We start from the raw sequence: 227762 nt of genomic DNA, 5'->3' as shown, positions 1-227762 counted from the left end.
GCGCGGCGTGCTCACCCCCGCGGAGTTCAAGGTGGCCGCGCACGTCGCGACCGGCCTCAAACAGCGGGAGATCGCGGCGAAGCTGTTCCTGTCCCCGCACACCGTCGACGCCCACCTGCGGCACATCTACGCGAAACTGAGCATCAACAACCGCGCCGCGCTCGCCACGTGGTACGCCAACCAGGACTCCATCACGTGAACGCGTGATGTGCCCCGCCCCCCGCCCGCGAAAGATGACCTGCGGTGGTGAGGTCGCCGAGGGGGAACGGGGCGGATCGCGTGGCAGGCAGCATTCCGGTGCTCATCGTCGGAGCAGGCCCGACCGGCGCGATCCTCGCGCTCGAGCTGGCGCATCACAGCGTGCCGTGCACGGTGGTGGAGCGGTCACCCGAACCGCCCCGCCACCCCGGCGTCGTCTTCCTCGACGGCCGGAGCATGGAGCTGCTGCGCCGGCTCGGGCTCGCCTCCCGCCTGCGCGACACCTGCCGGATCGACGGCCCGGCCGGCGGCGTGGTCTGGACGAGGGGGCTGGACCAGCCGCCGGCCGGGGTGTGGCCGTCGCCGCCCGAGCCGCCGACCGACGCGGTGGACGGCACCGCCGCGCTCGAACGGGGCCTGTGGGTCCGCGGCGCCGAGCTCACCGCCGCGCTGCGCGCCGCACTCCACCGGAACCCGCTGATCGACCTGCGCGAGGGCTGGACCTTCACCGACCTGCGGCTGGAGGGCGACCGCGTGCTCGCCACCGTGCTGGAGCAGGGCACCGGCGTACGGCACGCGCTCGAAGCGGCCCACCTGGCCGGCTGCGACGGCGCGCGCAGCACGGTCCGCCGCTGCCTCGGCCTCCGGCTCGACCGGACCGGGCCGCCCGCGCGCCGCTGCGCCGTGCTGTTCCGCAGCTCGGACGCGGTGCTGGCCGCGCACGCCGAGGCCGCCGCCGAGATCGTCGCCGGCGAGGCCACGCTCACCTGGCAGGGCGACGGCGACGCCTGGGTGGGCACGGTGCCGCTGGACGAGGGGCCACCGGCCGCGGTCGACCCGGCCGAGGTGCTGCGCGACCGGCTCGGGCTCGACGGGACGTACGACGTGCTCGCCGTGTCCGAATGGGACGAGTCCCCGGCCGTCGCCTCCGCGTACGTGCAGGGCCGCGCCTACCTGGCCGGGGCCGCCGCGCACCGGCTGCGGACCGCGGTCGGCGCGCGCATCGGCACCGACGTCGCGGACGCGGTCGACCTCGGCTGGAAGCTCGCCGCCGCCGTCCAGGGCTGGGGCGGCCCCGGGCTGGCCGACAGCTACCAGGCCGAACGCCGGCACGCCGCGCTGATCGACCGCGAGCTGCACGACCTGGCCGTACAGACGCGGTTGCGGTTCGGCCGGCTGGCCGTGGCCGGCGCGTCCCACGAGCTGCTGGCCGGGTTCGTCGCGCAGGAGTCGCACCAGCTCGGCGACGCCGGCATCGCGTTCGGCCGCCGCCTGGCCGGCTCGCCGGTCGTCTGGCACGAGGCCGGCGGCCCCGGAGACCTGCCGTGGGACAGGATCACGCCCTCGACCTGGCCGGGCAGTCGTGCGCCCGCCGTGCCGCTCGCGGACGGTGCGCCGCTGTTCGACCGTCTCGGCCCCGAGCTGACCCTGGTCGACCTCGGGGCCGGGGGTGCCGGGCGCGTGCTGGCGGAGCGCGCCCGGCGCCGGGGCATGCCGATGACGCACCTGGTCGCGTCCGGACCCGCGGTCGGCGCGGCCTGGGACCGGCGGTACGTGCTGGTCCGCCCGGACCACCTGGTCGCCTGGCGGGGTGACGCACCGCCGCCGGACGAGGACTGGACCGCGGTGCTGGACCTCGTCACCGGCAGGTCCCGTGAACACGTGATGTCCCGTGATCCGTTCGCCGGTGAGACTCGGTCGATCCCGCTGATGACCGAGAGGACGGAGTGACCGTGACTGCCATCGCGATCACCGACTGCTGCTCGACGATGCTCACCGGCACCGTCATCGCCGACTGGCGGCGCCGGCTGGCCCGGGACCGCAACCGGGAGCGCAGCCACTGGCGCACCAAGACCGCGTACTACCGCGCCACCGCCGAGCTCGTGCGTGCCGACACGGGACGCCCGCCCGGCTGGCGGGCCGTGGTCGACGCGGTCCGGCCACAGGGCAGCCGCACCACGTTCTACGAGGTGGCCGGCGACCACGCGCGTCACCCGATGGTGCGTGACCTGGCCCGCGAGGGAAGCCTCGACTCCATCCAGCTGGCGCTGGTCTACCGGCGGGTGGACGCGGTCGCGCAGCTGATCGACGAGACCAAGGTGTGGTCCTTCTGGGAGTACCGGGAGGAGCTGGTACGCCGGTTCGAGGCGGAGACGCCCGGACCGGACGAGGCGGGCAGGGAGGTGCGGGCGGCACTGCTGGCGTGGGCCGCCGACCACCCGGAGCTGGCCGCGGCGCTGCACCACGCGCCGCCGGCCTGCGCTGTCGAAGACCTGGTGGTGCTGAGCGGGGGACGCGCCATGGCGATGCGCGTCGCCCAGGAGCTGACGGGTCTGCTTCGCGCCCGCTGAGCGTCCCGGTGGCCCGGGAGTGTGAAGGGGGCTCCGCCCCGGGCCGCCGGGATCGCTTGACAGGCGTCTATATGGGCACGTTGGATGGGCCCCATGGCCGCCGGATCCGCACTCCTCGCCGCGCTGCTCGCCGCCACGATGCTCCCGCCGTCCGTTGCCCCGGCGGTGGCCTGCGACGCGCCCGCGCCCAGCGCCACCCAGCCCGGATACCTGGTCGCGGACCCGGACTGTGACCTGGACGGCACGCCGTTCGCCCCGATCGCGGGCTCGGCCGTCCACACCGGAGTGGAGCAGGGGGCGGCGTACCGGATCGAGGTCCCGCGCCACTGGAACGGCCGCCTGGTCGTCTTCGCGCACGGCTACCGCGGCACCGGCCCGGTCGTGCACGTCAGCAGCCCGTCGCTGCGCGCCCACTACCTCGACCGCGGCTACGCCTGGGCCGCGTCCAGCTACCAGATCAACGGCTACGAGGTCGGCCAGGGCGTGCGCGACTCGCACGCGCTGATCTCGCTGTTCCGCCGCGTCACCGGCCGCCCCGCACGCTCCGTGCTGATGACCGGCGAGTCCATGGGCGGCCACATCACCGCCGTCGCGATCGAGAAATTCCCCCGGTCGTTCTCCGGCGCCATGCCGGTCTGCGGCGTCCTCGGCGACGCCACGCTCTACGACTACTTCCTGGACGCGAACGTGACCGCCGCCGCGCTGGCCAGCGTGGACATCACCTTCGACACGACGCCGGAACAGTGGCGCGCCCAGGTCGGCGCGATCATGCCCGCGCTCGGCCTCGCCGCCGGCGCCCCGCCCGCGCTCACCCCCGCCGGCCGCGCCTGGTCCGACGTGGTCGAACGCCGCACCGGCGGTGACCGTCCCGGCTTCGACGCGTCCTTCGCCTACTGGAACACCGCCACCTCGCTGGCCCCCTACGCCGACCTGCCGTTCCTCTTCGGCCTCTACCCCGGCCTCTCCGGCAGCGCGGACAACGTCGCCGGCAACCGCCACACCGTCTACCGCCTCACCGACGCCCCGCGCCTCAACCCGGCCGAACGCCGCCTCAACGCCGACGTCCTCCGCGTCACCCCGTCCGCGCGCCCGAGCCCCGGCCTGGGCAGCATCCCGCGCGTCGACGGCCGCCCGCGCGTACCGGTCCTCTCCCTGCACGGCCTCGGCGACCTCTTCGTCCCGTACTCCATGGAGCAGATCTACGCACAACGCTCCGCCGCCACCGGCCGGTTCGTCTCCCGCGCCATCCGCGCCACCGGCCACTGCGACTTCACCCAGGCCGAACTCCAGCGCGGCTTCGACGACCTCACCACCTGGATCGCCACCGGCCGCAAAGCCCCCGGCGACCCTCTCCTCACCCCACCCGCCGTCGCCGCCCCCACCTTCGGCTGCCGCTTCACCACCACCGCCCGCCCCGGCTTCCCGCCCTGCTGACCCGGCCTCCGAGCCCAGTCCCGGCAATCACGGTTCGCCTCACGGGCAGGGCGGCGCTTCCGTGGCCGGCTGCGGCTCCCGTTTTCATGGTGATCGGGGTCTGCACGGTCGTGGGGGTTGTTGCCGGACCAGCGGCGGGACCGGCAGGGAGGAGCGCCAGCGACGACCGGTGCCCGCGGGAGCGTGCGGGCCGCAACCACGCCGGAAGCGGGAAAATGAACTGGATCTTGAATTTGGTGACCCTGCGCGGCCGGTCGTCGCGTGGCGGGACCGGCCGCGGCCTCAGGGGTCAGTGCCGGTGGGCGTCCTCGTGGGAGGCTTCGATCGTGGACCAGGAGGCGGGCTCGGACGGGATGCTCAGCGCGGACACGCCGGCGGCGGGACGGCCCGGGGTGTAGAGCCAGGTCTGGAACAGGGCGTCGAGGTCCTGGCCGGAGAGCTGTTCGGCGAGCGCGATGAACGCCGGCGTCCGGCCGTTGCCGTAGCGGTGGGAGGTGGCCCACGCCTTCAGGATCGCGAAGAACGTCTCGTCGCCGACGGCCGAACGGAGCGCGTGCAACGTGAGCGCGCCACGGTCGTAGACCGCGTCGTCGAACAGGCGCGTGCTGCCGGGGTCGCCCGGGAGCACCTGCCAGAACGGGTCGTCCGCGGGGTAGACCACGGAGTAGACGTAGTCGGCGATCTCGTCGGCGGTGCCCTCGCCCTGGTCCTCGGACCAGAGCCACTGCGCGTACGACGCGAAGCCCTCGTTGAGCCAGATCTCCTTCCAGTCGCCGACCGAGACGCTGTCGCCGAACCACTGGTGGGCCAGCTCGTGCACGATCAGCGAGTTGTTGGAGCCGCGGATGAACGAGCGGCCGTCGTAGACCGGGCGGGTCTGGTTCTCCAGCGCAAAGCCCTGGTCGCCGGCGCCGGTGACGACACCGCCCCGGGCGGTGAACGGGTACGGCCCGAACAGCCCGGCCTCCCAGTCGAGGATCTCGCTGGTGCGCTCCACGCTGGACTTCGCGGCCGCGGCGGTCGCCTCGTCCAGGCGGGTGTTGTAGGCGGTGACGATCGGGCTGCCGTCCGCGGCCGTGTCCCGGTACGTCTCGAAGTCGCCGATCGCGAGGAACGCCAGGTACGGCGCCTGCGGCTTCTCCTGCCGCCACGCCCAGCGGCTCCACCCGGCGAACGCGGGCTCGGCCCAGCGCGTCGGCACGCCGTTGGAGATCGCCTCCACGCCGTCCGGCACCAGGACGGAGACGTCGTAGCCTGCCTTGTCCGTCGGGTGGTCGCTGCTCGGGTACCACCACCAGGCGATCTCCGGCTCGTTGACGGCGAGCGCGCCGTCCTCGGTGCGGTTCCACGACGTGAAGCCGGCGGCGACGACGGAGGAGGGCACGTCGTCGTACTCCACGACGACGGTCAGCGTCTGCCCCTTCAGCACCGGGCGGGCCGGCGTGACGACCAGCTCGTGGTCACCCCGCCGGACCGCGGTGGCGGGCCGGTTGTTGACCCGGACCGCGCCGGTGCGCAGCACGAAGTCGAGGTTGAACGTGGACAGATCCTGCGTGGCGGTGGCCAGGATCGTGGTGGTGCCGGTCAGCCGGTCCGTCTCCGGGTAGTAGCGCAGGCGGATGTCGTAGTGGCCGACGTCGTAACCGCCGTTGCCGTACTCGGGGTAGTAACTGTCGCCCACCCCCGGCGCGCCCGGCGCGGGAGCTGCCTGCGCGCCGGTCTGCACGCCGAGGACGACGGCGAGGACGGCCGCCGCCGTGGTCACGGTTCTGCGAAGCACGGTTGATCCCTTCCGGCGGCCCGGCTCTCGGGCCCCCGGAGACCAACGTATCGAGATGTTTGAACATCGTTGTTACGAGGCAAGCTCCGGATCCACGTCCGCGCGCAGGACCGCGACCGGGCTGTGCGCGTGGTGCAGCACGTACTGGCTGGTCGAGCCGAGCAGCAGCCCGGCGAAGCCGCCGTGCCCGCGCGAGCCGACCACGATCAGCGCCGGGTGCTCCGCGACCTCCAGCAGGCCGGCGGACACCGCGGACTCGACGGACGCCTCGCGCACCGCGACGGACGGGTGCCGGGACCGGCCCTCGGCCAGCGCGTCGTGCAGCACGCGCGCGGCCGCGACCGCGTAGTCCTCCCGGTCGTGCGCGGTCGGGAACGCCATCAGCGCCGGGTCGACCGGCGCGGGCAGGCCCCAGGCGTGCACCGCGATCAGGTCCGCACGCAGCCGTTCCGCCTCGGCGAACGCGAACAGCACGGCCGCGTGCGACGGCGCGGAACCGTCCACACCGACCACGACCGGGCCGCCGGGCGTGGCGGGCTCGCGGACCACCACGGCCGGGCAGCGCGCGTGGCCGGAGACCTGGATGCCGACGGAGCCGAGCAGCAGTCCGGCGAAGCCGCCGTGGCCGCGCGAGCCGACCACGACCAGTCCGGCGCCGTCCGAGGCCTCGATCAGCGCGGCGGCCGCGCCACCGGTCACGGCCTGCGTGCTCACCTCGGCGGCACCGGCCTCGACCGCGACGCGTGCGGCCGCGTCCAGCAGGGCCTGGGCGGCCTTGCCGTACGTCTCCGCGTCCTCCCGCGGGTCGCCGGGCGGCACGAACGGGGAGCCGGGGTAGGGGACGGGCAACGAGTACGCGTGGACGAGGCGCAACGGCGCGCCGTTGGCCCCGGACCTGGCCGCGGCCCAGCGCACGGCCGTCTCCGCCCCGGGTGAACCATCGACGCCGACAACGATCCCGGTCATGATCTGCCTCCTCGGGTCTTTACCCCATATCCTCCCGCAGCCGCGGCGTCAATTCAGACGAACAGCGTGTGGACTGGGCTTTGAGCGGGCCGGGCGGGCAGAATCGCGGGTATGCCAATTCGTACCTCTTCCGCTGTCTGGTCCGGCGACCTCAAGGGCGGTGCCGGCACCGTGGCGCTCGGCTCCGGCGCCTTCGAGGGCCCGTACACGTTCGTCTCCCGCTTCGAGGACGGCTCCGGGACCAACCCGGAGGAGCTCATCGCGGCCGCGCACGCCGGCTGTTTCTCCATGTTCCTGGCGAACGTGCTGGCCGGTGCCGGTTTCACGGCCGACTCGGTGCGCACGTCCGCCGCGGTCACGCTCGGCGCCGGCCCGGCCATCACCGGGATCGCGCTGACCGTGGAGGCCTCGGTGCCGAACATCGAGGCGGACGCGTTCGCCGGTCACGTGGAGACCGCCAAGGCGGGCTGCCCGGTCTCGGCCGCGCTCTCCGCGGTGCCGATCACGGTCGACGCCAAGCTGGTCTGATCCCCTCACCCGGAACGGCCGCCCTGGAGAGGGCGGCCGTTTTCTACGGCAGGGCGACGATCGTGTAGCGCTGCTTGAGGAACGGCAGGATCGTCTTCAACGCCTTCAGCGTCTCCTTGCGATCGCCGCCGCCGTCGTGGAGCAGCACGATCGCGCCCGGGTGCGCCGCGCCGTCGACCGCGTCGCAGATCTTCTTGGAGTCCTTGCTCTCCCAGTCGCGGGAGTCGATGCTCCAGTAGAGCGGCACCATGCCCAGGCCCTGCGCGACCGAGACCGTACGGTGGCTGAAGTTCCCGCCCGGGTTGCGGAAGTAGCGGACCGGCGCATTCGGCACGACGGTGTGGACCGCGTCGTTCGTCCGGACCAGATCCTTGACGATCTCCTCCGGCTTGCGCTCGCTCAGCTGGAAGTCGTGGTTCCACGTGTGGTTGCACAGCGTGTGGCCCTCGGCGACGATCCGGCGCATCTGTGCCGCGTGCTCGCGCACCTGGCTGCCGATCACGCAGAACGTGGCCTTGACGCCGCTCTCCTTCAGCATGTCCAGGACCTTGTCCGTGAACTGCGAGGGCCCGTCGTCGAACGTCAGGCTGAGCTCGGTGGTGCCGGTGTGCCGCTGCGTGCCGTCCGGCCCGCCGAACTCGCGCTGGCGGTTGACCGGGTCCGCGCGCATCGCCGGCCGGGGCGCCTGCGGCGGGGTCTCCGCGAGCGCGGCCTGCTCCTGCACGACGCGCGGCGGTGCCTTGTAGGGGGCGGCGTTCGCCCGTTGCTCACTCGCGGTGACACGGGCCACGACCATCAGGCCGCCGATCACCGCCAGCAGCACCACTGTGGCGATCAGCGCGAGGCGCCGAGGGTCGGTCGTCCACCTGATCATCGCGCGCGCAACACTCCGTCCCACGTCCCGAAAAATCGGTATTTCGCCCTTGGTAGCGCCGTTCGGGCTTCATACAACGTGGGAGCTTCCTGGGTGTCAACCAAGCAAACGGTTGAAGTGCAGTCCGGTTCGAAACCGACACCGTGGGTAACGGAGAGTCATGCGCATCGGCACCCCGGACCCCGGCCACCGCGACACCCCCGCGCCCGCGCCCGGCATCCGCCTGTTCCTCTCCGCCTTCGGCCTGATCAGCTCCCTGATCTTCGCCCCGATCCTCTTCGCCACCGGCTCCCACGCCTTCGGCTGGATCTTCGTCGCGCTGGCCGTCATCGCCCTCGGCGACCTCGCCAACGTCATATTCCGCCGTTAGGTTGCTGTCAACATCCCGACCCCGCCGCTTCCCGCTTTCGCGGTGGTCCGGCTCAAGGACAGATCGAGAACCAGATCTTCCCGCTTCCGGCGTGGTTGCGGTCCGCATGCTCCCGCGGGCGCTCTGCTGACCTGGGCCGAGCCCCAGACCCCACGATCCCGATCTTTCCGCTTCCAGCGTGGTTGCGGTCCGCATGCTCCCGTGGGCGCTCTGCTCACCTGGGGCCGAGCCCCAGACCCCACGATCCCGATCTTCCCGCTTCCAGCGTGGTTGCGGTCCGCATGCTCCCGCGGGCGCTCTGCTCACCTGGGGCCGAGCCCCAGACCCCACGATCCCGATCTTCCCGCTTCCAGCCTGGTTGCGGTCCGCATGCTCCCGCGGGCAAACCTCGCTGCGGGCAAAGACTCCGCTGGCGCTCCGCTTTGCCCTTCGCGTCGGAGCCGGTTCCGCCGCTGGTCACCACAGAGCCGCGAGCCCGCGGGTGACGAGATCCACGACGCGGCGCAGGTGCCGCCGTGTCACGGGGGTGGGCCGGTCGGATCACGGACGTCGTCGTGGGCATCCAGGCCCGCCGCTGGGACGCTGGCTGTCAGTGAGCGCCGGCGTGGCTCCCTGAGGAGGGCGGACCTGTGGGTGACGTCAACAGCACCGCGAGCGGCCCGTCGCGCGGCGCGGCCGTCGGCGCCGCGATCGCCGCGGTCGCGGCCCTGATCGGCATCGTGACCGGTGTCATCGCGATCTATCAGTTCGTGTCGGACGACGAGCCGCCCGGCTTCGAGGGGGACGTCACCGCGGTGGCGGCCAGCCGGGACCTGCGCGCGTTCCTGCGTGATCACGACGGACAGGTGATCCACCTGGACATCCGGTGCGAGCCCGGCGACTCGGAGGAGACCGCCTGTGCGCACGAGGGTGCCACCGAGGGTGAGTCGATCGAGGAGGCGCTGGCCGCGTCGGTCGCCCAGGACGGCAGCGCCTACACGATCCTGATGCTGACCGAGGACGCGTCCTGCCGGATCCGGGCGCTCGCCGATTGCCGGGACGCCTACTGGGTCGGCGTCCTCATCCACCCCTCGATGGAGGCCCAGCTGCGCAACTTCGGCGGCAACATCGCGATGAAGGGCTACTTCACGGTGACCGTGCTGGGCAACGGCCACGTCCCCGGCGGCGGTCCTCCGTGGATCAACTACATCGAACTGCGCGCGGTCCACAACACCGACGCCCGCCGGGCCGGCTGACCGCTCGCCACGAATCCGTGCCGATGCGCGGCGGGTCGTCGCCACCGGGCTGGTCGCCGCCGCACGCGGTGGGCGCGGCGGCGATCAGCGCCGGTGCGGCGCGATCCGCCGAAGTCCCGTGCGCGCTCCTGTTGACCGAGGGTGCGCCTGGGCTTGCCGACGATCGTCGTAGGTGAGGTGGGGATCTAGCGCGCGCTGTACGAGTGCTGCCCGGTGCCGGCCAGCGCGCCACCGTCCACGATCAGGTACTCGTCGCGGATCGGCCGGCCCTGGAAGTAGCACTCCAGGATCTCCCTGGTCCCGGCCGCGTAGCGGGCCTGCGCGGTCAGCGAGGTGCCGGAGATGTGCGGCGTCATGCCGTGGTGCGGCATCGTGCGCCACGGGTGGTCGGCCGGCGCGGGCTGCGGGAACCAGACGTCGCCCGCGTAACCGGCGAGGTGGCCGGACTCGAGCGCGCGCACGATCGCGTCCCGGTCGCAGATCTTGCCGCGCGCGGTGTTCACGATGTACGCCCCGCGCTTCATCTTCGCGATGAGCTCCTCGTTGAACATGCCCTCGGTCTCCGGGTGCAGCGGGCAGTTGATCGTCACCACGTCACAGACCCGGACCATCGACTCGACGCTGTCGTGCCAGGTCAGGTTCAGCTCCTCCTCCACCTCGGCCGGCAGCCGGTGCCGGTCGAAGTAGTGCAGGTTCACGTCGAACGGCTTGAGCCGGCGCAGCACCGCGAGCCCGATCCGGCCCGCCGCGACCGTGCCGACCTCCATCGCCTCCAGGTCGTAGGAGCGGGCCGCGCAGTCCGCGATGTTCCAGCCGCCGTCCAGTACCCACTGGTGCGACGGCAGGTAGTTGCGGACCAGCGACAGGATCATCATGACCACGTGCTCGGACACGCTGATGCTGTTCGAGTACGTCACCTCCGCCACGGTCACACGCTGCGCGATCGCGCCGGACAGGTCCACGTGGTCGCTGCCGATGCCGGCAGTGATCGCGAGCTTGAGGTTCGGGGCCTTCGCCAGTCGCTCCGGCGTGAGGTAGGCGGGCCAGAACGGCTGGGAGATGACGATCTCCGCCTCCGGCAGTTCGCGCTCGAACACCGAGTCCGGCCCCTCCTTGTCCGAGGTGACCACCAGCTCGTGCCCGAGCGACTCCAGGTACGACCGCAGGCCCAGCTCGCCGGTGACGGAGCCGAGCAGCTGGCCGGGTGCGAAGTCGACCTTCTCCGGGTTGGGTACGGTCTGCCCGCCCGGATAGTGGTCGATGTAGGGCAGGCCGTCCCGGGCGAACTCGGTGGGATATCCGTTGACCGGGTCGGGGTAGAGGACGCAGAGAACCTTGGCCATGACGCCGCCCTTCGTTGGGATGTGCCCCCAGCCTCCGGCCCGGCCTGACCGGCCACAATGAGCAATCGCCGAAGGCTCGATCGGTGACGCCTATCGATACAGCTGATCGATCTCCTGCTGCATCTTCAGCCCGGACGCCACGTCCAGCAGGGCCCCGACCGTGAGCGACGGCGTCTTGCGGTCCAGCGTCAGCAGCCCGACCCGGCTGGTGGCGACCGGCCCGGTCAGCGGCACCACGCCGGTGCCCGGCGGCACGCCCATCAGGCACAGCCAGGCCTGCGGGATCACGCTGGAGAACGTGCCGGCCCGCACGTGCGCGCAGAGCGTGGAGATCGAGTTCGTCTCCATCCGCGGGGACACCACCGCGCCCGCGCGGCGGAACAGGCCGTCGACGATCCGCCTGTACTGCATGTCCGTGGTGAGCAGGCACAGTGGCAGCGCGGCCGCCTCGGCCCAGCCCACCTCGTCGCGCGCGGCCAGCGGGTGGTCGTCCGCGGTCAGCAGCAGGTACCGCTCCTCGTAGAGCCGGTGCGTGCGGAACCCGGCCGGCACCGCGCTGGTCAGGTACGTCAGCCCGGCGTCCAGCTCGCCGTCGGTGAGTCCACGCTGGATCTCGGCCGAGGTCAGCGACAGTACGGTCAGGCTGGTACGCGGATGCGCCGCGCAGAACGGCCCGGTGAGCAGCGCGACCGGCGGGAGCGCCGCGGGCACCGCGCCGATCCGCAGCCGGCCCGCGAACCCGCCGCGGGTGAACTCGGCCATCATCGACGACCGGTCCGCCAGCAGCCGTCGCCCCCAGGCCAGCAGGCGCTCGCCCTCCGGCGTGAAGCCCTCGAACCGGTGGCCGCGGCGGACCACGGCCACGCCGAACTCGGCCTCCAGCTTGCGGATGCCGTCGGAGAGCGTGGGCTGGCTGACCCAGCAGGCCGCGGCCGCCCGCCCGAAATGTTCCTCGCGGGCGAGTGCGGTCAGGTATTCGAGCTGACGCAGAAACATGGTGGCACCGCCTTGTCTTCGGTAACCGACTCATCACATACTGTCCTCTCCATAACGTATACAGTCTGCAATCTTGCCAAAAGGTCTGCCAGCGAAAGATTCGACGCCAAGGGAGTCGCCGAATGAAGGTCGCAGTTCTGGGCGCGGGAGCCATCGGGGCGTATGTGGGCGCCTCACTCTGCAAGGCCGGTGTCGACGTGCACCTCATCGCACGCGGCCCGCACCTGGCCGCGCTGCGCGCGGACGGCGTCCGGGTGATCAGCCCGCGCGGCTCGTTCGAGGCGCACCCGCCGGCCACCGACGACCCCGCCGAGGTGGGCCCGGCCGACTACGTGTTCATCGGCCTCAAGGCGCACGCCTACGCGGCCTCCGGCCCGCTGGTCGCGCCGCTGCTCGGCCCGCACACCGCGCTGATCGCGGCGCAGAACGGCATCCCGTGGTGGTACTTCCATCGCCTCGAAGGCCCCTACGAGGACCACCGGATCGAGGCGGTCGACCCGGGCGGCGGCACCTCGGCCGTGCTCGCACCGGAGCGTGCGATCGGCTGTGTCGCCTACCCGGCCGCCGTGATCGAGCGGCCCGGCGTGATCCGGCACCTGGAGGGGACCCGGTTCGCGATCGGCGAGCCGGACGGCACGGTCTCCCGCCGCTGCCTCGACTTCAGCGCCGCCATGGTCGCGGGCGGCCTGCGCTGCCCGGTCGAGCCGAGGCTGCGCGACGACATCTGGATCAAGCTGATGGGCAACGTGGCGCTCAACCCGATCAGCGCGCTCACCCGCGGCACGCTCGCCCAGATGTGCGAGCACACGGGGGTGCGCAGCGTGATCGCCGGACTGATGGCGGAGACGCTGGACATCGCGGCCCGGGTCGGCGCGCGCCCGGAGATCTCCATCGAGCGCCGCATCGACGGCGCCCGCAAGGTCGGCCACCACCGCACGTCGATGCTCCAGGACCTGGAGACCGGCCGCCCGCTCGAACTGGAGGCGATCGTCGCGGCCGTGGTCGAGCTGGCCGACCTCACCGGCGCACCCGCCCCCACGCTCCGCGCCGTGCACGCGCTCACCGACCTGCTGGCCGTGGCCGGCACCTCGAAGACCGGCACCGCCGCCCCGAGACCCAGCACCGCCACCGGGAGGACCCCATGATCCTCAAGCCCGGCACCACCTGGGACGACGCCTATTCCCGCTGCCTGCAAGCCGCGCCCGAGGCGTTTCACGACGACCGCCCGCTCAACCGCTGGGACAACGTCTGGCGACGCGACGGCATCGCCGGGACCGCCCGCTCACCGGTCGACGGCACACCGATCGCCGCCCCGCCTCGGGTGGACCGCGCCACCGCGGCCGCCGCGGTCCGGGCCGCCACCGAGGCGCACACCGCGTGGGGCAGGGTCTCCCTGGAACAACGCGTACGGAAGGTCAGGGCCGCCCTCGACGAGTTCCGCGCCCACCGCGACCTGCTCGCGCTGCTGCTGGTCTGGGAGATCGGCAAACCGTGGCGGCTGGCCTGCGCGGACGTGGACCGCTGCATCGACGGCGTCGCCTGGTACGCGGACGAGATCCCCGCCATGCTCCACGGCCGCACCCCGCTGCCCGGCCCGGTCAGCAACATCGCCAGCTGGAACTACCCGATGAGCGTGATCATGCACGCGCTCCTGGTCCAGGCGCTGGCCGGGAACGCGGTCATCGCGAAGGCGCCCACGGACGGCGGCGTCGCCTGCCTCACGCTCGCCACCGCGCTCGCGGCCCGGCACGGCCTGCCGATCACGCTGCTCTCCGGCGGCGGCGCGGACCTGTCCGAGGCGCTGGTCACCGCGCCGGAGATCGGCTGCGTCTCGTTCGTCGGCGGGCGCACCGCCGGGGGCCGGGTCGCGGCCGGGCTGGTCGACTCCGGCACACGGCACATCCTGGAGCAGGAGGGCCTGAACTGCTGGGGCGTCTGGCAGTTCTCCCGGTGGGATCTCCTGCAGGGACTGGTGCGGAAGTCCTTCGAGTACGGCAAGCAGCGCTGCACCGCCTACCCCCGCTACGTGGTGCAGCGCGCGCTCTTCCCGGACTTCCTGGCCACGTACCTGCCCGCGGTCCGATCCGTCCGGTTCGGGCACCCGCTCGCAGTGGAGCGGCCCGGCGACGACCTGCCGGACCTCGACTACGGCCCGCTGATCACGCCGGCCAAGGCCGCGGAGCTGGCGCGCACGATCGAGGACGCGGTCGACCGCGGCGGCATCCCGATCCACCGCGGCACGCTGGACACCGGGCACTTCCTCGACGGCCAGGACACCGGCGCCTACCTCGCGCCCGCCGCGATCCTGGCACCGCCGCCGTCGTCCCCGCTGTTCCACGCGGAGCCGTTCGGGCCGGTCGACACGATCGTGCTGGTCGACACGGAGGCCGAGCTGCTGGCCGCGATGAACGCCAGCAACGGCGCGCTGGTCGCGTCGCTCGCCTGCGACGACGAGGAGACCGGCCGCAAGCTCGGCGCGGAGCTGCGCGCGTTCAAGGTCGGCATCAACCGGCCGCGCTCCCGCGGCGACCGCGACGAGGTGTTCGGCGGCATCGGCGCGTCCTGGCGCGGCGCGTTCGTCGGCGGATCGCTGCTGGTCCAGGCCGTCACCCAAGGTCCGCCGGGCGAACGGCTCGACGGTAACTACCACCCCGCGAGGTGAGCCCCGCCATGCCGTTCGACGTCAACCTCTCGTTGCTCTTCACGGAGCTGCCGCTGCTGGAACGCCCGGTCGCGGCCGCGGACGCCGGATTCGACGCGGTCGAGTTCTGGTGGCCGTTCGACTCGCCGCGCCCGGCCCGCCGCGACGTGGACGCGTTCATCGGCGCGCTCTCCTTCGCCGGGGTACGCCTCACCGCGCTCAACTTCTACGCCGGCGACATGGCCGGCGGCGAGCGCGGCGTGCTCTCCCACCCCGGCCGCGCGTTCCTGGACAGCGCGGAGGTGGCCGCCGAGATCGGGCGTGCGACCGGCTGCCGCGTGTTCAACGCGCTCTACGGCAACCGGCTGGCCGGCGTGGAACCGGCCGTCCAGGACGACCTCGCGATCCGGAACCTGGCCACGGCCGCCCGCGCACTGGCCGGCGCGACCGTGGTGATCGAGCCGCTGAACGCGCGGGAGAACCCGGACTACCCGATCCGCACGGCCGCGCAGGCGATCGCGGTCTGTGACCGGGTGCGCGCGGTCTCCGCCCGCACCAACGTCAAGCTGCTGCTCGACGTCTACCACCTGCTGTCCGGCGGAGAGGACGTGGCGGGCGCGATCGACTCCTACGCCGGGCGGATCGGCCACGTGCAGATCGCGGACGTGCCCGGCCGCCACCAGCCCGGCACCGGCGGGCTGGACGTCGAGGATCTGCTGCGCCGCCTCGACCGCGCGGGCTACCGCGGGCACGTCGGGCTGGAGTACCGGCCGCTCGGGCCGAGCGAGAACAGCTTCGGGTGGCTGCCACGGGAGCGCAGGCGCACGTCGTACCCGCTGAAAGGGGTGTTGTGAATGGCCCGCATCGGCTTCATCGGCCTCGGGATCATGGGCAGCCCGATGGCCGCCAACCTGCTCAAAGCCGGACACGAGATCATCGGGTACGACCGGAGCGCCGCCCGCCTGGACCAGCTCTCACATGCGGGTGGCCGACCGGCGTCGTCCCTGAAGGACGCCGTCACCAGCGTGGACGTGGTGATCACCATGCTGCCGGACTCGCCGGACGTGGCCTCGGTCGCGACCGGCATCGCCGCCCACGGGCACGCCGGTCAACTGTGGATCGACACCAGCAGCATCGCGCCGGCCACCGCGCGCGACGCAGCCGCGGCCGTGCCGATGCCCGCGGTCGACGCGCCGGTCAGCGGCGGTGAGCAGGGCGCGGTCGACGGCACACTGTCCATCATGGCCGGTGGGCCGACGACGGCCTTCGCAAGAGCGAAACCGCTGCTGGACGTGGTCGGCGGCACGGTGGTGCACGTGGGGCCGTCCGGTGCCGGGCAGACCGTCAAGCTCGCGAACCAGCTGATCGTGGCCGGCGTGATCGAGCTGGTGGCGGAGGCGATCGTGTTCCTGGAGGCGTACGGCGTGGACACGGACGCGGCCGTGCGCGTGCTCGCCGGCGGCCTGGCCGGAAACCGGATCCTGGACCGGAAGGCGGCCGGGATGCTCGCCCGCTCCTTCGTGCCCGGCTTCCGTGTCGACCTGCACCACAAGGATCTCGGCAACCTGACCGCGGCGGCCCGGGACGCGGGCGTGGCGATCCCGCTGGGGGCGATGGTCGCGCAGCTGATCGGCGCGTTGCGGGCCCAGGGCCACGGCGACCTCGACCACTCCGCGCTGCTCCTGCTGGTCGAGCAGCTCTCGACCCGTACCCCCGCTGCTGTTGATCCCGGTTCTGGAGAGGCCGTCTGATGCCCACGATGCCCTGCATGGAAGCGGTCGTCGGCGTGCTCGCGGACGAGGGCGTGGACGTGGTGTTCGGCTGCCCTGGCGCCGCGATCCTGCCGCTCTACGCCGCGCTGCGCACGTCCGGAATCCGCCACCTCATCGTGCGTCACGAGGAGGGCGCCACGCACATGGCCGACGGCTGGGCCCGCACGAACGGGCAGGTCGGCGTCGCGATCGGCACGTCCGGACCGGCCGGCACCAACATGATCACCGGCCTCTACACCGCGATCGCGGACTCGATCCCGATGGTCTGCCTGACCGGCCAGGCGCCCACCACGAAGCTGCATCAGGAGGCGTTCCAGGCGGTCGACATCGTGGAGATCGCCCGGCCGGTCACGAAGTGGGCCGTGCAGGTGCGCGAGGCCGCCCAGGCACCGTGGATCCTTCGGGAGGCGTTCCGTGTCGCCCGCAGCGGACGGCCCGGCCCGGTGCTGGTCGACCTGCCGCTCGACGTGCAGCGCCAGTCCATCGTCTGGGAGCCGTCCCTGTCCGCGCGTCTGCCGGTGATCCCGGCCGCGCCGCACGGGCCCTCGGTGGAGGCCGCGCTGGACATGCTGCTGTCCGCGTCCCGCCCGTTGCTGCTGGCCGGCGGCGGCGTCATCCTCTCCTCTGCTTCCGAGGCCCTGCGTGAGCTGGCCGAGTTCCTGCAGGTCCCGGTCCAGGTGACGCTGATGGGCAAGGGGGCGCTGCCGGAGGACCACGCGCTCTTCGCCGGCATGACGGGCATCCAGACCACCACACGGTACGGGAACGCGTCCTTCCTGGAGTCCGACCTGGTGCTGGCCGTCGGCGCCCGGTTCGGCGACCGTCACACCGGAGATCTGACGATTTATCGTGGTGACAGGCGATTCATCCACGTAGACGTGTCGCCACTGCAGATCGGCCGCGTCTTCGGGCCGGACCTCGGGGTGGTCTCGGACGCGCGGTTGTTCCTGGTCGCCCTGCTGGAGGCGGCCCGCCGCCGGGGAGTCGCCACCGCGCCGGGCCCGTGGGTGTCCCGGGTCGGCGAGCTGCGGTCAACTTTGAACCGGCGCGACGACCACGACACCGTCCCGATCCAGGCGCCGCGCGTCTTCCGGGAGATCAACGCGCACTACGGCCCGGACACCTACTTCGTCACCGCGATCGGGCTCTACCAGATCTGGTCCGGCCAGTTCCAGCAGACGTTCCGCCCGCGCCACTACCAGGTGTGCGGCCAGGCCGGGCCGCTCGGCTGGGAGATCCCCGCCGCGATCGGCGTCAAATCCGCCCGCCCGGACGCGGAGGTGGTCGCCGTGGTCGGCGACTACTCGTTCCAGTTCCTGGTCGAGGAACTGGCCGTCGCCGCGCAGTACGACATCCCGTTCGTGCTGGTCATGCTGAACAACGAGTACCTGGGACTGATCCGCCAGGCCGAGGCCGGCTACGACATGAACTACGAGGTCGACATCCACTACGACTCGTTCGGGTCCGACAACGTGGCGATCATGCGCGCCTACGGCTGCCAGGGCCGCCGGGTGACCGAGCCCGGCGACATCGCGGACGCGCTCGACTGGGCGGACAAGGAGTCACGCCGCACGTCCCGCCCGGTGCTGGTCGAGGTCATGATCGATCGGCTGGCGGGCACCGCGCACGGCACGTCCATCGACGCCGTGGTGGAGTGACGACTGTATGCTGAATGCTCTCTTCACGTGCCCCTCGAGAGGACTCACATGGACGTCGCGTCCACGGCCCGCGAGGCGCGCAGCGTGCGCCAGCCTCTCGAACGCCCGGTCCCGCTCCGCCAGGCCGCCTACGACGTGATCGCCGAAATGATCATCAACGGCGAGCTGCAGCCCGGCGAACACCTGGTCGAGAAGGATCTCGCCGCCCAGCTCGGCGTCTCCCGCCAGCCGGTCCGCGAGGCACTGCAACGCCTGCACACCGAGGGCTGGGTCGACCTCCGCCCGGCCCTCGGCGCGTTCGTCCACGTCCCCACCGAGGACGAGGCCGACCAGCTGCTCGCCACGCGTACCCTCCTCGAAGCCGAGTCCGCCCGCCTCGCCGCCAAGAACGCCACCCCCGACCAGATCACCCACCTGTGGGAGCTCCAGCGCACCGGCGAGAAGGCGCTGGCCGCCGACGACCAGGAGGCCCTGGTCAAGGCGAACGCCGCACTCCACGCCCACGTCGCCGCGATGTCCGGCAACAGGGTCCTCGCCGACCTCATCGCCCAGGTCGACCGCCGCGTCCGCTGGTACTACCGCCCGATCGCCCGTTCCCGCGGCGCCGAGGCGTGGGACGAGCACCGCGCCCTCATCGAGGTCATCGCCTCCCGCAACGGCAAGAAGGCCTCCGACATGATGCGCCGCCACACCGAACGCACCCGCGAGACCTACCACGAACGCTGAGCCCGCCCCGCTGTGCCATCCGGGGCCGAGCCCCGGACCCACGGTCCGCCGGTGACGTTCGCCGCGCCTGCCGAGTGCCGGGCACTCTGTGCCCGAAATTTCGGCTTATCACGGTATTGCAGCCGAAGGTCCGGCCGCTGCAGCCGGCGAGCGACCCTTGATTGCGGTCCTGCCCGGACTGGATCAAGGCGGTATGTACGTGAGAGGCGTTATCCGGCCGGATAACGCCTCTCACGTACATGCGACGGTTGATCTTTCGACTGAGAATGAAGTGTCGGGGGTGGGCGGGATGATGCGCGGGTGTCCAGAGTGGCGGCGGTTCCCCAGAGTCTCCGATTCCTGCCCTTTCGAGGTGGTGAGGCGGTCGCGCGCGGTGTGGTGACCAGGTCGCGACTGCGATCGCCGGCGTGGCGCCGCCTCTATCGAGATGTGTATGTCGCGGCCGCAGAGTTCGATGCTGATGATCACCGCATGTGGTGTGACGCGGCGGCGTTGTCGCTTCCGGCCGGTGCTGCGATCAGTGGTGCGAGTGCGGCGTTCCTGTGGGGTGCCGGTTCGCCGGGCCGTGGTGCGCCGGTGACCGTCACCGTCCCGGCGCCGCAGCGGATGCGTGCACAGGACCGGCTGGTGGTGAGGCACCAACGACTGCCGCCGGAGGATGTGACCTCGTTCGCCGGACTGCCGGTGACCAGCCCGGCGCGCACCGCGTTCGATCTCGGCCGGCAGCCCGATCGGCGGCAGGCGATCATCGCGCTGGACGCGATGCTGCACCGGAAGCTGGTCAAGCAGGGGCGGCTGGCCGATTTCGCAGGAGGCCGGGAAGGCCGGCCGGGCGTCGCGCTGTTCACCGCGCGCCTGGCGGAGACCGAGCCGCTGACCGAGTCGCCGATGGAGACGCTGTTGCGGCTGCTGATCATCCATGCCGGACTGCCGCGGCCGATCGCCCAGCACGATGTCACGTCGAAGGCCGGGCTCTGGCTGGCCAGGGTCGATCTCGCCTACCCGGAGTTGTGCATCGCGATCGAGTACGAGGGCGATCATCACCGCGACCGGGACACCTTCCGGCAGGACATCGTCCGCAAGCGCCGCCTCGAACAGGCCGGCTGGCTGGTTCTGCGCTTCACCGCCGATGACATCTTCCGCACCCCGGCCGGGACCGCCCGCACCGTCGCTGCCGCCCGCAGTCATCGCCTCGCCCGGACTGCCCGCTGACCATGGGCCCCCAGATGCTCGCCGAGAGCCGCAGCGCCTCAGCGCCGGGAACGACGATGTGGAACCGCGGTCGCATGCGGCTATCGCGAAGGCCAGTTGCGCAGCAGTGTGTCGAGGCCGTCGAGGGCGCGGGTCCAGCTCTCCGCCGGCTCCGGATCGCTGTGGCTGAAGCCGCCGCCCGCCTCCAGGCTCACCCAGCCGTTGAACACGCTGCCCAGCAGCCGGACCGCGTGCGCCTGCTCCGCCTCGGGCAGGTCGTAGCCGCGCAGCAGGGCGCGCGTCATCTGCGACAGCCGGATCGCGCCGCTTTTCGCCGCGGTGTCCCGGTCGAGCCGCATCTGTGCGGCCGCCCATCGGCCGGGGTGCGCGAGCGCATAGTCGCGGTACACGTTCGCGAACGCGATCAGCGCGTCCCGGCCGGCGCGCCCGGCCAGCGCTTCGGCGGCGCGGTCGGCCAGCTCGTCCAGCGCCAGCACCGCGATGCGCACCCGCAGGTCGTGCCCGCCGGCGACGTGTGAGTAGAGGCTGGCGACCTTGACGCCGCACCGCCGGGCCAGCGCGGACGGTGTCACCTGGTCGAAGCCGGCCTCGTCGGCGAGCTCGGCGCCGACCTGGGCGACGAGCTCCGTGGTCAGTCCCGCACGAGCCATATCTCATTATGTATTTGCCTAAAGGTTTTAGGCAACCTAGCCTCGATCGTATGAGACCGCTGACCGAGCGAGAGATCCGCGCCGCGTTCGTGAACTGCTCCAAGGGCGAGGCCACCCGCCTCTCCGTCCCCCGTGACCTGCCCGAACAGCCCTGGGACGACCTCGACTTCCTCGGTTGGCGCGACCCCAAGGCGCCGGACCGCGCCTACCTGGTCACCGAGTCCGCGGACGGCGTGGTCGCGATCACGCTGCGCGTTCCCGCGCCGTCCGCGGCCCGTACCGCGCGTCGTGGGATGTGCGCGTTCTGCCTGACCGTGCACGACGGCGGCGTGCCGCTGATGGTCGCGCCGAAGGCCGGCAAGGCGGGTCGCCAGGGCGACTCGGTCGGCACCTACATCTGCGGCGACCTGGCCTGCTCGCTCTACGTCCGTGGCCGCAAGGACGCGGGCGCGGCCGGCCGCATGCACGAGTCGCTGTCGGCGGAGGAGAAGTCCGCCCGCGTCGCCACGAACGTCGCCACCTTCATTGCGAGGATCAAGAGCTAGATCATCTCCCGCTTCCGGCCCGGCCCGTTCGCTCCCGCGGGCGCTCGAGCCTCCCTGAGCACCCCGGACCTGACGCTCGTGCGGCGGGTGGTCCGCAGCCTGCTCAGCGAAGATCAAGATCAAGACCACATTCTTTTCCCGCTTCCGGCGTGGTGCGGCAGCGTTGCTCCCGCGGGCAAACCTCGCCGTCCGCCAAGACTTCGCCGGCGCTCCGCTTGCCTCCCGGCGTCGGAGCCGGTGCCGTCGTGGCCGGGGAAGAGCACGCGAGTCCGTGGCCACCGCGGTTCCTGCCGCGACCCCGGCAGCGCCGGGGCTTCCACGGCGCGCGGGCCCCGGACCGGGGCCCGCGCCGCCGGACCTACTTATACATCGTCTGGTTCATCGTGCCCGGTGCGTACGCGTCCGGGTCGACCCACACGTTGATCAGCGACGGCAGCCCGGACTCGCGCGCCCGCCGCAGCGCCGGCGCGATGTCCTCCGGGTTGCGGACCTCCTCGCCGTAGCCGCCGAGCATGCGGGCGAACTCGTCGTAGCGCACGTCGCCCAGCGTGTTGCCGACCCGGCCGCGGGCGTCGCCGTACTTGCGCATCTGCCCGTACCGGATCTGGTTCATCGAGGAGTTGTTGCCGACCACGCCGACGAACGGCAGGTTGAAGCGGACCAGCGTCTCGAAGTCCCACCCGGTCAGGCTGAACGCGCCGTCGCCGAAGAGCGCGACGACCTCCTTGTCCGGCCGGGCGTACTTCGCGGCCATCACGAACGGGATGCCGACGCCGAGCGTGCCGAGCGGGCCCGGGTCCATCCAGTGGCCGGGTGACTTGGGCTGCACCACGCCGCCGGAGAACGTGACGATGTCGCCGCCGTCGCCGATGTAGATGGAGTCCTCGGTCAGGAACTCGTTGATCTCGTGGGCCAGCCGCAGCGGGTGGATCGGGGAGGCGGCGGAGAGCTGGCGGGGGAGGCGCTTCTCGTACGCCGCGGTCTCCTGCGCGCGCAGCTCCGCGAACCACGCCCGCCGCTCCACATGGGACCCGGCGGCCGTGACCGCGGCCAGGATGGATCCGGGGTCGCCGACCAGCCCGAGGTCGACGTCGCGGTTCTTGCCGACCGTCCGGTAGTCCATGTCGATCTGCACGACCGTGGCGCTTGCGGGCAGGCGCCGGCCGTACCCCATCCGGAAGTCGAAGGGTGTGCCCACGATCAGGATCAGGTCGGCGTTGGAGAACGCGTAGCGCCGGGACAGGCTGAAGTGGTGCGGGTCGCCGGGCGGGAGCGTGCCCCGGGCCGACCCGTTCATGAACACCGGCACGTTCAGCGTGCGCGCGAAGTCGATCGCGGCCTGCGATCCGCGCCCGGTCCACACCTGGGAGCCGAGCAGCACGCAGGGCTTCGCGGAGCGGGCCAGCAGGCCGGCCAGCTTGTCGACCGACGCCGGGTCGCCGATGCTCTTCGTGGTCGTCCGGTACGACGACGGGATGACCGCGGACGAGAGCGGCACCTCGTTGTCCAGCACGTCGCGCGGGATCTCCAGGAACGACGGGCCGGGCGCGCCCGCGTAGCACTCGCGGAACGCCATCGACACCATGTCCGCCACGCGTGCGGTGTGCGGCACGGTCGCGGCGAACTTCGTGATCGGGGACATCATGTCGACGTGCGGGAGGTCCTGCAGCGACCCCATCCGGTGCTGGGTGAGCGCGCCCTGGCCGCCGATCAGCAGCATCGGGCTCTCCGCGCGGAACGCGTTGGCCACGCCGGTGACCGCGTCCGTGGTGCCGGGGCCGGCCGTGACGACCGCGCAGCCGGGCTTGCCGGTGATCCGCGCGTATCCGTCGGCGGCGTGCGCGGCGACCTGCTCGTGGCGTACGTCGACGACCGCGATTCCCTCGTCCACGCACCCGTCGTAGATGTCGATGATGTGGCCGCCGCAGAGCGTGAAGATCACGTCGACGCCCTCGGCCTTGAGCGCCTTCGCCACCAGGTGCCCGCCGGAGATGCTCTCCCCGTCCCGGCTGGGCTCCTTCAGGATCGCGTCGGTGGCGGCGGCGTCGGAGGACTGCGTTGCCTGAACCATGGTCCTCAACCTCTCTATCACGGTTGGAACATTGCATACCGTATGGCGTACACAACATCGTTGCTCATCGACGCGCAGCTGTCCAGAGCATCGAGTGGCATCAACCACTTGATCATCTACTGCATACAAAAGCCTGTATTCTCGGGAGTGGCCATGGTGGATCAACCAGCGGCCCGGGTACATCTGATTCCTGGAGGTGATGGCCTCATGTCCCGCGATTCCGCGTTCCGGCGGTTCCTGGCCGGACTGAAACAGCCGATGGGGTTCAACGCGGACGGCCGGCCGATCGGCGCCGGGCTGACCGCCGCGCTGCGCACACAGCGCGACGATCAGCCACCCGTTGCCGAGTACGCCGAACGACCGTCGGACCAGCAGCTGTTCAGTCGTTAGCGTCGACCAGGGCGGCGGGCGCTTCCGACGCCCGCCGCCCGTCCCGCGCCGACTTCCACAGGCTGGCGGCCGTGGTGATCGCCAGCGTGCCGACGATGACCCCCAGCGACACCAGGATCGGGATCTCCGGGGCCCAGGAGACGCCGTCGTGGTGCAGCGCCTCCAGCACCAGCTTCACGCCGATGAACGCCAGGATCACGGCCAGGCCCTTGCTGAGGTAGACGAGCCGGTCGAGCAGCGCGCCGATCAGGAAGTAGAGCTGCCGCAACCCCATCAGCGCGAACGTGTTCGCCGCGAAGACCAGGTACGGCTCCTGGGTCAGGCCGAAGATCGCCGGGATCGAGTCCAGCGCGAACAGCAGGTCCGTGGTGCCGATCGCGATGATCACGATCAGCATCGGCGTCACCATCCGCCGCCCGTCCACCCTGGTCAGCACCGCGCCGCCGACGTAGGAACGGGTGGTCGGCAGGATCCGCCGGGCGAACCGCAACGCCACGTTCTCCGAGAACTCGTCCTCCTCCTGCGGCCCGACCAGCTTGATCGCGGTGTAGACCAGGAACGCGCCGAACAGGTAGAACAGCCAGTCGAACCGCTGCACCGCGGACGCGCCGACCGCGATGAACGCGCCGCGCAGCAGCAGCGCCAGCACGATCCCGACCAGCAGCACCTGCTGGCGATAGCGCGTCGGCACCGCGAACCCGCTCATGATGATCAGAAACACGAACAGGTTGTCCACGCTCAGCGAATATTCCGTGAGCCACCCGGCGAAGAACTCGCCGGACGGGCCGCCGCCGGTCACCACCGCCACGCCGATGCCGAACCCGATCGCGGCCAGCACGTAGAACGTCACCCACGCGACGCACTCCCGGAACGAGGGCTCGCGCGGGTTGCGATGCACCAGCACGAAGTCCAGCCCGATCATGACCGCAAAACCCAGAACCGTCAGGACCCAGACCCACGGGGGTACGTTCATGAGCGCCGCCGCATCCGGTAGAGCGCGAGGCGCTCCCGCAACCAGAGGAAGCCGATCGCGTACCCCATGCTCACCAGGCCTTGAAACGCGAGGAACGCGAGCACGTCGTCCGGCGGTGTGGGCCGGCCGGAGACCAGCAGGCCGAACAGCACCTCGTGCAGCAGCCGGGCCAGCGGGAACGCGAACAGCCAGTAGAGCGCGACCGCCGCGAACACGGAGGTGCGGAGCACTCCGGCCGCCGCCAGTAGCTCGAATCCCGCGCCGGCCAGCCCCAGCGGCACGGCGAGCGCGAGCCCGCCGAGCAGGGCGTGCAGGGCGGACATGCCGAGCAGCCCGACCAGCCCGCCCGCGATCAGTCCGGAGCCGGCGCCGATCAGTGTGCCGATCACCACCGCGTCGGTCAGGAGCGGTGAGCGCGTCTTATTCACGGTGGTCGTCATGGTCAGCCCACGACCACGCCGAAGCGGACCAGGCTGAAGATCAGCATGCCGAGGTAGAAGACCGCCCCGAAGCCGATCACCAGGTTCTGGACGATCGACGGCCTGATCCGCTTGGGCAGCATCAGGTTGTTGACCAGCAGCAGCACCACGCAGTAGGCGCCCATCGCGAACGTGGACAGGAACGCGAGCAGGTCCAGGATCGCGCCCGGCCCGTCCGCGGGCCCGAACAGCAAAATCAGGATGCCGAACGTGATGACGCCCCAGAGGAAGCCGGCGTAGAGGTGCGACATCCGGAAGCGCTTCGCGCCCGGGATGAAGTGGTACGTCATGTCCGCCTGTCCCCGCGAGAACGAGTCGAACAGACCGAGCGTGGCGTTGATCCCGATCAGCGCGATGAAGCCGAGGAACACGTTGTGCAGCACCGGCGCGCCGGCCGAGGCGAAGCTGTCCGCCATCGCGTTGAGCGACGCCTCCCGCTCGCCGCTCTCGATCAGCGCGCCGACGTTCGGGTTCTGCCGCGCCGCGGCCTGGGCCAGCACCGTGAACGAGATGGTGACCAGCATGGTGATGCCCCAGAAGAGCAGCACCGCGTCGAACGTCACCCAGCGCCGCCAGCCCTTCCACTTCTTCATCTCGGCCGGGTTCTCGGTGTCGAACATGAAGCCGCGGGACGGCATCTTCTCCTCACCGCCGGAGCCGCGCAGACCGCGGACCTGGGGCAGGTGCGCGCCCATGCCGGCGCCGGAGTCGCGCAGGTGCAGCGTGTACCACATCTGCTGCATGCCGGACGGGCCGGCGAACGCGATCGACCCGACCAGGATCGGGAACCACGTCTCGGACATCGCGCTCTCCGGCAGGTAGCCGAACGCGAACATGCCGGCCAGCGTGGAGCCCAGGTCGGCCAGGTTGCCGACCATCGACGCGACCACCGCGGTGCCGGCCACCAGCACGCCGATCAGCAGGCCGAGCAGGTTCTCCAGCACGTTGTAGATCACCTTGGCGAGGCTGAACAGGATGCCGACCAGCACCAGCACCACGCAGGCGGTGACGGTCCAGGGAATGCCGGATATCGACTCGAACGCGGCCGCACCGGCGGACAGGTGACCGGGCCAGATGTAGACCAGGATCGCCACGGTGAAGAAGAACCACATGAGCGGCTTGAACACGCGGGCGGCGCCGAAGAAGATGCTCTCCCCGGTCGCCATCGCGTAGCGGGCCATCTCCAGCATCACGAACGCCTGGAGCGTGACGCCGATCAGGAACAGCCAGCGGATCTCCGGGCCGAAGACCAGGACGAGCCGCGGCCACATGTACGACTCGCCCATGCCGACGCCCAGCGCGACCAGGAAGACGGTGGGCCCGAGCAGGTGGATGGAGGGCGGTGGGTCGGGGAGTTCGCGGATCGGCATCGGATCCAGGCGTCCGGCCTTCCAGACGCGCTCGTTCTCCGTACCCGTGATGGTGGGGGTGGGGGTCTCTTGTTGTGAGTCCACGATGGGCCTCCTGAACAGGTACTCCGCGTTGAGTCACGGCCCGGGGGAGGGACGTCGGCCGGGCCGGTGGTGCGCGGGCCGGCCGCGGGGACGCGTGGCCGGCCCACCCGTGGGATCTCAGAGACGACCGGCGGCCCGCGCCCAGCGGTACTTCGCGCCGAGCACGGCGACCGGCTTCTCGGTGGTGTACGGATACGCCACGATCCCGTTGCGGTAGAGGTGCTCGCTGGCCTCCTCCACCTCGACGTCGCCGGACAGCGACGCCACGATCGGCTTGTGCACGCCCTTGGCCCGGAACTCCTCCACGACCTCCACGACCAGCCGCGCGAAGACCATCGGCGGCGTGACGATCGTGTGCCAGTAGCCCAGGATCAGCGCGTGCACGCGTGGGTCGGACAGGCCCAGCGCGATGGTGTTCCGATAGGTCTGCGGCGGCTCGCCCCCGGTGATGTCCACCGGGTTCCCGGCCGCGCCGAACGGCGGGATGAAGGCGCGGAACGCCTTGTCCAGGTCGTCCGGGATGGTCATCAGCGACAGCCCGTTCTCCTCGCACGCGTCGGACAGCAGCACGCCGGACCCGCCCGCGCCCGTGATGATCACGACGTTCTCGCCCTGCGGCGTGGGCAGCAGCGGGATGCCGCGCGCGTACTCCAGCATGTCGTTGAGCCCCGGCGCCCGGATGACGCCGTTGGACCGCAGGATGTCGTCGTACACGCGGTCGTTGCCGGCCAGCGCGCCCGTGTGCGAGCTGGCCGCCTTCGCACCCTGCGCGGTGCGGCCGGCCTTGAGCACCACGATCGGCTTCTCCTTGGACACGCGCGACGCCACCTCCGCGAACGCGCGCCCGTCCTTCAGATCCTCCAGGTGCATCGCGATCAGGTTCGTCGCGTCGTCCTGCGCGAAGAACGTGAGCAGGTCGTCCTCGTCGATGTCCGCCTTGTTGCCGACGCCGACGATCGCGGACACGCCCATGCCGCTGGACCTGCTGAACCCCAGGATCGCCATGCCGATGCCGCCGGACTGGGACGACAGCGCCACGCCGCCCCGCACGTCGTACGGCGTGCAGAACGTCGCCGACAGCCGCTGCGGCGTGTAGTAGTAGCCGTAGATGTTCGGCCCGAGGATGCGCACGCCGTGCCGGCGCGCGATCGCCACCACCTCGTCCTGCAACGCGATGTTCCCGGTCTCGCCGAACCCGGACGGGATGAGGATCGCCCCGGCCACGCCCTTGGCCCCGGCCTCCTCCAGCGCCTTCGGCACGAACTGCGCCGGGATCGCGAAGATGGCCACGTCCACGTCGCCGGGCACGTCCGCGATGCTGCGGAACGCCTTGCGCTCCAGGATCTCGCTCGCCTTCGGGTTGACCGGGTAGATCTCACCCTGGTAGCCGCCGTTGACCAGGTTCTTCATCACCGAGTTGCCGATCTTCCCGGCCTCGGCGGACGCGCCGATCACGGCCACGGACGCGGGCCGCATGATCCGGTTCATCGACGCGATGATCTGCTCCGGCGGGATGCGCTCGGGGCGCTTCGCGGCGTCGGCCGAGATCAGCATGCGCACGTCCAGCGCGACCGCCCGCTCCGAAGAGGCCAGCACCGGGTTGAGATCCACCTCGGCCAGCTCCGGGAAGTCCGTGACCAGGTCACCGACCTTGACCAGCAGGTCGGTCAGCAGGTCCAGGTCCGCGCCTTCCGCGCCCCGGACGCCGCGCAGGATCTCCGCGGCCGCGATGCCGTCCACCATTGACCGTGCGGTCGCGGGGGTCACCGGCGCCAGCCGGAACGTCACGTCCTTGAGCACCTCGACCAGCACGCCGCCCAGCCCGAACGCCACGATCTTCCCGAACGTCGGGTCCGTCACCGCGCCCACGATCACCTCGTGGCCGCCGGACAGCTGCTGCTGCACCTGCACGCCGAGGATCCGCGCGTCCGCCTTGTAGTCCAGCGCCGCGCTCACGATCCGCGCGAACCCCTGTGCCGCCTCCTCGGGGGTGGCCACGCCGACCAGCACGCCACCGGCCTCGGTCTTGTGCAGGATGTCCGGCGACACGATCTTCAGCACCACCGGGAAGCCGATCTCCTCGCCCAGCGAGGCGGCCTCGTCCGCGCTGGTCGCCAGCCCCTCACCGGGGGTCGCGATGCCGTAGGCGGCCGCGATCTGCCGGCCCTCCGGCGCGGTGAGCGAATCCCGCCCCTCGGCCAGCGCGGTGTCCAGCAGCCGGCGCACGGTGTCCTTGTCGTAGCCCATGTGAAGCGTCCCCTCAGATCGCGCGCGCCGCGCGCAGTTCGTCGACACCGGCCTGGTCGTAACCGAGCTCGCCCAGCACCTCGGCCGTGTGCTCGCCGAGCAGCGGCGAACGGGTGATCTCCACGGGCGAGTCGGACAGCTTGATCGGGCAGCCGACCGTCTTGTACGGCCCGCGCTCCGGGTGCTCGACCTGCACCACCGCGCCGAGGTCGGCCAGCGTGGCGTCCTCGATCAGCTCGCGGGTGGAGAGGATCGGGCCGCACGGCACGTTCCGCGCGTTGAGCAGCTCCATCACCTCCCACTTGGTGTGCCGCTCGGTCCACTCCTCGATCAGCGCGAACGCCTTGTCCAGCTTGTTCAGCCGGGCCTCGGGCGTGGCCCACTCCGGATCCGCGGCCAGCTCGGGGTGCCCGATCAGCTCCGCGATCGGCACCCAGCCGACCGGCTGGATGATCACGTAGATGTAGTCGTTCGGCCCGCCGGGGGAGCAGCGCACGGCCCAGCCGGGCTGGCCGCCGCCGGACGCGTTCCCGGAGCGCGGCACCTCCGCGCCGGAGGGCTGGTGCGGGTACTCCCCGAGCGGCCCGTGCGCGAGTCGCTGCTGGTCGCGCAGTTTCACCCGGCACAGGTTGAGCACCGCGTCCTGCATGGCGACCTGGACGCGCTGGCCCTTGCCGCTGCGCCCGCGCTGGAGCAGCGCGGCGAGGATGCCGGCGACCAGGTGGATGCCGGTGCCGGAGTCGCCGATCTGGGCGCCGGTCGCGGTGGGCGGGCCGTCCGCGAAACCGGTGGTGGCCATCGAGCCGGCCATGGCCTGCGCGATCACCTCGTACGCCTTGAAGTTCGCGTAGCGCCCCGGGCCGAAACCCTTGATCGACGCGTACACCAGGCCGGGGTTGATCTCCTGGAGCCGCTCCCAGGAGAAGCCGAAGCGGTCGACCACGCCGGGACCGAAGTTCTCCACCAGCACGTCGACCTTTTCGACCAGGCGGGTGAACACCTCCTTTCCCTGGTCGCTCTTCATGTTGAGCGTGATGCTGCGCTTGTTGCCGTTCAACATCGTGAAGTAGAGGCTGTCCACACCGGGCACATCGCGCAGCTGGCTGCGCGTGATGTCGCCGGTGCCGGGCGCCTCCAGCTTGATCACGTCAGCGCCGAGCCAGGCCAGGATCTGTGTGGACGAGGGTCCGGACTGCACATGTGTCATGTCGAGGACCCGGATGCCCTCGAGCGCCTTCTCCATGGGAGGACCTCCTGTGGCGACCGCTCCGCCGGGGCGGAACCGAGGATTGCATACCGTATGGGGTAGGCAATATCGTGCTCCTCATCACGTGATGTGTCCAGAGGGTTGCAGGACGTTTTCGTAGATGTAGATCGATCCCAGGGAGGGTCGGCGCATGGACCTGTTCGAACACCAGGCACACGATCTGTTCGCACTGCACGACATCCCGACCGGCCGCCGCCGCGTGGCGCTCACCCCGGCGGAGGCCGCCGCGGCCGCCGCCGCGATCGGCGGGAAGGTGGTGATAAAAGCCCAGGTCAAAACCGGAGGCAGAGGCAAAGCAGGCGGGGTACGACTCGCGAGCTCGCCCGACGAGGCCGCGCACGCGGCCGAGCGGATCCTCGGCATGGACATCCACGGCCACACCGTCCACTCCGTCCTGGTCACGGACGCGAGCGAGATCGTCGCCGAGTACTACGTGGCGCTGCTGCTGGACCGCGCGGCCGGCGGCTTCCTGGCGCTGCTCTCCGGCGCCGGCGGCATGGACATCGAGTCGGCACCGCCGGAGCTTCTGGTGCGTGCGCCGCTCGACATCGACGGCGGGCTCACCGATGGGCTCGCGCTGTCCCTGTGCGCCGATGCGGGCCTGCCTTCGGAGGTCGCGCCGGTGCTGACCGCGCTCTGGCGGCTGCTGCGCGCGGAGGACGCCACGCTGGTGGAGATCAACCCGCTCGCGCTGCTGGCCGACGGCACGATCCGCGCGCTGGACGGCAAGATCACGCTGGACGACAACGCCTCGTTCCGGCACCCGCAGCACGCCGGGCTGGCCGCCGCCGCGCCCGCGGATCCGCGCGAGGCGGCCGCGGCCCGCAAGCACCTCAACTACGTGAAGCTGGACGGCAGCGTCGGCGTGATCGGCAACGGCGCCGGCCTGGTGATGAGCACGCTCGACGTGGTCGCGGCCGCCGGCGAGGCGCACGGCGGCGTCACCCCGGCGAACTTCCTGGACATCGGCGGCGGCGCGTCCGCCCGCGTGATGGCGGACAGCCTGGAGATCGTGCTCGCCGACCCGGACGTCACCGCGGTGCTGGTCAACGTGTTCGGCGGCATCACCGCCTGCGACGCGGTCGCGGACGGCATCCTCCAGGCGTACTGGCAGCTCACCGACGGCGGGGGACCGCTGCGCGCGCCACTGATCGTGCGGATGGACGGCAACAACGCGGAGAAGGGCCGCCGGATGCTCGTCGCCGCCGCGCTGCCCGGCGTGCTCACCGCGGAGACGATGGACGGCGCGGCGACGCTCGCCGCCGCCATGGCCCGGCAGGAGGCCCCCTGAGATGGCGATCTTCCTCACCGAACACAGCAGAATCCTGGTCCAGGGCATCACGGGTACGGAGGGCGCGCGCCACACCCGGCGCATGGTCGCGGCCGGCAGCACCGTGGTCGCGGGTGTGGTCCCGAACCGCGACGGCCAGCGCCTCGACGACATCCCGATCTTCGGTGACGTGGCCTCCGCCGTGGCCGCGACCGGCGCGGACGTGTCCGTGGTCTTCGTGCCGCCGCGCTTCGCCAAGGCCGCGGTGCTGGAGGCGGTGGACGCGAGCGTGCCGCTGACCGTGGTGGTCACCGAGGGCATCCCGGTACATGATTCGGTCGAGTTCGTGGCGCGGGCCCGTGCGGCCGGCGTCCGGATCATCGGGCCGAACTGTCCCGGGCTGATCTCACCCGGCCAGTCCAACGCCGGCATCATCCCGGCCGACATCGCCAAACGGGGCCGGATCGGGCTGGTCAGCAAGAGCGGCACGCTCACCTACCAGCTCATGCACGAGCTGCGCGACTTCGGCTTCACCAGCTGTGTCGGCATCGGTGGCGACCCGGTCGCGGGCACCTCGCACATCGACTGCCTGGCCGCGTTCGAGGCCGACCCGGAGACGGACGCGATCGTGCTGATCGGCGAGATCGGCGGCGACGCGGAGGAGCGCGCGGCCGCGTTCGTCCGGGACCACGTGACCAAGCCGGTGGTCGGCTACGTGGCCGGCTTCACCGCGCCGCCCGGCCGCACCATGGGCCACGCGGGCGCGATCGTCTCCGGCTCGTCCGGCACCGCGGCCGCGAAGAAGTCCGCGCTGGAGGCGGCCGGCGTGGCGGTCGGTACCACCCCCACCGAGACCGCGCAGCTCATGCGCGACCTCCTCGCTTCCTGATCCGCCCGCCCGTGATCCAGGCGTCGGTCACGCCTGGATCACGGGGTCAGGAGCGTGCGGCAGGCCGCGTCGTGCAGCCAGGTCTCGGCCTGGTCGAAGGTCCAGCCGCGGCTGGTGACCAGGCCGTACCAGGCGTCCGGGCCGAAGAAGAAGTAGAGCGAGTCGGTCAGCCGGTCGCCGGTCAGGTCCGGGCGCACGCCGTCGAGGTGCCGCAGATGGTCCGTGATGGCGGCGAAACCGCGCAGGCACTTGGCCACCGCGTCGTCCACCGCGAGCTGGGCCGCGGGCTCGCCGGGCGCCTGGTGGACCAGGCCGTGCAGGATGTCGTAGTGGTCCTCGTGGACGCGGCGCGAGCCGGTCGCGGTCAGCGCGAGCACGTGGCGCGGGTCGGTGGAGGCGCGCGCCTCCACGTTCGCCTCCGCGGCCTTGGTGTCGTCCATCAGCGGTTGCAGCAGCGCGGCCAGCACGCCCGCCTTCCCGCCGGCGCTGGCGTAGACGGTCTGCGTCGCCACCCGTGCGGCCTTGGCGATCTCCGGAACCGTGACCGCGGCGTACCCGTGCGTCATGAACAGCTCCCGGGCGGCGTCCAGGATGGCGGCGCGGGTGGCGGCGGCGGCGTCCTCCCGGCGTGGCGAGCGGTATCTGCTGGCTGGCGCGGTCATTCGTGCAGCATAACTCCGCTCGGTTGACCGTAGTGCTCTCTAATGAATAGTGTGTTCCTCATGGATAACGTGATCGTCGTAGGTGCGGGCCCGACCGGACTGTGGCTGGCGTGCGAGCTGAGGCTGGCCGGCGTCGAGGTGACGCTGATCGAGCGGACGTCGGGTCCGCGGCCGAACACGCGCGGGGTCGGCACTCACGCCCGCACGCTGGAGGTGCTGGCCATGCGCGGGCTGGCGGACGTGCCGCTGGCGAAGGGCCGCAAGGTCCCGCGCTGGCACTTCGGCATGCTCCCCAGCCTCGCCGACTACAGCACGCTCGACTCTCCGTATCAGTTCGTCGTGGCGTACCCGCAGAATGCGCTCGAAGAGCTCCTGGACGCGCGGGCCGTGGAACTGGGCGCGACGATTCTGCGCGGCACCACCGTCACCGGTCTGACCCAGAACCCCGAGGGGGTACGGGTGCGGCTCGCCGACGGCACCGAGCTCACCGCGTCGTGGGTGGTCGGCGCGGACGGCGCGGGCAGCACCGTGCGCAAGGCGGCCGGCATCGCGTTCCCGGGGACGGACACGACCTACTACGGCTACGTGGCGGACGTGACACTGACCGGCCCGCCGCCCCCGCCCGCGATCGCCTCGCAGGTCGGCGCGCTGATCACCGCGCCGCTGCCCAGCGGCGGGTTCCGGGTGAGCGGGTTCGACCCGCACGACCAGCACCCGGAGCAGGAGATGACGCTTGCGCGGGTGAGCGCGTCCGCGAACCGCGCCGCCGGCCGTGACCTGGGCATCACCGACCCGATCTGGATCTCCCAGTTCGGCAACGCGACGCGGCGGGCCGCCGAGTACCGGTCCGGGCGGGTCTTCGTGGCCGGCGACGCCGCGCACATGCACCCGCCGACCGGCGGCGTCGGCCTCAACGTCGGCCTGCAGGACGCGCACAACCTCGGCTGGAAGCTCGCGGCCGTGGCGACCGGCCGCGCGCCGGAGTCGCTGCTGGACACCTACCACGACGAGCGCGCGCCGGTCGGGGACGCGGTGCTGGCGAACACGCGGGCGCAGAGCGCGCTGGTCAACGGCTTCACGCCGGAGATGCAGGCGTTGCGCGCGCACCTGTCCGGCCTGATCGACAGGCACCCGGCGGTCGCGGCGGACCTGGCGTTCTCGGTCTCCGGGCTGGATGTCGCCTACCCGTCGCCGGACCCGGCCGCGCACCCGCTGACCGGGCGGCGCTTCGGTGACGCGGCCGCGTTCCCGCTGTTCGTGGACGGCCGGCCGGTGCTGGTGCGCTACCCGTCCGCACCGCCGGTGGACGGCGCCTACGACTCGGAGTCCACATTGGAGGATCTGGCCTACGCGGTGATCCGGCCGGACGGTTACATCGGCTGGGCCACGACGGACCCGGACCCGGCGGCGGCGCTCGCCGCGTTCAAGGCATTCCCGGCCGACCACCGCTGATCCCGCGGGCGCACCACGCTCGCCGCGCGCAGGTCCCATCCGTGATCGGGCCCGTCTCTCATGTCGTCAGAAGGACATGAGAGACGGGCCGATCATGACAAGGGCGCGGCCGGCCCGCCCCCAAACCGCGGGCCGGACGCCCCGCCATTGTGCCGTGCCCGCGCCCGGCCTTCCACGGCCATCCGGCTCTGTGTTTCGGCGGCCTCCGGCTCTGTGTTTCCGCGGCCTCCGGCCCTGTGTTTCCGCGGCCCGGCCTTAGGCGCCGACCAGCAGGGAGAGCAGTTCCCCGGCCTCGACCGGGCTCCCGTACCGGTATCCCTGCCCCAGGTCGCATCCGCGTTCCCGGCAGAGATCCCGCTGCTGGTCCGTCTCGATGCCCTCGGCCACCGCGCGGATCCCCAGGTCGTGCGCGGTGGCCACGATCTGCGAGAACAGCACGCCGCTGTGCTGCTCGTCCGTCGGCAGCAGCGCGGTCAGGTGCCGGCGGATCTTCGCCACGGCCAGCGGCAGCCGTTCCGCCGCGTCCCGCAGCAGCGCCGCGTCGGTGAACCCGCACAGCGCCAGCCGCATCCCGCGGTCGCACAGCCGCCGGAGCGAGGCCTGCGGCAGCTTCTCGGACAGCGCGGCCCCGTGGTCGATCTCCAGCGTCACCCGCGACGCGTCGAAGCCGCTCAGCGTCAGCGCCTGCTGCAGGTCGTCGGCGAGCTGCGGGTCGCGCAGCTGGGACTCGGACAGGTTGATGTGCACGCGCAGCGACTCGGTCGCGGCCAGCGCGGGCCAGGACGCGACCTCCTGGCAGGCCGCGGACATCACCCACCGCCCGAGCGGCCGGATCAGCCCGCTGGACTCGGCCGCGTGGATGAACCGGGAGGCCGGCACCAGCCCCGCGTGCGCCGGCGTCCACCGGACCAGCGCCTCGACGCCGATCACGCGCTCGCTGGCCAGGTCCACGATCGGCTGGTAGCGCAGGTGGAACTCGCCGTTGCGCAGCGCGTCCACCAGCTCGGCGGCCAGCGCGTCGCCGGCCGGCACGGTCGGGTCGAGCGCGGAGTCGAGCACGCGCCGGTCGGTCAGCACCGCGGCCAGCGCGGACTCCTCGTCCCGGGCCGCCTGGTAGCGGACCACCGCCTCCTGCAGGCAGCGGTCCAGCACCTCCGGCGGGCAGGGCTTGTTGAGGAACCGGAAGATCTGCCCGTCGTTGATGGCCCGGATCGCGGCGGACGGCTCGGTCTGGCCGGTCAGCAGCACACGCGTGGTGAGCGGCGCGGACGTCCGGACGCGGGAGAGGAACGTGGCGCCGTCCATGCCCGGCATCCGCATGTCACTGATCACCACCGCGAACGGCCCCTGCTCGGTGATCGTGGCCAGGCCGCGCTCGCCGCCGTCCGCGACCGTCACCTCGTACCGGCTGTGCAGCTGGCGGCGGAGCCCGGAGAGGATCTTCGCGTCGTCGTCCACGAGCAGCACCCTCGGCTTCACGCCGGGACCGCCACACCGACCGGCAGCGCGATGATGAACCGCGCGCCCTCGTCCGGCGCGGACTCGACGCGGATCGCGCCGCCGTGCTTCTGGACGACGCTGCTGTAGACCATGCTCAGGCCCTGGCCGGTGCCCTTGCCGACGCCCTTGGTCGTGAAGAACGGGTCGAAGATCCGGGCCTGGACCGCGTCGGACATGCCGATGCCGTCGTCGGCCACGGAGATCTCCACGCGGTCGTCGTACCGCCGGGTGCTGATCTGGATCTTTCCGAGCGGCGCGTCCGAGGCCTGCTGGCGCCGGGACTCGATCGCGTGCGCCGCGTTGACGATGAGGTTCAGCACGACCTGCTTGAGCTCACCCTCGTAACACGGGACCTGGCCGACGTCGGGGTGGAGATCAAGGTGCAGTAAGGCATGATATTTCCACTCATTGCGGGCGACCTGTACCGTGCTCTCCACCGCGCGGTTGATGTCGGTGTCGCGGCGGCCCTGCCCGGGGTGGGAGAAGTCCTTCATGGCGCGGACGATCTGCGCGACGCGCTCCAGCCCTTCGAGGGACTCGGAGACCGCGCCGGGGATCTCGTCGATCAGGAAGTCGAGGTCGATGGTGCCGAGCGCGTCCCGCAGCCCGGCCATCGCCTCGGCCGGGTCCGGGTTGTCCGCCTCGCACACGTCGCTGACGCGTTTGACCAGCGCGAGGATGCTGGCGAACGACTCCGCGACGAACCGCGTGTTGTCCGAGACGAACTGGATCGGCGTGTTGATCTCGTGCGCGATGCCGGCCGCGAGCTGCCCGATCGCCTCCAGCCGGTTCGCCTGGTTGAGCTGCCGTTCCAGCTCGCTGACCCGGGTGACGTCCGCGCCGACGCCGATCAGGCCCTCGATCTCGCCGGCGGCGCCGAGCTGGGGCAGCACGCTGAGCAGCAGGCTGCGGGACGGACCGTCCGCGGGCGCGATGGTCACCTGCTGGTCGACGACCGGGCGGCCGGTCGCGATGACCTGCGCCTCGACCTCGGGCAGCACGCGGGACAGCTCGTCCGCGACCGGCAGCTCCGCCTCGGTACGCCCGAGCACGTCGACGCCGTGCGGGATGCCGCGCATGGCCAGGAACGCCGCGTTGTGCCCGTGGTAGCAGCCGGCGAAGTCCTTCCAGTACGTGAGCTGCGGGATCGACGAGATCACGCCGTCCAGCAGCGCCTTCTCCGTGCTGAGCTCCTGGGCCAGCGCCTCGGAGCGCTCGATCGCGGTCAGCAGCGTGCGGTCGGCCTCGCGGTCCTCCGCGGTGCGGGTCAGCGATCGGATCGTGGCCCGCTGCTGGTCGACGGTGCGCAGCAGGTCCTCGTAGGAGGGCCGGGAGTCGGACATGTCGCTCTTCCCATGCCGTAGTACGCCAACACCTGCCCATCGGCGTCCGCCCGCGCGACCTGAGCGGTTTCCCACTCACCCGATTTATCCGGATTTATAGTTAGAAGGTGAACCAGCGGATTCTCATGGTCGATGACGAGCAGCGCATCCTGGAAGCGTTCCGCCGCAGTCTGCACGGCCGGTACGAGCTGGACACCGCGAACTCCGGGGCGGAGGCCCTGGCCAAGGCCCGCACCACCGCCCGCCCGTACGCCGTGGTCGTCTCCGACATGCGCATGCCCGGCATGAGCGGCGCGGAGTTCCTGGCCGGTCTGCGCGCGGTCTCGGCCGACACCGTGCAGATCATCCTCAGCGGCCAGGCCGACCTGGCCGACGCGATCCGGGCGGTCAACGACGGCAACCTGTTCCGCTTCCTCACCAAGCCGTGCGAGCCGGCCGAGCTGGCCCGCGCGCTGGACGCCGCGCTGGAGCAGCATCGCCTGGTCATGAGCGAGCGTGAGCTGCTGGAACGCACGCTCGACGGCGCCGTGAAGGTGCTCACCGAGCTGATGGCCGCGGCCCACCCGGTCGCGGCCGCGCGCACCGGGACCGTGAAGGCGCTCACCGACGCGGCCATCTCCGTGCTGCACCCGAAGGACACCTGGGAGCTGCGGATCGCGGCCATGCTCGGCCAGGTCGGCCTGATGGCGGTCCCGGCCGAGGTGATCGCGAACGTGGTCGGCACGCACACCGAGGACGTCGACCCGGAGGCGCTCGCCATGTACCGCGGGCACCCGGCGCTGTCCCGCGAGCTGATCGGCCGCATCCCCCGGCTGGAGCGCGTCGCGGCCTGGGTCGCGTCCCAACCGGTCACGCTCGCGGAGGCGCAGGCACCGACGCCGGCCGCGACCGAGGAGTCCGGCGGCGCCGCGAAGCAGATCTACGAGACCGTGACCGCGTTCGTGGTGGCGGTCGAGTCCGGCCTGACGCCCGGTCGCGCCGTGGTGGAGCTGGCGAAGAACCCGCGCTACCCGGCCACGATGCTGGACGCGGCGGTCCGGGCGTACATGTCCGACGACCTGCGCCGCCCGCGCCAGGTCAAGGGCAAGGAACTGGTCGTCGGCATGATGATGAACCAGGACGTGGTGACCCGGACCGGCATGACGCTGGTCCGCTCCGGCGAGGTGCTCACCGAGTCGACCGCGATTCGGCTGCGGCACTTCGCGGAGGGCGTGGGCGTGGTCGAGCCCATCAACGTCCTGGCCTGATCCGGGCGGCGTACCGCATACTGTATGCAGTCTGCCGCCTCTGCATCGGGAGGGTCCATGACCACCCGCGAGATCCGAGACCTCTACGGCCGCCACTACCGCGTCGGCGAAACCGACGTGGAACTGCTCGGCCGCCCTCGTTCCGTGCTGCTCGCCGCAGCCTGCGCGGCCATGGCCGCAGCCGGCGTGCTGCAGTACGGTTTCGCCGCCGCGCTGTCCTCGCTCGACACCACGTTTCCGCACACCGGGGCGCTGCCGGCACTCGCGGTCTGGGTCGCCTGCCAGGCCGGTGCGGCGCCGCTCGCGGCCTGGCTCTACCGCAGGCTGCCCAGCTCACTCGCGTTTCCGCTGTTCAGTGCCGCGGTGCTCTGCGGGCTCGCACTGCTCACCCTCGCGTTCGCATCACAGATCCAGATCCTCGTCATGGGGTACGGGGTGCTGGGCGGACTCGGTGCCGGGCTGACCTATCTCACCTGTGTGGCGGTGGTGGCGGAGTGGTACCCGGAACGCACCGCCGCCCGGACCGGGCTGGTCAGCGCCGCGTTCGCGCTCGGCTCGGTTCCGGTCGCCCTGCTGATCGCGTTCGTCGACCGGGCCGTGCTGTTCACGGTTGCGGCAGTGGTGGTCCCTGGCGTGCTGGCCGGGGCCGCCGTGCTGCTGCGCAAACCGCCGCGGCACTGGTGGCCGGCGGCGCTCGACCCGCACCGGTGGGCGGTCGATCGCGTGCTGAATCCGAGCATTCCGCGGAACATCCCGGCTGTGCGGTCCTGGACGACGGGTGCGGCCGCCCGCAGCGCGGCGCTGCCGGCGATCTGTCTGGTGGTGGTGCTGACGTCGGGCCTGGCGCTCTTCGACCTGGCCTACCTCGGTGGGTACGGAGCCGCGCTCCCGATCGCGGCGCTCGCCGCGGCGGCAGGGCTCGGGCGTGCGTTCACCGGGACGCTCTCGGACCGGCTCGGCCGTCGGCGCACGCTCGGGGTAGCGCTCGCGCTCGGCGGGGTGGCCCAGTTCGGGCTGCTTGCGGCCGTGCACGCCGGTTCGACGCCGGGGGCGGTGCTGTGTGGCGCGCTGGCGGGGGCGGGGGTCGGTACCGGCTACTCGCTGCTGGTCACCCTGGTGCGCGACTTCTTCGGCGGTGATGCGCTCATTCCGACGTATGGGATCGCCTATGCGGGGAAGGCGTTCGGCGGGGTGGCGGGAGTGGTGCCGGCGGCGGTGCTGCTGCATGCGGAACCGCATACGGCGCTGGTCACGGCGGCGGCAGGGGTGGTCGGGCTGTGCACGGCTGCGCTGACGCTCGCCCTGCGCCAGCCTGGCCGGCCGGCGACGATTCCTTCGGGGGGTTGAGGGCGGGGCGGGTTCACTGAGTACCTGGCACCTCCGGGCGACGCCTCGCGGGCGCGACAATTCTTCGGTGTTGGTTCGCGGTGGGGGCCTATCTCCGGCCAGTTTCCGGCTTTCCGGGTTCTGTCCGGACGCGGCCAAGGTGCGGTCATCGAGCGCTGCCGCGCCCGAAATTTCATGTTATCGGTCGCGTTGGGCGGTCTGGTTGCTGTTTTGCCTCCGGCGGGAGCGCTCCGGCTCCGGGGCGGGATCCAAGACCTTTCAGCTGCGCCGCACTCTGATCCGTGGCTGGGTTTCGGGCGGTCACCTTTGTGGGGCCTGCGCATAAAGAACAAAAGCCCCGCCTTCGGCGGAGCGGTGAGGTGGCTCAAGATCCTTGCATACGCCACCGCTGCTACTCGGCCGGAATAACAGCGGTGGCGTATGCATCGATCTTGGATCCCGGATATTGGAAGGGTTCTCTCGGGATGCGGAGGGCGGGGTCAGGCGGGGGTGCGGGAGGCGTACGCGCGGGCGTCGGCGAGCGTCTTCTCCGGAAGTGCGGGGGCGTCCAGCAGGCGGGGGAGGAGGGCGCGTTCGAGGGTCATGGCGCGGAAGGCCAGGGCGATGGTGATGTCGTGGGTGGGGCGGTGGGTGATGGTGATCTCGTCGCCGGCGCGGATGGTGCCGGGGGTGAGGACGCGGAGGTAGGCGCCGGGGAGGGCGGCCTGGGTGAAGGTCTTTACCCAGCTGGGGAGGTCCATCCAGCGGGCGAAGGTGGCGCAGGGGATGCGGGGGACGGAGACCTCCAGGAGGAGGTCGGGGCCGATGCGCCAGCGTTCGCCGATCAGGGCGCCGGTGACGTCGATGCCGCGGGTGGTGAGATTTTCGCCGAAGGTGCCGTGGGGGAGGTCGCGGGACAGTTCGGCGGACCAGTGGTCCAGGTCCTCGCGGGCGTAGGCGTAGACGGCCTGGTCGTCGCCGCCGTGGTGGCGGCGGTCGAAGATCTCGTCGCCGGTGACGCCGCTGCCGAGGCCGGTGGCGCGGTCGCCGGGGGCGCGGACCTGGACCGGGGCGTCGGTGGGGCGTTTGTCGATGCCGGTCTTGCGGAGCATGGCACCGTCACGTCGGGGTACGGCGAGGTTCACGGAGAGCACATGAGCAGCCACCGGCGCATGGTACATGCTCGCCGTACCCCTGGATGATCTTGATTTAGTGGACTCGCAGGGACCAGGCGCGGACGCCGCCGACGATGCCGGCGGTGTTCGGGACGATGACGACGTCGTCGCCCATCCGCAGGAGCTGCTCGGGGATGATTCTGCGGGAGTTGCCGCCGCCGATGTAGAGGCGGTCCCACAGGAAGACGGGGCGCAGGCCCTCGACCACGCGCGCGACCCGCCGCGACCAGAACGAATCGCCCAGGCGGCGGCGCTCGTGCTCGCCGATGTAGGTGTCGTAGGACATGCCCCAGCGCACGGGGGCCTGGGAGAACTCCAGGTGCGGGGCCAGGCGGCCGCCGTCGAAGAGGGCGCAGCCGAGGCCGGTGCCGAGCGTGAGGACCAGTTCCAGACCGGTGCCGGCCACGACGCCGGCGCCGTGCACCTCGGCGTCGTTCAGGACCAGCGTGGGGGCGTCGAAGGCGGCGCCGAGCGCGGAGCGGGCGTCGAAGTTCGCCCAGGCCCTGGCCAGCTCGGGGTCGATGCGGGTGCGCGGCCCGGCCCTGGTGATGTAGTGCGGGGTCGCGACGACCACGCCGTGCCGGATCATGCCGGGCATCCCCACCGTCACCCGGTCCGCGGGCGGGAGCTGGTGGCTCAGCTCCACCAGCGTCTTCACAAAAAGATCAGGCGGCAGGGGGTACGGGGTGGGGACGCGGAGCGGTTGAGCCCGCATCGTGCCGGACTCGTCCAGCACCGAAGCCTTGATACCACCGCCACCGCAGTCGATCGCCAGGGTCGTATGCACGTCGCCTAGTGTGCCAAGCCTTCTTCGCGTCCGCGCTCTGGCAGTCTGTATTGATGATCCAAGCGGTGGTTTTCGACCTCGACGGCGTGCTGATCGACACCGAACCGGTGTGGGAGGAGGTGCGCCGCGGCCTGGTCGCGGAGTCCGGCGGCACCTGGGCACCGGACGCGCAGCAGCGCCTGATGGGCATGAGCACCGGCGAGTGGTCGCGTTACCTGGCCGAGGATCTGGGCGTGGGCGGTACGCCGGAGGAGGTAGCGGCCGAGGTGCTGCGGCGGATGGCGTCCCGCTACGAGACCGCGCTGCCGCTGATCCCGGGCGCGGTGGAGGCGGTGCGGCGGATCGGCGCGGAGTACCGGCTGGCGGTGGCCAGTTCGTCCGCGCGGGTGCTGATCGACCACGTGCTGGCCGCGGCGGAGATCACATCGCTGTTCGAGGCCACGGTCTCGACGGAGGAGGTGCCGCGCGGGAAACCGGCACCGGACGCGTACGAGACCGCGGCCGGGCGGCTCGGACTGCCGGTGGCGGTGTGCGCGGCGGTGGAGGACTCGTCGAACGGGCTGCGCAGCGCGTCGACGGCCGGGCTGGCGGTGGTGGCGATCCCGCAGCCGGCATATCCGCCGGCGGAGGACGCGCTGGCGCTGGCGGACCGGGTGCTGGAGTCGCTGGCCGAGCTGACGCCGGAGTTGATCGCGTCGCTCCGCGACTGAGTGGCGCGTCGCTCCGCGACTGAGTGGCGCGTCGCTCCGCGACTGAGTGGCGCGGTGCTCCGCGACTGAGTGGCGCGGTGCTCCGCGACTGACGCCCCGCCCCGGCGATGGGTGCTGTGGCCGGATCCGGTGCTGTCGGGGCGTACCGGATGCGGCTTTTGATCGTGGTTTTCGTCGGGCGCCGGCCGAGGGGCGATTCCCGGCCGGCGCCCGGTATCCACACCGGGTTCTACGCGGGGGACGACGTGCAGGCCGTGCCGTTGAGCGTGAACGCGGCCGGTGCGGGGTTGGTGCCGGTGTAGGTCGCCTGGAAGCCGGTGCTGACCGTGCCGCCGGACGGGATCGCGCCGTTCCAGGACACGTTGGCCGCGGTCAGCGTGGTGCCGCTCTGCGTCCAGGTGCCGTTCCAGCCGTTGGAGAGCGTGACCGAGCCGCCGACCGTGAAGGCCACGCGCCAGGAGCTGACCGCGGGGCCGTTGTTGGTGATCCGCAGGTCGGTGGTGAAGCCGGTCGACCACTGGTTGAGCGTGTACGTGATCGTGCAGGTGCTGGGGCCGGGCGTGGTGGGACCCGGCGTGGGGGAGCCGGTCGGCGTGACCACCGGGCCGGCCGCGATCGCCAGGTCGTAGGCGCGCTGGGGGACGAACTGGCCGGCGGACGCGATGCAGCCGTCCGCCTCGCCGGGCAGCTTGACCCACAGGTAGGCGTCCAGGATCGGGTCCTCGACCGCGTTCGTGGACGGGATGCCGATCGCGCGGCCGGCCGGGTCGCACCACTCGCTGCCCGCGGGGCCGTTGCCGTTGCGGCTGGTGTCGATGACGCCCTTGAGCGAGGAGTCGCCGGTCGCCGCGATCACGGACTTGATGTACGGAATGGACTCCGCATTTGTCCGATAATTCGAGACATTGACGGAAATGCCGTCGGCGCTGTTGGCGATGTCCGCGCGGACCAGGCGGGCGGCCATCTCCGAGGGGGCCAGCCAGGCCGAGTGCGCGGCGTCGAAGTAGACCTTGGCCTGCGCGGACGCGGTCTTGAAGGCCTTCCCGGCGTACGCCATCGACGCGTAGACCTCGGCCTGCTGTGCCGCGGTCTGGCAGCTGGTCATCTGCGCCAGCACGTCCGGCTCCAGGACGATCGCGGCGGCGCGGCCCCGCAGGCCGGCCGCGACCTGGTCCACCCACGCGCGGTAGGCGGTGTGGTTCGGCAGGCCGCCGGAGCTGGCGCCGCTGCAGTCCCGGTTCGGGATGTTGTAGACGACCAGGATCGGGATCTTCCCGGCGGCCGCGGCCGCGCCCACGAACGCGTCGACCTGGCCGGCGACCGTGCCGGGGTTGTTCTGCGTGAACCAGCGGCCCTGCGGCACGCTCGCGATCCGGTCGCGGATGACGGCGGCGCGGGAGTCGTTCGGGTTGGCGGCGGCCCATGTCGCGGCGTTGGTGGCCGGGTCGACGTAGTAGGGCGATTCGGCGGCGGACGCGGACGACGTCTGCAGCGCGATCGTGGCCGCGACGGCTGCCGTGACCGCGACCACGGCCAGCACGGATCTGGGGCGCATGGATGCTCCTCGAAGGCGGTGGGAGTCGAGATCGACGGGAGCGCTCCCATGACCGTACATATCAAAGTGCATCAATGCCAGAGGTACGCGAAAAGTCCGCCCGCCCCGGCGGTGCAGCGCGGGGGTGGGCGGACTGATGGTGGAGTGGGGGTCAGGCGTGCAGTTCCGGCAGGAAGCTGATGACGCCGAACTCGGCGCCGGACGGGTCCGCCAGGATCGCGTAGGCGCCCATGGTCGCCGCCCGCATGCCGGCCACCACGGAACCGCCGAGCGCCACGCAGCGGCCCGCGGTCGTGGCCACGTCCTCCGCCTCGAAGCAGGTCAGCCAGCGGGCTGCGCCCTCGGTGGTGCGCATGCCCGCGACGGTGCGCGCGCTGCTGGTGACGAACTCGGAGTACTGCACGCCGGGCGTGTACTCCATGTTCTGCTCGGCCCAGTGGAAGATCTTGCCGTAGAAGGAGGAGATCGTCTCTGGATTGGGCGAGCTGAGCTCGAACCAGCAGGACGCGCCGGGCTCCTCGTTGATCTGCGCGCCGCCGAACGTGCTCTTCTTCTCGAACGCGCCGAAGACCGCGCCGTCCGGGTCGGTGAAGAGCGCGCCCAGGCCGCCGTTCGGCATCTCGTGGGCGGGGCGGAGCACGGTGCCGCCCGCGTCCGCCACCAGAACCGCCGTGGCCTCGATGTCCTCGACCGCCACGTACGTCGCCCACGTGCTTCCGGTCACGCCGGGGGTGCTGTCCACGTCGGACAGCCCGGCGGCGGCCAGGTCGCGCAGGCGGAACGTGCGGTCGTCCGTCTTCCAGCCGAAGAGCTCGCCGTAGAACGCTGTAGCGTCGGCGGGTTCCTCTCCGATGAGTTCCGCCCAGCACGGGGTGCCCTCTGGGTAGCCTCTGACTCGCACCGCCAACCTCCTTCTTGCGTTACTCTGCGTAATCTTTTGTGCATGAATCTTGTGAAGTCATCGGTCGGTCCGAGGCACTCAATGTCCACAGTGACGGATTGCGCACAGTGGTCACGTCGTCGTGTCAACGGCTCCGGTTGATGTCTACCTTACGTGCTACCTACACGCAGAGCTACAGAAGTTGGGTCTGAAATCGGTCACCTCACACGAGAAAGCGCCTTAAGGCTCACTTGGAGTTACGTGTAGGGTGCATCGAGTACTTTCGTGATCGCACGCGTCACCTGCACGTTCCGGCTGCACGTGCGAGCGCTCGTGCATTTGATCGAGCTTTGCCATCGTCGGTGTGGCCGCTACACCGTGTAGCACTACGGAGATGATGACGACCAGACCGGCGGTTGCCCAGAGCGACGACGCGCCGGGGATCTCCGCGTGGCCCATGGCATACGCGAGGTAGTAGAACGTCCCCACGCCGCGGATGCCGAACAGGCCCACCACCCAGTGCTCCGCCCGCCGGCCCGGCGCGCCGATCAGCGACAACCGACCGGCCAGCGGACGGATCACGAACACCAGCGCCAGCCCCACGGCCACCGCGCCCCAGGTCAGCGGCTCCAGCAGGCCGTCGACCACGGCACCACCCAGCAGCAGCAACAGCAGCACGGTCAGCAGCCGCTCCACCTGCTCGGAGAAGTCGTGCAGCACCTGGTGGTACTCGTGGCCGTGCTCCGCGTTCCGGATCGTGTGCGCGGCCACGAAGACGGCGAGAAAGCCGTAGCCGCCGATCAGCTCCACCGCGCCGTACGCCAGGAACGTCGCGGCCAGCGCCATCAGGCCCTCCGCGTGCGTGGCCGGGCGTACCCGCTCCGGCAGGGCCCGGAAGAACAGCCTCCCCAGCACCCAGCCGATCCCGGCGCCGCCCGCGACCCCGGCGAAGACCCGCCAGCCGACCTCGACCAGCGCCCACTCGCCGACGGACGCCCAGGTCAGGCCGGACAACGCGACCAGCGCCAGCGCCACGAACGGGAACGCCAGGCCGTCGTTCAGCCCGGCCTCCGCGGTCAGCGAGAACCGGACCTCGTCCTCCGAGTCCTCCTCGTCCGTCGGCTCGCCGACCTGCACCTCCGCGGCCAGCACCGGATCGGTCGGCGCGAGCGCGGCGCCGAGCAGCAGCGCCGCGGCCGGCACCAGACCGGCCCACGCCCAGCCCAGGAACGCCACGGCCGCGATCGTGAGCGGCATCGCCACCACCAGCAGCCGCCACGCCGCGGACCAGCGCCGCCGGCCGAGCGGGCGGTCGATCTTCAGGCCCGCACCCATCAGCGCCACGATCACGCCGACCTCGGTCAGGTGCTTGGTCAGCTCCGGATGTGCGAGCGGGTCCAGGTCCGGCAGCGGCGACGGCACCGCGAACACCACCATGCCCAGGCCCAGGAACGCTATCGGCATCGAGAACGGGCGGCGCTCCACCAGGCGCGGCAGCACGCCGGCCAGCAGCGCGGCGGCCCCGAACAGTGCGAACGCGATATCGGCGGTCTCCATCCGGGTTACCGCAACAGGCCGAGCGGAGATTCCTCCAGCGAGGCGAGCAGTCCGGCCGGGTCGTCGTAGACCGCGACCGCGCCGGCGCCGGCCAGCTCACCCTTGCTGGTCCCGCCGCAGGTCAGGCCGGTGCACGGGATGTCCAGGCGCATCGCGGCGGCCACGTCCCACACGGAGTCGCCCACGAACACGGCCCGCGCCGGGTCGACGCCGGACTGGGTCAGCGCGGCCTCCAGGAGGTCCGGCGCCGGCTTGCTCGCGTGCGCGTCCGCCGCCGACGTGGCCGCGGTGATCGCCTCGTCCGCGTCCAGCGTCTTGCGCAGCGCCTCCAGCTCCTCCGCGTCCGCGGACGACGCCAGCACCACGGCCAGGCCGCGCTCGGCGCACGCGTAGAGCAGCTCCCGTGCGCCGGGCAGCGGTCTCAGCTGATCGCGGTAGCCGGAGTAGCACACCCGGTGCGCCTCGCGGAGCACATCGTCCTGGCGTACGTCCCGGTCCTCGCCCAGCAGATGGCCGGGAATCCGATCCGCACCCATGCCGACCGCCCGGTGGATCACCGCCATCGGCACGTCGTGGCCGCACTCCCGCAACGCCGACCACCAGCACACCGTGTGCAGGTACGTCGTGTCGACCAACGTCCCGTCCACGTCGAACAAGACCCCACGCCTATCGCCCATGAGAAGCCTTGTACCCCCGTTGTCCCTGCTCTCACTCCACGCCATGCCGACGGGCGGCCCGGTTCGCCTCGGATCGGCAGGTCCTGGATAGGTCCGGGCCGCTCGCTGAGGATCGAGGACATGACACGCAGGCAGATCGACATCACGATTCCCGGCCTCGCCGGCAGGCGCGCGCTGGTCACCGGCGCCAGCGACGGGATGGGACTGGGCATGGCCGCCCGGCTGGCCGCGGCCGGCGCCGAGGTGGTCGTCCCGGTCCGCAACCGGGCGAAGGGCGAGGCCGCGATCGCGGAGATCCGGCAGCGGCACCCGGCCGCGAAGATCTCGCTGCGCAGCCTGGACCTGTCCTCGCTGGCCTCGGTCGCGGCGCTCGGCGAGACGATGCGCGAGGAGGGCCGCCCGATCCACCTCCTGATCAACAACGCCGGCGTGATGCGGCCGCCGAAGCGCCTGACCACGGCGGACGGGTTCGAGATCCAGTTCGGCACCAACCACCTGGGCCACTTCGCGCTGGTCGGCCACCTGCTGCCGCTGCTACGGGCCGGGCGGGCCCGGGTGACGTCGCAGGTCAGCGTCGCGGCCCGCAGCGGCGAGATCAACTGGGACGACCTGAACTGGGAGCGCTCGTACCACGTGATGCGCGCCTACGGGCAGTCCAAGATCGCGTTCGGGCTGTTCGGGCTGGAGCTGAACCGGCGCAGCATCGCCGGCGGGTGGGGCATCACCAGCAACCTCTCCCACCCGGGCGTGGCACCCACCAGCCTGCTGGCGGCCCGGCCCGAGCTCGGGCGCACCGGGGACACGCCGGCGGTCCGGATGATCCGGGCGCTGTCCGCCCGCGGCATTCTGCTCGGCACCGTCGAGACCGCGAAGCTGCCCGCCCTGATGGCCGCGACCGACCCGGCCGCCAAGCCCGGCGCGCTCTACTCGCCCAGCGGCCCCGGCAACCTCGGCGGACCGCCCACCGAACAGCGCATGTACCCGCCGCTGCGCAGCCCCGAGGACGCGGCCCGCATCTGGGAGATTTCGGAGCGGCTCACGGGCACGAGGTTCTGACCGTGTGACGCGAACAGCGAGCCCGCGGGAGCATGCGGGCTGTACCCCGGCGTAAGCGGGAAAATGTGTTATTCGGGGTGGTCCTCGGAGATGAGGATCTCGAACCAGACGGTGGAGCCACGGACCGTCGGGTCGGTGCCCCAGGCGTCGCTGAGCTCCTCGATCAGGCCGAGGCCGCGGCCGCGGCTGCTGAGCGTGTCCGTGTGCGCGCGGGTGACGGTGCCGCGGGTGCCGCTGTCCTGGACGGAGACGAGCAGGCGCTCCGGCGTGAGGTCGATGTGCACGCGGGCGGCGGTGCCGGCGTGGAGCAGCGCGTTCGTCGTCAGCTCGCTGGTGCAGAGCACGGCGGCGCCGATCACGGCCTCGGGCACGTCCCACGCGGTGAGCTGCGCGGTCATCCAGTGGCGGACGCGGCCGGGCATGGTCGGCTCCGGCGGCACGTTCATGGTCGCGGCGCGGCTGGGACTGACCGCGTACTCCACGGCGAGCACGGCCACGTCGTCCTCGGTGGCGCCGGCGACCGCGGACGTGGCCAGCGCGCACAGGTTGCGGGGATCGCCGCTGGTCGCCTCCGAGACGGACTTGGCCAGCGCGGACAGGCCGTCGTCCAGCTCGCGGCGGCGGCGCTCGATCACGCCGTCGCTGAACAGCAGGATCGTGTCGCCGGGCATCAGCGCGGTCGTCATCGTGCGGTGCGCGCCGCCCAGGCCGAGCGGCGTGCCGGTGGGCACGTCCAGGTAGCCGACGGTCGCGTGCTGGCCCTCCGCGCTGGCGTGCCGGATCAGCGGCGCGGGATGCCCGGCGGACGCCAGCGTGAGCCGGCCGTCGCGCTGGTCGAGCAGGCCGTAGGCGACCGTGACGAACAGCTCGTGCGACCGCGTGCCGGTGCCGAGCATGCCGACCAGCTTGTCCAGCCCGTCCAGCACCACCACCGGGTCCGGATTGGCCAGCGCGAGCGCCCGGAGCGCGGCGCGGACCTGACCCATCAGCGCGGCCGCGTGCATGTCGTGGCCGGCCACGTCGCCGAGCACGATCGCGAGCCGGCCGTCCGGCAGCACGAACGCGTCATAGAAGTCGCCGCCCGCCGCGCTGCCGTCGATGCCCGGGTCGTAGCGGGCGGCGACGCGGAACCGGTCCAGGTTCGGCAGATGTTCGGGGAGCATGCTGCGCTGCAGCAGCTGCGCGGTGCCGTGCTGGGTCTCGAAGCGGCGTGCGCGCTCGGCGGCCTGGCCGATCAGCTCCGCGGCCGCGTCCAGCTGCGCGCGCTCGGCCGGCAGCCACTGGTGCGCATGCCGGCGGCCGAAGGTCAGCGCTCCGCGCAACGAGTGGGTACGCAACGGAATGGCCGCCATGGCCCGCTGCCGCTGGTCGTGCCGGTCCGCCGCGACGTCGCGCAGTGGCTGGCCGTCCTCGGTGAACGCGGCCTGACCGGACACGGCCGCCTGCGCCAGCGGGCTGGGAGAGTCGAGCGGCAGCCGGCGCCAGAGCGGGGGCAGGCGCTCGTCCGCCTCGTCCAGCAGTTCGCCGCGCACCCGGCGGACCACGCGCCACGCGCTCGCGTCGTCCACGCCGATCGTCACGTGGTCCACGTCGAACGCGCTCAACCCGTACCGCAACGCGACCCGGGCCACGTCGTCCAGCGTGAGCGCGCTGGCCAGCGCGCCGGTCAGCTCGCTGAGGCTCTGCAGCCGGCTGGTGGCCTCGGTCGTCTCGGTCGCGACCGTGAGCACGCCGATCGTCCGGCCGTCACTGCTCTTCACCGCGGAGCAGCCGCGGGTGAACACGGCCTGGTCCGGCTCGCCCGCGGTGGACCGGAGCACCAGCCCGACCGACGTCTCCGCCTCGCGGAACGGCTCACCGGTCCGGTAGACGTGGTCGATCACGTCGCCGACGCCGGGCATGGCCCAGGACTCGCCGAAGACCTCCGCGGCCGGACGCCCGAACGAACCAGGGTGCTCGCGCCCGAGGATCACCGCGAACGCGTCGTTGTAGATCAGCGTGTACGCGTCGCCGAACGCCAGCGACATCGCGACCGGCGACCCGACGATCAGGTCCACGGTCGCGCGCAACGCCGGGTCCCACGCCTCGGGCGGGCCGAGCGGTGAGGCCTGCCACGGGTGGCTCGCCAGCAGATCCGCGGCCGTCAGGGGCACGTGCGTCTCCTCCGCCTGGCCCCCGACGTGCGCCGAAGGGGAGGCGGAGACTGTCCGGACGACTGCGCCTGCCATGCCATGAGCGTATCCGGGGTCATCCGATCGGGCGATCGGGTCCCGGTCTGTTTGGACGAGTGGGTAGCGCAGGGTGACTGATCGTGACTCTGTGCGCGGCTCAAAGGTGAGCGTCATTCATCTGACTGAGCGTTTACGAATGGCACTGTCTTAGGTTCGTCTTAAGGCTTGTGGGTACGTCGCATGCGGTGCCTATAGTCGGCCCGTGACCGATCTTGGGCCTGACCGGGTTCTCGCGCGCCCAGAGCCGCGCAGGCCCGGTGGTGTGCTCGAATTCGTCGCGGCGCTGCAGCAGTTCGATGCGTCCGTGGTCGGGGACGTCGTTTATCGGGTGGCGGATCGTAATGCGACGCTGCCTTCTCCGCCGATGATGGAGCCGGCCGGTAGCCCGATTGTCATGGACGGGCCGGCGGGCGAAATGCCGCTGTTGCCCAGGGCGGGCGATGTCGGTAAATCGACCGGTAGAGCATCACTCGGCGTAGCCGGTGGGGCAACGGCGGCTTCCCATGGTGTGGAATCGGCGGGCGGCGGGAACGTGCGGTTGCCGGCGGACGGCGGGAAAGCAACGGCGATCCTGCCGGGGCAGGTGGACGGGGCGGCCGCTCCGGGGCCGGGATTGCGGGCCGGCGCGGCGGAGGTGGGCCGGCTTCCGGTCTTCCGGGCTGCACGGCCGGTTTCTCAGGGTGTGTCGGTTTCTCAGGGTGCGTCGGTTTCTCAGGGCGTGTCGGCTCCTCAAGGAGCGTCAGGTCCTCGGGGCTTGTCGGCTCCGCAGGCAGTGCCGGCTCCTCGGGGCGTGTCGGCTCCGCAGGGAGTATCTGCTCCGCAGGGAGTGTCAGTGAACAGGCCGTCGGCGGAGCCGGCGGATCGATACGAGACAGCGGTCGCGCGGACGACTGTGGCACCACCGGCCGCGGCGGCAGATTCTGCCGGCCACGCGGTCACAGGCACGGCGCCGGGGACCGGCGGCGGACAACGCGCAATGTTCGCTGAAGGGGGCGCAGAGGTGCTTGCCAACGATCCAGACAACTCACGCGAGACCACAACCGATCCCACCGATCCCGCCACGCCGATCCCGGGCACCGAGGCAGAGCCCGCGACCGACGATGCTGCCGCGAGCGCCGGCGGCGCGATCTCCGCGGCCGAGGGGGCGGAGGTGGGTGCTGCGCCCGAGCCGGCGGATGTGGCGGGCGCCGCCGTCGAGGACGCTGCTGGCGCAAAGCCCGCCGCTGAGGCGAAGTCTGTGGCTGCTGGCGCGAGGTCCGCAGCTGAGCACGATACTGACGCGAAGTCCGATGCCGAGGACGCTGGTGTGAGCGTGAGCGCCGCTGACGTGAAGTCCGCGGCCGACGAGGCTCGCGTGGGCTCTGCGGCTGATGACGCCGAGGTGACCGCTGAAGCAGCCGCCGTCACCCTTGACGATGGCGGCGCCGCGGAGTCCGAGACGAAAGCCGACGAGGCTCGCGTGGGATCCGCTGCTGATGACGCCGAGGTGATCGTTGAAGCAGCCGACGTGACCTCCGACGACGGCGACGCCGCGGAGCCCGGGACAGACCCCGTGGCGAAGCCCGGAATCCGCCCGGCCGACGCCGCGACCTCCGTCACCGACGCCGCGCCCGGAGCCGACGCGAGTGCCGAGTCCGTCACCACGCCGGACGACGGCGGAACCGGCCATTCCAAGTCCGGCCCGGCCGCCGTGACCGACGGCGTCGCGGAGTCCGAGAGCGGCGCGTCAGCCGATGACCTCGCGGAAGAGTCAGAGCCTGCCGATCCCACCGACGGGATCGCGGAGACGGAGCCGCCCGGCGGTCCGGGCCCGGCGGCTCCCACGAGCCAAGGCGACGTGCAGGCCGGCAGTGACGCGCAGGAAGAGACCGGCGCGTCAGCCGATGACCTCGCGGAAGAGTCGGAGCCCGTCGATCCCGCCGATGGCGTCGCGGAGACGGAGTTGCCCGGCGGTCTGAACCCGGCGGCTCCCACGAGCCAAGGCGACGTGCAGGTCGGCAGTGATGCGCAGGCAGATGGCGATGGGCGGGCCGACGCGCCGGGAGAGGCCGAGGCCGATGCGGGGGATCCGGAGGTAGCGGTCGGCACGGTGATCGTGGCGCACGACGAGCCCGCCCTCGAGGAGGACGAGTCGGAGCGGACCGGGGAGATCGTCCTTCTCGTGCCGGAGGACGAGTCCGAGACCACGGGGGAGATCGTGCTGCGGGCCGTCCAGCCCGAGACCGGACCGGGCGGCGACCGGCCGGAGGCCGACGGGCCGGCCGAGCCGGAGACCGGCCCGGCCGGCAGCGGCGCGCTGACCGTAGCTTCCGGCGCGTATCCGGTGCTGACCACCGCGACCGGCTCCTACCCGGTGGTGCAGCGGCCGACCGGGGAGTTTCCGGTGCTCAAGGCGCCTACCGGCGGCTATCCCGTGATCAACTCCGCGCTGACCGGCGGTACCGGCGCCTACCTGTCGCTCAACGGGAACGCGGCCGCCTACGCCGCGCTGAACAGGGCCTCCGGCGCCTACCCCGTGATCACGGATGAGGACCGCGCGGTGGGCGCCGCACGCGTGACCGGCCCGCCGCGGCGCTTCGTAGGTTCTGCCGCCGCGGAGATCTCCGCCAAGCAGGCGGTTCTCCGGCGCAGCGATGCCTGGGTGGCGCTGCTGATCGTGGCCGTCGCCGCGGTGGTGATCGTGGCCGTCGCCTACCTGGCCGTCGCCATGCTGAGCACCTCGGACTCGGGCGACAGCGTCGTCCTGCCACCGGCCGCAACCCAGTCCGCCGGCGGCACGCCTGACACGACGCCCGCCTCCAACCCGTCAGCCGCGACCAGCGCATCAGGCGCGTCGGGCATGTCGGGCGCGTCGGGCATGTCAGGCGCGTCGGCCACGACCGGGACGTCAGGCTTGCCGGGCGTGACGGGTGCATCAGTCTCGACCGGCACGTCAGGCGTGACGGATGCATCGACCGCGTCAGGCGCGACCGGCACGCCGGCGGCCGCCGACGCAGACGACACCGCATCGGTAGTGACGGGCCTCGGCTCTGCGACAGATGCTCCTGGCGCGGAGGAGTCGACGAACATCCAGCCGGCTTCGCATGCCGACGCAACGTCGAACGGCTGATACGGGCCTCGGCTCTGCGACGGACGCTCCTGGCGCGGAGGAGCCGACCGAACATCCAGCCGGCCTCGCGCGCCCACGCGACGTCGAACGGCTGATCATGCACAAGGCTGCCGCCTTGAATCCCCGCACGGTTCCACACAGCCCCGCCTAAAGGTTCATTGACTGTCGCGAAAGCCAGGTCTGGCGCAGCTCTCCAACCTGGTTTCTGCGACAGTCAATGATCCACACGCGTGGGCTGCCCGCGATATCACGAAATTTCGGGCGCGGAGCGCCCGAGCCATCGATTGCGGCTGGTCGGCGGCGCGGATACCCGCGATGAGCCGCTGCTGCCCATGCCGCCGCGCGGGCTTGCAGGGATGCCGCCGCGACCTCCCGCCCGGCTGCGGGCATCGCACGCGGAGTGTGCCGCCTCCGCCCGGCTGCGGGCATCGCGCGCGGAGTGTGCCGTTTCCGGCCGTGGCCGTCGCGTGGAGTGCGCCCCGCCTGTGTCCGGCTGCGGGCATCGCGCGGGGTGTGTCGCTTTCGCCCGGCCGCGTTCGCCGCGAGGAGCGCCGTCTCCGTCCGGCGATGGGCATGGCGCGAAGCATGCTGACGTCGCCCGATCGCGTTCGCCGCGAGGAATGACCCGCCTCCGCACGGCGGCAGGCGTCGTGCGCGGAGTGCGCCGCCTCTGCCCGGCCGCGGCCGTCGCGCGGAACGTGCCGGGTGATGAAGAGGCGGCGGAGCGGCCGGGGGTGGAACGGGGCCGCGGGATCCGGCGGCGGGTGGGCCACCTGGACGTTCGGCGGACCGGGCCGGCGGAGCCGCCGGAGGGGAAGGGGGAGTTCCTTCCGTACCGTGGCGGGGTTTTTTTTATTCTTGTTCTTGGGGCCTGCGGCGTTCGGTGTCGTCGGCGATGATCACGACGGCGACGAGCATGGCGACGACCACGGCGAAGAGCCAGGAGGCGTCGGTGGAGAGGCTGGCCGAGACCGGGGCGTGGAGGGCGGCGATGACGAAGCCGATCCAGGCGATGCGCCGCTGGCGCGGGGTCAGGAATCCGGTGACGCGCTGCATCCGAAACAGTCTGCCCGCTGATCGCCGGGTCACACTCACCTTTTCGGCTGATCTCTATACGTCCGTCCGGTCGATATGGCATTGTGTCGATCTTGGCCCCCGCGGGTAAGCCGGGTGGTATGCGGACAGTGACGACGGCGCTGATGACGGCCGGCGCGGGGTGTGACCCGACCCGGGCCGGCCACGTGGTGACCGGGGACCTGGGTGACGTCACCGAAGGCGTGTTCGAGCTGGTCAGTGGCGCGGAGACGGTCGTGGTGCGGAGCCGGGACCTGGACGGCGGCGACTATCGGATCTCCACGCCGCGCGAGGCGCCGGGCCCATCCGGTGGTGACGGAAAGTGACGGCATCGTGAGCGCGTCGTTGAGCGGGCAGGCCGGTGCCGAGGTGCTTCTCGGCGACGACGTGCGCTGGTCCGTGCGGATCATGGGTGGCGCGCGCGAACAGCTGATCGATCTTGCGGCGGCGCCGATCGGCGACCTCGATCTGCGCGGTGGGGCGGACCGGATCACGGTGGCACTGCCCACGATCAACGGCCTGGCCACGGTACGCATGAGCGGCGGCGCGCGAGTTCGGCGTGCCGGCGCCGAGCGGCGTGCCGGTGCGGGTGAGCCTGACCGGCGGCGCCGGCAGCGCGCGGGTGGGCGGTACGACGCGCGCCGGGATCGCGGGCGGCACCGTGTTCGGGCCGGAGGGCCGGGGCGCGGCGGCCGGCCGGTACGACATTCGGGCGTTCGCCGGCGTATCGGGGTTCACGCTCGACCGCCGCTGAGCACCAGGCAAGATCGAGGCGTGCCTCTCCTCGTGCTCGCGTACTTCGGTTTCATCAGTCTCGGCCTGCCGGACGGTCTGCTCGGCGTGGCCTGGCCCTCGATGGCACGCGACTTCGGCGTGCCGCTGGACGCGCTCGGCTTCCTGACCGTCGCCGGCATGATCGGCTACTTCACGTCCAGTGTGGCCACCGGTTTCATGCTCGGCCGGCTGGGCGTCGGCTGGCTGCTGGCGGGCAGTACCGCGCTGGCGTCGCTGGCGCTGACCGGCTACCTGAGCTCGCCGGTGATGGCGCTGGCGGTTGCCTGCGGGCTGGTGCTGTCGCTCGGGTCCGGCGCGATCGACTCGGGGTTGAACGCGTACGCCGCGGCCGCGTTCGGCCCGCGCCACATGAACTGGCTGCACGCGTTCTTCGGTCTCGGCGTCGCGATCGGCCCGTTGATCATGACGACTGTGCTGGAGGCGGGCCTGTCCTGGCGGTGGGGCTACGGCGTCGTGGCGATCTTCCAGGCCTGCCTCGCGACCGCGTTCGCGCTGACCGTGCGGCTGTGGAGGCGGAACGCGCCGGTGATCGACAAGCCCGAGCCGGTGCGGGCCGGGCACACGCTGCGGCTGCCCGCGGTCTGGCTGGGCGTGGGCACGTTCGTCTGCTATGTGGCGATCGAGGTGGTGGCCGGGCTGTGGGCGTACACGGTGCTCACCCAGGGCCGGGACATGTCGCCGCGCAGCGCCGGTCTGATCGTGTCCGCGTACTGGGGCGCGCTCTTCGTCGGCCGGGTCGTCTTCGGCTGGGTGTCCGAGCGGATCAGCAGCCGGCGCGTGCTGCTCGGCGCGCTGCTCGGGATGGCCGCCGGGTCCGCGCTGATCGCGCTGCCCGGTCCGGCCTGGCTCGCGTCCCTGGGCCTGGTGGTGCTCGGCTTCTTCGCCGCGCCGGTGTTCCCGCTGCTCACGCTCACCACCGCGGACCGGGTCGGCGCGGCGCACGCGGACCGGGCGATCGGGATCCAGGTGGGGGCGTCCGGCGTGGGCGGGGCGCTGGTGCCGGCGCTGGTCGGCGTGCTGCTGAACCGGGCCGGGTTCGGGCTGCTGGGACCGGTGCTGCTGGTGTTGTCCGTGCTGCTGGTCGTGCTGTACCTGCTGGCGTCGCGGCCGCGGGTCGTCACCGCGTAGTCCGGGGTGGTGACGTCGTCGATCTCCACGGCGCCACACATACCAACAATCATCCGGGAGTACGCCGTAAAGCCCGACATTTTGGGTGAATCGCCCTTCATGTCGGCCGTCCGGCTGAGGCGGCGCGCCCGCGGGGGCGGCTAGCGTCACTCCACATGACTTTCGGGTCCCAGGGCTCCGCCGATCAGCACACCGCGACGCAGCGAGCACGCTCCGCACTTTCCGGGCTGATGTCCTCGGTCGGCGCGCTCGGCCTCGCCGCCGCCTCCACCGCGCCGGCGCTCCTCGCCGCGATCGACCAGCACGCGGCCGCCGTCCGCGACAGCCTCGACGCCGACCTGCGCCCGCTGTCCGTAATCGCGCTGGCCGGCTACGTCGAGGGCATCCGCGACGCCGCCCGCGAGCACGGCTGGCGCATGCCCGAGGGCCACGTCGACTTCACCGCGGCCGACTGGGTCCTGACCCGCATGCTCGCGGTCTGCGCCCTGGCCGAGGGGCTGCCCGCCCGGACATGACAACGGGGCGCGTCCCGCAATCGGACGCGCCCCGCGTTCAGGTCACTCCTTGTCGCCGGCGTTCGGGCGCGGGACGACCTGGGTCTCGTCGGCGTCGGTGTCGCCGGCGGAGCGGCCCGGGGTGAAGGTCGCCGGCTCGGCCGGGCTGGTCGGCTTCATCGGGGCCAGCTTGCCGGAGGGCGCCACACTGCCGGACTGGTAGAGGCCACGTCCACTGTCGATCACCTGAGTTGACTCCACATCGCTCGGGCCGTCTCCCTGTCGCGGGATCACGGCGGTGTTGTCGTCCTGACGCGGGATGACCTCGGTCTTGTCGGCCAGTTCCCGGTCCGCGTCGACGCGGCCGGCCTTGGCGGCGGCAGTGCGCTCCCGCTCCGCGGCCTCGGTCTGCTCGCGGGCCTGCTGCGCGAGGGCCTCGGTGGTGGCCCGCTCCCGGGCCTCCGCCTCCTCACGCCGACGCGTCTCCTCACGCTCGCGCGCCTCGGCGGCGGCCAGGTCGCGCGCCTCCGCCTCCTCGCGCTCCCGGGCCTCGGCCTCCTCGCGCTCGCGGGCCTCCTCGGCCTCGCGCTCGCGCGCCTCGGCCTCGGCACGGGCTCGTGCCTCCGCCTCGGCCTGCTGGGCGGCGATCCGCTCGCCCTCCAGGCGCTCGGCCTCGATCCGCTCCGCCTCGCGGCGCTCGTTCTCCTCCGCCTCCAGGCGGGCCTTGCGCTCGGCCTCCAGGCGTTCGGTCTCGGCCGCGAGGCGCTCCGCCTCGGCGCGGGCCTGGCGCTCGGCCTCGGCACGCGCCTCGACCTCGGCGGCGTACTCGCGGGCACGCTCCCGGATGACCTCGGTCTCGGTCGCGGCGCGGGTGAGCCAGCCGTCCCAGCGGGACTGCATCGGGCGGACCAGGCCGCCGCCGACGCCGACGATGAGGATGCCGGCGATCGTGGCCAGCACCGCGATCAGCACGGGCGTGGTCACGGTGGTGGCGATGCCGGCCTGGTTGAGCGCGGCGATGACGCCGAGCCCGATGATGAACACCCAGGCGAATCCGGCCACGAACCGGCCGTAGGTGAGGCCGCCGAGCGCGGCGCTGATCAGGTCGCGGACCGCGCCCGCGATGGCCGCGGCGACGACCACGATCACGATCGCGATGAACGCGCGCGGCAGCCAGGCGACCACGCCGGAGATCAGATCACTGACCGGGTTGGGACCCCAGACGCCGAACGCGAGCTGCAGCGTGAGCAGCAGCACCGCGTAGTAGACGATCTTCGCGAGGATGTCGCTCGCGTCGTACCGGGTGCGTTCCAGTGCGCGGCCGATGCCGCCGCGTTCCACGGCGCGGTCGAAACCGACACGCTCCAGGATCTTGTCGACGACTTTACGTACGCCCTTCGCCACGATATATCCGACGACCAGAATCACGATGAACGCGACGGCCTTCGGCACGAAGAGCAGCACGGACCGCCACATGTCGGTGATCGCGTCTGCCATTCGGTCCCTCCCTCGGAAACTCGATTGCCCGACCCCATACCCCAGAGCCGAAGAGCGGGAAACCTTTACGGGGGTACGACGAAGCCGCCGGACCCAAGGGTGGGGAGTCCGACGGCTCTGTCGTCAGTGGATCGTTACGGCTGCGGGCGGTCCACCGAGCCGCGCCAGGCACCGGTCTCGCTGCCGTGGCGGTCGGACTCGATGAACTCCTTGAAGCGCTTCATGTCGCCCTTGACCCGGCGGTCCACGATGCCCAGCTTGTCGCCGGCCTGCTCCGCGATGCCCTCGGGCTCGAAGTCCATCTGCGCGGTCACCCGCGTGTGGGTCTCGTCCAGCCGGTGGAACGTGATCACACCGGCCTGCTTGAGGCCACCGGTCGTCGTCCAGGCGACGCGCTCGTCCGGGAGCTGTTCGGTGATCCGCGCGTCGAACTCACGCTTGACGCCGGCGATCTCGGTCTTCCAGTGGGTGTCGGTCGGCGAGATCTGCTGGATCTCGGTGACCCCCTCCATGAACCGGGGGAACTCCTCGAACTGGGTCCACTGGTTGTACGCGGTGCTGATCGGCACGGCCACATCGATGTGCTCGGTCACGGTACCCATGACATTCCTCCTTGCCTTGCTTGTCACCCCGTTACGTCTTTTGGCTACCCGGTGTGCCCGGCCGTAAACGGATCAGCCCGCGGGGTCTTTCGGCGGCAGCGGCGGCTCCGGGTCCTCGACGCCGCCCTGGAGGGCCCGGCCGCGCGCCACCTGAGCGTTGACCTCCACGCCCAGCATCACGGCCGAGTTGATCAGGTAGAGCCAGACCAGGAACGCGATCACCGCGCCGAGGCTGCCGTACGTCCGGTCGTAGGACGCGAAGTTCGCCACGTAGAGCCCGAACCCGAAGCTGACCAGCGCGGACACCACCAGCGTGAGGAACCCGCCGACGGTCAGCCACCGGAACCGGGGCTGCTTCACGTTCGGCGCGATCCAGAACAGCAGCGCCAGCAGCAGCATGCCGATCAGCACCAGCACCGGCCACTTCGCGATGCCCCAGATCGCGCGCGGCGTGTGGCCCAGGTGCAGCGCGTTGCCGACCGCGTCCGCCAGCGGCCCGCTGATCGCCAGCAGCGCCGCGCCGACCGAGAGCAGCACCAGCGCCACGGCGGTGAGCAGGATTTGGGCCGGCCGCAGTTTCCAGAACGGCCGTCCCTCCTGGACGCCGTAGATGGCGTTGGAGGCGCGCGTGAAACCGCCGACGTAGCCGGACGCGGACCAGAGCGCGCCGATCACACCGAAGCTGAGCAGCGTGCCGGCCGAGGTCTGGCCGAGCACGGTCTTCTCGATGAACGTCCGGAACGAGTCGTTGTCCAGGACGGACCGTGCGCCCACGTCGTAGAGGATGCCGAGGATCGTGTCGACCGCGGCCTGCCCCTCGGAGACCAGCCCGACCAGCGCCACGATCACGATGGCGGACGGGAAGAGCGAGAGCACGGAGTAGTAGGTGAGGCTGGCGGCCCAGTCCGAGCAGTTGTGGTCCACGAAGCCCTTGCCGGCGCGCCACAATATGCCGCGCCAGGTGCGCCACCGCAGTTGCCGCAGCCGGTCCGGCAATCGGATCGCAGCGGGTGTCTCGTCGGGAACGATGGTCGACGCCATGCCGCGCCTCCGCTGCTCAAGGGGTGTGCGGTCGATACCCGGGGCGCTCACCGGCCAAACGAACCTAGGCTGGTCCCGACTGGCACATGATGGGGGCAGAGATGGACACCGCGGACGCGATCGTCATCGGAGCCGGGCACAACGGGCTCGTGGCGGCGAACCTGCTGGCCGACGCCGGGTGGGACGTGCTGGTGCTGGAGGCGACGCCACACCCGGGTGGCGCGGTCCGCTCCGGGCACGTGACCGCGCCCGGCTACCTGTCCGACCTGTTCAGCGCGGTCTACCCGATGGGGTACGCGTCCCCGGTGCTCACCGGGCTCGGGCTCGGCGAGCACGGCCTGCGCTGGACGCACGCGCCGGACGCGCTCTGCCACCTGCTGCCGGACGGCCGCGCCGCCTCGATCAACCGGGACCCCGCGGTCACGGCCGCGTCCGTGGCCGAGTTCGCCACCGGCGACGGCGACCGCTGGCTGTCGGCGTACCGGGAGTGGAGCGACACGTCCGCAGCCGTGCTGAGCGCGGTCACCTCGCCGTTCCCACCGGTCCGCGCCGGGCTGAGCCTGGCCGCGAAGCTGCGGGTCGCGGGCGGTCTGCGGTTCGGCCGGCGGCTGCTGCTCTCCGCGCGCGAGCTGAGCGCGGAACTGTTCCGCGGCGAGGGCGCGCGCCTGCTGCTGGCCGGCAACACGCTGCACACCGACCTGTCGCCGGAGGAGGCGGGCGGCGGTACGTACGGCTGGCTGCTGGCCATGCTGGCGCAGGAGAACGGCTGGCCCGTGCCGGTCGGCGGCGCGCACCAGCTCACGTCCGCGCTGGTGGCACGGTTGCGCGCGCGGGGCGGCCGGATCGTCTACGGCGTGCGCGCGGAGCGGGTGCTGGTCGCACGCGGCCGGGCGATGGGCGTGCGCAGCGGCGGCGGCGTGGACTGGCGGGCCCGGCGCGCGGTGCTGGCCGACGTGCCCGCGCCCGCGCTCTACCTGGATCTGGTCGGCGCACGGCACCTGCCGTCCCGGCTGGCCGCGGACCTGGAGCATTTCCGCTGGGACGGCTCCACCGTCAAGGTCGACTGGGCGCTGTCCGGTCCGGTGCCGTGGAAGAACCCGGCCGCGTCCCGTGCCGGCGTGGTGCACCTCGGTGCGGACCTCGACGGCCTCACCCGGTACGCCGCGGAGCTGGCCTGCGGCGAGCTGCCGTCCGACCCGTTCCTGCTGGCCGGCCAGATGACCACGGCCGACCCGACGCGGTCACCGGCCGGGACGGAGTCGCTCTGGGCCTACACGCACCTGCCGTTCCGCACGGACTGGGACCCCGCGCTGGTGGCCCGGCAGGTCGCGCGCGTGGAGGAGGTCATGGAGCGCAACGCGCCGGGCTTCGGTCGGTTGGTCGTGGCGCGGCACGTGGCCGGGCCCGGTGACCTGGAGCGGGAGAACCCGAGCCTGGTCGGCGGCGCGGTCGGGGGTGGCTCCGCGGCCGCGTACCAGCAGCTGTTCTTCCGCCCGATCCCCGGTCTGGGGCGCGCGGACACGCCGGTGGACCGGCTGTTCCTGGCGGGCTCGTCCGCGCATCCCGGCGCCGGCGTGCACGGCGCCCCCGGTGCGAACGCGGCACGGGCCGCGCTGGCCCGGGACCACGCGGTCGGCGGCGGCCTGTATGCGGCCGCGATCAAGGCCGCCCACCGCGCCGTCTACGCGGACGGTCCGGTGCGGTGAACCGGGCGACGCTTTGTGATCGAATCGCCACCTACCGGCATTGATTCGATCTCCGCAGGTCAGCGGCGAGCACCCGAGGTCACAACATCAACACAGTTGCCCGTACCCTGCCTGATATTTGGGTATTTATGGGGATTTTCTGCCCTGAAGAGCGGTCTCGGGGGGTGGCGCGCACCACTCGGGCGCGGTTAGATTTCATTTCGATACAGGCCTTGACTGGCCTGTTGTTAGCGCTAACACTTCACCTCAACCACCAGGGCGAAACACCGGAGTAACTCCGACGACATCTGGTCACGACGGCGGTGCGAGGCACCTTCGCCCGGCTCGTGACCAGCTGTATGGGCACCGCCATGGGGCTTTCCAGGATCAAGGGAGAGAGCATGAAACTCGCGAGGCTCGCTGCCGCCGCAATAGGTATGAGCGTCGTCATGGCCGCATCTGCCTGCGGCTCGGCCGAGAAGGCGTCCGACACGGCCGGTGGCGGTTCCGCGGAGGGCGCGCTGGTCGGCGTGACCATGCCGACCAAGGTCTCCGAGCGCTGGGTCGCCGACGGCAACAACGTCAAGGCCGCGCTGGAGAAGCTGGGTTACAAGGTCGATCTGCAGTATGCGGAGAACGACATCCCGACCCAGGCGAACCAGATCGACAACCAGATCACCCAGGGCGCGAAGCTGCTGATCATCGCGTCCATCGACGGCAAGGCGCTCACCAGCCAGCTGGAGAACGCGAAGGCCAACAACATCCCGGTCATCTCGTACGACCGGCTCATCCGTGAGTCGCCGAACGTGGACTACTACGCCACGTTCGACAACGAGAAGGTCGGCGTGCAGCAGGCCACCTCGCTCCTGGTCGGCCTCGGCCTCAAGAAGGCGGACGGCACCGACGGCGACAAGACGGGCCCGTTCAACATCGAGCTCTTCGCCGGCTCGCCGGACGACAACAACGCCACGTTCTTCTTCAACGGCGCCATGAAGACGCTGCAGCCGTTCATCGACAGCGGCAAGCTGGTCGTCAAGAGCGGTCAGAAGGACTTCAACACCGTCGCCACGCTGCGCTGGGACCCGGCCACGGCCCAGGCCCGCATGGAGAACATCATCACCACGACCTACACCGGCAGCAACAAGATCGCCGGTGTGCTCTCGCCGTACGACGGCATCTCGATCGGCATCCTGTCCGCGCTGAAGAGCAACGGATACGGCACCCCGACGCAGCCGTGGCCGATCGTCACCGGCCAGGACGCCGAGGTCGCCTCGGTCAAGTCGATCATCAACAACGAGCAGTACGCCACGATCTACAAGGACACCCGGCAGCTCGCCGACGTGACCGTGAAGATGGCGGACGCGGTGCTCAAGGGCGGCAAGCCCGAGGTCAACAACACCACGGACTACGACAACGGCAAGAAGGTCGTCCCGTCGTACCTGCTGGAGCCGGTCATCGTCTACAAGGACAACTACAAGGCGACGCTGATCGACTCGGGTTACTACACCGAGGACGCGCTCAAGTAAGACCCTGTTTCATCCCGGCGGCGGGCTTCGGCCCGCCGCCGGTCACCCTTTTAGCAACGAGGAGCAACCGCCGTGGCCGACGCGCTACTGCAGATGCGGGGAATCACCAAGACCTTCCCCGGCGTCAAGGCGCTCTCCGACGTGAACCTCACCGTCAAACGCGGCGAGATCCACGCCATCTGCGGGGAGAACGGGGCCGGCAAGTCGACCCTGATGAAGGTGCTCTCCGGTGTGTACCCGCACGGGACGTACACCGGTGAGATCGTTTTCGACGGGCAGGAATGCCACTTCTCCGACATCCGTGACAGCGAGAAGCGTGGCATCGTCATCATCCACCAGGAGCTGGCGCTCAGCCCGTACCTGTCGATCGCGGAGAACATCTTCCTCGGCAACGAGGTCGTGCACCGCGGTCTGATCGACTGGAACAAGACGAACGCGCAGGCCGCCGAGCTGATGCGGCGCGTCGGACTGGTGGAGAACCCCACCACCCCGGCGATGGAGATCGGCGTCGGCAAGCAGCAGCTCGTGGAGATCGCCAAGGCGCTCTCCAAGGAGGTCCGGCTGCTGATCCTGGACGAGCCGACCGCGGCGCTGAACGACGAGGACTCCGCCCACCTGCTGAACCTGCTGCGCGGTCTGCGCGAGCAGGGCATCACCAGCGTGATCATCTCGCACAAGCTGAACGAGATCGAGGCGATCGCGGACTCGCTGACCATCATCCGTGACGGCCGGACGATCGAGACGCTCGACATGAAGGCGGACAACGTCACCGAGGACCGGATCATCTCCGGCATGGTGGGCCGCGACCTCGAGCACCGGTACCCGCCGCACGAGTCGACGGTCGGTGCGGAGGTGCTGCGCATCGAGAACTGGACCGTGCACAGCCCGACCCAGCAGGGTCGCAAGATCATCGACAACGCGAACCTCACGCTGCGCCGCGGTGAGATCGTCGGGCTGGCAGGCCTGATGGGCGCCGGGCGCACCGAGCTGGCGATGAGCGTGTTCGGCCGCGCCTACGGCGTGGACATCTCCGGCCGGATCTTCAAGAACGGCAAGGAGATCCGTCTCCGGAACGTCGGGGACGCGATCCGCCACGGTCTCGCCTACGCGACCGAGGACCGCAAGCGGTACGGGCTGAACCTCATCGAGGACATCCAGCGCAACGTCTCCGGCGCGAGCCTGGAGAAGCTGGCCAGCGGCGGCTGGGTGAACGAGAACAAGGAGTTCGAGGTCGCCGAGCGGTACCGCAAGGACCTGAACGTCAAGGCCCCCAGCGTCGCGTCGGTCACCGGCACGCTCTCCGGCGGGAACCAGCAGAAGGTCGTGCTGGCCAAGTGGATCTACTCGGACCCGGACGTGCTCATCCTCGACGAGCCGACCCGGGGCATCGACGTCGGTGCCAAGTACGAGATCTACACCATCATCAACGCCCTCGCGGACCAGGGCAAGGCGATCCTCGTGATCTCCTCCGAGCTTCCCGAGCTGCTCGGCATCTGCGACCGGATCTACGCGCTCTCCGCCGGACGGGTCACCGGCGAGGTGCCCCGCGCGGAGGCCACCCCGGAGCGACTCATGCAGTTCATGACCAAGGTTAAGGAGTAAGGCTGCGATGAGTAGCGTCGCGCCGGCGACCGGCGGCATCACCACCAACACGGCCAAGGTGCCCGGTGGTGGCGGCCCGAAGGTCGCCAACGGCAGGTTCACGATCAACCTGCGCCAGAGTGGTATCTACATCGCGTTCGCGGTGATCGTCCTCGGCTTCGCTATCGCGACCGACGGCAAGCTGCTGGGCTTCCAGAACATCAGCAACATCATCATCCAGAACTCGTACATCCTGGTTCTGGCGATCGGCATGATCCTGATCATCATCGCCGGCCACATCGACCTCTCGGTCGGATCCGTGGTCGCGGCCACCGGCGGCCTGGCCGCGGTGCTGATGGTCAATCTGGACATCCCGTGGCCGCTGGCCATCCTGATCACGCTCGTGGCCGGCGGTGTGATCGGCGCCTGGCAGGGCTATTGGGTCGCCTACTTCGGCATCCCCGCGTTCATCGTCACGCTCGCCGGCATGCTGCTGTTCCGCGCGGTCGCCATGCAGGTGCTGGGCAACCAGGGCGTCGGCCCGTTCCCGGACCAGATCCGCACGCTCGCCAACGGCTTCACGCCCGGCACGCTCGGCAACGTGGCGCTCGGCCCGCTCGGCGGCGCGGACATCATCACGCTGCTGGTCGGCATCCTGGCCTGCGCCGGCATGGTCGTCATGCAGCTCCGCACCCGCCAGGCGCGCATCGGCTACAAGCAGTCGGTCGAGCCGTTCGCGATGTTCGTGGTCCGCAACGTGCTCGCGATCGTGGTCATCATGACGATCGTGGTGCAGCTGGCCCGGTTCAAGAACCTGCCCTGGGTGCTGGTCCTGCTGGCCGTGCTGGTCATCGGCTACACGCTGGTGGCGAACCGGACCGTCTTCGGCCGCCACGTCTACGCGATCGGCGGCAACCTGCAGGCCGCGTCGCTGTCCGGCGTCAAGGTCAAGCGGGTCACGTTCTGGCTGTTCGTCAACATGGGCGTGCTCGCCGCGGTCGCCGGCATCATCCTGTCCGGCCGCCTCAACGTGGCGCTTCCGGGCGCCGGCCAGCAGTTCGAACTGGACGCCATCGCGGCCGCGTTCATCGGCGGTGCCGCGGTGCAGGGCGGTGTCGGCCGGATCGTCGGCGCCATCACCGGCGGTCTGATCATGGCCGTGATCAACAACGGCATGTCGCTGCTCGGCGCGTCCCCGGACCAGGTCATGCTGGCCAAGGGTGCGGTGCTGCTGCTGGCCGTCGCGCTCGACGTGTGGGCCAAGCGCCGTGCGGGCGCCTCGCGCTGACACGCGTTCTCACCGGAGCGGCGGTTCCCCGTTCGGGGAGCCGCCGCTTCCGTTTCGGTCAGACCTCGACCACGTCCGCGACCACGCACGCGATGTTGTCCGGCGCGCCGCCCGCGTAGGCCAGCGCGATCAGCCGGTCCACGGTCGCGTCCGGCTCGCCCGCCTCGCGCAGCGCCCGCTCGAGCGCGTCCGGCGCCACGACCGCGGACAGGCCGTCCGAGCAGAGCAGGTAGCGGTCGCCGGCCCGCGCGGTGTGCAGCGACAGGTCCGGACCGGTCTCGCCGGCCCCGAGCGCGCGCACCAGCAGCGCCCGCTGCGGATGCGACCGGGCCTCGTCCGCGCTGAGCCGGCCCTCGTCGACCAGGCCCTGCACCATCGTGTGGTCCGTGGTGATCCGCAGCAGCGCGCCGTCGCGCAGCAGGTAGGCACGCGAGTCCCCGATGTGGACCAGCGCCAGCTCCGAGCCGGACCAGAGCATCGCGGTGAGCGTGGTGGCCGACGTGTCGTCCTCGGCCGCGCGGATCGTCTCGTCCGCCGTGCCGATCGCCTCGGACAGCGCGTTGAGCAGGTCACCGGCGGCCAGGCCCGCGGTCTCCAGCGGTTTCAGCGCCTCGATCGCGGCCGTGCTGGCCCGGCCGCCGACGGGACCGCGCATCCCGTCCGCCACGGCCAGCAGCCGCGCGCCGGCGTAGGCCGCGTCCTCGTTCGTGTCCCGGCCCCGGCCGGTGTCGGTGCGGGCGGCGTAGCGGATGCCGAGCTCGGCGCGTGCGTCTGACATGGGGGAACCCCTTCCCGAGAGGTAGTCGACGAGGAAGGTGGCGAGCCGCTCGCGGGCGAGCGCCTCGGCGGCGATCCGGTCCCGGTAGGCGGCGACCTCGCGGGCCGCCTCCCCGGCCGGCAGCGCGCAGACCTCGCGGATGCGGGCCAGCGGCATGCCGAGCCGCCGCAGCCAGGCCACCAGGCGCGCACGCTCCAGCTGCGCCGGGTCGTAGAACCGGTAGCCGGACGACGGGTCCACGGCCGCGGGCGGCAGCAGACCGAGATCGTCGTAGAGCCGCAGCGCCTTCGGCGACAGCCGGGCCAGTCGCGCGAACGCCCCGATCGTCAGCATCGCCACCCCTCCTCGTAGCCGGCCGATCCGGCCGGCATACGTCGACCCTCGGGCCTTCCCCAAGGTCAAGGTCAACCCCATCAAAACGCGACGAGGGTACGGCGTGCGCGCGCCGTACCCTCGTCGTTGTTCTGTGGTTCTAGCTCTTCTTCATCAGGTCCGCGCAGTCGTGCTCGTCGGGGAGGAGCGGGCGGATCTGGACCGTGTACTTCTTGCCGCCGGAGGTCCAGGGCGTGATGATCGTGGCGTCCTTCGCGGCGTTGTAGATGTCGGTCGCGACCAGCGCGTTCGCGGACACACAGCCCATCTCGCCGGTGCCGAGCGGCGTGCCGGGCAGCGCCGGGCCGGGCCACGCCTTGTCGGTCTGCGCCGGGTCGCCCTCGGACTGCTGCCACGGCATGGCCACGCCGGCGATCTCGAACGGCACGTAGTCGACCGCCTCCTTGACCCGGCCCGCGCCGAGCGTCTTCTCCAGATCCTGCAGCGCGGTGACCAGCTCGCTGAGCAGCCGGCGGTCGCGGACCTGGTCGGCGGTGAGGCCGTTCTGGCTGCCCTCGGCCTCGACCAGCGCGTACGCCTCGACGACCTGCAGGCCCTGCTCGGTCAGGAGCGTGAAGCGGGTGGTCTGCGCGTCCGCGACGCCGGGCTGCCCGAGGTCCACGCCGTTCTGCACACCGGCGGAGCGGGCGCGCTCGACCAGCTGGTCGACGTCGCGCGCCTCGACGGAGTGGAGCTGCAGGTTCGGCAGCGCGGGGCCGGGGTACTGCTTCGTGGTGGGGCCTTCGGTGATCACGGCGCCGTTCGCGTAGACGCTGATCATCGGCAGGCGGGTGGCGACCATGGCCGGCGTGACGAACCCGCCGGTGTACTCGACGCGCAGCACCAGCGTGCTACCGGTGATCTCGGGGATGTCGCCGGTCGGCTCGACGGTCCCGGCGGTCGCGGAGGCGGAGCCGGCGGCGCCCTGGGCAGCACTGTCCGCGTCAGCACAGGCGGAGGTGAGGAGGAGGGTGGCGGCCGCGGCGGTCCCGAGGAGGGCCCGCGCGGGACGGGTGAGTGTCGGCATGACCTGTATGACGAACGGACCGGCACGCAGGTTCCGCTCGTTATCGATGGGTTTTCCGCGCCACGGGGGATTTCTGGCGGATCGCGACGCCGGCGAGCCGTCGTGCGGCGCGAAGGGCCAGGGCCCGGCCGTTCTTCTCCGGCAAGCCGCCACTCGTTCGGGTCTAAAACGGAATAATCCGGAATATGAGGATCGGGGTGGTGTCAGCCGGATGGGACACCGGGGAGCTGGCGGGCGCGCTCACCGGGCTCGGGCACGACGTGCGCGAGTACGACGCCGCCGGCAAACGGGCCGGCGAGCGGCTCGCCACGGACTGGGCGGACGGCGACTGGGCGCCCGAGGTCGTCTACGCGCACGGCTGGTCCGCGGGCGTGGCCTCGCTCGCGGCCGGGACGGCGCCGCTGGTGCAGGCGTTCCACGGCATCGGCGCGGTCGGCAAGCCGGACGACCGCCGTGCCTACGAGCGGCTGATCTGCCGGATCGCGCACCGGATCGTGGCCGGCTCGACCGACGAGGCCGGCGAGCTGCTGCGCCTCGGCGTCCCGCGCGCCCGGATCACCGTCATCCCGCCCGGCGTCGACTGCGAGCTGTTCACCCCGGTGGGAGAGCCGCAGCCCCGGGTCCGGCCGCGCGTGCTCGCGACCGGCGACGAACCGTGGCTGGCCGACCTGGTCCGGGCCATGCGGATGGTCCCGGACGCGGAGTGCGTGATCCTCGGCGGCCCGCCCGCGCTGGCCGCGCTGGCGGAACGCTGCCGCGTCGCGGACCGGATCGTGCTGCACCCGGCCGTCCCGCGCGACGCGCTGCCCGCCTGGTACCGGTCCGCGGACGTGGCGGTCTGCGCGCCCTGGCGGGACCCGTCCGGCCGCGCGCCGATCGAGGCGATGGCGTGCGGTGTGCCGGTGGTGGGCACCGCGACCGGCCTGGTCCGGGACGCCGTGATCGACGGGCTGACCGGCGAGCTGGTGCCGGCCCGGGACCCGCGCGCGCTCGGCATCTCGATCCGCGGGCTGCTCGCGGACGACGTGCGCCGCTTCACGGCCGCGACCGCGGCGCTGGACCGGGCCCGGCAGGTCTACCCGTGGCAGCGCATCGCGGACCGCACGGTGGCGGCGTGCCTGGAGGCCTGCGGCCGGACCGTCCCGGTGGAGGCGGACGCGCTGTCCTGAGCGTCGCGGCCATGACCGCTGACGGCGATCCGGGCGTCATGCAGCCCCGTCGGCGCCGGTCGTCGCGGCGGGAACGCGAGCGGCGACGGGAGCCGCGTGCTCTTTCGTGACCAGCGGCGGAACCGGCTCCGACGCGAAGGGGAAAGCGGAGCGCCGGCGGAGTCTTTGCCCGAAGCGAGGTTTGCCCGCGGGAGCATGCGGACCGCAACCAGGCTGGAAGCGGGAACCTGAATTGGATCTTGAATTTCAGGCCGGGGCCGTGATGATCTTTTCCCAGCCCGGGGTGAAGCTGACACCGTATTGGAGCGGGGGCACGTCCGCGTCGGGGTAGGTGATGCCGAGGCGGCGCCAGAGGTCGACGAAGACCCAGGAGTCGGTGAGCGCGTATTCGTCGTCCGGGTGCGCGCGGCGTGCGTCGTCGTCGAGGTCTTCCGCGGCCAGCGGGGTCAGATAGTCCGAGATGTCGGACCGGTCGACGCGGAAGAGCGCGGCGACCGTGGCCGGGTCGGAGTGCCAGCGGTGGTCGGTGCCGGACTCCTCCTCGAAGTAGTCGGGGCGGGAGGTGAAGCGGTCACGTTCCTGTCCGGCGTCGAACGCGAGGTGGCTCCAGAAGTCGCCGTCGTAGGCGGAGACGCAGCTGGCGACCGTGCCGAGGCTGCGGCTGACGGACTGGGCCATCTCGACCGCGGCCTCGGCGCTGGTGCCGGGCCACATGACGACGGTCCAGCCGTCCAGCGGCTCGTAGACGTCCGCCTGGTCGGCGATCTTGCCGCCGCCCGGGGGCACGACGGCCGCGTCGACGCCGCGTTCGGCGGCGTACGCGACGACGAGCCGGGCAATCTCTCCCGCGTCGTCGTGCCGGAAGGCGCCGAGCTCCATGACCTCGCTCACGGTGGACCCCTCCGTCTCGGACTTCGCCCCATCGTATGGGGCGGTTCGTGGCGGCTAGGTCTGATTTCTGGGATTTGCCGGTTATGAGGCGTCGATCGCGGCGGCCACGTCCTCGGGCAGCGGGTACGGGCGTTCGCGCGCCACCCGTTCCGCCGCGCCGGCGGGGTTGGCCTGTGCCGTGACATCGGCGATGGCGGTGATCCACCGGTCCGTGTAGTGCGCGGAGGCGGCGCCGGAGAGCCCGACCTGCAGCGACCGGTACGGAAGCGGGTGCAGGCTCAGCGTCCGCTCCGGGTCCCACTGCACGCGCACGCTGCTGCGCTTCACCGCCCGGGACCAGTCGGCGCGGCTGGCGAACCGTCCCGGGCCGTAGTGGCTCAGCACGGCCGTGCGCAGCGCGTCCTCGAACGCGTCCCGGCGCACGTCGATCGCGAGCACGAACTCCTGGCCGGGCTTGCCCGCCCAGCCGGACCGGTACATCATCCAGCGGAACGACGGCTTGATCCACGTCATCCGGCCGGGGCGGAACGGCGGCACGAAACGACCGGCAGCCAGCGCGGGCAGCGCGATCTCCGGCGAGTAGGCCTGATAGACCGTGATGGTCTCGTCGGTGAAGGCCGCGCGGACCTGCCGGGCGGGGACGGTGTCGGACACCGCCCGATGATCCACCGTCCGGCCGGTCCGCGGCGACCGAATATCAGTCGTTGAAGATCGCGGCCAGTTCGTCGCGGAACTTGCGCTCGTCCTCGGTCACCACGTCGCCGCCGATGCCCAGGATCCCGCCGGACGGCGCGGCCGTGACGACCTGCTCCGCGATCGTGACGAGCCAATGGGTGTACGCCCCGGCCTGCCCCTCGTCGACCTTGTCGCGCAGCAGCGTGTGCGCCTCCCGCGCGCGGGACAGCACGTCCGCGATGTAGACCTCGGGGTCGCTCGGCGTGAGCGCGGGCAGCTCGTCGCCCGCGTCCGCGTCACCGACGCGCACGACCAGTTCCTTCGCGACCTCGGTGACGAGCCAGTTGCCGGACTCGCGCCCGGCCGAGATCGCCTCCAGCCCGGCCGCGTTCTCCTGCAGCGTGCGCTTGGCGCCGTCCGATTCGGCGGCCGACGCCGCGGTCAGCACCGCGTGCGGAAGGCCCACGAGGAGGCCCCACTCCTGGTCGGAGAACCCGAGCTGGCTGAATACCGGCTGCTCCGTCACGTGACACCTCTCGTTATCTCATGGTGGGAAAGTCTTGGAGGATCATGCCAGCCTTACCCCGGGCCGGTACGGCGGAACCCCGCCGCGATCAGCAGCACCGCGCCGAGCAGCGCCAGCGGCCGGGCACCGATGGTCATGTAGGGCCACCAGCCGGCCTCCGGCGGTATCCGGCGCAGCACCTGGCTCGCCACCGTCAGCAGGGTCGCAGGCAGGGCCAGCGTCGTGCCGAGCACGGCCAGCGCCGTGCCGGCCGGCCGGGACGACCACCGGATGCCGGTGATCCAGCCGATCAGCAGGCCGGTCAGCGCGCCCAGCACGACGAAGACGGTGGCCGGCAGCGGTTCGCTGCGGCGCAGGGTCAGTGCGAGATCGGCCGCCGGGTCCGGCGCGGCGAGGAGCGCACCGTCGCGCACCGGGGAGAGCGAGAGCACGACGTCGTTCCGGACCGCGTGCAGCTCACCGTCCGTGACCCGGCACTCCCAGCCGGTCGTCTCCAGCCGGCGTCGTACCTGGTCGAACGCGCTCCGATAGCTGTCGTTGGTCTCCAGGTCGAGCCGGGTGTAGCCGGCGTCGTAGTCCTGGCCGCCGAGCAGCAGGCGGGCCGGCGTGCCGTCCTCGGCGCCGTACCCGAAAACGTGGTTGACCCGCTCGGAGCCGATCACCCGCAGGTGCGGCGCGGCGTCGAAGGCCAGCACCTCCGCCTGGGTCTCGCCCGGCAGCGGTCCGGCGAGCCGCCAGCCCAGCCACGACCCGGCGGCGGCGCCCGCGGCCGCGAACGTGAGGGCGACCAGCACCGCGACGATGCCGCGGACACGACCGCCCGGCCGGAGAAGTGAGCGCATGAGACCCCTGAACGTAGTACCGTCCGCCGACGGTAGCCGAGACGGCAGGTGGCCGACCGCACGGGCCTGGCCGTCCACAGTGGCCTCGGGCGGTCCGGCTGGCTGTCACGATAGGTTGGCGTCGACAGCGGCACGGCGAGACGGGAGCGGTACCGAATGAGCGAGATCCACGAGTTCACGGCGGACGTGGACGGCGACGGCAAGGACGACTACGTGGTGGCGGAGCGGGCCGCGGACGGCAGCATCATCACGGCCGCGGATCTGGACGGCGACGGGATCTTCGACGTGGTGACGTACGACGAGGACGGGGACGGCGTGCCGGAGCGGTCCTGGGAGACGCGCACCAAGGAGTGAGCGCTACCCGATGAACAGTGACGGCCGGCGGTCCTTCCACGGGGCCGCCTCCTCCAGCTGGGCGGCCAGGCGCAGCAGCAGGTCCTCACGGCCGTAGCCGGCGGCGAGCTGCACCCCGATCGGCAGTCCGGCGCGGCTCTGGCCGAGGGGCAGGCTGATCGCCGGCGTGCCGGACGCGTTGAACGGCGCGGTGAACGGGCCGTAGGCGAAGAGCGTCCGCAGCCAGCCGCGCGCGTCGTGCGCCGGGTTGTCGTAGTCGAGCGTGCCGTGCGGCGCCGGCAGCTGCCCGAGCGTGGGCGTGACCAGCACGTCGTACCGGTGGGCGAAGAAGAGCCCGATCGGCCGCGCGACGCGGTGCTGGGCGTCCATCATGGTCAGCACGTCCATCGCGCTCGCGGCCTCGGCCTCCCGGAGGAACGCGCGCGAGACCGCCTCCAGCAGCGACGGGTCCGGGCGCCGCCCGCGGCCGCCGCGCAGCACTGCCAGGCCGGAGGCGATGCCGGACAGCATCATCGACTCGACCACGTCCTCCGGATCGATCTCCGGACGGGCGGTCTCGACCGCGTGCCCGAGCCATTCGAGCAGCGCGCCGACGGTTTCGGTGGCAGAGGCCACTTCGGGGTCCACGGGTACGCCGGACCAGGGCGCGACGGACAGCGCCACGCGCAGCCTCCCGGGGGTGGCCCGGGTCTCGTGCGCGAACGGTCGTACCGGCGGAGGGGCTTGGTGTTTCTCGCCGTGGTGGGGTGCGCTGACGGCGTCGAGCAGCGCCGCGGCGTCACGGACGGTGCGGGTCAGCGCGAACTCGTAGGTCTGCCCGAACGCCACCTCGCCGGTCGCCGGTCCGCAGGGCGTGCGCCCGCGGCTGGGCTTCAGGCCGACCAGCCCGCAGGCGGAGGCCGGCACCCGGATCGATCCCGCGCCGTCGTTCGCGTGCGCCATCGGCACCGCGCCGGCCGCCACCAGTGCGGCCGCGCCACCGCTGGAACCGCCCACGCCCCGGTCCGGCGCCCACGGGTTGCGGGTCGGGCCGTGCAGCACCGGCTCGGTGGAGAAGCTCAGCCCGAACTCCGGCGCGGTGGTCTGCCCGAGCGTGACCAGGCCGGCGGCGCGGAACCGGGCCATCAGCTCGTGGTCGGTCTCCGCGATCACGCCCCGGATCGCGCGGCTGCCCAGGTGGAACGCGGTACCGCGGGCGAACGGGCCGCTGTCCTTGATCAGGAACGGCACGCCGCCGAACGGGCCGTCCGGGTCGTGCACGAGCGCGGGCTCGTAGAGCGGGCCGGTGAGCGCGTGCAGGTCCGCGTGTGCCGCGGTCAGCGCGCGACGGGCCACGTCCTCGACCTCCTGGGCCTTGACCTGCCCGGACGCGATCAGCGCGCGGAGGCCGGTGGCGTCGTGGCTCGCGTACTCGTGCAGCTCCATCCGGTCAGCCTGGCGCTCCGGCGTCGTCGGCGCGAGCCGTTTTCCAATCCTAAAGACATGTTGCTAAAGATGTCTTTCTAAAGCATCCTCTAGGGTATGGCAGAGGAGAAGAGGAAGACGGTCCGGCTCGACGATCCGCAGGCGCTGCGGGCCTACGCGCACCCGCTGCGGCTCAGCCTGATCGGGATGCTGCGCCGCAACGGCCCGATGACCGCCACCCAGTGCGCGGCCGTGCTCAGCGAGAACGTGCCGAACTGCTCGTTCCACCTGCGGCAGCTCGCCAAGTACGGGCTGGCCGAGCGGGTTCCCGGCGCGGACGGGCGGGAGCGCCCCTGGCGCGCCACCGCGACCGACACGTCCTGGGGCGACGACTCCGACGACCCGGAGGTGCGCGCCGCCACCGACGCGCTCAACGCCGCGATCCTGGCGCAGTACGTGCGGCGGGCCGAGGCCTACCTCGCGGTCCGCGCCGAGGAGACACAGGAATGGCGGCGCGCGGCCGGCTTCGGCGACCGGATGATCTACGTGACCGCGGACGAGCTGATCTCGCTGGAGGAGCGCATCGAGGAACTGTTCGCGCCGTACGCGGACAGGGCCGCCCGCGCCGAGGGCTCCCGCGCCGTGACCGTGGTGCAGCTGTCCATCCCGACGCCCGAGACGGGTGCGCCGTGACCACCACCGTTGCTGCCCCGTCCGCGTGGTCGCTGCTGCGCGCACGGATGTTCCGCCACTACTGGTCCGCGCACGCGGTGTCGCTGGTCGGCGAGGAGATCACGCTCATCGCGCTGCCGCTGCTGGCCGTGCTCACGGTCGGCGCCGGGCCGGCCGAGATGGGCTACCTGACCGCGGCCTCGCTCATCCCGCACCTACTGTTCTCGCTGTTCGCGGGCGCGTGGGTGGACCGGCGGGCGATCAAGCGGCACATCATGATCGTCGCCGATCTGGGCCGGGCCACGCTGCTGGCGGCGGTGCCGGTGCTGGCGATCGCCGGCGCGCTGGAGCTGTGGCACCTCTACGTGATCGCGTTCGCGGCCGGCACGCTCACCGTCTTCTTCGACGTCGCGAACAGCAGCCTGTTCGCGTCCGTGGTCCGCCGCGAGGACTACATCGCGGCGAACTCGCTGGTCAACGGCGCCCGCGCGATGGCGTTCGTGGCCGGGCCGAGCGCCGGCGGCCTGCTGGTGCAGGTGCTCACCGCGCCGTTCGCGCTGATCGCGGACGCGGTGTCGTACCTGACGTCCGCGCTGCTGCTGTCCCGCATCCGGCCTGACGAGGGTGCAGCGGTGCCTCATGCCGAGGAACGGACCGGGGTGGCGAGCGGGCTGGTCTACATCGCACGGTCCGCGATCCTGCGGCCGATCCTGCTCGGCGTCACCGTGCTTAACCTGTTCAACTACGTGTTCCACGCGCTGTTCATCCTGTACGCGACGACCGCGCTCGGCCTCTCGCCGGGCGGGCTCGGCCTGCTGATCGGCCTCGCCTCCACCGGCGGCCTGCTCGGCGCGGCCGTCACCGGGTGGCTCACCCGGCGGTTCGGCGTCGGGCCGGTCGCGGTCGCCGGATACGTGCTGTTCCCGTTGCCGCTGGTGCTGATCCCGCTCGCGTCCGGTGGACAGCCGGTGATCGTGACGCTGGTGTTCGTGGCCGAGTTCCTGAGCGGCTTCGGCGTGATGCTGCTGGACATCGCGGTCGGGTCACTGCAGACCGCGGCCACGTCACAGCGGCGGCTCTCCCTGGTCAGCGGCGCGCGGCGGACGGTCAACTACGGGGTGCGGCCGATCGGGGCGCTGCTCGGCGGCCTGCTGGGGGAGACGATCGGCGTCCGCCCGACGCTGTGGATCGCCACGGTGGGCGCGGTGCTGGGCGCCCTCTTCGTGATCTTCTCGCCGATCCCGGGCATCCGGGAGCTGCCGGACCAGCCTGACTGAGGTCTCGCTGCTCAGGCGGCCCGGTCCGGCGGCACGCTCTCGGTGAGCGCGTCCAGGGCCGCCCAGACCGCCGGGCGCTGCGACGTCGTGGTCCGCCACAGCACGAACACCCGGCGGGCCGGCGCGGGAGAGACCGGCACCAGGCGCACACCGTCCGGGACCGGGCCGCGACCGAGTCGCGGCACCAGCGCCACGCCGAGGCCGGCCTCGACCAGCGCGAGCTGCGTGGAGTGCTCCGACGCGGTGTGCCGGACCGGGCGGCCGAGCGTCCGGACCAGCCAGTCGTGGCAGATCTGGCCGCTCGACCAGCCGATCCAGTCCTCGTCCGCCAGCGCGGCCGCCGGGATCGGGCCCGCGTCCCCGGCGCGCGGATGACCGACCGGCAGCGCCAGGTCGAACACGTCGTCGCACAGCGCCGCGCGCGACAGGTCGTCCGGCACGGTCAGCGGGTCCGTCGCCCAGTCCTGGACCACCGCGAGATCGGCGTCGCCGCGGCGCAGCGCCGGGATCGCCTCGTGCGGCTCCAACTCGGTCAGCGACGCGGTCAGCTCCGGGTGCGCGTCCGCGAGCGTCCGCAGCGCGCCCGGGAGCAGGCCGCGCGCGGCGGTGGCGAACGCGGCGATCGTCAGCGGCCCGGACACGGTGCCACGCTGCGCGGCCAGCCCCGCCTCCACCCGCTCCGCGTGGGCCAGCAACTCCGCCGCGGACGCGGCCAGCGCGGCTCCGGCCGGGGTCAGCCGGATGCCGCGTCCGTGCCGTTCGACCAGCGTGATCCCGGCCTCGCGCTCCAGACGGCCGAGCTGCTGGGAGACCGCGGACGTGGTGACGTGCAGTGTGCGGGCCGCGCCCACGACCGAGCCGGTGGTCGCGACCGCGCGGAGCACCCGGAGACGTTCCAGGTTCAACATCGTAGCGATGCTACGCGGTCAGGTGGACCAAGAGTCACTTGTCCTTAACTCTCGATGGAACCAGGCTGGACCGCATGGACCTCACCTTCGCCATCGGCGGCGACCTGCCGGTTCACCGGCTCGGCTTCGGCGCGATGCGGCTGACCGGCAACCGCGACCGGCTCGGCCACGACGAGGCGATCGCGATCGCGCGGCGGGCCGTCGAGCTGGGCGTGACGCTGATCGACACCGCCGACTCCTACGACCTCGGGGCGAACGAGGAGCTGCTGGCGGCGGCCCTCTATCCGTACCCTCCCGAGCTGGTCATCGCCACCAAGGGCGGTCAGGTGAACCTCGGCGCGGCCTGGATCCCGCTGGGCCGGCCGGAATACCTGCGCCAGCAGGCCGAGCTGAGCCTGCGGCGACTGCGCCGTGACCACCTCGACCTCTACCAGCTGCACCGGATCGACCCGCTGGTCCCGCTGGCCGACCAGATCGGCGCGCTGCTGCTGCTCCGCGAGCAGGGCAAGATCCGGCACATCGGCCTCTCCGAGGTGACCGTCGCACAGTTGACCGAGGCACGCGGCATCGCGCCGATCGCGGCCGTGCAGAACCGCTACAACGCCGCCGATCGCGCCGCCGACCCCGTGCTGGACCACTGCGCGCGCCACGGCATTGCGTTCCTGCCCTGGCTGCCGATCGCGCCCGCGGTCCGTCGACCGCCCACGGTGACGGTCCCCGGCGCCACGCCCGCCCAGGCCGCACTGGCCTGGCTGCTGACCCGCTCGCCGGTAGTGCTGCCGATCCCCGGCACGTCGTCCCTACGGCACCTGGAGGAGAACATGGGCGCCACCGGGTTCCTCAGCCCAGCCGGTGGTTGATGTCGTTCGCGTGGTCCGTGACCGCCGCGCCCGTGATCACCGCCTTCAGCGGAAGAACCTCGATGCAGCGGCGTACGGCGTGCGCCATCTGCGCGTTCGGCACGCGCATCGACACCGTGCAGTGCGGCACCCAGCGATCCGGCCGGTAGTGCTCCCACACCTCGACACCGGCCGCGGCCAGCCGCTCGTGCACGGCCCGGTGTACCGCCATCAGCTCCGCCGTCGGGGTGACTCCCAGCCAGAGCACCCGCCCGACGAACTGCCCGGAGAAGTCCATGCTGATCGTTAGGCCCACGCCGACCTCGAGGCCGTCCAGTGCCGCCGCCACCGCCTCCGGATCGAGCCGCGGTGCGGCCGCCAGCGACACGTGTGGCCGATGCCGGTTGCCCAGCAGCCCCGCCATCGTCGGCACCCCTTCCGCCTCCAGCGACCGCCACAGCGTCCTGATCCGCCGGGTCGCGTCCACATCCAGGTACAACTCGATCGCGGCAACCACGCGGACAACCGTAATGGATCAACGCTTTCCATCCTCAGGACCGTTCGAGTTCCAGCAGCTCCCGCATCCGGTCCAGGACGGCGGGCCAGAGCGCTGGGGCGAGATGCGACCGCATCTCCTCCGCCAGGTCACCCGCGAGGCTGTCGATGATCGTCTGCGTGGCGGGTCTCCGCACCGAGGGGCGGGTGCCGACCGGCTCGTGCACAGCACCGCGCGTCTGCGCCGGAAGCAGGGCGGCGGCGGGCGGGCGTTCCGAAGCGGCGGTCAGGCCCTCCGGAGCGGCGGCCGGGCGCTCCGGAGCGACCTCGCCGGGCAGCGGCAGGTGCGGTCCCGTCGCGATGATGTGCAGGTACCGGGTGGATCGGGTGAGCGCGACGTACAGCAGCCGGTGACCGCGCTCGTCCTCCTTGATGATCTCCTCCGGTTCGATGACCACGACCGTGTCGAACTCCAGCCCCTTGGCCTCGTGCGGCGTGACGACATTGATGCCGCGTCCGAGGTCTCCCCGCGCCGCAGAGTGCCACTGCACCTCCTGCCGTCGCAGCTCGTCCTCGAGATCCTCGCGGCACCGGGCCGGGCAGACGATCCCTACGGAACGGCCCTTGCCCGCGTGCACGGTGGCGGCCTGCACCGCAGACCCGGCCCGCTGCACCGCGTCGACGGAGAGCAGGACGGGTTCCGACGGTCCATTGCGCACGATCTCCGGGGCCGTGACCCCCGGTGCCGCCAGCGCCAGCAGACGGGCCGCGAGATCGAAGATCTGTTTCGGCACGCGGTAGCCGTACCGGAGCTCGTACACCTCCTGCGGCAGGTCCGACGGCAGGTGCGTGAGCACGTCGTCCCAGTCGTCACGAGCCCACGCGCCGGTGGACTGGGCGATGTCGCCGACGACCGTCATGGAGCCGGTGGCGGATCGGTGCGCCACGGAGCGCAGCTGCATGGGGGAGAGATCCTGGGCCTCGTCCACGACCACGTGGGCGAATTGGTCGTCGATGCCGTTGATCAGAAATTCCAGCTCGTCGAGCAGCGGCAGGTCTGCGTCGCTCCACGACTCGTCCGAGATCCGTTCCGCCGACCGGCGGTGCAACGCGCCGATCTCCCGTGCGGTGAACTCGTCGCCCGCGGCCGCCATCAGGCGCTCACGGGATCCGAAGAGATCGCGCAAGAGGGCCATCGGCGTGAACGTCGGCCAGATGCGCTCGACCATCGGGTCGGTCGCCGGGCGGGCCTGCTTCTGCGAGAGCAGCAGCAGGTCGGCCGCGTGGTCGGCCAGCAGATCGCGGAAGATCTTCCGGTGTTCGGCGAACGTGCCCATGCTCGACCGGGCGGCCGCGATCACCCGACGCAGATCCGCGTCCGTGAGGACCAGTACCTGGCCGGCGATCCTGACCTGCAGCGGGCGGTCGGAGGACGGCGGTCCGACGCGTGCGTAGAGCGCGCGGCGCAGCAGTCCCGCCATCCGCGCGTCCCCCTTCAGCCTCGTGGTCTCCGGCGCCTCCTCGCGACCCTGCTTGACCGGAGGATGCAGGTGCCCGATCGCCCGCTGCGCGACGCTGATGTCGCCCAGCGACGGAAGAACCGTCCGGGTATACCGGGTGAAGGCCGCCGTCGGCCCGACGATCAGGACATCAGCCGCTTCCAGCCGGTCCCGGCTGTTGTAGAGCAGCCAGGAGACCCGGTGCAGCGCGACTGCGGTCTTGCCGGTACCGGGACCGCCCTGGATGACCATCAGCTGCTCGAGCGGGGCCCGGATCAGATCGAACTGCGCGGCCTGAATGGTCCGGACGATGTCCTGCATCTCGCCGGTGCGGTCGCGTTCCAGATCGGTGAGCAACGCGTCGTCGAGCGCGTCGCCGGCCGTCAGCTTCGCGACCGAGGAGGCGAGCTCCGCGAAGATGAGGTCGCTGAGGTCGACGATCGTGTTGCGCTCGCAGGTGAAGGTCCGCTTGAGCCGGAGGCCGCGCGGGTCCGCGTGATTCGCCTCGTAGAACGCCGCGGCGGCAGGGGCCTTCCAGCCCACCACGAGAACGTTGCGCTGATCGTCCCGGATGCCGTGGTGGCCGACGTACAGAACCTCACCGGCCTCGGTGTCCATCCGCCCGAACGCCACCGGGTCGTCGGGCGTGCCGATCTGCTCGATCAGCCCCTGCACCTCGCGCCGGATTCGTACCGCGGCCCCGCTGTGCGCCGCAGCGGCCGGCGCCATGGTGAGCGCGACGCGCATACGCTCGCGTTCGGCGGCGGCGGTATCGAAGTACCGCTGCTCCAGCTGTCGTTCCGTCGACATCGCGCGCTCCCTCGGCCGGTCGCTCCCTGGATCTGTCGTAGAGCACCTGTCGCGCTCACGACATCCAACGAACGTGCCGGGCCGATCGTCGTACGGGCTGACCGGACGGTCAGAGGACTGGCGCGCGCGGAAACAGATCAAGGGATCGGCGTCCTTTCGGATGCCGATCCCTTGATCAACGGGGGGTGAGGGAGGTGTGTGGGTCAGCCGCCGAATTCCTGGGTCCAGTAGATGGTGCCCTTGGTGTCGCGGGCGACGCCGACGCCGATCTTGACGGCCTTGCAGTTCAGGATGTTCTTGCGGTGTCCCGGGCTGTTCATCCAGCCGGTCATGACGCCCTTGCTGTCGGCGTAACCCCAGGCGATGTTCTCGCCCACGGCCGGGGCGTAACCGGCGGACTTCACCCGCTGGGTGAACGTGGAGCCGTTACGGCCGGTGTGGGAGAAGTAGTCGAACTTCGCCATGTGGCGGTGGCGGTGCCACCGATCACGACAGCGGCGGCAACGACGGTCAGGGCGGCGGAACGAACCAGGTTACGCAAGATGTGTCGGCCTCTCGGTCGGCGCTGCTGTGCCGGTGTGGCTCAGCGTTACGCCAATCAAGTTCGGCCACCGCCCGCAAACCCTGACAGATCGACCGGGTGCTATGCGGTGAGTGCTCGGGTCCCACACGGTTGCCGCAGCCGGCGCTTGGAACGCCTCTTCGCCCCGGCGGCCCGCAGCGCGTGCTGCGGGCAGCTGAACGGGCGGGCGGGTTTTCGGTGACCAGCGGCGGCACCGGCAGGGAGGAGCGCCAGCGACGACCGGTGCCCGCGGGAGCATGCGGACCGCAACCACGCTGGAAGCGGGAACATGAATTGGATCTTGATCTGGTCTGTGGTGAGGGGGTCAGACCTCTTCGGGGACCAGGAGTTTCTGTTTGCTGACGACCTTGACGGAGAGGGTTTTGTAGCCGACGGAATCGAACAGTACGGTCATTTTGTCGTTTTCGTAGCCGAGGACGAGGCCGGGGCCCCACTCCTGGTGACGGACGGTGCTGTGGACGGGGAAGAGTTCCTCGGCGATCGGGATCTCCGAAACCGACGCCGACGCCGGGGTCGAGGAGGGGGCGGGGGAGACGGGGGCGTCGGCGGGGGGATTGAGGCAGTTGTCGCAGTGGCCGCAGGGGTCGGGGAGGTGTTCGCCGAAGTAGGCGAGGAGGATCTGGCCGCGGCAGGAGCGGGTCTGGGCGAACGCGCGCATCATGTCGATCCGGGAGCGCTGCACGGTCTGCTGGCGTTCGGACTCGGCGGCGGCCAGTTTCGCGGCCTTGGCGGCGGGTGGCGCGTAGTTCGGGGCCAGGACCTTGGTGGTGCCGATGGTGGCGACGGAGTCGACCTGTTCGAGCAGTGCGAGCAGCTGGCCGAGCTTGCGGGTGCCGAGGCCGGTCTTCTCGCGTAGTTCGGCCTTGGTGTGCGCGCCGGTCCGGAGCACGGCGGCGAGGTCGCGCAGCTCCTTCTCGTCGACGGCGCCGCCGGTGAAGTAGCGCTGGATGTTCTCGTCCTCGGCGCGCCAGAGCAGCAGCGCGCGGGCGGGGGCGCCGTCGCGGCCGGCCCGGCCGATCTCCTGAAAGTAGCTGTCGGGGGAGTCGGGGAGCGCGACGTGGGCGACCCAGCGGATGTTCGCCTTGTCGATGCCCATGCCGAACGCGCTGGTCGCGACCATGACCTGGATCTTGTCGGCGAGGAACTCCTCGTGACGCTCCTCGCGGGCGCCGCCGTTCATGCCGCCGTGGTAGAAACCGGCGGCGTAGCCGGCCTCGGTCAGGCGCTCGGCCAGTTCCTCGGCGGCGCGGCGGGTGGCGACGTAGACGATGCCCAGGCCCTCGTCCTCGTCGAGCAGCGCGGTCAGGCGCCGCCAGCGGTAGTTCTCGTCGGGGCAGTAGGCGACCTCGAGGAACAGGTTCGACCGGTCCAGCTCGGAGATCATCGGTGTGACGTCGCGCAGGCCGAGCCGCTTGATGATGTCCTCGCGGACCGGCGGGGACGCGGTCGCGGTCAGCGCCAGGATCGGCGGGCGGCCGATCGCGCGGATCAGGTGGCCGAGCGCGAGGAAGTCGGGGCGGAAGTCCGGGCCCCACGAGGAGATGCAGTGCGCCTCGTCGACCGCGACCAGCGCGGGGCGCAGCGACCGGATCTCCACCTGCATCGGCTCCGAGGCCAGCTGTTCCGGCGTGGTGAACAGGAACCGCGCCTCGCCGGACCGGATCGCGGCCAGCGCCTCCGCCTTCTGGTTCGGCGTCTCGGCGGAGCTGATCCGCACCGCGCGCAGCGCCGGGACGCCGCGGTCGTTGAGCGCGGCGATCTGGTCCTGCTGCAGCGCGAGCAGCGGGGAGATCACCACGGTCGGGCCGGGCAGCAGCGTGGCCGGGACCTGGTAGAGCGCGGACTTGCCGCCGCCGGTGGGCATGACGACCAGCGCGTCGCGCCGCTTCATCACGGTCTTCATCGGCGCGAGCTGACCGGGTCGCAGCGTCCGCCAGCCGAAGTGTTTCCGGGCGGCGCGCTTTATGCGTGTGGAGAGCAGGGAGAGAGTGATCATGAGGCGGCCATTGTCCCCGTCCGGTCGGCCCACGTCGATGCAGCGGGGGCGTGTGGCGGGTGATTTTCCCGGATTCGAGAGGCGACAAACGCCACTCCCATGGATGCCTTCGACAGGTTAGGCTAACCTAACGCGGCGATCTTCGATTGCTCTATGTGTTGCGGGTCCACTGTGCCCAGATCCGGGAGGAGAAGACATGGAGCAGATCTTCGCCGGTACGACGGCGCTGGTCACCGGCGCGGCACAGGGAATCGGCGCGGCGGTCGCCCGCGCGCTGGCCTGCCGGGGTGCCCGGGTGATCGCTACCGACCGTAACGAGGAAGCGCTCGCGGCCCTGGGGAAGCACCCCGGCATCACATGCAAGCAGCTCGATGTCACGGATTCGGGTGCGGTCACGAGGATCACCGACGAGGCCGGCCCGGTCGGGCTGCTCGTCAACGTGGCCGGCATCCTCCGCCTCGGTGCGGTCGCGGCGCTGACGGATCAGGACTGGGCGGACACGTTCGCGGTCAACGCCACCGGCGTCTTCCATCTCAGCCGCGCGGTCGTGCCCGGCATGATCGCCCGGCGGGACGGCGTGATCATCACGGTCGCGTCCAACGCCGCCGGCGTGCCGCGGGCCGGGATGGCCGCGTACGCCGCGTCCAAGGCCGCGGCCGTCATGTTCACCAAGAGCCTCGGGCTGGAGGTCGCCCGGCACGGCATCCGGTGCAACATCGTCTGCCCCGGCTCCACGGACACGCCCATGCAGCGTGCGATGTGGACCGAGGGGACCGGGCCGGCGGCGGTGCTGCGCGGCGACCCGGAGTCGTACCGCGTCGGCATCCCGCTCGGCCGGATCGCCACGCCGGAGGACGTCGCGGACGCGGTGCTGTTCCTCGCCTCCCCGGCGGCGCGGCACATCACCATGCACGACCTGTACGTCGACGGCGGCGCCACCCTGCGCGCCTGAGCGGAGGTTTCACCCGATGACCGACCTGAGGACCCAAGCCGCCACCGAGCTGATCGACGACTACCGTCCCGGGTCGTCGTTCTTCTTCGCGTCCCCACGGCACACGCTGCTGGCCGAGGGGATCGCGGCGGTGGTGCCCGGCCGTGCCGCGGACCTGCCGTCGTACGTGGCCGGCATGCTCGGCGCGCTCCGCGAGGCGGGTGACGTCCGGCCGATCGCGACCGGTGCGATCCCGTTCGCGGACACGGCCGCGGCCCAGCTGGTGGTGCCGATGTCCGCGCGTTGGTCCGCGCCGCCGGTCAACCGGGTGCTGCCCCGGCCGGACGCGCCCGCCGGGTACCACGTCCAGCCGGTGCCGGAGCCCGCGCGCTACACCGAGGGCGTCGCCCGCGCACTGGCCATGATGGACGGTGGCGAGCTGGCCAAGGTGGTCCTGGCGCGGTCGCTGCACGTCACCGCGGACGAGGTGATCGACCTGCGCGACCTGGTCCGGCGGCTGGCGCACCGGGACGCGCGCGGCTACACGTTCGCGGCCGACCTGCCGCACGGCCGCACACTGGTCGGCGCGAGCCCGGAGCTGCTGGTCTCCCGGTTCGGCACACGCGTGGTGGCGAACCCGATGGCCGGGTCCGCCGCGCGCAGCACCGATCGGTACGAGGACGTGCGCCGTGCCGCCACGCTCCGCGACTCGGAGAAGGATCTGCGCGAGCACGCGGTCGTGGTCGAGTCCGTGGTCGAGGCGCTGCGGCCGTACTGCAAGGAGATCGAGGTCCCGGCCCGCCCGGCCGTGGTGCCGACCGCCGCGATGTGGCACCTGTCCACCCGGATCGCGGCCGAGCTGGCCGACGACGCCACGTCCGCGCTGGAGCTGGCGCACGCGTTGCACCCGACGCCCGCGATCTGCGGCGTGCCGGTCGGCGCGGCCCGGGACGCGATCGCCGCGATCGAGCCGTTCGACCGCGGCTTCTACACCGGCATGGTCGGCTGGGTCGACGCGTCCGGCGACGGCGAGTGGGTGGTCACCATCCGGTGCGCCGAGGTGGACGACCGCTCGATGCGGCTCTACGCCGGCGCCGGCATCGTGCCCGGCTCGTCGCCCGAGGCCGAGCTGGCCGAGACGACCGCGAAGTTCCGGACCATGCTGCGCGCGATGGGGCTCGACGATGAGTGACCTCACGCCGTGGCCGCCGTCCTTCGCCGCGCGATATCGGGAGGCCGGGTACTGGCGCGGGGAGACGTTCTCCGACTGGCTGCACGGGCTCGCGGCGCGCTTCGCGGACCGGGTCGCGGTCGTCGACGGCGACCGGCGCTGGAGCTATGCGGAGCTTTCCGAGGCGGCCTCCCGTACCGCCGGATGGTTTGCGGATCTGGGGGTTGAACCCGGCGACCGGGTGGTGGTGCAGCTGCCGAACGTCGGCGACTACCTGCCGGTCGTGCTGGGGCTGTTCCGGCTGGGCGCGCTGCCGGTGTTCACGCTGCCGTCGCACCGGCGCGCCGAGATCGGGCACATCGCGGCCGCGACCGACGCGGTCGCCTATGTGATCCCCGGCGTGTGGGAGCGCTTCGACTACCACGGGCTGGCGGCGTCCGTGCGGGAGGTCGCGCCGTCGTTGCGGCACGTGGTCGACGTCTCGCAGGGCCTTTCAGGATCAAAGGCCTTCGAGGGTACGGGCGGGAGCGCCGGAGACGTCGCGTTCCTGCAGCTGTCCGGCGGCAGCACCGGGCTGCCGAAGCTGATCCCGCGCACGCACGACGACTACCTCTACAGCGTGCGCGCGTCCGCGGAGATCTGCCGGCTGACGACGGAGACGGTCTACCTGGTGGCGCTGCCGGTGGCGCACAACTTCACGATGAGCTCGCCCGGCGTGCTGGGCGTGCTGCACGCGGGCGGGCGCGTGGTGATGTCGCCGTCGCCGGCGCCGTCCGTCGCGTTCCCGCTGATCGAGGCGGAGCGCGTGACGATGACCGCCCTGGTGCCACCGCTGGCGATGCTCTGGCTGGACGCGGCACCGTCCTCGCCCGCGGACCTGTCGTCGCTGGAGCTGCTGCAGGTCGGCGGCGCGCGGCTGTCCGACGAGGCGGCGGCACGGGTCGCGCCGGTGCTCGGGTGCGCGCTGCAGCAGGTGTTCGGCATGGCGGAGGGGCTGGTCAACTACACGCGGCACGACGATCCGCCGTCGCTGGTGGTGGGGACGCAGGGCCGGCCGATCTCGCCGGACGACGAGATCCGGATCGTCTCCGACGCTGACGCGGCGGTTCCGGAGGGAGAAGTCGGGCATCTGCTGACCCGGGGTCCCTACACGATCCGCGGCTACTACCGGGCTGACGCGCACAACCGGGCCGCGTTCACGACGGACGGGTTCTACCGGACCGGCGATCTGGTGCGGCAGCTGCCGAGCGGGCACCTGGTGGTGGAGGGGCGCGCGAAGGACCAGATCAACCGCGGCGGCGAGAAGATCGCGGCGGAGGAGGTGGAGAACCACCTGCTCGCCCACCCGTCCGTGCTGGACGCGTCGCTGGTCGCGGTGCCGGACCCGGTGCTCGGCGAGCGGACCTGCGCGTACGTGATCCTCCGCGACTCGGCCACGCTGACCGTGGGCGAGGTGCGGGCGTTCGTGCGGTCGCGCGGGCTGGCCGCCTACAAGATCCCGGACAAGGTCGAGTTCGTCGCCGCGTTCCCGCAGACCGCGGTCGGCAAGGTCAGCAAGGCACGTCTTCGGGAAGGGCTTTCGTGAGCATTCCGGTCGTTGATCCGTACCCGTTGCCCGATCCCGGCGACCTGCCCCGCGGGCGGGTGTCCTGGCGGGTCGACCCGGCGCGCGCCGTGCTGCTCGTGCACGACATGCAGCGGCACTTCCTGCGCTACTACACACCCGGCACGTCGCCGCTGGATCCGGTGCTGAAGGCGATCGACGAACTGCGGTCCCGCGCCGCGGACCTCGGCGTGCCGGTGATCTTCTCGGCCCAGCCCGGCGGGCAGACCCCGGCACAACGCGGCCTCCAGCAGGAGATGTGGGGCGACGGCGTGGGCGCGGGCGCACCCTCGGACGTCGTCGTCGAGCTGCAGCCGGGCGAGACACTGATGCCGAAGTGGCGCTACAACGCGTTCCACCGCACGTCGCTGGCCTCCCTGATGGGCACCCGCGACCAGCTGGTCATCTGCGGCGTCTACGCCCACATCGGCATCGCGGCGACGGCCGCGGACGCGTTCATGCGCGACATCCAGGCGTTCGTCGTCGCCGACGCGGTCGCGGACTTCAGCCGCGCCGACCACGACGCCGCCCTGGCCCGCATCGCCGATCACTGCGGCGTGGTGCTGCCGGCCGCCGAGGTCTTTGCCGCCTGAGCCTCCGGGGCCGGGCGTGGCGGTCACTCGCCCGCCCCGGATGCCGGCTCTACATCGGATGCTGCCCGGAACGGGGATGTCGTTCGGCGGCAATCCCGTGGCCGGCAGGGTGCGCGGGGCGGATAAAGACCTGGAAGGACGACCGGTCGGCGGACGAGACGGGGCGGCGGCCCGGGGTTTGATGTGTGCGGACATATCCCTTCTTGGACGGGACGGGAGCGTGACATGCATGCGGCCCACTACCTCGCCGAGTTGCAGCGCATCGTCCGATCCGGGCGTGACGTGTGCGAGGACAGCCACGGCAACCTCTGGATCCGCCACGACGGGAATCTCGTCTGTGAGTCGGACGAGTGGAAGGCCTGCCTCTCCGGCAGCGACGACGTGATCACCTTTCGGGTCACCCCGATCGAGTGGTGAATGGCCGGGCGCGGTCGGCGCCCGGCCATTAAGCGGTCAGGCCAGGTTGGCGGTGACCCACTCGGTGAACGTGTGTGCGGGGCGGCCGGTCAGGGTCTCCACGTCGCCGCTCGGGGGGAGGACCGAGGCGGCCGGGCCCTGGGTCTCCAGGATCGAGCGGGAGACGAAATCGGGGGTGCCGGGCGGGAAGACCGCGGCGACAGCCCCGGCTTCGGTGATCTCGCGGACGGTGTGGTCGCGGCCCAAGGTCTCGTTGATCACGGCGATCTGGTCGCGGACGGACAGCGGGGCGGGGCCGGTGATCGAGTAGGCGGCCGGGGCCGGATCGGCGGCGGTGAGCACGGCGACCGCGGCGGCGGCGATGTCGGCGGGGTCGACGACCGGCAGCCGGACGTCGACGTTCGGCGCCAGGACCTCGCCGTCCCCGGACTCCGGTAGCCAGCCCCGCACGTTGAGCATGAAACCGGCCGCGCGCAGGAACGTCGACGGCACGCCGGACTCGGTCAGTGCCCGCTCACCGGCCTGGTGACGGGCGGTGATGATGTTGGCGTCGCCGGACGGGAGCGCGGTCGTCGCGGTGAACGAGGACAGCAGCACCACGTGGTTCACGCCGGTGCCGGCCACGACGCGGGCGAAGGCGGCGCCGTTGTCGTCGGCCATGTTCAGGAAGACGCGGTCGACGCCGTGGAGCGCGTCGCGTACCCCCTCGGGGTCTGTCAGGTCGCCCTTGATCGTGGTGACGTTCGCGGGGAGGTTCGCCGTGTCCGGGTCGCGGACCAGCGCGACGAGCTCGTGATCGGTGGCGGCGAGCAGACGGGCGACGTGGCCGCCGACGTTTCCGGTCGCGCCGGTGATGAGGATCTTCATGGGTCCTACCGTGCGCCGGCCGGGAGCGGCACGGGAGAGACCCGTCGACACTGGTATCGCGGGTCCCTCCCTGCGGCGGACGGCCGTGATTCATGCTGGGCGCATGGACTCCACGGACCTGGCCGGGTTCCTCCGCAGCCGCCGCGAGCAATTGCAGCCCACGGACGTGGGGCTGCCGGCCGGTGCCCGCCGGCGCACGCCGGGGCTGCGCCGCCACGAGGTCGCGCAACTCGCGGGCATGTCGCCGGACTACTACATCCGGATCGAGCAGGCACGCGGGCCGCAGCCGTCGCCGCAGATGCTCACCGCGCTGGCCCGCGCGCTGCGGCTCACCATCGACGAGCGCAACCACCTGTTCCACCTGGCCGGGCATCCGGCGCCGGCGTCGTTCGGCGCGGACGACCACATCAGCCCCGGGCTGCTGCGGCTGCTGGACGCGCTGACCGCGCTGCCGGCCCAGATCGTCTCCGACCTCGGCGAGATCCTGGTGCAGAACCCGATGGCGGTGGCGCTGCTCGGCGAGCAGACCGTGTTCACCGGGCTGGAGCGCAGCTTCACGTACCGGTGGTTCATGGACCCGGCGGCCCGCGCGCTCTACCCGGCCGACGACCATGAGCATCAGACCCGGGTCCAGGTCGCGGACCTGCGCGCCGCGGTGGCGATGCGGCCCCGGGACCCGTTCGCGGCGAAGCTGGTGCGCACGCTGCACGCGCTGAACGACGAGTTCGCCGCGCTGTGGGACAGCCACGACGTGGCGGTCCGGCGCAGCGACCGCAAGCGCATCGTCCACCCGTCCGTCGGCGTCATCGACATCGACTGCGAGGTGCTGGCCACGGCCCGCCACGACCAGCGGCTCCTGGTCTTCACCCCGCGCCCCAACAGCGAGGCGATCAGCCAGCTCGACCTGCTCCGCGTCATCGGTGTGTCCTGAAAACCATTCGGGGGTACGCCCCGCGGGTGCTTTCCTGCATGCCATGCGACTGCACAGCGAGCGTCCTTCGACGCTGACCTCGATCGTGTACCGGCAGGCCCGCGCCGGCGGCGGCACCGAGACCGCGGTGCTGCCCGTGCAGCGGCTCACGGCGGACGGACTGCCCGACGGGTGCGCGGCGGTGCTGGTCACGGGCGACCTGCAGGGGACGGCGGCGTCGCCGTTCGGCGGTGATCCCGTGCTGCTCGGGATCGCGCTGGCGGACTACCTGGGCGTGTGGGCGGAGCAGGAACTGATTCCGCCGGTGGGGTCGCTGGGGGTGCTGCTGGCGGGAGATCTCTACTCGGCGCCGGGCGCGGACGTGCGGGGCGCGTCCGGGGACGTGTCGGCGGTGTGGGACGCGTTCGCGGCGGCCGGGTGCGCGTTCGTGGCCGGCGTGGCGGGCAACCACGACGTGATCGATCCGTCGTGCGTCCTGGACGGTGAGGTGGTTACGGTCGGCGGCGTCCGGATCGCCGGAGTCGGCGGTGTGCTCGGCCCTCGGCGTACCATCGATGACTTTGCTCGTTCGTGGCGTGGTGCGGGCCCTTGCGACGTGCTCGTGCTGCACGAGGGCCCGAGCGGCGGCCCCACGCAGCGCGGCAATCCCGCGCTGCGTGACCTGCTCTCCCGCAACCCACCACCGCTGACCGTCTGCGGCCACGTGCACTGGGACTCCCCGATCGCGCCGCTCGGCCCCGGCCACATCCTGAACGTGGACGGGCGCGCGGTCCTCCTCCAGGGACAGCCCGAGACTTTCGGTCGTTTGCCGGTTCTGCATGACTCTGTGTGGCCGGGCAGGTAATCCGGCCACACACGCGGGCTCGACCGAGGCAAGGCCCGTGAGCCTCGATCCTCGATCCCCAGGCGAAGGGCTTGAACTGGCGCCAGTCGGCCAGGATGACGTCGCCGACGCGGTGGCGTCCGTGCTTTACGTATGACGCGCGCGGCCAGCTGACGAAGGCGTGGACGGCAACGCTGCCAAGGACGCGACAACGACCTACAGCTACGGAGGCGAGGGCGGCTCATGAATCTTCTGATGCTCGAATGATGCGCATCTGCGAGAGGGTGGATCGTACCCGGTTAAAGTGTTCTACTCATCGGCATTGACAGTGCCTTCATTCTTTCGAAGGAGGCTCCGATTCAAATCGGGACGTAGCGGCCATCCGGTAGGGGCGGACCCCGTCGGATGCTCGGACATTGAATCCTGAAATGTCTCCCTGAGGCGTGACGGGTAAAGGTGACGCGGACAATCTGGTATCGGGACGCCGGAGGTGCGCTTACAAGTCTCCGAACTATCGCCGTTCGGGTTCGTCGGCGCAGGAGCAATTGACACGAGGGGACAGGGCCTCCCTCTGCCTCTCTCACGACGAATAGCGGCGGATCGCGTTGACCGTGATCATCGTGATGATGGCGACGACCGGGATCAGGCCGATTACGGTGCACAGCGTGGTCTTCGTGCGCAGGCCCAGCTGGCTGCGGACGATCGCCAGCGTCCCGAGCAGGAACGGGGCCGCGATCATGACGCCGATCACCTGGAACACGCCCAGCAGCGCCGGTAGGAAGGCCAGCGCCCGCAGCAGCGGCGACGTCGGCTCGCCGGTCGGGTAACTCACGTCGCCGACCCGGACCACCGGGTGCGCGTCGAGGCGGCCGACCGTGGCCCAGGCGGTGACCACGGTGCCGCCGAGGCCGGGCAGCGTGAACACGTTGTTTCCCTGATTGCGCAGCTCACGGCCGTCGACGCTGAGCCGTACCCGCCCGGTGACCAGATGCACCCACGCCTCGACCGGCCCGGCCACGCCCGGAATCATGATCTTCGTTCGCGCCACGGCGCGTGAGAATAGCGGACTTACGCCGGGGACGGCAGCTGGTTCAACGCCCGGACCAGCGGCGCCAGCTCCGGCATCGCGCCGGCCTCGTCCAGCGCGGCCGCCAGCACCTCGTCATGCGTCGGCCGCGCCTTGACCAGCAGCTCCCGCCCCGCCTCGGTCAGCTCCGAGTAGATGCCGCGCCGGTCGTCCTGACACAGGTACCGCGCGAGCAGCCCGCGATCCTCCAGCCGGTTGACCAGCCGGGTCGCCGCACTCGACGACAGCGCGGCCGCGCGCGCCAGCTGCGACATCCGCATGTGGAAGCCGTCCTGCCGGGACAACGCGTCGAGCACCGTGAACTCGACCACGGACAGTCCGTGACCCGTCGCCAGCGCCCGCTCCAGCGCGGCGTCGATCAGCCCGTGCAGCGCGGCGAGCGTCCGCCACCCTTGCGCCCGGACCTGCACCGCGTCGTCCGCGATTCCCATGCCCGCCAGCCTAACAGGCGCAAGCCCATACCCAGCGTGCGCAAATATCCTGCCCACACGCCGCCCGCGTCCGGCCGCACGCGGAACCCGGTGACTCCGTCGGCCGCCCTCGTGATCCTCCGCGCTCGCCGGAACCCGAAATCCAAGATCAAGATCCAGTTCGTATTCCCGCTTCCGGCGTGGTCCGGCAGCGTTGCTCCCGCGGGCACCGGTCGTCGCTGGCGCTCCTCCCTGCCGGTCACGCCGTGGTCCGGGAAGACCCTACCGTCCGTTAAATGACGAAATTTCGGGTGCGGAGCGCCCGGTCATTGCGGATCACAGACGATCCACGCGAGCTGGTCGAGGAGGCTCTGGACGGCCGGACCGAAGCCGCCCGCACCCTTGCGGCGCAGAGCGCTTGGAGGTAGCCGACCGCTGCCGCCCGCACGGGTGTGCCGGACCACGGCGCGACCGGCTCCTCGCGTCGTGCGGAGCGCCAGCGGAGCCCGGCGCGAGGTTTGCCCGCGGGAGCAACGCTGCCGGACCACGCCGGAAGCGGGAAAGCGGGATCTTGATCTGGTCTCGTCTCCCGGCCGGCACGAAAACCGGCGGCGAGGCGCGGGTCGGGCCATCGCGTCAGCGGGATCGGGGTCTGGGGTCGTCCCCGGGCGGGCTCACGTGTCGGCGATGGTGATGCCCATGGCGGCGGCGAGGACGAAGGAGAGGGCGGGGAGGTCGGATTCGGGGAAGACGGCGCCGCGGAGCTGGGCGGGGCTGCCGATGCCGGCGAGGGTGGAGGAGCGGAAGCGGGTGCCGGTGAGGTCGGCCTGGTGGAGTTGGACGCCGCTGAGGTCGCAGCGGGTGAAGCGGGCGCCGCGCAGGTCCGCGCCGGTGAAGTCGGCGCCGGTGAAGTTGCAGCCGATGAAGTGGACGGCCTCGAAGCGGGTGAAGCGCCAGGCGGACAGGTCGAGGCGGCATTCCTCGGCGCGGACGTCGCGCAGGACGCCGTCGGCGATGGTGAGGCCGGTCATCCTGGAGTCGCGGAGTTCGACGCGGGTGAGTGTGCCGCCGTCGCTGGTCAGGTTGGCCCAGTTGGAGTTCTGGACCAGGCAGTCGGTGAGGGAGACCTGGTCGAGGCGGGCGCCGGACAGGTCGGCGGCGCGGAACCGGCACTGGGTGAAGCGGACGGACTCGGTCTCGCGGCCGGAGAGGTCGACGTCGTAGTAGGCGAGCCGCTGGTAGGAGCCCTCCGGCTCGGGGTCGGCTTTCGCGATGTCCACGCCGGACGGTGGCTTGGGCGGCTTGGGGTCGGCGAAGACGGCGGCGGTGGCGCGGCGGCGGGACGGAGGCACCCGGACACCCTAGACAACGGGTCCGGAGGTGCCCGGACACCCTGGACCCTCGCCGTACCCGCGGACGGGTCTTAAGGTTTTCAGGGTGGAATCGATACTGACACCCGTCCGGGTGATGTCCGCGCTCGCGGTCGAGGAACGAAGCTGGTTCGACATCCCCGCGGTGCAGGTCATCGGCGCCATTGCGGGCGCGTTGTTCCTGGTCGTGGCCATCAAGTCGATGTTCGGCGGCGGTAAACGTTAGCCGTTCGGCCGTCATGCTCAGGAATGTGCACTCCGGGTACCGTGACGTGCTGCGCGGAAACGGAGAGTAACCGACCTGGGGTGGAATTGTGGATCTCGAACTGTCACAGCACCACCTCGCCGCCGGGCTGGCCCGGGTGGCGGTCGCGGAGGCGGCGGGGAACGACGGCACACGCACGCTGGCCCAGCAGCAGGTGCTGCTCATGCTGGGCCGGCGGGAGGCGAGCTGCCCGCTGTCCGAGCTGTCCCGCGACCTGGGCATGACCTCGAAGGCGCTGTTCGCGGCCGTGGAGTCGCTGGTCGCGGACGGGCTGGTCGAGATGGGGCCGGCGCCGTCGTTCTCGCCCGGTGAGATGCGGCTGTCGCTGACCGAGGCCGGGCGGGCCGAGCCGGTCGAGCCGATGACCTGGGCCGCGGACCTGCTCACCGGCCTGCACGAGCTGGATGCGCTGCGCCGCCAGCACCTGCTGGACGCGGTCACCACGAAGATCCGCACGTTGCAGCAGGCCGACCAGATCCCGGTCACGAAGATGTGCGTGACCTGCCGGTTCTTCGAGTCGTACGCCTACCCGGGCAGCGGGCAGCCGCATCACTGCTGGCTGGTCGGCAGCCCGTTCGGCCACCTGGACCTGCGGTTGCGCTGCCCGGAGGCGAAGACGGGCGAACCGATGCACGTCATGCTGGCGCCGCGCGAGGACGACTAGGCCCGACTAGGCCAGGAGGTCCTGATATTCCGGGTGGCGGTCGATGTAGGACTTGATGAACGCGCAGCGCGGGACGACGGCGCCACCACGGGCGCGCACCGCGTCGAGCGCGCCGGCGGCCAGTTTCGAGCCGAGGCCCTGGCCCTCGAACGCGGGGTCGACCTCGGTGTGGGTGAAGACGATCGCGTCGTCGCGCACCCGGTACGCCGCGAAGCCGGCGACCTTGTCGTCCACCACGATCTCGAACCGGTCCGTGTTGTCCCGCACCTCGACAGCCATGCCGGAAGCCTAGCGCGGGGCGAGGTCGGAGATCGCGCCGAGCAGCAGGTCCACCTCGGCCTCGGTGGTGTAGTGGTAGATCGACGCGCGGACCGCGCCGCCGCTGTCGCGGAGGCCGAGCCGCTCGAAGTACTCGTAGGCGTAGTAGTCGCCTGCCGAGACGCAGATGCGGCGCTCGCCGAGCAGCGCGGCGGTCCGGGCGGGCGGCTGGTCCGCGAGCCGGAACGAGACGGTCGGGCAGCGGCGGCCGACCTCGCCGCCGGGGAGGACCGTGATGCCGGGCAGCGCGGCCAGACCGTCGGTCAAGCGGGTGAGGAGCGATGATTCGTGCTGCGCGACCGCTTCGAAAGACGCGGCGAGCCGGTCGCGGCGCATGGTGGAGGCCGACGGGACGAGCGAGGCCAGGTGGTCGACCGCGGCGGTCACGCCGGCCAGCTGCTCGAAGCTGGCGGTGCCGAGCTCGAACCGGTCCGGCACGGACTCCGGCGACGGCGCCAGCTTCATCGGCCGCAGCCGCTCCCAGACGGCCGGGTCCGCGGCGACGGCCGCGATGTGCGGGCCGGACCACTTGTACGCGCTGGTCACGTAGAAGTCCGCACCGAGCGCGGCCACGTCCGTGTGGTGGTGCGGCGCGCTGTGCACGCCGTCCACATAGGTCAGCGCACCGGCCGCACGGGCGATCGCGGTGATCGCGGCCACGTCCGGCGCGGCGCCGTTCGCGTTGCTGCCCGCGGTCAGCGCCACGAGCCGGGTGCGTTCGCCGACCAGGTCGCGGTACTGCGCGACCGGCAGCCCGCCGGTGGCGCGGTCGCACTCGGCCCAGCGGACCGTGACGCCGGTCCGCGCCGCGAGCTGCACCCACGGGCGCACGTTGGAGTCGTGGTCGAGGCGGGAGACGACGATCTCGTCCCCGGGGCGCCAGGTGTCCGCGAGCGCGCGGGCCGTGCGGTAGGTGAGCGCGGTCGCGCTCGGCCCGATCACGATGCCCTGCGGCGCGGCGCCGAGCAGGTCCGCGAGCGCGTGCCGGGCGCCGGCCACGATCTCGCCGGAGCGGCGGCCGGGCTCGAACGCGCTGCTGCGGTTGGAGACGGCCGCGCGCATGGTGGCGGCGACCGCGTCCGCGACCGGGGCGGCGACCTGGCTGCCGCCCGCGTTGTCGAAGTGGATGTAGCCCTCGGTGAGCGCGGGGTAGCGGGACCGGATCGCGTCGACGTCAAACGGCATGCGGCGCACCCTAACCGGCGATGATCACGTTGGTGGTCCCGGCCCCGTACGCTTGAACGCGTGACGACGAACCGACGCATCACCCGCGCCGTGCCCGCCGCCCTTCTCGGAGTCGTGCTCGCACTCTCCCTCGCCGCGTGCAGCGGGGACGGGTACGAGACGAATTGCGGCCTCGACCAATGCACCGTGACGTTCGACCGGGGCGCCACGGCCAGCGCCAGCGTCCTCGGCATCGAGGCGAAGCTGATCGAGGTGCAGGGACAGACCGCCACGTTCGAGGTGGCCGGTGAGCAGATCGGGCTCACGGTCGGCCAGGCCGCGACCGAGGTCGGGAATTTCCTGGTTTCGCTCGAATCGCTCACCGAGACCCAGGCCGCGATCCAGATCTCAGTCGCCTAGGAACGCGCTACCAGCACGTTTGGAAATCTTCGAATTCGGTGATTGACGATTCATGTCGCTCACCCATGACGCTCGAGGCACGGCATCCCGTGCTGCCAACAGCAAGGCGCTTGAGGTGCTCGCCCGAGCCGGATTCATCGGGTACGGCGTGCTGCACCTCCTGCTGGCATGGCTGGCCCTCCAGGTCGCGTTCGGAAACTCCAGCGGGGAGAACTCGCAGTCCGGCGCACTGGAGGAGCTGGCGGCCAAACCGTTCGGCGCGTTCCTGGTCGGCGCGATCGGCGTCGGCCTGGTCGCGATGGCCATCTGGCAGGCGCTGGAGGCCGCGATAGGCCACCAGGCCGAGGACGGCAGGGAGCGCGTGTTCGAGCGCGTCGTCTCCGTCGGCCGCGCGCTGATCTACCTGTACTTCGCGTTCACCGCGTACAAGGTGATCTCCGGCGCCAACTCGTCGAACGCGGACAGCTCGCAGAAGCTCACCGAGAAGCTGATGTCCGCGACCGGCGGCCGCTTCCTGGTCGGCCTGATCGGGATCGCGATCCTGGCGATCGGTGCCGGCCTGATCTACCACGGCTGGAAGAAGAAGTTCGAGGAGCACCTGAACACCGGCGAGATGAGCCCGGCGCTGCGCAAGGTCGCCCGCCGTCTCGGCATGGCCGGCTACATCTCCAAGGGCGTGGCGTACGGCATCGTGGGCTTCCTGGTGGTGTCCGCGGCCGTGACGTACGACGCGGAGAAGGCCCGTGGCCTGGACGCGGCGCTGCGCACGCTGGTCGAGCAGTCCTACGGCCCGATCCTGCTGGGCCTGGTCGCGCTCGGCATCGCCTGCTACGGCGTCTACTGCTTCGTGCAGTCGCGGTACCGCAAGGTTTGACAAGAGAACAAAAAACGGGCCGGGTCGCGTTACGCGACCCGGCCCGTCCGTGTGGTGTGCCTAGCATGGGTCGCGAGGTTTCCTCGCCCGGCAACCGGGCAAAACACCCAGCTTTACGAAAGACGACCCCCGCACGGAAGGAGACACGTTTCCGTGGAGGACATTCTGATCACGGTCGGAGTGACCCTGGGGGCCGCCGCGCTCGCGCTCGTGTTCGTGGCGGTCACCCATGTGATCATCAAGAAGCTGGCCAGGCACTCCCAGCTCGCGTCCGAGCTGGCCGAGCACACGCACCGGCCGGTCCAGTTCGCGATCACGCTGATGGCGATCCAGCTCGCGGTCCGGTTCACCACCACCGACTCGGCCGGCGCGGAGTGGCGGCGCCACCTGCTGCACGGCCTGGTGCTCTGCGTGATGGGCGCGACCGCGTGGCTGATCGGCGCGTTCCTGGTCGCGTTCGAGGACGTGACGCTGGCCCGCTGGCGCACCGACGTGCCGGACAACCGCCGTGCCCGCCAGCTGCACACCCAGGTGGTGATGCTGCGCCGGGTCACGATCGCGGTGATCGTCGTGGTCACGCTCGGCGTGATGCTGATGACGTTCCCGGACGTGCGCGCGGTCGGCGGCGGCCTGCTCGCGTCCGCCGGCCTGGTGTCCGTGGTCGCGGCGCTGGCCGCGCAGACGCTGCTCTCCAACTTCTTCGCCGGGCTGCAGCTGGCGTTCAGTGACGCGGTGCGCCTCGACGACGTGGTGGTGGTCGAGGGGGAGTGGGGCAAGATCGAGGAGCTGACGCTCAGCTACGTGGTGGTCCAGATCTGGGACGACCGGCGCCTGATCCTCCCCACGTCGTACTTCACCAGCAAACCGTTCCAGAACTGGACGCGTACCGCCTCGGCCGTGCTCGGCACCGCGGAGTTCGACGTCGACTGGTCCGTGCCGGTGCAGGAGATGCGCGAGGAGATGCGCACGCTGCTGGAGGGCACCCAGCTGTGGGACGGCCGCGTCTGCGTGCTTCAGGTGACGGACGCGACCGGCGGCATGATCCGGCTCCGCGCACTGGTCAGCGCGCAGGACGCGGGCACGCTGTGGGACCTGCGCTGCCTGGTCCGCGAGCACCTGGTCGCCTGGGTGCGCGACCGCCGGCCGGCCGCGATGCCGCGCTGGCGCGCCGAGGTCGGCGACTCCCGTGGCGACCTGGACTGGCAGTGGGGCGAGAAGCGCCGCCGCCCGTCGCCGGAGGTGCGCCCGTCCGAGCCGGTCGACGACGCGCGGCTGTTCGGCGGCAGCGACGACGGCGAAGAGCGCTCCCACACGTTCGTCGGCCCCGAAGAGCACGTCAGAACTGCATAAACGCAGGCCAACCGGGGAAGACAGAAGACATGGCTGATGTCCTGAACCGAAATACCGCTCCGGCGGGCAACGGCCGGGTGGTGACCCGGGTCGGCGAGCCTTCCACGTCCGAGCTGGTGCAGCGCGCCAGCGAACAGATCACACGACTCATCAGGGACGAGTTCGCGCTGGCGAAGGCCGAACTCACGGAGAAGGGCAAACACGCCGGCGTCGGCGTGGGGCTCTTCGGTGGCGGCGGCGCGCTCGCGCTCTACGGCGTCGGCGCCGGCATCGCCACCATCATTCTGGCGTTGGCGCTGGTCATGCCCGCGTGGGCGGCCGCGCTGATCGTCACGGTGGTGCTCTTCATCGGCGCGGGCATCCTCGCGCTGCTCGGCAAGAAGCAGGTCTCCCAGGCCGTGCCTCCGATGCCGCAGGCCGCCACGGACGGCGTGAAGGCGGACGTCGAGGCGGTCACCGAAGCCGTGAAGCGGGGGCGCTCATGAGCGAGCTTGCGAGCAAATCGGCAAGTACAGCGACGACCGTGTCATGCCGTCGCCGGAGCGCAGCGGAGGCGGCGGTATGACCATGGAAGACGTGCGTAAGAATGGTGCGCCGCAGGATCTCGACGAGCTGCGGGCGGAGATACAGCGCACCCGGGCCGAGCTGGGCGACACCGTCCAGGCCCTGGCCGCGAAGGCGGACGTGAAGGCGCGCGCCAAGGACCAGGTCGAGCAGGCCAAGGCCGCGATGGCCGTGCGCGTGCACGACGCCAGGGACGCGGTGGCCACCCGCGCGCACGAGGCGGCGGACGTCGTGTCGGTGCGTGCGCAGGAGGCAAAGATCCGTGCCCACGACGCCGGTGACGCGGTGCGGCGCAACCCCGTGCCGGCCGCCGCGATCATGGCGGGCGCGGCCGCGGCGGTCCTGCTCACGCTCTGGCTCATCCGCCGTCGCCGCTAGAACCCGAGAAGGGAAGAGTCCGGTGGGTAAGAAGATCAACGCGCTGGCCTACAAGCCGGTCGGCATCCTCGCGGGTGTGGCCGCGGGTGCCATCGCGGGCGCGGTGTTCAAGCAGGCCTGGAAACTCGCCGGTGGGGACGACGACGCGCCGAACGCGACGGACGAGGACCGCGGCTGGACCGAGATCCTGATCGCCGCCGCGTTGCAGGGCGCGATCTTCGCGGTGGTCAAGGCGGCCGTGGACCGAGGGGGCGCAGTCGGCGTCCGGCGGGTCACGGGCCATTGGCCCGATTAAAACCTTTTCCGAGGGTACGCCCCGAGCGCGGGACGCGTGCACTCCGAGCCGATCACGCGGCGGGTGTGGCCTCACGGTCACACCCGCCGTCGCGTTCCCCGGCCCGGCGTCGCGCCGCCCCTCCCGCCGCGCCGGCCCACCACCATCACTGACGTGGTGTGAGTGCGCGGGCCACCTATGAGGTGGCCCGGGATGCCGGCGCGCGGCGGGTCAGCGGCGGTTGGGGACGCGGGTGGCGTTGTCCCAGTTCGGCAGCGGGGCGTCGTCGCGTATCGGGGGGAGGCCCACCGCGGTCGGCTGCTCCGTGATCGGCAGCAGCTCCGGCGCGGTCGGGGCCGGCGTCGGCGGGCGCAGCCGGGACCGGATCCGCACGCCTGCGACCATCCCGGCCAGGCCCGCGACCAGCAGGATCGCGCCCGCGATCGACCAGACCGGGCCCTTGGTGATCGAGCTGCCCGGGATCATCTCCAGGCCCTCGAAGATCCACAGGGCGCCGAGCACGAAGCCGAGCAGTCCCAGCGTCAGCGTCCCCCACACCCTGGTCACCATCGCGCGTGCACCAGCGGCCGGATCAGCTCGTCGTAGACCTCGGCCACGGCCGCGTGCGTCTCCTCGGAGAGCGGCGGCAGCAGGGCCGCGGCCGCGTTGCCCTGGGCCTGGGCCGCGTTGCGCGCGCCCGGGATGACCACGGTCACGGCCGGCGCGTCCAGGATCCAGCGGAGCGCGAACTGCGCGGTGGTGATGCTGCCCGGGATCAGCCCGGAGAGCCGGCTCACCGCTTCCAGGCCGGTCTCGTAGTCGACGCCGGAGAACGTCTCGCCGACGTCGAAGCTCTCACCGTGGCGGTTGAAGGTGCGGTGGTCGTTCGCCGGGAACGTGGTGCTCGCGTCGTAGCGGCCGGAGAGCAGGCCGCTGGCGAGCGGGACGCGCGCGATGATGCCGACGCCGGCCGCGAGCGCGGCGGGGAGCACCTGCTCCAGCGGCTTGAGGCGGAACGCGTTGAGGATGATCTGCACGCTCGCGGTGCCGGGGCGGGAGATCGCCTCCAGGGCCTCGGCGCAGGTCTCGACGCTCACGCCGTACGCCGCGATGCGCTTCTCCTCGACCAGCGTGTCGAGCGCGTCGTAGACGGCCTGGGTGGAGAAGACCTCGGTGGGCGGGCAGTGCAGCTGCACCAGGTCGAGCGTGTCCACGCCCAGGTTCGCCCGCGAGCGGTCGGTCCAGGCCCGGAAGTTGTCCAGCGTGTAGTTGCCGGGCTCCTGCGGCAGGCGCCGGCCCATCTTGGTGGCGACGGTCAGCCCGTGCCCCGGGTGCTCGCGCAGGTATCGGCCGATGACCTGCTCGCTGCGCCCGTCGCCGTAGACGTCCGCGGTGTCGAGGAACGTGACGCCGGAGGTGACGGCCGCGTCGATGGTGGCGAGCGCGTCGTCCTCGTCGACCTCGCCCCAGTCCGCGCCGAGCTGCCAGGTGCCGAGGCCGATGACGCCGACGGACCGGCCGCCGAGCTTGGGGAAGCTTCTCTTGTCCACGGCGCGAGCCTATCTCCAGTCGGCCGCGACGTCGGATAAGGTCTAGCAAGACGGACGTACGGTTTGGTTCGATCGGAGGACGGCATGTGGGATCCGGAGACCTATCAGCGGTACGGCGACGAGCGCTCGCGGCCGTTCTTCGACCTGACCGCGCGGATCACGGCCGCGACGCCGCGCCGCGTGGTGGACCTCGGCTGCGGGCCCGGTGACCTGACCACCACGCTCGCGTCCCGGTGGCCGGACGCGCGCGTCGAGGGTCTCGACTCGTCCCCCGAGATGATCGCGAAGGCGGGCGCCGGCGGCCCGGTCACGTTCGCCGTGGGCGACGTGCGCACCTGGGAGCCCGCGCCGGACACCGACGTGCTGGTCAGCAACGCGGTGCTGCAGTGGGTGCCGGGCCACGAGGAGCTGCTGCCGGCCTGGGTGCGGGGTGCGGCGCCGGGCGCGACCATCGCGATCCAGGTGCCGGGCAACTTCGACGCGCCGTCGCACCGGGCCCTGCACGCACTGGCCTCGGAGCCGCGCTGGCGGGACGCGCTCGGCGGCGTCGGGCTGATCCGCCGGGTGCCGGACTTCGAAGCCTATGCCCGGATCTTCACCGGGGCCGGCTGCACGGTCGACGCGTGGGCGACCACCTACCTCCACCCGCTGCCGGCGCACGGGGCCGAGCACCCGGTGCTGCGCTGGATGGACGGGACCGCGTTGCGACCGGTCAAGGCGGCACTGCCGGCGGCGGACTGGCCGGTGTTCCGCACATCGCTGGGGGAGCGGCTCGCGGAGGCGTACCCGGTGGAGAATGGCCTTGTTCTTTTTCCTTTCCACCGCAACTTTGTGGTGGCCCGCACGCCACAGGAGGACGCGCGACCGTGAGCGACCTGACCGACTTCATCGCCGGACTCCCCAAGGCCGAGCTGCACGTGCACCACGTGGGCTCGGCCTCCCCGCGGATCGTGGCCGAGCTGGCCGCGCGCCACGAGGGCACCACGCCGGTGCCGGCCGACCCCGAGGCGCTCGCCAAGTACTTCGAGTTCCGCGACTTCGCGCACTTCATCGAGGTGTACCTGAGCGTCGTCGACCTGATCCGCGAGCCGGAGGACGTGCGGATCCTGACCTACGAGATCGCGCGTGAGCTGGCCCGCCAGCAGGTGCGGTACGCGGAGGTGACCATCACGCCGTACTCCACCGTCAACCGGGGCATGCCCGCGGAGGCGTTCTGCGAGGCGATCGAGGACGCCCGGCTGCGCGCGGAGAAGGAGCTGAACATCGCGCTCCGCTGGTGCTTCGACATCCCGGGCGAGGCCGGCACGAAGTCCGGCGAGGACACGCTGCGCATCGCGCTGGACCAGCGGCCGGACGGGCTGATCAGCTTCGGCCTCGGCGGTCCGGAGGTGCCGCGCCCGCAGTGGAAGCCGTACTTCGACGCGGCCCGCGCGGCCGGCCTGCGCTCCGTGCCGCACGCGGGCGAGACCACCGGGCCGGAGACCATCTGGGACGCGATCCGCGAGCTCGGCGCCGAGCGGATCGGGCACGGCATCGCCGCGGCCCGGGACCCGGAGCTGATGCGGTACCTGGTGGAGCACGACATCGCGCTGGAGGTGTGCCCGACGTCGAACGTGCGGACCCGGGCCGTGCCGTCGCTGGCCGAGCACCCGCTGCCCACGCTGGTCGCGGCCGGCGTGCCCGTCACGATCAACTCGGACGACCCGCCGATGTTCGGCACCACGCTGAACGACGAGTACCTGGTCGCGGCCGAGCTGCTCGGCCTCGGCAAGGCCGGGATCGCGGACCTGGCCAAGGCCGGGGTCACGCACTCGTTCATGCCGGAGGGTGACAAGGCCACGATCATCAACGAAATCACCGCCTACGCGGCAGGCTGAGTATCGGGAACCTGTCGTTGACAGCACCCCGGCGTGGGCGAAAGCTCAAACCGTCCACGTTGGGGGGTGCGGATCATGGAGCGATTGCTGGAGTCGCTGCCGGAACACGTCGAGGCCGCGGTCGAGGCGCGTGACGCCTGGCGGCGGCAGGCCACGGCCGGGCTCGAGTTCCTGGCGCAGGATCTGTCCCGGTGGGCGCCCGGCACGGTGCTCCGGGTCGCGTTCCTGAACGGGGAGACCGAGGCCCACGCGCGGATCGCGGACGCCACCCGGCAGATCACCGACGTCTGCGGCGTCACGCTCGACTTCGGGCTGGACCCGGCGACCGGGGCGTACCGGCGGTGGACCACGGACGACACCACCCATGCGGCGGAGATCCGGGTCAGCTTCGACCAGGGCGGCTACTGGTCGCTGGTCGGCACGGACAGCACCGACCCCACGCTCGTCGGCGCGGACTCACCGCTCGGCGGCGCCCCGCACCAGCGCAGCCTCAACCTGGCCGGCTTCGGCGGCATCCTGCCGGACGACTGGGCCGGCACGGTGCGGCACGAATTCCTGCACGCGCTCGCGTTCAAGCACACCCACCAGAACATGCGCGGCCCGTGCGAGGCCGAGTTCCGCTGGGAGGACGACGAGGGCTACGCGCCGACCCGCAACGACCGCGGCGTGTTCATCGCGGACGAGGCGGGACGGCGGCCGGGCGTCTACACCTACCTGGGCGGCCCGCCGAACCGGTGGTCACGCACGCGCGTGGACGCGAACCTGCGCACCACGGAGTCCGACGACACGCTCGCCGGCCCGTTCGACGCGGACTCGGTGATGCTCTACCAGTTCGAGCCGTTCTTCTACAGGACGGCGCCGTCGCCGTGCGCGCCGACCGGGAACGGGATCGACCTCTCGGCCGGCGACATCCGCGGGCTGCAGATGCTGTACCCGCCCCACGACAAGGAGCTGGCCGCGCGGGCGGAGACCGCGCTGACGGCCCTGTCCGGGGGCTCCGAGTCGGCGGGGGACGGGGACCCGTACCGGCAGAGGCTCCTGGATGTTCTCAGGGGCCTGTCCGAGGGGCGTGTGCCGTGAACCGCTACCTGGATCTGATCTCCACCGGCGGCGGGCAGCACACGCTGGCCGAGTCCGCCGCCACCACCGCGGGGAACGCCGCGCCGGCCGCGAGGACCGAGCTGATCGAGCGCCTCGAGGCCGAGGTGGCCTACGTGGAGTCGAAGACCGGCGTGACGGCGGACCCCGCGCTGGTGAAGGAGCTGTTCGCACAGGCCGGCACCGCGCTCGACAAGCTGCTCGGCGAGGGGGAGTCGGCCACGCTCACCGAGGCCGAGGTGTCCGGGCTGGAAGCGGTCGTGGTCACGGACGGCAGCCGCCCGGTGCTGTTCGTCGAGGACGACTTCGTCGACCTGCTCGCGCCCGGCATCGGCGACTACGCGGCCCCGATCTCGCGGCTCTCCGAGGAGATCCGCGGCGTCTGCCGGTCCGTCGGGCGCGTCGACGACCCGGCCGCCGCGCCGCTCGGCTACCAGGGCACCGCCTGGGTCGTCGGCGAAGGACTGGTCGCCACGAACTTCCACGTGCTGCAGGCCATCGCGCCACGCGGCACGCGTGCGGACGGGCAGTTCACCGGCCGGCTCAACCCCGGCGTCGCGGTCCACTTCGGGCACGAGGTCGGCCGGCCGTGGCCGGAACGGCGGTTCCCGATCCGGCGCGTCGTCTCGGTCGGCCGGGAGGGCGCGCCCGAGCGGGTGCACCCGACGCTCGGCGGCCTTAACTTCGACGGGCTCGACCTGGCGATCCTGGAGCTGGAGCCGGTCCCGGGCCGGCCGTTCCCGCCGCCGCTGCCGGTGGCCCGCGGCGACGACCCGGTCACCCGCGGCGGCCTCGCCACGGCCGGGCGTGGCGTCTACCTGGTCGGTTACCCCGGCAACGAGCGGTCGACCACGCGCGAGCTGTTCACCGGCATCTTCGCGGGCGTGAAGAGCTACAAGCGGCTCGCGCCCGGCCGGATCACCGTGGCCGCGGGCGACCTCACGGACGATCCGCGTGGCTGGATCCTCGCGCACGACGTCTCCACGCTCGGCGGCAACTCCGGGTCCGCCGTCGTCGACCTGGACGCGGACGGCCGTTCCGTGCTCGGCCTGCACTTCGCCGGCCAGCCCGAGCGGCAGAACTGGGCCCACGCGACGGAGAGGATCACCACCGAACTGGCGTCCGTCCTATGACCACGGCCATCGCCGCGCCGCTCGCCGGCAGCCTCGCCGAGACCGTGACCGCGGCGCCGACGGACTGGATAGTGGTCGAGCGCGTGTGGGAACGGGTCAGCCGGTCCCACGGCGTGCACCAGCCGCCGCAGACCAGCGCGAACCTGCACGAGCTGCTGACCGGCGCGTTCACCGCGGCGCAGGCCGGCGGCTTCCTGGACGTGTTCGCGTTCGCGCTGATCAAGGAGGGCCTGGCCGGGCCGGAGCTGGTCACCCGGCTGCGCGCGGTCGACGCGGACGCGGGCGGATTCCGGCTCCAGGCGTTCCAGAACGGGCGCCGCCAGGCGGTCAACCCGCTGCAGTACGCGGACGGGCTGCTGCGCGCCTGCGAGTACGTCTGCCGCATCGACGTCGACGGCACCCAGGCCGGCACCGGCGTGCTGGTCCGGCCCACGGTCGTCGCCACCATGGCCCACGTGATCTGGCCGCTGCTCACGGTCGCGGCGGACGGCACGCTCACCGCGTCCGACGGCGGCCTCCGCCGCCTGGAGATCAGGTTCCGTGACTACGTGGACCGGTCCGCGGCCCGCGCCGGCGGCGAGACCGCCACGCTCCACCCGGACTGGCTGCTGCACGGCAGCCCGCCCACGGACGCGGAACGGTCCGCGCTGGACGTGCGCGACATCGCCGGCATCGCGTCCCCGGCCGGGCCCTGGGACCTCGCGCTGCTCCGGCTCGCCACGCCACCCAAGGGCGCACAACTGCCGGAGCTGCTCGGCAGCCCGCCGTCCGGCCCGTTCGAGATCAGCCTGCTGCACCACCCGCACGGCCCCGACCCGGACGGCGAACCGCTGCTGCTCTCCGGCGGCAGCCTCGGCGAACAACTGGGCGCGCCGCCCGTGCGCTACCTGCACGACGTCAACACGCTCGGCGGCTCCTCCGGCGCGCCCGTCTTCGACCAGCGGTGGCGGATCGTCGCGCTGCACCAGGGCGGCGTCGCCGGGGCCGGCAACCGGGCCGTCCCGGTCCGCGACTGGACGACCGCGCTGGACCGGCCGCTGCCGGACGACGTGCCGTACCTGCGCACGCTCCCGCGCTTCGACGGCGCACCGGTGATCGGCCGCCGCGCCACCCAGCAGCGACTGTGGCGCGCGCTCCGCCCGGACGCGACCGCCCCCGACCGGCTCTTCGTGCTCCGCGGCGCGCCCGGCACCGGCAAACGCTTCACGAAACGCCTGGTCCGCTCGTTCGTGGAGGCGCACAGCGACGGCGTGGTGGTCACGCTCGACCTGGCGAACGCGCTCGCCTACGACGCGGACGGCTTCGCCCGCTGGGTCACCGGCGCGCTCTCCGCCCCCGCCGCGACGCCGGCCGCCGCGCGCGAACCCGTGACGACCGCGCCGCGTGACATCCGCGAGGGCGTGCTGCCCGCGCTCACCCGCCGCGTCGAGGAGATCGGCGGCGACCGCGCGGTCTGGCTCGTGCTCGAAGGCTTCGGCGGCGCCGCGCTGGACGTACCGCCCGGCGTGAAGGACGTGGTCGTCAACCTGATGGGCCGCCTCCGCGACAACCCGTCCCAGCGCCTGATCCTGGTCGGCTGGGACGAGCCACCACCGGAGGGCTTCGAGGCCGCGATCGAGGAGCTGACGTTCCCGACCGCCTGGGACGTCGCGGCCCACTTCACGCCGCCCGGCGGGCAGCCGGCGGACGCGCTGGTCGCGGCCGTGCCGTCGCTGCTGGCGCTGCAGCAGGCACAGGGACTGAGCGGCTATCCGGCCGCGCTGGCCGTGCTGCGCATGCTGTCGGCGGGGGTGACCGCGTGACGTCACCGGCCGCGGACGCGGCGCTCGCGGCGATCCGCGCGATGTGGCAGGACCGGTCCGAGGGGGAGCGGGCCGCGTTCACGTCCGCGCTGACGCCGCCGTCGCCCGTTCCGGGCGTGTCGGAAGACCAGATCACGGGGGTACGGGTGAGAGCGGCGCTGTCCGGCGCGGTCGACCCGGGCGCGCTGGGCGAGGCGCCGGTGCTGGAGGCGCTGTCGCCGGAGTTCGACCGGTCTTTTGTGGACGGTCAGTGGCGGTGGACGCTGCGCAGCGGGCCTCGGCGGGCGGTGCTGCAGGGGCTGGCCGGGTCACCGGAGCGGCTGGCGGCGGCGCTGGCGGAGGTGCGGGGGCTGCCGACGGACGAGGCGGGGCTGTATCTGCGCGGGCTGGCGGCGCGATCGCTGCCGGGGGCGGCGTCGGCGCTGTTGTCGCCTGCGGAGCCATTGCCGGGGCTGGTGATGCCGTCGGGCGGCGCTGCGGCGTTTCCGGCATGGCCCCGGTCCGGACCTGTGATGGCGCCGTCCGGGCCTGCGGTGCCGCCTTCCGGCTCCTCGGGGATCACGCAACCCACCCCGGACCCGGGGTCCGTCGTGGCGCCGCAGCGGGCCCGGTCGATGCGCCGGGGCCGCGAGACGGATCCGGCCGCGAGACGCGCGTCCGACGTGCCCCGCTACCAGGCGCCACCGCGCCAGGAGCGCACTGCGGCGACGCCGGGACTGCTCCCCGGCGACCTGGCCCGGCTCTCCGCGGTCGACCCGTCCGCACTGCCCGCGCGCCTGGTCCTCCAGGCCCTCGCCTGGGCGGAACCGCTCGGCGGCTTCGCCGGCGACCTCGCGGAGGCGCGCCGCCGGGTGCGCGTCGAAGCGGTCGCCGCCAGCTACGGCGCGCTGCTCGGGAACGGCTTCTTCGGCCGTGACGACGAACTGGCCCGGCTGCGGGACTTCGCCACCGTCCCGGTCCCGCCCGACGACCGCCCGGTCCCGCTGCTCCCGGTCGTCGGACTCGGCGGCGCCGGGAAGTCCACCGCGCTGGCCGCGTTCATCGCGCCCTACCTGCGCGAACTCCGCCGCCCCGACGCCACCGGCCCGGTCGTCATAGTGATCGACTTCGACCGCGTCCAGTTCCGCATCGACGCCGAGCTGGAACTCTCCTTCGAGGTCACCCGCCAGCTCGGCAACGCCCACCCGGTCGCGGCCGCGGACTTCTCCGCCCTCCGCTACCAGGCCCGCGAGGAACGCGCCGGCTCGGTCGCGGCCCGCTACTCCGGCGCGCTCGCGGCCGGCGAGGGCGCGGGCGACGCCCCCGCGTTCGCCCGCGACGCGTCGCTGCTCGTCCGCATGCACGAGCTGGACAATCGCGCCGTACTCCTCATCCTGGACACGTTCGAGGAGTGGCAACGCGACCGCCCGGACCCGGGCCGCCCGCGTACCGGCGGCAACGACCCGGAGGCGCGGATCCTGCGCTGGATCGCCCGCCTCCGTGACACCATGGACCTGCGCGGCCTGCGCGTCATCCTCTCCGGCCGCGCCGACGTCGCCATCGACCCCACCGAGGTCGCCGACCGCATCGAGGTGGCCGAGGCGGTCTGGCTCGCCGACCTCGCCCCGGACGCGGCCGCCGGCCTGCTGGTCGCGCAGGGCGTGCCGGAGGACCAGGCGCCCGCACTCGCGGACCTGGTCGGCGGCAGCCCGCTCACCCTGCGCGTCGCGGCCCGGTTCTTCACCCATCTGTCCGACGACGAGCGCGCGACGTTCATCGCCGGGAACGCCGGCTCGGTGCGCGACTTCGACGGCGACCTGCGCCGTGAGCTGCTCTACCAGCGCTTCCTCGGCCACATCCCCGATCCGCGGGTCCGCCGTCTGGCCCACCCCGGCCTGGTCCTCCGCCGCGTCACGCCCGCGCTGATCCGTCACGTGCTGGCCCCGCACTGCGGCCTCGGCCCGCTGACCGACGCCGACGCCGCGGAGCTGCTGGAACGTCTCGCCGACGAGGTCTGGCTCGTGAAGCGGGACGGTGACGAGGTCCGCCATCTTCCGGACGTCCGCCGCGCCATGCTCCACCTGATGACCTCGGACCCGGACCACGCGGCCACGCTGGCGGCGATCCATCGCGAGGCCGAGCGGTGGTACCTCGACGAACGCGACCTGAGCGGCGAGGCCGCGGCGGTGGAGGCGTTCTATCACCGGTTGATGCCGAGCCCGGACGGCCTGCCGCTCGGCCCGGCGGGTACCGCGGTGGACGCGGTGCGGTGGCTGACCACGCTGGGCGACGCGGTGGCGGACCTGCCGCCGACGGCAGCCGCGGAAGCGCGCGTGCTGCGCGGCGAGCTGCCGCCGCTGCGGGAGGCGCTGCTTCTCCGGGACAGCCTGTGGACACAGTGGGCGGCGGAGCGGGGCCGCATGCTCGTCGACGACGACGATGCGGCCGGCGCGTTGTCGCTGCTCGACGCCAGGGCCGCGGGCGCGGAGCCGAAGTGGCTCGCTCAGGCCTACTGCGATCTGGGTCGATGGGACGACTATTGGACGAGGCTGGATGAACTCGGCGGCCGTCCGACGCTGGACCGATATCCCGTGGTGGCCGCGCTCGCCTCCGCCGACCGGGAGCCGATGGGAAGGATGCCGGAGGACGACGGTCCGCCGGTGGGAGCTGCCTCCCGGAGCGAGGTGCTGAACCGCTACTTCTACCTGCTCCTGCTGCAGCAGCCGGCGGACATCGGGCTGTGGCGGCAGTGGGACAAGCGGTTGGTGGACTATGCGGCATCCGTGCCGGTGAACAACGACAGCCCTCACGATCGGTTCCCGGTGGACCAGCTCCGGCGGATCCTGGTGTGGGTGGCCGCCCGTTGTCCCGGTGGTGTGGTGACCCCGCAGCGGCTCGACCGAGGTCGCGGCGAGGCCCTGTCCACGCTGTCGATCGCGCGCCGCCCAGAGGTGTTGTGGACGCTCCGGGGTGACAATCCCGAGTTCCGGGTGGCCGCCCGGCGTGCGCTCGGCGACAGCGGCCTGCCGGACGTCCCTACCGCGGAGGAGCTCGCTCGCATCGATGCCGCGGGGCAGCTCGGACGCTATCTCGATGCGCGCGTCGCCCGATCACCCGGGACGGCATCGCTTACCCGGGTCCGGGACGCGTTCCACCGCTGGGACCGGGCGAACGAGGCGGTGATCAGGGCAATCATCCGGGATGTCGGGGCGGGCCGGCCGAGCGCGTGATCAGGCCAGCTGGAAGAGGAGCGCGAAACCGCCGGTGACCAGGCCGGCGCCGACCAGCCAGCCGAGCAGCAGGCCGCCCGCGGATCCGGTGCGGGCGCGCAGCGCGGGGACGGCGGCGATGACGAGCAGGATCAGCAGGTAGAGCGCGGCCAGGCCGATCAGGACGGGCAGGAAGCTCAGGGCCGCGGCCATCGCGCCGCCCTCGCCGCCGAGACGGACGGCGGCGAAGAGGCCGAGCGCGAGCAGCGCGACTAGGACGACGTGGCCGAGGATGCCGATGCCGAGGTTGCGTCCGAAACGGTTCACGATCGAGGCCTTCCGCCGCGCCGGGCACCCTGCGTGGCCCGGTCGATCACCACTACGAGCGCGCGGGGCCGTGGTTCAACGGCGACGGAAGGTCACCAGCGTGATCGCGGTGAAGAGCAGGGCCACGATGCCGGCGCCGATCAGCAGCGCGGTGATCGAGGCGTGGCCGGGGGCCGGCGGGTCGAACTCGGCCAGCCGGACCTGCGGCGCGGTCCCGATCACCGTGGCCCCGTCCGCGACCGGCACGAGCGCGGGCCGCGACCCGGCGTAGACCGGGTCGTGCCAGCAGATCACGATCGCGACCACGCCCAGGACCAGCAGGATCACCCAGCGGATGATCCTGGCCCGCGTCCAGAACACGCCGTTCTCCTGGCGCGGGCTCACGGCCGGTCACCCGGGAAGCGCGGTCCACGACTGGTGGAGGAGGTTTCCCGGAGTCTGGAGCGCGAGCACGCGCGTGCCGCCGTACCGCTGCTCGCCGAGGCCGATGACCAGATCGGTGCCGGCGGCGCGGAGCGTGAAGCCGTGGTCGGTGGGCTGGACGACCCAATGTTGTTCAACGGCCGTCTCCTTGCAGGTGACCTGGACCAGGGGTACGCCGGCGGCGATCTCGCCGCCGAGCGGGATCACGCACTTCTCGGTGGCGCGTGAGACGAGCTGGAAGCTGTTGCCGACGCGGCGCAGGCTCCACTGTTGCTGGGCGACGCCCTCGGCGCGCTGCACGACGATCGGCGTGGACTCGTTGGTCCGCGCGCCGTAGAGGTGCGCGGCGCCGCCGGTGAGCGCGTTGTTGAGCTGGAACCAGCCTTCCATGATCGGCCGGGCGGCCGGTGCGGTCTTGGCGGCGAGCGCGTCCGTGAACTTCTCGCCGTCGTTGACCAGCACCTGGATGCTGTACTGCGTGTCCGGCCGGAGCCCGATGATCCGGGCCCGGGTGGCCGCGGTGACGCCGATGATCTGGCCGTTGACGGCGACCGTGTAGTGCACCGCGTCCGCCGCCGCGTTCCAGCTGACCCGGGTGGACGTGCTGGTGATGTCCCGGATCTTCAGGAAGCCGGGCGGCGGGGGCGCGCCGACGGGCGGCTCGACCGCGAGGCCGGAGTCCTCGTCCGGCGGCGGGGGCGGCAGCGAGAGCGACGGGGACGGCGGGCCCGCGGACGGCGTGACGGACGGGCTGGGGGAGACGGGCGCGCCGCCGCCCCGGCCGCCGCCCCGGCCGCCGCCGAGCAGGCCGTCCAGCAGGTTGCCGACCAGGCCCTTGTCATCGTCGTCGCCGGTGTCCTCCGGGTCCTCGGGATCTTCCGGATCGTCCTCGCCGCTGGTCGGCGTGGGGGTGGCCGGCGTGGGCGAGGGGCTCTTCGGCGGCGCGGTGGACCGGCCGGGCGAGGGCGACGGGTTGCCGCGCGGCGCGGTCGAGGGGACCGTGCCGGTCGGCGCGGACGGGGTGGCCGCCTCCCGGATCAGGAACTCGCTGTTCGCCAGGTTCCAGTTCTCCGCGAGGTAGCTGCCGGGGCTCGGGTTCGTGTTGAAGTAGTCGTTGCCGTCGCAGTCGAGCAGCGCCTCGCCGGACGGGCTCTCGCACTCGACCCGCACGTCCTCGCGGCTCTCGTCGGAGTAGCACATCAGGTCGTGGTCGTCGAGGCAGTGGCCCAGGCCGGTCGCGTTCGGCGCGCCGTCCGCGACGCCGCCGAGCGTGTGCACGAGCTGGTGGGTGGCCATCGGCGCGGACCAGCAGCCGGCGTCGACCCGCGCGTACGACGGCCCGCCGTTGTTGAGGTTGCCGCCGTCGCCGCGCGCGTCCTTGACGAACGTGGCGATGCCGCAGTACACGTTCGTGTCCGCGAAGATCAGGTACTTCCGGTCGGTGCGGTCGTAGCCGAGCTGCCGCATCGCCTCCAGCGACACGTCGAAGCTGGTGAACCGGTCCGCCGGGACCTGCACCTCGGTCACGTCGACCTTGCAGTCCGGCGTGGTCACGTACCGCAGGTGGCGGATGCCGCCGGTCCGGGCCGCGCTGGCGGAGAAGATCTCGTCGACCTCGGCGGCCCACTGGCGGATCGACGGCAGGTAGCGGCTGTAGCGGCTGACCGCGTCCGTCGGGTACGCGTAGATGACCTGCACGCGTTTGCCCTGGTAGCCGTCGCCCTCGCAGGCCACGCCGTCCTCGCCGATGGTGAACGCGGCGTCGCCGCTGGCCGGGTCCGGCACCAGTGCGGGCATGGTGCTGGCCGGGACGACCGCGCCCTCGTCGCGCACCACGTCCGCGTCGGCGGGGACGCCGCCGGTGTAGCGCACGGGCTCGACCAGCGGTGGCACGCCCTCGGCGATCGGCGCCACGTCGTGGGTGACCTTGAACGACGGCGGTGCCGGGTCCGGCCCGTACGAGCAGACGTCCTTGCCGCCGTTGACCTCGTACGCCCCGAGGCAGACGGAGTTGCGGCCGGCCGGGGTGAGCCCGTCGTAGACCAGGCCGTCCTCCGGCTGGCCGGCCGGCAGCGCCGCGATCGGGATGAGGCCGGGCAGCGAGGCGAGGCCGGGCGTCCACCGGGTGAACAGCGCGGGGAGGATCAGCAGCACCACGCCGACCAGCACGGCCGCGGTCGCGAGGTTCATCCGGCGGGGGAAGCGCACGGTGCCGGGCAGGTCGCGGGCCGCGGACGTGCGGCGGACGACCTGGCCGTGCCGCTTCGCGAACCGGGAGACCGGCAGGGGAGCCTCGGGCACCGGCGCGGCCGGCCGGCCGCCACGGCCGCGGCGGATCGCCTGCACGCGCATCAGCTGCGTGCGGCTGGCCCATGCGGGCAGCTCCTGGGCGCGACGTCGCGCGCCCTCACGCCGCACCGCGGAGGGGGGAGCGGGGGCAGGCGGCGGCGTGGTGCCGATCCGGCTCCGTAGCGCCGTGATCGCGGGCACCACCGAGGACACGGCCTGCCGTGCCCGATCCCAGCGTCGTGCCAGGTCGAGGCGGTCCGTGAGCCCCTTCGGTCCCGGCTGCTCGGGCTCGCCCGCGCGACGGTGCCGCGCCGAGGTCGTGCTGAACGAGGCCGGAAGATCCCGGATGAAGGAGCGCGATGTGGCCGTTCGCCGCTTAGGAAGCTCGCGGTGCGACGACACGCGTGTGATACCTCCGTTGGTGGGCGCGCGACGGGGTGAGGGTTTGGGGGACCGCACCCCGCCGCGCGCGGGTCACACCGGACCGGGGTGTGGGGACGTGATGCGGGCGGTGGTCCGATGAAACCGGATGGGATCGAGTTGAAGACTGCCACCTGGGCGGTGGCGATGGAACGGGCTTAAGGCGAAACTAAGCAAAGCTTGGGATTCGGTTCTGTGGGTCGCACGGTCGTCACTCCGGGTTATCCCGCTGGCGTGGCCACCGGGGTCGTTCGCGTTCGCCGGCCAGGCGGCCGACCAGCCCGAACCTGCTGGCCTGTTTCGGTTTCGCCTCCGCGTCGCCGAACAGCATGACCACGCTCGCGCCTCCCAGCGACGACCGGGCGATGCTGACCGAGCCGCCGGTGGCGAGCGTGGCGCGCTTCGCGATGTCCAGCCCGAGCCCGGTGGAACCGCGGTCGGAGGCGCCGCGTTGCAGCGCCCGTTCCGGGTCCTCGATGCCGGTGCCGGCGTCGTCGACCCGGAGCGCGATCCAGCCGTCCCGCCGGGACACGCCGATCTCGAACGCGGTGCCCTGCGCGGTGTAGCGGAACACGTTGCCCAGCACCGCGTCCAGCGCGGCGGCCAGCTCGGAGCGGGGCACCTGGATCGGGATCCGGGTCTGCGCGCCGACCACGCGGTACGGCCGGTTCTGGTCGCCGGCCAGCGCGGACCAGAACGTCATCCGCTCCCGGACCACCTCGCTGGCGTCGCAGCCGCCGTCCTCCGGCGGGGGCGCGCCCCGGTCCGCGACCGCGCGGCGGGTGGTGGTGATCAGCGCGTCGACCTCGCCCTCCAGCGTCACGATCGCCTGCCGGATGCGCCGGATGGTGCGCCGCCGGTCCAGCTCGGCCGCGGAGAAGTCGCCGACGCTGGTGTCGTCCGGGTCGAGCGCCTCCGCGTCCAGTCGCAGCACGGTCAGCGGGGTCCGCAGCCGGTGCGACAGGTCCGCCACCATCTCACGCTCGTTGGTGCGCGAGGTGACCAGGCGGTCCGCCATCCGGTTGAACGCGTAGCCGGCCTCGGCCAGCTCGCGCGGGCCGGTCGGCTCGATGCGCACGCCGAGGTCGCCGTCGCCGACCGCCATCGCGGCCCGGACCAGCGACCGTGCGGACCCGACCGCCTTCGCGGCCAGCCGGTCCACCACGAACACGCTGGCCGCGACCAGCCCGAGCGTGATGATCGCGAGCGTCCACCAGACCGTGGGCACGCCGTCGCTGAGCGCGCCCGCCGGCACGAACACCTCGATGACCGCGGTGTTCTCGCCGACGATGACCGGTTCCAGCCGCAGTACGCCGCCGTCCACGTCGACCGTGACCGGGCGGCCGCCGTCGACCGTGCGGCGCAGGTCGGCGTCGGAGGCGCGGCCGGTCGCGGACTCGTTGGAGAGCCCGAGGACCACGGGGGTGCCGGTGAGCGGGCCGCTGCCGGCAGCCTCGATCGCGCGGGTGACACCGGCCTCGTCGGCCTGTGCGGCCAGCGCGCCGGCGACGATCGCGCTGCGCCGTCCGGCCTCGGTGAGCGCGCGTTCTCGCGCGTCCTCGGCGACCTGGATGGCCAGCGGGATCACGAAGACCAGCGCGGCCACCGCGGTCATCGCCGCGCTGACGTACGCCAGCCCCACCCTCAGTCCGGTGCCACCAACCGGAATCCGACCCCCCGCACGGTGCGCAGGTAGCGGGGCTTCGCTGCGGACTCGCCCAGCTTGCGGCGAAGCCAGTACAGGTGCACGTCGATCGTCTGGTCCTCGCCGACCGATGGCTGTCGCCATACCTCCTCCAACAGCTCCCGGCGGGACACCACGCGGCCCGGACGGGCGGCGAGGTAAGCGAGCAGATCGAATTCCTTGCGGGTCAGCGCGAGCGGGCTGCCGTCGAGCTGCGCGGAGCGCTCGCCGACGTCGACCCGCAGGCCGCCGACCTGGTGCACGGCCGGCTGGGCCGTGCGGGTGGCGCGCCCGGCGCGGCGCAGCACGGTGGTGATGCGCGCGTCCAGGTGGGCGCCGGTGAACGGCTTGACCATGTAGTCGTCCGCGCCGGACCGCAGCAGCCGCACGATCGACTGCTCGTCGTCGCGGGCCGTGGCGATGATGATCGGCACGTCGGTGATGCCGCGCAGCATGCGCAACGCGTCCGCACCGTCGAGGTCGGGCAGCCCGAGATCGAGCACGACCAGGTCGGGCGTCTCCGCCGCGACCCGGCGTAACGCCTCCAGCGCCGTGCCGACGGCATGGACGGCATGCCCACGATCGGCGAGGCTGCGCAACATCGCACCTCGCACGACGTGGTCGTCCTCGACGAGCAACACCGTGGCCATGCGAAGAACCTACTTGGCGTGGCAAGCGCCGCCGCCTGTGGGGCATCGATGTTGTGGGATGAGTTAGGAAATATCGGTCTTTAAAGACCAGATCAAAGCCCTTCGGGGGTACGGAATTCAGCCGCTTTCCCGAGGCTGTGCCGCCGTTCGGCGTACCCCCTGATGGCTTCTCGGGTTTGCGGTTTGAATTTATGTGTGTGAATCTTTTGTCCGGGAGTCCATCGCAGGGTCACGCCGCGCGGAGAGCTTGGGCAGCTCGCGGACCGCGCTGATCAGTCCGGTTTCACCTGCGCTTGTTGGGAGTGCCCGCTCATGAAAGTCCTGCCCCGCACGCTGGCCGCGCTCGCTGCCGCAATTGTCGTGCTCACCGTCGGATGGGCGCTTCCCGCCCAGGCACACGGAAACATCCAGAATCCGCCGTCACGTAACTTCTATTGCTGGGAGCGATGGGGCGCGGAGTTCCAGAATCCCGCCATGGCCACCGAGGACCCGATGTGCTGGCAGGCCTGGCAGGCCGACCCGAACGCGATGTGGAACTGGAACGGACTGTTCCGCGAGGGCGTCGCCGGCAACCACCAGGGCGCGATCCCGGACGGCCAGCTGTGCAGCGCCGGCCGGTCCAACAGCGGCCGCTACAACGCGCTCGACACGGTCGGCAACTGGCACGCCACGAACGTGTCCAACTCCTTCACCGCGCACGTGTTCGACCAGGCCAGCCACGGTGCGGACTACATCCGCCTCTACGTGACGAAACAGGGCTTCAACCCGGTGACGCAGCCGCTGACCTGGGCGAACCTGGAACTGGTCAAGGAGATCGGGAACACGCCGGCGTCGCAGTGGAACCAGGTCTCCGGCGGCGTGGCCCTGGACATCCCGGTCAGCGCGCCGGGCCGGACCGGGCGGCACATGGTCTACACCATCTGGCAGGCCAGCCACCTCGACCAGTCCTACTACTGGTGCAGCGACGTGAACTTCGGCGGGACCTCGTCGCCGTCGCCGACTGCCACGGCCACCTCGTCTCCCACGCCGACGCCCACCCCGACCGCTACCGCGTCCCCGACGCCGTCGCCGACCGGTGGTGCCGCGGGCTGCGCGGTGACCTACACGACCGCGTCGTCGTGGTCCGGCGGCTACCAGGGCGACATCAAGGTCACGGCGGGCTCGTCCGCGATCAAGGGGTGGACCGTGAAGTGGACGCTGCCCAGCGGCCAGACGGTCAGCCAGTCCTGGAACGCGACCGTGACCAGCAGCGGTTCGGCGGTGACCGCGACCAATGCCAGCTACAACGGGGCGTTGGGCGCGGGCGCGAGCACGTCGTTCGGGTTCATCGCGACCGGGACGGCGTCGGCACTGACGCCGACCTGCGCGGCCACGGTGTGAGTGCGGCGCGGCCGGGCGTCCGATGGCGTCCCGGCCGCGCGTCACGCCGGTTTCGTGCGGTCGCCGGCGTGCGCGGTGCCTGTGTGGTGCGCGGTGCGCGTGCCGTTCGCCGTGCGGGTGTCGATGAGGACGGCCAGGCCGTCGAGGATGCGGTCCAGGCCGTAGTCCAGCGCGTTGTTCCGGCCGGCGTCGCCGCTCTCGCCGCGCCCGGCGGACATCAGTGCCGCAAGCGCCGGGTAGCGGTCCGCATGCGCGCTCACCTGCGCGAACAGCGCCACGGTGAGATCCTGCTCCGTCGCGGAGACCCCGGCCTGCCGCCCTGCCTGCGGGCTCGGCTGCCGGGTCGTCTGCTGGGCCAGGCTGCGGACGTGGCCGGTGAGCAGCACCGCCGTGTCCAGCATCTCCGGCCCGGTCAGGCCGGTGCCGGTGAGCGCCGCCACCGCCCGCTCCAGCCAGGCCACCTCGTTCGGCCCGGTGGCGCGCGCGCCGACCGTGGCCGTGATCGTCCACGGGTGCGCCTGGAACAGCGTGAACAGCGCGTGCGACCACGCCCGCAGCGCCGCGCGCCAGTCCTCGGTCCCGGCGGTCGCGGGCGGCAGGCCCATCGCCAGGTCCGTCATGAGCGCGACCAGCTCGTCCTTGCCCGGCACGTACCGGTAGAGCGCCATCTTCGTGACGCCGAGCGCCTCCGCGACGCGCTGCATCGTGAGCGCGGGCAGCCCCTCCGCGTCCGCGATCACGATCCCGGCCCGCCCGATGTCCGCGAGCGTGAACGCCGGCCGCGGTCCCCGGCGCGGCGGCACGGGCTCGTCCCAGAGCAGGTCGGTCCTCATCGTGCGTCAGCCTAACGCTCTTGCCATTAACTGTGTCCGGTGTAATCTGTTTCCATGAGACACAGTTTAAAGGGCATGCGCATCCTGATCTCCGGCGCCGGGGTCGCGGGCCCCGCGCTCGCCTGCGCGGCCGCCGACCGCGGCGCCGACGTCACGGTCGTCGAGATAGCCACCGAGCTACGGCGCGGCGGCTTCGCGGTCGACTTCCGCGGCCCCACTCACATGGCCGTGCTGCGCCGGCTCGGCATCCTCGACGCGCTCGAGACGGTCCGCACCGGCGGATCCGACATGGTCGCGGTCGACGCCGGCGACACCGAGATCTTCCGGCTGCCCGCCTCGTTCACCGGCGGCGAGCTGGAGGTCCCGCGCCGGGAACTGTCCCGGCTGCTGGTCGCACAGGCCGGCGACCGGGTCGAATATCGCTTCGGCGACTCGATCACCGCGCTCGGCCAGGACCCGGACGGCGTCACCGTCACACTCGCCACCGGCGGCCGTCGCCGCTTCGACCTGGTCGTCGGCGCGGACGGCGTGCACTCCGCCGTGCGCCGCCTCGCGTTCGGCCCGGAGTCCCGCTACGTCCGCGGCCTCGGCCACCACATCGCCGGCTGGGACCTGCCGGGCACCATGGGTGTGCCCGCCGGCGAGGCCCGCCACTACGCGGTCCCGGGCCGGATGGCGAGCGTCGGCGACGCCACCGCGATGCTGGTGTTCCGCACCGGCGCGGCCACCGGCGTCGGCTGGCGGGACACCGGCGCCCAGCGCCGCCTGATCACCGGCACCTACCGTGACCTCGGGTGGCACGTCCCCGCGCTGCTCGACTCGCTCGCCGATGCCCCCGAGCTGTACTTCGACGAGATCTCCCGGGTCCGAGTCCCGTCCTGGCACACCGGCCGCGTCGTCCTCCTCGGCGACGCCGCCTGGGGGGTCACGCTCGGCGGCATGGGCGTCGGCACCGGCCTGGTCGGCGCCCACGTCCTGGCCGGCGAACTGGCCCAGGCCCGCCCCGCGCAGGCCCTCCAGGCCTACGAGCAGCGCATGCGCTCCTATGCCGCGGTCTGGCAGCGCGGCGCCAGCCCCGGCGCGTTCCTGGCCCCGGCCACCCGCCTCGGCCTCTGGTCCCGCAACACCGCCCTCCGCAACCCCCTGATCCGCCGGTCGATGCTCACCGGCACGAACTCCCTGGCCACCACCACACTCCCCGAATACGGCTGACCCGCGCGGCGCCCGCGGCGTCGATAGGGTGGCGGGATGGCGTATGAGGCGGGTGCGGGGCGGTATGACGGGGCGATGGAGTATCGGCGGACCGGGCGGTCGGGGCTGAGGCTGCCGGTGCTGTCGCTGGGGCTGTGGCACAACTTCGGTGGGGACGTGCCGTTCGAGACGCAGCGCGGCATCGTCCGGCACGCGTTCGATGCGGGGATCACGCATTTTGACCTGGCCAACAACTACGGGCCGCCGTACGGCGCGGCCGAGCGCACGTTCGGGCGGCTGGTCCGGGAGGATCTGCGGCCCTACCGGGACGAGATCGTCGTGTCCACCAAGGCCGGGTGGGACATGTGGCCGGGGCCGTACGGGCAGGGCGGGGGCTCGCGGAAGTATGTGCTGGCCAGCCTCGATCAGTCGCTGGAGCGGCTCGGGCTGGACTATGTCGACATCTTCTACTCGCACCGCTACGACCCGGACACGCCGCTGGAGGAGACCGCGTCCGCACTGGACACGGCGGTGCGGTCCGGGCGGGCGCTCTACGTCGGCATCTCGTCCTACGACGCGGAGCACACCCGGACGATGGCGGGGCTGCTGCGTGAGCTGGGCACGCCGCTGCTGATCCACCAGCCGTCGTACTCGATGCTCAACCGCTGGATCGAGACCGAGGGGCTGCTGGACGCGGCCGCGGACGAGGGCATCGGCGTGATCGGCTTCACCGCGCTCGCCCAGGGACTGCTGACCGGCAAGTACGTGGACGGCATCCCGGCCGGCTCCCGGGCGGACCAGGGGAAGTACACGATCGACGACGACCGGGCGGCGCAGCTCACCGCGCTGCACGAGATCGCGCAGCGCCGCGGGCAGACGCTGGCGCAGACCGCGCTGGCCTGGGCGCTGCGCGACCCGCGGGTCACGTCGCTGGTGATCGGCGCCAGCAGCACGACGCAGCTGGACCAGAACATCGGCGCGCTGGCGAACCCGGCGTTCACGGACGACGAGCTGGCCGAGATCGACAAGATCCTCGCCACGAACACCACGTCGGTGGACGAATGGGAGGACGCGCGCAGGGGCACGCTGTAGGTACAGTCCGGAGGCATGGGTGAAGAGTCGCGCCTGATCACGAGCTTGCGTGCCGCGGTGGCGGCGTCGCCGGACGATGTGCCGCTGCGCCTGCACCTGGCCGAGGTGCTGCTCACCGAGGGGCATGCGGACGCGGCGGTCACCGAGATCGCGATGACGTTGCAGCGGGCGCCGGGGGATGCCGACGCGCGGGCGCTGATGACCCGCGCGATGGCGCCCCCGGGCGTACCCCCGAAGGATTTTGACTGGAAAGCGGCCGAGGACGAGGTCGGGGACGCGATTCCGCCCCGATTCACCAGGTCCGGAAGCGAGCCCGGGTCCGAGGACGCGGCCGAGCCCGGCGATGGCGCTGAGCCCGAGCGCGGTCACCGGTCCGCGAGCTTCACCCGGGCGCCCGGCCCCGAGCAGCTGCGCGCGGACGGGCGGCCGGCCGAGGTCACCGATCTCTGGCAGCCGGACGCGGCCGGCGGGCTGACACTGGCCGACGTGGGCGGCATGCAGGACGTGAAGGACCGGCTGGAGGCCGCGTTCCTGGCCCCGATGCGCAATCCGGAGCTGCGCCGGCTCTTCGGCAAGAGCCTGCGCGGCGGCCTGATGCTCTACGGGCCGCCCGGCTGCGGCAAGACGTTCATCGCGCGGGCCGTCGCGGGCGAGCTCGGCGCACGGTTCCTCAGTGTCTCGATCAACGACGTGCTGGACATGTGGCTGGGCAACTCGGAGCGCAACATGCACGAGGTGTTCGCGACCGCGCGCCGGCTGGCGCCCTGCGTGATCTTCCTGGACGAGCTGGACGCGCTCGGCGGCAAGCGCACCCGGGCCAGCGTCAACCACATGCGCACCACCGTGAATCAGCTGCTCACCGAGCTGGACGGCGTCGACCCGGCCGCGAACGAGGGCGTCTTCGTGCTCGGCGCCACGAACGTGCCGTGGGAGGTGGACGTGGCGCTGCGCCGGCCCGGCCGTCTGGACCGGACCATCCTGGTGCTGCCGCCGGACGCGCCGGCCCGCGCCGCGATCCTCGAATATCACCTGCGCGACCGCCCGATCGAGAACGTCGACCTGGACCGCCTGGTCAAGGTCACCGACGGGCTCTCCGGCGCCGATCTCGCGCACCTGTGCGAGTCCGCGGCCGAGACCGCGCTGCTCGACTCCGTGCGCACCGGCACGGTCCGCATGATCGGCATGCCGGACCTGCTGGCCGCCGCGAAGGCCACGGTCCCGTCCACCGAGCCCTGGTTCGCGGCCGCGCGCAACGTGGCGATGTTCGCCAACGACGGCGGCACCTACGACGACCTGCTCGCCTACCTCAAGGCCCGGCGCAAGTTGTGAGCCTGGAGCGCGCGGAGCTGCTGGTCGAGGCCGCGCGGTACGACGCGGCCGGGACGATGCTGTCCCGGATGGTCGCGGAGAACCCGGACGACGTGGCCGCCTGGGTCCTGCTAGGCCGGGTCCATCTGGGCAAGGACGACATTCCGGCCGCGCTGGGCGCGCTCGACGAGGCCGTCCGGATCGCCCCGCACGCGTACGCGGTGCTGTACCTGCGCGGCTACCTGCTGGCCCGCGCGGACCGGGACGCGGAGGCCGAGGACTCGCTGCGGGCCGCGATCGCGGCCGCGCCGGAGGAGGCGCCCACCTACGTGGTGCTGTCCCGCCTGATCCGTGGCGCGCGGGCACCGGAGGCGTTCGCGCTCGCCTGCGAGGCGGTCAACCGCGACCCGGAGCTGCCGGCCGCGCACCTGGCCGTGTGCCTGGCCGCGGCCGTGATCGGCGACGACGGCACCTGCGAGCGCGCGCTGCGCGAGACGTTGCGCCTCGACCCGGCGCACGCGGAGGCGCAGACGCTGTTCACGCTGGCGCAGGCGGAGGGCGTGCCGGCGGGGATGGCGTCCCGGGTGATCGCGGACGCGCTCGCGGTGAACCCGCGGCTGGACGGGCTGCGCCCGAAGCTCGACCATGCGGGGTATCTGCTGCTGCGGCGTACCCGCTGGCCCGCTCTGGCCTGTCTGGTGGTGGCGATGTTCGCGGCCGGCATGCCGTCGGGCGACGATCCGGCGCCGATGACCGGCACGTTCACGTCGCGGCTCTGGGGCCTGCTGATCATGGCGCTGATCTGGGGTGTCGCGGGATTCCTGCGCTACCGCCGGCTGCGTACCGGCGTCCGGCTGCACCTGTTCGTGCTGCTGCGGCGCGGCCCGTGGTCCCGGATCGTCGTCGCGCAGGCCGTGCTGATCATGGTGTCCGCGCTGCTCGTGCTGCTCTGGCCGTGGGCGGACTCGGAGGTGCCGACCGGTCTCCTCGGCTGCACGGTGCTCCCGGTCATGATCATGATGATCTTCGACGACCGGATGAAGCGGTAGCGACGCGTCCCCCGTCAGCGGCCCCGCCCGCAGCGATAGCATCGGAGGGTTGTTTCCTCAACCGATCGGAGATCACACCGTGTCCGCACCGACATCGAAGCCCGCTGAGACGGACCAAGTCGTCGTCCCGGCCGGGACGACGGCGGCCGACGCGGTGGCGGCGATCGGCCTGCCCCTCGCCGGCCCGAAGGCGATCGTCGTGGTTCGCGACGAGCACGGCAAGCTGCACGACCTGGACTGGTCCGCCGACCACGAGTCGGTGATGACGCCGGTCGCGCTCGACTCGCCGGACGGGCTCAACGTGCTGCGCCACTCGACCGCGCACGTGCTCGCGCAGGCCGTCCAGGACCTGTTCCCCGAGGCCAAGCTCGGCATCGGACCGTACATCCGGGACGGCTTCTACTACGACTTCGACGTGGCCCGGCCGTTCACGCCGGACGACCTCGGCAAGATCGAGAAGAAGATGCAGGAGATCATCAAGAGCAACCAGCGGTTCCGCCGCCGGGAGTTCTCCTCCATCGAGCAGGCGCGCGCCGAGCTGGCCAACGAGCCGTTCAAGCTGGAGCTGGTCGGCGAGGCCGGTGCCGGTGGCTTCGACGCCGACGAGATCATGGAGGTCGGCGGCGGCGAGCTGACCATCTACGACAACCTGGACGCGTCCGGCGAGAAGGTCTGCTGGGGCGACCTCTGCCGCGGCCCGCACCTGCCCAACACGCGGCTGATCGGCGCGTTCAAGCTGATGCGCTCCGCCGCGGCCTACTGGCGGGGCAGCGAGAAGAACCCCCAGCTGCAGCGGGTGTACGGGACGTCCTGGCCGACCCGGGACGCGCTCAAGGCGTACCAGAAGCTCCTGGAGGAGGCGGCCCGCCGCGACCACCGCAAGCTCGGCGCGGAGCTGGACCTGTTCTCCTTCCCGGACGAGATCGGCTCCGGCCTGGCCGTCTTCCACCCCAAGGGCGGCATCGTCCGGCGCGAGATGGAGAACTACTCGCGCGAGCGGCACGAGGCGGCCGGCTACTCGTTCGTGAACACGCCGCACATCACCAAGGGCAGCCTGTTCGAGACCTCCGGCCACCTGCAGTGGTATGCGGACGGCATGTTCCCGCCCATGGAGGTCGAGGGCGCGAACTACTACCTCAAGCCGATGAACTGCCCGTTCCACAACCTGATCTTCCGGGGGCGCGGCCGGTCGTACCGTGAGCTGCCGCTGCGCCTGTTCGAGTTCGGCAGCGTCTACCGCTACGAGAAGTCCGGCGTCATCCACGGTCTCACCCGGGTCCGCGGCATGACGCAGGACGACGCGCACATCTACTGCACCGCGGACCAGATGGGCGACGAGCTGAAGTCGCTGCTCACGTTCGTGCTGGACCTGCTGCGCGACTACGGCCTGGACGACTTCTACCTGGAGCTGTCCACCCGCAACCCGGAGAAGTCCGTGGGTACGGACGAGAACTGGGACCGGGCCACCGAGGCGCTGCGGATCGCGGCCGAGGACTCCGGCCTGGAGCTGGTCCCGGACCCGGGCGGCGCCGCGTTCTACGGCCCGAAGATCTCCGTCCAGGCGAAGGACGCGATCGGCCGCACCTGGCAGATGTCCACCATCCAGGTCGACTTCAACCTGCCGGAGCGCTTCGGCCTGGAGTTCGCCGCGGCCGACGGCACCCGCCAGCAGCCCGTCATGATCCACCGCGCGCTGTTCGGCTCGATCGAGCGCTTCTTCGGCGTGCTGCTGGAGCACTACGCGGGCGCGTTCCCGGCGTGGCTGGCCCCGGTGCAGGTGGTCGGCATCCCGATCCGTGAGGACCACGCCGCCTACCTGGAGGGCTTCATCTACCTGCTCAAGGCCGCGGGCATCCGCGCGGAGCTGGACTCCGGCGACGACCGGATGCAGAAGAAGATCCGCACCGCGCAGCAGCAGAAGATCCCGTTCATGGTGCTCGCCGGCGACGACGACGTGGCCGGCCAGACCGTGTCCTTCCGGTACCGGGACGGTTCGCAGCGCAACGGCGTGCCGCTGGACGAGGCGGTCCGGCACGTGTCGGACATCGTCAAGTCCCGGTCCAACGTGCCGCCGTCGGCGAACCCGGTGGCGGAGGCCGCGGCGCCGGACACCAGCGCGGCCGACCTGGAGGAGCGCACGATGCAGGAGGTGACGGCGCTCGCCAACCAGGCGGCCGCCAAGCACGCGCAGTAGCTCCTGCGGGTGATCGGGGCGTCCCTCATGTCGTTCTGACGGCATGAGGGACGCCCCGATCTGTGCGGGCGGCTCGGGCCCTCGTTTTTCGGTGCTGTGTCGGGCATGCAACAAAGCTGCACATCGATGCCGTTGACCCGGTGTGCGGGCGCGCGCTAGCGTCGTTCCACGCTGCGGAAAGCGCTTTCCATGAGCGCTTGGTGGTCCGCCGGCTCCACGCCCCATCCGCCCCCTTCGGACCCCGTGCGCGGCGTCCGGGACTCCCGAGGAGCACGCCCATGCGCCGACGGACACTCTTCGCCGCGACCGGATTCGGCACCCTGGCGGCGGTCGCCGGTGCCACGCCCTCCGGGGCCGCGCCCGCGCCTTCCGGGGCCGCCCGCCAGGACTGCCTGACCGTCTCGCCCGGCGACAGCGTGCAGGCCGCGATCGACGCGGTCGTCCCGGGCCGGCCCACCACGATCCGGATCAGGCCCGGGACGTACCCCGGTCAGGTGATCATTCCGGCCGACAGGCCGTTCGTGACCTTGACCGGCCTCGGCCGTCGGCCGTCCGATGTGGTGATCGTGGACGACCGGGCCAACGGCACGCCGAACCCGGCCACCGGCGGCACCTGGGGCACGTCCGGCAGCGCGTCCGTGACCATCTCCGCGAGCGATCTGACCGCGCGCAACCTCACGTTCGCGAACGCGTTCGACGAGGCCGCGCACCCGGAGTTCACCGGGCACCAGGCGGTCGCGGTGCTCACCCGCGGCGACCGGCTCGTCTTCGACAACGTCGCGTTCCTGGCGAATCAGGACACGCTCTACGTCAACAGCCCGGACGTGGCCACGTTCTCCCGCGCGTACTTCCGCGACTGCTACGTGGAGGGCGACGTCGACTTCATCTTCGGCCGGGGGACCGCGGTCTTCGAGCGCTGCCGCGTGCACTCACTGAATCGCAGCACGGGCTACGTGACCGCGGCCAGCACGGACACGGCCAACCCGCACGGCCAGCTCTTCACCCGCTGCCACTTCACCGGCGACGCCCCGGCCGGCAGCGTCTTCCTCGGCCGCCCCTGGCACCCCAGCAACGACCCGAACGCGCGCGGCGAGACGATCATCCGGGAGTCGTATCTCGGCGCCCACATCCGTGCGGCAGAGCCGTGGTCGGACTTCGGGACCTGGCCGTGGGAGGACGCGCGGTACGCGGAGTGGCGCAACTACGGCCCCGGCGCCGCGGTCAACGACAACCGGCCGCAGCTGGCCACGCCGCACGGCTACGACCCCGGCACGTTCCTGAGCGGCACGGACGGCTGGAACCCTCGCAGGCCCTAGGATTCCGGGTGTGGGAGACGATGCGATAAGCCCCGCCGAGACCGGGGAGCCCGACTCCCTCGACCGGCTCTGGACCCCGCACCGGATGACGTACATCGCCGGGCAGGAGCGGCCGTCCGGGGAGTGCGCGTTCTGCCGGGCACCGGGCCTCCCGCAGCCGGACAGCTTGGTCGTGGCGCGCGGCACGCTGGTCTACGCGGTGCTCAACCTGTACCCGTACAACCCCGGTCACCTGCTGATCTGCCCCTACCGGCACGTCCCGGACTACACCGATCTCACGGTGGAGGAGACGGCGGAGCTGGCCGCGTTCACCCGGACCGCGATGCGCGTGATCAGGGAGACCAGCAGCGCGCACGGCTTCAACATCGGCATGAACCAGGGCGCGATCGCGGGCGCGGGCATCGCCGCCCACCTGCACCAGCACGTGGTGCCACGGTGGGGCGGCGATGCCAACTTCATGCCGATCGTCGGCCGTACCAAGATCCTGCCGCAGTTGCTCACCGAGACCCGCGACCTGTTCGTCGCGGCCTGGCCCGGGGCCTGATCGGTCAGGACGTGGCGTGCTCCTTCTTCACCGCGTCGGCCAGGTGGGACGGCATCTGGTCGTAGCGGGCGAAGTCACGGCCGAACGTGCCCGCACCGGACGTCATCGAGCGCAGCTCCACCGCGTACCGGACGAGCTCGGTGGCCGGGACCTCCGCGCGGATGAGCGTGCCGTCCGCGTCCGGGTCCGGCTCGCTGCCCAGCACGCGGCCACGACGGCCGGAGAGGTCGCTCATCACGGCGCCGACGTAGGCGTCCGGCACCCGGACGGTGATCTCGTCGACCGGCTCCAGCAGCGTGATCGCGGCCTTCTCCGCGGCGTCGCGCAGCGCGAGACCACCGGCGGTCTGGAACGCGGCGTCGGACGAGTCCACGCTGTGCGCCTTGCCGTCGGTGAGCGTGACGCGCAGGTCCACCACCGGATAACCGGCCACGATGCCGCGCTCCATCTGCGCGCGGACTCCCTTCTCGACGGACGGGATGTAGTTGTGCGGCACGGACCCGCCGACGACCTTGTCCACGAACTCGAAACCGCTGCCCGCGGGCAACGGCTCCACCGTGATGTCGCAGACCGCGTACTGGCCGTGGCCGCCGGACTGCTTCACGTGCCGCCCGTGGCCCTGCGCCGGCGCGGCGAACGTCTCGCGCAGCGCGACCCGGACCGGCTCGGTGTCCAGGTCGACGCCGCCGGTCCGCAGCCGGTCCAGCACCACGTCCGCGTGGGCCTCGCCCATGCACCAGAGCACCAGCTGGTGCGTGTCCGGGTTGCGGTCCAGCCGCAGCGTGGGGTCGCCGGCGACGAGCCGGGCCAGGTTCTTGGCCAGCGCGTCCTCGTCGGAGCGGGACTTGGCCACGATCGCGACCGGCAGCAGCGGCTCCGGCATGTCCCACGGCTCGACCAGCAGCGGACGGTCCTTCGTGGAGATCGTGTCGCCGGTCTCCGCGCTGCCGGACTTGGTGATCGCGCAGATGTCGCCGGCGATGCACGCGCCGACCTCGCGCAGCGCGGTGCCGAGCGGCGAGTAGATGTGCGCGATCCGCTCGTCCGCGTCGTGGTCCGGGTGGCCGCGGGAGGCGAGGCCGTGACCGGAGACGTGCACGACCTTCTCCGGCGTGAGAGTGCCGGAGAAGACCCGGACCAGTGAGACACGCCCCACGTGCCGGTCGATCGTGGTCTTGACCACCTCGGCGACCAGCGGGCCGTCCGGGTCGCAGGTCAGCGGCTCGCGGGCGGAGCCGTCCAGGCCGGTGACCGTGGGCAGGTCGTGCTCCAGCGGGGACGGGAACGCCTTGGTGAGCAGCTCCAGCAGCGCGTCCAGCCCGACCTGGTCCGGCGCGCAGACCGGCACCACCGGGTAGAAGTGGCCCCGGGCGACCGCGCGCTCCAGGTCCGCGATCAGCACGTCCACGCCGATCTTCTCGCCCGCGATGTAGCGGTCCATCAGCGTCTCGTCCTCGGACTCCGCGATGATGCCCTCGATCAGCTCGTTGCGGGCCTCCTCGATCGCGCCGTAGTGCTCCGGGTCCGGATCGCGCACGTCGGCCGGGAACCCGTTCGTGTAGTCGTAGATCCGCTGGGTGATCAGCCCCATCAGGCCGGTCACGTTCTCGCCGTCGTCGTCGAGCATCGGCAGGTACAGCGGCAGCACGTTGTCACTGAAGACGCGCTGGCAGAGCGCCACGGTCTCGTCGAGGTCCGCGCGCGGGTGGTCGAGGCGGGTGACCGCGACCGCGCGGGGCATGCCGACCGCGGCACACTCCGCCCACAGCGCGGCCGTGGCCGCGTCCATGCCGTCGACCGCGGACACCACGAACAGCGCGGCGTCGGCGGCGCGCAGCCCGGCGCGCAGCTCACCGACGAAGTCCGCGTACCCCGGCGTGTCCAGGAGGTTGACCTTGATGCCGTCGTGCACCAGCGGCGCGCAGGCGAGCGTGACGGAACGCTGCTGCCGTATCGCGGCCGGATCCTGATCGCAGACGGTGGTGCCGTCGGTCACACTGCCGGTGCGGGTCACCGTGCCGGTGACCGCCAGCAGCGCCTCGACCAGCGTGGTCTTGCCGGCGCCGGAGTGGCCGACGAGCACCACGTTGCGTACCCTGCCGGGTTCGTCCACCACCGGCGCAGTGCTTTCCTGTGTTTTCTGCGCCATGAGCGGCGCACCTCCTAGGGTCGATTCGTGCCCCGTCGCGTAGAGGCGTCGGCGATGATCCCCTAACAGCCATCCGGCACGCCGCTTATAGCCTGCCGTTTTGCAAGGTGATACGGGTCACGTTGCCTGATGTGATAGCTCGATGGCAACCCGTGTTCATGCGTCGGCTATCCGCGCGTGCGGTGTTGCGCAGAGCGACGTGTCGCTATGGTGGGACGGCCATGGCAAAGATCCTCTCGGTCTCGGCGCGTGCCGGGATGGCTCACCTCATCGAACCGATCAGTCGCGCCCTGCTGCGTGTGGGCGTCACGCCCAACGCGGTCACGGTCGCGGGCACGGTCGGCGTGGTCTTCGGTTCCGTCTTCTTCGGCACCCGGGGCCACTTCATCATCGGCGGCATCTTCGTCACCGTCGCCTGCCTCACGGACATGATCGACGGGACGATGGCCCGGCTCCGCGAGGGGCCGAACGGCAAGTTCGGCGCGCTGCTCGACTCGAGCATGGACCGCATCGCGGACGCCGCGATCTTCGGCTCGCTCGTCTACTGGTTCGGCGCGCGCGAGGACGACTGGATCACCGCGACCGTGGCGCTGGTCTGCCTGGTCGCGAGCGTGCTGGTGTCGTACGTGAAGGCGCGCGCCGAGGGCCTCGGCTTCGACTGCAACGTCGGGCTGGTGGAGCGGTCGGAGCGCCTGATCGGCATCGGCATCGGCGCCGCGACCACCGGGTTCGGCGTGCTCTGGGGCCTGCAGGCGGTGCTCTGGATCCTCGCGGTCCTGTCGATCGTCACGGCCGGCCAGCGCCTCCGCCACGTCTACAAGCAGGACCAGGCGGCACTGCGCGGCGAGACCGTCGCATGAGCGAGCTGCCAGACCTCCGGCCCGCCGTTCCGGGCCGGCGGAGGAGTGCGGCGGGGGAGACGGCATGAGCAATCTCGCGGAACTCGGCTTCAAGGCCGGGTGGAAGGTCGTCTCGTGGCTGCCCGAGCGCGCCGCGCTCGCGCTCTTCCACGCGGGCGCGGACCGGGCCACCCGCAAGCGCGGCAAGGGCGTCCAGCGCCTGCGAGCCAACCTGCGCCGCGTCAAACCCGACATATCCGAAGAAGAGCTTGATGCCTTGGTCAAGCAGGGCATGCGGTCCTACGCGCGCTACTGGATGGACACGTTCCGGCTGCACACGTTCTCCCGCGAGGACCACCTGCGCCGGTTCCGCTTCGACGGCGAGGAGATCCTCGCCCGCGGTGCCGAGGCCGGCGAGGGCGTGATCCTGGCGCTGCCGCACGGCGGCAACTGGGAGGCGGCCGGTGCCTGGGCCGCCAACGGCCACGGCTGGAAGCTGATAACCGTCGCCGAGCGGCTCAAACCGGAAGGCGTCTACCAGCAGTTCCTGGCCTTCCGCCGCGCGCTCGGCATGGAGATCATCCCGACCAGCGGCGCCGAGCGCTCCCCGCTCGACCTGCTCGCCGAGAAGCTCCGGGACGGCTACATCGTGCCGCTGCTCGCCGACCGCGACCTGTCCCGCCGCGGCGTCGAGGTCGAGTTCTTCGGCGGCACGGCCCGCATGCCCGGCGGCCCCGCGCTGCTGGCGATCCGCACCGGCGCCCCGCTCTACGCGGTGCCGATGTGGAACGACCCGGACGGCACCGCCCACGGCCGGATGGTCGGCCCGATCCCGGTGCCCGAGGAGGGCACGCTGGACGAGAAGGTGCGCCACCTCACGCAGGAGATCGCCGACCGGCTGGCCGCCGGCATCGCGGAGCACCCGGAAGACTGGCACATGTTGCAACGCGTCTGGGTCGACGAACCCGCGCAAGCGTCGGTCTGAGGGGGTACGAGTGCGGATCGGCATCGTGTGCCCGTACTCCTTCGACGTACCCGGCGGCGTGCAGAACCACGTGATGGACCTGGCCGAGGCGTTGATCAGCCTCGGCCACGAGGTGAGTGTGCTGGCCCCGGCGGACGAGGACTCCCCGCTCCCGCCGTACGTGGTGGCGGCCGGGCGGGCGGTCCCGCTGCCGTACAACGGGTCGGTCGCGCGCATCTCGTTCGGCCCGGTCTCCACGGCCCGCGTCCGCCGCTGGCTGTCCCGCGGGCACTTCGACGTGCTGCACGTGCACGAGCCGCTCACCCCGAGCCTGTCGCTGCTGGCCGTGCTGTCCGCGGACGGCCCGGTCGTGGCCACGTTCCACACCGCGATCACCCGCTCCCGCGCGCTCGCCGCCGTGCAGAACGTGCTGCAGATCGTGCTGGAGAAGGTCACCGCCCGGATCGCGGTCAGCGCGCTGGCCCGCCGCGTGCAGGTCGAGCACCTGGACGGCGGCGCGGTCGAGATCCCGAACGGCGTGGCCGTGGCCAAGTTCGCCGACGCCACACCGCTGCCCGGCTGGCCCGGCGACGGCGGCACCATCGGCTTCCTGGGCCGGTTCACCGAACCGCGCAAGGGCTTCCCGATCCTGCGCGAGGCGTGGGTGTCGCTGGCCCGTACCCGCCCCGGGCTGCGCCTGCTGGTGGCCGGCCCCGGCGACAGCGACGACCTGCTGGCGTCGTTCCCGCCGGAGATGCGTGACCGCGTCACGTTCCTCGGCCTGGTGTCCGAGCAGGACAAACCGCGCATGCTGCGCAGCGTCGACGTCTACGTGGCGCCGAACACCGGCGGCGAGTCGTTCGGCATGATCCTCACCGAGGCGATGGCCGCCGGCGCCGCCATCGTCGCCAGCGACCTCGACGCGTTCCGCCGCGTGGTCGACAACGGCCGCGCCGCCGAGCTCTTCCCGGTCGGCGACGCCACCGCGCTGGAACACGCGCTGGCCGGCCTGCTCGACGACCCCTCCCGCCGCGCCGAACTGTCCGCGCTCGCCCGCCGCGCCGTCGACGCGTTCGACTGGCCGTCCGTCGCCGGCCGTGTCCTCGAGGTCTACGAGACCGCGATCGAGGCCACCGGCGGCCGCGTACTCGAAGCGCCGCCGGTGATCGAGTGACTACGATGCCCAGCATGTGGTGGTGGGCGGGCATAGCCGTATCGGTCATGCTCTTCGTCCTCTATCTCATCTGGACCGAGCGCCGCGTCGAACGCCTGCACGCCCGCGCCGAGTCCGCCGCCGCCGCGCTCGACGCCCACCTGCTCCGCCGCGCCGCGGCCGCCGCCGTGCTGGCCGAGCAGCTGGACGTGGTCGAGCTCTACGCGGCCGCCCGCATCGCGCTCGACGCCGGCTCCTCGCTGGTCAAGCACGGCGACCCGCTCTCCTCGGACGCGGACTTCGGCCTCGGCGCCGACTCCGGCGAGCGCGAGGCCGCGGAGAACGACCTGACCCGCCAGCTGCGCCGCCTGCCGCAGACCGCCGGCCTCCCCGAGGCCGGGCCGGTGATCGCCGCCAGCCGCCGCGTCGCCCTGGCCCGGCAGGTCTTCACCGACTCAGTCCGCGACGCGCTGATCAACCGGGACCGCCCGCTGGTCCGCCTGCTCGGCATGGCCCGCGGCCACGACCGCCCCCGCTACTTCGACATCGACGAGCCCACGCTCACCCCGTCGCTGACCGAGCCCCCGCGCCAGATCACGCCCCAGGACACGCAGACCCCGCACGCGATCTCCTGAGAGCCGCCGGCAAGATCTCCACCTGCTCGCCGGGGCGCTACATACCGAAATGTCGGGCGCGGAGTGCCCGTCCATCGCGTCCGGACCGGCGCTGACGCCGTAACCCGGCCAGACCAACGATCAAGATCCAGTTCATTTTCCCACTTCGCGGTGGCCGGGGTCCGCATGCTCCCGCGGGCACCGGTCGTCGCCGGCGCTCCTCCCTTCCGCTCCCGCGCCACACCGGCTTCCACCAAAACCCGCACGCCCCGCCCCGGCGCACTCCCGCCGAAGCGGAGCGCCGGCGGAGTCTTGGCGGACGGCGAGGTTTGCCCGCGGGAGCAACGCTGCCGGACCACGCCGGAAGCGGGAACATGAACTGGATCTTGATTTGGAGTCGGCGGTGAAGGCCACCGGGGGGCGGATTGGACGTCGGTGGGGCAACCGCTCGCGCGTAGCATTCGGCTGGTCCGGCCCCACGTCCGAGGAGCGTCCCGTGTCCGATGAAAACCCAGGTCAGCCCGTTGTCGGTAGTGCCCGTGTGAAGCGGGGCATGGCCGAGATGCTCAAGGGCGGCGTGATCATGGATGTGGTCACGGCCGAGCAGGCGAAGATCGCGGAGGACGCCGGCGCGGTGGCGGTCATGGCGCTGGAGCGCGTGCCGGCCGACATCCGGGCGCAGGGCGGCGTGTCGCGGATGAGTGACCCGGACATGATCGAGAGCATCATCGCGACCGTGTCGATCCCGGTCATGGCGAAGGTCCGGATCGGGCACTTCGTCGAGGCGCAGGTGCTGCAGGCGCTGGGCGTGGACTACATCGACGAGTCCGAGGTGCTGACGCCGGCCGACTACGCGAACCACATCGACAAGTGGCAGTACACGGTGCCGTTCGTGTGCGGCGCGACCAACCTGGGCGAGGCGCTGCGCCGGATCACCGAGGGCGCCGCCATGATCCGGTCCAAGGGTGAGGCCGGCACCGGCGACGTCTCCAACGCGACCACGCACATGCGGAGGATTCGCGGCGAGATCAAGCGGCTGACCAGCCTGCCCGAGGACGAGCTGTACGTGGCGGCCAAGGAGCTGCAGGCGCCGTACGAGCTGGTCAAGGAGGTCGCCGAGACCGGCAAGCTCCCGGTGGTGCTGTTCACCGCGGGCGGCATCGCCACGCCGGCCGACGCCGCGATGATGATGCAGCTCGGCGCGGAGGGCGTGTTCGTCGGTTCCGGCATCTTCAAGTCCGGCAACCCGGCCCAGCGCGCGGCCGCGGTCGTCAAGGCCACCACGTTCTACGACGACCCGGACGTGATCGCGAAGGTCTCCCGCGGTCTCGGCGAGGCCATGGTCGGCATCAACGTCGACGACATCCCGGTGCCGCACCGCCTGCAGGAGCGGGGCTGGTGAACAGGGACCTGACGATCGGCGTCCTCGCGCTCCAGGGGGACGTCCGCGAGCACCTGTCCGCGCTGGCCGAGTGCGACGCGCTCGCCCGCCCGGTCCGCCGCCCCTCGGAGCTGGACTCGGTCGACGCCCTGGTCATCCCGGGTGGCGAGTCCACGACCATCTCGAACCTGGCGATCGAGTTCGGGCTCTTCGAGCCGATCAAAAAACGGATCAACGGCGGCATGCCGGTGTACGGGTCGTGCGCCGGCATGATCCTGCTGGCCGGGACCGTGCTGGACGGGCGCGAGGACCGGCCGCCGTTCGGCGGGATCGACATGATCGTGCGTCGCAACGCGTTCGGCCGGCAGGTCGACTCGTTCGAGGCCCCGGTCGGCATCGACGGCATCGACGGGGCCCCGTTCCACGCGGTCTTCATCCGCGCGCCGTGGGTCGAGGAGGTCGGTCCGGAAGCACAGGTGCTGGGCCGCGTCACGTCCGGCGCGGCCGCCGGTAGGATTGTTGCGGTTCGGCAGGGGCACCTGCTCGCCACCGCCTTCCACCCGGAACTCACGGGTGATCTCCGGGTGCACGAGTACTTTGTCGAGCTTGTGAGACAAAGTGGCTCGCACGGCGTCGAGATGGCGCGGGCGGGCGTGAGCTAGACAGACGCGACTACGGGAGGCATGTGATGTCCGGCCACTCCAAGTGGGCAACCACCAAGCACAAGAAGGCCGTCATCGATGCCAAGCGTGGCAAGATGTTCGCCAAGCTGATCAAGAACGTCGAGGTCGCCGCCCGCACCGGTGGCGGCGACCCGTCCGGCAACCCGACGCTCTTCGACGCCATCCAGAAGGCGAAGAAGAGCTCGGTGCCGAACGACAACATCGACCGCGCGGTCAAGCGCGGCTCCGGTCTGGAAGCCGGCGGCGCGGACTGGCAGACGATCATGTACGAGGGCTACGGCCCGAGCGGCGTGGCGCTGCTGATCGAGTGCCTGACCGACAACCGGAACCGGGCCGCGACCGAGGTCCGCACCGCGCTGACCCGCAACGGCGGCAACATGGCGGACGCGGGCTCGGTGGCGTACATGTTCTCCCGCAAGGGTGTCGTGATCGTCCCGAAGGCGGACGGCCTCACCGAGGACGACCTGCTCATGTACGTGATCGACGCCGGCGCCGAAGAGGTCAACGACCTGGGCGAGGCGTTCGAGATCGTCTCCGAGCCGACCGACATGCCCGGCGTGCGCGCCGCGCTCACGGACAACAAGATCGAGTACGACTCGGCCGACTCCAGCTTCGTCGCATCGGTGAACGTGCCGCTCGACGAGGAGGGTGCCCGCAAGATCTTCAAGCTGATCGACGTGCTCGAGGACTGCGACGACGTCCAGAACGTCTTCGGCAACTTCGACATCTCCGACGAGGTCATGGCCGCGGTCGACGCGTAGCCGGTCCCATCCCTTCCCCGGCGCGCCTGCGCGGGGGAAGGGATGGTTCGGGCCTGGAAGCCGCTCGGGGAGGACCGCGTTCGGCCCGGGACGACCCGGGTGGCCTCGGCCCGCGAGGGCATGGACGATCGTGCGGGCCGGTTGTGGCCCCCGGCAGGTGCCCGAGGACGATCGTCGGCAGGCTGCTGACCTGCCGGAAAAGGCTCTCTCGGCAGATCGTGGCCGTGGCCGCTAAGATCCCGCTTGACCCGGCGCGGGCCTGTGCCGGTGGTGGCGCGAGCGGTGAGGCGGCAAGAGGCGTGCAGGCAGAGGCGGCGTCCGGGATCCGGTGGGGCCGATATGCCGCCCTCGCGGTCGCGGTCGGCGTGGTGACGATCGCCGTACCGCCGTTGATCGCACCGTCCGACGAGCCCACGCAACCGGTTGCGGCGGCACAGTCTCCGGCGGGCTCGCCGTCCGCGGACCCGACGCCGAGCCCGAGCCCCGCCGCCGCACAGAGCCCGAGTGCGAGCCCGTCCGCGTCGCCGAGCCCCGGTCCTGCCGCATGCGTGACCGGCGGCGCCTCACCCCGTCCGGCCTGCGCGGTCTACACCACCGCGCTCGGCTCCGGCTGGACCGCCGAAGGCGTCGGCGTGAAGGTCGTCCCGGCCGGCCTGGTTCCCGGGACCGACATCGTGGCGCTGCGGGTCGAGCCCAAGGAGAAGACCGCCTCCGTCTCGCTGATCGCGTCCGAGCCGTTCACCGTGCCGGACGGCGCCCGGCTCACGCTGCGGATCTACGGCGGCCGGCTGCACGGCACGGTCGCCCGGCTCGCGCTCTCCCCGACCACGGAGTTCTCCCATGATCGCCCGGCCACGCTGAACGCGCCGGTCGACGAGTGGGTCTCGTTCACGGTCCCGGTCGCGGACCTGCTCCCCGGCGGCGGCCCGATCCGCCGCATCGACCTGGAGATCGCCACCGAGGCGGTCCCGAACGCCTACCGCTTCTTCATCGACGACGTCGCGTTCACCACGCCATGAGCACCGCCTCCGCGACGACTGGTCCCGCGAGCCGCAGTCCTGCGGGAAGAACGATGCCGCGTGGCGCGGCTCCGCGGGGAGTGGTCGTGCGGTGAACGGGCCTCTGCGCAACGGCGGTCAGCTGGTCGCGCCCGCCGCGATCGCGCGAGCCGTGCTGCTCGGCCGCGCGGTCGTGACCGTCACCGCGGCCGCGGCCGGGCTGCTGCTGGTCGAGGAACGGTGGCGGGTCCCGGCCGTGATCGCGCTGGTGGTGGCCACGACCGCGGTACAGGTCGCGGCGCTCACCCGGCGTCCGGAGGCGCTGGTCCGGCACCCGTGGCCGGCCGTGCTCGCGGACCTGCTGGTGGCCGGCGGTGTGCTGGCGCTCAGCCGCGGCGGCATGGCGTTCTTCTGCTACTCCGCCGGTGCCGCCGCGCTGGCCGGCGCGCTGCTCGGCATGCGCGCGCTGCCGCTCTGGGTAGCCCAGGCAGGGCTCGGTTTCGCCGCCGCCGCGGTGCTGCTCCGGCAGAGCCGCCCGTCGCCCGAGGTGACCGCGTTCGTCGCCGCGTTCCCGGTGCTCGGCCTGCTGGCCGGCGTCGGCGCGACGATCGCGACCGCCGCGCTGGTCCGCTATGTCGAGCTGACCGTGGCCGTGGTCGCGTCCGCGCAGCGTTCCGCGGCCGCGTCCGAGCGGACCCGGCTGGCCCGCGAGCTGCACGACTCGGTGGCGAAGACGCTGCGCGGCGTCTCGTTCGCCGCGGTCGCGCTGCCGCAGTCGCTGCGCCGCCACCCCGCGCTCGCGGAGCAACTCGCGGACACGGTGTCCCGCGGCGCCGAGGTCGCGGCGCGGGAGGCGCGCGAGCTGATGGAGGGCCTGCGCGCGGACGACCCGGGCCAGGACTTCAGCGTCGGCGTGGCGCGCGCCTGCCGGGACTGGGAGCAGCGCACCGGCACGCCGGTCCGGCTCAGCGTCGACGACGTGGACCCGCCCTTGGAGACCCGCTACGAGCTGCTCCGCATCCTGCGCGAGGGCCTGGCCAACGTGGAGCGCCACGCCCGCGCGTCCCGCGTCTGGGTGCAGGTCACCGCGCACCCCGGCGAGGTCGAGCTGACCGTGACCGACGACGGCATCGGCTTCACCGCCGGCGGCCTGGACGAGTTACGCGCTGCCGGCCACCTCGGCCTGGTCGGCGTCTACGAGCGGGCGACCGGCGTCGGCGGCGAGGTCGAGGTCCGCTCGGTCCCGGGCCAGGGCACGCTGCTCCGCGTCCGCGCGGGGACCACCCGGTGATGCCGGCCGGGTCCGGCGCCGTGCCACCGGCGGGGGTGGTCGCGATTCCATCGGCGGTGCGGGTCGTCATCAGACCGGGCACGGCCGCGATGACACGGGCAGGGATCGCCGGATGATCCGGGTGCTGCTGGTCGACGACAACGCGACCGTCCGGGACGCGATGCGCCTCCACCTGGACGCGTCCGGCGTCGCGCTGGTCGTGGGCGAGGCCGGGGACGGTAGGGCCGCGCTGGCCGCCGCGCGACGCCTGAGACCGCACGTGACGCTGCTCGACTACCGCATGCCGGTCGCGGACGGGCTGTCGATCGTGGCCGAGATGGCGCGGCTGACCTCGGTCCTGGCCCTGACCAGCGACGACAGCGACTCGGTGGTACGCGAGATGCTGCGCGGCGGCGCCCGTGGCTACCTGGTGCACGGCGATTTCGACCCGGCCGAGCTGGTCCGCGCCGTGACCGTGGTGGCGTCCGGGCGGAGCTGGCTGTCGCCGTCCGCCGCGATGGTGGCGGCGGAGGCGTTGCGGAGCGCGCAGGAGGCGGCCGAGGCCGGGGCACGTGCCGACGAGCGGCACAGGGAAACCCAGCGGCGGTACGGTTTGACCCGCCGCGAGCAGGAGGTCCTGGACCTGGTGGCCGAGGGCCTGGCGAACGTGGTGATCGCTGGCCGGCTCGGCCTGACGGAGAAGACCGTGAAGAACCACCTGCACGCGGTCTTCGCGAAGCTGGGCGCGCGCAACCGGACCGAGGCCGTGCTGCGCTGGACCGGCCGCTAGGGCCACGGCCCATGGCGCCGACTGGGACTTTCGGCTCAGGACATTGGGCCCGGCCGGATTTAGCGTGCTTTCGGGCGTACCCACTGATGGGTTTGACCCTGATGACCCGTTTGCCGGAAGGAAGCCGTGAATCTCCCACGCCTGAGCCGCCTGGTGCCGATGGTCGCGCTCGCGCTGGCCGCGAGCGCCTGTTCCGTGACCACCGTGCCGACCGCGGACGGATCGTCCGCGCCCGCGCTGGTGCTGCCGACCTGCCTGCCGTCGGAGTACGCGCAGTTCGAGGGGCAGGTGGCGCAGGCCGGCGTGACGATGCCGCCGTGCGCGCCCGGCAGTGCCACCCCCTCGACGGCGCCGAGCAGCGCGGGACCGTCCGGGTCCCCGTCGGCCGCGCCCAGCCCTGCACCGACGGGGGCCGTCGTGACCACGCCGGTGACCGTGCCGACGTTCACTGACAAGCCGCCGCAGGCGCAGTACCGCGAGGTGGCGGCGAACTGCACGATGACGCACCGGCGCACGGACGACCCGATCGTCTTCCCGGGGCTGCCCGGCGCGTCGCACGAGCACACGTTCGTCGGCAACCCGATCACGGACGCGTCGACCACGCCGGAGAAGCTGATCGGCGGCAGGACGTCGTGCCAGGACCCGAAGGACGGCTCGTCCTACTGGTTCCCGTCGCTGATCCAGAACGGCACGTCGCTGACGCCGCAGACGGTGACGGTCTACTACAAGTCGGGCGTGGACGACTACCGCACGGTGCAGCCGTTCCCGGCGGGCTTCCGGCTGCTGGTGGGCAACGCGAAGGCGCCGGCCGGCGAGGCGTTCCAGGGGACGTGGAGCTGTGGCGGCAGCACCGGCCCGGAGATCCCGGCGTCGTGCCCGGACGGGTCGTCGCTGATCGTCCGGTACAAGGCGCCGAGCTGCTGGGACGGCAAGCACCTGGACACCGCGGACCACAAGTCGCACATGGCGTGGCCGGTGCGGGGCGTCTGCCCGGCGAGCCACCCGGTGCCGCTGCCGATGTTCGAGATGAAGGTGCCGTACAAACTGGCCGGCGGCGTGACCAAGGGGTTGTCGCTGGCGTCCGGCGCACCGAACACGTTCCACTACGACTTCATGAACGGGTGGGACCCGGCGCGGCAGGCCGAGGTCATCACGCACTGCGTGAACGGCGGGCGGCAGTGCAACGGGGTGGGGTACGACCAGCACAAGCCGTGATCGGGGACACGTAAAAATACGGAACGGTCTCGTATCGCAACGGTGTAGTCTCGCCGATGGGATACGGGACCGTTCCGTATCGTTATTCAGTCCTTGGGGGGACGCGGATGGATCCGCAGACCAACACCGGTCACCCGCGGCGCTGGGCCATTCTCGGCGTCCTCGTGATCAGCCTGCTCGTCGTGGTGCTCGACAACACCATCCTCAACGTGGCGATCCGCGTGCTCGCGGACCCGGACGAGGGCCTCGGCGCCACGCAGGCCCAGCTCGAATGGGCCGTCAACTCGTACACGCTGGTCTTCGCCGCGCTGCTGTTCAGCTTCGGCATCCTCGGCGACCGCTGGGGGCGCAAGCGCTTCCTGATGGTCGGCCTGGCCATCTTCGGCCTCAGCTCGCTCGCGTCCGCCTACGCGCAGAACCCGGAGCAGCTGATCGCGATGCGCGCGCTCATGGGTCTGGGCGGCGCCGCGATCATGCCGGTCACCCTCTCGATCATCTCGGTCGTCTTCGACCCGCGCGAGCGCGCCAAGGCGATCGGCCTCTGGTCCGGCTCGGTCGGCCTCGCCGTCGCGATCGGCCCGATCCTCGGCGGCTTCCTGCTGGAGCACTTCTGGTGGGGCTCGGTGTTCCTGATCAACGTCCCGATCGTGGTGCTCGGCATGGTGCTGATCGCGGTGCTGGTCCCGGAGTCGCGCAACCCGCACCCGGGCAGGATCGACCTGCTCGGCGTGCTGCTCTCCGTGGTCGGCCTGACCTCGCTGGTCTACGGCATCATCGACGGCGGCGAGAACGGGTTCGACCAGCCCGCCGTGTGGGCGTTCATCGTGGCCGGCGTGGCCGTGCTGGCCGGCTTCATCGCCTGGGAGCGGAAGTACGAGTTCCCGTCGCTGGACGTGAAGCTGTTCCGCAACGGCCAGTTCTCCGCCTCGATCGCGTCCATCGGCCTGACGTTCTTCGCCAGCATGGGCACGTTCTTCTTCATGGCGTTCTACCTCCAGCTGGTGCGGGGCTACACGCCGCTGCAGACCGGTCTGCTGCTCCTGCCGTTCGCGGTGGCGCAGCTGGCGTTCGCCCCGCGCAGCGCCGCGATGGTGCACCGGTTCGGCGGCAAGGCCGTCTCCGTCACCGGCCTGGTGCTGGTCGGCCTCTCGCTGATCGGCTTCATGACGGTCGGCGTGGACACGCCGATCTGGGTGGTCGCCGCGCTCTTCTTCGTCCAGGGCACCGGCATGGCCAACATCATGCCGCCGGCCATGGAGGCGATCATGTCGACGCTGCCGCGCGAGCGGGCCGGGGTCGGCTCCGCGATCAGCAACACGATCCGGCAGGTCGCGGCCGCGCTCGGCATCGCGGTGCTCGGCTCCGTGCTCGCCGCGGTCTACCGTTCCCAGGTCGGCGACGCGCTCACCGGCCTGCCGGACGCGGCCCGCGAGGCCGCGTCCGAGTCGATCGCCGGGGCGTACGCGGTGGCGGCCCAGGCCGGTCCGCAGGGCGGCGCGCTCGTCACGGCCGCGAACAGCGCGTTCGTGAACGCGATGCACGCGTCCGCGCTCGGCGCGGCCGTGATCGTGCTGATCGGCGCGCTGGTCTCGCTGACCTGGCTGCCCGGCCGTCCGACGCACGCGCCGGAGACCGCGGTCGAGCGGGCCCGCGAGGAGGTCGCCGAGGCCGGGGGAGACCCGGCGCTGGTGGACGCGGACCGGTAACGCCGGTGACGACGACGCCTGGGCCGCGCACGGGGGAGACCCCGCGGTCCAGGCGTCGCGCGTATCAAGGAGCCGCGCAGGGACTGGCGCTGGCCGACGAAAACAAGATCAAGGAGAATGGCCCCATGACACTCACCGCGCCGGACGTCCCGCGATCGCCCGAGCCGCGTGCGCCGGGCCGTCCACGGAGCAACCGCGCGGATGAGGCGATCATCGAGGCCGCGCTCGACCTGCTGGCCGAGGGCAGCAGCATCGAGGCGCTCGCCATCGAGGCGATCGCGAGCCGGGCCGGCGTCGGCAAGGCCACCATCTACCGACGCTGGGCCGGCAAGGACGCGCTGCTGCGCGACGCGCTCACCCGGCTGAAGGCCGCGCCCCCGCTGCCGGACACCGGCGACGTGCGGGAGGATCTGCTGGTCCTGGCGCGTGCGATCGGGCACAGCAAGGACCCGCGGGCCGCGAAGATCATGCCCTGCCTGATGCCGGAGGCGATGCGCAGCCCGGAGCAGTACGCGGCGTACCAGCAGATAGTCGAGCCCCGCCGCCAGGTGATGCGCGACGTGCTGACCCGCGGCGTCGCGCGCGGCGAGCTGCGCGCGGACCTGGACATCGAGCTGACCATGCTCGCGATCACCGGCCCGATCCTGATGCAGAAGCTGCTGCGCTGGAGCCCCCGCTTCGACGGCGACGAGACCCTCCCCGAACAGATCGTCGATCATGTGATGCGGTCGATCCGGGCCTGACGTCGTGCGCCCGAGTGTCGCTCGCGAGGCCGGACCGTGGCACCGCTAAGGTGTCGAACAGATGTGCGGCCGGACTCGGGGAGGGGTGGGCGCGTGCGGGTGCTCGGCATCGACCCGGGGCTGACCAGATGCGGCGTCGGCGTCGTCGAGGGTGTGCCCGGCCGCCCGTGCACGCTGGTGGCGTACCACGTGGTCCGCACCGACGCCGACGACCCGCTGCCGCAGCGGCTGCTGCGCCTGGAGACCGAGCTGAACGCGCTCGTCGGGCGATACGAGCCGGAGAGCGTCGCGGTCGAGCGCGTCTTCGCCCAGCACAACGTGCGCACCGTGATGGGCACCGCGCAGGCCAGCGCCGTCGCTGTGCTCTCCGGCGCGCGCCGCGGCATCACCGTCGAGACATATACGCCGAGTGAGGTCAAGGCCGCCATCACCGGCTCCGGCACCGCGGACAAGGCGCAGATGATCACCATGGTCCAGCGCCTGCTCCGGCTGGACGCGCCGCCGAAACCCGCCGACGCGGCGGACGCGCTCGCGCTCGCCATCTGCCACATCTGGCGTGGCGGCACCAAGGCGCGGGTGGCCGCCGCCGCGGCGAAGGTCGAGGCCGCGGTGCAGAAGAGCAAAATTCAGCAAGCCGCACGGGTACGCCAACGAGGAGGCCCACGATGATCGCCAGCGTCCGGGGGAAGGTGCTGGCCGTCGCGCCGCAGACCGCCGTGATCGAGGTCGGCGGCGTCGGCATGGCCGTCCAGTGCAGCCCGAACACGCTCGGTGGCCTGCGCCTCGGCGAGGAGGCCCGGCTCGCCACCTCGCTGGTGGTCCGGGAGGACTCGCTCACGCTCTTCGGCTTCGCCGACGACGACGAGAAATACCTCTTCGAGCTGCTGCAGACCGCGACCGGCGTGGGACCGCGCCTGGCTCAGGCCGCGCTCGCCGTCCACACGCCGGAGGTGCTGCGCAAGGCGATCGGCGGCGGCGACACCGCCACGCTCACCCGCGTGCCCGGCATCGGCAAGAAGGGCGCGGAGCGCCTGGTGCTGGAGCTGCGCGACAAGATCGGCCCGCTGCCGATCGGCGCGGACGGCGTCACCGGCCCGCATTCCGGCGCCTGGCAGAGCCAGGTCGGGCAGGCGCTGACCGGCCTCGGCTGGACGCAGAGCCAGGCCGACCAGGCCGTGGCCCTGGTCGCGGAGAGCATCGACGGCCCCACCCCGCCCGTGCCCCAGCTGCTCAAGCAGGCGATCCGCCTGCTCGGTAAGACCCGATGAACGACGGCGACGACGGCGTCGTCTCCGCCTACGCCTCGCCGCTGGAGCACGAGGCCGAGATCAGCGTCCGGCCGAAGCGGCTGGAGGAGTTCATCGCGCAGCACCGCGTGCGCGACCAGCTCGACCTGCTGCTCAAGGGCGCGCTCGGCCGCGGCGCCCCGCCGGACCACATCCTGCTCTCCGGCCCGCCCGGCCTCGGCAAGACCACGCTGGCGAACATCGTCGCGGCCGAACTGGGCGTCGGTATCCGTACCACCAGCGGCCCGGTGATCGAGCGGTCCGGCGACCTGGCCGCGATCCTCACCAGCCTCTCCGAGGGCGACGTCCTGTTCATCGACGAGATCCACCGCATCGCGCGCCCGGCCGAGGAACTGCTCTACAGCGCGATGGAGGACTTCCGGGTCGACGTGATCGTCGGCAAGGGGCCGGGCGCGACCGCGATCCCGCTCGACGTGGAGCCGTTCACGCTGGTCGGCGCCACCACCCGGTCCGGCCTGCTGACCGGCCCGATGCGGGACAGATTCGGCTTCGTCGCGCACCTGGACTTCTACGATCCCGACGACCTGGAGGCGCTGATCCGCCGCTCGGCCGGCATCTTCGGCGTCCCGATCACGGACGACGGCGCGGCCGAGATCGCCCGTCGTTCCCGGGGCACGCCCCGCATCGCGAACCGGCTGCTGCGCCGCGTGCGCGACTTCGCGGAGGTGCGCGCGGACGGCGTGGTCACCCACGACGTGGCCAAGGCCGCGCTCAAGGTCTACGACGTCGACGACCTCGGCCTGGACCGGCTGGACAAGGCGGTCGTGCATGCGCTCGTGACGTCGTTCCGCGGCGGCCCGGTGGGCCTGTCGACGCTGGCCGTGGCCGTGGGTGAGCAGCCGGACACGGTCGAGGAGGTGTGTGAGCCGTTCCTGGTGCGGGCCGGTCTGCTGGCCCGCACGCCGCGCGGCCGGGTCGCGACCGAGGCCGCCTGGCGTCACCTCGGCAAGACGCCGCCGGGCCCGATACTCCCCGGTCAGCCGGATTTGTTTTCTCGTGGTGGAGAGTGAGTCTTTTTCAACCTGCCCCGGCTCGTGTGCGCCCGGACCGTCGACTCGAGCCCGGCTCTCACCTGCTCGCCAGGTTGAAAATTGCTCAGTAACTGCGGATCAACAGAGTGCACGCCCCTGCATCGAGTTTTCAGTCACAGGGGCTACACTCGCCGCGATCCGATAGACATTAATCTGCCTCCCCGCCTGCGCTAGGCGGCTTTTCAGGCGGACCAGCTGGAAGGTCTCAGCGTGTTAGAAAATTCTTACGCACAGGCTGCGAGCGGCGGCTCCGGCGGCGGCCTCACGATGATCCTGATGATGGCCGGTCTGATGGGCCTCATGTATTTCATGATGATCCGCCCGCAGCAGAAGCGCCGCAAGGACGCCGAGCGCATGCAGAGCGAGCTCGGCATCGGTGACGAGGTCGTCACCATCGGCGGCCTGCACGGCGTCGTGGCCGGTCACGACGACGACACGGTCACCATCGAGGCCCACCCCGAGGTGTTCCTGCGCTTCGCGCGCCCGGCGATCGCGCGCGTCGTCACCCGGACCGAGGATGCGGACGTCGCGAAGACGGACGAGCCGGCCGTGCCCGTCGAGACCGTGGACGACACCGTCGTCGAGACGAAGCGTGCCTCACTGGACAGCAAGGACGTTGTCAAGGAGTGACCCCTTCCCAAGGGGTCATTGAAGTTGTTGGATAATCGCGCGAGGTGCTCCCGTTTCCGGGCGTGTCTCGTGCACCATCACGCTCCTCGCCGGTTCGCGTCGGCGCTCCACCCAAGCCGCCCCACACGGCGGCCACCAGGCCCGTAAAGGAACTCAACAGCCGTGGCACCACCTCAGGGACAGATGCGCCCCGGGCGGCAACTTGCCGTGCTCGGCCTGATCTTCGTCGTCCTCTTCCTCATGGTCTTCTTCGTCGGTGTTCCCGGCAAGTCGAGCCTCGCCGAGCGTCTGGAGCCCAAGCTGGGCCTGGACCTGATCGGTGGCACCCGGGTCACGTACACGGCGACCACCATGGACGGATCGGATCCGCCGGCGGAGCAGCTCGAAGAGGCCCGACAGATCATCGAGAGCCGGGTCAACGCGCTCGGCGTCTCCGAGGCCGAGGTGGTGGTGGAGGGTAACCGGAACATCGTCATCTCGCTGGCCGGTGAGAACCGCGACGACCTCAAGCAGGTCGGCGACGCCGCTCAGCTGCGCTTCCGGAAGGTGCTGAAGGCCACGAACGGCGCCGGTGTCGCGCCGCAGCCCAGCGTCTCCGCCGAGCCCGCGCCGGACGCGTCCGCGTCGCCCGGCGCCAGCCCGTCCGCGGGTGCCAGCCCGTCCGGCGGGGCCGCGGTGACGTCGAGCCCGACCCCCAGCGGTGGCACGGGTGGCGGCACCGGTGGCCAGGGCGGTGGCGCGCAGGCGACCGCCACGCCCACCCCGACGCCGACCGCGTCCGCCGCGCCGTCCGCGACCGCGACGCCGAGCGCGGGTGCCTCCGCGACGCCGGCTCCGGTCAGCACGGACGTGGCCGCGATCCGCACCGAGATCCAGAAGAAGGTCGGCGACGCGGCCTGGGCGGCCGCCACCGGCCTGACCACGGTCGCGGACCTGGCCACCGACCCGACGCTGGCGACCACGCTGGAGCCGTTCAGCACGCTGGACCCGGAGAAAGAGGTCTGGGCGCTCGACCCGGCCATGCAGTTCAACGTCCCGCAGATCACCTGCGCGATGCTGGACGCGCGCAAGCCCGGCTCGATCGTCGACGAGAGCAAGCAGGCCGTGGCCTGTGAGTCCGGCGGGAAGTACCTGCTGGACGTGGCGAAGGTGCTCGGCACCGACGTCGGCAGCGCCAGCGGCGTGCTCGACCAGCAGCGCGGCGACTGGGTGGTCAGCCTGGACTTCACCAGCGAGGGCCAGAAGAAGTGGACCGCGCTGACCCGCGAGGCCTACAACAACGAGGGCTCCGCGTGTGACCAGACCGCGCTCGGCGACGGCAGCCGCTGCCGCGTCGCGGTGGTGCTGGACAACCAGGTCATCTCCTCCCCGGAGATCCAGGCCGTGCTCACCGGCGACTCGCAGATCACCGGCAGCTTCACCAGCGCGTCCGCGAACGAGCTGGCGTCGAAGCTGCGCTACGGCGCGCTGCCGCTGACCTTCGTCGCCGACGAGGCGCAGAACGTGTCCGCCACGCTCGGTGCGGAGCAGCTGCGGGCCGGTCTGCTCGCGGCCGGTCTCGGCATGCTCCTGGTCGCGATCTACGCGTTCTTCTACTACCGCCTGCTCGGCACCGTGATCTTCCTGAGCCTGATCCTCTCGGCGCTGCTCACCTACGGCGCCCTGGTCGTGCTCGGCCGGCAGATCGGCTTCACGCTGACGCTCGCCGGCATCGCGGGCTTCATCGTGTCGCTCGGTGTCGCGGCCGACTCCTTCATCATCTACTTCGAGCGGTTGAAGGACGAGATCCGCGAGGGCCGCAGCCCGCGCAGCGCGGTCGGCCGGGCCTGGACCCGCGCCCGCCGCACGATCATCTCGGCCAACGCGATCTCGCTGATGGCCGCGGTGGTGCTCTACATCGTCTCGGTCGGCCAGGTGAAGGGCTTCGCGTTCGCGCTGGGTCTGGCCACGGTGCTCGACCTGGTGGTCGTGTTCCTGTTCCGCCACCCGGTGATGACCATGTTCGCCCGGACCCGGGCGTTCCTGTCGCCGCGCGTCAGCGGTCTGGGCCGGGTCGTGGCCCAGAAGCCGACCGTCGCCGACACCACCGTCAAGCCGCGCTCGTCGCGCGTGAAGGAGGCCTGACATGGCCAAGGAAGGTCTTGCCAGTCGCCTCTACCGGGGCGACGCCGGCCTCAACATCATCGGCCGCCGCAAGATGTGGTTCACGGTCGCGCTGGTCGGCGTCCTGATCGCGCTCGGCAGCTTCGCGCTGCGCGGCTTCACGCTCGGCATCGAGTTCACCGGCGGCACCGAGTTCACGGTGCCGGCCGCGGGCCGCACGATCGACCAGGTGTCGGACGCGGTGGCCAAGGGCCTCGAGGCCGTGAACGCGGCGGACGTCAAGGTCGAGTCCGCGCAGCAGGTCGGTGACGACGCCACCGGATCGATCCTGGTCAAGACCGGCGAGGTCTCCTCGGCGGACTCGGTCACGATCAAGGATTCGGTCGCGAAGACGCTCAGTGCGGACCCGGCCACGATCTCCGGCAGCAACGTGTCCGGTGCCTGGGGCCGCTCGGTCACGGACCGCGCGGTCCTGGCGCTGCTGGTCTTCGTCGCGGTCGTCTCGCTCTACCTGGTGATCCGGTTCGAGTGGCGGATGGCGGTCGCGGCCGTCGTCTCGCTGATCCTCGACCTGATCCTGACCGCGGGCGTCTACTCGATCGTCGGCTTCGAGGTCTCGCCGTCGACGGTCATCGGCTTCCTGACGATTCTCGGCTACGCGCTGTACGACGTGGTCGTGGTCTTCGACAAGGTCCAGGAGAACACCAGGAGCATCACCGCGGGCAGCGGCCAGACCTACGCCGAGGCGTCGAACCTGGCGATCAACCAGACGCTGATGCGCTCGATCAACACCTCGCTGGTGGCGCTGCTGCCGGTCGGCGGCCTGCTCTTCATCGGCGCCGGCGTGTTCGGCGCGCGCACGCTGGAGGACCTGGGTCTGGTGCTGTTCGTGGGCATGGCGCTGGCGATCTACTCCTCGCTGTTCTTCGCCACGCCGGTGCTGGTCTGGCTGAAGAACTACGAGCCGCGGATCAAGGTGCACAACCAGCGGGTGCTGGCCCGCCGTCAGTCGCTGGCCAACCGCGCGGCCGAGACGGGCGGTGCCGAGCCGGAGTTCTCCGACTCGGACCACGCGCTGGCCGGTTCCACGCCGCGCGTCGGCGCCCGGCCCACCACCAAGCGGCCGAACGCGGGCAACCGCGGCGGCCGCCCCGGTCAGGCCGGCACCAAGCGCCGCTGACCCGGTAACACGCGGTTGAGGGCCCGTCCGGCAGACAGCCGGACGGGCCCTCGTCATTCCCGAGCGAACCCCCGGTGTGGTGCGTGCGGGTGAGGTCGCGAAGAATGGCACGGTGACCTCGACCCCTCCCCTCACCGGTGATCTCGGTGCCGACGTGGCCGCGCTGGTCGCGAGCCGCACGCTCGACGTGCCGGACTTTCCGAAGCCCGGCATCCTCTTCAAGGACCTGATGCCGCTCTTCTCGGACGGCCTGGTCTTCAAGGAGACCATCGACGCGATCGCGGCCCACTACGGGCCGGATTCGTTCGACGTGGTCGTCGGCGTGGAGGCGCGCGGCTTCGTGATCGCGGCGGCGCTGGCCTACGCGACCGGCGTCGGCGTGGTCCCGATCCGCAAGGCCGGCAAGCTGCCCCGCAAGGTGCACGCGGAGTCCTACGCGCTGGAGTACGGCGAGGCCACGCTGGAGGTGCACGAGGACGCGTTCGTGGCCGGTCAGCGCGTGCTGATCGTCGACGACGTGCTGGCCACCGGCGGCACCGCGAAGGCGACGGTGGACCTGGTGGAGAAGGCCGGCGGCACCGTCGCAGGCTTCACCGTGCTGCTGGAGCTGTCGTTCCTGGAGGGCCGCCAGCGGCTTCCGGGTCGTACCGTTGATGCGCTTTTGACGGTCTGACACCACCTTGCGTGCGGCGTCCCGGATCGGGATGGCCGAGCGTAGGGTGTCCCCGCTGGCCGGACGGGTAGGATTGGCGTTCGGGCCCGCGCGGGACGTGACGCCCAGGTAGCGCGCGGATGGACCGGGCGGATACGGTCAGAGCCTGTAGAACGGCGGGAGAGGCTATGTCCAGTCACATCGCCCCTCCGGGCGAGGCTTCGGATGAGGGCGCGGTGGCGACGAACGAGGTGGAGCGGCTTCCGGACATCGTCTCGGCCGTCGAGGCCGAGCGGGTGCCGGAGCCCCCGATGAACGATCTCGACCAGCCCGAGCCCCCGGCGACCCATCCGACGGATGACGGCGAGGGCGTGGTGCTGCCGTTCCCCGGCGCCACCAGCGTGGCCGACCAGTTCGCGGCCGGCGACGAGCAGGAGGACCCCACCTTCCTGACCGGTGTGGCGTCCGGCCGCCGCGTGCGCGCCCGCCTGGCCCGGTTCAACGCGCCCTGGCAGACCCCGCAGGTGGCGGAGGTGCTGGAGCCGCTGATCTCGATCCACCGCGCCTCCCACCCGAAGGCGGATGTGCGGCTGCTGCAGCGCGCGTTCGACATGGCCGCCAAGTGGCACCTGGGGCAGTACCGGAAGTCCGGCGACCCCTACATCACGCACCCGCTCGCCGTCGCCACCATCCTGGCGAACCTGGGGATGGACACGACCACGCTGGTCGCGGCGCTGCTGCACGACACGATCGAGGACACCGACTACAGCCTCGAGACCATGAAGGCGGATTTCGGCGGCGAGGTCGCGCTGCTGGTCGACGGCGTCACGAAGCTCGACAAGGTCAAGCTCGGCGACGCGGCCAAGGCGGAGACGATCCGCAAGATGGTCGTGGCGATGGCGAAGGACCCGCGCGTCCTGGTCATCAAGCTGGCGGACCGGCTGCACAACATGCGCACGCTCACCTTCCTCCCGCGCGCGAAGCAGGAGCAGAAGGCGAAGGAGACGCTGGAGATCCTCGCCCCGCTGGCCCACCGGCTGGGTATGAACACGATCAAGTGGGAGCTGGAGGACCTGTCGTTCGGGTTCCTGTTCCCCAAGCGGTTCGAGGAGATCAACCGGCTGATCGGCGAGCACCAGCCGCAGCGCGACACGCTGCTGCGACAGGTGACGCAGAAGGTCCAGGTGGACCTCAAGTCCGCGAAGATCAAGGCCGAGACGACCGGCCGCCCCAAGCACCTGTACTCGATCTACCAGAAGATGATCGTGCGGGGCCGGGACTTCAACGACATCTACGACCTGGTCGGCGTGCGCATCCTGGTGGACACCGTGCGCGACTGCTACGCGGCCCTCGGCGTGATCCACGCGAACTGGCAGCCCGTCCCGGGCCGGTTCAAGGACTACATCGCCATGCCGAAGTTCAACATGTACCAGTCGCTGCACACGACCGTGATCGGCCCGTCCGGCAAGCCGGTCGAGATGCAGATCCGGACGTACGCGATGCATCGCACCGCCGAGTTCGGCATCGCCGCCCACTGGAAGTACAAGGAGCAGAAGGGCGCGACCGTCGTCGGCCCGCCCGCGCACATCGACGAGATGACCTGGCTCCGGCAGCTGCTCGACTGGCAGCGCGAGGCGAGCGACCCGTCCGAGTTCCTGGACGCGCTCCGGTTCGACCTCTCCAGCCAGGAGGTCTACGTCTTCACGCCCAAGGGCGACGTCATCCCGCTGCCCACCGGCTCGACGCCGGTCGACTTCGCCTACGCCGTGCACACCGAGGTCGGGCACAAGTGCATCGGTGCGCGCGTCAACGGCAAACTGGTGCCGCTGGAGTCCACGCTCTCCAACGGCGACGTGATCGAGATCTTCACGTCGAAGTCCGACTCCGCCGGCCCGTCGCAGGACTGGCTCGGCTTCGTCAAGTCGCCGCGTGCGCGTACCAAGATCCGGCAGTACTTCAACAAGGAGCGCCGCGAGGAGGCGATCGAGGCCGGCAAGGAGGCCATGGTCAAGGCCATGCGCAAGCAGGGCCTCCCGCTCCAGCGCCTGCTCACCTCCGACGCGCTGCTCGCCATCGCCCGCGACCTGCACCTGGCCGACGTCTCCGCGCTCTACGCGGCCGTCGGGGAAAATCAGGTCTCCGCGCAGTCCGTGGTCCAGCGCCTCGTGGCCGGCTACGGCGGCGAGGAGGGCGCGGTCGAGGACATCGCCGAGACCGCCGTCCCGACCCGCCCGCCGAGGGCCCGCACCACCTCGCACGACCCCGGCGTCGAGGTCCGCGGCGTCTCCGACGTCTGGATCAAGCTCGCCCGCTGCTGCACGCCGGTCCCCGGCGACGCCGTCTTCGGCTTCGTCACCCGCTCCGGCGGCGTCAGCGTCCACCGCGACGACTGCGCCAACGCGGAAGACCTGAAGGTCCAGGAGGACCGGATCGTCATCGTCACGTGGAAGCCGACCAGCGCGTCCACGTTCCTGGTCGCCATCCAGGTCGAGGCGCTCGACCGGCACAAGCTGCTGGCCGACGTCACCCGCGTCCTCTCCGACGAGCGCGTCAACATCCTCTCCGCGACCGTCACGACCACGCGCGACCGGGTGGCCGTCAGCCGCTTCAGCTTCGAGATGGCCGACCCCAAGCACCTCGGCCACCTGCTGGCCGCGGTCCGCAAGGTCGACGGCGTCTTCGACGCCTACCGCGTCACCTCCGGTGCCTGACCAGAAAACCTTTGATTTTCCCGCTTCCGGCCTGGTCACCTTCCGCGTGCTCCCGCGGGCCTCGGGCCCGTGGGTGGTCACCTTCCCGCCGGGGCGGCTGACCGCTCACGGCAACTCCCACACGCCACGGTGGCGGCTCCGGCCGCGGCCGTGCGTGGCGGTCCTGGTTCTCGGTGGTTTCGGTCAGGGTGGGTCTGGTCGCGGTGGTCGTCTCGGCCGCGAACGGCCTGGTGACGGTAGTTCCGGTCGCGGCGGCCTGGTGACGGTAGTTCCGGTCGCGGCGGCCTGGTGACGGTAGTTCCGGTCGCGGCGGCCTGGTGACGGTAGTTCCGGTCGCGGCGGCCTTGGTCACGGCAGTTCCGATCGCGACGGCCCGGGTGACGTTGGTGCCTCTGACCGCCTCGTTTCTCGTGCCCGAAATTTCCGCATAAGGGCGACCAGTGATGGTCGAATCCTGTCCGGCCAGATCCGTTGCCCGGCGTCTTGCCGGGTCTGCGGGGCACTAAAAGCCGAAATTTCGGGCGCCAAGCTCCCGCGCCGTAGGGGCAGCGGGCGGTCAAGACCGCCGCCATGGGTTTCGTCACCGGCGACCGATACCTGCGCGGCGGCTGGGGGCGCCGCGACCTCCGCTGTCGGTCGCCCTCAAAGGTGAAATTTGCTGATAAAGGCACCGCGGTCTTCGATTGCGACAAGATCCACCGCGTCCTCAGGCCGCAGAGGATCATTGAGTGCCGCAAAAACCAGGTCGCTGAGCCTAGTTGACCTGGTTTTTGCGGCACTCAATGATCCTTTATCGGTGCGGTACGGGGTCTTGCCACGTCGCGACAGGCGAATGCATGCGGATACCGACACAAGGCAGTTTGGATCTAGGGAGGCTATGGCCGGTCAAAAAAGGAATGCTATATGTCGAAATTTCGGGCGAGATACCGCATAATTCGGAGCCGGGAGCCGGGAGCCGGGAGCCGGGAGCCGGGAGCCGGGAGCCGGGAGCCGGGAGCCGGGAGCCGGGAGCCGGGAGCCGGGGGATGAGTGACAACCGGCCCCCGCCGCGAGTGCGACGAGGGCCGGGAGTTGACTGACGGGTCAGGCGGCGGCGACGGCCACCGTCTGGATGTTGATGTCGTTCTTCGGGTGGCCGCCGCCGGGGTTCGGGTCGAACGCGCCGTCGTGGCCCGCCTCGGTCGCCTTCTTCAGCACCTCGAGGCCGGCCGGCGTCACCTTGCCGATGATCGTGTAGTCCGGGGACAGTTCCACGTCCTCGTAGATGAAGAAGAACTGGCTGCCGTTCGTGCCGTCCTGGCCGCTGTTGGCCAGCGCCACCACGCCCGCCGGGTACGCAGGCAGGTCCGTCGTCGGCAGGTACTCGTTGCTGTACCGGTACGCCGGGCCGCCGGTGCCGTCCGTCTCGCGGTAGCCGTCACCCTTGGCGCTCGGGTCGCCGCACTGCAGCATGCCCGGGAACATCCGGTGGCACTTGGTGCCGTCGAAGAACTGCTTGCCGGCCAGGAACGTGAACGACTCGATCGCACACGGCGACTTCGTCTTGTCCATCGTGACGTCGACCGCGCCGAAGTTCGTCGTGACGGTCATGACCGACTTGCCGACGTTGGACGCGCTGGCCGGCGGCATGCCCACGTCGACCGTGGTGCCCTGCCCCTGGTCCGGCGCGGCGGTCCAGTTGCAGACCGTGGTGTCGGCGACCGGGGCCGCGGTGGTGTCCGAGTCGTCGTCACGCAGGACGGTGACCGCGATCGCCACGCCGGCCGCCACGATCAGGACCGCCGCGGTCGCGGAGACCGCGATCCACGTGTTCTTGCGCTTGCGGGCGGCGGCCTCCCTGCGTGCGGCCATGTCCCGCTCGAGGCGGGCCCGTGCTGCGGCGCGCTGCTGCCGCTCCTTGATGGACGACACGGTCTTCCTCCTGGTGAAAAGTGCTGGCAGCGGGAATAAAGGTCAGAGTAGGTCAGGAAGCTGTGGATGCCGAGGAGACAGGCGCGGCGGGTGCGGCGGTGGCGCCGACCTCGCCGACCGTCAGCGACGTGATGAGCACGTCGGACTTCGGCACCACGGTCTTGCCGGCGTCGTTGGCGACGGTCTCCATCGCGCCGATCTCCTGGACCGTCTCCAGGCCGGTCGCGACGGACCCGATGATCGGGTACGCCGGCGTCGCCGGGTTGAAGTCCTTGAAGAAGATGAGGAACTGGCTGCCGTTGCTGCCCGGGGTGGGCGAGGTCAGCGCGATCGTGCCGGCCGGGTACGCCGGAGGGACGTCGCCCGACGGCGGCGCCGAGGGGTTCGTCGCGGCCGGGATGTTCTCGTCCCAGTACGTGTACGTCGGCCCGCCCAGCCCGTCACCGGTGATGTCGCCGCAGTGCAGCGCACCCTCCTCGGTGATCTCCGTGCACTTCGTGTTGTCGAAGTAGTTGCGGCCCGCCAGGTACGTGAAGCTGGCCACGGAGCAGGGCGCGTCCGTGATGTTCAGCGAGGCGGTGACCGGCGCGAGCGCGTTGAACGTCAGCGTCGCCGGCCGGGTGCCCTCGGACGGGATGTTCTCCGTCGACGGCTGGCCCACGTCCTTGCTGGAGTCGGCCGCAGACTGGCTGGTCCAGGCGCAGGACTCGCCGCTCGCCTCGGTCGTGTCCGGCTTGGAGTCGAAGACGCCCAGGCCCCACATCGTCAGGCCCGCGGCGACCACCAGCACGAGGCCGATGGCGGTGGCCGCTCCGACCTGGCGCCTGCGGCGCTCCCTGGCCGCCCGACGCGCCATCTGCCGATCGAGCTTCGCGCGCGCGAGCTTGCGCTGCCGAGACTTGCTGGAAGCCACGAGTCCTATCTCCCTGTCACAGTCCGCCGGGGCTGGTCGCACTCACAGTGCGGCACGCCACACGAGGGCGTAGTGTACGGCCAACCGCTGTGAAAGTGACGCCCAGGTAGCGCCGACACGCCATCAAAGATCATCGACGTGACCCGCGCCGCGCTCCTTTTCGATTGCGGCCACCGATAAGCTGACCTCGAAGACCCGGAAAGACCTTGGAGGGTTACGTGCTTGTCGACGGCTTTGCGGCCGAGGCCTTCGGGACCAACTGCTACGTGGTGGCCACCGCGCCCGGCGAGCAGTGCGTGGTCGTGGACCCGGGCATCGGCGTCGTCGACCGGCTGGAGGAACTGCTGGCCAAGCATCGCCTGCAGCCCGCGGCCGTGCTGCTCACCCACGGGCACCTGGATCACGTGTTCTCGGTGACGCCGGTCTGCGGCGCGCGCGGCATCCCGGCCTACGTGCACCCGGCCGACCGCGAGATGCTGGCCGACCCGGCCAAGGGCCTGTCGATGGACTACCGGGCGCTGTTCGGCGGCCGCCTGGAATACGCCGAGCCGGACGACGTCGTGCCGATGATGGACGGCACCGTGCTGAGCCTGATCGGCCTGGAGATCGCGGTCGACCACGCACCGGGCCATACCGGCGGGTCGGTGCTGTTCCGGCTCCCCGGCGCGCAGGACGAGGAGATCTGCTTCTCCGGGGATGTGCTCTTCGCGGGCTCGATCGGACGCACCGACCTGCCGGGCGGCAGCATGGATTCCATGCTGACCAGCCTGCGGGAGAAGGTTCTCCCGCTCGCCGACGACACCGTCGTCCTGCCCGGCCACGGCCCTGCCACCACCATCGGGCGCGAGCGCGCCACCAACCCTTACCTTCGCGAACTCGGCTCGGAAGCGCCGTCCCGCGGTCTGTAGTAAGGGCCAGAGTCGTAAGCCCGGCTGCCGCCCCGACCACCCGCCCCTATGTGGAAGAAAGCTGACTTTCTTGAGCAAGCCCACGCCCCTGTCCGGGTTCCCGGAGTGGCTGCCTCAGCAGCGCCTCATCGAGCAGGAGATCCTCGGTCGCGTCCGGCGCACGTTCGAGCTCTACGGCTTCGCGCCGCTGGAGACGCGCGCGGTGGAGCCGCTGGACCAGTTGCTGCGCAAGGGGGAGACCTCGAAGGAGGTCTACGTCCTGCGCCGGCTGCAGGCGGACGAGAACGACACGTCCGACGCGGCCCTCGGTCTGCACTTCGACCTGACCGTACCCTTTGCGCGGTTTGTCCTTGAGAACGCGGGCAAGCTGCAGTTCCCGTTCCGTCGCTACCAGATCCAGAAGGTGTGGCGGGGGGAGCGGCCGCAGGAGGGCCGCTACCGCGAGTTCTACCAGGCGGACATCGACATCGTGGACCGGGACACGCTGCCCGCGCACTACGAGGCCGAGATCCCGCTGGTGATCGGCGACGCGCTGTCCGGGCTGCCGATCCCGCGGGTGACCGTGCAGGTGAACAACCGCAAGGTGCTGGAGGGCTTCTACCGCGGCCTCGGCATCGACAGCACCGAGGACGTGCTGCGCCAGGTCGACAAGCTCGACAAGATCGGCCCGGCCAAGGTCGTGGAACTGCTGAAGAATCAGGGTCTGTCCGAGGCACAGGCGACGCAGGTGCTCAAGCTCGCCGAGATCAAGGCCGCGGACAGCAGCTTCGCCGACCAGGTCAAGCAGCTCGGAGTCAGCGACCCGCTGCTCGACGAAGGGCTGGAGGAGCTGGTCCGGGTGGTCGACACCGCGGTCGCGGAGAAGCCCGGCCTGATCGTCGCGGACCTGCGGATCGCGCGCGGCCTCGACTACTACACCGGCACGGTCTACGAGACGCTGCTGGAGGGCTACGAGCGGTTCGGCTCGATCAGCTCCGGCGGCCGGTACGACAACCTGGCCACGGCCGGGAAGGACGTCTTCCCCGGCGTCGGCATCTCGATCGGTGTCACCCGGCTGCTCGCCATCCTGTTCGGCCGCGACGCGCTCACCGCGTCGAGGTCCGTGCCGACGTGCGTGCTGGTCGCGGTGAACAGCGAGGAGGAGCGCCCGCGCAGTGTGGCGGCCGCGGCCGCGCTGCGCCGCAACGGAATCCCGACCGAGGTGGCGCCGAGCGCGGCGAAGTTCGGCAAGCAGATCCGCTACGCCGAGCGCCGCGGCATCCCCTACGTCTGGTTCCCCGGCGAGTCCGGCTCGGTCAAGGACATCCGTTCCGGCGAGCAGGTCGACGCGGACGCGGCCACCTGGGCGCCGCCGCAGGAGGATCTGCGGCCGATCGTCTCCGGCACCGCCTGATAACGCGCACCGGCGGCGCGGCAGAGAAAGATCTGCCGCGCCGTTACTCTTCGTGCACAACTTCTCACAACCGGGAATCGTCCCTTGTGAGGTGTCCTTAATCGCCTAGACATCCAGGTTCATAGATCTGTGAAATCCGGCGCCCCTAGCTTCCTCTGCACCCACACCCGGCAGAGAGGGCAGTCGGATGTCACGAGGTCTGCGAGGTTCGTTGGTCGCGGTCGGCTTGGTCGCCGCGCTCACCACCACCGGGTGCGTCGGTAGCGCCCCGTCCGAGGCCGGTGCGAGCGGGGACACGATCAAGGTCGGCGTGCTCCACTCGCTCAGCGGCACCATGGCGATCAGCGAGGTCACGGTCCGGGACGCGGAGCTGCTCGCCATCGAGGAGATCAACGCCAAGGGCGGCGTGCTGGGCAAGAAGCTGGAGCCGGTCGTCGAGGACGGCGCCTCCGACTGGCCCACGTTCGCCGAGAAGGCACAGAAGCTGATAAGTCAGGACAAGGTCGCCACGGTGTTCGGCGGGTGGACGTCCGCCAGCCGCAAGGCCATGCTCCCGGTCTTCGAGCGCAACAAGGCGCTGCTCTGGTACCCCGTGCAGTACGAGGGCCTGGAGAGCTCGCCGTACATCTTCTACACCGGCGCCACCACGAACCAGCAGATCGTGCCCGGACTGGACTATCTCAAGGAACAGGGCAAGAAGTCGGTCTTCCTGGTCGGCAGCGATTACGTCTTCCCCCGTACCGCGAACAAGATCATCAAGGCTTATGCGGCCGCGAACGGCATGGAGATCGTCGGCGAGGAGTACACGCCGCTCGGCCACACCGAGTACTCCACCGTGGTCAACAAGCTGCAGCAGGCCAAGCCGGACGCGGTCTTCAACACGCTGAACGGCGACTCCAACGTGGCGTTCTTCAAGTCGCTGCGCGGCGCCGGCATCACCGCGGAGACCATGCCCACGGTCAGCGTGAGCGTGGCCGAGGAGGAGGTCGCCGGCATCGGCCCGGACAACATCGCCGGCCACCTGGTCGCCTGGAACTACTACCAGACCACCACCGGCGCGACCAACGACGCGTTCGTGGCCGCGTTCAAGGCCACGTACGGCGCGAACAAGGTCACCTCCGACCCGATGGAGGCCGGCTACAACGCGGTCAAGCTCTGGGCGGCCGCGGCAGAGAAGGCCGGCACGGTCGAGGTAGAGCCGGTCAAGGCCGCGGCCAAGGGCATCGCGCTGGACCTGCCCGAGGGCACGGTCACGATCGACGGCGAGAACCAGCACGTGTTCAAGACCGCGCGGATCGGCCTGGTGCAGCCGGACGGCCAGATCAAGGAGGTGTGGAGCTCCGGGGCGCCGATCAAACCGGACCCGTACCTGAAGGGCTACGACTGGGCCGCGGGGCTGAGCTGATGGCCGTCCTGAACCAGCTCTTCATCGGCGCCAGCATGGGCGCGGTGCTGCTGCTGATCGCGCTCGGGCTGACGTTCACGTTCGGCCAGATGGGCGTGATCAACATGGCCCACGGGGAGTTCCTGCTCGTGGGCGCGTACACGGCGTACCTGCTGCAGAACGTGGTCCTGGCGCTGCCCGTGGCGTTCGCCGTCGCGGGCGCGCTCGGGCTCGTGCTGGAACGGCTGCTGATCCGCCGCTTCTACGGCCGGCCGCTGGACACGCTGCTGCTCACGTTCGGCGTGAGCCTGATCCTGCAGCAGCTGGCCCGCGACATCTTCGGCGCGCCCAACGTCGGCGTCACCGCGCCGGCCTGGCTCACCGGCGGGATCGGCGGCTTCCCGTACAGCCGGATCTTCATTCTGGTCCTGGCCCTGGCCTGTGTGGCCGCGATCTCGCTCTACCTGACCCGGATGAAGCAGGGCCGCCGGATGCGCGCGGTCATGCAGAACCGGCAGCTCGCGGCCGTCAGCGGCGTCGCCACCGAACGCGTCGACCAGCTCACGTTCCTGATCGGCTCCGGGCTCGCGGGCGTGGCCGGCGTGGCGCTCACGCTGATCGGGCCGGTCGGGCCGTCGCTCGGCACCTACTACATCGTGGACGCGTTCCTGATCGTGGTCGCGGGCGGCCTCGGCCAGCTGCGCGGCGCCGTGATCGCCGCGTTCGTGCTGGGCGTGCTCAACAGTTTCGTCGAGTTCTGGACCGACGCCAGCCTCGCCAAGGTGGTGGTCTTCGCCGTGATCGTCGCCTTCCTGCAACTCCGGCCACAGGGCCTCTTCGTGCTGCGCAGCCGGGCCCTGACATGACACATTCAAAATCATTCGTGGGTACGACAACGAGCTTCTTCCTGTTGGCCGGGTTGCTGCTGCTGGCCGCGCCGGCGCTGCTCCCGGCGTTCCGGCTGGAGCTGCTGGCCAAGTGGCTCTGCTACGCGATCGTCGCGGTCGGCATCCACCTGGCCTGGGGCCGCGGCGGCATGCTCACGCTCGGCCAGGGCGTCTTCTTCGGCCTCGGCGGCTACGCCATGGGCATGCACCTCAAGCTCACCGACGCCGGGCCGGGACAGCTGCCCGACTTCATGGTGTGGAGCGGCGTGGAGACGCTGCCCGCGCTCTGGGCACCGTTCCGCAATCCCGCGTTCGCGCTGGCCATGGTGGTCGTGCTGCCCACCGTGGTCGCGATCCTGCTCGGCACGTTGGTGTTCCGGCAGCGGGTGCGCGGCGCGTACTTCGCGGTGCTCTCCCAGGCGCTCGCGGCCGCGTTCGTGATCCTGCTCGTCGGCCAGCAGGGCCTGACCGGCGGCACCAACGGACTCACCAACGTGCAGTTCTTCTTCGGCCTCGACCTCTACGACCCCGCGCAGAAGCGGATCGTCTACTACCTGGTCGTCGGCGCGCTCGGCCTGGTCTTCCTGGCCGCCTGGCAGCTGTCCCGCAGCCGCCTCGGCCGGCTGCTGGTCGCGATCCGGGACGGCGAGGACCGGGTGCGATTCCTCGGCTACGACCCGGCCGTGGTCAAGACCGTGGTCTACGCGGTGTCGGCCGCGACGGCCGGGATCGCGGGCGCGCTGTTCGTGCCGGTCGTCGGCATCCTCGGCCCGGCCGACCTGGGCGTGGTGCCGTCGCTGGAGATGCTGGTGGCGGTCGCGATCGGCGGGCGGTTCTCGCTCGGCGGCGCGATCGGGGGCGCGGTGCTCTACAACTACGCCAGCACCGGGCTGAGCGAGACGTTCCCGTCGGGGTGGACGTACCTGCAGGGGGCGATGTTCATCGCGGTCATGCTGTGGGCGCCGCGCGGGCTGGCCGGGCTGTTCTCGTCGGGGTGGTCGTGGATCGGCGGGTTCCGCGAGCGACGGTTCCCGGGCTCGGGCGGGCTTTCATCCACACCGGCGTCCCTGCCGGAGCCGAAGGCCGCGTCTGCATCGGCACCCGCGCAGGCGACCTCGTCCACGACCTCATCCGCGTCGGAGCCGGCGCCTGCGTCCGGACCGGCGCCCTCGTCGGCTCGCGGGGAGGTGCCGGCGTGAGCGGGCAACTGGAGGTGCGGGGGCTGCGCGTCGTCTTCGACGGGTTCCAGGCGATCACCGACCTGGACTTCACGGTCCAGCCCGGGGAGCTGCGGTTCCTCATCGGGCCGAACGGGGCCGGCAAGACCACGCTGATCGACGTGGTCACCGGCCGCACGAAGCCCGCCTCCGGGTCCGTGCGGTTCAACGGGACCGAGCTGGTCGGCCGCCGTGAGCACGCGATCGTGCGGCTCGGCGTCGGGCGTACCTTCCAGACCTCGGTCGTCTTCGAGGAACTGAGCGTGCTGGAGAACCTGGACCTCGCCGCGTCCTTCCGGCGCGGCCTCCCGGCGTTGCTGCGGGCCCGGCGCGGCGTGTCCGGCGTGGTCGCGGCCGTGCTGGACACGACCGGCCTGAACGCGCTGGCGGACCGGCCGGCCGGCGTGCTCTCGCACGGTCAGCGGCAGTGGCTGGAGATCGGCATGCTGCTGGTCCAGCGGCCGAGCCTGCTGCTGCTCGACGAGCCGGTGGCCGGCATGAGCCGCGGCGAACGGGAACGCACCGGACACCTGCTCCAGGCGGTCGCGAAGGACCACACGGTGGTGGTGATCGAGCACGACATGGAGTTCCTGCGCAGGTTCGCCAGCCAGGTGACGGTGCTGCACGAGGGCCGGCTGCTGTGCGAGGGGACGGTGGGCGAGGTGCAGGCCGACCCGCGTGTGCAGGAGGTCTACCTGGGGCGTTCCTCCTCGAAGAAGGAGCCGGTCGTATGACGCTGGTGGTGGAGGGGCTCGACGTGGCGTACGGCCGCGCGCAGGTGCTCTTCGGTGTTGACCTTCAGGCCCCGGGCGGTGAGCTGACCTGCGTGATGGGCCGCAACGGTGTCGGCAAGTCCACGCTGCTCAAGGCCATCATGGGGGTGCTGCCCGCGCGCGCCGGCACGATCACGTTCGAAGGGGCGGAGATCGGCCACCTCAAGACCCACGAGAGGGTACGGCTCGGCCTGGGCTACGTGCCGCAGGGCCACGAGACGTTCCCGCAGCTGACCGTGGCCGAGAACCTGCAGGTCACGCTGGAGGCGGCGCCGGGTGGTGACCGGGCCGCGCTGGACGAGGCACTCGATCTGTTCCCCGCGCTGCGAGGGCTGCTCAAGCGGAGGGCCGGGTTTCTCTCCGGCGGGCAGCAACAGCAGCTCGCGATGGCGCGGGCACTGGTGACCCGGCCTCGGATGCTGCTGCTCGACGAGCCGACGGAGGGCATTCAGCCGTCGATCATCGTGGAGATCGAGGAGGCGATCGCGCGGCTGCACAGCGAGGCCGGGCTCGCGATTCTGCTCGTCGAGCAGTACCTCGACACGGCGCTTCGCCTGGCGGACCGCTTCGTCGTCCTCGATGCCGGCGAGGTGGTGCGGGCCGGGCCTCGTGCCGGACTTCAGGATGAGTCTCTGCACGCCCTCCTTTCCGTGTGACCGACGTCGTCATCGTGCGTCCGTGCCGGGATGCGGCTCGCGCGGTGGCGGACCGTCACGCCCGATGTTCTGGCTTGCCCGGCTCTCGTACGGTCTCGCCGCTGACGAGGCACTCCAACAGCGCGGGTTGTCAGGGGCTTGCTCGGCGCGTGGCCGTCTTGTCGAGGGGCTGGCCAGCCCGGTACGCGGCCGTCTTGCGATGGATCGGTCGGCCTGGCACACGGCCGTCTCGCGATGGATCGGTCGGCCTGGCACGCGGCCGTCTTGCGACGGATCGGTCGGCCTGGCACGCGGCCCTCATGTCAGGAGCCGGTCTGCCCGGCATGCGGTCATCGGGCGCTGCCGCGCCCGAAATTTCATGTTATAAGTCGCGTTGGGTGATCTACCTGCTGTTTTGGGTAGCAGGTCGGGCGCTCTTGTGCTTGCGCATAAAGAACAAAGGGCGCCATCTTCGGCGGGCGCCAGGGTGGGTCAAGATCCTTGCATACGCCACCGCTGTTATTCGGGCCGAATAACAGCGGTGGCGTATGCAAGGATCTTGGATCCCGAAAAATGGAATGACCCTCTCGTATTTTGGAATAGGAGAGCGGCTGAGAAAGGTCGCCCGGCCTCATGTAAAGCAGCCCAGGTCGTCTATGTAGTGAAATTTCGGGCGCGAAGCGCCCGGCTGTCGCGAGGCGCAGGCGGGAGGCGCTGTCGGGAGACGCGGGCGGGAGGCGCAGGCGGGAGGCGCAGGCGGAGACGGGGCGGGAGGCCGGGGTGCGGGTGAGGGCGTGGGCGGCCGCGGGGCCGCGGCTCGCCCGGACCACGGCGGGACCGGCTCCGATGCGGCGTGCGGAGCGCAGGCGGAGCCCGCCGCGAGGTTTGCCCGCGGGAGCAAACGGGCCGGACCACGCCGGGAGCGGGACGATGAATTGGATCTTGGTTTTGATCTGGCCGAGGCCCTGCCCGCGCGCCGGGACCCTCATCCAGGCCCGCCGATCGTGCTTCGGCGAGTACCAGCCGGGTGATCAGGTCCGGGTGCGCGGCGGCGCGTGGCAAGGGGGAAGGGGCCCCGCCGGATCGGCGAGGCCCTGAGGTGATCAGTAGGTGAAGCGGGAGACGGTGGTCTGGAGCTGGGTGGACATGCGGGAGAGCTCGGCGGCGGAGCGCTGGGCGTCGGCGACGGACTCGGCGGTGATGCGGGCGTTCTCGGCGACGTTGTCGATGCTGGCGCTGATCTGGCCGGTGGCGCTGGCGGCCTCGGCGACGTTGCGGTTCATCTCGGCGGTCGTGGCGGACTGTTCCTCGACGGCGGAGGCGATGGTGGTGGTGTAGTCGTTGATGCGGCCGATGACCTCGGCGATCTCCTGGATGGCGGTGACGGCCTGGTTGCTGTCGGCCTGGATGGCCTCGACGCGGCGGGAGATGTCCTCGGTGGCGCGGGCGGTCTCCTGGGCCAGATCCTTGACCTCGGTGGCGACGACGGCGAAGCCCTTGCCGGCCTCGCCGGCGCGGGCGGCCTCGATGGTGGCGTTGAGGGCCAGGAGGTTGGTCTGTTCGGCGATCGCGGTGATGACCTTGATGACGTCGCCGATCTGGCGGGACGACTCGCCGAGGGTGGCGATGGTCTGGTTCGTGGTCTCGGCGACGGCGACGGCCTGGCCGGCGACCTCGGCGGCGTTGTTGGCGCTCTGGGCGATCTCGCCGATGGCGGCGCCCATCTCCTCGGAGCCGGCGGCGACCGTGGTCACGCCCTGGGAGACCTCCTCGGAGGCGGCGGAGACGACCTTGGCCTGGGTGGAGGCCTCTTCCGCGTTCTTGGCGATCTGGTTCGCGATGACCGACGTCTCCTCGGCGGCGGCGGCCAGGCTGTGGGAGGCGGAGCCGACGGACGCGACCACCTCGCGGGTCTGGCGCAGCGCGCGGGTGAGCGCCTCGGCCATCTGGCCGACCTCGTCGCGGCCGTCGACCTCGGGCTCGACGGTCAGGTCGCCGTCGGCCATGTGGGTCAGTGAGCGCTTCACGCGCGCCAGCGGGCCGACGATCTGCCGGGCGACCCAGATGCCGAGCGCCAGCGCGAGCAGGATGCCGACGATGCCCACGATGAGCAGCGTGCGCTTGCCGGTGGCCGCGGTGGCGGCGCCGTCGTGCGCGCGGGACTTGGCCTGCTCGGCCTCGGCCAGGTTCTCCGCCTCGATCGCGTCGCTGGCGTCGGTCATCAACGGCAGCAGCTGGGTCCGGTACTCGGTGAAGAACTGGGCGGTCTGGCCGCGGTCCGCCAGCGGGATGAGCGTGCCGGTCGCGATGTCCTGGAGCTTCTGGAAGTCTGCCTCGAACGAGGGCATCGCGTCCGGGTCGACCGCGGCCGGCTCGTAGGCGGTCACGCCGTTGCCGATCTTCGTGACCCGGTCGCTGATCTCGGTCAGCAGCTTCGCCCGGGTCTCGGCGTTCGCGCCGCCGTACTCCAGGACGCGGGCGCGCCAGGCCTGGAAGTCGCGCTGCAGCGTGGACAGCGTGGTGAGCGGCTGCACGTTGTCCGCGTAGAGCGTCTGAGCCTTGTCCGAGACGGAGTCGAGCTGCACGAAGCCGGTGACGCCGATCGCCCCGGCGGCGATCGCGGCGACGGCGACGGCGGAGAGGATCTTCCCGTTCACGCCCCGGTCGGTGAACCAGCGTGCCGGGCCGCCGCGCCGTGCGGCCGAGGGGGCCTCAGTGCTCATCTGTCATCTCCCGTATCGGAACCGACTACACCCGTGCAATCGACCGCTGACAGAGTCGCCTTATGGTTTTGGGTCGTTTCCGGGTGCTTTTTCGGTGCAACCGGGCCTACGGGCGGGCCGTGCCGAGCACCGGCGTGGTGTGGATCAGCTCTTCGAGCGCCTCGGCCGGCATCGGGCGCGCGTAGTGGTAGCCCTGGCCGGTCCGGCAGCCGAGCAGCGTCAGCTCGGTGGCCTGCGCGGCCGTCTCGACGCCCTCGGCCACGGTGTCCAGGTGCAGGATCTGGCTGAGCCGGATCACGGCCTCCGCGACCGCGGAGCCCTCGGCCTCGCCGTTCAGCTCGGAGACGAAGCAGCGGTCCAGCTTGAGGATGTCCACCGGCAGCCGGGTCAGGTAGCGCAGCGACGAGTATCCGGTGCCGAAGTCGTCCAGCGCGATCCGGATGCCGAGCCCGCGCAGCGCCTCCAGCCGGGCCACCCGCGAGTTGTCGTCGACCAGCGCGTTCTCGGTCAGCTCCAGCACCAGGTCGCGCGGGCTCAGGCCGGTGCGCTCCAGCACGTCGGCGACGCGCTCCACCAGGTCCGGCTGGGCCAGCTGGCGCGGTGAGACGTTGACGCTGGCGCGCAGGTGCTGCCGTCCGGGCAGCCGCTGCCACGCGGCGACCTGCCGGCACGCCTCCTCCAGCACGTAGAGGCCGATCTTCTCGATCGCGCCGGTCTGCTCGGCCAGCGGGATGAACCGATCCGGCGAGACCAGGCCGCGCTCCGGGTGCTGCCAGCGGACCAGCGCCTCGACCGAGGTCACCTCGCCGGTCTCCAGGGCCACGATCGGCTGGTAGAAGACGCGCAGCTGGCCGGAGCCGACCGCGCCGCCGAGCTCCTCCGCGAGCGCGTTCTCGGCCGCGGCCAGGTCCTCGAAGCCCTCGGTGTAGAGCTCGAAGCGGCGGCCGCCCCGGCGTTTTGCCTGGTACATGGCCATGTCGGCGCGGTGTCGTACCACGTTGGCGGGGTCGGTGGGGGTGGTCAGCGAGATGCCGATGCTGGCGCCGAGCCGGGCCGGCACGCCGTCGATCATGAGGTCCCGGGCGATCGCGTCCAGGATGCGGCGCGCGACCACGGCCGCCTGATCCGCGTCGCCGACCTTGTGCAGCACCACCGCGAACTCGTCGCCGCCGAGCCGCCCGGCCGTGTCCGACTGCCGCACGCACTGCCGCAGTACGTCCGAGAACGCGCAGAGCAGCGCATCGCCGGTCTCGTGGCCGCGCACGTCGTTGATCTGCTTGAACCCGTCCAGGTCGATGATCAGCATGGCGGAGACCTCGCCGTGCGTGGCGGCCCGGCGCACGGCCGTGTCCAGGCTGCTGCGCAGGCGCACGCGGTTCGCCAGGCCGGTCAGCGCGTCGCTGACCACCAGCTCGTGGTTCTCCCGCATGGCGATGATCTGCCGGGCCGCGACCGCGCCGGTCATCACGATCACGCCGGCCACCAGCCCGCCCCAGGGGTAGAGGCGGCCGTCCTCGGCCGTGGCGGCGAGCAGCAGCGCGTACCCGATGGAGAGTGCCAGGTAGGGCAGCTGCGTGGCGGCGCGCATCAGCCGGTCGCCGGTGGGCGGGCGGCCGTTCGTGGCACGGGCGACCTGCGCCGCGGCCGCGGTCGCCATCAGGAACACCCCGGTGATCATCAGGAGCGTGGGGACCTCGCGCCACCCGCTCGTGGTGACGTGGATCGAGTCGTTGACCGCGTCGTAGCACCAGTACAGGTCCGCGGCGAGGAACACGACCAGGCCGGCCAGCAGCGCGGTCGCGGGGTGCCACAGCGCGGTGACGCCGCTGCGCAGGAGCAGTGTGCACACGCCGAACAGCAGCGCCAGGTCGGTCAGCGGCAGGCCGATCCCGATCAGGCCGCGCCAGCCGATGCCGCCGGTGGCCAGCATCGGGCCGATCAGGAAGTACCACATCAGCATGAAGCCGCCGCCGACCACGGTGGTGACGTCCGCGGCGAACTTCAGCCGCTCCCGCCCGGACAGCGGCCGCATCGGGAACGACAGCACGCCGGCCAGCATCAGCGGCGCCCACAGCATCCGGCAGATCTGGGCGACGGCCGGAGCCCAGGACGGCGCCACGCCGACCGCGTACAGCGCCTCGAACCCGATCGACGGGACGGCCAGCACCGTCCAGGCCGCGGCCATCCACCGCCAGGCGCGGCGGGACGGCTGCGGGGCGCGGGCGACCGCGAGCCAGCTGCACACGGCGGCCAGCAGCACGCCGAGCACCATGCCGACGCGGAACAGCACGCCGGGCTCGGTGAGATGGCCGAGCGCGTGCCGGGTCATCACCGTCACCCAGGCCAGCGCGACGACCAGCAGCGGGATCATCGACAAGCCGGGCCGCAGGCGAAGGGCCATGTCGTCGCTCCTGGTAGGCGTGCCGGGGGTAGTGGCTGCCCTTTCGGCGCGGACCCGGCGCTGCTGAGGGATCAGGGGCGGTGCTGACGCACTGCTGAGGGAATGTTCCGGGCATACACTGCGGCGTGCCGATCACTGCCCCGCTGCGCATCGCGGTCTACCGCAATCTCTGGCTCGCGGTCCTGGTCAGCAACATCGGGCTGTGGATGCAGACGGTCGGCGCGCAGTGGCTGCTGGTCTCCGAGCCGAACGCGTCGACGCTGGTCGCGCTCGTGCAGACCGCCAGCCTGCTCCCGATCTTCCTGCTCGCGCTGCCGTCCGGCGCGCTCGCGGACAGCATGGACCGGCGGCGGCTGCTGCTGGCCGTGCAGACCGGGCTCGCGGTCGTCGGCGGCCTGCTCACGCTGCTCACCGCGCTCGGCGACCTCCACCCGGCGCTGCTGCTGACATTCACGTTCGCGCTCGGCGCCGGGCAGGCGCTCACGCTCCCGGCCGTGCAGGCGCTCATCCCGGACCTGGTCCCGCGCGACCAGCTGGTCTCCGCGTCCGCGCTCGGCTCGATCAGCATCAACGTGGCCCGCGCGGTCGGGCCCGCGGTGGCCGGCCTGCTGATCGCCCAGGCGGGCGCGGCCGTGGTGTTCGGCATCAACGCGCTGACGTTCGTGCTGTTCGCGGCCGTGCTCGCGGCCTGGCGTCCGGCAACGTCGAGCGCGCCCGCCACGCCGGAGCCGTTCGCGTCCGCGGTCCGGGCCGGCAGCCGGTACGTGCGCCACTCACCGGTGGTCCGCCGCATCCTGCTGCGCTCGGTGCTGTTCATCGCGCCCGGCAGCGCGCTGTGGGCGCTGCTCCCGCTGGTCGCGAGTCAGCGGCTCGGGTTCGGCTCCGGCGGGTACGGCCTGATGCTCGCCGTGCTCGGTGTCGGCGCGGTCGCGGGCGCGTTCCTGCTGGCCCCGATCCGCGGCCGGGTCTCCAACAACCAGATGCTGTTCGCGGCCGGCGTGCTCTACGCGGGCGTGCTGGCCGTGCTCGGCCTGGTGCGCGTCCCGGCGCTGGTGATGATCGCGTTGCTCCCGGCCGGTCTCGCCTGGGTCGCGGTGCTGTCGACGATCAACGCGTCCATGCAGCTGTTCCTGCCCGGCTGGGTGCGCGCCCGCGGCATGGCGATCTACCAGATCGTCATCTCCGGTGCCCAGGCGCTGCCCGCGCTCGCCTGGGGCCTGCTGGCGGACGCGGCGGGCCTGCCGGTCGCGCTCGCCACCGCGGCCGTGCTGATGCTGGCCGGCGCGCTCTCGCTGCGGTTCTGGGCGCTGATCGACACGCGGCACATGGACCGGCAGCCGGCCGTGTTCTGGCCGGAGCCGCACCTGACGCTGGAGCCGGACCTGCGCACCGGCCCGGTGCTGGTCACCGCGCGGTACCGGGTCGCGCCGGAGAACGAGGCCGCGTTCGTCGAGGCGATGCAGGGCGTGCGCCGGTCCGTGCAGCGCACCGGCGCGTACCGCTGGGGGCTGTTCCGGGACGGCGCCGCGCCCGGCACGTTCCTGGAGGTCTACCTGGTCGCGTCCTGGGCCGAGCACCTGCGCCAGCACGACGGGCGGCTGACCGGCGCGGACCGGGCCGCGGACGAGCGGGCCCGCGCGCTCGCGGACGGCCCGCCCGAGATCAGTCACCTGCTGGCGGCCACGCCCTCACAGCAGCTCCCGTAGCGGCGTCGCCGGGCGGCCGGTCAGCAGTTCCACGTCGCCGGTCACCTCGGCCAGTTCGCCGGCCGCGATCGCGGTGTAGGTCGACACCCACGCGTCCAGCTGCCAGTCCGGCGCGCCGTACCCGGCCCGCGAGGCGTAGGCCTCCTCGACCGTCTCGGGCAGGTAGGAGACCGTGCGCCCGGTCCGCTCCGAGACGATCGCGGCCACCTCGGTCAGCGTGAGCGCCTCCGGACCGGTCAGGCCGTAGACGTGGTTCTCGTGCCGGTCGGGCGCGCGCAGCACGGCCACGGCGCACGCGGCCACGTCGTCGCGCGCCACCGCGGCCACCCGTCCGTCGCCGGCCGGGCCGCGGATCACGCCGTCCGGACCGGCGAGCTCCGGCAGGAAGTCCGCGTAGAGGTTGTCCCGCAGCGCGGTGAAGGCCAGGCCGGACGCGCGCAGATGCTCCTCGGTGGCGTGGTGGTCGCGGGCCAGCGTGAACGTCGCGTCCGCGGAAGCGCCGAAGAACGAGACATAGACCAGATGGTGTACGCCCGCGGCGGCGGCCGCGTCGATGAACGCGCGATGCTGCGCGAGCCGGTCCGGCGCCTCCGCGGCGGAGACCATCAGCACGGTCCGCACGCCCCGCAGCGCCCGCTCGCACGCGTCCCGGTCGCCGTATCCGGCCGCGACCGCGGTGGCACCGGGCAGGGCCGGCGCGCGTCCGGGATCACGGACGACAAGCCGCAGGGGTACGCCGTGGGCGGACAGCCGCCGGGCCACCGTGCCGCCGATGTGGCCGGTCGCGCCGGTCACCGCAATCTCGATCATGCCTCGTATGGTGTCACTCTTCGGAGTCGTCGGAGTGCTCACGTCGTACCCGTGAATCGTCCTGGTTCGTGGGGTTTCGAGATTCTTCCCGAGGGCCGCGCAGCGGGTCGAAGAACGCGTCCTCGGCCGACTCCGGCGCGCCGCGGAACCAGGCCTGCGCGCTCGGCATGCTCACCAGCGCGGCGTAGATGATCGGCCAGCCCAGGCTCGGCATCCCCGCCAGCACGCCGTCGTTGACCATGCGTGCGCCGGCCAGGCCCACGCCGATCGCGCACAGCATCAGCAGGAGCACGCGACCCCAGCCGTGACCACGGAGAACGGCCCAGGCCAGCACGAGGTAGAGCACACCGTAGGGGACCAGCGCCCAGGATGGGAGCACGCTGCCCATCGCGTCGCCGGAGAGCCCGAACGCGAGAGTGAGGCCGCCGCCGGCGCAGAGCAGCACCGAGGTGGCCAGGACCGCGGCCGGTGGGAGACCGCGAGGCTGGACCATGGGCGGATCTAACCATGAGTATCGTTCGCGAATCGGTCGCCGCTCGGTCGCCCGGCCGCCGTTCATCCGAACGAGGCCCGCGCCGTCGCGCTCCGCGTAACGGGCGGTGACTGAGGATCATGGTTATCGGTTGTCATTCGCGCGCCGGTACGGTCCGGATCATGGGTTCGGAACGGGATCTCGCCATCGCCTCGGAGACCGCCGAGGCACACACCTACCGGGACGTGGCCGCCGGTGCGTCCGCGGCCACCGCCGCCCGGCTGGGACTGGCCGCCGCGACGATCGGCGGCGCGACCGTGATCTGCGCGCCCGGCGCCGAGCAGAGCTTCTGGACGCGCGCGGTCGGGCTCGGCGTCGACGGGCCGGTCACGGCGGACCTGGTCGGCGAGATGATCGCCTTCTTCCGCGCGCACGGCGTCGCCGAGACCGGGCTGCAGATCGCGCCGCCGCTGCTGCCACCGGACTGGGCGGAGATCTGCGCCCGGTTCGGGCTGACGCCGGGTGCGCCGAAGGTGAAGCTGGCCCGCGCGGCCGCGGTGGTGCCGCCGGCCGAGACCGCGCTGACGATCGCGCCGGTCACGGCCTCGTCGAAGGCCGAGGCGATGTACGTGCTGGCGCGCGGGCTGACCTTCGACGAGGACGATATAGCCGGGCTGATGAGTCACTTCGACGCGTGGGCCGCGCGGTCCGGCGACGCGATCGTGTCGACCGGGGTGCTGGCCGTCTCCGGGGAGCTGGCCATGATGTTCGGCGGGGCGACGCTGCCGGAGTACCGCGGGCGGGGCGGGCAGAGCGCGCTGCTGGCGCGCCGGTTGTCCGAGGCGGCGCAGCACGGGTGCACGCACGTGTTCGCGTCGACGTGGATCCCGCGGGAGGGGTCGCGGAATCCGTCGCTGGACAACATGCGGTCGGCGGGCTTCCACGTGCAGTACGAGCAGCAGAACTGGATGTGGCGGGCCTGACGTCTCGCTGCGTTCGTGCCGGGCGGCCTGTCGCGATCGGGTGGTGGGCCGCCTTTCTTCCGGGCGGGCGCTCCGCGCCCGAAATTTCGGTAAAAATGGCTTCGGGGCCGGTCGCAGCCTGACGCTTCGGTGGCGGCTGCGCCGCCCTCGCAGCTCAGTGGGCCGGAGCGACCGCGGTGCGGGGTGAGGTGCGGCGGAGCGCAAGGGCGAAGAGCGGGATCGCGACCAGCAGGTGCATCGCGCCGAGGGTCAGCCGGGTGGCGGTGGACATCTCGCCGGTCAGCGGGACGAACGAGACCAGCAGCAGGGCCGTGCCCACGATCGTCCAGATCAGCGTGGCACGGCGGGGGAGCAGGCGGCGCAGCAGCGCCAGGAAGCCCCAGCCGAGCAGCGCGAAGACCAGCGCGACGAGCGTGATGAAGCCGAGCGTCAGCTCGATGGTCTCGCCCTCGGGGGATGTGGCGGTGAGCGAGTGACCGCCGAGCCCGGCGACCACCAGCCAGAGCACCGCGGGCCCGAGCGCGGCCGCCGCCACTGCTATCAACGCTTTTTTCATGATTTTTCCTCCCGAGAGATGGCGCCATAGAGAAAGAGGTCGACTATTGCTGCAGCGGACGGCGGGCCGTCGCCGAACGCGGGCAGGTCACCGCGCTGGACGACGGTGAGCATGCCGAAGAACGCGGCCGCCAGCTCCGCGGCCGGGCGGCGCAGTGTCCCGCCCGCCGCCTCGGGCGCGAACAGGTCGGCCAGCACGGCGGACGTCTCCGCCATGACCTGCGCCCGGCCGCCCTGGGGCCGCGGCCGGCAGTCCGCATCGCCGCTGCGGCCCGCGCGGAAGCCCGTGGCATGCAGCGCGCCGGAGATCGTGCCGATGCGCTGCACGTAGGCGCTCAGCGCCTCGGCGGCCTCGACCAGGCGGTCCGCGAGCGGCTGGTCCAGGTCGATCGCCGCGATGTCGGCATGCACCGAGTCCGGCTGCAGTGCCTCGGCCACGCAGGCGTGGATCAGATCGTCCTTGTCGGCGAAGACGCGGAAGATGGTGCCCTCCGCGATCCCGGCCGCGCGGGCCACCTGTGCGGTGGTCACCTTCGCGCCGAACTCCGCGACCAGCGGCATGGTCGTTCTGATGATCATTTCGCGACGTTGCTCCGGGCTCATCGCCGGTGCGCGCCGCCGTTCACCGGGTGGCGTCATGCGGTCCAGCATATGAGTGAGTGCTCACTCATTCAAGAGGGCAAGAAAAAGCCGCGCACCGTCGAGGCGCGCGGCTCGTCCTACTTGTGGTTCAGGCCTCGCATCAGCGCCAGGATCGCGCGGTTCAGCGGCACGTCGACGCCGTGCTGGTCGCCCAGGCGCACGACCGCGCCCGTGATCAGCTCGTGCTCGGTCGCGCGGCCGCCGGCGCGGTCGTAGAGCATCGAGGTGCCGTCGTTCGGGCCGAACGAGTCGTACATGTCGAACGTGCGCGCCACGTCGTCCACGGTCAGCGCCGCTCCCTCGGCCACGCCCACGGCCACGGCCTCGTGCAGCAGCGCGCGGGTCAGCGTGCGGACCGCCTCCTCCTGCTGGATCACGGCCATCCGCTGCAGCGTGAGCGCGGTGACCGGGTTCGCCCCGGCGTTGGTGAGCAGCTTGCGCCAGGCCGCGGTGCGGAAGTCCGCCACCTGCTCGACCGCGAGCCCGGAGCCGGCCAGCAGCGCCGCGAAGCGCTCGCCGGGCAGGTCGCCGGCGGTGGACGCGGCGGGCGTGGCGGCCGGCGCGTCGAACGCGGCGAACGACTCGGGCCCGGCGGTGTCCGGGCAGCCCTGCACGGTCAGCCGCGCGCCCTTGCGGTGCAGCACGTGGCCGCGCTCCAGCAGCTCGGCGGCGACGTAGACCAGCGCGGGCAGCAGCGTGGCGCCGGCCGGCAGCAGCGGGCCGACGCGCTCCGCGTGGTCGACGCCGTTCTGCAGCACGACCACCGTGGTCTCCGGGCCGATCAGGCCGTCGAACCAGGCGGCGGCACCGGCGACGTCCTGCGCCTTCGTGGCCAGCAGCACCCAGTCGGCGGTATGGGCCTCGCCCGGGTCGACCAGCACCGGTATGTCGAGTTCGCGAACGCTGTCGGACCGCTCTATGACCAGCCGCTCGGGCCGGGTGCGCGCGCACAGCACGACGTCGTGGCCGGCATCGTGTGCCGCCTCCGCGACCACCAGGCCGACCGCTCCGGCACCGATAACCGCGACGCGGGTGTGTCTCGTGGACATGGACCTGCCTCCCGTACAAGTGAGAAGATTTTCTCACTTAGGCAGTGTGCACGATCTTGGTTGCGGGCTCATTACAGGGACATGGCGACCGCGCGCGTACAATCCCGGACATGTCGCTGCCAACTGGACGAGCCCGGTCCGGCGCGGCCGAAGAGGATGAGCGGCCCCGCCGCAGCGATGCGCGGCAACGCCGGTCCGCGCTGCTCACGGCCGTGGGAGAGCTGATCGCCGAGCGCGGGACCGAGTTCCCGCTCGCCGAGGCCGCCGAACGCGCCGGGATCTCCACCGCCACCGCCTACCGCAACTTCTCCGACACCGGCAGCGCGGTCGACGCCTACTTCGCCGACCTGATGGGCGACCTGCTGGACGCGTTCGACGGACTGCCGGTCGGCGACGACCCGATCTCCGACATCCGCGTGCTCTGCCACGAATGGGTCGCGCAGGCCACCCGCTGGGGCGCCGCCGCCGTCCACATGAGATCGCCGCGTGGGCTGCTGGCCAGGCGCAATGTGGAGGACCCGTTCATCGGCGGGCTCTACGACCGGCTCGCCCGGCTGGTCGAGACCGCGATGACCCGCGGGCGGCTGCCGCAGCAGGACGTCCGGTTCGCGGTGCTGATGTGGGTGACGATCTTCGACGAGCGCGTGGTGATCGACCTCACCGGCACGCTCGGCTGGAGCGAGAAGACCGCAGCCGACCATTTGACCGAGGCGTTGCTGCGCACGTTCGGCGTACCGCCGGCGGTCATTCCGCGCGCGATCTTCAGTTGACGAAAAGGCCCGGCCGCATCGGCCGGGCCTTCTCCGTCGTGGGTCAGGTCACTCCGGGAACGCGTCCGGGTCGACGCCGCTCGTGCTCGCGTTGCCGCCGACCGACGCCGCCAGGCTGATGTCCCAGGTCGTGTACTGCGTCGAGGTCGTCGTGAACCTGATCGAGTCGTCGAACTTGCTGAACGAGCAGTCCCGGTTGAACCGCTTGCCGTCGAAGTCCCGGCCGTCCGTCACGAAGATCGTGTAGTTGCCGTCGTAGATCTGGTTCACCGTGAACTTGTTCTTCGCGTGGATGTAGATCGAGATCTGCGGCGTGTTCTCGCCGTCCTTCACGATCGTGACCAGCGCGTCCAGGTCACCGCCGTTGTCCACGGTCAGCTCGCCCAGCCCGCCGCGCACGCTCTTGACGAACGTGCCGTTCGCCGGCCGCCGGTTCTGCTCCGCCAGCGCCTTCGACATCCAGGCGCCGACCGCGAGGCTCGGATCCTTCGCGGACAGCGCCGCCGCTGCGTCCCGCAGCTCCTGCGCCGCCTCCGACCGGGAGACCGTCGCGTTCGCGGTGGAACCGGTGCATACCTCGGAGCTCTCCGCGGACAGGCTCGCGTCCAGCACCTCCGTGCTCAGCCCGGTCAGCGCCTCCACCAGCCGGTCGTGCTCGGCCGCCACCGACGCCGGCGGCGTGACCCGCGCCAGCTCGTCCGCGGACGCGCTGAGCTGCTCGCCGAGCGTGTCCGCGGCCGCGGTCAGGTCCTTCGGGTTGTTCGCGCCGTTCATCGCGTCGAAGCTCGGCTTGATCGCGCCGTCCAGCGTCCCCAGGATCGTCTTGTACTCGGCCGCCGTCACCGGCTCCGGCGCCACGCTCTCCGTCACGGTCGGCGCGCCCTCACCGCCGCCGTTGGTCTCCTCGACCGCGGCCGGGTCATCACCACCCCGGAGCAGCAGCACCGGCACCGCACACGCGCCGGCGCACAGCAGGACCGCCAGCACGGCACCGATCACGATCAGCGCGGTGTTGCGCTTCGGCTTCGGCGGCGGAGAAGCAAAACCACCAGGAGCCCCGAGGGGGTACGACCCCGGCTGCCCCCACTGCGGCTGCGCGCCACCGGGCTGCGGCGCACCCCAGACCTGCGCACCGGGCGCGGGCGCGTTCGGATCCGGCACACCGGAAGCGGGCATCCCGGAGACGGGGTAGCCCGGGGTCCCCGGCGCGGGCGGGTAGCCGGCGGCGGCGTTGGGGTCCTGCGGGTAGCCGGGAACGCCGGTCGGCGGCGGGTAGCCGGGCGTGCCTGCCCCGGAGACCGGTGGGTAGCCGGGCTGGCCGGGCCCGGAGACCGGCGGGTAGCCGGGGGTGCCCGCGCCGGAGACCGGCGGCGGGTAACCAGGCTGGCCGGGGCCGGACACCGGCGGATAGCCCGGTGCGCCCGAAGCGGGGGCGCCGGAGACGGGCGGATATCCGGGCGTGCCCGGAGCGCCGGGGGCCGGCGGGTAACCGGGGATGCCGGAGGACGGAGCACCGGAGACCGGCGGGTAGCCCGGCGTGCCCGGAGCCGGGGCGCCGGAGACGGGCGGGTAGCCCGGCGTGCCGGCGGCCGGAGCGCCGGGGATCGGCGGGTAGCCGGGGGCGCTCGGAGCACCGGAGGGCGGCGGATATCCGCCGGTCGGCGGCGGGTAGGTGCCCGGGGCGGCCGGGATCGGCGGGTAGGCAGGCGACTGGGCACCGGCGTCCGGCTGGTAGCTCGATCCGGGCACCGGCGGGTAGGCCGTCGAAGGCGCGGCCGAGGTCGGCGGGATCCCGGGGGTGGCCGCCTCACCGGCGGCGTCGGACGTGCTCGTCGGCATCGTGTAACCGGGGGAGGCCGGGGCCGTGGCGTCCGCGGCCGGCACGGGCTGCGTGCTCTCCGGCTGGAACGGCTGGTCCGCCTTCTCCGGTGCGTCGCCGGACCGCGCGTTCGCGGCCGCCGCGGCTCCGGCCGTTCCCGCCACGAACGCGGCCGGGATGATGACCGAGGTCTTGTCGCTCTCGTTCTCGGCCGGCGCGGATCCGGACTTCTCGTCCGGCCCGGACGCGGCCGGGGCGAGGTCGGCAGCGGTGAAGACCGAGGTCTTGTCGCCGTCGTCGGCCGTCGTCGGCGTCTCGTCCGTGCTGGTCGCGGCGGGGGTGAAGGCGGCCGTGCTGATGACGGAGGTCTTGTCCGCGTCGTCGTCGGCCGTGCTGGGGGTCGCGTCGGCCGTGCTGCTGAACGACGTCTTGTCGTCGTCGGCCGCTGCCGGGGTCTCGTCCACGTCGGTGGAGGCGGCGGGCGGAGCCGGGGTCTCGTCGGGGGCAGGCGTGACCGGGGCGACGGAGATGACCGACGTCCGGTCCTGGTCGTCGTCGGCCGGAACCCGCTGCGTGGTCTCCGCGTCCGGTGCGACATCCGCCGAGGTCTTCTCGTCCGCGGCCTGCGCCGGCTCCTCGTCGGACAACGCGGCCCCGGTCACCGGCTGCGTCGCGTCGTCCGCGGGCTCGACGACCGCCCGGGTCGCGTCGTCCGCGGGCCCGGCCGCTGCCGGCGTCGCGTTCTCCGCAGGCGCGGTCGTCGCGGGCGCCGTGTCCTCGGCGGCGAACACGGTGGTCCGCTCGTCCGCGTCGCTGTCCGGCGCGGGGATGACCGCCGCGCGGTCCTCGTCGGCGACGCTCGGCGCCGCGACCTCATCGGTCCCGCTCACCGCGGCGGTCTCGTCACCGGCGCTCGGCGGCGCGGCCACATCCGGCTCCTCGGCCGGAACGCTGTCGTCGCCCGCCCGGATCACCGTGGTCCGGTCCCCGTCGGAGGAATCGGTCGTGGTCGTCGAGTCCGCGGCGGACGGCAGCCCCGCCGGAATGACGGAGGTCCGGTCGTCGTCGGCCGGGATCGCGACCGTCTCGTCACCGGTGGCCGTGCCGCCTGCCGGGATCACGGTCGTCTCGTCGCCGGCGGGGGCGGCCGGGATGACCGTGGTCCGGTCCTCGTCGGTGGTGCCGCCGGTGAAGCCGGTCGGGATGACCGAGGTGCGGTCCTGGTCGGTCCACGGGAGCGCGGGACCGGACGGGATGACGGACGTCGCGTCCGAGTCCGCGGGTGCGGGCGGGAGCGGCGCCGTCTCGTCGTACGGCGTCGGCAGCGGGATGATCGACGTGGTGTTGTCGCCCGGGACGGGCGGCGGCGGGGGGAGCGGCGGCAGCGGGATCGCCGCCGTCGCATCATCGGAGACGGACGCCCCGACCCGCACGTGGATGGTGAGCTCCGGCGGCCCGTCCGTGGACGTGGCGTCGTTGCGTGGAAGCCGGAGGATCGCACCGTCGACGATGCCTGACGGCAGGTTGATCGCTATGAGCCGTCCGTCGGACGGCAGCGCGATGGTCTTCGTCGTGCCTGCGGCCGCTTCCGCGGCGGTCAGGTCGACCGTTACAACGTCAGACTCGCCGCTCGGCTGTCCGCTCCCCGAATCCCGTGCCATCACTGGATTATGCAAGTGCGTGTCACGCCCGCCCCCGGCAGGCTGATCACCGACAGCGACATCACGCCATCGATACACACCGGAATTGTTGCGTAACCCCTGGTGATGCCGACAATCTACCCAACGATGTCCACTTGGTGTGCCTGTGCTGGTCGTGAAGATTTCCCGCAGAGATCACAGTGACCGCAGCACGCGCACCCGGTCCGCGAGCACGCGCCGGGTCACCTCGGCGTCCGGCAGCGCGTGGTCGAAGCCGTGCGTCAGCCCGGGGTGCACGTGCAACTCGGCGGAGACGCCGGCCCGCCAGAGCTTCGCCGCGTACGCCACGTCCTTGTCCCGGAAGATGTCCAGCTCGCCCACCTCGATGTAGGCCGGCGGCAGCCCGGACGCGTCCGCCAGCCGGGCCGGCGCCGCGACCGGATCGGCCTCGTCACCGCCGAGCAGCGCCTCCCAGCCGACCGCGTTGTTCGCGTAGGTCCAGGTCGCGACCGGTGCCAGGTGCGGGTCCGGCGCGGTGGTGCGGTCGTCGAGCATCGGGTAGATCAGGATCTGGCGCGCCACCGGCACACCCCGGTCCCGGGCCAGGATCGCGGCGCCGGCCGCGAGGCCCGCGCCGGAGCTGTGCCCGAAGAGGCCGATCCGCGCCGGGTCCACGCCCAGCTCCGCCGCGTGCGCGTGCAGCCAGGTCAGCGCCGCGAACACGGCCTCGGCCGGCGCGGTGCCGCGGGCCTCGGGCGCGCGCGGGTGCTCCACGGACAGGAACGGCACGCCGGACCGGGCCACGTGGTCCGCGACGAACGGCGCGAACAGGTCCACGCTGCCCGCGACCATGCCGCCGCCGTGGACGTGGACGACGGCGGAGCCGGGCTGCGGCCCGTCGGCGGAGAACCAGACAAGATCGGAGCGCACAGGGGTACGCCGCACCGTCTTCCGCGGCGGCATGGCGTCGCCGATCTGCCCGTACAGCGTCGCCACCGTCTCCCGGATCTCCTGCCAGCCGGTGTCGGTCATGTCGAGTCCTCCCTCGATCGGTACAGAACCGGGGAGAACCGTAGGAACTAGAGTCCGGTCCAGATCAAGTGCGGAAGGCGGCGGTATGGGCGGCGACACGTTCAGCAGCGGCGAGGTCAGCGAGATCACCGGCATGAGCGCGCACGCGCTGCGCTACTACGAGCGCGAGGGCCTGTTCCCGGGCCGGGTCGGGCGCACGGGCGGGCGGTGGCGCACGTACACGCGGCAGGACGTCGAATGGCTGCTCGGCTGCGCGCGCCTGCGGGCGTCCGGCATGCCGGTGGCGGACATCCGGCGGTACGCGGAGCTGGTCGCGGCCGGTCCGGGCAACGAGGAGGCGCGCCTGGAGCTGATGCGCGCGCACCGGCGGCGGGTCGAGCGGCAGATGGCGGAGCTGCGGGTCAGCCTGGACGCGATCGCCACCAAGACGGAGACCTACGAGAAGGCGGTCGCGGACGGCGCCGCGGCCACGCTCTGGACCGGCGAGGAGCCGCTGGTCTGCGCGCTCGCGGCGCCGGACACGGAGGCGCTGGCGCGGCTCCGGCGCCCGATGAGGTGAGGTGCCGGTCGGGCTCAGATGGGCCGGCAGCCGACTCGCGGGCCGCTATTTCCTGAAATTTCGGGCGTGGAGCGCCCGATGTCCGCGGTCGACAAGCCAAAGGCGCGGAGCGCCCGATGCCGCGCTCCGGCCGGCCCCTGATGCCGGAGCGCGACAGGCGAGGCGCGCCGTCCGATCCCCCGGGTCACAGCGACGCCGGCCGGGGTCAGGCGGCCGCGGAGGTGAGCTGCTGCGCGCGTTGCAGCGGGGCCCGGACCGCGCGCAGGTCCGCGCCGATCTCCCGGGTCACAGCGACGCCGGCCGGGGTCAGGCGGCCGCGGAGGTGAGCTGCCGCGCGCGTTGCAGCGGGGTCCGGTCCGCGCGCAGGTCCGCGCCGATCTCCCGGGTCACAGCGACGCCGGCCGGGGTCAGGCGGCCGCGGAGGTGAGCTGCCGCGCGCGTTCCAGCGGGGCCCGGACCGCGCGCAGGTCCGCGCCGACCGCGGTGGCCAGCATCGCGGGGCCGGGCAGCGGCATGGCGGCGGCGGTGTCGCCGAGCGGGGTGGCCGGGGGAGGGCCGCCGTCGGACCAGGCCGGGTCGATCACGATCAGCGTGCCGGTGGCGCGTCCGCCGAGCACGGCGGGGCCGGACCAGCCGGGCGCGGCCGGGCCCACGGTCAGGTCGTGGCGGTAGAGCGTGCGGTCCGCGTACCGGACGGTGGTGTGCAGGCGGACCGCGCCGGAGTCCTCGCCGTGCCGGCCGCAGACCAGCTCGTCGCGCCAGACCAGCGTGCCGCCGTCCGCGACGTCGACCCGGGTGACCGCGTCGTGGTCGCAGCCGGCGGCGCCGATCAGCGGCTCGGGCAGCCAGTGCAGCAGACCGCCGCGCGCCACCGTGGCGTGCACCTCGACCAGCGAGGTGTCCGGGCGGCCGTGCGCGTGCGGCGTGGGCAGCGCGATCGAGGCCGCGACCGTGCGGACCACGAGCGCGGCGCCGGACTCCACGGTGATCTCGATGCGCAGCCGGTCGCCGCCGAGCGGGCCGGCCGCACCGCCGACCAGGTGCACGTCCGCGGGCACGCCGGGCTGCCGCGTCCCGGTCCGCCGGACCAGCAGCGGCGGCTCCCCGGCCAGCGTGGGCAGGCTGGTGCCGCCGCGGCCGTCCGGCGCGGCGACGATGCGCGCGACCGCCCTCATCGGGCCGGCTCCCGTGTCCGTGCGGCCGCGGTCATCGGGGTGGTTTTGGCATCCGCGCTACCGCCCTCATCCGCGCTACCGCCCTCATCCGCGCGGCTTTCGCATCCGCACGATCGCCCTGGCCGGCGTGACACCTGTGTCCGCACGACCGCCGTCATCGGGCCGGCTCCCGGCGCAGGACCGCGTTTCCGCAGCTCGGAGTTGGCTGCGCGTGCGCCGGTGCGCCATCCGAGCGCGCCGGGACCGTGATCAGGCACGCGTTCCCGGCGCGCGGTCGCCGTTCCGGCGGCGTTCCCGCCACCACGGCCGGCGACCGGGCCGGCTCCTCGGAGTGCGGGTTCGGTGCGGGCGGCGGCGTACCCCCGTGGACGTTGAATGTCAAGCGACTGCGACGCGGGAGGTGACCTGGGCGCGGACCCAGGCGGCGACCTGGGACGCGCCCTTGTCCTCGGCGATGGATTGGAAGATGGTGGGGAGGTCGCCGCGGCGGGCGCGGGCGTCGCGGTCCATGACGGACAGGTCGGCGCCGACCAGCGGGGCCAGGTCCGTCTTGTTGATGACCAGCAGGTCGGCGGTGGTGACGCCGGGGCCGCCCTTGCGCGGGACCTTGTCGCCGCCGGCCACGTCGACCACGAAGATCTGCGCGTCGATCAGGCCCTTGCTGAACGTGGCGGTGAGGTTGTCGCCGCCGCTCTCGACCAGGATGAGGTCGAGCGGGCCGAGCTGGGCCTCCAGGTCCTCGACCGCGTCCAGGTTCGCGGAGATGTCGTCGCGGATCGCGGTGTGCGGGCAGCAGCCGGTCTCCACGGCACGCACGTGGGAGGCCGGGAGCACGCCGTTGCGCAGCAGGAAGTCGGCGTCCTCGGTGGTGTAGATGTCGTTGGTGACGACGGCGAGTCGCAGCTCCGCGGCCAGGGAGCGGCAGAGCGCGGCGACCAGCGCGGTCTTGCCGGAGCCGACCGGGCCGCCGATGCCGATCCGGAGCGCGCGGCGGTTCTCGGTCAGGGGCGCGTGCGGGTCGGGTCCGGGATCCATCGGCCCGTGGCCGTGCGGGACCGTTCCGTCGGTGTCCTTATGAGGCAAAGAGACGCACCTCCCAGGTGGCGTGGTGTTCGGCGCCGATGTCCAGCAGCGGAGCACCGTCCGCCGGCAGGTCATCGAGCGATTTTTCGAGATAGGTCATGGCTTTGGTGGCGATGGTGTCGCAGTCCGGGGCGAGCCGGGCCAGCAGCGCGTGCACGCCGTAGGGGTCCAGGCCCAGCAGCCGCACGGCCGCGCTCGCCGGACCGCTGATCGTGTGCCAGGCCGCGGCCACGGCGGCCTGCTCCGGCGCGAGCCCGGCCGCGGCCGCGACCACGCCCAGCGCGACCGGCTGATGCACGTCCGGCCGGTGGAGGGCGGGTGCCGGCCACATGGCACGACCGGCCCGGAACAGCGCTTTTCCCTGCGCGCGCGAGGCGTGGCGCAGCGCGGGCGACGGCGTCCGGACCTCGAAGGCAAAATCAAGATCCTCGATCGCGTGGGTACGGGCGCAGCCTGCTCCCGCGAACGCCGAGGCCACCAGCCCGCCGGTGGCCAGACGTCCGCGCAGGAACGCGTCCACGTCCGCCAGGTGGCGAATCCGTCCGGCGCTGACCTGTGCCTCCAGGCCGGACGAGTGCGCGTGACCGCCCGCCGGCAGCCGCCCGTCCGCGAGGACGAGCAGCGTGGCGAGCGATCCGGCGGCGGTGGTCATCGGGCGGTCATCAGAAGAGGAAGTAGCGCTGGGTCATCGGCAGCGAGTCGACCGGCTGCGGCTCGACCACGTCGCCGTCGATGCGGACCGTGAACGTGTCCGGCTCCACCTCGATCCGCGGCGTGGCGTCGTTGAGCGGCAGGTCCGCCTTGGACACGTGCCGCGTGCTCGCGATCGGGGCCAGACGGCGCTTGACGTCGAGCCGGTTCGCCAGCCCGCCCTCGATCGCGGTCTGGGACACGAACGCCAGGCTGGTCGCGGCCGGCGCGTTGCCGTAGGCGCCGAACATCGGCCGGGGCAGCATCGGCTGCGGCGTGGGGATGGACGCGTTCGCGTCGCCCATCTGCGCCCAGGCGATCATGCCGCCCTTGATCACCAGGCTGGGGCGGACGCCGAAGAACGCCGGGTCCCACAGCACCAGGTCGGCGAGCTTGCCGGGCTCGACGGAGCCCACCTCGCCGTCGATGCCGTGCGCCACCGCGGGCGCGATCGTGTACTTCGCGACGTACCGCCGCGCCCTGAGATTGTCCTTGCCACCGTCGCCGGCGAGCCCGCCGCGGCGGGCCTTCATCACGTGCGCGGTCTGCCAGGTGCGCAGGATGACCTCGCCGATGCGGCCCATCGCCTGCGAGTCCGAACCGATCATCGAGATCGCGCCGAGGTCGTGCAGCACGTCCTCCGCGGCCATCGTGGTCGGTCGGATCCTGCTCTCCGCGAACGCCAGGTCCTCCGGGATCGACGGCTTCAGGTGGTGGCAGACCATCAGCATGTCGATGTGCTCGGAGAGCGTGTTGCGCGTGTACGGCCGGGTCGGGTTCGTGGACGAGGGCAGCACGTTCGGCTCGGAGGCGACCGTGATGATGTCCGGCGCGTGGCCGCCGCCCGCGCCCTCGGTGTGGTACGCGTGGATCGACCGCCCGCCGATCGCGGCGAGCGTGCTCTGCACGTAGCCGGCCTCGTTGAGCGTGTCCGTGTGGATCGCGGCCTGCACGCCGGACGCGTCGCACACGCGCAGGCAGGCGTCGATCGCGGCGGGCGTGGTACCCCAGTCCTCGTGCAGCTTGAAACCGCCGGCGCCGGCCCGCAGCTGCTCCCACATGGACTCCGCGGAGACCGTGTTGCCCTTGCCGAGCAGCAGCACGTTGACCGGCCAGACGTCCAGCGCCTCGAACATCCGGGACAGGTACCAGGCGTTCGCGGTCACGGTGGTGGCCTTCGTGCCCTCGGCCGGCCCGGTGCCGCCACCCATGATCGTGGTGATGCCGGAGGCGATCGCCTCCTCCAGGATGCCCGGCGCGATCAGGTGTACGTGGGAGTCGATCGCGCCCGCGGTCAGGATCTTCCCGTTGCCCGCGATGACCTCGGTGCCCGGCCCGATGACCAGGTCCGGGTGCACGCCGTCCATCGTGTCCGGGTTGCCGGCCTTGCCGAGCGCGACGATCCGGCCGTCCAGGATGCCGACGTCGGCCTTGATGATGCCCCAGTGGTCGAGCACGACCGCACCGGTGATGACGGTGTCGAGCGCGTTCTCCGCCCGGGTGGCGAGGGACTGGCCCATGGACTCGCGGATGACCTTGCCGCCGCCGAAGACGGCCTCGTCACCGCCGCCGGCCCGGTCCTCCTCGACCTCGATCAGCAGGTTCGTGTCGGCGAGCCGGATGCGGTCGCCGGTGGTGGGGCCGTAGAGCGCGGCGTACCGGCGCCGGTCGATCATGCTCATGCGCTCGTGTCCTTCTCGGTCCTCGCGTCGGCCGGGCCGGTCTTCGCGTCGAGTGGGCCGGCGGACTCGCCGCGGAGGCCGGGGACGATGCGGCGACCGCCGAGCGGTACCAGGTCGACCTCGCGCGGCACGCCCGGCTCGAACCGCATCGACGTGCCGGCCGGGACCGCCAGCCGGTGCCCCCACGCGGCCTGCCGGTCGAACTCCAGCGCCGGGTTGGCCTCCGCGAAGTGGTAGTGCGAGCCCACCTGGATCGGCCGGTCACCGGTGTTCGCCACCGGCAGCGTCAGCACCGGCTTGCCGGCGTTGATCTCGATCTCCCCGTCGCCGGGCAGGATCTCTCCGGGAATCATGCTGCCCCTCCGCTCTACGGGATCGGCTCGTGCACGGTGACGAGCTTCGTGCCGTCCGGGAACGTGGCCTCGACCTGCACCTCGACCAGCATCTCGGGCACGCCGTCCTGCACGTCCGCCCTGGTCAGCACGGTCCGCCCGGCCTCCATCAGGTCCGCCACGGTCCGTCCGTCCCGCGCCGCCTCCAGGATGTAGGCCGTGATGATCGCGGTCGCCTCCGGATAATTCAGGCGCAGCCCGCGCGCACGGCGCTTCTCTGCCACATCCGCGGCGACGTGGATGAGCAGCCGATCCTGCTCGTGCCGGCTGAGGAACAAGAGTCCGACCTCCGTGTCTGCTCCGGCGTGTCCGCTCCGGGCTCTGGCGACCGATGCTGGCACCGGCACGTTTCGCCCCTGTTAAGCCCTTGGTGCCGTTGATCACCACGCTACCGGCCGGACGGCCTGGCCAGGGCCGACAAGCCGTCTTGGGCGCGGCGGAAAGTTGCGCCGGTTAACGCCTCTGGTGCCGCGCTCGATACGGCTGATGCATAGGTTGCGGCGAATTCGGCCTTTCCGGTGGGGACCTCTGGAGGAGCGATGGACGACGTCGTGGGGCGGGTGCGGGAGCTTCTGGTGGGGGCGCTGGGGCGGAGGGCGTTCCTGGGAGCCGCGACGGCGGCCGGGGTGCTCGGTGCGGTGCGCCCTGCCGCGGCGGCCCCGGGTGCGGCGGCCAGGCCCGCGGGGGTTCTGCAGCCGGGTAAGGGGCCGATTCATGGGCGGCACTATCTGCGGTCCACGCCGGATCAGGTGCGGTGGGGGTACGTGCCGTCGACCGGGGCGGAGCCGGTGCTGAGGATGCGGTCGGGGGAGACGGTCACGATCGACACCGTGTCGCACGAGGGGATCCTGGAGGATCAGGGGCGGGACCCGGTGCGGTGGTTCGGCGGGCACGGGGTAGGACGGGCGGACGTGCTGCACGACGCGATCGACATCGCGCGTGAATACGATCGGACGCCGCGGACCTTCGATGTGGACGGGCCGCACGTCGTGACCGGGCCGGTGCACGTGGCGGGGGCGGAGCCGGGGGATGTGCTCAAGATCGAGATGCTCTCGATGCTGCCGCGGGTGCCCTACGGGGTGATCTCCAGCAGGCACGGCAAGGGGGCGCTGCCGCGCCTGGCCGGGGGTGCGGTGCCGCCGGGCATCGTCGAGGCGGAGATCATGCCGCCGGTCGCCACGGACGGGCGCCCGAACCCCGACCCTACTAAATACGGAAATGTCTCGATTTTTACGCCGGTGCGGGCGGACGGGAAGGCCGTGCTGCCGCGGTCCCGCAACCGGGCGGTGGCGTTTCCGACGAATCCGTTCATGGGGATGATGGGGGTCGCGTTCGCGGGGGCCACGTCGCTCACCGACCCGGCGCTCAACTCGATCCCGCCCACGCTCGGCGGCGGCAACATCGACATCAACCTGCTCGCCACCGGCGCCACGTTCTACCTGCCTGTCTTCGCGCCGGGCGCGCTCTTCTACGCGGGTGATCCGCACCTGGCGATGGGGGACGGCGAGGTCGCGCTGACCGCGCTCGAAGGCTCGCTGCGCGGCACGTTCCGGCTCACCGTGATCAAGCAGGGCACGCGCGGGACGCCGTCCGTCGCGTTCACGCGGCCGTTCGCCGAGACGCCGCACGCCTGGATCCCCATCGGACTCTCCGACCCGGACGGCGCGCAGGGCGGCGGCCAGATCAACGACCTGGACATCGCCATGCGCCGTGCCGTCGTCGCCGCCCTCGACTTCCTCGAACACGACCAGGGCATGGACCGCGCCGTCGCCTACGCCTACCTCTCCGCCGCCGCCGACTTCGAGATCAGCCAGGTCGTCGACCGCACGGTAGGCGTCCACGCCACAATCCCGAAAAATCACTTCTCATGACGCTTCTTCGTGGCGGTCCGCTCCGCTCCCCGCGGGTGCCTGCACCTGCCCGGGGGTGACCTTGCTGCGGAGGCCTGGCCGGGCACTGTCCGCCTGGTCACGGGGTGGGGAGCGCGGCGCGGATGGTGTCGCGGGAGGCGGTGACGTCGCGGCGGAGGAGGCCGAGGTCGACGTCGAGGAGGTGGCCGTCGGACTTGAGGGTGCGGCCGGCTACCAGGACCGTGGTGATGTTGCGAGGGTCGGCGCCGAGGACGAGGGTACCGATGGGGTCGTTGAGGGGCATGGTGTTGATGGCCTCGGCGTCGACCACGATCAGGTCGGCCTGGCGGCCGGGGGTCAGGGCGCCGGTGACCGCGCCGAGGCCGATGGCGTGGGCGCCGTCGACGGTGGCGAAGCCGAGCACGTCGCGGGTGGTGATGCGGGCGGACGGGCGGGTGACGTTGCGCATGCGCTGGATCGCGAGCAGCACCCGCATCTGGGTGAACATGTCGCTCGCCAGCGCCACCTCCACGTCGATGCTCAGGCCCGGCCGTACGCCGACGGCCAGCGCCTCGTCGATCGCGGGGATCGCGGTCTCCAGGCCGATCTGCGTGTCGGAGCCGGGTGCCAGTGAGATCGTCGTGCCGGTGCCGCTGATCGCACGCCAGGCGTCGGGCGTCAGGCCGGTCGCGTGGATCAGCATCAGGCCGGGGCCGAGCAGGCCCTGCTTCTCCCAGGCCAGGATCGCGTCGGAGGACGGCCGGCCGAAGACGGCGTCGATGCTGACGGCGAGGTCCAGGTCCCGGGCGACGGCGGCGAGCGACGGGCCGTAGACCAGGTCCGGGCCGACGATGTCGGTGGCGAGCGCGGCCAGCTGCAGCGTGATCAGCCCGTCGCCGGGGAGCGTGGCGCGCAGACGGGCCAGGTCGGCGGGCCACTGGCGGTCCCAGGAACCGAAATGCGGACCCATCGACGCGTGTACGCCGCGGAGGCCGGTCGACGCGAGGCCACGCAGCGCCGCGTCGGAGTGGGCGGCGCTGCGCGAGTTGTGCGAGAAGTCGAGCATGGTGGTGATGCCGGCGTCCAGCGCGGTGAGCGCGGCCAAGCGGGTGCCGACGTACATGTCGTCCGGCGTGTAGAGCGGCGCGACGCCGGCCAGCGTGGTGGACAGATATTCGCCCAGGTCGCCGACGTCCGGGACGGTACGGCGCATCTGCGCCTGCCAGGCGTGCCGGTGCGTGTCGACGAAGCCGGGCGCGACGATCCGGCCGGTCGTGTCGATCACGGTCGCGTCCCGGGCGGCCGGGTGGGCGCGCAGGTCCGGGCCGACCGCGATGATCTCGGTGCCGGAGATCAGCACGTCGCCGCGCGGCAGGTCGCCGCGCGCGGGGTCCATGGTGACGACCGTGCCGCCGGTGAACAGCATCGACATGATCAGGAGTCCTTTCGGGTGAACGTGTAGCCGCCGTGGTGGAGCACGCCGCCGTCGAACCGGCCGTACGCCCAGAAGCCCAGGTCGTCGCGGTAGACGATCCGGTCGCCGTCGATCCGGAACGCGCCCCGATAGGCGTGCCGGCGTCCGCCGCGCGTCTCGTCGTACCGGCCGTCCGCGGTCAGGTGCTGGTGGATGAAGCCGGTCGCGTCGATCCACGTCCCCAGGTGCGGTGAGGTGGACGGGCCGGGCGCGGTGTCCACGGCCGGGACGACCGTGCCGCCGGAGACCAGCGTCAGGTTCCGCGACGGCCACAGCACGATCGTCTCCAACTCCCCGAAGGGCACGATGGCGAACGTGGCCGGCCCGCCCACGGCCACCGGCCCGGCGAACAGCGGCGCGATCATGCGCCCGGTGCAGTCGACGGACGTGGCGCCGACGGCGCGCAGCCCCGGCCCGATCGCGGTGATCACGGCCCCGGAGACCAGCACGTCGATGCCGGCGACCGGGTCCGGCGTGAAGACGGTGGCGTTGACGAACAGTTGCGCGCTCACGGCGTACCCCCTCGGCGTTTTTCTGTTCTTGAATCTCTGCCTTCGGGCCGGGGTGAGCCAGGGTGCACCCCACCCAGGCTGACTCTGTAACTACTAGTATGTAAAGTGGGGGCGTGGACACGCGCGAACGACTGATCGAGGCGACGCGGGACCTGCTGTGGGACCGCGGATATGTGGGCACCAGCCCGCGCGACATCCTGGCCAGGGCCGGTGTCGGGCAGGGCAGCATGTACCACCACTTCACGGGCAAGGCCGACCTCGCGGCCGCGGCGCTGCAGCGGAATGCGGACCAGATGCGCGCGAGCGGCGAGGCCGTCTTCGACGCGGAGACCGGCGTGTACGACCGGCTGGTCGCCTATCTCACCCGCCCCCGGCAGGCGCTCAAGGGCTGCCGCATCGGGCGCATGTCGGAAGATCCGGACATCGTGGCGGACCCGGTGCTGCGGCGCCCGCTGGACGAGACGCTCGGCTGGTACCGCGAGCGGCTGGCGGAGCTGCTCGCGGAGGGGCAGGCGTCCGGCGAGCTGCGGGCCGGGTTCGTGCCGCGGCAGGTCGCGGCCGCGGTCGTCGCGGTCGTGCAGGGCGGTTACGTGCTGGCCAAGGCCGCCCAGTCCACCGAGCCCTACGACGACGCCGTTGCCGGCGCCGTCGCCCTTCTGGCCACGTTGCGTGAGGATGCCCGATGATCGCCCTGCACTATCAGCTCAATCTGCCGTCCGACTACGACGTGTCGCCGCTGCGCGCGCGGATCCCGGAGATCGGCAAGCGCTTCGACCGGCTGCCCGGCCTGGGCGTGAAGGCGTTCCTGCTGCGCGACCTGGGCGGCGGCGCGGCGCAGTACGCGCCGTTCTACCTGTGGACCGATCCCGCGGCCGCGGCCCGCTTCCTGTGGGACGACAACGGGTCCGGGCTCGGCGGCGTGATCGGCAAGTACGGGCGGCCGGTGGTGCAGACCTGGATCGGCGGCGGCTACCGGCGCGGCGCCGCGTTCGGCGGGACGGTGACGCACGCGGTGCGCCGGGTCGGCCCGGTCGCCGGGGAGCCGTCCGAGGTGGCGGCCGCCACGCGCGACGCGCTCGCGACCGGGGAGCCGGGCGTGCACTCGGCCGCGTGGGGCATCGATCCGCGCACGTGGGAGCTGATGACGTTCACGCTCCACACCCACCGGCCGGACGCGGACGGCGGCGAGCTCTACGAGGTCCCGCACCTGTCCGCGCCGCACGAGGCCGACCTCTAGGGACGCCACGGCCGGGAGGCGGCCTCCTTCAGCAGGTCGAGCACCTGACGCGTGTTCGGGTGGAGGCTGCCACCGGCCGGCACGAGGGCCGAGACCGTGCGCGTCACCGGGGATCTGAGCCGGTGCAGGCTGACGCCCGCGATGTCGGCCGGCAGCGCCATCCGCGGGATCAGCGCCACGCCCGCGTCCGCGGCCGCCAGCGCGGTGAGCACGGAGAAGTCGGTGGCGGTCGCGACCGGGACGGGGATGAAGCCGGCGGCACCGCACGCGCGCAGCGTGAGCTCGTGCGCGGTGGTGCCGGGCGTGGGGAGCAGCCAGTTCTCGTCGGCGAAGCGTTCCAGGTGGGCGGCGCTGCCGCGGGAGAGCTTGTGGACGGCGGCGAGGTCGGGGTGCAGCGCGAGCACGACCGGGTCGTCCAGCAGGTGGTGCTGTTCGGTGGCGGTGGGCAGGTCGCGGGGGAGCAGGTTGTAGGAGTGGATGATCGCGAGGTCGGCCTGCCGCTGGCGGAGCGCCTCGATCGCGGCGTCCGGCTCGTGGTCGGCGATGCGCAGCGCGATCGTGCGGTCCGACGCGGTGGTCAGGTGCCGCCACACGAACGGGAGCAGCACGCGCGCGGCGGACGGGAACGCGGCGACGTGGATCACGCCGGTGGTGCCGCCGCGCAGCGACTCGAGGTCGGCCTCGGCCGCCAGCAGTCCACCGAGGATCACCTCGGCGTGGCCGACCAGCCGGCGGCCGGCCTCGGTGAGTTGCAGGCCGCGGCCCTGTTTCTCCAGCAGCGGCACGCCGGCCTCGCGTTCCAGCGCGGCCAGTTGCTGGGAGACGGCGGGACCGGAGAGCTGGGCGGACTCGGCGGTGGCGGCCACGGTGCCGAACGCGGCGAAGTCGCGCAGCAGGCTGAGGCGGCGCACGTCGAGGAGCTTGCCCCGATCGGACACGGAAGGATTCCTAACGTGTTGAGAGCGAAAACCTCAAACGACCTTCTGGATGGTACGGAAGCCCGCGCGCCGCGCGAAAGCCCGCCCGGCCCGCCTGACAGAATGCGAGGCTGACGACACCTGACAGCAACGACGAGGAGTTCACTGTCGTGATCCGTACTCATGACGCCGGTAGCCTGCGCGCGACGGACGCCGGCGCGACCGTGACGCTGGCCGGCTGGGTGGCCCGCCGCCGCGACCACGGCGGGGTCATCTTCGTGGATCTCCGCGACGGCTCCGGCGTGGTCCAGGTGGTCTTCCGCGAGGACATGGACGCCGCGCACGCGCTCCGCAACGAGTACTGCGTGAAGGTCGTCGGCGAGGTCAACGCCCGCCCGGCCGGTAACGAGAACCCGGAGCTGCCGACCGGTGCGATCGAGGTGATCGTGTCCGATCTGGAGGTGCTCTCCGAGGCCGCGCCGCTGCCGATCCCGGTCGACGACGACGTGAACGCGGGCGACGACATCCGCCTGCGCTACCGCTACCTGGACCTGCGCCGCGGCGGCCCGGCCAAGGCGCTGCGCCTGCGGTCGAAGGCGTCGCAGATCGCCCGGACCGTGCTGCACGAGCGCGACTTCCTGGAGATCGAGACGCCGACGCTGACCCGGTCCACGCCGGAGGGCGCGCGCGACTTCCTGGTCCCGGTCCGCCTGCAGCCCGGCAGCTGGTACGCGCTGCCGCAGTCCCCGCAGCTGTTCAAGCAGCTGCTGATGGTCGGCGGCATGGAGCGGTACTACCAGATCGCCCGCTGCTACCGGGACGAGGACTTCCGCGCGGACCGCCAGCCGGAGTTCACCCAGCTCGACATCGAGATGTCCTTCGTGACCCAGGAGGACGTGATCGACCTGGGCGAGGCCATCGTGCGGAACCTGTGGAAGGAGCTGGCCGGGCACGAGATCGCCGGCCCGATCCCGCACATCACGTACCTGGACGCGATGGCCCGCTACGGCTCCGACAAGCCGGACCTGCGCTACGGCGTCGAGCTGACCGAGCTGACCGACTACCTGCGCGGCACCGAGTTCCGGGTGTTCGCGGGCGCGATCGCGGACGGCGGCTACGTCGGCGCCGTGGTCATGCCGGGCGGCGCGGCGCAGACCCGCAAGGAGCTGGACGGCTGGCAGGACTGGGCCAAGGCGCGCGGCGCCCGCGGCCTGGCCTACGTGGTGCTGGACGCGGAGACCGGCGAGCCCCGCGGCCCGGTCGCCAAGAACCTGAACGAGGCGCACCTGTCCGGCCTGGCCGACGCGGTCGGTGCGAAGCCGGGCGACGCGATCTTCTTCGCCGCCGCGGCCGAGAGGCGCGAGGCGCAGGAGCTGCTCGGCGCCGCGCGCGTGGAGATCGCCAGGCGGGCGAACCTGATCGACGAGTCGGCCTGGGCGTTCTGCTGGGTCGTGGACGCGCCGATGTTCGAGAAGACGGACGACGGTGGCTGGACCGCGGTGCACCACCCGTTCACCTCGCCGAACGCGGAGTGGCTGGACACTTTCGAGTCGGCTCCGGACCGGGCGCTGGCGTACGCGTACGACATCGTCTGCAACGGCAACGAGATCGGCGGCGGCAGCGTCCGTATCCACCGCGGCGACGTGCAGAGCCGGGTCTTCGACCTGCTCGGCATCTCGACCGAGGAGGCGCAGGACAAGTTCGGCTTCCTGCTGGAGGCGTTCAAGTACGGGCCGCCGCCGCACGCGGGCATCGCGTTCGGCTGGGACCGGGTCTGCATGCTGCTGGCCGGTGCGGACTCGATCCGGGAGGTCATCGCGTTCCCGAAGACCCGCGGCGGGTTCGACCCGCTGACCAGCGCGCCGACGCCGATCACGGCGCAGCAGCGCAAGGAGGCCGGCGTGGACGCGAAGCCGGTCGCGGCTGCTTCCTGACGGTTCTCTGCGTTGTCCGGGGCGTCCCTCATGCCGAGGGGCGTCCCGTTCGTTTCTCCGCCGGGTGATTTAACAATTAAATGCCTGATTTATCCCGAAATTGGGCTGACTATGGTCCAATGACGGTTACATGCCGCGCGCTGGCGGCTGCCCTGCTCACGGGGCTGATGATGACCACGACGGCGCCCGCCGGGGCCGCGCCGACGCCGGTGAGCCGCCCCAACATCCTGCTGGTCGTGCTGGACGACGCCGGCCTCGGTCAGACCGACGTCATGACCCGCACGCAGGCCTGGCTCGGCACCACCGGCCGTGATTACACGCACGCGGTCGCCACCACGCCGTCCTGCTGCCCGAGCCGCTCGTCGATCTTCAGCGGCCGGTACGTGCACAACACCGGCGTCACCCAGCAGGCCAAGATCGACGTCTACGATCACGACCGCACGCTGCAGCACGAGCTCAAGCGCGCCGGGTACGCCACGGCCGCGGCCGGGAAGCTGTTCAACGGCTGGGAGCTTGCGAAGCAGCCGCCGTACATCGACCACTGGGCGCTGCAGCACGGCGGGTTCGTGAAGGCGCACTTCAACGTGGACGGCACGGACGTGTATCCGCCGTACTCGACCACGTTCACCGGGCAGAAGGTGACCGGCTACATCGACCGGTTCGAGCGCGAGGACGACCGGCGGCCGTGGTTCATCTACGCCGGGTTCGTCGCGCCGCACTCGCCGTACACACCGGAGCCGAAGTACGCGAAGACGCCGCTGACCTGGCGCGCCAACCCCGCGACCCGCGAGAAGGACCGCAGCGATAAACCAGCATATGTCCGGAAATTTAAGGTCAGCGGCGCGGAGGGGGTGCAGACCTCGATCGCGCAGATGCGCACGCTGCTCTCCGTCGACGACCAGATGGAGGCGATCCGGCGCCGGCTGGCTGCGACCGGCGAGCTGGACAACACGGTCGTCATGTTCCTCTCCGACAACGGCAAGTCGCTCGGCGAGCACGGGCTGCCGACCAAGTTCGTGCCGTACCAGGGCTCGATCCGGGTGCCGCTGCAGCTCTGGTGGCCGGGCAGGGTGCCGGCCGGCCGGGACGGCCGCCTCGCGCCGCTCATCGACGTCACGCCCACGCTGCTGGAGCTGGCCGGCCTCACGCCCGGCTACCAGGTCGACGGCCGCAGCCTGCTCACCGGCGCGCGCCGGGACCGGGTGCTGCTCGAATACTGGTACGACTCCGTCAACGGCAGCTATCCGACCTGGGCCTCCACCTACGCGCCCGGGAAGTTCCAGTACATCGAGAACCAGCAGGCGGGCGGCGTCTTCCGCGAGTACTACGACCTGCGCCGCGACCCCTGGCAGCTGACCAACCTGCTCGCCGTGCGCGGCGTCGCGGGCGCTCCGGACACCGGCCGGCTCGCCGCCGAGCTCGCCCGTGCCCGGACCTGCGCAGGAGCACGCGACTGCCCGTGAGTGGATTCCCGCGGAGGTGGGTACACGGAGGTCAATACCTCTTAGACACCCCTCCCGGAGGATCGACATGCTGGCTCTCATCGCCGCCGGAGTCTTCGGCTTCGCGCTCCTGCTCGACCTGCTCAACACCGACTTCGGCGCGCCCGACCTGTTCAACTGGAACACGCTGGTCCTGATCGGCCTCTTCCTGCTCGCGCTCTACCTGGGCGGCGTCGGCTCCGGACCGCGTACCGGCACGGGCACCGGCGGTCGCCGCTACTTCGGCCGTCGCCCGGGTCGCGGCTGATTCATAAAGATCAACACCATCAGCGGGTACGACGAGAGCCCGCCCTTCCGCTCGGCCGACGCGCTCGGCCGGATGGCACGGAGGGGCGGGCTCGCTCGCGTACCCCCGTGGACCGCCCTTGATCTGGATCTTCGGACCCGTTGGGGTCCGGCGTGCGAGGGCGCGGCGCCCCGGGCGGTATCGTTCGTCACGTGGAGGTCGAAGGGCTTTTTGCCGTCACCGAAACGGGAAGCGTCAGCATGACGCCGGACCGGGCCGGAGCCGGGCCCGCCTCCGATGCGCAGGGTGCGAGCTTCGTCGCGCCAGGTGAGGATTCGCCGCTGGCGGTCCGCATGCGGCCGCAGGGCATCGAGGAGCTCGTCGGGCAGCAGCACCTGCTCGCGCCCGGTGCGCCGCTGCGGCAGCTGGTCGGCGACGCCACCCCGATGTCCGTGATCCTGTGGGGCCCGCCCGGCAGCGGCAAGACCACCATCGCGCACCTGGTCGCCGGCACCACCAACCGCCGCTTCGTCGCGATGTCCGCGCTCTCCGCCGGCGTCAAGGACGTGCGCGCCGTGATCGACACCGCGCGCCGCGAACGCCGCTACGGCGGGCCGCCGACCGTGCTCTTCATCGACGAGGTGCACCGCTTCAGCAAGACCCAGCAGGACTCGCTGCTCGCCGCCGTCGAGGACCGGACCGTCACGCTGCTGGCCGCCACCACGGAGAACCCGTACTTCTCGGTCATCTCGCCGCTGCTCTCCCGCTGCGTGCTGCTCACGCTGCACCCGCTCACCGAGGACGACGTGCGCGGCCTGATCCGGCGCGCGCTGACCGACCCGCGCGGGCTCGGCGGCGCGCTGACGCTGGCCGACGAGGCGCTGGAACACCTGGTCCGGCTCGCGTCCGGCGACGTGCGCAAGGCGCTGACCGCGCTCGAGGCGGCCGCGTCGTCCGCGCTGGCCCGGGGCGCCACCGAGATCGACCTGACCACCGCGGAACAGGCCGTGGACGTGGCCGCGGTCCGCTACGACCGCGACGGCGACGCGCACTACGACGTGACCAGCGCGTTCATCAAGAGCATGCGCGGCTCCGACCCGGACGCGGCGCTGCACTGGCTGGCCCGGATGCTGGTCGCCGGCGAGGACGCCCGGTTCATCGCGCGCCGGCTGGTGATCTTCGCGTCCGAGGACGTCGGGATGGCCGACCCCACGTCGCTGCAGGTCGCGACCGCGGCGGCGCAGGCGGTGCAGCTGATCGGGCTGCCGGAGGCCGGGCTCAACCTCTCCCAGGCGGTGATCCACCTGGCGACGGCGCCGAAGAGCAACAGCGCGACGACCGCGCTCGGCGCCGCCATGGCGGACGTGCGCGCGGGGCGGGGCGGGCCGGTGCCGAAACACCTGCGGGACGCGCACTACCAGGGGTCCAAGGGACTGGGGCACGGCGCGGGATATCAGTACCCGCACGACGACGGCCGGGGCGTGGTCCGGCAGCAGTACGCGCCGGACGACCTCGCGGCGGTGGAGTACTACCAGCCGACCGACCGGGGGTACGAGCGCGAGGTGGCGGAACGGCTGCCGAAGCTGCGGCGCGTGGTGCGGGGGACGCCGATGCCGCCACGGCGGGAGACGCGGGCGGCGGGTGCGGTGGCCTCGGCGGTCCGGGAGGCTCCGGGCGTACCCTCGGCGGCTGTTGATCTTGGTTCTTCTGCTTCTGTTGCCGCGGATGTGGCGCCTGCTGATGCGGTGGAGGCCCCGGTGGCGTCCGTGGAGGTCGCGCCCGGCATTGCCGTGCCCGATGTGGTCGCGTCCGACGTGGCCGTGCCGGAGGGGGCCGGCTCGGCTGCGGTTGCCGAAGCGGACGAACCGGGTGAGGCCGCCGGCGAGGCCGTCTCGGACGACGAGCCTTCCGGCGAGTCCGAGGCGACCGCTGAGCAGGGGCGCAAGGCCGGTGGGCGGCGGAAGGGCGGCGCGCGGAGACGTGCGCCGGAGCCGACGGCGGAGGCGGGCGCATGAGCCGCGCCGCGGAGATCGGCACTGCCCGTGAGCGTGACCGTCCGTACGGCGGTGGCGAAAACCGGCGAAGTGGCGCACCCTCGCTAGAGGGTCTGGGAGCGCGGCCACCCGCGAACGTGACCTCCCTCACCACCGGAGAGCGCGACGGGCGCGTGGCCTGCACGGGCATGAACCGCCCGCCGCACGACATTCCCGGCGGCGGGCGAGCGGTTTGTAGCTTGGTGGGTCACGCCCATGTTCCGGCGCAGGGTCAGCCCGAGCGGCGACCGGCCGATCGGTACGGGACGCGTGAAGGACCCCGCCGGTCCGGGCACGACCGGGCGGGGACGTACGGGACTTCGGTAACTGACCGCGTGTCGGTGGAGATAGAGAGAGTGGTTGCGTGAGGGCACGGGGTTCGGACGGAGCGGACGACGGCCAGGAGGCCGGCGGCCAGAAGCGCGGCCGCAGGTGGGGCCGGGGACGCTCCGGCACGCCCGACGGGCAGACGCCACCTCCGGCGGAGGAGGAGATCTCCGGTGAGGAGACCGGCTGGCTCGACGACCTCCGCACGGCCAAGCAGGCGAACGTCGACCTGAGCGACGGCGCCCCCGCACTCCCGGCCGGCACCGGCTTCCCCACCGCACCCGACCTGGCACCGGACGACGATCCGGGCGCGGGTCCGGGTACCGGTCCCGGGGCTGGTCCGGGCGGTCCGGGCGCTGGTCTGGGCGGTCCGGGTGGTCCGGGCGCTGGTCTGGGTGGTCCGGGCGCCGGTCCGGGTGTGCCTGACGGAGGGCCGGGGTTCCCGGGGTTCGGCGGTGGCGACGGGCCGGGTGGTCCCGATGCCGGGGAGAACCCGGCCGGCCGGTTCGGCGGGGCGCCTGCGCCGCGACCGCGGCCCGGTGCGGAACCGAGCGGTCCCTTCGGCGGTCCGGACGGCGCGCCCGGTGGGCGTCGCGCGGCGGGTCCCGACGGCGGGCCGTTCGGTGGTCCCGGTGGTGACCCGGCGTTCGGTGCTGCGGACGGGCCCGGTGGGTACGGCGGGCGTCGCCTGGCGGGCCCTGATGGTGACCCGGCCTACGGCGCGGGCCCCGGCGTGCCCTTCGGTGGTCCGGACGGCCGTCGTGCGGACGGTGGCGGTCCCTTCGGTGGCGAGCCCGGCGGACGCCGTGCGGCCGGCCCCGAGAGCGAGCCGACCAGCGGTGAGATCCGTGGCGGGCGTGCCGCGGCCGGGATGGGTCCGCAGGGCGGCGGGCGCGCGCCCTTCGGCGGTGGCCCGGAGCAGGGTGGCGCCCCCTATGACCAGGCCGGCGGCCGTCGTGCCGCCGGTGAGCCCCGCGGTCCGTTCGGTGGTGAGCCGACGAGCGGTGAGATCCGTGGCCGGCGTGCCGCGGCTCCGGACGGTACCTACGGTGCGGAGTCCGGCGGTCGTCCGGCCGGGCCGTTCGGTGGAGACCCCGGTCCCTACGGCGCCGGTGAGCAGGGCGGCGGCCGTCGTGCCGCAGGTGAGCCTCGTGGCGGCGGAGCCTGCCGGGCCGTTCGGTGGTGAGCCCGGCGGCCGGCGCGCCGCGGGCGATCCGGCGGGGCCGTTCGGCGGTGAGCCGACCAGCGGTGAGATCCGCACCGGGCGGCGGCGTGCGGCGGAGCCGGGCGCCCCGGAGCAGCGCAGCGGCGGGTACCCGATGCCGCGCCGCGGGGACGAGCCGCCCGGCGCCGGTCCGGCCGACCGGCGTCCCGGCCCGGGGGGCCACGCGGCGGGCCCGCCCGCGGCACGGCACTCCGGTCCCGGCGAGAACCCGCCGGGCGAGCCCCGGTCCCTCGCCTCGGCGAACGAGGAGATGGGCGCCGGAAACCCGAACTCGTGGGCGTTCACGCCGTCCCGGCAGAACCCCGAGATAAGCCGGCGCGGTGGCGCGCCCGGCTCACGGTCGCGCTTCTCCGGCGAGCCCGGCGAGACTCCGGCCTCCGGCAACGCGCCCGGCCTGCCGCCGGGCGCGGTCGCGCCGGTGTCCGGCGGACGGTCCGGGCCGGTGGGCAGCCGCCCCGAGCACGGCGGCGGCGCGCACAGCACCGGCGGTGCCGGTGGCGCGGTCCGTGACCGCTTCGGCGGCCCGGCCGGTGCGGGCGGTCCGGCCGGTCCCGGTGGTTTCGGCGGTCCTGGTGCGCCCGGCGTTCCGGGGAGGCCCGGCCCGGACGGTGGGCCGCATTCCGGTGTGACCGGCATCGACGGGCTCGCGGGTGGTCGGCACGGTGGTGCGGACGGCGGCCGTGGACGGCCTGGCTTCGACGGTCCCCAGGGGGAGCGTCCTGGATTCGGTGGTCCGCAGGGCGATCGGCCCGGTTTTGATGGTCCGCAGGGCGGTCGCCCGGGTGTCGACGGTCCGCAGGGCCGGCCGGGTTTTGATGGCCCGGCGGGTCGGCCCGGTTTCGACGGTCCGCAGGACGGACGTCCCGGGTTTGACGGTCCGGCGGGCGGGCGCCCCGGTTTCGACGGTGGCCGGCCCGGTTTTGACGGTCCCCAGGACGGTCGGCCGGGTTTCGGTGGCCCGCAGGGCCGGCCTGGCTTCGACGGTCCGCAGGGCCGGCCCGGTTTTGATGGTCCGGCAGGCGGTCGTCCCGGGTTCGACGGTCCCCAGGGTGGCCGTCCCGGGTTCGACGGCGCCCCGGGTGGGCGTCCCGGACCGGACGGTCCGGGTGCGCGGGCCGGCGGCCGGGCGAGCGCGCCCATGCCGCCCGTCATGCCCGGACGCCCCGGCGCGACCCCGCCGCCCTCGCTTCCCGCGTCCGCGCCCGGCCTGCCGCCCGGTGTGGAGCCGGTGTCCGGTGCCCCGGGCAGCCCTGCCGGTCCGCGTGCACCCGGTTCCGGCGCGCCCACGGGCGCGGTGGTCTCCGGCCGGGACCGTTTCCGTGCCCCGCAGCAGCCCGTGGACGGCCCGCCGACCGGCCCCGGCCGCGTCGGCCCCGGCCAGCCCGCCGGTCCGGGCCACGCGGTCCCGGGCGCGGCAGGTGCCGCGGGCATGCCCGGCGCACCCAGGCGCCCCGGCGACGACTTCGACACGAGTGGCGGTGACGGCCGCTTCGGCGACGGTGCCTACGGCCGTGGTGGCCCGGACGGTCGTCCCGGTGACGGTGCCTACGGCCGTGGTGGCCCCGACGGCCGCCCTGCTGACGGTGCTTACGGCCGTGGCGGTCCCGACGGTCGTCCCGGTGACGGTGCTTACGGCCGTGGTGGCCCGGACGGCCGTCCCGCCGACGGTGCTTACGGCCGTGGCGGTCCCGGCGACGACGGCTACGGCCGCGGTGGTCCCGATGGCCGCCCTGCTGACGGTGCTTACGGCCGTGGCGGTCCCGACGGTCGTCCCGGTGACGGCCGTGGGCCCGGCAGCGGCGAGTTCCGGCAGGTAGGACGTCGTGGCCGCGATGCCGGACGTACCAACAGCGGCGAGTTCGGCCAGGTCGGCATGCGCGGCGAGGGCCTGCGCGGCGGCGGTGACGAGCCCGGCCGTCGTGGTGGCAGCGGTGAGTTCGGCCAGGTCGGCATGCGCGGCGAAGGCCGGCGTGGCGCGCGGCCCGGCGACGGTGGCCCGTCCGCCTACCAGGAGCCCGGCTACGGCCCCGGCGGCCCGAACAGCCCCGGTGGCCCGCACGGCCGTGAGCCGGGCCGCGGTGATCGCGACCGTGACTACGGCCCCGGCCGGGACTACGGCGAACGAGATCATGGGCCAGGTCGTGACGGCGATCAGGAAGGATCCGGTGACCGGGATTTTGGTCAAGGCCGCGAGGGTGGCCCGAGCGGCCCTGGCGGCCGTGATCTCACCCCCGCCGGTTCCGGCCTCCGCGAGCTGGGCCCCGGCAGCTCCGACACGTCCGTTCCCCGTGACGCGACTCCTGGCGTAGCCACCCCCGGCGTGGCCGGTCCCCGCGAGATCGGCCCCGGCGCCGCTCGCGAGCCCGGCGTGGCCCGTGCCGCCATCCGCCCGCCCGGCGTCGACGCGCCGGGCGACGGCGCGGACAAGCCCGGCCCGGCCGTGCCGGGCAAGGCCGTCGTGCCCGGCCAGGCGATCGTGCCCGGTCAGGCCATGGTCCGGCGTGGCCCGCTCCCGGAGGAGGGCAGCCTCGACGCGGCCGCCCGTGCGGTGGCCCGCGGCCCCCGCACGGTCCCGGCGGAGATGAACGCGCTGCCCGGCCGCGTGGCCGTGGCCGCGCTCCCGGCCGGCAACGGCCAGGGGGGCCCGCTGGAGAGCGGCGCGCTGCGCACGGCGGACGCGCCACGGGACTCCGTACCCCCGGACGAGGCTCTGGAGAAGCGTCAGCGGGAACAGCGTCAGCTGCGGCTGGGTGCGCTGGTCCTGGTGACGTTGCTGCTGCTCGGTGCGTTGCCGCTGTATTTCGGCATCCGGGCCGCGACGCGTGATCCGGTGTTCAACACGCTGGACGAGCTGGGCGTGCCCGGCTGGGCGGCGCAGGAGCCGAACGACCAGATCAGCGGCTCGCGATGGTGCTTCCTCGCCTGCCGGCTGCGGGAGCGGACGGCCACGTCGGAGAAGACGCAGGAGGAGACGACGGCCGTCTACCTGACCGCGCTGGCGGACGCCGGCTGGGAGCGGTGGGAGGTCGCCGGGTGCCCGGATCAGCCGGTGGACGTCGGTGACTACACCTGCTGGCGGCGGGACGAGCTGACGCTGGACCTGTACGTCCGGCCGCCGGTCTGTGCGGACGGCGCGCTGGCGCAGCGTCCGCCGGCCGTGGGCGAGAGCGAGGTGGCGCCGCCCGAGGGTACGGCGCCGGCCGGCGACTGCCCGGGTGCGGCGGTATCGATAAAGGTCAACAACGCGATCGACGACCCCCGTACGCAGCCGCAGCCGAGCGTCCCGTCGGACCCGCTGGGGGAGACACCGGACGCCACGTTCGACTACCCGACGGACATCCCGACCGACCTTCCGCCGGTGGCGCCGACCGAGTAGCTCCGGCGCGCGGCGGCGTGTCACTGAGGGTAGGGTTCCCACGTTGGCGCAGAGTGGACACTGTCACCTGCCCGAAGACATATATGCAGGGGATAGGCGGAGGGGAACACGCGTGGACGGTGGAGAGATCGCGGCTCTGATCGGGGCCGGGGCGTTCGCGATGCTCGTGCTCGTGCTGGCCGTGCCGATTCTGCGGCTGCGGCACACGATCGACGCGGCGACCCGCACGATCAACGACCTGAACGACCGTACGGAGCCGTTGCTGCGGAACGTGAACCTCACCATCGAGGGTGTGAACACCACGCTGGACCAGGTGCACACGTCGCTGGACGGGGTGAACATCCAGCTGGCGAAGGTGGACACGATCACCGGCCACGTGCAGAACGTCAGCGCCAACGTGGCGAACCTGACCACCGTGGTCTCGGCCGCCGCCGCGAACCCGCTGGTGAAGGTGGCCGCGTTCGGGTACGGCGTGCGCAAGGCCGCCGCCGCCCGCCGTGGCGCCGAGGAGGAGCGCGAGGTCAAGGACGTGCTGAAGGCGCGTCGCCGGGCCGGTCGTCGCTAACAGGAACCGGCACGGAAGGATGTTCTCATGAAGCGTCTGCTCTGGCTCGGGATCGGCCTCGGTGTCGGTGTTCTCGTGGTCCGTCAGGTGACGAAGATGGCGCACGCGTACACGCCGCAGGGCCTCGCCGCGTCCGCCCAGGAATCCGCCGGCGGGCTCGTCGAGTCCGTGCGTAGCTTCGTCGACGACGTCCGGATCGCGATGGCCGAGCGTGAAGAGGAGATTCACGCCGCCTTCGCCGAGGGCGTGCTCTATGACGACCAGTTCGCCGAGGAGCGGGGCTACCCGCTGGACGGCATCGACACTCAGGAAGGCCGCAGATGAAGACCGCGGAGATCAAGCGACGATACCTGGCGCACTTCGAGGCCAACGGCCACGCCGTGGTGCCGTCCGCTCCGCTGCCGGCCATTGACGACCCGAACCTGTTGTTCGTCAACGCCGGCATGGTGCAGTTCGTGCCGTACTTCCTGGGTCAGCGCAAGCAGCCCTGGCCCCGGGCCGTGTCGGTGCAGAAGTGCATCCGTACCCCCGATATCGACGAGGTCGGCAAGACCTCGCGGCACGGCACGTTCTTCCAGATGAACGGCAACTTCTCGTTCGGGGACTACTTCAAGTCGGGCGCGATCCCGCTGGCCTGGGACCTGATCACCAAGTCGGTCGCGGACGGCGGCTTCGGCCTGGACGCGGACCGCATCTGGGCGACGGTCTATCTCGACGACGACGAGGCGATCGAGATCTGGAAGCAGACCGGCATGCCGGCCGAGCGGATCGTGCGTCGCGGCAAGAAGGACAACTACTGGTCGATGGGCATCCCCGGCCCGGCCGGCCCGTGCTCGGAGCTCTACTACGACCGCGGCCCGGCGTACGGCCCGGACGGCGGCCCCGAGGTGGACGAGGACCGCTACCTCGAGTTCTGGAATCTCGTCTTCATGCAGTACGAGATCACGAACGTGCGCAGCAAGGAAGAGTTCGACATCGTCGGCGAGCTGCCGGCGAAGAACATCGACACCGGCATGGGCCTGGAGCGGATGGCCTCCATCCTCCAGGGCGTCGACAACATGTACGAGATCGACGAGATCCGCCCGGTGCTGGACAAGGCCGCGGCGCTGACCGGCAAGACCTACGGGGCGAAGTCGGGTCACGCCGCCTCCGAGTCGCACCCGGACGACGTGCGCCTGCGTGTGATCGCGGACCACGTGCGTACCTCGCTGATGCTGATCGGCGACGGCGTCACGCCGTCGAACGAGGGCCGCGGCTACGTGCTGCGCCGCATCATGCGCCGGGCGATCCGCTCGATCCGGCTGCTCGGCTGGCAGGACAAGGCGCTGCCGGAGCTGCTGCCGGTGGCCCGGGACTGCATGTCGCCGTCGTACCCGGAGCTGGCCGAGGAGTTCGACCGCATCTCCACGTACGCGTACGCGGAGGAGGACGCGTTCCTCGCCACGCTGCGGTCCGGCACCACGATCCTGGACACCGCGATCGCGGAGACCAAGTCGGCGGGCGGCGCGAAGCTCTCCGGTGACAAGGCGTTCCAGCTGCACGACACGTACGGCTTCCCGATCGACCTGACGCTGGAGATCGCGGCCGAGCAGGGCCTGTCCGTCGACGACGAGGGCTTCCGCCGTCTGATGACGGAGCAGCGCACGCGCGCCAAGGAGGACGCGCGGGCGCGCAAGACCGGGCACACGGACGTCTCGGCGTACCGGAACGTGCTGGAGGACGGCGGCGCGGTCGAGTTCACCGGCTATGCCGAGACCTCGCGTGAGTCCCGGGTGCGGGCGCTGCTCAGCAAGGGCGAGCGCCTGCAGAGCGCCGGCGAGGGCGACACGATCGAGCTGGTCCTGGACACCACCCCGTTCTACGCGGAGGGCGGTGGCCAGCAGCCGGACAACGGCCTGATCACGGTCGGCGGCGGGCAGGTCGAGGTCTACGACGTGCAGCAGCCGGTGCCGGGCCTGATCGTGCACAAGGCGCGCGTGATCCGTGGCGAGGTGCGTCCCGGTGAGTCCGGGTTCGCCGAGATCGACACGAACCGCCGCCGCGCGATCTCCCGCTCGCACACGGCCACGCACCTGGTGCACCAGACGATCCGCAACTTCCTCGGCGAGGCCGCGACCCAGGCCGGTTCGATGAACGCGCCGGGCCGGCTGCGGTTCGACTTCAACACGCCGCAGGCGGTCCCGCCGGCCGTGCTCCGCGACGTGGAGCAGCAGGTCAACGAGGTGCTGCTGGCCGACCACGAGGTGCACGCGTTCGTCACCTCGCAGGAGGAGGCGCGGCGTCTCGGCGCGATGGCGCTGTTCGGCGAGAAGTACGGCGACGAGGTGCGGGTCGTCGAGGTCGGCGACTACGCGCGTGAGCTGTGCGGTGGCACGCACGTGGCCCGGTCCGGCCAGCTCGGCCTGGTGAAGATCCTGTCCGAGTCGTCCATCGGCTCCGGCGTGCGCCGCGTCGAGGCGCTGGTCGGCATCGACGCGTTCGGCTTCCTGGCCAAGGAGCACCTGCTGGTGTCCCGGCTCGCGGATCTTTTCCGGATCCCGGCCGACCAGGTGGGGGACCGGGTCGAGCAGACCGTCACGGCGCTGCGCGACGCGGAGAAGGAGCTGGAGAAGCTGCGTGCCCAGGCGGTGCTCGGCGGCGCCGGCGCGATCGCGGACGCGGCCCGGGACCTGAACGGCATCGCGTACGTCGGGGCGGAGGCGCCGGACGGCGCGGCCGGCAACGACGTCCGCACGCTGGCGATGGAGATCCGCGGGAAGATCGGCGAGGGCCGTCCCGCGGTGGTCGCGGTGGCCGCGAAGTCGAACGGCAAGGCGTCACTCATCGTAGCGACGAACGCGGCAGCCCGCGATCGCCACGTGTCCGCTGCGGACCTCGTGAAGGGTGCGCTCGGCGGTCGCGGTGGCGGAAACGCAGAGCTTGCGCAGGGCGGCGGCGTGCCCGCGACGGAGACCGTTAAGCTTCTGACCGCTGTGGAGAAGGCAATTTCCGACGCCGGCTGATGGCGTCAACGCCCGATCGGCCATTACTCTTCGCAGCGTGGCCCGATCGACGGCAGGAGGCGCGTGTTCAAGCTTGGCAGGGTGATCGCGTGACGTTCACTCGCGGTGTTCGTCTGGGCGTAGACGTGGGAGCGGTGCGCGTCGGGGTGGCAATCTGCGATCCCGACGGCATCCTCGCGAGCCCGGTCGCCACCGTCCCCCGTGACCAGAATGCCGCTGATGATGCGGTTCCGGGCGATATGGCGGAAGTTTCGCGACTCGCTACGGAACACGAGGCGGTGACCGTCGTCGTGGGTCTCCCCGTCGCCCTCAACGGGCGCGAGGGACCTGCGGCGATCTCGGTCCGTGCGTACGCGGAGCGGCTGGAACGGGTGATCTCCCCCGTCCCTGTCGTCCTCGCGGACGAGCGTATGTCGACGGTGGTGGCTACCCGTAGGCTGTCCGAGCGGGGCGTTCGTGGGCGGCGTCAGCGAGCGGTCGTCGATCAGGCGGCCGCCGTGGAAATCCTGCAAGGCTGGCTGGACGCGCAGCGGAGGCGGAACTGATGCTCGACGACTTGGAAGCTGCGTTCGACGAGGAGCAGCCCCAGAAGGGGCGGCCGCTCCATCGACGCAAGAAAAGGCGCGGCGGCGGTGGCAAGTCAGTCATCGCCCTGGTCATGGTGCTGCTCATCTTCGGCGGTCTCGCCGGGGCGGGCTACTACGGCTTTGACCGGGCGCGCAACTACCTCACCACGCCCGATTACGACGGGCCCGGCGGGGAAGAGACGATGATCGAGGTGAAGAACGGCGATTCCGCCACCTCGATCGGCAACGGGCTCTACAAGCTGGACGTGGTGAAGTCGGCGAAGGCGTTCATCAACGCCGCCAACGAGAACGCCGACAGCAAGAACATCCAGACCGGATTCTACAAGGTGAAGAAGCAGATGAAGGCGTCCGACGCGCTTCTGGCTCTGCTCAATCTGGAGAACCGGGTCTCGACCAAGGTCACCATCAACGAGGGCCTGACCACGTTCCAGATCTTCGACGAGCTGTCGAAGGCGACGGAGATACCCGTCGACGACTTCAAGGAAGCGGCGAAGGACCCGGTCGCGCTCGGCGTGCCGGACTTCTGGTTCACCCGCAGCGACGGCAAGACCACGGAGAAGTCGATCGAGGGCTTCCTGTTCCCGGAGACGTACAACTTCGACCCCGGGCTGAACGCCAAGGAGACGCTCCAGGTGATGGTCCGGCACTTCCTGGACGTCACCACCGAGATCGACTTCGTCAAGAAGGTCGAGGCCGACCGCGGCATCACGCCGTACGACGCACTGATGGTCGCCTCGCTCTCCCAGGCCGAGGCCGGCATCGCGACCGACCTCCCCAAGGTCTCCCGCGTCATCTACAACACGCTCTTCGTGCCGAACGCGGAGATCGGCTTCTGCGAGTGCCTGCGGCTGGACGTGACCATCAACTACGGTCACCAGCTGGAGGGCCGCGACGCCAAGGAGTCGAAGAACATCACGGCCGCGGAGCTGGCCGACGCCTCCAACCCGTGGAACTCGCACAAGAACAAGGGCCTGCCGCCGTCCGCGATCAACAACCCGGGCAAGCAGGCGCTCGAAGGCGCGATGAGCCCGGCGGACGGTAAGTGGTACTTCTTCGTCGCCATCGACAAGGACGGAAACTCCGCGTTCGCGGAGACCTACTCCGAGCAGCAGAAGAACGAGCAGAAGGCCAGGGAGGCCGGGGTTCTGTGACGTCCGCCTACCGGGCAGCCGTTCTCGGCAAGCCGATCGCGCACTCGCTCTCACCCGTGCTGCACCACGCCGGTTACACGGCCGCGGGGCTCACCGGGTGGACGTACACCGCGATCGAATGCGCCGAGTCCGAGCTGCCCGGCCTGGTGGCGACGCTCGGCCCCGAGTGGCGCGGCCTGTCCGTGACCATGCCGCTCAAGGAGGTCGCGCTCACGCTCGCCTCCGAGGCCTCCCCGGCAGCCACCGCCCTCGGCGTCGCCAACACCCTGGTCCGCCGCCCCGACGGCACCTGGTTCGCCGACAACACCGACGTCACCGGCATGGTCACGGTCCTCCGGGCCGCCGGCATCACCGCCTCTCCCACAGACGGCCCGGTTTCCGCGGGCAGCTCAGCTCCGATGGCCGTCCCGGTTCCCGCAGGCAGCTCGGCCTTCGTGGCCGCCGCACACCGCGGATCTTCCCCGGACGAGGCGGCTCACGCGAGCGCCACTGCTCACGCGAGCGCCACTGCTCACGCGGGCGGTGCGACTCACGCGAGCGCCACTGCTTACGCGAGCGGCACTGCTCACGCGGGCGGCACTGCTCACGCGGGCGGCACTGCTCACGCGGGCGGTGCGACTCACGCAGATCGTGAGGGTCGCGCGGGCGGCCCGGCGATCGCGCTGCTCGGCGGCGGTGGCACGGCGCGCGCCGCGATCGGCGCGGCCGCCCGGCTGGGCCACGCGCCCGTCACCGTCTTCGTCCGCCGCCCCGAGGCCGGCGCGGAACTCGCTCCGGTCGCGGACGCGCTCGGCGTCCCGTTCCGGGTCGCGCCCTGGTCCGAGGCCGCGGACCTCACCGGCTTCGACGTGGTCGTCTCCACCGTGCCCAAGGGCGCCGCCGACCACCTGGCCACCGGCCCGCACTGGCCCGCCACCACGGTCTTCTTCGACGTGGTCTACCACCCGTGGCCCACCCCGCTGGCCGCCTGGGCCGCACGCGGCGGCAGCCCCGTCGTCTCCGGCCTGGACCTGCTCCACGCCCAGGCCCTCGGCCAGTTCCTCCACTTCACCGGCGTCCCTGCCCCCGCCGACGCCATGCGCGAGGCCCTCGACAAGGCCGTCGTCTAGGCCGCTCGAAGCTGAGCCGTCCCTGAGCCGCCCCCGGACCTCGATTCCGTGCTCGCAATGCTCAGGACCGTGTCTCTCCGCTGGTACAAGAGCTGCCTGAGAACAAAGCCAGATCCAGACCCAGATTTCCCGCTTCCGGCGTGGTGGCGGTCCGCATGCTCCCGCGGGCAAACCTCCGGCGGGCCGAAGACTCCGCTTGCGCTCCGCTTCGGCCCGCCGATCGGAGCCGGTCCCGCCGCTGGTCACCCCGAACCCGCGATTTCCGATCCCGTGACTTTCCGGCCGCGGCGCCGGGATCGCTCGCCGCGGTCCGGGCGCTCCACGCCCGAAATTTCGGCATAAAGCAGCGCTGCCATCGGGAGCTGAGGGAGATCGCAAACGGCCGTGGAGCGTCGTCCCAGCCAAAGGATCATTGAGTGTCGAGAAGAGGTCGTCGCGGGCACCGATTGGCGACCTCTTCTCGACACTCAATGATCCTTCCGCCGCCGGCGGGCTGTTTAGCCGGGCGTGGCTCGTCCGATGCCGCCGGGCAGGCCGGCTTTATGCCGAAATTTGCGCACGAAGTGCCCGGTCGCTCGTGCTGCTTCGCTCGTGCTGGCTCCGGGCGTGCTGCTTCGCTCGTGCTGGCTCCGCTCGCGGTCGGTGAGGCGAATCTGCGATCCCGCCTCACGGGTTTCCCGTCGCGCGGCCGGGTTTCGCACGCGGCGCCGGAGCGGCTTGCCCGGCGCGCCGATGAGGACGCTGCAGAGCTGCCGGAGCCGGATGGAGAAGCCATCAGGAGGAGAGCGGGGTGCGGGAGCGGGCCAGGGTCAGGACGGTCAGGAGGGAGAGGGCGGCGCAGATGCAGATGACCAGGGACATCGGGACGGCGCTGGAGTCGCCGGTGAGGCCGACCAGGGGTGCGGCGGCGGCGCCGATCAGGGTCTGGACGGTGCCGAGGAGCGCGGCGGAGGTGCCGGCCCGGTCGCGGTGGCGGTCGAGGGCCAGGGCGGCGCTGTTCGGGTTGACCATGCCGATCGTGGCGAGGTAGCAGAAGAGCAGCGCGATCACGCCGATCATGCTGGACAGCGCGGCCGCACCGAGCAGTGCGGCGCCGACCACCGCGCCCGCGGCCAGTGACGTCACCAGGAGCTGCCGGGGTGTGAAGCGGTCGAGCAGGCGGCCGTTGAGCTGGCTGGCCGCGACCAGGCCGACCGCGTTGACGCCGAAGAGCACGCCGTAGACCGCGGTGGACAGTCCGAACACGTCCTGGAGCACGAACGAGGAGCCGGACAGGTACGCGAAGAGGCCGGCCATGGCCAGGCCGCCCGAGACCGCGTACCCGATGAAGATCCGGTCTGCGGCCAGCACGCGCGTGGTCGAGGCGACGTCGGCCAGCCCGCGGGTGCTGCGGCGGGAGACCGGGAGCGTCTCCGGCAGGACCCGGACCACCGCGATCGTGATCAGCGCGGCGACCACGGCGAGCGCGATGAAGATGCCGCGCCAGTCCGTGAACGTGAGCACGGCGCTGCCCAGGCTGGGGGCCAGCACCGGTGCGACGCCGAAGACCAGCGCGAGCTGCGAGAAGTATTTCGCGGCGGCCTTCCCGGTGAACAGGTCGCCGACGACCGCGCGCGCCACCACCGTGCCCATGCCGCCGGCGAAGCCCTGCGCGAACCGGATCGCGGCCAGCGCGCCGGTCGACGGCGCGAACGCGCAGAGCAGGGAGAGCAGCGCGTACGCCACCATGCCGATGATCACCGGCCGGCGGCGGCCCATCCGGTCGCTGAGCGGGCCGGTGACCAGTTGTCCGACGGCCATGCCGACCAGCAGCGTGGTGAGCGACAGCTGTACCTCGGACGGCGCCGCGCCCAGATCGTCCGCGATCTGCGGGAACGCGGGCAGGTACATGTCGATGGAGAGCGGGCCGATCGCGGTGAGCGTGCCGAGCAGCGCCACCAGGGCCACGGCGGCCTTCCCGCGCGGCGGCGCGACCGTATCCACGGTGGTCTGCGACACGGTAAATTCCTTCCACGGGACGGATAGCTCTGTATGCAGACTAGTTGCAGACCATGAGCAAAAGACAGCGGGAGTACGCCATGACCTCGCCGATCGAGATCAGCGACACGCTCGGCCACCTGCACCAGGTGCTGCGCCGGGCCGCCGTGCGCCGCGATGGCGCGGACCGCCTGCCGGACGCGCAGATCGAGGTGCTGCGGCTGGTCGAGCGGCAGCCCGGCATCTGCGTCGGGGAGGCGGCCGAGGCGCTGCGCACCGCGCCGAACACGGTCAGCACGCTGGTCGGCGGCCTCGCGGACGCCGGCCTGATCGCGCGCGAGCGCTCCCCGGAGAACCGCCGCCTGGTCCGGCTCACGCTCACCGCCGAGGCGCGCCGCCGGATCGACGGCTACCAGGCACAGCGCCGCGCGCTGGTCGCGGACGCGCTCGACCGCCTCGGCGACGACGCCCGCGCCCGGATCACCGCCGCCCTGCCTGACCTCCGCCACCTCGCCGACCTGCTCGCCTCCGCCCCCGAGGCGACGACACCCCGGTGATCACATCCGGCCGGCGCCACGGCGCCGCCAGGACCCGGAAAGCGACCCGGAAAGCGACGATCAAGACCCCAAAGCGACGATCAAGACCGCACAAGCAGATCTTCCCGCTCTCGCGGTGGTCCGGCCCGCATGCTCCCGCGGGCACCGGTCGTCGCCGGCGCTCCTCCCTGCCGGTTCGCGCGGCGCCGGCTCAGATCACAGAGCCCGGACGCCGTGCTGATCGCGCCTCACCGGAAGCGGGGACTCCACCACGTGAGACGGTGGCGACGCCGCGTCGATGCCGGAACGGGTCATGACAGACTGGGCGACGTGTTGCGCTGGCTGACCGCAGGTGAATCCCATGGCCCCGCTCTCGTCGCTCTGCTGGAGGGGGTCCCCGCCGGCGTGCGGGTGACGAGCTCCGACATCGGCCGGGAGCTCGCCCGCCGCCGTCTCGGCTACGGCCGTGGCGCCCGGATGGCGTTCGAGCAGGACGAGATCGAGATCATCGGTGGCATCCGGCACGGCGTCACGCTCGGCAGCCCGGTCGCGATCCGGATCGGCAACTCCGAGTGGCCGAAGTGGGAGACCGTGATGGCCGCGGACCCGGTGGACCCGGAGGAGCTGGCCAAGCAGGCGCGCAACGCGCCGCTGACCCGTCCCCGCCCCGGTCACGCGGACCTGGCCGGCATGCAGAAGTACGGGCACACGGACGCCCGCCCGATCCTGGAGCGCGCCTCCGCGCGGGAGACGGCCGCGCGCGTCGCGGTCGGCACCGTCGCCAAGGCGATCGTGCACCAGGCGCTCGGCATCCAGATCCTGTCGCACGTGGTGGAGCTCGGCTCGGTCGCGGCCAAGCCCGGCCTGCAGCCCCGCCCGGAGGACTTCGCGCGCATCGACGAGGACCCGCTGCGCTGCCTCGACCCGGAGGCCAGCGCGCGCATGGTCGCGGAGATCGACGCCGCCAAGAAGGACGCGGACACGCTCGGTGGCATCGTCGAGGTGCTGGCCTACGACGTACCCCCTGGCCTTGGTTCTCATGTGCAGTGGGACCGGAAGCTGGACGCGCGGCTCGCGACCGCGCTGATGTCCATCCAGGCGATCAAGGGTGTCGAGATCGGCGACGCGTGGATGCAGGCCCGGTCCCGTGGCTCGGTCGCGCACGACGAGATCGCGCCCACGGCGACCGGCGTCAAGCGGCTCACCGACCGGGCCGGCGGCCTGGAGGGCGGCATCACCACCGGCGAGCCGTTGCGCGTGAAGGCGGCGATGAAGCCGATCTCGTCGCTCAACCGCGCGCTCTCCACGGTGGACGTCGCCACCGGTGAGGTCGCCACCGCGATCAATCAGCGGTCGGACGTGTGCGCGGTCCCGGCCGCCGCGATCGTGGCGGAGTCGATGGTCGCGCTGGTGCTGGCCGAGGCCGCGACGGAGAAGTTCGGCGGCGACTCGGTCGACGAGATCCGCCGCAACCTGACCGGCTACCTCGACCACCTGATCATTCGATGAGCCCGGCCTGCGTGCTGGTCGGGCTGATGGGCGCGGGCAAGACCACGGTCGGGACCGCGCTGGCCGCGCGCCTCGGCGTCGAGTTCCGCGACACCGATCACGACGTCGAGGCGGTCGCCGGCAAGCCGGTCCAGGAGATCTTCATCGACGAGGGTGAGGACCACTTCCGGGCGCTGGAACGGCAGGCGGTCGCGGCGGCGCTGGCCGGCTTCGACGGCGTACTGGCGCTCGGCGGTGGCGCGGTGCTGTCGGAGGAGACGCGCGCCGCGCTGGCCGGGCACACCGTGGTGTTCCTGTCCGTGGAGCTGTCCGACGCGGTGAAACGTGTCGGGCTCGGCGCCGGGCGCCCGCTGCTGGCGATCAACCCGCGGGCCACGCTGCGGCACCTGATGAAGGAGCGCGCGCCGCTCTATCAGCAGGTCGCGACGCATGTGGTGGTCACCGACGACCGTGAGCCGGACGAGGTCACCGACGAGGTTCTGTCGCTGCTCAAGCGCTGAGATCCGGACAATCCGCAAAGATCCTTCTTTTTCGTCGATCTCTTTGGCATAGCCCCTCCGTACTACCTGATGACGGTGTGACCTACACGCCGTAGGAGACGGAAGAAGAGATCCAATGCGCATGACCCGCTCGAAGATCCGCGCGCTGGCGGTCGTCGGTATGGCCGGCGTCGTTGCCACGCTGGGTACCGTCGCCTTCCAGGCGAACGCGGCCGAGACGCCGGTGGCTCCGGCCGCGGTCGGCCCCGGCGCCCAGTCGGTGTCGATCCCGCGGATCCCCTCCGCGATCAAGCCGCCGCAGGGCGCGAAGCCGATCGGCGCGTACGTGGTCGCGAACGGCACCCAGACCTACACCTGCACCGGCGGTGTCTACCCGGCCGCGTCGACGCCGGAGGCCACGCTGATCGGCACCGGCGGCCGGGTACACCACTTCGGCGGCCCGAGCTGGCAGTCGGAGCGTGACGGCTCGCTCGTCACGGCCACCAAGACCGCGGAGAGCCCGAAGTCCGGCACCATCGCGGAGCTGCTGCTCACCGTGAACAGCACCTCCGGCAAGGGCGTGCTGAGCAACGCCGCGTTCATCAGCCGCCTGGCCACCTCCGGCGGCGTCGCGCCGGCCGGGGCGTGCGTGGACGGCACCAAGACCTCGGTGGACTACAAGGCGGTCTACGTCTTCTGGTCCAAGTAGGTCCGTCCCTCCCCATCGGGGCGTCTTCCCTGCCGTGGCCACGGCAGGGAAGACGCCCCGATCATGGTGAGTGACCCGGGCACCCGGCGCGTACTAGGCTCAGCGCCGATGACTGAGCTGACTGTGACCGGGCCGACGCGCATCGACGTGACCGGCGACGCCCCCTACCAGGTGCTGGTCGGCCGTGGACTGCTCGGCGAGCTGCCCGGCCTGCTCGCCGGCGCCGCACAGGCCGCGCTGCTCTACGCCGAGCCGCTCAAGGCCCACGCCGAGCATCTGGCCGGGCTGCTCGAGGAGGCGGGCATCCGGCCGCTCCCGATCGAGGTCCCGGACGCGGAGGACGGCAAGAGCATCGGCGTCGCCGCCGGCTGCTGGGACGCGCTCGGCGCGAACAACTTCACCCGCACCGACGCCGTGATCGGGCTCGGCGGCGGCGCGGTCACCGACCTGGCCGGCTTCGTGGCCTCGGCCTGGCTGCGCGGCGTGCGCTGGGTGCCGGTCTCCACCTCGCTGCTCGGCATGGTCGACGCCGCTGTCGGCGGCAAGACCGGCGTGAACACCGCGGCCGGGAAGAACCTGGTCGGCGCGTTCCACCCGCCGGCGGGCGTGCTCTGCGACCTCGCGATGCTGGACACGCTCCCGCACGCGGACCTGGTCGCCGGCCTGGCCGAGGTGGTCAAGTGCGGCTTCATCGCGGACCCGGCCATCCTCGACCTGATCGAGGCGGACCCGGCCGCGGCCCAGGACCCGGCGTCGGCGCAGGTCCGGGAGCTGGTCGAGCGCGCGATCCGGGTCAAGGCCCACGTGGTGTCGAACGATCTGCGCGAGTCCGGCCTGCGCGAGATCCTCAACTACGGCCACACGCTGGCCCACGCGATCGAGAAGGCCGAGCACTACCGCTGGCGGCACGGGCACGCGGTCTCGGTCGGGCTGATCTACGCGTCCGCGCTCTCGGTCCGCGCCGGCCGCCTCGCGCCGGAGATCGCCGCCCGCCACCGCGCCGTGCTCACCTCGCTCGGCCTGCCGGTCTCCTACGAGGCCGACGCCTGGCCCGCGCTGCTCGCGGCCATGCGCGTGGACAAGAAGGCGCGCGGCAGCAAGCTGCGCTTCGTCGTGCTGGACGATCTCGGCGCGCCGTCGATCCTGGCCGGCCCCGCCGACGAGCTGCTCGAATCCGCCTACGCCGAGGTGGCCGGATGACCGCGGTCCACGTGCTCAACGGGCCGAACCTGGGCAGGCTCGGCACCCGGCAGCCGGAGATCTACGGGAAGACCACGCACGCCGACCTGGTCCGCTTCTGCGAGGAGGCCGGGCGTGAGCTCGGCCTGGACGTGCTGGTCCGCCAGACGGACGCGGAGCACGAGATGCTGTCCTGGCTCTACGAGGCCGCGGACGGCGCGATTCCCGTCGTGCTCAACGCGGGCGCCTGGACGCACTACAACCTCGCGGTCCGCGACGCCTGCGCGCTGCTCACCGCGCCGCTCATCGAGGTGCACATCTCCAACGTCCACCGCCGCGAGGAGTTCCGCCACCACTCCGTGCTCTCCGCCGTCGCCACCGGCGTCATCGCCGGCCTCGGCATCGAGAGCTACCGCCTCGCCCTCCGCTACCTCGCCACCCCCAAAACCCTTTAAAGCCCGCCACGGTACGCCCGCCCCGTCCGCACCGTGCTCTCCGAGCCCATCCCGCCGCACGTCGGGGCGGGGTGGGCGCGATCCGCCGGCACGGCTCCGCCGTCCGGCAGCAGGGCGCTAAATGCCGAAATTTCGGGCGCGGGGTGCCCGGATCGCCGCTCGATCCCGCCGGGTGGCCGGGCTCGATCCCGCCAGGCGCTCGCGCCCGAAATTTCGGCATTTAACCGCCGACCGCACACCCCGGCGATCCTGGACCCGGCCGGGATGGCTGACCTCGGGCCGTACCGTGGCGGCTTTTGGGTGGGTTTGGGGGTTCAGGCGGCGGACTCGGCGGGGATGGCGCGGTCCTGGAAGGCGCGTTCGATGCGCTCCTCCGCGGGGCCTCGGCGGGGGAGCCACCACAGCACCACAGCGGCGGTGATCGCGAGCGTCAGCACGCCGCCGAGCACGGCCTGGAGGACCTGTGCGAGCGAGACCGGGGAGCCGGTCGGCAGGACCAGCACGGACAGGGCGGCGCTGCCCATCGCCACCCAGCCGCGGATCGGGCTGTCCGACTCGCGGGGCGCGCCGGCCGCGACCAGGACGACGCCCCAGAGCAGGTACCACGGGTGGACGATCGGGCCGAGCAGGACCAGGGCGAGCAGGCCGAGGCCGAGCGCGTAGACCGGGCCGATCACGCGGGCGCGCACCCAGACGAGCAGGCCGCAACCGACCGCGGCCGCGACTCCCACACCGCGCCAGAACGGTACCGCGTGGTGGGCCAGGCCGGTGCCGATCGTCTCCATCAGGAACTCGGTGGCCACGCCGGCGTCCGTGCTGATCGACATCCAGTTGTGCACCACGGCGGGCGTGTCCAGCGCGCCGACCCAGCCGTAACCGGTCCCGGCCAGCGCGTGCACCACGATCGCGACCGCGGCGGCGGTCAGCAGCGTCAGCGGCGCGGTCCAGAGGAACGTCAGCAGCGGCCAGCGGTCCGTCTCCCGGTTCCGCGCGCGCCGGACCTGCAGTGCCCACAGCAGCGCGCAGAACGGCAGCGCCAGCGCGGCCGGGGCCTTGACCAGCGCGGCCATCGTCACCAGCGCCACGCCCAGCGCGGGCGCGGCCGGTCCGAGGCGGCGGGACACCACCAGCGCCAGACCGGCGGTCAGCAGGCCCAGCATCAGCGCGTCGTTGTGCGCGCCCGCGACCAGGTGCGTGAGGACCAGCGGGTTCAGCACGCCGAGCCAGAGCGCGGAACCGGGGGAGACGCCGAGGCGGCGGGCCAGCACCGGCAGCGCGACCGCCATCAGTGCCACGCCGGCCACCGCGACCAGGCGCAGCCCGAGCACGCCCGCGATCACGTGCGTGCCGGTGACGGACGTGACCAGCGCGGCCACGGCCAGGAACAGGGGCCCGTACGGCGCGGGCGTGTGCTGCCAGATCTCCGGCACCTCGGCCGCGAGCGGGCCGCCGAGGCTGGACGGCCCGTAGAGGTAGACGTCCAGCCCCTCCGCGAACATCGTGCCCTGCGCCAGGTAGCTGTAGACGTCCCGGCTGAACAGCGGCGGGCAGATCAGCAGCGGCGCGGCCCAGAGCCCGAGCGTGATCTGCAGCGAGCGCGCGGCCGGGCCGGAGGCGCCCAGACGCCACCAGGCGACCACGAGCAAGGTCAGGCCGGCGTACGCGAGCGCCATCCCGAGCCCGGCCAGGTCACGCAGCGCCGACTGTTGATAGGGCAGCGCGCCGGACGTGGTCCCGCCGGCCGCGAGCATCACCGAGCCGGTGACCCCCAGCCACCGCGGGGACCCGCCGATCCTGGTCAGGCGCACGACGGTCGGGCGGGTGGCGAATCGGACATTCGGCAGGCTGGAGGCAGTCGGCACGTCCGCACGCTGCCAGCAACGGGTGTCGATTCGGCGACTAAGAGGTAACGAATGATTGATCGTCACGCGTCCGCGGTGGGCTCACAGGCCGATGACCGGCCCGGGAAGCGCGGACGCCGGGTACGCCGGTAGACTGGACTACTGTCCGCGACCCTAGTGCCGGTTTCACACACACGGCTTCACACCAAGGCAGGAAATGGCTTCCACCAACGACCTCAAGAACGGCCTGGTTCTCAACCTCGACAAGGAACTGTGGTCGGTGGTCGAATTCCAGCACGTGAAGCCCGGTAAGGGCCCGGCCTTCGTGCGCACGAAGCTGAAGAGCGTGCTCTCCGGCAAGGTGGTCGACAAGACCTTCAACGCCGGCACGAAGGTCGAGACCGCCAACGTCGACAAGCGCACGATGCAGTTCCTCTACAAGGAGGGCACTGACTTCGTCTTCATGGACCTGGACACGTACGAGCAGATCAACGTGTCCGGCGAGACGGTCGGCGACAACGCCAACTACCTGCTCCCCGAGGCCGAGGTCACGGTCGCCACCCACGAGGGCGTGCCGCTCTACGTGGAGATGGCCACCTCGGTCGTGCTCGAGGTGACCTACACCGAGCCGGGCCTGCAGGGCGACCGCTCCACCGGCGGCACCAAGCCCGCCACCGTGGAGACGCAGGCGACCGTGCAGGTGCCGCTGTTCATCACCACCGGCGAGAAGATCAAGGTCGACACCCGCGACGGCCGTTACCTCGGCCGCGCGTAATGGCTGAGGGCCCGAAACAGTCGATGCCCGCGCGCCGCAAGGCGCGTAAGCGTGCGCTCGACGTCCTCTACGAGGCCGACCTGCGTAACCTGCCCCCGGTCGAGGTGCTGGCGAACTATCTGCAGCGCATCGAGCAGCCCCGCCCCGAGCACATCGGCTACACGATCACGATCGTGGAGGGCGTCGCCGCCCACCTCGACCGGGTCGACGAGCTGCTGTCCAGCTACGCCGAGGGCTGGACGATCGACCGCATGCCGGTCGTCGACCGGAACCTGGCCCGCATCGCGGTCTGGGAGCTCCTCTACGCCGACGACATAGACGACGCGGTCGCGATCTCCGAGGCCGTCGAGCTGGCCCGCCAGATGTCGACCGACGATTCCCCGCGCTTCCTCAACGGCATCCTCGGCCGCATCGCCGAGTTCGCCACTCGCTGACGCGGCCGGCTTCCGAAGGCCCGCCCGGCTCCGGCCGGGCGGGCCTTCGTGTTTTCCGGGTATGGAATTCGGGAGCTTGGATGCTGTTGGGCGGCTCGCGGGCGTTTTGTGGTCATTCGGCAAGCCGGCCTTGACTGCGCTGCGTGGCGGTGCATTCGTGCCGATCACCGTCTCGGCCGGTGTCGCCGGCCGATGCCGCGTGGCATGCCGGCGTTCTGTGCCCGATATTTCGGGATTAGTTGAGCTTTGATCGAATGCTGAGCGCTGACCGGACGGTCGTCCGGGGCTTGGGTCGCGGTTGCCGGCGGTCGTCGATCCGCGGTTTTCCGGGTGAAATGTCGGAACTGCGGAATTGTGCCGATGTTGACCTGCCCGGTGCAGGGGTCTCGTCCTCCGCCGCCGCTATATGCCGAAATGTCGGGCGCGGCGGCGCGGCCACCCCGGGTTCCGCGAGCCGTCCGCGCCGGTCTGTTGCGCCGTTCTGCGTGCCGTTCCACGGGCCGGACCTCGGGGTTCCGCGCGCTGTCTCGGTGCCCCGCGCGCTGTCTCGGGGTTCCGCGCGCCGCCTCGGGTTCCGTGCGTTGTGCCGGGGTCCGTGCGCTGCGCACGGAGCGGGAGAAGCGGCCGGAAATGCGAAAACCGCGCAGCGGGAGGCTGCGCGGTTCTGTGCTCGAGGCCGAGGGGGCGCTCTGCGTAGCGATGCGCGGCGCGGCGGGCCTAAGCGTGAGGGGGGATGGAGTATGCGGCCGGCGGAGGGAGCCGACCGGTTGTGGCGGTTCCAACCGGCGGGCGGACCGTGCGGGGTCGGGGCACGGACCGCCCGGAAAGGGCCTGGACGACCCTGAAGCGCCTTAGGACGCGAAGAAGGCGCGCGGGTCAGCGACCAGCACGCCGGCCTCGGTGAGGCGCTCGATCAGACCGGAGGGGGAGATGTCGTAGACGATGGCGAGCGCGCGCAGGTCGTCTGCCCTTATGGACAGGACCCGGCCGTTGTAGTCGCCGCGCTGCTGCTGGATGGCGCGTGCGTACCGCGCGACGTACGCGAGGTCCTCGCCGGCCTCGTCGTAGAGCTTCTCGAGGTCGAGGACGATCTTGTTGGTCGGCTCGTGCCGGATGCCGCTGCCGTCGGGCAGCAGCTCGGAGACCGGCACCCGGTAGAAGTCGGCCAGCTCGGCCAGACGGGAGACGGTCACCGCGCGGTCACCGCGCTCGTAGGAGCCGACGACGACGGCCTTCCAGCGCCCGTTCGACTTCTCCTCCACACCCTGCAGGGAAAGGCCCTGCTGCTGGCGGATAGAGCGCAGTCGGGCGCCCAAAGACTTGGCGTACTCAGAGGGCATCAGGACACTCCAGTGCTGGCGTGGGCTTGGACCCACCGCGCGATCGCTACGCTGCGTGACGGTACGTCGCGAACGACACGCGGTCAAGTGGCGATTACGGTCCAGTTGGCGAGATCATAGGACTTGACCGGTTTTTCGCTTTCCTGAGTCGGTAGTCAGCCACGTCACCCGCACGTCATCGGAGTGGCTGGTGGGGACGCTGGTAACGTAGCGTGCAGCCACCGGTCGGCTGACCGGCGCAGACATCCTTTAACGACCCGTCCAGTGAGGCGGGGAAGGAGGTCCTACGTGGCGTCGCAGAACGCTGCCCCAGACCAGGCGAGAACGGGAAAAGTCATTCTCGCCGAGACCGACGTCCACCGGGTGGTGGACCGGATCGCCCACCAGATCCTGGAGAAGACCGAGGGTGCGCGGGAGACCGTGCTGTTCGGCATCCCCACCCGCGGCGTCCCGCTCGCGAAGCGGCTTTCCGCCCGAATTCACGCTTTCGAGGGTATCGCCGTTCCGGTCGGCACGCTCGATGTCACGCTTTATCGGGACGATCTGCGGCTGAAGGCGGCCCGCGCGCTCGGCCCCACGGACGTGCCTCCGGGCGGCGTCGACGGCCGGCGGGTGATCCTGGTCGACGACGTGCTCTTCTCCGGCCGCACGGTCCGGGCCGCGCTGGACGCGCTCGGCGACCTCGGCCGCCCCTCCTCCGTGCAGCTCGCCGTGCTGGTCGACCGCGGCCACCGCGAGCTGCCGATCCGCGCCGACTACGTCGGCAAGAACATCCCGACCGCGCTGAGCGAGAGCGTGCGCGTGTCGCTCGCGGAGATCGACGGCACGGACGAGGTCAAGCTGTACGGAGGCGAGGTCCAGTGATCAAGCACTTGCGCGACGCCGGCGACCTGGACGCCGGGAACGCCACGCTGATCCTGGACACCGCGCGCGAACTGGCCCGGCTGACCGGCGGCCGTGAGGTGAAGAAGCTGCCCACGCTGCGCGGACGCACCGTGGTGAACCTGTTCTACGAGGACTCCACGCGTACCCGGATCAGCTTCGAGGCGGCCGCGAAGCGGCTCTCCGCCGATGTGATCAACTTTTCCGCCAAGGGCTCCAGCGTCTCCAAGGGCGAGAGCCTGAAGGACACCGCGCTGACGCTGCAGGCCATGGGCGCGGACGCGGTGGTGATCCGGCACGGCGCGTCCGGCGCCCCGCACCGGCTGGCGAACTGGGTGGACGGCTCCGTGGTCAACGCGGGCGACGGCACCCACGAGCACCCGACGCAGGCGCTGCTGGACGCGTTCACCATGCGGGAGCGACTGGGCCGGCTGGCCGGGCTGAACGTGACGATCGTCGGCGACGTGCTGCACAGCCGCGTCGCCCGGTCGAACGTGGTGCTGCTGGCCACGCTGGGCGCGAAGGTCACGCTCGTCGGCCCGCCCACGCTGATCCCGGTCGACATCGCGAGCGCGGAGGTCAGCTACGACCTCGACGCGGTGCTGCCGACCAGCGACGTGGTGATGATGCTGCGCGTGCAGCACGAGCGGATGAACGCGTCCTACTTCCCGTCCGCCCGCGAGTACAGCAGGCGTTACGGCATGGACGGCGCCCGCATGGCCCGGCTGCCGGAGCACGCGATCGTCATGCACCCCGGTCCGATGAACCGCGGCATGGAGATCTCGCCCGAGGTGGCGGACTCGCCGCGGTCCACGATCGTCGAACAGGTCGCCAACGGCGTGAGCGTCCGGATGGCCGTCCTCTATCTGCTGCTCGGAGGCAAGTAACAGTGGCGTACCTGATCACCAACGTCAGCGTCCTGGGCGCTGAGCCGCGCGATCTCTACATCGACGGCGGCGTGATTGCAGAGCACAAAGGCGAAGAACCAGACCACATCATCGACGGTACGGGTCTGGTGGCGCTTCCCGGACTCGTGGACCTGCACACGCACCTGCGCGAGCCCGGCCGCGAGGACGCGGAGACCGTGGAGACCGGCTCCCGGGCCGCGGCGCTCGGCGGATACACCGCGGTCTGCGCGATGGCGAACACGTCGCCGGTGGCGGACACGGCCGGCGTGGTCGAGCAGGTCTGGCGGCTCGGCCGCGAGGCGGGCCTGGTCGACGTGCAGCCGATCGGCGCGGTCACGGTCGGGCTGGCCGGCGAGCGCCTGGCCGAGCTGGGCGCGATGGCGGACTCGGCGGCGACCGTGCGGATCTTCTCCGACGACGGCCACTGCGTGGCGGACCCGCGGCTGATGCGGCGCGCGCTGGAGTACGTGAAGGCGTTCGACGGCGTGATCGCGCAGCACGCGGAGGAGCCCCGGCTCACCGAGGGCGCGCAGATGCACGAGGGCGAGGTCGCCACGCGGCTCGGCCTGACCGGCTGGCCCGCGGTCGCGGAGGAGGCGATCATCGCGCGTGACGTGCTGCTGGCCGAGCACGTCGGCTCCCGCCTGCACGTCTGCCACCTCTCCACGGCCGGCAGCGTCGAGGTGGTCAGGCAGGCGAAGGCGCGCGGCGTGCGGGTCACGGCCGAGGTCACGCCGCACCACCTGGTGCTCACGCACGAGCGGGCGGAGAGCTACGACCCGGTCTTCAAGGTCAACCCGCCGCTGCGTACCCCCGATGACGTGAAGGCTCTTCGCGCCGCGCTGGCGGAGGGCATCATCGACATCGTGGCCACCGATCACGCGCCGCACGCCGTGGAGGACAAGGAGTGCGAGTGGGCGTATGCCCGCCCCGGCATGGTCGGGCTGGAGACCGCGCTCTCGGTGGTGCTCAGCACCGGCTCCTTGGAGAAGGACGGCGAGATCGACTGGGACCTGGTGGCGGAGCGGATGTCGCGCACGCCGGCCCGGATCGCCGGTCTGACCGACCACGGACATGACCCGCTGCCCGGCGCGCCGGCCACGTTCACGCTGGTGGACCCGGCCGCGACCCGGACCGTCGACCCGGTGGAGACGGCGAGCCGCAGCAAGAACAATCCCTACGCCGGTATGAGCCTGCCCGGACGGATCGTCGCGACGTTCCTGCGCGGCGAGCCGACGGTTCTGGACGGAAAGGCAACCAAGTGAGGCAGCCAGCGATATTGGTCCTGGAGGACGGCCGGTCCTTCCGCGGTGAGGCGTACGGCGCCGAGGGGGAGACGTTCGGCGAGGCCGTCTTCACCACCAGCATGACCGGCTACCAGGAGACGCTGACCGACCCGTCCTTCCACCGCCAGGTCGTGGTGCAGACCGCGCCGCACATCGGCAACACCGGTGTGAACGGCGAGGACGACGAGTCGTCCAGGATCTGGGTCGCCGGGTACGTGGTGCGCGACCCGGCCCGGATCGGCTCCAACTGGCGCGCGACCGGCGGCCTGGGCGAGCGCCTGGCCGCCGAGGGCGTGGTCGGGATCAGCGGCATCGACACCCGCGCGCTGACCCGGCACCTGCGCGAGCGCGGCGCGATGCGCGTCGGCATCTCCACGGTCGACCTGGACCCGGCGTCGCTGCGGGCCCGGGTGCAGGCGCAGCCGGAGATGCTCGGCGCGGACCTCTCCGCGCAGGTCACGACGTCGTCCGCGTACACGGTCGAGCCCGAGGGCGAGCACCGCTACACGGTCGCGGCGCTGGACCTGGGCATCAAGGCGAACGTGGCCCGGCGGCTGGCGGCCCGCGGCGTCCGCACGCACATCCTGCCGGCGACCTCGTCCCTGGACGACCTGCTGGCGGTGTCGCCGGACGCGGTGTTCTTCTCGCCCGGCCCCGGCGACCCGGCCACGGCGGACCACCCGGTGGCGCTGGCCCGCGCGGTGCTCGCGAAGAAGGTGCCGCTGTTCGGCATCTGCTTCGGCAGCCAGATCCTGGGCCGCGCGCTCGGCTTCGAGACCTACAAGCTGGGGTACGGCCACCGCGGCATCAACCAGCCGGTGCTGGACAAGACCACCGGCAAGGTCGAGGTCACCTCGCACAACCACGGGTTTGCGGTGAAGGCGCCGCTCAACACCGTGATCGACACCGACTTCGGCGGCGTCGAGGTCTCGCACGTCTGCCTGAACGACGATGTGGTCGAGGGCTTGCGGGCACTGGAAGTGCCCGCGTTCACCGTTCAGTACCACCCCGAGGCGGCGGCCGGCACGCACGATGCCGACTACCTTTTTGACCGGTTTGTCGAGCTTGTCGAGACCAGAAGTAAGCGCAGTGTCGAGCTTGTCGAGGGGCGTAAGGCCAATGCCTAAGCGGGACGATCTCAAGCACATCCTCGTCATCGGCTCCGGCCCGATCGTCATCGGCCAGGCCTGCGAGTTCGACTACTCCGGCACCCAGGCCTGCCGCGTGCTGCGCAGCGAGGGGATCCGGGTCAGCCTGGTCAACTCGAACCCGGCCACGATCATGACGGACCCGGAGTTCGCGGACGCCACCTACGTCGAGCCGATCACGCCGGAGTTCGTCGAGCTGGTCATCGCGAAGGAGCGGCCGGACGCGATCCTGCCCACGCTCGGCGGCCAGACCGCGCTGAACACCGCGGTCGCGCTGCACGAGAACGGCGTGCTGGAGAAGTACGGCGTGGAGCTGATCGGCGCGAACATCGACGCCATCCAGCGCGGCGAGGACCGCCAGCTGTTCAAGGAGATCGTCGCCAAGGCCGGCGCCGAGACCCCGCGCTCGCGTGTCTGCAAGTCCATGGACGAGGTCCGCGCGACCGTCGCCGAGCTGGGCCTGCCGGTCGTGGTCCGGCCGTCGTTCACCATGGGCGGCCTCGGCTCCGGCATGCCGCACACCATGGAGGACCTGGAGCGCATCGCCGGCGCCGGCCTCTCCTACTCCCCGGTGCACGAGGTGCTGATCGAGGAGAGCGTGCTCGGCTGGAAGGAGTACGAGCTCGAGCTGATGCGCGACCGCCACGACAACGTGGTGGTGGTCTGCTCGATCGAGAACATCGACCCGATGGGCGTGCACACCGGCGACTCGGTCACGGTCGCGCCCGCCATGACGCTCACCGACCGCGAGTACCAGAAGCTGCGCGACGTCGGCATCGCGGTGCTGCGCGAGGTCGGCGTGGACACCGGCGGCTGCAACATCCAGTTCGCGATCAACCCGGCCGACGGCCGCCTGGTCGTCATCGAGATGAACCCGCGCGTCTCCCGGTCGTCCGCGCTCGCGTCCAAGGCGACCGGCTTCCCGATCGCGAAGATCGCGGCCAAGCTGGCGATCGGCTACACGCTGGACGAGATCCCGAACGACATTACCGAGGAGACGCCGGCCGCGTTCGAGCCCGCGCTCGACTACGTGGTGGTGAAGATCCCGCGCTTCGCGTTCGAGAAGTTCCCCGGCGCGGACGCGGAGCTGACCACCACGATGAAGTCGGTCGGCGAGGCGATGAGCCTGGGCCGCAACTTCACCGAGGCGCTCAACAAGGCGATGCGCTCGATGGAGACGAAGGCCGGCGGCTTCTGGACGATGCCGGACCCGGCCGGCTCCCTTGAGGAGACGCTGGCCGCGCTCAAGATCCCGCACGACGGCCGTCTCTACACGGTGGAGCGCGCGCTGCGGCTGGGCGCGACCATCGCGCAGGTGCACGAGGCCAGCGGCGGCATCGACCCGTGGTTCCTGGACCAGATCGTCTCGCTGCTGGAGCTGCGCGCCGAGATCGAGGCGGCACCGGTCCTCGACGAGACGCTGCTCCGGGCCGCCAAGCGCGCCGGTCTCTCCGACCGGCAGATCGCCGCGATCCGCCCGGAGCTGGCCGGCGAGGACGGCGTGCGCGTGCTGCGCCACCGCCTCGGCCTGCGCCCGGTCTTCAAGACCGTGGACACCTGCGCGGCCGAGTTCGACGCGAAGACGCCGTACCACTACTCGACCTACGACGAGGAGACCGAGGTCGAGCCGTCGGACCGGCCGAAGGTGCTGATCCTCGGCTCCGGCCCGAACCGGATCGGCCAGGGCATCGAGTTCGACTACTCGTGCGTGCACGCGGTCATGGCGCTGCGCGGCGCCGGCTTCGAGACCGTGATGGTCAACTGCAACCCGGAGACGGTCTCCACCGACTACGACACCGCGGACCGGCTCTACTTCGAGCCGCTGACGTTCGAGGACGTCATCGAGGTGTGGCACTCCGAGGACAGCACCGGCAAGGCCGCGGGCGGTCCCGGCGTGATCGGCGTGGTCGTGCAGCTCGGCGGCCAGACGCCGCTCGGCCTGGCCCAGCGCCTGAAGGACGCGGGCGTGCCGATCGTCGGCACCACGCCCGAGTCGATCCACCTGGCCGAGCACCGCGGCGCGTTCGGCGCGGTGCTGGCCAAGGCCGGGCTGCGCGCGCCGGACCACGGCACCGCGGTCAGCTTCGAGGACGCCAAGAAGATCGCGGACGAGATCGGCTACCCGGTGCTGGTGCGCCCGTCGTACGTGCTCGGCGGCCGCGGCATGGAGATCGTCTACGACGAGCCCACGCTGGCCGACTACATCGGACGGTCCACCGAGATCTCCGAGGACCACCCGGTGCTGGTCGACCGGTTCCTGGACGACGCGATCGAGATCGACGTGGACGCGCTCTGCGACGCCGACGGCGAGGTCTACCTCGGCGGCGTGATGGAGCACATCGAGGAGGCCGGCATCCACTCCGGCGACTCCTCCTGCGTGCTGCCACCGATGACGCTGGCCGGCCCGCACCTGGAGCAGGTCCGCCGCTACACCGTGGAGATCGCGCGCGGCGTCGGCGTCCGCGGCCTGCTCAACGTGCAGTACGCGCTCAAGGACGACGTGCTCTACGTGCTGGAGGCGAACCCGCGCGCGTCGCGGACCGTCCCGTTCGTGTCCAAGGCGACCGCGGTCCCGCTGGCCAAGGCCGCGGCCCGGATCATGCTCGGCGCCACCATCGCGGACCTCCGCACGGAGGGCCTGCTCCCGGCCGAGGGCGACGGCGGGCACCTGCCGGACAACGCGCCGATCGCGGTCAAGGAGGCGGTGCTGCCGTTCAAGCGGTTCCGCACGCCGGCCGGCAAGGGCGTCGACAGCCTGCTCGGGCCGGAGATGAAGTCCACCGGCGAGGTGATGGGCATCGACACCGGCTTCGGCCAGGCCTTCGCGAAGTCGCAGGCCGCGGCGTACGGCTCGCTGCCCACGTCCGGCAAGGTGTTCGTCTCCGTCGCCAACCGGGACAAGCGCGGCATGATCTTCCCGATCAAGCGGCTGGCCGACCTCGGCTTCGAGATCGTCACCACGGCCGGGACCGGCGAGGTGCTGCGGCGGTACGGGATCCCGTGCGAGATCGTGCCGAAGCACTACGAGTCGCCGGGCACGAACGCGGTCGAGCTGATCGCGAGCGGCCAGATCTCGCTGGTGATCAACACGCCGCAGGGCTCCGGCGCGCACGCGCGGTCGGACGGTTACGAGATCCGCAGCGCGGCCGTGACCGCGGACATCCCGTGCATCACCACGGTGCCGGGCGCGTCCGCCGCGGTGATGGGCATCGAGGCCACGATCAACGGCCAGATGCAGGTCCGCCCGCTCCAGGACCTGCACGCCCAGATGAAGGCCGCGCAGTGATCTGGGAGCAGTTCGCGCGCCCCGCGCTGTTCCGGGTCGGGGGAGGGGACGCGGAGACGGCGCACGAGTGGACGCTGCACCGGCTGGCGCAGCTCTCCTCCGTACCCCCGGCGTTGTCAGCTCTGGCTTCGAAGTACGGCACCGACAACCCGGTCGAGGTGTTCGGGGTGCGATTCCCGAACCCGGTGGGGCTCGCGGCCGGGATGGACAAGAACGGGATCGCGCTGCCCGCGTGGCCCGCGCTCGGCTTCGGGTTCGTCGAGGTCGGCACCGTGACCGCGAAGCCCCAGCCGGGCAACGAGAAGCCGCGGGTGTTCCGGCTGCGCGAGTCCGCCGCGATCATCAACCGGATGGGCTTCAACAACGAGGGCGCGGCCGGTCTGGCCGCGCGGCTCGGGACGAAGCTCCCGGTCCCGCTCGGCATCAGCCTCGGCAAGTCCAAGGTCACGCCGCTGGCGGACGCGGTCGAGGACTACCTGACCTCGCTGCGGCTGCTCTCGCCGTTCGCCGACTACATCGCCGTGAACGTCTCCTCGCCGAACACGCCGGGGCTGCGGCAGCTGCAGGGGCGCGAGCACCTGGACGAGCTGCTCGGCGCGCTGGTCAAGGAGGCGGACGGGCTGCCGGTGCTGGTGAAGATCGCGCCGGACCTGACGGACGACGCGATCGGCGAGGCGCTGGGCGTCTGCGCGGACACCGGTGTGGCCGGGATCATCGCGACCAACACCACGCTGGCCCGCAACGGCCTGGCACCGGTGGATCTCTCGCTCTCGGGGGAGGCCGGCGGCCTCTCCGGGCGTCCGCTCACGACGCGGGCGCGTGAGGTGGTCTCGTTCGTGCACCGGGAGACCGGCGGGAAACTGCCGATCATCGGCGTCGGCGGGATCATGACGCCGGACGACGCGACCCGGATGTTCGACGCGGGCGCCGCGCTGATCCAGCTCTACTCCGGATTCATCTACGGCGGGCCCGCGCTGGTGCGGGCCGCGGCGTCGGTCCGGCGATGAGCATTTTTCAACCTGACTGCTCTCCTACGCCAAGTCCGTGCCGACGGGTTGGGACGTGACCAGGTTGGGACAGGTTGAAAAACACTCAATGACCGCGCCGGACGAGCTGCTGCGGCTGGACCGGGCGCACGTCTGGCACCCCTACGGCCCGATGCCCGGCCGCTCCGAGCCCTTCGTGGTCTCGGAGGCGGCCGGCGCGGTGCTCACGCTCGCGGACGGCCGTCAGCTGATCGACGGCATGTCCAGCTGGTGGTCCGCGATCCACGGCTACCGGCACCCGGCGCTGGACGAGGCGGTCCGCGACCAGCTCGGCCGGATGAGCCACGTGATGTTCGGCGGGCTCACCCACGAGCCCGCGGTCACGCTGGCCCGCACGCTGGTGGAGATCACGCCGGACGGTCTGGAGCACGTGTTCCTGTGCGACTCCGGTTCGGTCAGCGTCGAGGTCGCGTTCAAGATGGCGCTGCAGTACCAGCGCGGCGCCGGACGGCCGGAGCGGCGGCGGCTCGCGACCTGGCGCGGCGGCTACCACGGCGACACGTGGAACCCGATGAGCGTGACCGATCCGGACGGCGGGATGCACGCGCTCTGGACCGGCGCGCTGCCCCGGCAGGTGTTCGCGCCGCCACCGCCGGGTGATTTCCGCTCGCCGGTCGACGACTCC

At 71.8% G+C, this 227762-nt stretch carries 200 protein-coding genes and 4 pseudogenes (1 of these 204 only partly in view); 128 read left to right on the top strand and 76 right to left on the bottom strand.

What is annotated here, in order from left to right:
- From OP04_RS23485 to OP04_RS23470, 4 genes are all read left to right on the top strand, one after another.
- The coding region (locus OP04_RS23485) for a response regulator transcription factor (protein ID WP_198153947.1) at nucleotides 1-199 on the top strand (199 nt) is incomplete at its 5' end.
- Between the two features lie 80 nt (nucleotides 200-279).
- A complete protein-coding gene (locus tag OP04_RS23480) occupies nucleotides 280-1929 on the top strand; it encodes an FAD-dependent monooxygenase (RefSeq protein WP_232323704.1) in 1650 nt (549 codons plus the stop codon).
- 2 nt (nucleotides 1930-1931) lie between these two features.
- Entirely contained in the window at nucleotides 1932-2549 is a 618-nt protein-coding gene (locus tag OP04_RS23475; RefSeq protein ID WP_232323703.1) for a hypothetical protein, read from the top strand.
- Nucleotides 2550-2642: 93 nt separating this feature from the next.
- Entirely contained in the window at nucleotides 2643-3983 is a 1341-nt protein-coding gene (locus tag OP04_RS23470; protein ID WP_157240217.1) for an alpha/beta hydrolase family protein, read from the top strand.
- A gap of 289 nt (nucleotides 3984-4272) precedes the next feature.
- Here OP04_RS23470 and OP04_RS23465 read toward each other — a convergent pair whose 3' ends face one another.
- Nucleotides 4273-5763, bottom strand: a complete 1491-nt coding sequence (locus OP04_RS23465) for a M1 family metallopeptidase (RefSeq protein WP_033341904.1) — start codon at nucleotides 5761-5763, stop codon at nucleotides 4273-4275.
- Between the two features lie 72 nt (nucleotides 5764-5835).
- Entirely contained in the window at nucleotides 5836-6729 is an 894-nt protein-coding gene (locus OP04_RS23460) for a universal stress protein (protein ID WP_033341903.1), read from the bottom strand.
- A 111-nt stretch (nucleotides 6730-6840) separates the two neighbouring features.
- Here OP04_RS23460 and OP04_RS23455 point away from each other — a divergent pair, with 111 nt between their 5' ends.
- The gene (locus OP04_RS23455) at nucleotides 6841-7257 is read left to right on the top strand and encodes an OsmC family protein (RefSeq protein WP_033341902.1); all 417 of its coding nucleotides are present in this window, start codon (nucleotides 6841-6843) and stop codon (nucleotides 7255-7257) included.
- Between the two features lie 43 nt (nucleotides 7258-7300).
- Here the strand turns inward: OP04_RS23455 and OP04_RS23450 are convergent, their stop codons facing one another.
- Entirely contained in the window at nucleotides 7301-8131 is an 831-nt protein-coding gene (locus OP04_RS23450; protein ID WP_033341901.1) for a polysaccharide deacetylase family protein, read from the bottom strand.
- 160 nt (nucleotides 8132-8291) lie between these two features.
- Here OP04_RS23450 and OP04_RS23445 point away from each other — a divergent pair, with 160 nt between their 5' ends.
- Nucleotides 8292-8501, top strand: a complete 210-nt coding sequence (locus OP04_RS23445; protein WP_033341900.1) for a hypothetical protein — start codon at nucleotides 8292-8294, stop codon at nucleotides 8499-8501.
- Nucleotides 8502-9130: 629 nt separating this feature from the next.
- Nucleotides 9131-9736: a hypothetical protein gene (locus tag OP04_RS23440; protein ID WP_033341899.1), complete on the top strand. Its 606-nt coding sequence runs from the start codon at nucleotides 9131-9133 to the stop codon at nucleotides 9734-9736.
- 185 nt (nucleotides 9737-9921) lie between these two features.
- Here OP04_RS23440 and OP04_RS23435 read toward each other — a convergent pair whose 3' ends face one another.
- On the bottom strand, nucleotides 9922-11079 hold the full coding sequence (locus OP04_RS23435; protein ID WP_033341898.1) for an NAD-dependent formate dehydrogenase: 1158 nt from the start codon (nucleotides 11077-11079) through the stop codon (nucleotides 9922-9924).
- Nucleotides 11080-11169: 90 nt separating this feature from the next.
- Nucleotides 11170-12075, bottom strand: coding sequence for a LysR family transcriptional regulator (locus OP04_RS23430; RefSeq protein WP_033341897.1), 906 nt, complete (start codon nucleotides 12073-12075; stop codon nucleotides 11170-11172).
- Nucleotides 12076-12197: 122 nt separating this feature from the next.
- On the opposite strand from OP04_RS23430, the gene OP04_RS23425 reads away from it, so the two are divergent.
- From OP04_RS23425 to OP04_RS23395, 7 genes are all read left to right on the top strand, one after another.
- Nucleotides 12198-13220 carry a 2-dehydropantoate 2-reductase gene (locus tag OP04_RS23425; RefSeq protein WP_033341896.1) on the top strand — a complete coding sequence of 341 codons (1023 nt, stop codon included), beginning with the start codon at nucleotides 12198-12200 and terminating at the stop codon, nucleotides 13218-13220.
- Entirely contained in the window at nucleotides 13217-14737 is a 1521-nt protein-coding gene (locus tag OP04_RS23420; protein ID WP_033341895.1) for an aldehyde dehydrogenase family protein, read from the top strand. Before OP04_RS23425 ends, OP04_RS23420 begins: the two co-directional genes overlap by 4 nt.
- An 8-nt stretch (nucleotides 14738-14745) precedes the next feature.
- Nucleotides 14746-15570, top strand: coding sequence for a hydroxypyruvate isomerase family protein (locus tag OP04_RS23415; protein ID WP_033341894.1), 825 nt, complete (start codon nucleotides 14746-14748; stop codon nucleotides 15568-15570).
- Nucleotides 15571-16467 carry an NAD(P)-dependent oxidoreductase gene (locus tag OP04_RS23410; RefSeq protein ID WP_033341893.1) on the top strand — a complete coding sequence of 299 codons (897 nt, stop codon included), beginning with the start codon at nucleotides 15571-15573 and terminating at the stop codon, nucleotides 16465-16467.
- Nucleotides 16467-18146 (top strand): glyoxylate carboligase, encoded by a 1680-nt coding sequence (gene gcl, locus OP04_RS23405; protein WP_085066693.1) that lies wholly within the window; start codon nucleotides 16467-16469, stop codon nucleotides 18144-18146. The genes OP04_RS23410 and gcl overlap by 1 nt, the downstream gene beginning before the upstream one ends.
- A gap of 48 nt (nucleotides 18147-18194) precedes the next feature.
- Nucleotides 18195-18872: a GntR family transcriptional regulator gene (locus OP04_RS23400; protein WP_051798748.1), complete on the top strand. Its 678-nt coding sequence runs from the start codon at nucleotides 18195-18197 to the stop codon at nucleotides 18870-18872.
- A 576-nt stretch (nucleotides 18873-19448) separates the two neighbouring features.
- Complete coding sequence (locus OP04_RS23395; protein WP_198153946.1) at nucleotides 19449-20084, top strand: endonuclease domain-containing protein; 636 nt, start codon at nucleotides 19449-19451, stop codon at nucleotides 20082-20084.
- Nucleotides 20085-20164: 80 nt separating this feature from the next.
- On the opposite strand, the gene OP04_RS23390 is transcribed toward OP04_RS23395, so the two are convergent.
- Nucleotides 20165-20734: a TetR/AcrR family transcriptional regulator gene (locus OP04_RS23390; RefSeq protein ID WP_033341891.1), complete on the bottom strand. Its 570-nt coding sequence runs from the start codon at nucleotides 20732-20734 to the stop codon at nucleotides 20165-20167.
- A gap of 50 nt (nucleotides 20735-20784) precedes the next feature.
- Between OP04_RS23390 and OP04_RS23385 the strand changes: the two genes are divergently transcribed.
- Nucleotides 20785-21279 (top strand): FBP domain-containing protein, encoded by a 495-nt coding sequence (locus OP04_RS23385; RefSeq protein ID WP_033341890.1) that lies wholly within the window; start codon nucleotides 20785-20787, stop codon nucleotides 21277-21279.
- Nucleotides 21280-21637: 358 nt separating this feature from the next.
- Here OP04_RS23385 and OP04_RS23380 read toward each other — a convergent pair whose 3' ends face one another.
- A complete protein-coding gene (locus OP04_RS23380) occupies nucleotides 21638-23350 on the bottom strand; it encodes a thiamine pyrophosphate-binding protein (protein WP_085066692.1) in 1713 nt (570 codons plus the stop codon).
- A 207-nt stretch (nucleotides 23351-23557) separates the two neighbouring features.
- Here OP04_RS23380 and OP04_RS23375 point away from each other — a divergent pair, with 207 nt between their 5' ends.
- The gene (locus OP04_RS23375) at nucleotides 23558-23740 is read left to right on the top strand and encodes a hypothetical protein (protein WP_033341889.1); all 183 of its coding nucleotides are present in this window, start codon (nucleotides 23558-23560) and stop codon (nucleotides 23738-23740) included.
- Here the strand turns inward: OP04_RS23375 and OP04_RS23370 are convergent.
- The 5 genes from OP04_RS23370 to frc all read right to left on the bottom strand — a co-directional run bounded on the left by OP04_RS23370 (nucleotide 23730) and on the right by frc (nucleotide 30136).
- On the bottom strand, nucleotides 23730-24713 hold the full coding sequence (locus OP04_RS23370; RefSeq protein ID WP_033341888.1) for a TerC family protein: 984 nt from the start codon (nucleotides 24711-24713) through the stop codon (nucleotides 23730-23732). The genes OP04_RS23375 and OP04_RS23370 overlap by 11 nt on opposite strands.
- A complete protein-coding gene (locus OP04_RS23365; RefSeq protein ID WP_157240215.1) occupies nucleotides 24710-25141 on the bottom strand; it encodes a hypothetical protein in 432 nt (143 codons plus the stop codon). The genes OP04_RS23370 and OP04_RS23365 overlap by 4 nt, the downstream gene beginning before the upstream one ends.
- Before the next feature lie 14 nt (nucleotides 25142-25155).
- On the bottom strand, nucleotides 25156-26646 hold the full coding sequence (locus tag OP04_RS23360; protein WP_198153945.1) for an Nramp family divalent metal transporter: 1491 nt from the start codon (nucleotides 26644-26646) through the stop codon (nucleotides 25156-25158).
- 117 nt (nucleotides 26647-26763) lie between these two features.
- Nucleotides 26764-28893, bottom strand: a complete 2130-nt coding sequence (locus OP04_RS23355; RefSeq protein ID WP_033341886.1) for an acetate--CoA ligase family protein — start codon at nucleotides 28891-28893, stop codon at nucleotides 26764-26766.
- A gap of 13 nt (nucleotides 28894-28906) precedes the next feature.
- A complete protein-coding gene (gene frc, locus OP04_RS23350; protein WP_033341885.1) occupies nucleotides 28907-30136 on the bottom strand; it encodes a formyl-CoA transferase in 1230 nt (409 codons plus the stop codon).
- A 154-nt stretch (nucleotides 30137-30290) separates the two neighbouring features.
- On the opposite strand from frc, the gene sucC reads away from it, so the two are divergent.
- Together sucC and sucD are read left to right on the top strand one after the other, a co-directional pair.
- The gene (sucC, locus tag OP04_RS23345) at nucleotides 30291-31451 is read left to right on the top strand and encodes an ADP-forming succinate--CoA ligase subunit beta (RefSeq protein ID WP_033341884.1); all 1161 of its coding nucleotides are present in this window, start codon (nucleotides 30291-30293) and stop codon (nucleotides 31449-31451) included.
- Nucleotide 31452: 1 nt separating this feature from the next.
- Complete coding sequence (gene sucD, locus OP04_RS23340) at nucleotides 31453-32319, top strand: succinate--CoA ligase subunit alpha (RefSeq protein ID WP_033341883.1); 867 nt, start codon at nucleotides 31453-31455, stop codon at nucleotides 32317-32319.
- Nucleotides 32320-32357: 38 nt separating this feature from the next.
- On the opposite strand, the gene OP04_RS23335 is transcribed toward sucD, so the two are convergent.
- Entirely contained in the window at nucleotides 32358-32981 is a 624-nt protein-coding gene (locus OP04_RS23335; protein WP_033341882.1) for a TetR/AcrR family transcriptional regulator, read from the bottom strand.
- A 60-nt stretch (nucleotides 32982-33041) separates the two neighbouring features.
- Between OP04_RS23335 and OP04_RS23330 the strand changes: the two genes are divergently transcribed.
- Nucleotides 33042-34433 (top strand): FAD-dependent monooxygenase, encoded by a 1392-nt coding sequence (locus tag OP04_RS23330; protein WP_033341979.1) that lies wholly within the window; start codon nucleotides 33042-33044, stop codon nucleotides 34431-34433.
- A gap of 255 nt (nucleotides 34434-34688) precedes the next feature.
- On the opposite strand, the gene OP04_RS50010 is transcribed toward OP04_RS23330, so the two are convergent.
- Nucleotides 34689-35912 carry an EAL domain-containing response regulator gene (locus tag OP04_RS50010; protein ID WP_085066691.1) on the bottom strand — a complete coding sequence of 408 codons (1224 nt, stop codon included), beginning with the start codon at nucleotides 35910-35912 and terminating at the stop codon, nucleotides 34689-34691.
- Nucleotides 35909-37276: a sensor histidine kinase gene (locus OP04_RS50005; RefSeq protein WP_051798738.1), complete on the bottom strand. Its 1368-nt coding sequence runs from the start codon at nucleotides 37274-37276 to the stop codon at nucleotides 35909-35911. The genes OP04_RS50010 and OP04_RS50005 overlap by 4 nt, the downstream gene beginning before the upstream one ends.
- Before the next feature lie 107 nt (nucleotides 37277-37383).
- Between OP04_RS50005 and OP04_RS50000 the strand changes: the two genes are divergently transcribed.
- Together OP04_RS50000 and OP04_RS23310 are read left to right on the top strand one after the other, a co-directional pair.
- A complete protein-coding gene (locus tag OP04_RS50000; RefSeq protein ID WP_157240212.1) occupies nucleotides 37384-38523 on the top strand; it encodes a response regulator in 1140 nt (379 codons plus the stop codon).
- Nucleotides 38524-38580: 57 nt separating this feature from the next.
- A complete protein-coding gene (locus OP04_RS23310) occupies nucleotides 38581-39870 on the top strand; it encodes an MFS transporter (protein WP_033341881.1) in 1290 nt (429 codons plus the stop codon).
- Nucleotides 39871-40349: 479 nt separating this feature from the next.
- Here the strand turns inward: OP04_RS23310 and OP04_RS23305 are convergent, their stop codons facing one another.
- Nucleotides 40350-40961, bottom strand: coding sequence for an MOSC domain-containing protein (locus tag OP04_RS23305; RefSeq protein ID WP_232323707.1), 612 nt, complete (start codon nucleotides 40959-40961; stop codon nucleotides 40350-40352).
- Nucleotides 40962-41058: 97 nt separating this feature from the next.
- Complete coding sequence (locus tag OP04_RS23300) at nucleotides 41059-41811, bottom strand: ROK family protein (RefSeq protein WP_033341879.1); 753 nt, start codon at nucleotides 41809-41811, stop codon at nucleotides 41059-41061.
- 53 nt (nucleotides 41812-41864) lie between these two features.
- On the opposite strand from OP04_RS23300, the gene OP04_RS23295 reads away from it, so the two are divergent.
- Nucleotides 41865-42521 (top strand): HAD family hydrolase, encoded by a 657-nt coding sequence (locus tag OP04_RS23295; protein WP_033341878.1) that lies wholly within the window; start codon nucleotides 41865-41867, stop codon nucleotides 42519-42521.
- A 229-nt stretch (nucleotides 42522-42750) separates the two neighbouring features.
- Here the strand turns inward: OP04_RS23295 and OP04_RS23290 are convergent, their stop codons facing one another.
- The 4 genes from OP04_RS23290 to OP04_RS23275 form a co-directional block, all read right to left on the bottom strand.
- A complete protein-coding gene (locus OP04_RS23290; RefSeq protein ID WP_033341877.1) occupies nucleotides 42751-44076 on the bottom strand; it encodes a glycoside hydrolase family 6 protein in 1326 nt (441 codons plus the stop codon).
- A gap of 151 nt (nucleotides 44077-44227) precedes the next feature.
- Entirely contained in the window at nucleotides 44228-44977 is a 750-nt protein-coding gene (locus OP04_RS23285) for a VOC family protein (protein WP_033341876.1), read from the bottom strand.
- 219 nt (nucleotides 44978-45196) lie between these two features.
- Nucleotides 45197-46513 (bottom strand): cation:proton antiporter, encoded by a 1317-nt coding sequence (locus OP04_RS23280; RefSeq protein ID WP_051798733.1) that lies wholly within the window; start codon nucleotides 46511-46513, stop codon nucleotides 45197-45199.
- Nucleotides 46514-46518: 5 nt separating this feature from the next.
- Complete coding sequence (locus OP04_RS23275; RefSeq protein WP_033341875.1) at nucleotides 46519-47190, bottom strand: HAD family hydrolase; 672 nt, start codon at nucleotides 47188-47190, stop codon at nucleotides 46519-46521.
- 120 nt (nucleotides 47191-47310) lie between these two features.
- On the opposite strand from OP04_RS23275, the gene OP04_RS23270 reads away from it, so the two are divergent.
- Nucleotides 47311-48246, top strand: coding sequence for an SDR family oxidoreductase (locus OP04_RS23270; protein ID WP_033341874.1), 936 nt, complete (start codon nucleotides 47311-47313; stop codon nucleotides 48244-48246).
- A gap of 68 nt (nucleotides 48247-48314) precedes the next feature.
- On the opposite strand, the gene OP04_RS23265 is transcribed toward OP04_RS23270, so the two are convergent.
- Nucleotides 48315-50474 carry an ATP-binding SpoIIE family protein phosphatase gene (locus tag OP04_RS23265; RefSeq protein ID WP_033341873.1) on the bottom strand — a complete coding sequence of 720 codons (2160 nt, stop codon included), beginning with the start codon at nucleotides 50472-50474 and terminating at the stop codon, nucleotides 48315-48317.
- Between the two features lie 1003 nt (nucleotides 50475-51477).
- Here OP04_RS23265 and OP04_RS23255 point away from each other — a divergent pair.
- Nucleotides 51478-53586 carry a hypothetical protein gene (locus OP04_RS23255; protein ID WP_157240210.1) on the top strand — a complete coding sequence of 703 codons (2109 nt, stop codon included), beginning with the start codon at nucleotides 51478-51480 and terminating at the stop codon, nucleotides 53584-53586.
- An 852-nt stretch (nucleotides 53587-54438) separates the two neighbouring features.
- Here the strand turns inward: OP04_RS23255 and OP04_RS23250 are convergent.
- Complete coding sequence (locus OP04_RS23250) at nucleotides 54439-54642, bottom strand: hypothetical protein (RefSeq protein ID WP_033341871.1); 204 nt, start codon at nucleotides 54640-54642, stop codon at nucleotides 54439-54441.
- Nucleotides 54643-54770: 128 nt separating this feature from the next.
- Between OP04_RS23250 and OP04_RS23245 the strand changes: the two genes are divergently transcribed.
- The 4 genes from OP04_RS23245 (at nucleotide 54771) to OP04_RS23235 (ending at nucleotide 57098) form a co-directional block, all read left to right on the top strand.
- A complete protein-coding gene (locus tag OP04_RS23245) occupies nucleotides 54771-54986 on the top strand; it encodes a hypothetical protein (RefSeq protein WP_198153944.1) in 216 nt (71 codons plus the stop codon).
- Between the two features lie 233 nt (nucleotides 54987-55219).
- A complete protein-coding gene (locus tag OP04_RS55805; protein ID WP_232323702.1) occupies nucleotides 55220-55414 on the top strand; it encodes a hypothetical protein in 195 nt (64 codons plus the stop codon).
- Nucleotides 55415-55434: 20 nt separating this feature from the next.
- Nucleotides 55435-56583, top strand: a complete 1149-nt coding sequence (locus OP04_RS23240; protein ID WP_232323701.1) for an MFS transporter — start codon at nucleotides 55435-55437, stop codon at nucleotides 56581-56583.
- Between the two features lie 155 nt (nucleotides 56584-56738).
- A complete protein-coding gene (locus OP04_RS23235; protein WP_033341869.1) occupies nucleotides 56739-57098 on the top strand; it encodes a DUF6401 family natural product biosynthesis protein in 360 nt (119 codons plus the stop codon).
- A gap of 657 nt (nucleotides 57099-57755) precedes the next feature.
- Here OP04_RS23235 and OP04_RS55800 read toward each other — a convergent pair.
- The 3 genes and pseudogenes from OP04_RS55800 to OP04_RS23215 all read right to left on the bottom strand — a co-directional run.
- A pseudogene (locus OP04_RS55800) lies at nucleotides 57756-58574 on the bottom strand (membrane protein); the annotation flags it as partial.
- Nucleotides 58575-58708: 134 nt separating this feature from the next.
- Nucleotides 58709-59176, bottom strand: coding sequence for an SRPBCC family protein (locus tag OP04_RS23220; RefSeq protein ID WP_033341868.1), 468 nt, complete (start codon nucleotides 59174-59176; stop codon nucleotides 58709-58711).
- A 72-nt stretch (nucleotides 59177-59248) separates the two neighbouring features.
- Entirely contained in the window at nucleotides 59249-60217 is a 969-nt protein-coding gene (locus OP04_RS23215; protein ID WP_051798728.1) for a YihY/virulence factor BrkB family protein, read from the bottom strand.
- 101 nt (nucleotides 60218-60318) lie between these two features.
- Here OP04_RS23215 and OP04_RS23210 point away from each other — a divergent pair, with 101 nt between their 5' ends.
- The 4 genes from OP04_RS23210 (at nucleotide 60319) to mmsB (ending at nucleotide 66297) form a co-directional block, all read left to right on the top strand.
- Nucleotides 60319-61923: a phytoene desaturase family protein gene (locus OP04_RS23210; RefSeq protein WP_033341867.1), complete on the top strand. Its 1605-nt coding sequence runs from the start codon at nucleotides 60319-60321 to the stop codon at nucleotides 61921-61923.
- Nucleotides 61924-62303: 380 nt separating this feature from the next.
- Complete coding sequence (gene chvE / locus OP04_RS23205; RefSeq protein WP_033341866.1) at nucleotides 62304-63428, top strand: multiple monosaccharide ABC transporter substrate-binding protein; 1125 nt, start codon at nucleotides 62304-62306, stop codon at nucleotides 63426-63428.
- A 93-nt stretch (nucleotides 63429-63521) separates the two neighbouring features.
- Complete coding sequence (mmsA, locus tag OP04_RS23200) at nucleotides 63522-65030, top strand: multiple monosaccharide ABC transporter ATP-binding protein (protein WP_033341969.1); 1509 nt, start codon at nucleotides 63522-63524, stop codon at nucleotides 65028-65030.
- A 7-nt stretch (nucleotides 65031-65037) separates the two neighbouring features.
- Nucleotides 65038-66297, top strand: coding sequence for a multiple monosaccharide ABC transporter permease (mmsB, locus tag OP04_RS23195; RefSeq protein WP_157240208.1), 1260 nt, complete (start codon nucleotides 65038-65040; stop codon nucleotides 66295-66297).
- Nucleotides 66298-66355: 58 nt separating this feature from the next.
- Here the strand turns inward: mmsB and OP04_RS23190 are convergent, their stop codons facing one another.
- A complete protein-coding gene (locus tag OP04_RS23190; protein ID WP_157240206.1) occupies nucleotides 66356-67414 on the bottom strand; it encodes a MerR family transcriptional regulator in 1059 nt (352 codons plus the stop codon).
- Between the two features lie 133 nt (nucleotides 67415-67547).
- Nucleotides 67548-68474, bottom strand: coding sequence for a hypothetical protein (locus OP04_RS23185; protein WP_033341865.1), 927 nt, complete (start codon nucleotides 68472-68474; stop codon nucleotides 67548-67550).
- Between the two features lie 200 nt (nucleotides 68475-68674).
- Here OP04_RS23185 and OP04_RS23180 point away from each other — a divergent pair, with 200 nt between their 5' ends.
- Nucleotides 68675-69643 (top strand): glycosyltransferase, encoded by a 969-nt coding sequence (locus OP04_RS23180; RefSeq protein ID WP_198153942.1) that lies wholly within the window; start codon nucleotides 68675-68677, stop codon nucleotides 69641-69643.
- A gap of 246 nt (nucleotides 69644-69889) precedes the next feature.
- Here the strand turns inward: OP04_RS23180 and OP04_RS23175 are convergent, their stop codons facing one another.
- From OP04_RS23175 to OP04_RS23160, 4 genes are all read right to left on the bottom strand, one after another.
- Entirely contained in the window at nucleotides 69890-70534 is a 645-nt protein-coding gene (locus OP04_RS23175; RefSeq protein ID WP_033341864.1) for a hypothetical protein, read from the bottom strand.
- Between the two features lie 81 nt (nucleotides 70535-70615).
- Complete coding sequence (locus OP04_RS23170; protein ID WP_198153941.1) at nucleotides 70616-71188, bottom strand: DUF4291 domain-containing protein; 573 nt, start codon at nucleotides 71186-71188, stop codon at nucleotides 70616-70618.
- A gap of 43 nt (nucleotides 71189-71231) precedes the next feature.
- Nucleotides 71232-71735, bottom strand: coding sequence for a hypothetical protein (locus tag OP04_RS23165; RefSeq protein WP_033341862.1), 504 nt, complete (start codon nucleotides 71733-71735; stop codon nucleotides 71232-71234).
- 53 nt (nucleotides 71736-71788) lie between these two features.
- A complete protein-coding gene (locus OP04_RS23160) occupies nucleotides 71789-72577 on the bottom strand; it encodes a hypothetical protein (RefSeq protein WP_033341861.1) in 789 nt (262 codons plus the stop codon).
- Nucleotides 72578-72733: 156 nt separating this feature from the next.
- Between OP04_RS23160 and OP04_RS23155 the strand changes: the two genes are divergently transcribed.
- The gene (locus tag OP04_RS23155) at nucleotides 72734-72931 is read left to right on the top strand and encodes a hypothetical protein (protein ID WP_033341860.1); all 198 of its coding nucleotides are present in this window, start codon (nucleotides 72734-72736) and stop codon (nucleotides 72929-72931) included.
- Nucleotides 72932-72934: 3 nt separating this feature from the next.
- Here the strand turns inward: OP04_RS23155 and OP04_RS23150 are convergent, their stop codons facing one another.
- Nucleotides 72935-74356: an amidase gene (locus OP04_RS23150; RefSeq protein ID WP_033341859.1), complete on the bottom strand. Its 1422-nt coding sequence runs from the start codon at nucleotides 74354-74356 to the stop codon at nucleotides 72935-72937.
- Nucleotides 74357-74452: 96 nt separating this feature from the next.
- Between OP04_RS23150 and OP04_RS23145 the strand changes: the two genes are divergently transcribed.
- Together OP04_RS23145 and OP04_RS23140 are read left to right on the top strand one after the other, a co-directional pair.
- Complete coding sequence (locus tag OP04_RS23145; protein WP_033341858.1) at nucleotides 74453-75028, top strand: helix-turn-helix domain-containing protein; 576 nt, start codon at nucleotides 74453-74455, stop codon at nucleotides 75026-75028.
- A gap of 47 nt (nucleotides 75029-75075) precedes the next feature.
- Nucleotides 75076-76284, top strand: coding sequence for an MFS transporter (locus OP04_RS23140; protein ID WP_085066701.1), 1209 nt, complete (start codon nucleotides 75076-75078; stop codon nucleotides 76282-76284).
- An 11-nt stretch (nucleotides 76285-76295) separates the two neighbouring features.
- Here the strand turns inward: OP04_RS23140 and OP04_RS23135 are convergent, their stop codons facing one another.
- Nucleotides 76296-77192 carry a LysR family transcriptional regulator gene (locus OP04_RS23135; RefSeq protein ID WP_033341857.1) on the bottom strand — a complete coding sequence of 299 codons (897 nt, stop codon included), beginning with the start codon at nucleotides 77190-77192 and terminating at the stop codon, nucleotides 76296-76298.
- Nucleotides 77193-77266: 74 nt separating this feature from the next.
- Between OP04_RS23135 and OP04_RS23130 the strand changes: the two genes are divergently transcribed.
- Nucleotides 77267-78052, top strand: coding sequence for an aldo/keto reductase (locus tag OP04_RS23130; RefSeq protein ID WP_033341856.1), 786 nt, complete (start codon nucleotides 77267-77269; stop codon nucleotides 78050-78052).
- Here the strand turns inward: OP04_RS23130 and OP04_RS23125 are convergent.
- From OP04_RS23125 to OP04_RS23110, 4 genes are all read right to left on the bottom strand, one after another.
- Nucleotides 78033-78548 carry a 2'-5' RNA ligase family protein gene (locus OP04_RS23125; protein ID WP_033341855.1) on the bottom strand — a complete coding sequence of 172 codons (516 nt, stop codon included), beginning with the start codon at nucleotides 78546-78548 and terminating at the stop codon, nucleotides 78033-78035. The genes OP04_RS23130 and OP04_RS23125 overlap by 20 nt on opposite strands.
- A gap of 34 nt (nucleotides 78549-78582) precedes the next feature.
- Nucleotides 78583-80835 carry a HelD family protein gene (locus tag OP04_RS23120; protein WP_033341854.1) on the bottom strand — a complete coding sequence of 751 codons (2253 nt, stop codon included), beginning with the start codon at nucleotides 80833-80835 and terminating at the stop codon, nucleotides 78583-78585.
- A 203-nt stretch (nucleotides 80836-81038) separates the two neighbouring features.
- Nucleotides 81039-81299, bottom strand: coding sequence for a CAP domain-containing protein (locus OP04_RS23115; protein ID WP_033341853.1), 261 nt, complete (start codon nucleotides 81297-81299; stop codon nucleotides 81039-81041).
- 423 nt (nucleotides 81300-81722) lie between these two features.
- Nucleotides 81723-83414 (bottom strand): RecQ family ATP-dependent DNA helicase, encoded by a 1692-nt coding sequence (locus OP04_RS23110; protein WP_198153940.1) that lies wholly within the window; start codon nucleotides 83412-83414, stop codon nucleotides 81723-81725.
- Nucleotides 83415-83610: 196 nt separating this feature from the next.
- Here OP04_RS23110 and OP04_RS23105 point away from each other — a divergent pair, with 196 nt between their 5' ends.
- From OP04_RS23105 to OP04_RS23085, 5 genes are all read left to right on the top strand, one after another.
- Complete coding sequence (locus tag OP04_RS23105) at nucleotides 83611-84366, top strand: 2,3-dihydro-2,3-dihydroxybenzoate dehydrogenase (protein ID WP_033341852.1); 756 nt, start codon at nucleotides 83611-83613, stop codon at nucleotides 84364-84366.
- A 16-nt stretch (nucleotides 84367-84382) separates the two neighbouring features.
- A complete protein-coding gene (dhbC, locus tag OP04_RS23100; protein WP_033341851.1) occupies nucleotides 84383-85537 on the top strand; it encodes an isochorismate synthase DhbC in 1155 nt (384 codons plus the stop codon).
- Entirely contained in the window at nucleotides 85530-87101 is a 1572-nt protein-coding gene (locus tag OP04_RS23095) for a (2,3-dihydroxybenzoyl)adenylate synthase (protein WP_033341850.1), read from the top strand. The genes dhbC and OP04_RS23095 overlap by 8 nt, the downstream gene beginning before the upstream one ends.
- Entirely contained in the window at nucleotides 87098-87712 is a 615-nt protein-coding gene (locus OP04_RS23090) for an isochorismatase family protein (protein ID WP_033341849.1), read from the top strand. The genes OP04_RS23095 and OP04_RS23090 overlap by 4 nt, the downstream gene beginning before the upstream one ends.
- 225 nt (nucleotides 87713-87937) lie before the next feature.
- Nucleotides 87938-88129 (top strand): hypothetical protein, encoded by a 192-nt coding sequence (locus OP04_RS23085; RefSeq protein WP_033341848.1) that lies wholly within the window; start codon nucleotides 87938-87940, stop codon nucleotides 88127-88129.
- A gap of 36 nt (nucleotides 88130-88165) precedes the next feature.
- Here the strand turns inward: OP04_RS23085 and OP04_RS23080 are convergent, their stop codons facing one another.
- The gene (locus OP04_RS23080) at nucleotides 88166-88996 is read right to left on the bottom strand and encodes an SDR family oxidoreductase (RefSeq protein ID WP_033341847.1); all 831 of its coding nucleotides are present in this window, start codon (nucleotides 88994-88996) and stop codon (nucleotides 88166-88168) included.
- Nucleotides 88997-89099: 103 nt separating this feature from the next.
- On the opposite strand from OP04_RS23080, the gene OP04_RS23075 reads away from it, so the two are divergent.
- Together OP04_RS23075 and OP04_RS23070 are read left to right on the top strand one after the other, a co-directional pair.
- On the top strand, nucleotides 89100-89927 hold the full coding sequence (locus OP04_RS23075; RefSeq protein ID WP_033341846.1) for a helix-turn-helix transcriptional regulator: 828 nt from the start codon (nucleotides 89100-89102) through the stop codon (nucleotides 89925-89927).
- A gap of 43 nt (nucleotides 89928-89970) precedes the next feature.
- On the top strand, nucleotides 89971-90771 hold the full coding sequence (locus OP04_RS23070; RefSeq protein WP_157240204.1) for a metallophosphoesterase family protein: 801 nt from the start codon (nucleotides 89971-89973) through the stop codon (nucleotides 90769-90771).
- Nucleotides 90772-91330: 559 nt separating this feature from the next.
- On the opposite strand, the gene OP04_RS23065 is transcribed toward OP04_RS23070, so the two are convergent.
- The 3 genes from OP04_RS23065 to OP04_RS23055 form a co-directional block, all read right to left on the bottom strand.
- Complete coding sequence (locus OP04_RS23065) at nucleotides 91331-91798, bottom strand: hypothetical protein (RefSeq protein ID WP_157240202.1); 468 nt, start codon at nucleotides 91796-91798, stop codon at nucleotides 91331-91333.
- A 20-nt stretch (nucleotides 91799-91818) separates the two neighbouring features.
- Complete coding sequence (locus tag OP04_RS23060; RefSeq protein WP_033341844.1) at nucleotides 91819-92268, bottom strand: MarR family winged helix-turn-helix transcriptional regulator; 450 nt, start codon at nucleotides 92266-92268, stop codon at nucleotides 91819-91821.
- A gap of 653 nt (nucleotides 92269-92921) precedes the next feature.
- Nucleotides 92922-93599: a pentapeptide repeat-containing protein gene (locus OP04_RS23055; RefSeq protein ID WP_033341843.1), complete on the bottom strand. Its 678-nt coding sequence runs from the start codon at nucleotides 93597-93599 to the stop codon at nucleotides 92922-92924.
- 85 nt (nucleotides 93600-93684) lie between these two features.
- Between OP04_RS23055 and OP04_RS53555 the strand changes: the two genes are divergently transcribed.
- Nucleotides 93685-93843, top strand: a complete 159-nt coding sequence (locus OP04_RS53555) for a hypothetical protein (RefSeq protein ID WP_157240200.1) — start codon at nucleotides 93685-93687, stop codon at nucleotides 93841-93843.
- Between the two features lie 88 nt (nucleotides 93844-93931).
- Nucleotides 93932-94546, top strand: coding sequence for a MarR family winged helix-turn-helix transcriptional regulator (locus OP04_RS23050; RefSeq protein WP_051798721.1), 615 nt, complete (start codon nucleotides 93932-93934; stop codon nucleotides 94544-94546).
- A gap of 6 nt (nucleotides 94547-94552) precedes the next feature.
- On the opposite strand, the gene OP04_RS23045 is transcribed toward OP04_RS23050, so the two are convergent.
- Nucleotides 94553-94825 (bottom strand): GNAT family N-acetyltransferase, encoded by a 273-nt coding sequence (locus tag OP04_RS23045; RefSeq protein ID WP_033341842.1) that lies wholly within the window; start codon nucleotides 94823-94825, stop codon nucleotides 94553-94555.
- Nucleotides 94826-94834: 9 nt separating this feature from the next.
- Nucleotides 94835-96049: a cysteine desulfurase-like protein gene (locus OP04_RS23040; protein WP_033341841.1), complete on the bottom strand. Its 1215-nt coding sequence runs from the start codon at nucleotides 96047-96049 to the stop codon at nucleotides 94835-94837.
- Nucleotides 96050-96109: 60 nt separating this feature from the next.
- On the opposite strand from OP04_RS23040, the gene OP04_RS23035 reads away from it, so the two are divergent.
- From OP04_RS23035 to OP04_RS23010, 6 genes are all read left to right on the top strand, one after another.
- A complete protein-coding gene (locus OP04_RS23035) occupies nucleotides 96110-96448 on the top strand; it encodes a hypothetical protein (protein ID WP_051798718.1) in 339 nt (112 codons plus the stop codon).
- Nucleotides 96449-96563: 115 nt separating this feature from the next.
- Nucleotides 96564-97322 carry a DUF1206 domain-containing protein gene (locus OP04_RS23030; RefSeq protein ID WP_332309675.1) on the top strand — a complete coding sequence of 253 codons (759 nt, stop codon included), beginning with the start codon at nucleotides 96564-96566 and terminating at the stop codon, nucleotides 97320-97322.
- A gap of 153 nt (nucleotides 97323-97475) precedes the next feature.
- Entirely contained in the window at nucleotides 97476-98672 is a 1197-nt protein-coding gene (locus tag OP04_RS23025) for a mechanosensitive ion channel family protein (RefSeq protein ID WP_033341839.1), read from the top strand.
- A 29-nt stretch (nucleotides 98673-98701) separates the two neighbouring features.
- A complete protein-coding gene (locus OP04_RS23020; RefSeq protein ID WP_033341838.1) occupies nucleotides 98702-99157 on the top strand; it encodes a phage holin family protein in 456 nt (151 codons plus the stop codon).
- Between the two features lie 82 nt (nucleotides 99158-99239).
- Nucleotides 99240-99614 (top strand): DUF3618 domain-containing protein, encoded by a 375-nt coding sequence (locus OP04_RS23015; protein WP_033341960.1) that lies wholly within the window; start codon nucleotides 99240-99242, stop codon nucleotides 99612-99614.
- A 22-nt stretch (nucleotides 99615-99636) separates the two neighbouring features.
- A complete protein-coding gene (locus OP04_RS23010; protein WP_033341837.1) occupies nucleotides 99637-99909 on the top strand; it encodes a DUF4235 domain-containing protein in 273 nt (90 codons plus the stop codon).
- A 210-nt stretch (nucleotides 99910-100119) separates the two neighbouring features.
- Here OP04_RS23010 and OP04_RS49995 read toward each other — a convergent pair whose 3' ends face one another.
- Together OP04_RS49995 and OP04_RS23000 are read right to left on the bottom strand one after the other, a co-directional pair.
- Nucleotides 100120-100458: a hypothetical protein gene (locus OP04_RS49995; protein WP_051798712.1), complete on the bottom strand. Its 339-nt coding sequence runs from the start codon at nucleotides 100456-100458 to the stop codon at nucleotides 100120-100122.
- Nucleotides 100452-101438, bottom strand: a complete 987-nt coding sequence (locus OP04_RS23000; protein WP_033341836.1) for an aldo/keto reductase — start codon at nucleotides 101436-101438, stop codon at nucleotides 100452-100454. Before OP04_RS23000 ends, OP04_RS49995 begins: the two co-directional genes overlap by 7 nt.
- Nucleotides 101439-101522: 84 nt before the next feature.
- On the opposite strand from OP04_RS23000, the gene OP04_RS22995 reads away from it, so the two are divergent.
- From OP04_RS22995 to OP04_RS22970, 6 genes are all read left to right on the top strand, one after another.
- The gene (locus OP04_RS22995) at nucleotides 101523-102308 is read left to right on the top strand and encodes a trans-aconitate 2-methyltransferase (protein WP_033341835.1); all 786 of its coding nucleotides are present in this window, start codon (nucleotides 101523-101525) and stop codon (nucleotides 102306-102308) included.
- The gene (locus OP04_RS22990) at nucleotides 102305-103315 is read left to right on the top strand and encodes an adenosine deaminase (protein ID WP_033341834.1); all 1011 of its coding nucleotides are present in this window, start codon (nucleotides 102305-102307) and stop codon (nucleotides 103313-103315) included. The genes OP04_RS22995 and OP04_RS22990 overlap by 4 nt, the downstream gene beginning before the upstream one ends.
- Before the next feature lie 75 nt (nucleotides 103316-103390).
- The gene (locus OP04_RS54755) at nucleotides 103391-104395 is read left to right on the top strand and encodes a zinc metalloprotease (RefSeq protein WP_198153939.1); all 1005 of its coding nucleotides are present in this window, start codon (nucleotides 103391-103393) and stop codon (nucleotides 104393-104395) included.
- On the top strand, nucleotides 104392-105546 hold the full coding sequence (locus tag OP04_RS54750; RefSeq protein WP_033341833.1) for a trypsin-like serine peptidase: 1155 nt from the start codon (nucleotides 104392-104394) through the stop codon (nucleotides 105544-105546). The genes OP04_RS54755 and OP04_RS54750 overlap by 4 nt, the downstream gene beginning before the upstream one ends.
- Nucleotides 105543-107348: a trypsin-like serine peptidase gene (locus OP04_RS22975; protein ID WP_033341832.1), complete on the top strand. Its 1806-nt coding sequence runs from the start codon at nucleotides 105543-105545 to the stop codon at nucleotides 107346-107348. The genes OP04_RS54750 and OP04_RS22975 overlap by 4 nt, the downstream gene beginning before the upstream one ends.
- Nucleotides 107345-110557, top strand: coding sequence for a hypothetical protein (locus OP04_RS22970; protein WP_033341831.1), 3213 nt, complete (start codon nucleotides 107345-107347; stop codon nucleotides 110555-110557). The genes OP04_RS22975 and OP04_RS22970 overlap by 4 nt, the downstream gene beginning before the upstream one ends.
- Here the strand turns inward: OP04_RS22970 and OP04_RS22965 are convergent, their stop codons facing one another.
- From OP04_RS22965 to OP04_RS22945, 5 genes are all read right to left on the bottom strand, one after another.
- Nucleotides 110558-110863: a hypothetical protein gene (locus OP04_RS22965; protein WP_033341830.1), complete on the bottom strand. Its 306-nt coding sequence runs from the start codon at nucleotides 110861-110863 to the stop codon at nucleotides 110558-110560.
- 75 nt (nucleotides 110864-110938) lie between these two features.
- Complete coding sequence (locus OP04_RS22960) at nucleotides 110939-111247, bottom strand: hypothetical protein (RefSeq protein WP_033341829.1); 309 nt, start codon at nucleotides 111245-111247, stop codon at nucleotides 110939-110941.
- 6 nt (nucleotides 111248-111253) lie between these two features.
- A complete protein-coding gene (locus OP04_RS22955; protein WP_157240195.1) occupies nucleotides 111254-113977 on the bottom strand; it encodes an RICIN domain-containing protein in 2724 nt (907 codons plus the stop codon).
- A 229-nt stretch (nucleotides 113978-114206) separates the two neighbouring features.
- Nucleotides 114207-115610 carry a sensor histidine kinase gene (locus OP04_RS22950; RefSeq protein ID WP_085066699.1) on the bottom strand — a complete coding sequence of 468 codons (1404 nt, stop codon included), beginning with the start codon at nucleotides 115608-115610 and terminating at the stop codon, nucleotides 114207-114209.
- 29 nt (nucleotides 115611-115639) lie between these two features.
- Nucleotides 115640-116329, bottom strand: coding sequence for a response regulator transcription factor (locus OP04_RS22945; RefSeq protein ID WP_033341828.1), 690 nt, complete (start codon nucleotides 116327-116329; stop codon nucleotides 115640-115642).
- Between the two features lie 312 nt (nucleotides 116330-116641).
- Here OP04_RS22945 and OP04_RS22940 point away from each other — a divergent pair, with 312 nt between their 5' ends.
- Nucleotides 116642-117709: a lytic polysaccharide monooxygenase auxiliary activity family 9 protein gene (locus OP04_RS22940; RefSeq protein ID WP_033341827.1), complete on the top strand. Its 1068-nt coding sequence runs from the start codon at nucleotides 116642-116644 to the stop codon at nucleotides 117707-117709.
- A 41-nt stretch (nucleotides 117710-117750) separates the two neighbouring features.
- Here OP04_RS22940 and OP04_RS22935 read toward each other — a convergent pair whose 3' ends face one another.
- A complete protein-coding gene (locus OP04_RS22935; protein ID WP_051798705.1) occupies nucleotides 117751-118542 on the bottom strand; it encodes a TetR/AcrR family transcriptional regulator in 792 nt (263 codons plus the stop codon).
- 54 nt (nucleotides 118543-118596) lie between these two features.
- On the opposite strand from OP04_RS22935, the gene OP04_RS22930 reads away from it, so the two are divergent.
- The 7 genes and pseudogenes from OP04_RS22930 to OP04_RS22900 all read left to right on the top strand — a co-directional run bounded on the left by OP04_RS22930 (nucleotide 118597) and on the right by OP04_RS22900 (nucleotide 127236).
- On the top strand, nucleotides 118597-119754 hold the full coding sequence (locus OP04_RS22930) for an FAD-dependent monooxygenase (RefSeq protein ID WP_033341826.1): 1158 nt from the start codon (nucleotides 118597-118599) through the stop codon (nucleotides 119752-119754).
- A 36-nt stretch (nucleotides 119755-119790) separates the two neighbouring features.
- Nucleotides 119791-120825 (top strand): L-glyceraldehyde 3-phosphate reductase, encoded by a 1035-nt coding sequence (gene mgrA / locus OP04_RS22925; protein ID WP_033341825.1) that lies wholly within the window; start codon nucleotides 119791-119793, stop codon nucleotides 120823-120825.
- Between the two features lie 15 nt (nucleotides 120826-120840).
- Complete coding sequence (locus OP04_RS22920) at nucleotides 120841-122154, top strand: tetratricopeptide repeat protein (protein ID WP_033341824.1); 1314 nt, start codon at nucleotides 120841-120843, stop codon at nucleotides 122152-122154.
- Nucleotides 122151-123182: a tetratricopeptide repeat protein gene (locus tag OP04_RS22915; protein WP_033341823.1), complete on the top strand. Its 1032-nt coding sequence runs from the start codon at nucleotides 122151-122153 to the stop codon at nucleotides 123180-123182. The genes OP04_RS22920 and OP04_RS22915 overlap by 4 nt, the downstream gene beginning before the upstream one ends.
- Nucleotides 123183-123261: 79 nt before the next feature.
- Nucleotides 123262-125262, top strand: a pseudogene (thrS, locus tag OP04_RS22910) (threonine--tRNA ligase); the annotation flags it as partial.
- Nucleotides 125263-125654: 392 nt separating this feature from the next.
- Nucleotides 125655-126692, top strand: coding sequence for a pectinesterase family protein (locus OP04_RS22905; RefSeq protein WP_033341822.1), 1038 nt, complete (start codon nucleotides 125655-125657; stop codon nucleotides 126690-126692).
- Nucleotides 126693-126777: 85 nt separating this feature from the next.
- A complete protein-coding gene (locus OP04_RS22900; protein ID WP_085066698.1) occupies nucleotides 126778-127236 on the top strand; it encodes an HIT family protein in 459 nt (152 codons plus the stop codon).
- Between the two features lie 4 nt (nucleotides 127237-127240).
- On the opposite strand, the gene OP04_RS22895 is transcribed toward OP04_RS22900, so the two are convergent.
- On the bottom strand, nucleotides 127241-129385 hold the full coding sequence (locus OP04_RS22895) for an elongation factor G-like protein EF-G2 (protein ID WP_033341821.1): 2145 nt from the start codon (nucleotides 129383-129385) through the stop codon (nucleotides 127241-127243).
- A 221-nt stretch (nucleotides 129386-129606) separates the two neighbouring features.
- Between OP04_RS22895 and pgsA the strand changes: the two genes are divergently transcribed.
- The 21 genes and pseudogenes from pgsA to OP04_RS22790 all read left to right on the top strand — a co-directional run bounded on the left by pgsA (nucleotide 129607) and on the right by OP04_RS22790 (nucleotide 152116).
- Nucleotides 129607-130245 (top strand): phosphatidylinositol phosphate synthase, encoded by a 639-nt coding sequence (gene pgsA / locus OP04_RS22890; RefSeq protein WP_033341820.1) that lies wholly within the window; start codon nucleotides 129607-129609, stop codon nucleotides 130243-130245.
- Between the two features lie 64 nt (nucleotides 130246-130309).
- Nucleotides 130310-131209, top strand: a complete 900-nt coding sequence (locus tag OP04_RS22885; protein WP_033341819.1) for a phosphatidylinositol mannoside acyltransferase — start codon at nucleotides 130310-130312, stop codon at nucleotides 131207-131209.
- A gap of 10 nt (nucleotides 131210-131219) precedes the next feature.
- Nucleotides 131220-132362 (top strand): glycosyltransferase family 4 protein, encoded by a 1143-nt coding sequence (locus tag OP04_RS22880; RefSeq protein ID WP_033341818.1) that lies wholly within the window; start codon nucleotides 131220-131222, stop codon nucleotides 132360-132362.
- Nucleotides 132363-132367: 5 nt separating this feature from the next.
- Nucleotides 132368-132976, top strand: a complete 609-nt coding sequence (locus tag OP04_RS22875; RefSeq protein WP_033341817.1) for a hypothetical protein — start codon at nucleotides 132368-132370, stop codon at nucleotides 132974-132976.
- A 475-nt stretch (nucleotides 132977-133451) separates the two neighbouring features.
- Entirely contained in the window at nucleotides 133452-134357 is a 906-nt protein-coding gene (gene pdxS / locus OP04_RS22870; RefSeq protein ID WP_033341816.1) for a pyridoxal 5'-phosphate synthase lyase subunit PdxS, read from the top strand.
- Nucleotides 134354-134998 carry a pyridoxal 5'-phosphate synthase glutaminase subunit PdxT gene (gene pdxT, locus OP04_RS22865; RefSeq protein WP_232323698.1) on the top strand — a complete coding sequence of 215 codons (645 nt, stop codon included), beginning with the start codon at nucleotides 134354-134356 and terminating at the stop codon, nucleotides 134996-134998. The genes pdxS and pdxT overlap by 4 nt, the downstream gene beginning before the upstream one ends.
- 26 nt (nucleotides 134999-135024) lie before the next feature.
- The gene (locus tag OP04_RS22860; RefSeq protein ID WP_033341815.1) at nucleotides 135025-135780 is read left to right on the top strand and encodes a YebC/PmpR family DNA-binding transcriptional regulator; all 756 of its coding nucleotides are present in this window, start codon (nucleotides 135025-135027) and stop codon (nucleotides 135778-135780) included.
- Between the two features lie 299 nt (nucleotides 135781-136079).
- Complete coding sequence (locus OP04_RS22855; RefSeq protein ID WP_033341814.1) at nucleotides 136080-136799, top strand: hypothetical protein; 720 nt, start codon at nucleotides 136080-136082, stop codon at nucleotides 136797-136799.
- A 91-nt stretch (nucleotides 136800-136890) separates the two neighbouring features.
- Nucleotides 136891-138069 carry a sensor histidine kinase gene (locus tag OP04_RS49990; RefSeq protein ID WP_051798700.1) on the top strand — a complete coding sequence of 393 codons (1179 nt, stop codon included), beginning with the start codon at nucleotides 136891-136893 and terminating at the stop codon, nucleotides 138067-138069.
- A 112-nt stretch (nucleotides 138070-138181) separates the two neighbouring features.
- On the top strand, nucleotides 138182-138838 hold the full coding sequence (locus OP04_RS22845) for a response regulator (protein WP_033341813.1): 657 nt from the start codon (nucleotides 138182-138184) through the stop codon (nucleotides 138836-138838).
- Between the two features lie 126 nt (nucleotides 138839-138964).
- The gene (locus OP04_RS22840; protein WP_157240190.1) at nucleotides 138965-140053 is read left to right on the top strand and encodes a DUF1996 domain-containing protein; all 1089 of its coding nucleotides are present in this window, start codon (nucleotides 138965-138967) and stop codon (nucleotides 140051-140053) included.
- Nucleotides 140054-140160: 107 nt separating this feature from the next.
- Nucleotides 140161-141759, top strand: coding sequence for an MFS transporter (locus OP04_RS22835; RefSeq protein WP_033341812.1), 1599 nt, complete (start codon nucleotides 140161-140163; stop codon nucleotides 141757-141759).
- Nucleotides 141760-141884: 125 nt separating this feature from the next.
- Nucleotides 141885-142502 (top strand): TetR/AcrR family transcriptional regulator, encoded by a 618-nt coding sequence (locus OP04_RS22830; RefSeq protein ID WP_033341811.1) that lies wholly within the window; start codon nucleotides 141885-141887, stop codon nucleotides 142500-142502.
- Nucleotides 142503-142595: 93 nt separating this feature from the next.
- The gene (ruvC, locus tag OP04_RS22825; protein WP_033341810.1) at nucleotides 142596-143171 is read left to right on the top strand and encodes a crossover junction endodeoxyribonuclease RuvC; all 576 of its coding nucleotides are present in this window, start codon (nucleotides 142596-142598) and stop codon (nucleotides 143169-143171) included.
- Nucleotides 143168-143770, top strand: coding sequence for a Holliday junction branch migration protein RuvA (ruvA, locus tag OP04_RS22820; protein ID WP_033341809.1), 603 nt, complete (start codon nucleotides 143168-143170; stop codon nucleotides 143768-143770). Before ruvC ends, ruvA begins: the two co-directional genes overlap by 4 nt.
- Nucleotides 143767-144819 carry a Holliday junction branch migration DNA helicase RuvB gene (gene ruvB, locus OP04_RS22815; protein WP_033341808.1) on the top strand — a complete coding sequence of 351 codons (1053 nt, stop codon included), beginning with the start codon at nucleotides 143767-143769 and terminating at the stop codon, nucleotides 144817-144819. The genes ruvA and ruvB overlap by 4 nt, the downstream gene beginning before the upstream one ends.
- Before the next feature lie 288 nt (nucleotides 144820-145107).
- Nucleotides 145108-145374: pseudogene (yajC, locus tag OP04_RS22810) on the top strand (preprotein translocase subunit YajC); the annotation flags it as partial.
- Between the two features lie 258 nt (nucleotides 145375-145632).
- A complete protein-coding gene (gene secD, locus OP04_RS22805) occupies nucleotides 145633-147594 on the top strand; it encodes a protein translocase subunit SecD (RefSeq protein WP_198153938.1) in 1962 nt (653 codons plus the stop codon).
- Nucleotide 147595: 1 nt separating this feature from the next.
- Nucleotides 147596-148753 (top strand): protein translocase subunit SecF, encoded by a 1158-nt coding sequence (gene secF / locus OP04_RS22800; RefSeq protein WP_033341806.1) that lies wholly within the window; start codon nucleotides 147596-147598, stop codon nucleotides 148751-148753.
- Between the two features lie 112 nt (nucleotides 148754-148865).
- Nucleotides 148866-149426: an adenine phosphoribosyltransferase gene (locus tag OP04_RS22795; RefSeq protein ID WP_157240188.1), complete on the top strand. Its 561-nt coding sequence runs from the start codon at nucleotides 148866-148868 to the stop codon at nucleotides 149424-149426.
- Nucleotides 149427-149716: 290 nt separating this feature from the next.
- The gene (locus tag OP04_RS22790; RefSeq protein ID WP_408606777.1) at nucleotides 149717-152116 is read left to right on the top strand and encodes a RelA/SpoT family protein; all 2400 of its coding nucleotides are present in this window, start codon (nucleotides 149717-149719) and stop codon (nucleotides 152114-152116) included.
- Between the two features lie 1083 nt (nucleotides 152117-153199).
- Here the strand turns inward: OP04_RS22790 and OP04_RS22785 are convergent.
- Together OP04_RS22785 and OP04_RS22780 are read right to left on the bottom strand one after the other, a co-directional pair.
- Nucleotides 153200-154027 (bottom strand): peptidylprolyl isomerase, encoded by an 828-nt coding sequence (locus OP04_RS22785; protein WP_033341805.1) that lies wholly within the window; start codon nucleotides 154025-154027, stop codon nucleotides 153200-153202.
- 52 nt (nucleotides 154028-154079) lie between these two features.
- On the bottom strand, nucleotides 154080-154940 hold the full coding sequence (locus OP04_RS22780) for a peptidylprolyl isomerase (RefSeq protein ID WP_033341804.1): 861 nt from the start codon (nucleotides 154938-154940) through the stop codon (nucleotides 154080-154082).
- Nucleotides 154941-155158: 218 nt separating this feature from the next.
- Here OP04_RS22780 and OP04_RS22775 point away from each other — a divergent pair, with 218 nt between their 5' ends.
- The 7 genes from OP04_RS22775 (at nucleotide 155159) to urtE (ending at nucleotide 162158) form a co-directional block, all read left to right on the top strand.
- Nucleotides 155159-155848 carry an MBL fold metallo-hydrolase gene (locus tag OP04_RS22775; protein WP_033341946.1) on the top strand — a complete coding sequence of 230 codons (690 nt, stop codon included), beginning with the start codon at nucleotides 155159-155161 and terminating at the stop codon, nucleotides 155846-155848.
- Nucleotides 155849-155918: 70 nt separating this feature from the next.
- Nucleotides 155919-157241, top strand: a complete 1323-nt coding sequence (gene hisS / locus OP04_RS22770; protein WP_033341803.1) for a histidine--tRNA ligase — start codon at nucleotides 155919-155921, stop codon at nucleotides 157239-157241.
- Between the two features lie 187 nt (nucleotides 157242-157428).
- Nucleotides 157429-158646 carry an urea ABC transporter substrate-binding protein gene (gene urtA, locus OP04_RS22765; protein ID WP_033341802.1) on the top strand — a complete coding sequence of 406 codons (1218 nt, stop codon included), beginning with the start codon at nucleotides 157429-157431 and terminating at the stop codon, nucleotides 158644-158646.
- Nucleotides 158646-159491 (top strand): urea ABC transporter permease subunit UrtB, encoded by an 846-nt coding sequence (gene urtB, locus OP04_RS22760; RefSeq protein WP_232323697.1) that lies wholly within the window; start codon nucleotides 158646-158648, stop codon nucleotides 159489-159491. The genes urtA and urtB overlap by 1 nt, the downstream gene beginning before the upstream one ends.
- A gap of 17 nt (nucleotides 159492-159508) precedes the next feature.
- Nucleotides 159509-160711: an urea ABC transporter permease subunit UrtC gene (gene urtC / locus OP04_RS22755; RefSeq protein WP_232323696.1), complete on the top strand. Its 1203-nt coding sequence runs from the start codon at nucleotides 159509-159511 to the stop codon at nucleotides 160709-160711.
- Nucleotides 160708-161463 (top strand): urea ABC transporter ATP-binding protein UrtD, encoded by a 756-nt coding sequence (gene urtD, locus OP04_RS22750; RefSeq protein ID WP_033341801.1) that lies wholly within the window; start codon nucleotides 160708-160710, stop codon nucleotides 161461-161463. Before urtC ends, urtD begins: the two co-directional genes overlap by 4 nt.
- Entirely contained in the window at nucleotides 161460-162158 is a 699-nt protein-coding gene (urtE, locus tag OP04_RS22745) for an urea ABC transporter ATP-binding subunit UrtE (RefSeq protein WP_033341800.1), read from the top strand. Before urtD ends, urtE begins: the two co-directional genes overlap by 4 nt.
- 1082 nt (nucleotides 162159-163240) lie before the next feature.
- Here the strand turns inward: urtE and OP04_RS22740 are convergent.
- Complete coding sequence (locus tag OP04_RS22740) at nucleotides 163241-164860, bottom strand: methyl-accepting chemotaxis protein (RefSeq protein WP_033341799.1); 1620 nt, start codon at nucleotides 164858-164860, stop codon at nucleotides 163241-163243.
- 106 nt (nucleotides 164861-164966) lie between these two features.
- A complete protein-coding gene (locus OP04_RS49985) occupies nucleotides 164967-167261 on the bottom strand; it encodes a putative bifunctional diguanylate cyclase/phosphodiesterase (protein WP_085066683.1) in 2295 nt (764 codons plus the stop codon).
- Between the two features lie 125 nt (nucleotides 167262-167386).
- On the opposite strand from OP04_RS49985, the gene OP04_RS22730 reads away from it, so the two are divergent.
- On the top strand, nucleotides 167387-168967 hold the full coding sequence (locus OP04_RS22730; protein ID WP_232323695.1) for an MFS transporter: 1581 nt from the start codon (nucleotides 167387-167389) through the stop codon (nucleotides 168965-168967).
- Here OP04_RS22730 and OP04_RS22725 read toward each other — a convergent pair.
- Both OP04_RS22725 and OP04_RS22720 read right to left on the bottom strand, forming a co-directional pair.
- Nucleotides 168950-169777 carry an SDR family oxidoreductase gene (locus tag OP04_RS22725; protein ID WP_033341797.1) on the bottom strand — a complete coding sequence of 276 codons (828 nt, stop codon included), beginning with the start codon at nucleotides 169775-169777 and terminating at the stop codon, nucleotides 168950-168952. The two genes, OP04_RS22730 and OP04_RS22725, sit on opposite strands and share 18 nt — an antisense overlap.
- A gap of 13 nt (nucleotides 169778-169790) precedes the next feature.
- Nucleotides 169791-170270, bottom strand: coding sequence for a hypothetical protein (locus tag OP04_RS22720; protein ID WP_033341796.1), 480 nt, complete (start codon nucleotides 170268-170270; stop codon nucleotides 169791-169793).
- A 161-nt stretch (nucleotides 170271-170431) separates the two neighbouring features.
- On the opposite strand from OP04_RS22720, the gene OP04_RS22715 reads away from it, so the two are divergent.
- Nucleotides 170432-171232: a GNAT family N-acetyltransferase gene (locus tag OP04_RS22715; protein WP_051798690.1), complete on the top strand. Its 801-nt coding sequence runs from the start codon at nucleotides 170432-170434 to the stop codon at nucleotides 171230-171232.
- Between the two features lie 154 nt (nucleotides 171233-171386).
- On the opposite strand, the gene OP04_RS22710 is transcribed toward OP04_RS22715, so the two are convergent.
- The 3 genes from OP04_RS22710 to OP04_RS22700 all read right to left on the bottom strand — a co-directional run bounded on the left by OP04_RS22710 (nucleotide 171387) and on the right by OP04_RS22700 (nucleotide 173478).
- Complete coding sequence (locus OP04_RS22710) at nucleotides 171387-171788, bottom strand: DUF6069 family protein (RefSeq protein ID WP_063746663.1); 402 nt, start codon at nucleotides 171786-171788, stop codon at nucleotides 171387-171389.
- Nucleotides 171785-172366, bottom strand: a complete 582-nt coding sequence (locus tag OP04_RS22705) for a TetR/AcrR family transcriptional regulator (protein ID WP_198153937.1) — start codon at nucleotides 172364-172366, stop codon at nucleotides 171785-171787. Before OP04_RS22705 ends, OP04_RS22710 begins: the two co-directional genes overlap by 4 nt.
- Before the next feature lie 140 nt (nucleotides 172367-172506).
- Nucleotides 172507-173478, bottom strand: a complete 972-nt coding sequence (locus OP04_RS22700; protein ID WP_033341794.1) for a 2-dehydropantoate 2-reductase — start codon at nucleotides 173476-173478, stop codon at nucleotides 172507-172509.
- A 110-nt stretch (nucleotides 173479-173588) separates the two neighbouring features.
- Here OP04_RS22700 and OP04_RS22695 point away from each other — a divergent pair, with 110 nt between their 5' ends.
- Entirely contained in the window at nucleotides 173589-174248 is a 660-nt protein-coding gene (locus OP04_RS22695; protein WP_063746662.1) for a TetR/AcrR family transcriptional regulator, read from the top strand.
- A gap of 48 nt (nucleotides 174249-174296) precedes the next feature.
- On the opposite strand, the gene OP04_RS22690 is transcribed toward OP04_RS22695, so the two are convergent.
- Together OP04_RS22690 and OP04_RS22685 are read right to left on the bottom strand one after the other, a co-directional pair.
- Entirely contained in the window at nucleotides 174297-177728 is a 3432-nt protein-coding gene (locus tag OP04_RS22690) for a hypothetical protein (protein ID WP_033341793.1), read from the bottom strand.
- A 174-nt stretch (nucleotides 177729-177902) separates the two neighbouring features.
- On the bottom strand, nucleotides 177903-178739 hold the full coding sequence (locus tag OP04_RS22685) for an alpha/beta hydrolase (RefSeq protein WP_033341792.1): 837 nt from the start codon (nucleotides 178737-178739) through the stop codon (nucleotides 177903-177905).
- An 85-nt stretch (nucleotides 178740-178824) separates the two neighbouring features.
- Between OP04_RS22685 and OP04_RS22680 the strand changes: the two genes are divergently transcribed.
- Complete coding sequence (locus tag OP04_RS22680) at nucleotides 178825-179298, top strand: MerR family transcriptional regulator (RefSeq protein WP_051798682.1); 474 nt, start codon at nucleotides 178825-178827, stop codon at nucleotides 179296-179298.
- Between the two features lie 407 nt (nucleotides 179299-179705).
- On the opposite strand, the gene OP04_RS22675 is transcribed toward OP04_RS22680, so the two are convergent.
- From OP04_RS22675 to OP04_RS22650, 6 genes are all read right to left on the bottom strand, one after another.
- Complete coding sequence (locus OP04_RS22675) at nucleotides 179706-180473, bottom strand: urease accessory protein UreD (RefSeq protein ID WP_033341791.1); 768 nt, start codon at nucleotides 180471-180473, stop codon at nucleotides 179706-179708.
- 378 nt (nucleotides 180474-180851) lie between these two features.
- Nucleotides 180852-181508 (bottom strand): urease accessory protein UreG, encoded by a 657-nt coding sequence (gene ureG, locus OP04_RS22670; protein WP_051798680.1) that lies wholly within the window; start codon nucleotides 181506-181508, stop codon nucleotides 180852-180854.
- A gap of 37 nt (nucleotides 181509-181545) precedes the next feature.
- Nucleotides 181546-182208 carry an urease accessory protein UreF gene (locus OP04_RS22665; RefSeq protein ID WP_033341789.1) on the bottom strand — a complete coding sequence of 221 codons (663 nt, stop codon included), beginning with the start codon at nucleotides 182206-182208 and terminating at the stop codon, nucleotides 181546-181548.
- 10 nt (nucleotides 182209-182218) lie between these two features.
- Nucleotides 182219-183928, bottom strand: a complete 1710-nt coding sequence (locus tag OP04_RS22660; protein WP_033341788.1) for an urease subunit alpha — start codon at nucleotides 183926-183928, stop codon at nucleotides 182219-182221.
- A complete protein-coding gene (locus OP04_RS22655; RefSeq protein ID WP_033341787.1) occupies nucleotides 183925-184281 on the bottom strand; it encodes an urease subunit beta in 357 nt (118 codons plus the stop codon). The genes OP04_RS22660 and OP04_RS22655 overlap by 4 nt, the downstream gene beginning before the upstream one ends.
- A 14-nt stretch (nucleotides 184282-184295) precedes the next feature.
- Nucleotides 184296-184598 carry an urease subunit gamma gene (locus OP04_RS22650; protein WP_033341786.1) on the bottom strand — a complete coding sequence of 101 codons (303 nt, stop codon included), beginning with the start codon at nucleotides 184596-184598 and terminating at the stop codon, nucleotides 184296-184298.
- Nucleotides 184599-184859: 261 nt separating this feature from the next.
- Between OP04_RS22650 and OP04_RS22645 the strand changes: the two genes are divergently transcribed.
- The gene (locus tag OP04_RS22645; protein ID WP_085066681.1) at nucleotides 184860-186191 is read left to right on the top strand and encodes an acetamidase/formamidase family protein; all 1332 of its coding nucleotides are present in this window, start codon (nucleotides 184860-184862) and stop codon (nucleotides 186189-186191) included.
- Between the two features lie 97 nt (nucleotides 186192-186288).
- On the opposite strand, the gene OP04_RS22640 is transcribed toward OP04_RS22645, so the two are convergent.
- A complete protein-coding gene (locus tag OP04_RS22640; protein WP_033341785.1) occupies nucleotides 186289-187602 on the bottom strand; it encodes an amidohydrolase family protein in 1314 nt (437 codons plus the stop codon).
- A 2-nt stretch (nucleotides 187603-187604) separates the two neighbouring features.
- Nucleotides 187605-188156 (bottom strand): Atu4866 domain-containing protein, encoded by a 552-nt coding sequence (locus OP04_RS22635; RefSeq protein ID WP_051798678.1) that lies wholly within the window; start codon nucleotides 188154-188156, stop codon nucleotides 187605-187607.
- A gap of 113 nt (nucleotides 188157-188269) precedes the next feature.
- Here OP04_RS22635 and OP04_RS22630 point away from each other — a divergent pair, with 113 nt between their 5' ends.
- Nucleotides 188270-188842, top strand: coding sequence for a TetR/AcrR family transcriptional regulator (locus OP04_RS22630; RefSeq protein ID WP_033341784.1), 573 nt, complete (start codon nucleotides 188270-188272; stop codon nucleotides 188840-188842).
- On the top strand, nucleotides 188839-189393 hold the full coding sequence (locus tag OP04_RS22625) for a DUF4865 family protein (protein WP_033341783.1): 555 nt from the start codon (nucleotides 188839-188841) through the stop codon (nucleotides 189391-189393). Before OP04_RS22630 ends, OP04_RS22625 begins: the two co-directional genes overlap by 4 nt.
- Here the strand turns inward: OP04_RS22625 and OP04_RS22620 are convergent.
- Entirely contained in the window at nucleotides 189390-190331 is a 942-nt protein-coding gene (locus OP04_RS22620; protein ID WP_033341782.1) for a LysR substrate-binding domain-containing protein, read from the bottom strand. The genes OP04_RS22625 and OP04_RS22620 overlap by 4 nt on opposite strands.
- 149 nt (nucleotides 190332-190480) lie before the next feature.
- On the opposite strand from OP04_RS22620, the gene aspS reads away from it, so the two are divergent.
- The 12 genes and pseudogenes from aspS to OP04_RS56835 all read left to right on the top strand — a co-directional run.
- Nucleotides 190481-192244 (top strand): aspartate--tRNA ligase, encoded by a 1764-nt coding sequence (gene aspS, locus OP04_RS22615; protein WP_051798676.1) that lies wholly within the window; start codon nucleotides 190481-190483, stop codon nucleotides 192242-192244.
- 119 nt (nucleotides 192245-192363) lie between these two features.
- Nucleotides 192364-193707 carry a sulfatase family protein gene (locus OP04_RS22610; protein ID WP_063746661.1) on the top strand — a complete coding sequence of 448 codons (1344 nt, stop codon included), beginning with the start codon at nucleotides 192364-192366 and terminating at the stop codon, nucleotides 193705-193707.
- 67 nt (nucleotides 193708-193774) lie between these two features.
- Nucleotides 193775-193993, top strand: coding sequence for a hypothetical protein (locus tag OP04_RS22605; protein ID WP_033341781.1), 219 nt, complete (start codon nucleotides 193775-193777; stop codon nucleotides 193991-193993).
- A gap of 191 nt (nucleotides 193994-194184) precedes the next feature.
- The gene (locus tag OP04_RS22600) at nucleotides 194185-195987 is read left to right on the top strand and encodes a replication-associated recombination protein A (protein WP_085066679.1); all 1803 of its coding nucleotides are present in this window, start codon (nucleotides 194185-194187) and stop codon (nucleotides 195985-195987) included.
- A 382-nt stretch (nucleotides 195988-196369) separates the two neighbouring features.
- Nucleotides 196370-197518 carry a hypothetical protein gene (locus OP04_RS53545; protein ID WP_157240185.1) on the top strand — a complete coding sequence of 383 codons (1149 nt, stop codon included), beginning with the start codon at nucleotides 196370-196372 and terminating at the stop codon, nucleotides 197516-197518.
- A 2647-nt stretch (nucleotides 197519-200165) separates the two neighbouring features.
- Nucleotides 200166-200933 carry a hypothetical protein gene (locus tag OP04_RS56840; RefSeq protein WP_408606776.1) on the top strand — a complete coding sequence of 256 codons (768 nt, stop codon included), beginning with the start codon at nucleotides 200166-200168 and terminating at the stop codon, nucleotides 200931-200933.
- A gap of 112 nt (nucleotides 200934-201045) precedes the next feature.
- Entirely contained in the window at nucleotides 201046-201498 is a 453-nt protein-coding gene (locus OP04_RS22585) for a DUF948 domain-containing protein (RefSeq protein WP_033341779.1), read from the top strand.
- A gap of 27 nt (nucleotides 201499-201525) precedes the next feature.
- On the top strand, nucleotides 201526-201822 hold the full coding sequence (locus OP04_RS22580; RefSeq protein WP_033341778.1) for a hypothetical protein: 297 nt from the start codon (nucleotides 201526-201528) through the stop codon (nucleotides 201820-201822).
- On the top strand, nucleotides 201819-204500 hold the full coding sequence (alaS, locus tag OP04_RS22575) for an alanine--tRNA ligase (protein WP_033341777.1): 2682 nt from the start codon (nucleotides 201819-201821) through the stop codon (nucleotides 204498-204500). Before OP04_RS22580 ends, alaS begins: the two co-directional genes overlap by 4 nt.
- Nucleotides 204501-204589: 89 nt before the next feature.
- Nucleotides 204590-205045, top strand: a complete 456-nt coding sequence (ruvX, locus tag OP04_RS22570; protein ID WP_033341776.1) for a Holliday junction resolvase RuvX — start codon at nucleotides 204590-204592, stop codon at nucleotides 205043-205045.
- Nucleotides 205045-206238: an endolytic transglycosylase MltG gene (gene mltG, locus OP04_RS22565; RefSeq protein WP_033341775.1), complete on the top strand. Its 1194-nt coding sequence runs from the start codon at nucleotides 205045-205047 to the stop codon at nucleotides 206236-206238. Before ruvX ends, mltG begins: the two co-directional genes overlap by 1 nt.
- Nucleotides 206235-206657: pseudogene (locus tag OP04_RS56835) on the top strand (shikimate dehydrogenase); the annotation flags it as partial. The gene mltG and the pseudogene OP04_RS56835, both read left to right, overlap by 4 nt.
- 1464 nt (nucleotides 206658-208121) lie before the next feature.
- Here OP04_RS56835 and OP04_RS22550 read toward each other — a convergent pair.
- Nucleotides 208122-209345: a multidrug effflux MFS transporter gene (locus OP04_RS22550; RefSeq protein WP_033341774.1), complete on the bottom strand. Its 1224-nt coding sequence runs from the start codon at nucleotides 209343-209345 to the stop codon at nucleotides 208122-208124.
- A gap of 53 nt (nucleotides 209346-209398) precedes the next feature.
- Here OP04_RS22550 and OP04_RS22545 point away from each other — a divergent pair, with 53 nt between their 5' ends.
- The 6 genes from OP04_RS22545 (at nucleotide 209399) to aroQ (ending at nucleotide 214191) form a co-directional block, all read left to right on the top strand.
- Nucleotides 209399-209881, top strand: a complete 483-nt coding sequence (locus OP04_RS22545) for a MarR family winged helix-turn-helix transcriptional regulator (RefSeq protein ID WP_033341773.1) — start codon at nucleotides 209399-209401, stop codon at nucleotides 209879-209881.
- A gap of 309 nt (nucleotides 209882-210190) precedes the next feature.
- Nucleotides 210191-211369: a chorismate synthase gene (aroC, locus tag OP04_RS22540; RefSeq protein ID WP_033341772.1), complete on the top strand. Its 1179-nt coding sequence runs from the start codon at nucleotides 210191-210193 to the stop codon at nucleotides 211367-211369.
- A complete protein-coding gene (locus OP04_RS22535) occupies nucleotides 211366-211869 on the top strand; it encodes a shikimate kinase (RefSeq protein WP_033341771.1) in 504 nt (167 codons plus the stop codon). Before aroC ends, OP04_RS22535 begins: the two co-directional genes overlap by 4 nt.
- A gap of 115 nt (nucleotides 211870-211984) precedes the next feature.
- Complete coding sequence (locus OP04_RS22530) at nucleotides 211985-212557, top strand: DUF3455 domain-containing protein (RefSeq protein WP_051798668.1); 573 nt, start codon at nucleotides 211985-211987, stop codon at nucleotides 212555-212557.
- 108 nt (nucleotides 212558-212665) lie between these two features.
- Nucleotides 212666-213757, top strand: a complete 1092-nt coding sequence (aroB, locus tag OP04_RS22525) for a 3-dehydroquinate synthase (protein ID WP_033341770.1) — start codon at nucleotides 212666-212668, stop codon at nucleotides 213755-213757.
- Entirely contained in the window at nucleotides 213754-214191 is a 438-nt protein-coding gene (gene aroQ / locus OP04_RS22520) for a type II 3-dehydroquinate dehydratase (RefSeq protein WP_033341769.1), read from the top strand. Before aroB ends, aroQ begins: the two co-directional genes overlap by 4 nt.
- 314 nt (nucleotides 214192-214505) lie before the next feature.
- On the opposite strand, the gene mptB is transcribed toward aroQ, so the two are convergent.
- Nucleotides 214506-216053 (bottom strand): polyprenol phosphomannose-dependent alpha 1,6 mannosyltransferase MptB, encoded by a 1548-nt coding sequence (mptB, locus tag OP04_RS22515; protein WP_198153936.1) that lies wholly within the window; start codon nucleotides 216051-216053, stop codon nucleotides 214506-214508.
- A 196-nt stretch (nucleotides 216054-216249) separates the two neighbouring features.
- Between mptB and efp the strand changes: the two genes are divergently transcribed.
- Entirely contained in the window at nucleotides 216250-216807 is a 558-nt protein-coding gene (gene efp / locus OP04_RS22510) for an elongation factor P (RefSeq protein ID WP_033341768.1), read from the top strand.
- 23 nt (nucleotides 216808-216830) lie between these two features.
- Complete coding sequence (gene nusB / locus OP04_RS22505) at nucleotides 216831-217241, top strand: transcription antitermination factor NusB (protein WP_198153951.1); 411 nt, start codon at nucleotides 216831-216833, stop codon at nucleotides 217239-217241.
- An 851-nt stretch (nucleotides 217242-218092) separates the two neighbouring features.
- On the opposite strand, the gene bldD is transcribed toward nusB, so the two are convergent.
- A complete protein-coding gene (gene bldD, locus OP04_RS22500) occupies nucleotides 218093-218581 on the bottom strand; it encodes a transcriptional regulator BldD (RefSeq protein ID WP_033341766.1) in 489 nt (162 codons plus the stop codon).
- A 288-nt stretch (nucleotides 218582-218869) separates the two neighbouring features.
- On the opposite strand from bldD, the gene pyrR reads away from it, so the two are divergent.
- The 7 genes from pyrR to OP04_RS22465 all read left to right on the top strand — a co-directional run.
- Nucleotides 218870-219445, top strand: a complete 576-nt coding sequence (gene pyrR / locus OP04_RS22495) for a bifunctional pyr operon transcriptional regulator/uracil phosphoribosyltransferase PyrR (protein ID WP_232323694.1) — start codon at nucleotides 218870-218872, stop codon at nucleotides 219443-219445.
- Complete coding sequence (locus OP04_RS22490; protein WP_033341764.1) at nucleotides 219442-220350, top strand: aspartate carbamoyltransferase catalytic subunit; 909 nt, start codon at nucleotides 219442-219444, stop codon at nucleotides 220348-220350. The genes pyrR and OP04_RS22490 overlap by 4 nt, the downstream gene beginning before the upstream one ends.
- A 2-nt stretch (nucleotides 220351-220352) precedes the next feature.
- Nucleotides 220353-221636, top strand: a complete 1284-nt coding sequence (locus OP04_RS22485; RefSeq protein ID WP_033341763.1) for a dihydroorotase — start codon at nucleotides 220353-220355, stop codon at nucleotides 221634-221636.
- Nucleotides 221633-222784 carry a glutamine-hydrolyzing carbamoyl-phosphate synthase small subunit gene (carA, locus tag OP04_RS22480; protein ID WP_051798666.1) on the top strand — a complete coding sequence of 384 codons (1152 nt, stop codon included), beginning with the start codon at nucleotides 221633-221635 and terminating at the stop codon, nucleotides 222782-222784. The genes OP04_RS22485 and carA overlap by 4 nt, the downstream gene beginning before the upstream one ends.
- The gene (carB, locus tag OP04_RS22475) at nucleotides 222777-226091 is read left to right on the top strand and encodes a carbamoyl-phosphate synthase large subunit (RefSeq protein ID WP_033341762.1); all 3315 of its coding nucleotides are present in this window, start codon (nucleotides 222777-222779) and stop codon (nucleotides 226089-226091) included. Before carA ends, carB begins: the two co-directional genes overlap by 8 nt.
- A complete protein-coding gene (locus OP04_RS22470) occupies nucleotides 226088-227098 on the top strand; it encodes a quinone-dependent dihydroorotate dehydrogenase (protein ID WP_033341761.1) in 1011 nt (336 codons plus the stop codon). Before carB ends, OP04_RS22470 begins: the two co-directional genes overlap by 4 nt.
- Nucleotides 227099-227186: 88 nt before the next feature.
- Nucleotides 227187-227762, top strand: the 5' portion of a protein-coding gene (locus OP04_RS22465) for an adenosylmethionine--8-amino-7-oxononanoate transaminase (RefSeq protein WP_033341760.1). The gene runs 708 nt beyond the window's last position; 576 of the gene's 1284 nt are visible here — the first part of the coding sequence; its start codon is at nucleotides 227187-227189; the stop codon falls past the right edge of the window.

The sequence above is a fragment of the Catenuloplanes japonicus genome (assembly GCF_000717135.1).
In the GTDB taxonomy this organism is placed as follows: Bacteria; Actinomycetota; Actinomycetes; order Mycobacteriales; family Micromonosporaceae; genus Catenuloplanes; species Catenuloplanes japonicus.
Note: the sequence above shows the minus strand (reverse complement) of the source record. Positions and strands in the feature narration are given on the sequence as shown.

Bases quoted from the DNA above. Each gene is read 5' to 3' on its own strand.
- OP04_RS23470 (WP_157240217.1), top strand. From the start codon at position 2,643: ATGGCCGCCGGATCCGCACTCCTCGCCGCGCTGCTCGCCGCCACGATG.
- OP04_RS23460 (WP_033341903.1), bottom strand. From the start codon at position 6,729: ATGACCGGGATCGTTGTCGGCGTCGATGGTTCACCCGGGGCGGAGACG.
- OP04_RS23455 (WP_033341902.1), top strand. From the start codon at position 6,841: ATGCCAATTCGTACCTCTTCCGCTGTCTGGTCCGGCGACCTCAAGGGC.
- OP04_RS23450 (WP_033341901.1), bottom strand. From the start codon at position 8,131: ATGATCAGGTGGACGACCGACCCTCGGCGCCTCGCGCTGATCGCCACA.
- OP04_RS23445 (WP_033341900.1), top strand. From the start codon at position 8,292: ATGCGCATCGGCACCCCGGACCCCGGCCACCGCGACACCCCCGCGCCC.
- OP04_RS23435 (WP_033341898.1), bottom strand. From the start codon at position 11,079: ATGGCCAAGGTTCTCTGCGTCCTCTACCCCGACCCGGTCAACGGATAT.
- OP04_RS23430 (WP_033341897.1), bottom strand. From the start codon at position 12,075: ATGTTTCTGCGTCAGCTCGAATACCTGACCGCACTCGCCCGCGAGGAA.
- OP04_RS23425 (WP_033341896.1), top strand. From the start codon at position 12,198: ATGAAGGTCGCAGTTCTGGGCGCGGGAGCCATCGGGGCGTATGTGGGC.
- OP04_RS23420 (WP_033341895.1), top strand. From the start codon at position 13,217: ATGATCCTCAAGCCCGGCACCACCTGGGACGACGCCTATTCCCGCTGC.
- OP04_RS23415 (WP_033341894.1), top strand. From the start codon at position 14,746: ATGCCGTTCGACGTCAACCTCTCGTTGCTCTTCACGGAGCTGCCGCTG.
- OP04_RS23410 (WP_033341893.1), top strand. From the start codon at position 15,571: ATGGCCCGCATCGGCTTCATCGGCCTCGGGATCATGGGCAGCCCGATG.
- gcl (WP_085066693.1), top strand. From the start codon at position 16,467: ATGCCCACGATGCCCTGCATGGAAGCGGTCGTCGGCGTGCTCGCGGAC.
- OP04_RS23400 (WP_051798748.1), top strand. From the start codon at position 18,195: ATGGACGTCGCGTCCACGGCCCGCGAGGCGCGCAGCGTGCGCCAGCCT.
- OP04_RS23390 (WP_033341891.1), bottom strand. From the start codon at position 20,734: ATGGCTCGTGCGGGACTGACCACGGAGCTCGTCGCCCAGGTCGGCGCC.
- OP04_RS23385 (WP_033341890.1), top strand. From the start codon at position 20,785: ATGAGACCGCTGACCGAGCGAGAGATCCGCGCCGCGTTCGTGAACTGC.
- OP04_RS23380 (WP_085066692.1), bottom strand. From the start codon at position 23,350: ATGGTTCAGGCAACGCAGTCCTCCGACGCCGCCGCCACCGACGCGATC.
- OP04_RS23375 (WP_033341889.1), top strand. From the start codon at position 23,558: ATGTCCCGCGATTCCGCGTTCCGGCGGTTCCTGGCCGGACTGAAACAG.
- OP04_RS23370 (WP_033341888.1), bottom strand. From the start codon at position 24,713: ATGAACGTACCCCCGTGGGTCTGGGTCCTGACGGTTCTGGGTTTTGCG.
- OP04_RS23355 (WP_033341886.1), bottom strand. From the start codon at position 28,893: ATGGGCTACGACAAGGACACCGTGCGCCGGCTGCTGGACACCGCGCTG.
- frc (WP_033341885.1), bottom strand. From the start codon at position 30,136: ATGGAGAAGGCGCTCGAGGGCATCCGGGTCCTCGACATGACACATGTG.
- sucC (WP_033341884.1), top strand. From the start codon at position 30,291: ATGGACCTGTTCGAACACCAGGCACACGATCTGTTCGCACTGCACGAC.
- sucD (WP_033341883.1), top strand. From the start codon at position 31,453: ATGGCGATCTTCCTCACCGAACACAGCAGAATCCTGGTCCAGGGCATC.
- OP04_RS23335 (WP_033341882.1), bottom strand. From the start codon at position 32,981: ATGACCGCGCCAGCCAGCAGATACCGCTCGCCACGCCGGGAGGACGCC.
- OP04_RS23330 (WP_033341979.1), top strand. From the start codon at position 33,042: ATGGATAACGTGATCGTCGTAGGTGCGGGCCCGACCGGACTGTGGCTG.
- OP04_RS50005 (WP_051798738.1), bottom strand. From the start codon at position 37,276: ATGTCCGACTCCCGGCCCTCCTACGAGGACCTGCTGCGCACCGTCGAC.
- OP04_RS23310 (WP_033341881.1), top strand. From the start codon at position 38,581: ATGACCACCCGCGAGATCCGAGACCTCTACGGCCGCCACTACCGCGTC.
- OP04_RS23305 (WP_232323707.1), bottom strand. From the start codon at position 40,961: ATGCTCCGCAAGACCGGCATCGACAAACGCCCCACCGACGCCCCGGTC.
- OP04_RS23295 (WP_033341878.1), top strand. From the start codon at position 41,865: ATGATCCAAGCGGTGGTTTTCGACCTCGACGGCGTGCTGATCGACACC.
- OP04_RS23290 (WP_033341877.1), bottom strand. From the start codon at position 44,076: ATGCGCCCCAGATCCGTGCTGGCCGTGGTCGCGGTCACGGCAGCCGTC.
- OP04_RS23280 (WP_051798733.1), bottom strand. From the start codon at position 46,513: ATGGAGACCGCCGATATCGCGTTCGCACTGTTCGGGGCCGCCGCGCTG.
- OP04_RS23275 (WP_033341875.1), bottom strand. From the start codon at position 47,190: ATGGGCGATAGGCGTGGGGTCTTGTTCGACGTGGACGGGACGTTGGTC.
- OP04_RS23270 (WP_033341874.1), top strand. From the start codon at position 47,311: ATGACACGCAGGCAGATCGACATCACGATTCCCGGCCTCGCCGGCAGG.
- OP04_RS23265 (WP_033341873.1), bottom strand. From the start codon at position 50,474: ATGGCAGGCGCAGTCGTCCGGACAGTCTCCGCCTCCCCTTCGGCGCAC.
- OP04_RS23250 (WP_033341871.1), bottom strand. From the start codon at position 54,642: ATGCAGCGCGTCACCGGATTCCTGACCCCGCGCCAGCGGCGCATCGCC.
- OP04_RS23235 (WP_033341869.1), top strand. From the start codon at position 56,739: ATGACTTTCGGGTCCCAGGGCTCCGCCGATCAGCACACCGCGACGCAG.
- OP04_RS23220 (WP_033341868.1), bottom strand. From the start codon at position 59,176: ATGGGTACCGTGACCGAGCACATCGATGTGGCCGTGCCGATCAGCACC.
- OP04_RS23215 (WP_051798728.1), bottom strand. From the start codon at position 60,217: ATGGCGTCGACCATCGTTCCCGACGAGACACCCGCTGCGATCCGATTG.
- OP04_RS23210 (WP_033341867.1), top strand. From the start codon at position 60,319: ATGGACACCGCGGACGCGATCGTCATCGGAGCCGGGCACAACGGGCTC.
- chvE (WP_033341866.1), top strand. From the start codon at position 62,304: ATGAAACTCGCGAGGCTCGCTGCCGCCGCAATAGGTATGAGCGTCGTC.
- mmsA (WP_033341969.1), top strand. From the start codon at position 63,522: ATGCGGGGAATCACCAAGACCTTCCCCGGCGTCAAGGCGCTCTCCGAC.
- mmsB (WP_157240208.1), top strand. From the start codon at position 65,038: ATGAGTAGCGTCGCGCCGGCGACCGGCGGCATCACCACCAACACGGCC.
- OP04_RS23185 (WP_033341865.1), bottom strand. From the start codon at position 68,474: ATGCCGACACTCACCCGTCCCGCGCGGGCCCTCCTCGGGACCGCCGCG.
- OP04_RS23160 (WP_033341861.1), bottom strand. From the start codon at position 72,577: ATGCGCTCACTTCTCCGGCCGGGCGGTCGTGTCCGCGGCATCGTCGCG.
- OP04_RS23155 (WP_033341860.1), top strand. From the start codon at position 72,734: ATGAGCGAGATCCACGAGTTCACGGCGGACGTGGACGGCGACGGCAAG.
- OP04_RS23150 (WP_033341859.1), bottom strand. From the start codon at position 74,356: ATGGAGCTGCACGAGTACGCGAGCCACGACGCCACCGGCCTCCGCGCG.
- OP04_RS23145 (WP_033341858.1), top strand. From the start codon at position 74,453: ATGGCAGAGGAGAAGAGGAAGACGGTCCGGCTCGACGATCCGCAGGCG.
- OP04_RS23140 (WP_085066701.1), top strand. From the start codon at position 75,076: ATGTTCCGCCACTACTGGTCCGCGCACGCGGTGTCGCTGGTCGGCGAG.
- OP04_RS23135 (WP_033341857.1), bottom strand. From the start codon at position 77,192: ATGTTGAACCTGGAACGTCTCCGGGTGCTCCGCGCGGTCGCGACCACC.
- OP04_RS23130 (WP_033341856.1), top strand. From the start codon at position 77,267: ATGGACCTCACCTTCGCCATCGGCGGCGACCTGCCGGTTCACCGGCTC.
- OP04_RS23120 (WP_033341854.1), bottom strand. From the start codon at position 80,835: ATGTCGACGGAACGACAGCTGGAGCAGCGGTACTTCGATACCGCCGCC.
- OP04_RS23115 (WP_033341853.1), bottom strand. From the start codon at position 81,299: ATGGCGAAGTTCGACTACTTCTCCCACACCGGCCGTAACGGCTCCACG.
- OP04_RS23110 (WP_198153940.1), bottom strand. From the start codon at position 83,414: ATGATCACTCTCTCCCTGCTCTCCACACGCATAAAGCGCGCCGCCCGG.
- OP04_RS23105 (WP_033341852.1), top strand. From the start codon at position 83,611: ATGGAGCAGATCTTCGCCGGTACGACGGCGCTGGTCACCGGCGCGGCA.
- dhbC (WP_033341851.1), top strand. From the start codon at position 84,383: ATGACCGACCTGAGGACCCAAGCCGCCACCGAGCTGATCGACGACTAC.
- OP04_RS23095 (WP_033341850.1), top strand. From the start codon at position 85,530: ATGAGTGACCTCACGCCGTGGCCGCCGTCCTTCGCCGCGCGATATCGG.
- OP04_RS23085 (WP_033341848.1), top strand. From the start codon at position 87,938: ATGCATGCGGCCCACTACCTCGCCGAGTTGCAGCGCATCGTCCGATCC.
- OP04_RS23080 (WP_033341847.1), bottom strand. From the start codon at position 88,996: ATGAAGATCCTCATCACCGGCGCGACCGGAAACGTCGGCGGCCACGTC.
- OP04_RS23075 (WP_033341846.1), top strand. From the start codon at position 89,100: ATGGACTCCACGGACCTGGCCGGGTTCCTCCGCAGCCGCCGCGAGCAA.
- OP04_RS23070 (WP_157240204.1), top strand. From the start codon at position 89,971: ATGCGACTGCACAGCGAGCGTCCTTCGACGCTGACCTCGATCGTGTAC.
- OP04_RS23060 (WP_033341844.1), bottom strand. From the start codon at position 92,268: ATGGGAATCGCGGACGACGCGGTGCAGGTCCGGGCGCAAGGGTGGCGG.
- OP04_RS23045 (WP_033341842.1), bottom strand. From the start codon at position 94,825: ATGGCTGTCGAGGTGCGGGACAACACGGACCGGTTCGAGATCGTGGTG.
- OP04_RS23040 (WP_033341841.1), bottom strand. From the start codon at position 96,049: ATGCCGTTTGACGTCGACGCGATCCGGTCCCGCTACCCCGCGCTCACC.
- OP04_RS23020 (WP_033341838.1), top strand. From the start codon at position 98,702: ATGGCTGATGTCCTGAACCGAAATACCGCTCCGGCGGGCAACGGCCGG.
- OP04_RS23015 (WP_033341960.1), top strand. From the start codon at position 99,240: ATGGAAGACGTGCGTAAGAATGGTGCGCCGCAGGATCTCGACGAGCTG.
- OP04_RS49995 (WP_051798712.1), bottom strand. From the start codon at position 100,458: ATGGTGACCAGGGTGTGGGGGACGCTGACGCTGGGACTGCTCGGCTTC.
- OP04_RS22995 (WP_033341835.1), top strand. From the start codon at position 101,523: ATGTGGGATCCGGAGACCTATCAGCGGTACGGCGACGAGCGCTCGCGG.
- OP04_RS54755 (WP_198153939.1), top strand. From the start codon at position 103,391: ATGGAGCGATTGCTGGAGTCGCTGCCGGAACACGTCGAGGCCGCGGTC.
- OP04_RS22975 (WP_033341832.1), top strand. From the start codon at position 105,543: ATGACCACGGCCATCGCCGCGCCGCTCGCCGGCAGCCTCGCCGAGACC.
- OP04_RS22950 (WP_085066699.1), bottom strand. From the start codon at position 115,610: ATGACCGCGGTGGCCGCGCTGGTCTTCGTGATCCCGCTGGCCATCCAG.
- OP04_RS22945 (WP_033341828.1), bottom strand. From the start codon at position 116,329: ATGGCCACGGTGTTGCTCGTCGAGGACGACCACGTCGTGCGAGGTGCG.
- OP04_RS22940 (WP_033341827.1), top strand. From the start codon at position 116,642: ATGAAAGTCCTGCCCCGCACGCTGGCCGCGCTCGCTGCCGCAATTGTC.
- OP04_RS22935 (WP_051798705.1), bottom strand. From the start codon at position 118,542: ATGAGGACCGACCTGCTCTGGGACGAGCCCGTGCCGCCGCGCCGGGGA.
- OP04_RS22930 (WP_033341826.1), top strand. From the start codon at position 118,597: ATGAGACACAGTTTAAAGGGCATGCGCATCCTGATCTCCGGCGCCGGG.
- mgrA (WP_033341825.1), top strand. From the start codon at position 119,791: ATGGCGTATGAGGCGGGTGCGGGGCGGTATGACGGGGCGATGGAGTAT.
- OP04_RS22920 (WP_033341824.1), top strand. From the start codon at position 120,841: ATGGGTGAAGAGTCGCGCCTGATCACGAGCTTGCGTGCCGCGGTGGCG.
- OP04_RS22905 (WP_033341822.1), top strand. From the start codon at position 125,655: ATGCGCCGACGGACACTCTTCGCCGCGACCGGATTCGGCACCCTGGCG.
- OP04_RS22900 (WP_085066698.1), top strand. From the start codon at position 126,778: ATGACGTACATCGCCGGGCAGGAGCGGCCGTCCGGGGAGTGCGCGTTC.
- OP04_RS22895 (WP_033341821.1), bottom strand. From the start codon at position 129,385: ATGGCGCAGAAAACACAGGAAAGCACTGCGCCGGTGGTGGACGAACCC.
- pgsA (WP_033341820.1), top strand. From the start codon at position 129,607: ATGGCAAAGATCCTCTCGGTCTCGGCGCGTGCCGGGATGGCTCACCTC.
- OP04_RS22885 (WP_033341819.1), top strand. From the start codon at position 130,310: ATGAGCAATCTCGCGGAACTCGGCTTCAAGGCCGGGTGGAAGGTCGTC.
- OP04_RS22875 (WP_033341817.1), top strand. From the start codon at position 132,368: ATGCCCAGCATGTGGTGGTGGGCGGGCATAGCCGTATCGGTCATGCTC.
- OP04_RS22860 (WP_033341815.1), top strand. From the start codon at position 135,025: ATGTCCGGCCACTCCAAGTGGGCAACCACCAAGCACAAGAAGGCCGTC.
- OP04_RS22845 (WP_033341813.1), top strand. From the start codon at position 138,182: ATGATCCGGGTGCTGCTGGTCGACGACAACGCGACCGTCCGGGACGCG.
- OP04_RS22835 (WP_033341812.1), top strand. From the start codon at position 140,161: ATGGATCCGCAGACCAACACCGGTCACCCGCGGCGCTGGGCCATTCTC.
- OP04_RS22830 (WP_033341811.1), top strand. From the start codon at position 141,885: ATGACACTCACCGCGCCGGACGTCCCGCGATCGCCCGAGCCGCGTGCG.
- ruvA (WP_033341809.1), top strand. From the start codon at position 143,168: ATGATCGCCAGCGTCCGGGGGAAGGTGCTGGCCGTCGCGCCGCAGACC.
- ruvB (WP_033341808.1), top strand. From the start codon at position 143,767: ATGAACGACGGCGACGACGGCGTCGTCTCCGCCTACGCCTCGCCGCTG.
- secF (WP_033341806.1), top strand. From the start codon at position 147,596: ATGGCCAAGGAAGGTCTTGCCAGTCGCCTCTACCGGGGCGACGCCGGC.
- OP04_RS22790 (WP_408606777.1), top strand. From the start codon at position 149,717: ATGAACGATCTCGACCAGCCCGAGCCCCCGGCGACCCATCCGACGGAT.
- urtA (WP_033341802.1), top strand. From the start codon at position 157,429: ATGTCACGAGGTCTGCGAGGTTCGTTGGTCGCGGTCGGCTTGGTCGCC.
- urtB (WP_232323697.1), top strand. From the start codon at position 158,646: ATGGCCGTCCTGAACCAGCTCTTCATCGGCGCCAGCATGGGCGCGGTG.
- urtE (WP_033341800.1), top strand. From the start codon at position 161,460: ATGACGCTGGTGGTGGAGGGGCTCGACGTGGCGTACGGCCGCGCGCAG.
- OP04_RS22740 (WP_033341799.1), bottom strand. From the start codon at position 164,860: ATGAGCACTGAGGCCCCCTCGGCCGCACGGCGCGGCGGCCCGGCACGC.
- OP04_RS49985 (WP_085066683.1), bottom strand. From the start codon at position 167,261: ATGGCCCTTCGCCTGCGGCCCGGCTTGTCGATGATCCCGCTGCTGGTC.
- OP04_RS22725 (WP_033341797.1), bottom strand. From the start codon at position 169,777: ATGATCGAGATTGCGGTGACCGGCGCGACCGGCCACATCGGCGGCACG.
- OP04_RS22720 (WP_033341796.1), bottom strand. From the start codon at position 170,270: ATGGTCCAGCCTCGCGGTCTCCCACCGGCCGCGGTCCTGGCCACCTCG.
- OP04_RS22715 (WP_051798690.1), top strand. From the start codon at position 170,432: ATGGGTTCGGAACGGGATCTCGCCATCGCCTCGGAGACCGCCGAGGCA.
- OP04_RS22710 (WP_063746663.1), bottom strand. From the start codon at position 171,788: ATGAAAAAAGCGTTGATAGCAGTGGCGGCGGCCGCGCTCGGGCCCGCG.
- OP04_RS22705 (WP_198153937.1), bottom strand. From the start codon at position 172,366: ATGATCATCAGAACGACCATGCCGCTGGTCGCGGAGTTCGGCGCGAAG.
- OP04_RS22700 (WP_033341794.1), bottom strand. From the start codon at position 173,478: ATGTCCACGAGACACACCCGCGTCGCGGTTATCGGTGCCGGAGCGGTC.
- OP04_RS22695 (WP_063746662.1), top strand. From the start codon at position 173,589: ATGTCGCTGCCAACTGGACGAGCCCGGTCCGGCGCGGCCGAAGAGGAT.
- OP04_RS22690 (WP_033341793.1), bottom strand. From the start codon at position 177,728: ATGGCACGGGATTCGGGGAGCGGACAGCCGAGCGGCGAGTCTGACGTT.
- OP04_RS22685 (WP_033341792.1), bottom strand. From the start codon at position 178,739: ATGACCGACACCGGCTGGCAGGAGATCCGGGAGACGGTGGCGACGCTG.
- OP04_RS22680 (WP_051798682.1), top strand. From the start codon at position 178,825: ATGGGCGGCGACACGTTCAGCAGCGGCGAGGTCAGCGAGATCACCGGC.
- OP04_RS22675 (WP_033341791.1), bottom strand. From the start codon at position 180,473: ATGAGGGCGGTCGCGCGCATCGTCGCCGCGCCGGACGGCCGCGGCGGC.
- ureG (WP_051798680.1), bottom strand. From the start codon at position 181,508: ATGGATCCCGGACCCGACCCGCACGCGCCCCTGACCGAGAACCGCCGC.
- OP04_RS22665 (WP_033341789.1), bottom strand. From the start codon at position 182,208: ATGACCACCGCCGCCGGATCGCTCGCCACGCTGCTCGTCCTCGCGGAC.
- OP04_RS22660 (WP_033341788.1), bottom strand. From the start codon at position 183,928: ATGAGCATGATCGACCGGCGCCGGTACGCCGCGCTCTACGGCCCCACC.
- OP04_RS22655 (WP_033341787.1), bottom strand. From the start codon at position 184,281: ATGATTCCCGGAGAGATCCTGCCCGGCGACGGGGAGATCGAGATCAAC.
- OP04_RS22645 (WP_085066681.1), top strand. From the start codon at position 184,860: ATGGACGACGTCGTGGGGCGGGTGCGGGAGCTTCTGGTGGGGGCGCTG.
- OP04_RS22640 (WP_033341785.1), bottom strand. From the start codon at position 187,602: ATGTCGATGCTGTTCACCGGCGGCACGGTCGTCACCATGGACCCCGCG.
- OP04_RS22625 (WP_033341783.1), top strand. From the start codon at position 188,839: ATGATCGCCCTGCACTATCAGCTCAATCTGCCGTCCGACTACGACGTG.
- OP04_RS22610 (WP_063746661.1), top strand. From the start codon at position 192,364: ATGACGGTTACATGCCGCGCGCTGGCGGCTGCCCTGCTCACGGGGCTG.
- OP04_RS22605 (WP_033341781.1), top strand. From the start codon at position 193,775: ATGCTGGCTCTCATCGCCGCCGGAGTCTTCGGCTTCGCGCTCCTGCTC.
- OP04_RS22580 (WP_033341778.1), top strand. From the start codon at position 201,526: ATGAAGCGTCTGCTCTGGCTCGGGATCGGCCTCGGTGTCGGTGTTCTC.
- alaS (WP_033341777.1), top strand. From the start codon at position 201,819: ATGAAGACCGCGGAGATCAAGCGACGATACCTGGCGCACTTCGAGGCC.
- mltG (WP_033341775.1), top strand. From the start codon at position 205,045: ATGCTCGACGACTTGGAAGCTGCGTTCGACGAGGAGCAGCCCCAGAAG.
- OP04_RS22545 (WP_033341773.1), top strand. From the start codon at position 209,399: ATGAGCAAAAGACAGCGGGAGTACGCCATGACCTCGCCGATCGAGATC.
- OP04_RS22535 (WP_033341771.1), top strand. From the start codon at position 211,366: ATGAGCCCGGCCTGCGTGCTGGTCGGGCTGATGGGCGCGGGCAAGACC.
- OP04_RS22530 (WP_051798668.1), top strand. From the start codon at position 211,985: ATGCGCATGACCCGCTCGAAGATCCGCGCGCTGGCGGTCGTCGGTATG.
- aroB (WP_033341770.1), top strand. From the start codon at position 212,666: ATGACTGAGCTGACTGTGACCGGGCCGACGCGCATCGACGTGACCGGC.
- aroQ (WP_033341769.1), top strand. From the start codon at position 213,754: ATGACCGCGGTCCACGTGCTCAACGGGCCGAACCTGGGCAGGCTCGGC.
- efp (WP_033341768.1), top strand. From the start codon at position 216,250: ATGGCTTCCACCAACGACCTCAAGAACGGCCTGGTTCTCAACCTCGAC.
- nusB (WP_198153951.1), top strand. From the start codon at position 216,831: ATGCCCGCGCGCCGCAAGGCGCGTAAGCGTGCGCTCGACGTCCTCTAC.
- bldD (WP_033341766.1), bottom strand. From the start codon at position 218,581: ATGCCCTCTGAGTACGCCAAGTCTTTGGGCGCCCGACTGCGCTCTATC.
- carB (WP_033341762.1), top strand. From the start codon at position 222,777: ATGCCTAAGCGGGACGATCTCAAGCACATCCTCGTCATCGGCTCCGGC.